This window comes from Streptomyces coeruleorubidus, assembly GCF_008705135.1.
In the GTDB taxonomy this organism is placed as follows: Bacteria; Actinomycetota; Actinomycetes; order Streptomycetales; family Streptomycetaceae; genus Streptomyces; species Streptomyces coeruleofuscus.
The window spans coordinates 3,485,577-3,713,587 of the sequence record NZ_CP023694.1 but is presented as its reverse complement, the minus strand read 5'-3'; the positions used below and the strand labels follow the sequence as shown (position 1 = coordinate 3,713,587).

At 69.6% G+C, this 228,011-nt stretch carries 216 protein-coding genes, 6 tRNA genes, 4 pseudogenes and 1 riboswitch (2 of these 227 cut by a window edge); of the genes and pseudogenes, 120 read left to right on the top strand and 106 right to left on the bottom strand.

The window, feature by feature from the left end; all coding sequences use genetic code 11:
* From CP976_RS17145 to CP976_RS17120, 6 genes and pseudogenes are all read left to right on the top strand, one after another.
* Positions 1-1,354, top strand: partial view of a 2Fe-2S iron-sulfur cluster-binding protein gene (locus CP976_RS17145; protein ID WP_150481167.1) — the 3' portion only. The gene continues 1,259 nt to the left of window position 1, outside the view; only the last 1,354 of its 2,613 coding nucleotides appear in the window; its start codon lies beyond the left edge, outside the window; it ends in the stop codon at positions 1,352-1,354.
* Entirely contained in the window at positions 1,351-3,669 is a 2,319-nt protein-coding gene (locus CP976_RS17140) for a xanthine dehydrogenase family protein molybdopterin-binding subunit (RefSeq protein WP_150481166.1), read from the top strand. Before CP976_RS17145 ends, CP976_RS17140 begins: the two co-directional genes overlap by 4 nt.
* A pseudogene (locus CP976_RS17135) lies at positions 3,669-3,941 on the top strand (AAA family ATPase); the annotation flags it as partial. The gene CP976_RS17140 and the pseudogene CP976_RS17135, both read left to right, overlap by 1 nt.
* Positions 3,942-4,191: 250 nt before the next feature.
* On the top strand, positions 4,192-5,358 hold the full coding sequence (locus CP976_RS17130; protein WP_150481165.1) for an SUKH-4 family immunity protein: 1,167 nt from the start codon (positions 4,192-4,194) through the stop codon (positions 5,356-5,358).
* Positions 5,359-5,439: 81 nt separating this feature from the next.
* Entirely contained in the window at positions 5,440-5,928 is a 489-nt protein-coding gene (locus CP976_RS17125) for a DUF6083 domain-containing protein (RefSeq protein WP_150481164.1), read from the top strand.
* Positions 5,929-6,030: 102 nt separating this feature from the next.
* Positions 6,031-6,438 (top strand): hypothetical protein, encoded by a 408-nt coding sequence (locus CP976_RS17120; protein WP_150481163.1) that lies wholly within the window; start codon positions 6,031-6,033, stop codon positions 6,436-6,438.
* Between the two features lie 20 nt (positions 6,439-6,458).
* On the opposite strand, the gene CP976_RS17115 is transcribed toward CP976_RS17120, so the two are convergent.
* The gene (locus CP976_RS17115; protein WP_150481162.1) at positions 6,459-7,079 is read right to left on the bottom strand and encodes a dihydrofolate reductase family protein; all 621 of its coding nucleotides are present in this window, start codon (positions 7,077-7,079) and stop codon (positions 6,459-6,461) included.
* Between the two features lie 152 nt (positions 7,080-7,231).
* Here CP976_RS17115 and CP976_RS17110 point away from each other — a divergent pair, with 152 nt between their 5' ends.
* From CP976_RS17110 to CP976_RS17085, 6 genes are all read left to right on the top strand, one after another.
* Positions 7,232-8,695, top strand: coding sequence for an MFS transporter (locus CP976_RS17110; RefSeq protein WP_150481161.1), 1,464 nt, complete (start codon positions 7,232-7,234; stop codon positions 8,693-8,695).
* 98 nt (positions 8,696-8,793) lie between these two features.
* Entirely contained in the window at positions 8,794-8,994 is a 201-nt protein-coding gene (locus tag CP976_RS17105) for a hypothetical protein (RefSeq protein WP_086603641.1), read from the top strand.
* Complete coding sequence (locus CP976_RS17100; protein ID WP_150481160.1) at positions 8,991-9,365, top strand: type II toxin-antitoxin system death-on-curing family toxin; 375 nt, start codon at positions 8,991-8,993, stop codon at positions 9,363-9,365. The genes CP976_RS17105 and CP976_RS17100 overlap by 4 nt, the downstream gene beginning before the upstream one ends.
* Positions 9,366-9,502: 137 nt before the next feature.
* Positions 9,503-11,302, top strand: coding sequence for a DEAD/DEAH box helicase (locus tag CP976_RS17095; RefSeq protein ID WP_150481159.1), 1,800 nt, complete (start codon positions 9,503-9,505; stop codon positions 11,300-11,302).
* Positions 11,303-11,667: 365 nt separating this feature from the next.
* On the top strand, positions 11,668-12,309 hold the full coding sequence (locus tag CP976_RS17090; RefSeq protein ID WP_086842338.1) for an IclR family transcriptional regulator: 642 nt from the start codon (positions 11,668-11,670) through the stop codon (positions 12,307-12,309).
* 87 nt (positions 12,310-12,396) lie between these two features.
* Positions 12,397-13,188, top strand: coding sequence for a S16 family serine protease (locus CP976_RS17085; RefSeq protein WP_150481158.1), 792 nt, complete (start codon positions 12,397-12,399; stop codon positions 13,186-13,188).
* On the opposite strand, the gene CP976_RS43735 is transcribed toward CP976_RS17085, so the two are convergent.
* Genes CP976_RS43735 through CP976_RS17050 form a run of 7 tightly spaced genes read right to left on the bottom strand, consistent with a single transcriptional unit; the run spans position 13,185 to position 18,169 of the window.
* On the bottom strand, positions 13,185-13,367 hold the full coding sequence (locus CP976_RS43735) for a hypothetical protein (protein WP_150481157.1): 183 nt from the start codon (positions 13,365-13,367) through the stop codon (positions 13,185-13,187). The genes CP976_RS17085 and CP976_RS43735 overlap by 4 nt on opposite strands.
* A gap of 1 nt (position 13,368) precedes the next feature.
* Positions 13,369-13,956 (bottom strand): ArsR/SmtB family transcription factor, encoded by a 588-nt coding sequence (locus CP976_RS17075; RefSeq protein ID WP_373304847.1) that lies wholly within the window; start codon positions 13,954-13,956, stop codon positions 13,369-13,371.
* Positions 13,957-14,003: 47 nt separating this feature from the next.
* Positions 14,004-14,966, bottom strand: a complete 963-nt coding sequence (locus CP976_RS17070; RefSeq protein ID WP_150481155.1) for a glycine betaine ABC transporter substrate-binding protein — start codon at positions 14,964-14,966, stop codon at positions 14,004-14,006.
* Positions 14,963-15,784: an ABC transporter permease gene (locus CP976_RS17065; protein ID WP_150481154.1), complete on the bottom strand. Its 822-nt coding sequence runs from the start codon at positions 15,782-15,784 to the stop codon at positions 14,963-14,965. Before CP976_RS17065 ends, CP976_RS17070 begins: the two co-directional genes overlap by 4 nt.
* Positions 15,781-17,040, bottom strand: a complete 1,260-nt coding sequence (locus CP976_RS17060; protein WP_150481153.1) for a betaine/proline/choline family ABC transporter ATP-binding protein — start codon at positions 17,038-17,040, stop codon at positions 15,781-15,783. Before CP976_RS17060 ends, CP976_RS17065 begins: the two co-directional genes overlap by 4 nt.
* On the bottom strand, positions 17,033-17,680 hold the full coding sequence (locus tag CP976_RS17055; protein ID WP_150481152.1) for an ABC transporter permease: 648 nt from the start codon (positions 17,678-17,680) through the stop codon (positions 17,033-17,035). The genes CP976_RS17060 and CP976_RS17055 overlap by 8 nt, the downstream gene beginning before the upstream one ends.
* Positions 17,681-17,698: 18 nt before the next feature.
* A complete protein-coding gene (locus CP976_RS17050; protein ID WP_020277695.1) occupies positions 17,699-18,169 on the bottom strand; it encodes an Lrp/AsnC family transcriptional regulator in 471 nt (156 codons plus the stop codon).
* A 123-nt stretch (positions 18,170-18,292) separates the two neighbouring features.
* On the opposite strand from CP976_RS17050, the gene hppD reads away from it, so the two are divergent.
* Positions 18,293-19,438 carry a 4-hydroxyphenylpyruvate dioxygenase gene (gene hppD / locus CP976_RS17045; RefSeq protein ID WP_150481151.1) on the top strand — a complete coding sequence of 382 codons (1,146 nt, stop codon included), beginning with the start codon at positions 18,293-18,295 and terminating at the stop codon, positions 19,436-19,438.
* A 50-nt stretch (positions 19,439-19,488) separates the two neighbouring features.
* Here the strand turns inward: hppD and CP976_RS17040 are convergent, their stop codons facing one another.
* On the bottom strand, positions 19,489-20,919 hold the full coding sequence (locus CP976_RS17040) for a tetratricopeptide repeat protein (RefSeq protein ID WP_150481150.1): 1,431 nt from the start codon (positions 20,917-20,919) through the stop codon (positions 19,489-19,491).
* A gap of 92 nt (positions 20,920-21,011) precedes the next feature.
* Here CP976_RS17040 and CP976_RS17035 point away from each other — a divergent pair, with 92 nt between their 5' ends.
* The gene (locus CP976_RS17035; RefSeq protein WP_150481149.1) at positions 21,012-22,433 is read left to right on the top strand and encodes an FAD-binding oxidoreductase; all 1,422 of its coding nucleotides are present in this window, start codon (positions 21,012-21,014) and stop codon (positions 22,431-22,433) included.
* A gap of 38 nt (positions 22,434-22,471) precedes the next feature.
* Here CP976_RS17035 and CP976_RS17030 read toward each other — a convergent pair whose 3' ends face one another.
* Positions 22,472-22,882 (bottom strand): SsgA family sporulation/cell division regulator, encoded by a 411-nt coding sequence (locus CP976_RS17030; protein WP_150481148.1) that lies wholly within the window; start codon positions 22,880-22,882, stop codon positions 22,472-22,474.
* A gap of 244 nt (positions 22,883-23,126) precedes the next feature.
* On the opposite strand from CP976_RS17030, the gene CP976_RS17025 reads away from it, so the two are divergent.
* Both CP976_RS17025 and CP976_RS17020 read left to right on the top strand, forming a co-directional pair.
* Positions 23,127-24,836, top strand: a complete 1,710-nt coding sequence (locus CP976_RS17025; protein ID WP_150481147.1) for an RDD family protein — start codon at positions 23,127-23,129, stop codon at positions 24,834-24,836.
* A 112-nt stretch (positions 24,837-24,948) separates the two neighbouring features.
* Entirely contained in the window at positions 24,949-25,686 is a 738-nt protein-coding gene (locus CP976_RS17020) for an RDD family protein (protein ID WP_150481146.1), read from the top strand.
* A 44-nt stretch (positions 25,687-25,730) separates the two neighbouring features.
* On the opposite strand, the gene CP976_RS17015 is transcribed toward CP976_RS17020, so the two are convergent.
* Complete coding sequence (locus tag CP976_RS17015; protein ID WP_150485374.1) at positions 25,731-26,015, bottom strand: hypothetical protein; 285 nt, start codon at positions 26,013-26,015, stop codon at positions 25,731-25,733.
* 435 nt (positions 26,016-26,450) lie between these two features.
* Between CP976_RS17015 and CP976_RS17010 the strand changes: the two genes are divergently transcribed.
* Positions 26,451-28,808 carry an immune inhibitor A domain-containing protein gene (locus CP976_RS17010; RefSeq protein WP_150481145.1) on the top strand — a complete coding sequence of 786 codons (2,358 nt, stop codon included), beginning with the start codon at positions 26,451-26,453 and terminating at the stop codon, positions 28,806-28,808.
* A 134-nt stretch (positions 28,809-28,942) separates the two neighbouring features.
* Positions 28,943-29,284 (top strand): hypothetical protein, encoded by a 342-nt coding sequence (locus CP976_RS17005; protein WP_150481144.1) that lies wholly within the window; start codon positions 28,943-28,945, stop codon positions 29,282-29,284.
* 100 nt (positions 29,285-29,384) lie between these two features.
* On the opposite strand, the gene CP976_RS17000 is transcribed toward CP976_RS17005, so the two are convergent.
* The 4 genes from CP976_RS17000 to CP976_RS16985 all read right to left on the bottom strand — a co-directional run bounded on the left by CP976_RS17000 (position 29,385) and on the right by CP976_RS16985 (position 33,215).
* Positions 29,385-30,185, bottom strand: coding sequence for a hypothetical protein (locus tag CP976_RS17000; RefSeq protein ID WP_150481143.1), 801 nt, complete (start codon positions 30,183-30,185; stop codon positions 29,385-29,387).
* A 17-nt stretch (positions 30,186-30,202) separates the two neighbouring features.
* Entirely contained in the window at positions 30,203-30,814 is a 612-nt protein-coding gene (locus CP976_RS16995; protein WP_150481142.1) for a zinc metalloprotease, read from the bottom strand.
* Between the two features lie 351 nt (positions 30,815-31,165).
* Complete coding sequence (locus CP976_RS16990; RefSeq protein ID WP_150481141.1) at positions 31,166-31,753, bottom strand: isochorismatase family protein; 588 nt, start codon at positions 31,751-31,753, stop codon at positions 31,166-31,168.
* A 115-nt stretch (positions 31,754-31,868) separates the two neighbouring features.
* A complete protein-coding gene (locus CP976_RS16985) occupies positions 31,869-33,215 on the bottom strand; it encodes a nicotinate phosphoribosyltransferase (protein ID WP_150481140.1) in 1,347 nt (448 codons plus the stop codon).
* Between the two features lie 97 nt (positions 33,216-33,312).
* Here CP976_RS16985 and clpS point away from each other — a divergent pair, with 97 nt between their 5' ends.
* The 7 genes from clpS (at position 33,313) to CP976_RS16950 (ending at position 38,174) form a co-directional block, all read left to right on the top strand.
* Entirely contained in the window at positions 33,313-33,630 is a 318-nt protein-coding gene (clpS, locus tag CP976_RS16980; protein ID WP_086844182.1) for an ATP-dependent Clp protease adapter ClpS, read from the top strand.
* 32 nt (positions 33,631-33,662) lie between these two features.
* The gene (locus tag CP976_RS16975; RefSeq protein ID WP_150481139.1) at positions 33,663-34,277 is read left to right on the top strand and encodes a DUF2017 domain-containing protein; all 615 of its coding nucleotides are present in this window, start codon (positions 33,663-33,665) and stop codon (positions 34,275-34,277) included.
* A gap of 341 nt (positions 34,278-34,618) precedes the next feature.
* Complete coding sequence (locus CP976_RS16970) at positions 34,619-36,043, top strand: amino acid permease (protein ID WP_150481138.1); 1,425 nt, start codon at positions 34,619-34,621, stop codon at positions 36,041-36,043.
* A gap of 153 nt (positions 36,044-36,196) precedes the next feature.
* Positions 36,197-36,619, top strand: coding sequence for a M67 family metallopeptidase (locus tag CP976_RS16965; protein WP_086844176.1), 423 nt, complete (start codon positions 36,197-36,199; stop codon positions 36,617-36,619).
* 110 nt (positions 36,620-36,729) lie between these two features.
* A complete protein-coding gene (locus tag CP976_RS44495) occupies positions 36,730-36,825 on the top strand; it encodes a putative leader peptide (RefSeq protein ID WP_317926516.1) in 96 nt (31 codons plus the stop codon).
* Between the two features lie 113 nt (positions 36,826-36,938).
* On the top strand, positions 36,939-37,217 hold the full coding sequence (locus CP976_RS16955; RefSeq protein WP_150481136.1) for a MoaD/ThiS family protein: 279 nt from the start codon (positions 36,939-36,941) through the stop codon (positions 37,215-37,217).
* A 6-nt stretch (positions 37,218-37,223) separates the two neighbouring features.
* Entirely contained in the window at positions 37,224-38,174 is a 951-nt protein-coding gene (locus tag CP976_RS16950; RefSeq protein ID WP_150481135.1) for a PLP-dependent cysteine synthase family protein, read from the top strand.
* Positions 38,175-38,665: 491 nt separating this feature from the next.
* On the opposite strand, the gene CP976_RS16945 is transcribed toward CP976_RS16950, so the two are convergent.
* The gene (locus CP976_RS16945; RefSeq protein WP_150481134.1) at positions 38,666-39,109 is read right to left on the bottom strand and encodes a type II toxin-antitoxin system PemK/MazF family toxin; all 444 of its coding nucleotides are present in this window, start codon (positions 39,107-39,109) and stop codon (positions 38,666-38,668) included.
* 289 nt (positions 39,110-39,398) lie between these two features.
* On the opposite strand from CP976_RS16945, the gene CP976_RS16940 reads away from it, so the two are divergent.
* The 11 genes from CP976_RS16940 (at position 39,399) to CP976_RS16890 (ending at position 52,217) form a co-directional block, all read left to right on the top strand.
* A complete protein-coding gene (locus CP976_RS16940; RefSeq protein ID WP_150481133.1) occupies positions 39,399-39,590 on the top strand; it encodes a hypothetical protein in 192 nt (63 codons plus the stop codon).
* Positions 39,591-39,623: 33 nt separating this feature from the next.
* Positions 39,624-39,863 (top strand): hypothetical protein, encoded by a 240-nt coding sequence (locus CP976_RS16935; protein ID WP_150481132.1) that lies wholly within the window; start codon positions 39,624-39,626, stop codon positions 39,861-39,863.
* 344 nt (positions 39,864-40,207) lie between these two features.
* Positions 40,208-40,555 (top strand): hypothetical protein, encoded by a 348-nt coding sequence (locus CP976_RS16930; RefSeq protein WP_150481131.1) that lies wholly within the window; start codon positions 40,208-40,210, stop codon positions 40,553-40,555.
* 63 nt (positions 40,556-40,618) lie between these two features.
* Complete coding sequence (locus tag CP976_RS16925; protein ID WP_150481130.1) at positions 40,619-41,242, top strand: restriction endonuclease subunit S domain-containing protein; 624 nt, start codon at positions 40,619-40,621, stop codon at positions 41,240-41,242.
* 137 nt (positions 41,243-41,379) lie between these two features.
* On the top strand, positions 41,380-43,839 hold the full coding sequence (locus CP976_RS16920) for a type I restriction-modification system subunit M (RefSeq protein ID WP_229875193.1): 2,460 nt from the start codon (positions 41,380-41,382) through the stop codon (positions 43,837-43,839).
* Positions 43,832-45,040, top strand: a complete 1,209-nt coding sequence (locus CP976_RS16915; protein WP_150481128.1) for a restriction endonuclease subunit S — start codon at positions 43,832-43,834, stop codon at positions 45,038-45,040. Before CP976_RS16920 ends, CP976_RS16915 begins: the two co-directional genes overlap by 8 nt.
* 43 nt (positions 45,041-45,083) lie before the next feature.
* Positions 45,084-48,401 (top strand): type I restriction endonuclease subunit R, encoded by a 3,318-nt coding sequence (locus tag CP976_RS16910; RefSeq protein WP_150481127.1) that lies wholly within the window; start codon positions 45,084-45,086, stop codon positions 48,399-48,401.
* Position 48,402: 1 nt separating this feature from the next.
* Positions 48,403-49,161, top strand: coding sequence for a M48 family metallopeptidase (locus CP976_RS16905; protein ID WP_167537350.1), 759 nt, complete (start codon positions 48,403-48,405; stop codon positions 49,159-49,161).
* 95 nt (positions 49,162-49,256) lie between these two features.
* Complete coding sequence (locus CP976_RS16900) at positions 49,257-50,204, top strand: ABC-three component system protein (protein ID WP_150481125.1); 948 nt, start codon at positions 49,257-49,259, stop codon at positions 50,202-50,204.
* On the top strand, positions 50,201-50,467 hold the full coding sequence (locus tag CP976_RS16895; RefSeq protein WP_150481124.1) for an ABC-three component system middle component 6: 267 nt from the start codon (positions 50,201-50,203) through the stop codon (positions 50,465-50,467). The genes CP976_RS16900 and CP976_RS16895 overlap by 4 nt, the downstream gene beginning before the upstream one ends.
* Positions 50,445-52,217, top strand: a complete 1,773-nt coding sequence (locus CP976_RS16890) for an ABC-three component system protein (RefSeq protein ID WP_150481123.1) — start codon at positions 50,445-50,447, stop codon at positions 52,215-52,217. The genes CP976_RS16895 and CP976_RS16890 overlap by 23 nt, the downstream gene beginning before the upstream one ends.
* A 119-nt stretch (positions 52,218-52,336) precedes the next feature.
* On the opposite strand, the pseudogene CP976_RS43730 reads toward CP976_RS16890, so the two are convergent.
* A pseudogene (locus tag CP976_RS43730) lies at positions 52,337-52,722 on the bottom strand (toll/interleukin-1 receptor domain-containing protein).
* A 156-nt stretch (positions 52,723-52,878) separates the two neighbouring features.
* Between CP976_RS43730 and CP976_RS16880 the strand changes: the two are divergent.
* Positions 52,879-53,544 (top strand): HAD family hydrolase, encoded by a 666-nt coding sequence (locus tag CP976_RS16880; RefSeq protein WP_150481121.1) that lies wholly within the window; start codon positions 52,879-52,881, stop codon positions 53,542-53,544.
* The gene (locus CP976_RS16875) at positions 53,541-54,392 is read left to right on the top strand and encodes an NAD(P)-dependent oxidoreductase (protein WP_150481120.1); all 852 of its coding nucleotides are present in this window, start codon (positions 53,541-53,543) and stop codon (positions 54,390-54,392) included. The genes CP976_RS16880 and CP976_RS16875 overlap by 4 nt, the downstream gene beginning before the upstream one ends.
* Positions 54,393-54,428: 36 nt before the next feature.
* Here CP976_RS16875 and CP976_RS16870 read toward each other — a convergent pair whose 3' ends face one another.
* Both CP976_RS16870 and CP976_RS16865 read right to left on the bottom strand, forming a co-directional pair.
* Positions 54,429-55,001, bottom strand: a complete 573-nt coding sequence (locus CP976_RS16870) for a phosphotransferase-like protein (protein ID WP_150481119.1) — start codon at positions 54,999-55,001, stop codon at positions 54,429-54,431.
* A gap of 8 nt (positions 55,002-55,009) precedes the next feature.
* Positions 55,010-56,050 (bottom strand): P-loop nucleotide/nucleoside kinase family protein, encoded by a 1,041-nt coding sequence (locus CP976_RS16865; protein ID WP_150481118.1) that lies wholly within the window; start codon positions 56,048-56,050, stop codon positions 55,010-55,012.
* A gap of 412 nt (positions 56,051-56,462) precedes the next feature.
* On the opposite strand from CP976_RS16865, the gene CP976_RS44485 reads away from it, so the two are divergent.
* The 5 genes from CP976_RS44485 to CP976_RS16840 are packed head-to-tail and all read left to right on the top strand — an operon-like array spanning position 56,463 to position 62,224.
* Positions 56,463-58,298: a N,N-dimethylformamidase beta subunit family domain-containing protein gene (locus tag CP976_RS44485; RefSeq protein WP_308429979.1), complete on the top strand. Its 1,836-nt coding sequence runs from the start codon at positions 56,463-56,465 to the stop codon at positions 58,296-58,298.
* A 13-nt stretch (positions 58,299-58,311) separates the two neighbouring features.
* Positions 58,312-59,454, top strand: a complete 1,143-nt coding sequence (locus CP976_RS16855) for a glycosyltransferase family protein (protein ID WP_229875194.1) — start codon at positions 58,312-58,314, stop codon at positions 59,452-59,454.
* Positions 59,455-59,460: 6 nt separating this feature from the next.
* A complete protein-coding gene (locus CP976_RS16850; protein WP_150481116.1) occupies positions 59,461-61,056 on the top strand; it encodes a hypothetical protein in 1,596 nt (531 codons plus the stop codon).
* Positions 61,008-61,562 (top strand): FkbM family methyltransferase, encoded by a 555-nt coding sequence (locus CP976_RS16845; protein WP_150481115.1) that lies wholly within the window; start codon positions 61,008-61,010, stop codon positions 61,560-61,562. The genes CP976_RS16850 and CP976_RS16845 overlap by 49 nt, the downstream gene beginning before the upstream one ends.
* Positions 61,563-61,585: 23 nt before the next feature.
* Entirely contained in the window at positions 61,586-62,224 is a 639-nt protein-coding gene (locus tag CP976_RS16840; protein ID WP_150481114.1) for a histidine phosphatase family protein, read from the top strand.
* 32 nt (positions 62,225-62,256) lie between these two features.
* Here CP976_RS16840 and metG read toward each other — a convergent pair whose 3' ends face one another.
* Positions 62,257-63,981 carry a methionine--tRNA ligase gene (gene metG / locus CP976_RS16835; RefSeq protein WP_150481113.1) on the bottom strand — a complete coding sequence of 575 codons (1,725 nt, stop codon included), beginning with the start codon at positions 63,979-63,981 and terminating at the stop codon, positions 62,257-62,259.
* Positions 63,982-64,316: 335 nt separating this feature from the next.
* On the opposite strand from metG, the gene CP976_RS16830 reads away from it, so the two are divergent.
* Both CP976_RS16830 and CP976_RS16825 read left to right on the top strand, forming a co-directional pair.
* Positions 64,317-65,612 carry a nucleotide sugar dehydrogenase gene (locus CP976_RS16830; protein WP_150481112.1) on the top strand — a complete coding sequence of 432 codons (1,296 nt, stop codon included), beginning with the start codon at positions 64,317-64,319 and terminating at the stop codon, positions 65,610-65,612.
* 11 nt (positions 65,613-65,623) lie between these two features.
* The gene (locus CP976_RS16825) at positions 65,624-66,640 is read left to right on the top strand and encodes an NAD-dependent epimerase/dehydratase family protein (protein ID WP_150481111.1); all 1,017 of its coding nucleotides are present in this window, start codon (positions 65,624-65,626) and stop codon (positions 66,638-66,640) included.
* Positions 66,641-68,254: 1,614 nt separating this feature from the next.
* On the opposite strand, the gene CP976_RS16820 is transcribed toward CP976_RS16825, so the two are convergent.
* Together CP976_RS16820 and CP976_RS16815 are read right to left on the bottom strand one after the other, a co-directional pair.
* Positions 68,255-69,841 (bottom strand): AAA family ATPase, encoded by a 1,587-nt coding sequence (locus CP976_RS16820; RefSeq protein WP_150481110.1) that lies wholly within the window; start codon positions 69,839-69,841, stop codon positions 68,255-68,257.
* Between the two features lie 654 nt (positions 69,842-70,495).
* Complete coding sequence (locus CP976_RS16815; protein ID WP_150481109.1) at positions 70,496-70,705, bottom strand: helix-turn-helix transcriptional regulator; 210 nt, start codon at positions 70,703-70,705, stop codon at positions 70,496-70,498.
* Positions 70,706-70,825: 120 nt separating this feature from the next.
* Here CP976_RS16815 and CP976_RS16810 point away from each other — a divergent pair, with 120 nt between their 5' ends.
* From CP976_RS16810 to CP976_RS16800, 3 genes are all read left to right on the top strand, one after another.
* A complete protein-coding gene (locus CP976_RS16810; protein WP_229875195.1) occupies positions 70,826-71,281 on the top strand; it encodes a helix-turn-helix domain-containing protein in 456 nt (151 codons plus the stop codon).
* Positions 71,265-72,419 (top strand): tyrosine-type recombinase/integrase, encoded by a 1,155-nt coding sequence (locus CP976_RS16805; RefSeq protein ID WP_150481107.1) that lies wholly within the window; start codon positions 71,265-71,267, stop codon positions 72,417-72,419. The genes CP976_RS16810 and CP976_RS16805 overlap by 17 nt, the downstream gene beginning before the upstream one ends.
* A gap of 198 nt (positions 72,420-72,617) precedes the next feature.
* The gene (locus tag CP976_RS16800; protein WP_150481106.1) at positions 72,618-73,370 is read left to right on the top strand and encodes an MBL fold metallo-hydrolase; all 753 of its coding nucleotides are present in this window, start codon (positions 72,618-72,620) and stop codon (positions 73,368-73,370) included.
* 93 nt (positions 73,371-73,463) lie between these two features.
* On the opposite strand, the gene CP976_RS16795 is transcribed toward CP976_RS16800, so the two are convergent.
* A complete protein-coding gene (locus CP976_RS16795; RefSeq protein ID WP_150481105.1) occupies positions 73,464-74,726 on the bottom strand; it encodes a PTS transporter subunit EIIC in 1,263 nt (420 codons plus the stop codon).
* A 454-nt stretch (positions 74,727-75,180) separates the two neighbouring features.
* Between CP976_RS16795 and CP976_RS16790 the strand changes: the two genes are divergently transcribed.
* The 4 genes from CP976_RS16790 (at position 75,181) to rdgB (ending at position 77,537) form a co-directional block, all read left to right on the top strand.
* Entirely contained in the window at positions 75,181-75,414 is a 234-nt protein-coding gene (locus CP976_RS16790; protein WP_020270294.1) for a PTS sugar transporter subunit IIB, read from the top strand.
* A gap of 113 nt (positions 75,415-75,527) precedes the next feature.
* Positions 75,528-76,265, top strand: coding sequence for a ribonuclease PH (gene rph, locus CP976_RS16785; RefSeq protein ID WP_150481104.1), 738 nt, complete (start codon positions 75,528-75,530; stop codon positions 76,263-76,265).
* Positions 76,266-76,407: 142 nt separating this feature from the next.
* A complete protein-coding gene (locus tag CP976_RS16780; protein ID WP_150481103.1) occupies positions 76,408-76,806 on the top strand; it encodes a hypothetical protein in 399 nt (132 codons plus the stop codon).
* A gap of 128 nt (positions 76,807-76,934) precedes the next feature.
* Positions 76,935-77,537 (top strand): RdgB/HAM1 family non-canonical purine NTP pyrophosphatase, encoded by a 603-nt coding sequence (rdgB, locus tag CP976_RS16775; protein WP_150481102.1) that lies wholly within the window; start codon positions 76,935-76,937, stop codon positions 77,535-77,537.
* A 45-nt stretch (positions 77,538-77,582) separates the two neighbouring features.
* Here rdgB and CP976_RS16770 read toward each other — a convergent pair.
* The 4 genes from CP976_RS16770 to bcp all read right to left on the bottom strand — a co-directional run bounded on the left by CP976_RS16770 (position 77,583) and on the right by bcp (position 79,440).
* Positions 77,583-77,657, bottom strand: a tRNA-Leu gene (locus CP976_RS16770).
* 15 nt (positions 77,658-77,672) lie between these two features.
* Positions 77,673-78,167, bottom strand: coding sequence for an HNH endonuclease (locus tag CP976_RS16765; protein ID WP_229875257.1), 495 nt, complete (start codon positions 78,165-78,167; stop codon positions 77,673-77,675).
* The gene (locus CP976_RS16760) at positions 78,164-78,826 is read right to left on the bottom strand and encodes an HNH endonuclease signature motif containing protein (RefSeq protein WP_150481100.1); all 663 of its coding nucleotides are present in this window, start codon (positions 78,824-78,826) and stop codon (positions 78,164-78,166) included. The genes CP976_RS16765 and CP976_RS16760 overlap by 4 nt, the downstream gene beginning before the upstream one ends.
* 146 nt (positions 78,827-78,972) lie before the next feature.
* On the bottom strand, positions 78,973-79,440 hold the full coding sequence (bcp, locus tag CP976_RS16755; protein WP_150481099.1) for a thioredoxin-dependent thiol peroxidase: 468 nt from the start codon (positions 79,438-79,440) through the stop codon (positions 78,973-78,975).
* Positions 79,441-79,535: 95 nt separating this feature from the next.
* On the opposite strand from bcp, the gene CP976_RS16750 reads away from it, so the two are divergent.
* The 3 genes from CP976_RS16750 (at position 79,536) to CP976_RS16740 (ending at position 80,742) form a co-directional block, all read left to right on the top strand.
* Positions 79,536-79,865 (top strand): DUF3618 domain-containing protein, encoded by a 330-nt coding sequence (locus CP976_RS16750; RefSeq protein WP_150485373.1) that lies wholly within the window; start codon positions 79,536-79,538, stop codon positions 79,863-79,865.
* 44 nt (positions 79,866-79,909) lie between these two features.
* Positions 79,910-80,266, top strand: a complete 357-nt coding sequence (locus CP976_RS16745) for a GroES family chaperonin (protein ID WP_010040015.1) — start codon at positions 79,910-79,912, stop codon at positions 80,264-80,266.
* Positions 80,267-80,321: 55 nt separating this feature from the next.
* Positions 80,322-80,389: riboswitch (guanidine-III (ykkC-III) riboswitch) on the top strand.
* A 32-nt stretch (positions 80,390-80,421) separates the two neighbouring features.
* The gene (locus CP976_RS16740) at positions 80,422-80,742 is read left to right on the top strand and encodes a DMT family transporter (RefSeq protein ID WP_150481098.1); all 321 of its coding nucleotides are present in this window, start codon (positions 80,422-80,424) and stop codon (positions 80,740-80,742) included.
* Positions 80,743-80,769: 27 nt separating this feature from the next.
* Here CP976_RS16740 and CP976_RS16735 read toward each other — a convergent pair whose 3' ends face one another.
* On the bottom strand, positions 80,770-83,178 hold the full coding sequence (locus CP976_RS16735) for a transglycosylase domain-containing protein (RefSeq protein WP_150481097.1): 2,409 nt from the start codon (positions 83,176-83,178) through the stop codon (positions 80,770-80,772).
* Positions 83,179-83,433: 255 nt separating this feature from the next.
* Here CP976_RS16735 and CP976_RS16730 point away from each other — a divergent pair, with 255 nt between their 5' ends.
* The 5 genes from CP976_RS16730 to CP976_RS16710 all read left to right on the top strand — a co-directional run bounded on the left by CP976_RS16730 (position 83,434) and on the right by CP976_RS16710 (position 87,370).
* Entirely contained in the window at positions 83,434-83,865 is a 432-nt protein-coding gene (locus CP976_RS16730) for a hypothetical protein (protein WP_150481096.1), read from the top strand.
* 143 nt (positions 83,866-84,008) lie between these two features.
* A complete protein-coding gene (locus tag CP976_RS16725; RefSeq protein WP_150485372.1) occupies positions 84,009-84,809 on the top strand; it encodes an ABC transporter permease in 801 nt (266 codons plus the stop codon).
* Positions 84,802-85,623, top strand: a complete 822-nt coding sequence (locus CP976_RS16720; protein WP_150481095.1) for an ABC transporter permease — start codon at positions 84,802-84,804, stop codon at positions 85,621-85,623. Before CP976_RS16725 ends, CP976_RS16720 begins: the two co-directional genes overlap by 8 nt.
* Positions 85,624-85,633: 10 nt before the next feature.
* On the top strand, positions 85,634-86,644 hold the full coding sequence (locus tag CP976_RS16715) for an ABC transporter ATP-binding protein (protein WP_190146811.1): 1,011 nt from the start codon (positions 85,634-85,636) through the stop codon (positions 86,642-86,644).
* 33 nt (positions 86,645-86,677) lie between these two features.
* Positions 86,678-87,370: a DUF1707 SHOCT-like domain-containing protein gene (locus tag CP976_RS16710; RefSeq protein WP_150481094.1), complete on the top strand. Its 693-nt coding sequence runs from the start codon at positions 86,678-86,680 to the stop codon at positions 87,368-87,370.
* Between the two features lie 75 nt (positions 87,371-87,445).
* Here the strand turns inward: CP976_RS16710 and CP976_RS16705 are convergent, their stop codons facing one another.
* Positions 87,446-88,810, bottom strand: coding sequence for an SGNH/GDSL hydrolase family protein (locus CP976_RS16705; protein ID WP_150481093.1), 1,365 nt, complete (start codon positions 88,808-88,810; stop codon positions 87,446-87,448).
* A gap of 196 nt (positions 88,811-89,006) precedes the next feature.
* On the opposite strand from CP976_RS16705, the gene CP976_RS16700 reads away from it, so the two are divergent.
* Positions 89,007-90,347, top strand: coding sequence for a DUF445 domain-containing protein (locus CP976_RS16700; protein WP_373304835.1), 1,341 nt, complete (start codon positions 89,007-89,009; stop codon positions 90,345-90,347).
* Positions 90,348-90,446: 99 nt separating this feature from the next.
* Positions 90,447-91,994 (top strand): MFS transporter, encoded by a 1,548-nt coding sequence (locus CP976_RS16695; protein WP_150481091.1) that lies wholly within the window; start codon positions 90,447-90,449, stop codon positions 91,992-91,994.
* Positions 91,995-92,265: 271 nt separating this feature from the next.
* Here CP976_RS16695 and CP976_RS16690 read toward each other — a convergent pair whose 3' ends face one another.
* Complete coding sequence (locus CP976_RS16690; RefSeq protein WP_341874604.1) at positions 92,266-93,741, bottom strand: alginate lyase family protein; 1,476 nt, start codon at positions 93,739-93,741, stop codon at positions 92,266-92,268.
* A 325-nt stretch (positions 93,742-94,066) separates the two neighbouring features.
* Entirely contained in the window at positions 94,067-94,369 is a 303-nt protein-coding gene (locus tag CP976_RS16685) for a hypothetical protein (protein WP_059421349.1), read from the bottom strand.
* A 228-nt stretch (positions 94,370-94,597) separates the two neighbouring features.
* Between CP976_RS16685 and CP976_RS16680 the strand changes: the two genes are divergently transcribed.
* The 6 genes from CP976_RS16680 (at position 94,598) to CP976_RS16655 (ending at position 98,156) form a co-directional block, all read left to right on the top strand.
* Positions 94,598-95,020, top strand: a complete 423-nt coding sequence (locus tag CP976_RS16680) for an Hsp20/alpha crystallin family protein (RefSeq protein ID WP_190146788.1) — start codon at positions 94,598-94,600, stop codon at positions 95,018-95,020.
* A gap of 158 nt (positions 95,021-95,178) precedes the next feature.
* Positions 95,179-95,676, top strand: a complete 498-nt coding sequence (locus tag CP976_RS16675; protein WP_150481089.1) for a DUF2267 domain-containing protein — start codon at positions 95,179-95,181, stop codon at positions 95,674-95,676.
* Between the two features lie 89 nt (positions 95,677-95,765).
* A complete protein-coding gene (locus CP976_RS16670; protein ID WP_150481088.1) occupies positions 95,766-96,563 on the top strand; it encodes an alpha/beta fold hydrolase in 798 nt (265 codons plus the stop codon).
* A gap of 67 nt (positions 96,564-96,630) precedes the next feature.
* A complete protein-coding gene (locus tag CP976_RS16665) occupies positions 96,631-97,116 on the top strand; it encodes a MarR family transcriptional regulator (protein ID WP_150481087.1) in 486 nt (161 codons plus the stop codon).
* Between the two features lie 90 nt (positions 97,117-97,206).
* Positions 97,207-97,605, top strand: a complete 399-nt coding sequence (locus CP976_RS16660; protein WP_150481086.1) for a VOC family protein — start codon at positions 97,207-97,209, stop codon at positions 97,603-97,605.
* A 92-nt stretch (positions 97,606-97,697) separates the two neighbouring features.
* Positions 97,698-98,156 carry a hypothetical protein gene (locus tag CP976_RS16655; protein WP_229875196.1) on the top strand — a complete coding sequence of 153 codons (459 nt, stop codon included), beginning with the start codon at positions 97,698-97,700 and terminating at the stop codon, positions 98,154-98,156.
* Between the two features lie 72 nt (positions 98,157-98,228).
* Here the strand turns inward: CP976_RS16655 and CP976_RS16650 are convergent, their stop codons facing one another.
* Positions 98,229-98,426, bottom strand: coding sequence for an N-acetyltransferase (locus CP976_RS16650; protein ID WP_373304836.1), 198 nt, complete (start codon positions 98,424-98,426; stop codon positions 98,229-98,231).
* Positions 98,427-98,681: 255 nt separating this feature from the next.
* Between CP976_RS16650 and CP976_RS16645 the strand changes: the two genes are divergently transcribed.
* From CP976_RS16645 to CP976_RS16635, 3 genes are all read left to right on the top strand, one after another.
* Positions 98,682-99,188 carry a DUF6624 domain-containing protein gene (locus tag CP976_RS16645; RefSeq protein WP_150481085.1) on the top strand — a complete coding sequence of 169 codons (507 nt, stop codon included), beginning with the start codon at positions 98,682-98,684 and terminating at the stop codon, positions 99,186-99,188.
* Between the two features lie 152 nt (positions 99,189-99,340).
* Positions 99,341-100,567: an amidase domain-containing protein gene (locus tag CP976_RS16640; protein ID WP_150481084.1), complete on the top strand. Its 1,227-nt coding sequence runs from the start codon at positions 99,341-99,343 to the stop codon at positions 100,565-100,567.
* 43 nt (positions 100,568-100,610) lie between these two features.
* On the top strand, positions 100,611-101,024 hold the full coding sequence (locus CP976_RS16635; protein ID WP_150481083.1) for a hypothetical protein: 414 nt from the start codon (positions 100,611-100,613) through the stop codon (positions 101,022-101,024).
* 662 nt (positions 101,025-101,686) lie between these two features.
* Here the strand turns inward: CP976_RS16635 and CP976_RS16625 are convergent.
* From CP976_RS16625 to CP976_RS16615, 3 genes are all read right to left on the bottom strand, one after another.
* Positions 101,687-102,130: a hypothetical protein gene (locus CP976_RS16625; RefSeq protein ID WP_150481082.1), complete on the bottom strand. Its 444-nt coding sequence runs from the start codon at positions 102,128-102,130 to the stop codon at positions 101,687-101,689.
* A gap of 63 nt (positions 102,131-102,193) precedes the next feature.
* On the bottom strand, positions 102,194-102,373 hold the full coding sequence (locus CP976_RS16620) for a DUF397 domain-containing protein (RefSeq protein WP_341874645.1): 180 nt from the start codon (positions 102,371-102,373) through the stop codon (positions 102,194-102,196).
* A gap of 32 nt (positions 102,374-102,405) precedes the next feature.
* Positions 102,406-103,254: a helix-turn-helix domain-containing protein gene (locus CP976_RS16615; RefSeq protein ID WP_190146789.1), complete on the bottom strand. Its 849-nt coding sequence runs from the start codon at positions 103,252-103,254 to the stop codon at positions 102,406-102,408.
* A 216-nt stretch (positions 103,255-103,470) separates the two neighbouring features.
* Here CP976_RS16615 and CP976_RS16610 point away from each other — a divergent pair, with 216 nt between their 5' ends.
* On the top strand, positions 103,471-104,118 hold the full coding sequence (locus tag CP976_RS16610; protein WP_150481079.1) for an ATP-binding protein: 648 nt from the start codon (positions 103,471-103,473) through the stop codon (positions 104,116-104,118).
* Positions 104,119-104,607: 489 nt separating this feature from the next.
* On the opposite strand, the pseudogene CP976_RS43720 reads toward CP976_RS16610, so the two are convergent.
* Positions 104,608-104,923 (bottom strand): annotated as a pseudogene (locus CP976_RS43720) (glyoxalase superfamily protein); the annotation flags it as partial.
* Between the two features lie 98 nt (positions 104,924-105,021).
* Between CP976_RS43720 and CP976_RS16600 the strand changes: the two are divergent.
* Positions 105,022-106,158, top strand: a complete 1,137-nt coding sequence (locus CP976_RS16600) for an MrcB family domain-containing protein (protein ID WP_150481078.1) — start codon at positions 105,022-105,024, stop codon at positions 106,156-106,158.
* A gap of 386 nt (positions 106,159-106,544) precedes the next feature.
* On the opposite strand, the gene CP976_RS16595 is transcribed toward CP976_RS16600, so the two are convergent.
* Positions 106,545-107,561 (bottom strand): SEC-C domain-containing protein, encoded by a 1,017-nt coding sequence (locus CP976_RS16595; protein ID WP_150481077.1) that lies wholly within the window; start codon positions 107,559-107,561, stop codon positions 106,545-106,547.
* A gap of 141 nt (positions 107,562-107,702) precedes the next feature.
* Entirely contained in the window at positions 107,703-109,178 is a 1,476-nt protein-coding gene (locus tag CP976_RS16590) for a glycoside hydrolase (RefSeq protein ID WP_150481076.1), read from the bottom strand.
* Between the two features lie 239 nt (positions 109,179-109,417).
* On the opposite strand from CP976_RS16590, the gene CP976_RS16585 reads away from it, so the two are divergent.
* The 3 genes from CP976_RS16585 to CP976_RS16575 all read left to right on the top strand — a co-directional run bounded on the left by CP976_RS16585 (position 109,418) and on the right by CP976_RS16575 (position 111,573).
* The gene (locus tag CP976_RS16585; protein ID WP_150481075.1) at positions 109,418-109,729 is read left to right on the top strand and encodes a DUF6412 domain-containing protein; all 312 of its coding nucleotides are present in this window, start codon (positions 109,418-109,420) and stop codon (positions 109,727-109,729) included.
* 134 nt (positions 109,730-109,863) lie between these two features.
* Positions 109,864-110,571, top strand: coding sequence for a YidC/Oxa1 family membrane protein insertase (locus tag CP976_RS16580; RefSeq protein WP_150481074.1), 708 nt, complete (start codon positions 109,864-109,866; stop codon positions 110,569-110,571).
* A 144-nt stretch (positions 110,572-110,715) separates the two neighbouring features.
* The gene (locus tag CP976_RS16575) at positions 110,716-111,573 is read left to right on the top strand and encodes a fumarylacetoacetate hydrolase family protein (RefSeq protein ID WP_150481073.1); all 858 of its coding nucleotides are present in this window, start codon (positions 110,716-110,718) and stop codon (positions 111,571-111,573) included.
* A gap of 91 nt (positions 111,574-111,664) precedes the next feature.
* Here CP976_RS16575 and CP976_RS16570 read toward each other — a convergent pair whose 3' ends face one another.
* From CP976_RS16570 to CP976_RS16560, 3 genes are all read right to left on the bottom strand, one after another.
* Positions 111,665-112,531: an LLM class F420-dependent oxidoreductase gene (locus CP976_RS16570; RefSeq protein WP_150481072.1), complete on the bottom strand. Its 867-nt coding sequence runs from the start codon at positions 112,529-112,531 to the stop codon at positions 111,665-111,667.
* Positions 112,532-112,648: 117 nt separating this feature from the next.
* Positions 112,649-113,176, bottom strand: coding sequence for a heme-degrading domain-containing protein (locus tag CP976_RS16565; RefSeq protein ID WP_150481071.1), 528 nt, complete (start codon positions 113,174-113,176; stop codon positions 112,649-112,651).
* Positions 113,173-114,270, bottom strand: a complete 1,098-nt coding sequence (locus CP976_RS16560) for a Gfo/Idh/MocA family protein (protein WP_150481070.1) — start codon at positions 114,268-114,270, stop codon at positions 113,173-113,175. Before CP976_RS16560 ends, CP976_RS16565 begins: the two co-directional genes overlap by 4 nt.
* A gap of 105 nt (positions 114,271-114,375) precedes the next feature.
* Between CP976_RS16560 and CP976_RS16555 the strand changes: the two genes are divergently transcribed.
* Complete coding sequence (locus CP976_RS16555; RefSeq protein WP_150481069.1) at positions 114,376-115,704, top strand: ROK family transcriptional regulator; 1,329 nt, start codon at positions 114,376-114,378, stop codon at positions 115,702-115,704.
* Here CP976_RS16555 and CP976_RS16550 read toward each other — a convergent pair.
* Complete coding sequence (locus CP976_RS16550; protein ID WP_229875199.1) at positions 115,662-116,531, bottom strand: TetR/AcrR family transcriptional regulator; 870 nt, start codon at positions 116,529-116,531, stop codon at positions 115,662-115,664. The two genes, CP976_RS16555 and CP976_RS16550, sit on opposite strands and share 43 nt — an antisense overlap.
* Before the next feature lie 130 nt (positions 116,532-116,661).
* Here CP976_RS16550 and CP976_RS16545 point away from each other — a divergent pair, with 130 nt between their 5' ends.
* The 6 genes from CP976_RS16545 to CP976_RS16520 all read left to right on the top strand — a co-directional run bounded on the left by CP976_RS16545 (position 116,662) and on the right by CP976_RS16520 (position 121,729).
* The gene (locus CP976_RS16545; protein WP_150481068.1) at positions 116,662-116,880 is read left to right on the top strand and encodes a hypothetical protein; all 219 of its coding nucleotides are present in this window, start codon (positions 116,662-116,664) and stop codon (positions 116,878-116,880) included.
* A 115-nt stretch (positions 116,881-116,995) separates the two neighbouring features.
* Positions 116,996-117,769 (top strand): LPXTG cell wall anchor domain-containing protein, encoded by a 774-nt coding sequence (locus CP976_RS16540; RefSeq protein ID WP_150481067.1) that lies wholly within the window; start codon positions 116,996-116,998, stop codon positions 117,767-117,769.
* 129 nt (positions 117,770-117,898) lie between these two features.
* Positions 117,899-118,678 (top strand): HAD-IIA family hydrolase, encoded by a 780-nt coding sequence (locus CP976_RS16535; protein ID WP_150481066.1) that lies wholly within the window; start codon positions 117,899-117,901, stop codon positions 118,676-118,678.
* Positions 118,679-118,798: 120 nt separating this feature from the next.
* Positions 118,799-119,683: a hypothetical protein gene (locus tag CP976_RS44480; RefSeq protein WP_150481065.1), complete on the top strand. Its 885-nt coding sequence runs from the start codon at positions 118,799-118,801 to the stop codon at positions 119,681-119,683.
* 2 nt (positions 119,684-119,685) lie between these two features.
* Positions 119,686-120,363 (top strand): class F sortase, encoded by a 678-nt coding sequence (locus tag CP976_RS16525; protein ID WP_150481064.1) that lies wholly within the window; start codon positions 119,686-119,688, stop codon positions 120,361-120,363.
* A 331-nt stretch (positions 120,364-120,694) separates the two neighbouring features.
* Complete coding sequence (locus CP976_RS16520; RefSeq protein ID WP_150481063.1) at positions 120,695-121,729, top strand: glycoside hydrolase family 6 protein; 1,035 nt, start codon at positions 120,695-120,697, stop codon at positions 121,727-121,729.
* Between the two features lie 115 nt (positions 121,730-121,844).
* Here CP976_RS16520 and glxA read toward each other — a convergent pair whose 3' ends face one another.
* The 4 genes from glxA to CP976_RS16500 form a co-directional block, all read right to left on the bottom strand.
* A complete protein-coding gene (gene glxA, locus CP976_RS16515) occupies positions 121,845-123,785 on the bottom strand; it encodes a radical copper oxidase GlxA (protein ID WP_150481062.1) in 1,941 nt (646 codons plus the stop codon).
* Positions 123,782-125,785, bottom strand: a complete 2,004-nt coding sequence (locus CP976_RS16510) for a glycosyltransferase family 2 protein (protein WP_150481061.1) — start codon at positions 125,783-125,785, stop codon at positions 123,782-123,784. Before CP976_RS16510 ends, glxA begins: the two co-directional genes overlap by 4 nt.
* Before the next feature lie 325 nt (positions 125,786-126,110).
* Positions 126,111-126,824, bottom strand: coding sequence for a FadR/GntR family transcriptional regulator (locus CP976_RS16505; RefSeq protein ID WP_086851325.1), 714 nt, complete (start codon positions 126,822-126,824; stop codon positions 126,111-126,113).
* 110 nt (positions 126,825-126,934) lie between these two features.
* A tRNA-Lys gene (locus CP976_RS16500) sits at positions 126,935-127,008 on the bottom strand.
* 199 nt (positions 127,009-127,207) lie between these two features.
* On the opposite strand from CP976_RS16500, the gene CP976_RS16495 reads away from it, so the two are divergent.
* From CP976_RS16495 to CP976_RS16475, 5 genes are all read left to right on the top strand, one after another.
* Positions 127,208-128,545, top strand: a complete 1,338-nt coding sequence (locus CP976_RS16495) for a peptidoglycan-binding protein (RefSeq protein ID WP_150481060.1) — start codon at positions 127,208-127,210, stop codon at positions 128,543-128,545.
* 80 nt (positions 128,546-128,625) lie between these two features.
* Positions 128,626-129,732 (top strand): SPFH domain-containing protein, encoded by a 1,107-nt coding sequence (locus CP976_RS16490; RefSeq protein ID WP_150481059.1) that lies wholly within the window; start codon positions 128,626-128,628, stop codon positions 129,730-129,732.
* Between the two features lie 101 nt (positions 129,733-129,833).
* Entirely contained in the window at positions 129,834-130,439 is a 606-nt protein-coding gene (locus CP976_RS16485; RefSeq protein WP_150481058.1) for a lytic polysaccharide monooxygenase auxiliary activity family 9 protein, read from the top strand.
* Between the two features lie 85 nt (positions 130,440-130,524).
* On the top strand, positions 130,525-130,980 hold the full coding sequence (locus CP976_RS16480) for a DUF3592 domain-containing protein (RefSeq protein ID WP_150481057.1): 456 nt from the start codon (positions 130,525-130,527) through the stop codon (positions 130,978-130,980).
* A 50-nt stretch (positions 130,981-131,030) separates the two neighbouring features.
* Positions 131,031-132,695, top strand: coding sequence for a long-chain-fatty-acid--CoA ligase (locus CP976_RS16475; protein ID WP_150481056.1), 1,665 nt, complete (start codon positions 131,031-131,033; stop codon positions 132,693-132,695).
* On the opposite strand, the gene CP976_RS16470 is transcribed toward CP976_RS16475, so the two are convergent.
* The 6 genes from CP976_RS16470 to ehuB all read right to left on the bottom strand — a co-directional run bounded on the left by CP976_RS16470 (position 132,661) and on the right by ehuB (position 136,846).
* Positions 132,661-132,734 (bottom strand) — tRNA-Lys (locus CP976_RS16470). The two genes, CP976_RS16475 and CP976_RS16470, sit on opposite strands and share 35 nt — an antisense overlap.
* A gap of 101 nt (positions 132,735-132,835) precedes the next feature.
* Complete coding sequence (locus CP976_RS16465) at positions 132,836-133,597, bottom strand: IclR family transcriptional regulator (protein ID WP_150481055.1); 762 nt, start codon at positions 133,595-133,597, stop codon at positions 132,836-132,838.
* Positions 133,598-133,796: 199 nt separating this feature from the next.
* Positions 133,797-134,582 (bottom strand): ectoine/hydroxyectoine ABC transporter ATP-binding protein EhuA, encoded by a 786-nt coding sequence (gene ehuA, locus CP976_RS16460; protein WP_150481054.1) that lies wholly within the window; start codon positions 134,580-134,582, stop codon positions 133,797-133,799.
* Entirely contained in the window at positions 134,572-135,222 is a 651-nt protein-coding gene (gene ehuD / locus CP976_RS16455) for an ectoine/hydroxyectoine ABC transporter permease subunit EhuD (protein WP_150481053.1), read from the bottom strand. The genes ehuA and ehuD overlap by 11 nt, the downstream gene beginning before the upstream one ends.
* Positions 135,219-135,920, bottom strand: coding sequence for an ectoine/hydroxyectoine ABC transporter permease subunit EhuC (gene ehuC, locus CP976_RS16450; RefSeq protein WP_150481052.1), 702 nt, complete (start codon positions 135,918-135,920; stop codon positions 135,219-135,221). Before ehuC ends, ehuD begins: the two co-directional genes overlap by 4 nt.
* On the bottom strand, positions 135,917-136,846 hold the full coding sequence (gene ehuB / locus CP976_RS16445; protein WP_150481051.1) for an ectoine/hydroxyectoine ABC transporter substrate-binding protein EhuB: 930 nt from the start codon (positions 136,844-136,846) through the stop codon (positions 135,917-135,919). The genes ehuC and ehuB overlap by 4 nt, the downstream gene beginning before the upstream one ends.
* Positions 136,847-136,953: 107 nt before the next feature.
* Between ehuB and CP976_RS16440 the strand changes: the two genes are divergently transcribed.
* Complete coding sequence (locus tag CP976_RS16440) at positions 136,954-137,448, top strand: DUF3830 family protein (protein ID WP_150481050.1); 495 nt, start codon at positions 136,954-136,956, stop codon at positions 137,446-137,448.
* Here CP976_RS16440 and CP976_RS16435 read toward each other — a convergent pair.
* Both CP976_RS16435 and CP976_RS16430 read right to left on the bottom strand, forming a co-directional pair.
* The gene (locus CP976_RS16435; RefSeq protein WP_150481049.1) at positions 137,429-138,838 is read right to left on the bottom strand and encodes an amidase; all 1,410 of its coding nucleotides are present in this window, start codon (positions 138,836-138,838) and stop codon (positions 137,429-137,431) included. The two genes, CP976_RS16440 and CP976_RS16435, sit on opposite strands and share 20 nt — an antisense overlap.
* Before the next feature lie 17 nt (positions 138,839-138,855).
* The gene (locus CP976_RS16430; RefSeq protein ID WP_150481048.1) at positions 138,856-139,803 is read right to left on the bottom strand and encodes a D-2-hydroxyacid dehydrogenase; all 948 of its coding nucleotides are present in this window, start codon (positions 139,801-139,803) and stop codon (positions 138,856-138,858) included.
* A gap of 197 nt (positions 139,804-140,000) precedes the next feature.
* Between CP976_RS16430 and CP976_RS16425 the strand changes: the two genes are divergently transcribed.
* Together CP976_RS16425 and CP976_RS16420 are read left to right on the top strand one after the other, a co-directional pair.
* Complete coding sequence (locus CP976_RS16425) at positions 140,001-140,816, top strand: maleate cis-trans isomerase family protein (protein ID WP_086851279.1); 816 nt, start codon at positions 140,001-140,003, stop codon at positions 140,814-140,816.
* The gene (locus CP976_RS16420) at positions 140,813-141,544 is read left to right on the top strand and encodes a maleate cis-trans isomerase family protein (protein WP_059420125.1); all 732 of its coding nucleotides are present in this window, start codon (positions 140,813-140,815) and stop codon (positions 141,542-141,544) included. Before CP976_RS16425 ends, CP976_RS16420 begins: the two co-directional genes overlap by 4 nt.
* Before the next feature lie 57 nt (positions 141,545-141,601).
* Here CP976_RS16420 and CP976_RS16415 read toward each other — a convergent pair whose 3' ends face one another.
* Positions 141,602-141,865: a hypothetical protein gene (locus CP976_RS16415; protein ID WP_150481047.1), complete on the bottom strand. Its 264-nt coding sequence runs from the start codon at positions 141,863-141,865 to the stop codon at positions 141,602-141,604.
* Positions 141,866-142,133: 268 nt separating this feature from the next.
* Between CP976_RS16415 and CP976_RS16410 the strand changes: the two genes are divergently transcribed.
* Positions 142,134-142,403, top strand: a complete 270-nt coding sequence (locus CP976_RS16410; protein WP_150481046.1) for a hypothetical protein — start codon at positions 142,134-142,136, stop codon at positions 142,401-142,403.
* Positions 142,404-142,492: 89 nt separating this feature from the next.
* Entirely contained in the window at positions 142,493-143,584 is a 1,092-nt protein-coding gene (locus tag CP976_RS16405) for an LLM class flavin-dependent oxidoreductase (protein ID WP_150481045.1), read from the top strand.
* On the opposite strand, the gene CP976_RS16400 is transcribed toward CP976_RS16405, so the two are convergent.
* Positions 143,560-145,422: a putative bifunctional diguanylate cyclase/phosphodiesterase gene (locus CP976_RS16400; RefSeq protein ID WP_150481044.1), complete on the bottom strand. Its 1,863-nt coding sequence runs from the start codon at positions 145,420-145,422 to the stop codon at positions 143,560-143,562. The genes CP976_RS16405 and CP976_RS16400 overlap by 25 nt on opposite strands.
* A gap of 307 nt (positions 145,423-145,729) precedes the next feature.
* On the opposite strand from CP976_RS16400, the gene CP976_RS16395 reads away from it, so the two are divergent.
* Positions 145,730-146,995, top strand: a complete 1,266-nt coding sequence (locus CP976_RS16395; RefSeq protein WP_150481043.1) for a M6 family metalloprotease domain-containing protein — start codon at positions 145,730-145,732, stop codon at positions 146,993-146,995.
* A 61-nt stretch (positions 146,996-147,056) separates the two neighbouring features.
* Here the strand turns inward: CP976_RS16395 and CP976_RS16390 are convergent.
* From CP976_RS16390 to CP976_RS16350, 10 genes are all read right to left on the bottom strand, one after another.
* A tRNA-Lys gene (locus CP976_RS16390) sits at positions 147,057-147,130 on the bottom strand.
* 148 nt (positions 147,131-147,278) lie between these two features.
* A complete protein-coding gene (locus CP976_RS16385; RefSeq protein ID WP_150481042.1) occupies positions 147,279-147,719 on the bottom strand; it encodes an SRPBCC domain-containing protein in 441 nt (146 codons plus the stop codon).
* A 221-nt stretch (positions 147,720-147,940) separates the two neighbouring features.
* Positions 147,941-148,014 (bottom strand) — tRNA-Lys (locus CP976_RS16380).
* On the bottom strand, positions 148,005-148,595 hold the full coding sequence (locus CP976_RS16375) for a bifunctional DNA primase/polymerase (RefSeq protein ID WP_150481041.1): 591 nt from the start codon (positions 148,593-148,595) through the stop codon (positions 148,005-148,007). The genes CP976_RS16380 and CP976_RS16375 overlap by 10 nt, the downstream gene beginning before the upstream one ends.
* A gap of 136 nt (positions 148,596-148,731) precedes the next feature.
* Positions 148,732-149,097 carry a hypothetical protein gene (locus tag CP976_RS16370; protein ID WP_150481040.1) on the bottom strand — a complete coding sequence of 122 codons (366 nt, stop codon included), beginning with the start codon at positions 149,095-149,097 and terminating at the stop codon, positions 148,732-148,734.
* Between the two features lie 141 nt (positions 149,098-149,238).
* A complete protein-coding gene (locus CP976_RS42925) occupies positions 149,239-149,391 on the bottom strand; it encodes a hypothetical protein (protein WP_167537347.1) in 153 nt (50 codons plus the stop codon).
* Complete coding sequence (locus CP976_RS16365) at positions 149,388-150,722, bottom strand: AAA domain-containing protein (RefSeq protein WP_150481039.1); 1,335 nt, start codon at positions 150,720-150,722, stop codon at positions 149,388-149,390. Before CP976_RS16365 ends, CP976_RS42925 begins: the two co-directional genes overlap by 4 nt.
* Entirely contained in the window at positions 150,719-152,311 is a 1,593-nt protein-coding gene (locus CP976_RS16360; RefSeq protein ID WP_150481038.1) for a hypothetical protein, read from the bottom strand. The genes CP976_RS16365 and CP976_RS16360 overlap by 4 nt, the downstream gene beginning before the upstream one ends.
* On the bottom strand, positions 152,302-153,423 hold the full coding sequence (locus tag CP976_RS16355) for a hypothetical protein (protein WP_150481037.1): 1,122 nt from the start codon (positions 153,421-153,423) through the stop codon (positions 152,302-152,304). Before CP976_RS16355 ends, CP976_RS16360 begins: the two co-directional genes overlap by 10 nt.
* Positions 153,374-154,327, bottom strand: coding sequence for a phosphatase PAP2 family protein (locus tag CP976_RS16350; RefSeq protein ID WP_150481036.1), 954 nt, complete (start codon positions 154,325-154,327; stop codon positions 153,374-153,376). Before CP976_RS16350 ends, CP976_RS16355 begins: the two co-directional genes overlap by 50 nt.
* A gap of 191 nt (positions 154,328-154,518) precedes the next feature.
* Between CP976_RS16350 and CP976_RS16345 the strand changes: the two genes are divergently transcribed.
* Positions 154,519-155,112: a histidine phosphatase family protein gene (locus CP976_RS16345; RefSeq protein WP_150481035.1), complete on the top strand. Its 594-nt coding sequence runs from the start codon at positions 154,519-154,521 to the stop codon at positions 155,110-155,112.
* Between the two features lie 10 nt (positions 155,113-155,122).
* Here the strand turns inward: CP976_RS16345 and CP976_RS16340 are convergent, their stop codons facing one another.
* Positions 155,123-156,574, bottom strand: coding sequence for an NsdA family TPR-like regulatory protein (locus CP976_RS16340; protein ID WP_150481034.1), 1,452 nt, complete (start codon positions 156,572-156,574; stop codon positions 155,123-155,125).
* A 297-nt stretch (positions 156,575-156,871) separates the two neighbouring features.
* Between CP976_RS16340 and CP976_RS16335 the strand changes: the two genes are divergently transcribed.
* Both CP976_RS16335 and CP976_RS16330 read left to right on the top strand, forming a co-directional pair.
* On the top strand, positions 156,872-157,267 hold the full coding sequence (locus CP976_RS16335; protein ID WP_150481033.1) for a hypothetical protein: 396 nt from the start codon (positions 156,872-156,874) through the stop codon (positions 157,265-157,267).
* 103 nt (positions 157,268-157,370) lie between these two features.
* Positions 157,371-158,240, top strand: coding sequence for a spermidine synthase (locus tag CP976_RS16330; RefSeq protein WP_150481032.1), 870 nt, complete (start codon positions 157,371-157,373; stop codon positions 158,238-158,240).
* Between the two features lie 31 nt (positions 158,241-158,271).
* On the opposite strand, the gene CP976_RS16325 is transcribed toward CP976_RS16330, so the two are convergent.
* Complete coding sequence (locus CP976_RS16325) at positions 158,272-158,805, bottom strand: hypothetical protein (protein ID WP_150481031.1); 534 nt, start codon at positions 158,803-158,805, stop codon at positions 158,272-158,274.
* Between the two features lie 132 nt (positions 158,806-158,937).
* On the opposite strand from CP976_RS16325, the gene CP976_RS16320 reads away from it, so the two are divergent.
* The 6 genes from CP976_RS16320 (at position 158,938) to CP976_RS16295 (ending at position 165,808) form a co-directional block, all read left to right on the top strand.
* On the top strand, positions 158,938-159,642 hold the full coding sequence (locus CP976_RS16320) for a response regulator transcription factor (RefSeq protein WP_150481030.1): 705 nt from the start codon (positions 158,938-158,940) through the stop codon (positions 159,640-159,642).
* Positions 159,639-161,039, top strand: a complete 1,401-nt coding sequence (locus CP976_RS16315; RefSeq protein WP_150481029.1) for a sensor histidine kinase — start codon at positions 159,639-159,641, stop codon at positions 161,037-161,039. The genes CP976_RS16320 and CP976_RS16315 overlap by 4 nt, the downstream gene beginning before the upstream one ends.
* A gap of 218 nt (positions 161,040-161,257) precedes the next feature.
* On the top strand, positions 161,258-162,571 hold the full coding sequence (locus CP976_RS16310; RefSeq protein ID WP_150481028.1) for an ABC transporter substrate-binding protein: 1,314 nt from the start codon (positions 161,258-161,260) through the stop codon (positions 162,569-162,571).
* A 31-nt stretch (positions 162,572-162,602) separates the two neighbouring features.
* Entirely contained in the window at positions 162,603-163,586 is a 984-nt protein-coding gene (locus CP976_RS16305; RefSeq protein ID WP_150481027.1) for a carbohydrate ABC transporter permease, read from the top strand.
* Positions 163,583-164,470, top strand: coding sequence for a carbohydrate ABC transporter permease (locus tag CP976_RS16300; RefSeq protein WP_086854787.1), 888 nt, complete (start codon positions 163,583-163,585; stop codon positions 164,468-164,470). The genes CP976_RS16305 and CP976_RS16300 overlap by 4 nt, the downstream gene beginning before the upstream one ends.
* Positions 164,471-164,491: 21 nt before the next feature.
* Positions 164,492-165,808 carry a glycoside hydrolase family 36 protein gene (locus tag CP976_RS16295; RefSeq protein ID WP_150481026.1) on the top strand — a complete coding sequence of 439 codons (1,317 nt, stop codon included), beginning with the start codon at positions 164,492-164,494 and terminating at the stop codon, positions 165,806-165,808.
* 62 nt (positions 165,809-165,870) lie between these two features.
* Here CP976_RS16295 and CP976_RS16290 read toward each other — a convergent pair whose 3' ends face one another.
* From CP976_RS16290 to CP976_RS16275, 4 genes are all read right to left on the bottom strand, one after another.
* On the bottom strand, positions 165,871-167,307 hold the full coding sequence (locus CP976_RS16290; protein ID WP_150481025.1) for a GH1 family beta-glucosidase: 1,437 nt from the start codon (positions 167,305-167,307) through the stop codon (positions 165,871-165,873).
* A 109-nt stretch (positions 167,308-167,416) separates the two neighbouring features.
* A complete protein-coding gene (locus tag CP976_RS16285; RefSeq protein WP_086605565.1) occupies positions 167,417-168,337 on the bottom strand; it encodes a carbohydrate ABC transporter permease in 921 nt (306 codons plus the stop codon).
* 12 nt (positions 168,338-168,349) lie between these two features.
* Positions 168,350-169,363 carry a carbohydrate ABC transporter permease gene (locus CP976_RS16280; RefSeq protein ID WP_150485367.1) on the bottom strand — a complete coding sequence of 338 codons (1,014 nt, stop codon included), beginning with the start codon at positions 169,361-169,363 and terminating at the stop codon, positions 168,350-168,352.
* Between the two features lie 5 nt (positions 169,364-169,368).
* On the bottom strand, positions 169,369-170,694 hold the full coding sequence (locus tag CP976_RS16275; RefSeq protein WP_150481024.1) for an ABC transporter substrate-binding protein: 1,326 nt from the start codon (positions 170,692-170,694) through the stop codon (positions 169,369-169,371).
* Between the two features lie 397 nt (positions 170,695-171,091).
* Between CP976_RS16275 and CP976_RS16270 the strand changes: the two genes are divergently transcribed.
* Together CP976_RS16270 and CP976_RS16265 are read left to right on the top strand one after the other, a co-directional pair.
* Positions 171,092-172,147, top strand: coding sequence for a LacI family DNA-binding transcriptional regulator (locus CP976_RS16270; protein WP_150481023.1), 1,056 nt, complete (start codon positions 171,092-171,094; stop codon positions 172,145-172,147).
* Positions 172,144-172,964 (top strand): annotated as a pseudogene (locus tag CP976_RS16265) (serine/threonine-protein kinase). The gene CP976_RS16270 and the pseudogene CP976_RS16265 overlap by 4 nt, the downstream one beginning before the upstream one ends.
* Here CP976_RS16265 and CP976_RS16260 read toward each other — a convergent pair.
* From CP976_RS16260 to CP976_RS16235, 6 genes are all read right to left on the bottom strand, one after another.
* Positions 172,894-173,424, bottom strand: a complete 531-nt coding sequence (locus tag CP976_RS16260; RefSeq protein ID WP_150481021.1) for an NUDIX domain-containing protein — start codon at positions 173,422-173,424, stop codon at positions 172,894-172,896. The pseudogene CP976_RS16265 and the gene CP976_RS16260 sit on opposite strands and share 71 nt — an antisense overlap.
* A gap of 26 nt (positions 173,425-173,450) precedes the next feature.
* Positions 173,451-174,641, bottom strand: a complete 1,191-nt coding sequence (locus tag CP976_RS16255) for an MFS transporter (RefSeq protein ID WP_150481020.1) — start codon at positions 174,639-174,641, stop codon at positions 173,451-173,453.
* A gap of 98 nt (positions 174,642-174,739) precedes the next feature.
* Positions 174,740-174,812: transfer RNA gene (locus tag CP976_RS16250), tRNA-His, on the bottom strand.
* A gap of 115 nt (positions 174,813-174,927) precedes the next feature.
* Entirely contained in the window at positions 174,928-175,530 is a 603-nt protein-coding gene (gene orn / locus CP976_RS16245; RefSeq protein WP_086843233.1) for an oligoribonuclease, read from the bottom strand.
* 166 nt (positions 175,531-175,696) lie between these two features.
* A complete protein-coding gene (locus CP976_RS16240; protein ID WP_150481019.1) occupies positions 175,697-176,986 on the bottom strand; it encodes a helix-turn-helix domain-containing protein in 1,290 nt (429 codons plus the stop codon).
* Between the two features lie 377 nt (positions 176,987-177,363).
* Positions 177,364-177,696 (bottom strand): hypothetical protein, encoded by a 333-nt coding sequence (locus CP976_RS16235; protein WP_150481018.1) that lies wholly within the window; start codon positions 177,694-177,696, stop codon positions 177,364-177,366.
* 305 nt (positions 177,697-178,001) lie between these two features.
* Here CP976_RS16235 and CP976_RS16230 point away from each other — a divergent pair, with 305 nt between their 5' ends.
* Positions 178,002-178,529: a universal stress protein gene (locus tag CP976_RS16230; protein WP_086855635.1), complete on the top strand. Its 528-nt coding sequence runs from the start codon at positions 178,002-178,004 to the stop codon at positions 178,527-178,529.
* 134 nt (positions 178,530-178,663) lie between these two features.
* Positions 178,664-179,224, top strand: coding sequence for a GPR1/FUN34/YaaH family transporter (locus CP976_RS16225; RefSeq protein ID WP_150481017.1), 561 nt, complete (start codon positions 178,664-178,666; stop codon positions 179,222-179,224).
* Positions 179,225-179,403: 179 nt separating this feature from the next.
* Here CP976_RS16225 and glmS read toward each other — a convergent pair whose 3' ends face one another.
* Positions 179,404-181,221, bottom strand: a complete 1,818-nt coding sequence (gene glmS / locus CP976_RS16220; protein ID WP_150481016.1) for a glutamine--fructose-6-phosphate transaminase (isomerizing) — start codon at positions 181,219-181,221, stop codon at positions 179,404-179,406.
* 12 nt (positions 181,222-181,233) lie between these two features.
* On the bottom strand, positions 181,234-181,491 hold the full coding sequence (locus tag CP976_RS16215) for a hypothetical protein (RefSeq protein ID WP_031114246.1): 258 nt from the start codon (positions 181,489-181,491) through the stop codon (positions 181,234-181,236).
* A 186-nt stretch (positions 181,492-181,677) separates the two neighbouring features.
* On the opposite strand from CP976_RS16215, the gene CP976_RS16210 reads away from it, so the two are divergent.
* On the top strand, positions 181,678-183,243 hold the full coding sequence (locus CP976_RS16210; protein WP_190146813.1) for a purple acid phosphatase family protein: 1,566 nt from the start codon (positions 181,678-181,680) through the stop codon (positions 183,241-183,243).
* 12 nt (positions 183,244-183,255) lie between these two features.
* Here CP976_RS16210 and CP976_RS16205 read toward each other — a convergent pair whose 3' ends face one another.
* Complete coding sequence (locus CP976_RS16205; RefSeq protein ID WP_150481014.1) at positions 183,256-184,140, bottom strand: DUF4429 domain-containing protein; 885 nt, start codon at positions 184,138-184,140, stop codon at positions 183,256-183,258.
* A gap of 95 nt (positions 184,141-184,235) precedes the next feature.
* Here CP976_RS16205 and CP976_RS16200 point away from each other — a divergent pair, with 95 nt between their 5' ends.
* The gene (locus tag CP976_RS16200) at positions 184,236-185,825 is read left to right on the top strand and encodes a beta-N-acetylhexosaminidase (protein ID WP_280117467.1); all 1,590 of its coding nucleotides are present in this window, start codon (positions 184,236-184,238) and stop codon (positions 185,823-185,825) included.
* 107 nt (positions 185,826-185,932) lie between these two features.
* Here CP976_RS16200 and CP976_RS16195 read toward each other — a convergent pair whose 3' ends face one another.
* The 10 genes from CP976_RS16195 to CP976_RS16150 form a co-directional block, all read right to left on the bottom strand.
* Positions 185,933-187,702, bottom strand: coding sequence for an IucA/IucC family protein (locus CP976_RS16195; RefSeq protein ID WP_150481013.1), 1,770 nt, complete (start codon positions 187,700-187,702; stop codon positions 185,933-185,935).
* Positions 187,699-188,247, bottom strand: a complete 549-nt coding sequence (locus CP976_RS16190; RefSeq protein ID WP_150481012.1) for a GNAT family N-acetyltransferase — start codon at positions 188,245-188,247, stop codon at positions 187,699-187,701. Before CP976_RS16190 ends, CP976_RS16195 begins: the two co-directional genes overlap by 4 nt.
* Positions 188,244-189,521, bottom strand: a complete 1,278-nt coding sequence (locus CP976_RS16185) for a lysine N(6)-hydroxylase/L-ornithine N(5)-oxygenase family protein (RefSeq protein ID WP_150481011.1) — start codon at positions 189,519-189,521, stop codon at positions 188,244-188,246. Before CP976_RS16185 ends, CP976_RS16190 begins: the two co-directional genes overlap by 4 nt.
* On the bottom strand, positions 189,505-190,947 hold the full coding sequence (gene desA / locus CP976_RS16180; protein ID WP_150481010.1) for a lysine decarboxylase DesA: 1,443 nt from the start codon (positions 190,945-190,947) through the stop codon (positions 189,505-189,507). The genes CP976_RS16185 and desA overlap by 17 nt, the downstream gene beginning before the upstream one ends.
* Positions 190,948-191,134: 187 nt before the next feature.
* A complete protein-coding gene (locus CP976_RS16175) occupies positions 191,135-191,989 on the bottom strand; it encodes a siderophore-interacting protein (RefSeq protein ID WP_150481009.1) in 855 nt (284 codons plus the stop codon).
* Between the two features lie 115 nt (positions 191,990-192,104).
* Positions 192,105-193,148 carry an ABC transporter substrate-binding protein gene (locus CP976_RS16170; RefSeq protein ID WP_150481008.1) on the bottom strand — a complete coding sequence of 348 codons (1,044 nt, stop codon included), beginning with the start codon at positions 193,146-193,148 and terminating at the stop codon, positions 192,105-192,107.
* A gap of 198 nt (positions 193,149-193,346) precedes the next feature.
* The gene (locus CP976_RS16165) at positions 193,347-194,507 is read right to left on the bottom strand and encodes an acyl-CoA dehydrogenase family protein (protein WP_150481007.1); all 1,161 of its coding nucleotides are present in this window, start codon (positions 194,505-194,507) and stop codon (positions 193,347-193,349) included.
* Between the two features lie 5 nt (positions 194,508-194,512).
* Positions 194,513-195,463: a hydroxymethylglutaryl-CoA lyase gene (locus tag CP976_RS16160; protein WP_150481006.1), complete on the bottom strand. Its 951-nt coding sequence runs from the start codon at positions 195,461-195,463 to the stop codon at positions 194,513-194,515.
* The gene (locus CP976_RS16155; protein ID WP_150481005.1) at positions 195,460-197,376 is read right to left on the bottom strand and encodes an acetyl/propionyl/methylcrotonyl-CoA carboxylase subunit alpha; all 1,917 of its coding nucleotides are present in this window, start codon (positions 197,374-197,376) and stop codon (positions 195,460-195,462) included. Before CP976_RS16155 ends, CP976_RS16160 begins: the two co-directional genes overlap by 4 nt.
* A 14-nt stretch (positions 197,377-197,390) precedes the next feature.
* On the bottom strand, positions 197,391-199,007 hold the full coding sequence (locus tag CP976_RS16150) for a carboxyl transferase domain-containing protein (protein WP_150481004.1): 1,617 nt from the start codon (positions 199,005-199,007) through the stop codon (positions 197,391-197,393).
* A gap of 86 nt (positions 199,008-199,093) precedes the next feature.
* On the opposite strand from CP976_RS16150, the gene CP976_RS16145 reads away from it, so the two are divergent.
* On the top strand, positions 199,094-199,690 hold the full coding sequence (locus CP976_RS16145; protein ID WP_150481003.1) for an SACE_7040 family transcriptional regulator: 597 nt from the start codon (positions 199,094-199,096) through the stop codon (positions 199,688-199,690).
* A 521-nt stretch (positions 199,691-200,211) separates the two neighbouring features.
* On the opposite strand, the gene CP976_RS16140 is transcribed toward CP976_RS16145, so the two are convergent.
* Both CP976_RS16140 and CP976_RS16135 read right to left on the bottom strand, forming a co-directional pair.
* Positions 200,212-201,273, bottom strand: a complete 1,062-nt coding sequence (locus CP976_RS16140; RefSeq protein ID WP_150481002.1) for an esterase-like activity of phytase family protein — start codon at positions 201,271-201,273, stop codon at positions 200,212-200,214.
* 86 nt (positions 201,274-201,359) lie between these two features.
* A complete protein-coding gene (locus CP976_RS16135) occupies positions 201,360-202,211 on the bottom strand; it encodes a serine hydrolase (protein ID WP_150481001.1) in 852 nt (283 codons plus the stop codon).
* A 355-nt stretch (positions 202,212-202,566) separates the two neighbouring features.
* Here CP976_RS16135 and CP976_RS16130 point away from each other — a divergent pair, with 355 nt between their 5' ends.
* A complete protein-coding gene (locus tag CP976_RS16130; RefSeq protein ID WP_150481000.1) occupies positions 202,567-203,193 on the top strand; it encodes a hypothetical protein in 627 nt (208 codons plus the stop codon).
* A 153-nt stretch (positions 203,194-203,346) separates the two neighbouring features.
* On the top strand, positions 203,347-203,778 hold the full coding sequence (locus CP976_RS16125; protein WP_150480999.1) for an ATP-binding protein: 432 nt from the start codon (positions 203,347-203,349) through the stop codon (positions 203,776-203,778).
* 54 nt (positions 203,779-203,832) lie between these two features.
* Here the strand turns inward: CP976_RS16125 and ppk2 are convergent, their stop codons facing one another.
* From ppk2 to CP976_RS16100, 5 genes are all read right to left on the bottom strand, one after another.
* A complete protein-coding gene (ppk2, locus tag CP976_RS16120) occupies positions 203,833-204,798 on the bottom strand; it encodes a polyphosphate kinase 2 (RefSeq protein WP_150480998.1) in 966 nt (321 codons plus the stop codon).
* Positions 204,799-204,830: 32 nt separating this feature from the next.
* On the bottom strand, positions 204,831-205,073 hold the full coding sequence (locus tag CP976_RS16115; RefSeq protein ID WP_150480997.1) for a DUF6411 family protein: 243 nt from the start codon (positions 205,071-205,073) through the stop codon (positions 204,831-204,833).
* Between the two features lie 98 nt (positions 205,074-205,171).
* The gene (locus CP976_RS16110; protein WP_150480996.1) at positions 205,172-206,857 is read right to left on the bottom strand and encodes a thiamine pyrophosphate-binding protein; all 1,686 of its coding nucleotides are present in this window, start codon (positions 206,855-206,857) and stop codon (positions 205,172-205,174) included.
* The gene (gene speB, locus CP976_RS16105) at positions 206,854-207,837 is read right to left on the bottom strand and encodes an agmatinase (RefSeq protein WP_020273332.1); all 984 of its coding nucleotides are present in this window, start codon (positions 207,835-207,837) and stop codon (positions 206,854-206,856) included. The genes CP976_RS16110 and speB overlap by 4 nt, the downstream gene beginning before the upstream one ends.
* A gap of 76 nt (positions 207,838-207,913) precedes the next feature.
* A complete protein-coding gene (locus tag CP976_RS16100) occupies positions 207,914-209,377 on the bottom strand; it encodes a sodium:solute symporter family protein (RefSeq protein WP_150480995.1) in 1,464 nt (487 codons plus the stop codon).
* A 143-nt stretch (positions 209,378-209,520) separates the two neighbouring features.
* Between CP976_RS16100 and CP976_RS16095 the strand changes: the two genes are divergently transcribed.
* Together CP976_RS16095 and CP976_RS16090 are read left to right on the top strand one after the other, a co-directional pair.
* Positions 209,521-211,203 carry a PucR family transcriptional regulator gene (locus CP976_RS16095; protein WP_150480994.1) on the top strand — a complete coding sequence of 561 codons (1,683 nt, stop codon included), beginning with the start codon at positions 209,521-209,523 and terminating at the stop codon, positions 211,201-211,203.
* A 93-nt stretch (positions 211,204-211,296) separates the two neighbouring features.
* Positions 211,297-212,085, top strand: a complete 789-nt coding sequence (locus CP976_RS16090) for a phosphatase (protein ID WP_150480993.1) — start codon at positions 211,297-211,299, stop codon at positions 212,083-212,085.
* Here CP976_RS16090 and tesB read toward each other — a convergent pair.
* Positions 212,078-212,959, bottom strand: coding sequence for an acyl-CoA thioesterase II (gene tesB, locus CP976_RS16085; RefSeq protein ID WP_150480992.1), 882 nt, complete (start codon positions 212,957-212,959; stop codon positions 212,078-212,080). The genes CP976_RS16090 and tesB overlap by 8 nt on opposite strands.
* 34 nt (positions 212,960-212,993) lie before the next feature.
* Entirely contained in the window at positions 212,994-214,151 is a 1,158-nt protein-coding gene (locus CP976_RS16080) for an acyl-CoA dehydrogenase family protein (protein WP_030838107.1), read from the bottom strand.
* A gap of 176 nt (positions 214,152-214,327) precedes the next feature.
* Between CP976_RS16080 and CP976_RS16075 the strand changes: the two genes are divergently transcribed.
* The 4 genes from CP976_RS16075 (at position 214,328) to CP976_RS16060 (ending at position 220,801) form a co-directional block, all read left to right on the top strand.
* Complete coding sequence (locus CP976_RS16075; protein WP_150480991.1) at positions 214,328-218,047, top strand: ABC transporter ATP-binding protein; 3,720 nt, start codon at positions 214,328-214,330, stop codon at positions 218,045-218,047.
* Positions 218,048-218,158: 111 nt separating this feature from the next.
* Positions 218,159-218,551 carry a hypothetical protein gene (locus tag CP976_RS16070; protein WP_150480990.1) on the top strand — a complete coding sequence of 131 codons (393 nt, stop codon included), beginning with the start codon at positions 218,159-218,161 and terminating at the stop codon, positions 218,549-218,551.
* A 96-nt stretch (positions 218,552-218,647) separates the two neighbouring features.
* Positions 218,648-220,084 (top strand): S28 family serine protease, encoded by a 1,437-nt coding sequence (locus CP976_RS16065; RefSeq protein WP_150480989.1) that lies wholly within the window; start codon positions 218,648-218,650, stop codon positions 220,082-220,084.
* Positions 220,085-220,510: 426 nt separating this feature from the next.
* Positions 220,511-220,801 (top strand): hypothetical protein, encoded by a 291-nt coding sequence (locus tag CP976_RS16060; protein ID WP_308429982.1) that lies wholly within the window; start codon positions 220,511-220,513, stop codon positions 220,799-220,801.
* Positions 220,802-220,934: 133 nt separating this feature from the next.
* On the opposite strand, the gene CP976_RS16055 is transcribed toward CP976_RS16060, so the two are convergent.
* The 5 genes from CP976_RS16055 to CP976_RS16035 form a co-directional block, all read right to left on the bottom strand.
* Positions 220,935-221,624 carry a hypothetical protein gene (locus CP976_RS16055; protein ID WP_150480988.1) on the bottom strand — a complete coding sequence of 230 codons (690 nt, stop codon included), beginning with the start codon at positions 221,622-221,624 and terminating at the stop codon, positions 220,935-220,937.
* Positions 221,621-222,046, bottom strand: coding sequence for a hypothetical protein (locus CP976_RS16050; RefSeq protein ID WP_150480987.1), 426 nt, complete (start codon positions 222,044-222,046; stop codon positions 221,621-221,623). The genes CP976_RS16055 and CP976_RS16050 overlap by 4 nt, the downstream gene beginning before the upstream one ends.
* A 7-nt stretch (positions 222,047-222,053) precedes the next feature.
* Positions 222,054-224,429 carry a glycoside hydrolase domain-containing protein gene (locus tag CP976_RS16045; protein WP_150480986.1) on the bottom strand — a complete coding sequence of 792 codons (2,376 nt, stop codon included), beginning with the start codon at positions 224,427-224,429 and terminating at the stop codon, positions 222,054-222,056.
* 499 nt (positions 224,430-224,928) lie between these two features.
* Entirely contained in the window at positions 224,929-225,276 is a 348-nt protein-coding gene (locus CP976_RS16040; protein ID WP_150480985.1) for a hypothetical protein, read from the bottom strand.
* A 286-nt stretch (positions 225,277-225,562) separates the two neighbouring features.
* Positions 225,563-226,102, bottom strand: a complete 540-nt coding sequence (locus CP976_RS16035; protein ID WP_150480984.1) for a hypothetical protein — start codon at positions 226,100-226,102, stop codon at positions 225,563-225,565.
* A gap of 783 nt (positions 226,103-226,885) precedes the next feature.
* Here CP976_RS16035 and CP976_RS16030 point away from each other — a divergent pair.
* Together CP976_RS16030 and CP976_RS16025 are read left to right on the top strand one after the other, a co-directional pair.
* Positions 226,886-227,224, top strand: coding sequence for a hypothetical protein (locus CP976_RS16030; protein WP_150480983.1), 339 nt, complete (start codon positions 226,886-226,888; stop codon positions 227,222-227,224).
* A gap of 44 nt (positions 227,225-227,268) precedes the next feature.
* Positions 227,269-227,655, top strand: coding sequence for a hypothetical protein (locus tag CP976_RS16025; protein ID WP_150480982.1), 387 nt, complete (start codon positions 227,269-227,271; stop codon positions 227,653-227,655).
* 143 nt (positions 227,656-227,798) lie between these two features.
* Here CP976_RS16025 and CP976_RS16020 read toward each other — a convergent pair whose 3' ends face one another.
* Positions 227,799-228,011: the end of a hypothetical protein gene (locus CP976_RS16020; protein WP_150480981.1), read on the bottom strand. Its footprint extends 444 nt past the window's final position; the window shows 213 of its 657 coding nt (coding positions 445-657); its start codon lies off the right edge, out of view; the stop codon is at positions 227,799-227,801.

Genomic DNA, 228,011 nt, shown 5'->3' with positions numbered 1-228,011 from the left:
GTCCGCCTTCTCGGACCACGGCCCGGATCCGCACGGTGTACCCGGCCAGGGCCCCGAGCCGCACGACGTAGCCGGACCGGATCCGCACGGCTTCACGGACCACGGCCCGGATCAGTCCGCCTTCACCGGTCACGGCCCGGGGCCGCACGACGCGGACCAGCCGCACGACGCGGACCACTACGGCTCGGAGCCGCACGCCTTCACGGACCACCACGGCCCGGAGCCCTCCGGCTCGCCCGGCCACGCGCAGGAGCCGTCGGGCCGCGTCGGTGAGCCGACCGGGCACCCCGGTGCCACCGACGACGCACCCGAGCACGCCGAGCACCCCGGGTCAGCCGCGCACGCCCCCGAACAGGCCGCGTCCCCCCAGCCGTACCCCGAGGCCCCGGGGGAGTCCCCCCGCGAGCCCGCGCCGGAGGCGCACGCGGAAGCCACCGCGCCCCCGCAGAGCGCCCAGGAAGTCTCACAGGACGCTCACGGCCCCGGTGAGGCCGCCGAGGACGCCCCAGAGGCCGCAGAGGGCGCTGACGCCCCTGCCGAGCAGTCCACCGGGCCCGTCCCGGCCGAGGCGAGTCCGGACAACGCCGGACCGGAGGACGCCGACGGCGAGACCCCGGACGACCCGGCAGCGCAGGACCACTCCGGCGTCACGCACGACCCGGCCGGCCCCCAGGGCGAGGCCTCCCGGGACGCGTCCTCCACGGCCCCGCAGGAGGAACACCCCCTCGCCTCCTTCGTCCTGCGCGTCAACGGCACCGACCGCCCGGTCACCGACGCGTGGATCGGCGAGTCCCTGCTGTACGTGCTGCGCGAGCGGCTCGGACTCGCCGGCGCCAAGGACGGCTGCTCGCAGGGCGAATGCGGCGCGTGCAACGTCCAGGTCGACGGGCGGCTCGTCGCGTCCTGCCTGGTCCCCGCCGTGACCGCCGCCGGCAGCGAGGTCCGTACCGTCGAGGGCCTGGCCGAGGACGGGCAGCCGTCGGACGTGCAGCGGGCGCTCGCGCGCTGCGGCGCCGTGCAGTGCGGTTTCTGCGTGCCCGGCATGGCGATGACCGTGCACGACCTCCTGGAGGGCAACCCGGCGCCCACCGAGCTGGAGACCCGCCAGGCGCTGTGCGGCAACCTGTGCCGCTGCTCCGGCTACCGGGGCGTGGTGGACGCCGTACAGGAGGTCGTCGCCGAACGCGAGGCGCACTCCGCGCCCGCCGACGGCGCCACCGACGAGGCCCGTATCCCGCACCAGGCGGGCCCGGGCGCCGGCGGCGTCCACGCGTCGGCCTTCGGCTCGCCCCCGGAACCGCACACTCCAGACCCTCATGACCAGCCCTACGGCCAGGACGGAGGCCCCGCGTGAGCAACGAAGCAGCCACCGCGCAGGCCGCACAGGCCGCGGAGGCCGCCCCCGCCCCCGAACCGCTGCCGCACGGCCTGGGCGCCTCCCTCCCGCCCGCAGACGCCCGCGCCAAGACGGAGGGCACCTTCCCGTACGCCGCCGACCTGTGGGCCGAGGGCCTGCTGTGGGCGGCCGTACTGCGCTCACCGCACCCGCACGCGCGCATCGTGTCCATCGACACCACCCACGCGCGCGAGATGCCCGGCGTACGCGCCGTCGTCACCCACGAGGACGTCCCCGGCAGCCCGTTGCACGGCCGCGGCACGGCCGACCGCCCGTTCTTCGCCTCCGAGGTGGTACGCCACCACGGCGAGCCCATCGCCGCCGTCGCCGCCGACCACCCGGACACCGCGCGGATGGCCGCCGCCGCCGTCATCGTCGAGTACGAGGTGCTCGACCCGGTGACCGACCCGGAGCAGGCGTTCGAGGCGGAGCCGCTGCACCCCGACGGCAACCTGATCCGGCACATCCCGCTGCGCCACGGCGACCCGGATGCGGCCGGCGAGATCGTCGTCGAGGGCCTGTACCGCATCGGCCGCCAGGACCCCGCGCCCATCGGCGCCGAGGCGGGCCTGGCCGTACCGCGCCCGGACGGCGGTGTGGAGCTGTACCTCGCCTCCACCGACCCGCACGCCGACCGCGACACGGCCGCCGCCGCCTTCGGCCTGGAACCCGAACGGGTCAAGGTCGTCGTCACCGGTGTCCCCGGCGCCACGGCCGACCGCGAGGACCAGAGCTTCCAGCTCCCGCTCGGCCTGCTGGCGCTGCGGACCGGCTGCCCGGTGAAACTCGCGGCCACGCGCGAGGAGTCCTTCCTCGGGCACACCCACCGGCACCCCACCCTGCTGCGCTACCGCCACCACGCCGACGCCGAGGGAAGACTCGTGAAGGTGGAGGCGCAGATCCTGCTCGACGCGGGCGCCTACGCCGACACCTCCGCCGACGCCCTGGCCGCCGCCGTCGCGTTCGCCTGCGGCCCGTACGTCGTCCCGAACGCCTTCATCGAGGGCTGGGCCGTCCGCACCAACAACCCCCCGTCCGGCCACGTACGCGGCGAAGGCGCCATGCAGGTGTGTGCCGCCTACGAGGCGCAGATGGACAAGATCGCCAAGAAGCTCGGCATCGACCCGGCCGAGGTGCGGCTGCGCAACGCGATGGCGACGGGCGACGTGCTCCCGACCGGCCAGACGGTGACCTGCCCGGCCCCCGTCGCCGAACTGCTCCAGGCCGTGCGGGACTTCCCGCTGCCGCCGCTGCCCAAGGACACGCCCGAGGAGGAGTGGCTGCTGCCCGGCGGCCCCGAGGGCGCGGGCGAACCGGGCGCGGTGCGCCGGGGCGTGGGCTACGGCGTGGGCATGGTGCACATGCTCGGCGCCGAGGGCGCGGACGAGGTCTCCACGGCGACCGTGAAGGTCCACGACGGTGTGGCGACGGTACTGTGCGCGGCCGTCGAGACCGGCCAGGGCTTCACGACCCTGGCCCGGCAGATCGTGCAGGAGACGCTCGGCATAGACGAGGTGCACGTGGCGCCCGTCGACACCGACCAGCCCCCGGCGGGCGCCGGCTGCCGGGGTCGGCACACCTGGGTGTCGGGAGGCGCGGTGGAGCGCGCGGCCAAGATGGTCCGCACGCAGCTCCTCCAGCCGCTCGCCCACAAGTTCGGCATGTCCACGGAGCTGCTCCAGATCACCGACGGCAAGATCACGTCGTACGACGGAGTCCTCTCGACGACCGTCACCGAGGCGCTGGACGGCAAGGAACTGTGGGCGACCGCCCAGTGCCGCCCGCACCCGACCGAACCGCTGAACGAGGCAGGCCAGGGCGACGCCTTCGTCGGCATGGCCTTCTGCGCGATCCGCGCGGTGGTGGACGTCGACATCGAGCTCGGTTCCGTGCGGGTCGTGGAACTGGCCGTCGCCCAGGACGTGGGCCGGGTCCTGAACCCCACCCAGCTGGCCGCCCGGATCGAGGCGGGCGTGACCCAGGGCCTGGGCATCGCGCTGACCGAGAACCTGCGCACCCCGCGCGGTCTGATCCGCCACCCGGACCTGACCGGTTACGCCCTCCCGACGGCCCTCGACGCGCCCGACATCCGCATCGTCAGGCTGGTCGAGGAACGGGACGTGGTCGCCCCCTTCGGGGCGAAGGCGGTCAGCGCGGTGCCGGTGGTGACGTCCCCGGCGGCCATCGCGTCCGCCGTACGGGCCGCCACGGGCCGCCCCGTGAACCGGCTGCCGATCCGCCCGCAGGCCGCGGTGGTCACGGAACGGTCCTGATGCCCGTTCCGGACGGGGTCGTCCTGGTCACCGGAGTGATGGCGGCCGGCAAGTCGACCGTCGCCCAGGCGCTGGCGGAGACCCTGCCGCGGGCCGCGCACGTCCGCGGTGACGTGTTCCGGCGCATGATCGTGTCCGGCCGGGAGGAATACGTCCCCGGCGCCGGGGACGAGGCCGAGGCCCAGCTCCGGCTCCGGTACCGCCTGTCGGCGGCGACGGCGGACGCGTACGCCGAGGCCGGGTTCACGGCGGTCGTGCAGGACGTGGTGCTGGCTGTGGCTGGACACCTCGGAGCTGACGGTGGAACAGACCGTGGAGGCGATTCTCGCGGAAAGGGAACGCGCGAGGGTGGTCTGAGCGTCTGCTGAGGTGGACGCGCCCTCGCCGGGCGCGTCGCTGTTCCGGGGCGTTGTCAGTGGTGGGGCGTACTGTTCTGGGCAGTGGGGGACGGCTGCCGGGCCTGGCCGGGCGGTCCGCCGTGCTCCGCCAGGGGACGGTGAGCAAGCACATGCGGGGGAGCCCATGAGTACGACCGACGCCGCTTCCGCGGTGATCACCCTGACCGAGTCCGAACTGGACCCGTGGGTGACGCACGCGTCGACGCGGCACTGGCTGACCGGGCCCGGACTGCCGGGCGACAGCGGCGTGCTGAGCTTCGCCGAGCTGGACCGGGAGGGTCTGCGCACGGTGGCGGACTCGACGGGCGGCCCGGAGGACCGGTTGTCGGCGGAGTTGCGCGAGCAGCTCGTGATAGGCGGACTGCTCGGCCCCGGAGGCCTGGAGACGGAGTCCGTCCTGCTGGACGGCGCGACGGGCGAGATCTCGACGACGTACGTCCTGCACGACCGTCCCGACCTGATGGACCGCCGCCCGCTGGCGCCCTCGCTGCGGACACTGGTCCGCTTCGCCGAGGCGACGGACGAACTGGCGGGCCTGCGGGGCCAGTTCGCCTCCTACGCGGGCCGCTTCGGCCCGAAGGCGGTGGCGGAGGCCTCCCAGCACCTGCTGGCGGTGTTCCGGGACGGGACGGACGGCGAGCCGGCCCCGTTCTGGAAGATGGCGGCCCTGATCCGTCCGCTCTCCCTGATCGCGGGCCGGGGCGGCACATCCGGCCTGTCCCTGGACCTCCCGCACCGCCTCCTGGACCAGGAGTTCGGTCCCGGCAAGGTGGCCCGCTTCGAGGACGTCGACTTCCCCGCGACCCTCACGCACGAGCCGACCCGCCGCTTCCTGCGCGAGGTGGGCCTGCCGGAGGACGCCCACGTCTTCTCCCTGGACACGGACGTCCCCCTGGCGACGCTCGCGGAGTACTACGCCGACACGGACGGCCGGACGGAACTCCCCTCCGGCGCCCACCGCCTGATACGCCTCGGCCACCTCGTCGAGGACAACAGCCTGGTCGTCGACGGCGCGACGGGCGCGGTCCTGAACTGGTGCGAGCCCGAGGCGACGCTGTACCCGCTGAACACGGACGTGTCGACCCTGGCCTTCACCCTCTGGCTGCTGCACCGCGAGCGCGCGATCGACGCCCAGTCGGACCACGAGCTGACGACCGACACCTACGACCAGCTGGCCATGACGATGCTCCAGGTCCTGTCGGCGGTCGACCCGACGGGCGTCACGGCGGGCACCTCGGGCCGCCACTACTGGACGGACGCGTTCCAGGACGAGGCGGGCGGGGTGCTGTAGGAGCGGGGCCCCACCCGACTGCTCCCGTTGCGCCCTGATTGCGCCCTGGCCGACTCCCGAACGCACGCACATGCTCGGTCCATGGGGGATACAGCCGAGTCGAGCATCATCCCGTTACCCGACCCCGACGGACACCGGCAGCGGCCACCGGGCGCGCCGCAGCCATGGGAGAAGACCGACCGGGCCCAGGCCGCGATGGAAGGCGCCACCGGCCCTGAGCCGCCCGCCCCACCCGTCTGTCCCAACTGCGGGCTCGTCGGTGACCGGCGCGTCACCTACTACGGCTGGCACGTCCTCCTCGAACCGGACATGCCGGTGCCCGCGCACATGGTGCCCGCCTGGCACCGCTGGTACCTGGACTCCAACGGGACGGCCTGGAACAGCCGCGAGGACGAGCCCGCGCCCGGCGCCGTGTGCCGTGTACCGCACCGGATCGCCTGTCCCGGGCTGCGGCTGGAGGAGATCGGTCTCTGGCGGTGGCTGGACGCCGTACGTGCGGAGAACGCGCGCCGGGCGTGGCGAAAGGCAGAGGAGGAAGCGGGTCCGGGAGCGTTTCCCGATGCCGGCTAGTGCCGCCGCCTGCGCGCGGGCTGCCCCCTCCCGTGGAAGATCCCCGAGAGGGCGAATAGGCTGGTCGCAGGGGGCGTCGTGGTTCGATCCGAGGAGCCTCCCATGACCAGGAAAAGAAACGGCGCCTGGCGGGCGACGGGAGTTGTCACCGCACTCGCCACGGCCGCTGCGATCGCCTCCGTCGCCCCGGCCCAGGCTCAGTCCACCGCTCAACTGTCCGCGTGGGTCAGCGACGGCTGGGGCGGCGGAACCATCACCAGCCAGCCCGCCGGGATCAACTGCCACCAGTCGGCGTGGGACCCGTACGCGACCAACGACCCGCAGCCGAACCCGACCGGCACCTGCACCGCGAGCTTCGAAGTCGGCACGACGGTCACCTTCACCGCCACACCCGACCAGGGGTCCCACGTCAATCAGGGCCCCGCACCGAATCCCGTGACCGTGCGAACGGGCTACAACTACACGTGGGTCTTGTTCTGCCCGAACGACGGTCTGTGCTCCGCAGGCTAGCGACAGAGTGGTCCTCCGGCTCAGGACAGCACGCGGTACGTCAGGTGTGTGACCTGGGTCGCCGGGCGGGACTTCACCTGTTCCAGTTTCAGCGGTGGGACGTCCTCGAACAGGCGCGTGCCGGCGCCGAGGGTGAACGGCACGATGTGCAGCCGCAGTTCGTCGATCAGGCCGGCGGTGAGGTACTGGTTGATGGTGGTCGCGCCGCCGAGGACCAGGACGTCGCCGTCGCCGGCCGCGGTCCGGGCCTGGGCCAGTGCCGACGCGATTCCGTCGGTGACGAAGTGGTACGTGGTGCCGCCGTCCATCGGCTGCGGCTCGCGCGGGTGGTGGGTGAGTACGAACACCGGCGCGTGGAACGGCGGATTGCCGCCCCACCAGCCGTTCCACTGACGGTCCCACTCGCCGCGCACGGGGCCGAACATGTTGCGGCCCATGATGAATGCTCCGGCGGCGGCCAACTGGTCGATCTCGGCCCGGTTCTCGTCGGGGGTGTCGAACATCCAGGCGTGCAGCCTGTCGCCCGTGCCGTCGCCGCCGTCGTCGCCGAACGGGCGTTCCTCGGTCTGGTCGAGCCCCGCGGAGTAGCCGTCCGCCGAGATCGTGATGTCGCAGATCACTCTGCCCGTTCGTTCGGTCATCGTTCTCTCCTCCTCGTAGCGATCTCCGTCGCCTTCGGGGTGAGCTTCCTGCCAAGCGTCAGCAGGAACAAGGAGGCTTACGACCAAGGTCCCAGGCGGGGACCGTCTCGCGACAGGGGTCAAAGTGCTCCGTGGCCCTTACCCTGGCGGTCATGACCGTCCCGAAGCCGCGTGACGCAGATGTCGTGGATGCAGATGACCTGGCCTTCGCCCCCGGGGCGGACGAGACCGTGCTGGGGCGGTCCTATCGGGCGCTGAGCTTCGGCATCGTCTCCGTGGTGCTGCTCATCGCCTTCGAGGCGACGGCCGTCGGTACGGCGATGCCCGTCGCGGCGCGGGAGCTGGACGGGGTGTCGCTGTACGCGTTCGCGTTCTCCGGGTACTTCACGACCAGTCTGTTCGGGATGGTGCTCTCCGGGCAGTGGTCCGACCGGCGCGGGCCCCTCGGGCCGTTGACGACGGGCATCGCCTCCTTCGGGGCCGGGCTGTTGCTGTCGGGGACCGCCGGGGCGATGTGGGTGTTCATCCTGGGGCGGGCCGTGCAGGGGCTCGGCGGCGGTCTGGTGATCGTCGCGCTGTACGTCGTCGTCGGGCGGGCGTATCCGGAGCGGCTGCGGCCGGCCATCATGGCCGCGTTCGCCGCGAGCTGGATCCTGCCGTCGATCGTCGGCCCGCTCGCCGCCGGCACGGTGACCGAGCAGCTCGGGTGGCGGTGGGTGTTCATCGGGATACCCGTGCTCGTCGTCTTTCCGCTCGCGCTCGCCCTGCCGCAGATACGGCGCCGGGCGGCCGGACCGGTACCCGCGGCGGAGCCTTCTCCCCCCGACGAACCCCCCTCCCTCAACGGCCGCCGCATCCGACTGGCCCTGGCCATCTCCCTCGGCGCCGGCCTCCTCCAGTACGCCGCCCAGGACCTGCGCCCCCTCTCCCTCCTGCCGGGCGCGGCCGGACTGGCCCTGCTGGTGCCCGCCGTGCTCGGGCTGCTCCCGCGCGGTACCTACCGGGCCGCTCGCGGGCTGCCCTCGGTCGTGCTGCTGCGCGGCGTCGCCGCGGGGTCCTTCATCGCCGCGGAGTCCTTCGTGCCGCTGATGCTGGTGACCCAGCGCGGGCTCAGTCCGACCCTCGCCGGGTTCTCGCTCGCCGCGGGCGGCGGGACGTGGGCGCTGGGCTCGTGGGTGCAGTCGCGGACGCGGTTCGAGCCGTACCGGGAGCGGTTGACGACTCTCGGGATGCTGCTGGTGGCGGCTGCCGTCGCCGCCGCACCGAGTGTGCTGATCGACTCCGTGCCCGTCTGGACCCTGGCCGTCGCCTGGGCCTTCGGCTGCTTCGGCATGGGCCTCGTCATCTCCTCCACGAGCGTGCTCCTGCTCAAGCTCTCCGCCCCCGAGGAGGCCGGCACGAACTCCGCGGCCCTCCAGATCTCCGACGGCCTCTCCAACGTCGTCCTGCTCTCCGCCGGCGGCGCCGCCTTCGCCGCCCTCGGCGGCGGCACGGTCACCCACACCACCACCGACGCCACCGGCTCCCACCCGGCCGCCTTCGCCGCGGTGTTCCTGCCGATGGCGGTGGTGGCGCTGGTGGGGGCGTGGGTGACCACGCGGTTGCGCGAGCGGTGAGAGCCGGTGGGCGGTGGGCTGTTCGGCACGGGGCGGCATGGGTGGGCGGGCCGTAATACGGTCGCCCGTTCCCGGTCGCGCTCCGTATCGTCAGCGGCATGACCGACTTCACCATCCCCCTCCCGCCGCACGTCCGGCAGGAGCTCGACGACCTCGCGGACGCCACCGGCCGCCTCCCCGAGGACATCGCGCTGGACGCCGTACTGCACCGGCTGGCGCGGGAGTCGTCGGCGGTGCGGGGCACGGCGGAGTCGCTCGCCGGCGCGCATGCCGATCTGCTGCGCAGGCTCGGCGAATGACCAGACACCTGACCGTCGCCGAGGTCACGACGATCGCCCGGATCGCCTTCGGCGGGCGTGACCCCGAGGTCCGCCAGACCGGGCTGTTCGTCTCCGCCGTGCACCGCCCGCGCGCCCGCATGTTCGGCACGGCGGCCTACGAGGACCTGTACGAGCAGGCGGCCGCTCTGCTGCATGCCGTCGCGACCAACCACCCCCTCGTCGACGGGAACAAGCGCACGGCCTGGCTGGCCGCCGCGACCTTCCTCGGGGTCAACGGCGTCGACCTCACGCGCTGCGACCAGGACACCGCGTACGCCCTGGTCATCGATGTCGCCTCCGGGGACGAGAGCGACATCCGCCTCATCGCCGAGCGCCTGCGGCGGCTGTGACGTGGATCCCACCCTGGCATGACCCGGGCTGGTCCGCGCATGAGCAGTGGTGGGGCGCCGGTAGGGTGGCCCGGTTGTCATACGTAGCCGAGCCGTCAGGCTCCCTCGAACGAGCCGCCCGACCCCCAACGGAGACCGTGACTACCACCGCCGGCACCAGCTCTGCCTCGCACCACCTGTCCCCGGCGTTCCCCGGCCGCGCCCCCTGGGGTACCGCCAGCAAGCTGCGCGCCTGGCAGCAGGGCGCGATGGAGAAGTACATCCAGGAGCAGCCGCGGGACTTCCTGGCGGTCGCCACCCCCGGCGCCGGCAAGACGACCTTCGCGCTGACGCTGGCGTCCTGGCTGCTGCACCACCATGTCGTGCAGCAGGTCACCGTCGTGGCTCCGACCGAGCACCTGAAGAAGCAGTGGGCCGAGGCCGCGGCCCGGATCGGCATCAAGCTCGACCCGGAGTACAGCGCCGGGCCGCTCGGCCGGGAGTACCACGGGGTCGCCGTGACGTACGCGGGTGTCGGTGTGCGGCCGATGCTCCACCGCAACCGCGTCGAGCAGCGCAAGACCCTGGTCATCCTCGACGAGATCCACCACGCCGGTGACAGCAAGTCCTGGGGCGAGGCCTGCTTGGAGGCCTTCGAGCCCGCCACCCGCCGGCTCGCCCTCACCGGTACGCCCTTCCGGTCCGACACCAACCCCATCCCCTTCGTCACGTACGAGGAGGGGAACGACGGCATCCGTCGGTCCGCCGCCGACTACACCTACGGCTACGGCAACGCCCTCGCCGACAACGTCGTCCGGCCCGTCATCTTCCTCTCCTACAGCGGCAACATGCGCTGGCGCACCAAGGCCGGTGACGAGGTCGCCGCGCGGCTCGGCGAGCCCATGACCAAGGACGCCATCAGCCAGGCCTGGCGGACCGCCCTGGATCCGCGCGGTGAGTGGATGCCCGCCGTGCTGCGCGCCGCCGACCAGCGGCTGACCGAGGTGCGCAAGGCCATCCCGGATGCCGGCGCGCTCGTCATCGCCTCCGACCAGGACTCGGCGCGTGCGTACGCCAAGCTCATCCGGGAGATCACCGGCAGCAAGGCGACCCTCGTGCTGTCCGACGACTCCGGGGCCTCCGAGCGGATCGACGAGTTCAGCGCGAACAACGACCGGTGGATGGTCGCCGTGCGGATGGTGTCCGAGGGCGTCGACGTGCCCCGCCTCGCGGTCGGGGTGTACGCCACCACCATCTCGACGCCGCTGTTCTTCGCACAGGCCGTCGGGCGTTTCGTACGGTCCCGGCGGCGCGGGGAGACCGCCTCCGTGTTCCTGCCGACCGTGCCCGACCTGCTCTCCTTCGCCAACGAGATGGAGCGCGAGCGCGACCACGTCCTCGACAAGCCCAAGAAGGAGGGCGAGGAGGACCCGTACGCCGAGTCCGAGAAGGAGATGGACGAGGCGAACAAGGAGCAGGACGAGGACACCGGCGATCAGGACATGCTGCCCTTCGAGGCGCTGGAGTCCGACGCGGTCTTCGACCGGGTCATGTACAACGGCGCCGAGTTCGGCATGCAGGCCCACCCGGGGAGCGAGGAGGAGCAGGACTACCTCGGCATCCCCGGGCTGCTGGAGCCCGACCAGGTCCAGTTGCTGCTCCAGAAGCGGCAGGCCCGGCAGATCGCGCACAGCCGCAAGAAGCCGGACGAGGAGGCCGACCTGCTCGAAGTGTCCGCCGAGCGGCGGCCGGTCGTCTCGCACAAGGAGATGATGGAGCTGCGGCGGCAGCTCAACACGATGGTCGGCGCGTACGTCCACCAGAGCGGCAAGCCGCACGGCGTGATCCACACGGAGCTGCGGCGCGTGTGCGGGGGGCCGCCGGCGGCGGAGGCGACGGCGGGGCAGCTGCGGCAGCGGATCGCCAAGGTCCAGGAGTGGGCCACGCGGATGAAGTGACGCCGGGCGTCGTCGTCACAGGGCCGGGCCGAGCCCGGCCCTTCCGTATGTGTGGGTGTCGCGTGTGCTCATTGGGGGCCCGATGAGTCCCGTGTTGCACGTATCCGGGCAAACGGCGCCAGTCGGCCCCGACGTGTGCCCGGATTCTGGACGGAGCCTTCCGCTCAGCGAACCCCCTTCGCTACTGTCCGGCTACGCATACGCCCCGTGGCAGCGCCGCCGCGGAGCGCAGCCGTGAAGCGACGCGGCCCGGACAGGCCGGGCCGCCGGCCGATCGGCGGCCTCTGAAGCGCGTTGCCGACGGGACTCGGTGACGCATCCGACCGCCAGAGGGCCGCCGACCTCACCACTAAGGAGTGGGCGTCGTGACCGCGGAGACCTCCCAGACGCTCGACCGGGGACTGCGCGTCCTCAAGCTGCTCGCCGACACGGACCACGGGCTGACCGTGACCGAGCTCTCCCTCAAACTGGGCGTCAACCGGACCGTGGTGTACCGGTTGCTCGCCACGCTGGAACAGCACGCGCTCATACGCCGTGACCTGGGCGGACGTGCCCGGGTCGGGCTCGGGGTCCTGCGTCTGGGGCGGCAGGTCCATCCCCTGGTACGCGAGGCCGCGATGCCGGCGCTGCGGTCGCTGGCCGAGGACATCGGCGCGACGGCGCACCTGACGCTGGTCGACGGGGCGGACGCGCTCGCCGTGGCCGTGGTGGAGCCGACCTGGACGGACTACCACGTCGCCTACCGGGCCGGGTTCCGGCACCCCCTGGACCGGGGCGCCGCGGGCAAGGCGATCCTCGCGGCCCGGCAGCACCCGATGACGGACCCGGGCTACACCCTGACCCACGGGGAGCTGGAGGCCGGCGCGTGCGGGGCGGCGGCCCCGTTGCTGGGCGTGACGGGCGTCGAGGGCAGCGTGGGCGTGGTGATGCTGGCGGACGTGGTGCCGGAACGGGTGGGAGTCAGGGTCGTCGAGGCGGCACGAGAGGTCGCGGACGCGCTGCGCTGACGGGTGTGGGGCCCTCACGGAGCCCTCCTGCCGGGCCCCGGGTGACCTGGGCCCGGCCGGATCCCCCGCCCGAGTTAGATTGATCCCGTGTTCTCTCGCCTCACGCGTCCCCAGGCCATCGCCGTCTGCGCCCTGCCCGTCGCGGCTCTGCTCGCCACGGCGGTGTTCGCGCCGCTGCCGTTCTCGGTGGCGCAGCCCGGCCAGACGACGAACGTGCTCGGGGAGAACAAGGGCGCCCCGGTGATCACCATCTCGGGGGCACCGGTCCGGGACACCCGTGGCCAGCTTCGGATGACCACCATCGTGGCGACCTCACCGGACACCCGGGTCTCGCTCCCGGACATACTCGACAGCTGGTTCCGCACGGACCGGGCGGTCATGCCGCGCGACGCGATCTACCCGAGCGGCGACACCGTCCAGGAGATCGAGCGGCACAACGAGAAGCAGATGAAGCAGTCCCAGGACGCGGCGACGCAGGCGGCGCTGAACCATCTCGGCCTCGACGACAAGGACGTCAAGGTCGGCCTGAAGCTCGCGGACGTGGGCGGGCCCAGTGCCGGGCTGCTGTTCTCCCTGGGGATCATCGACAAGCTCGACGGTGACGGCACCGGTGGTGATCTCACCGGGGGCCGTGTCATCGCCGGCACCGGCACGATCGCCGCCGACGGCACGGTCGGGGCGGTGGGCGGCGTCGCCCTCAAGACCCAGGCGGCCAAGCGTGACGGTGCGACCGTGTTCCTCGTCCCGAAGGCGGAGTGCGCGGACGCGCGCGCCGAGCTGCCGAAGGGCCTGCGGCTGATTCCGGTGACCACGCTGAAGAGCACGGTGAGCTCACTGGTGGCCCTGGAGACGGGGAAGGGTTCCGTGCCGAGCTGCTAGTGGACGGCGGCTGCCGTCCCCGGCCGGGTGGCGAGTCTTAAACCGACCTCCACGAGGGTCCAGCCCAGGCGGGTACGGAGGCCATGTCTGTTCCGGGCGGTGGGGCGCGGGACGCCGACTTCGGCACGGAGTTCGGCGGCGCGGGCGTGGTGCAGGGTGAGGTGGATGTCGGGGTGCATCTCAGTCCGTCCTGATCGGGAAGGCGTGGGTGTGGAGGCGGACCTGCTCGGCGCCGGGTGTGTCCTCGGTGGTCGCGCGGTCGCGGTACGTATCGACCAGCGCGTGCATCTTCTCGACGAGCTCCCGCGTCAGTTCGGGCGTCAGTCGCAGGGTCGCGCTGCTCATGTCCCAGGAGCGGCTCCACTCCTCGGGCCATGAGTCGCGGTTGCCCAGCCAGGTCGACAGGTCCCGGGTCTGCGTGGTGGCGACCTCGTGGAGGTACATGTCCGCCGCGCCGCGCACGGTCGGGTCCGAGTCGGTGAGCAGGGCGTCGTCGAATCGGAGGCCGTGGTGAGCCGCCTTCCACCACCGCTCGCGTCCCTTGCCGTGCTCGGGGGCGTCCTCGACGAAGCCATACTCCGCGAGTTGGCGCAGGTGATAGCTGGTGGCCCCGCTGGACTCGCCCAGCTTCTGGGCGAGTTGGGAGGCCGTCGCCGGGCCACCGAAGCGCAGGGCGTCCAGCAGCTGCATCCGCAGGGGATGTGCCAGTCCGCGCAAAGACCGGGCGTCAAGTTGCCGTACGGGTGTGTTCTCGGGCTCGCTCACGATGCAAAGATAGCGTTGCAAAGAGAGCTTTGCAACGGGTCCTTTGCAAGTCATTCTTCCCTGACCAACCCCTCCTCCACCATCCACTCCAGCGCCACCTGATGCGGATCCTCCCCCTCCACATCCACCTTCGCGTTCAGCGCCCGCGCCACCGTGTTGTTCAGCCTCGACGTCACCGGGTCCAGCACGTCCGCGATCGCCGGCCACCGTTTGAGGGTCCTCGCGTTGATCATCGGCGCGGCGTTGTAGTTGGGGAAGAACTTCCTGTCGTCCGCCATGACCGACAGCTTCATGGACTCGATGCGCCCGTCGGTGGTGAACACCTCCCCGTACGGGCAACTCCCCTTCGACGTCTGGGTGTAGATGATCCCCGTGTCCATCTGCGTGACGTTCCGCGCCGGCAGCTTCATCCCGTACGTCTGCTGCATGCCCGGCAACCCGTCCGCCCGGTTCGCGAACTCGACCTCCACGCACAGCTTCACCGCTCCCGGGTCGGACTCCGCCAGCCTCGCCACGTCCGACAGGGTCTTCGTGCCGTACTTCTTCGCGTTCTGCCGGTTCATCGCCAGCGCGTACGTGTTGTTCAGGGACGACGGCCGCAGCCAGGCCAGCCCGTTCGCCGTGTCGGCCTTCCGCACCGCCTCCCACTGCTCGCGCGGATCGGTGATCGGCTTGCTGTGTCCCAGGTACGTGATCCAGGCCGTGCCCGTGTACTCGTAGCCGGCGTCGGCGTCGCCCTTGCGGACGGCCTCGCGGCTGCCGATGGAACCCTGGATGCCCGTGCGGTCGAGCACCTCCGCGCCGGCCGCCTCCAGGGCGATGCCCATGATCGCGCCGAGGATCAGCCCCTCGGTGAACGACTTCGACGTCACGGTCAGGCGCGCGCCCTTCAACGGCTCGCCCCGCCCGACGGACCCGGGCCGCACATCGTCCGCCATGGGGGAACCGCTCGTCAGGCCGCACCCCGCAAGCAGCAGAACCGCTGCCGGCGCCAGGAACACCCGCCGCCTCATGGCTGGAGCCCGCGGGGCCGCAGGAGCACTTCCGCCAGCGAGGCCAGCCAGTCCACCAGCAGCGCCAGGACCACCGTGAGGACCGAGCCCAGCACCAGCACCGGCATCCGCTGGTTGGTGATCCCGGTCGTGATCAGCACGCCCAGCCCGCCGCCCCCGCCGAAGACCGCCAGGGTCGCCGTGCCGACGTTCAGGACGAGGGCCGTGCGGACACCCGCCAGGATCAGCGGGACCGCCAGGGGGAGCTCCACCCGGGTCAGGACTCCCACCGGCGACATGCCGATGCCCCGCGCCGCCTCCAGCAGCGTCGGGTCGTTCGCCTTCAGGCCGGTGATCGTGTTCGACAGCACGGGCAGGACGGCGTAGACGATGATGCCGATCAGGGCGGCCCTGCGGCCGATGCCCAGCCAGATGACGAGGAGCGCCAGCAGGCCGATCGCGGGGGTCGCCTGGCCCATGTTGGCGAACGCCATCGCCACCGGGGTGGCCCTGCGGAACGCCGGGCGGGTCAGCAGGATCCCCAGCGGGATCGCGATGATCAGCACGAAGAACGTGGAGATGGCGGTCAGCTGGATGTGCTGCCACAGGGCCTTCGACACCTGGCCGCCCGACAGCGCGTTCCGGGACAGCGCGTCCAGGTCGGCCTGCTCGAACCAGAGCCAGGTGGCGAGCAGGACGGCCACCAGGACGGCGGGCAGCACGGTCAGCTTCTGCCAGCCGACGCGCCGGGGCGGCGGGCCGGGCGGCGTCCGGGGCGCCTCGGCCTCGTCTTCGCCCGCCGGTTCGGGGGCGGTGCGCACCTGCCCCGGAGCGGTCACCGCGTCCCTCCGAAACCGCCCACGCCCGTGACGCTCCCGCCGCCCTCCTGCTCCGCGTTCGTCTGCGCCGCCCGCAGTTCCTCCAGCTCCTGCTGGTGCTCCAGCGCGTCGAGCCGGTCGGCCTCCAGCATGTCGTGCACCGAGTTGAGGAGCGTCTCCATGTCGACGACGCCGGTGTACTCACCGCGCCGCCCCGTCACCGCCACCCGCCCGATGTTGTCGGTGAGCACCGCCTCCAGCGCGTCCCGCAGGGTCGCGTCCCGGGTGACCGTGTCGTGCACCAGCGTCCCGGCGCGGGCCAGCGAGCCCCGGGCCCGCATCAGGTCGCCGCGCCTGAGCCACTTGTAGGGGCGGCCGCGCCGGTCGAGCAGCAGGACCTCGTTGGTGCCGGCGGCCCGCAGCCGGTTGAAGATCTGCTGCAACGGGTCGTCGATCGTCACCGTCGGATAGTCGGTGATCTCCACGTCCCGTACGCGGGTCAGGTTCAGCCGCTTCAGCGCCGCACCGGCGCCGACGAACCCGGACACGAAGTCGTCCGCCGGGTTGGTGAGGATGGCCTCCGGGGTGTCGAACTGCGCGATGTGGGAGCGTTCGCGCAGGACGGCGATCCGGTCGCCGATCTTGATCGCCTCGTCGAAGTCGTGCGTGACGAAGACGATCGTCTTGCGCAGCTCGTGCTGGAGCCGGATCAGCTCGTCCTGGAGATGCTCGCGGGTGATCGGGTCCACCGCCCCGAACGGCTCGTCCATCAGCAGCACCGGGGGATCGGCGGCCAGGGCCCGTGCCACGCCCACGCGCTGCTGCTGGCCGCCGGAGAGCTGGCGCGGGTAGCGGCCGTGGAACTCGCCGGGGTCGAGACCGACCAGATCGAGCAGCTCCTCGGTCCGCGCCCTGATCCGGGCCCTCGGCCAGCCGATCATCCTCGGTACCAGCGCGATGTTCTGCGCGACCGTCATGTGCGGGAAGAGCCCGGCGGACTGGATGGCGTAGCCGACCTTGCGGCGCAGCCCGACCGGGTCGATGTCGGTGACGTCCTCACCGCCCATGCGGATGCGGCCGCCGGTCGGCTCGATCAGCCTGTTGATCATCTTGAGCGTGGTCGACTTGCCGCAGCCCGAGGGGCCGACGAGGACGACGACCTCGCCCGCCTTGATCTCCATGCTCACGTTCTCCACGGCCGGCCGCGCACCGCCGGGGTAGCGCTTGGTCAGGTTCTCCAGCTCGATGGAGGCCCCGTGGCCGTCGGTCTCAGGCACGGATCCCCCTGGGAATGGTCAGCCGCCCGACCAGGACGTACGCGGCGTCGAACAGCAGCGCCAGGACGATGATGCCGAGCGTGCCCGCGAGGACCTGGTTGAGCGCGTTGGCGCTGCCCAGCGAGGCGAGTCCGCGGAAGATGACGTTGCCGAGGCCCGGTCCCGAGGCGTACGCCGCGATGGCCGCGATGCCCATCAGCATCTGGGTCGCGACCCGGATCCCGGTCAGGATCGGCGGCCAGGCCAGCGGCAGCTCGATCCGCAGCAGCCGGGCCGGGCGGGACATCCCGATGCCCGTGGCCGCGTCCACCAGCGACGGGTCGACCCCGCGCAGCCCGACGATCGCGTTGCGCACCACCGGCAGCAGCCCGTACAGCGTGAGCGCGATCACCGTCGGCGCCACGCCCAGGCCCACGACCGGGATGAGCAGCCCGATCAGGGCGAGCGCCGGGACGGTCAGGACGGTGGCGGTGGCCGTGGTCGCGAGGTTCCCGGCCCACTCGCTGCGGTAGGTGGCGACGCCGATCAGGACCCCGAGCACGGTCGCGACGGCCATGCACTGGAAGACGGCGCTCGCGTGCTGGTAGGCGTCCGTGAGCAGCTGCTGGTGCCGGCCGGCCAGATACTCCCAGAAGTTCACACGCGCTCACCCCACGACTCAGGTCTCCTCCGCGGCCTGCTCCACGAGCGGGATGATCCGCAGCGGAACGGGGTTCTCCATGACGATCGCCGTGGAGGCCCGGACGATGCCATCAAAACCGACGACCCGGTCGATCACACGCTGGAGATCGGCGTTCGAGCGGGCCACCAGCCGGCACAGCATGTCCCCGCTGCCGGTGGTGGTGTGCAGCTCCAGCACCTCGGGCACGGTCGCCAAGTGGGCCCGTACGTCGGCGCCTTGGCCCTGCCGGATCTGGAGCGTCGCGAACGCCGTGACCGGGTAGCCGAGCGCCGCCGGGTCCACCTCCGGGCCGAAGCCGCGGATGACTCCGTTCGACTGAAGCCGGTCGAGCCGCGCCTGCACGGTGCCCCGGGCCACGCCGAGCCGGCGCGACATCTCCAGCACCCCGATCCGCGGCTCCCGCGCCAGCAGCAGGATGATCCGGCCGTCCAGATGATCGATCGCCACAGCAGCCTCCCGGCATGGTCATCCTGTACAGAAGCGCCGTCGATACGGCCGTATTGCTGAACAGATTGCCCAGCGGAAACGCAAACTATTGCGCACCTTGCCGAGCGGGGAGACCCTGCGGCTATGACGCAGACCACACACCACACTCCCGACACCGCCCGGCAGGCCGACCCCTTCCCGGTCAAGGGAATGGACGCGGTCGTCTTCGCCGTGGGCAACGCCAAGCAGGCGGCGCACTACTACTCCACCGCCTTCGGCATGAAGCTGGTCGCCTACTCCGGACCGGAGAACGGCAGCCGCGAGACCGCTGCCTACGTCCTGGAGAACGGCTCCGCCCGCTTCGTCCTCACCTCGGTCATCAAGCCGTCCAGCGACTGGGGCCACTTCCTCGCCCGGCACGTGGCCGAGCACGGCGACGGGGTCGTCGACCTCGCCATCGAGGTCCCGGACGCGCGTGCCGCGTACGCCTACGCCCTCGAACACGGTGCCCGCTCGGTGTCCGAGCCGTACGAGCTGAAGGACGAACACGGCACGGTCGTCCTGGCCGCGATCGCCACCTACGGCGAGACCCGCCACACCCTCGTCGAGCGCTCCGGCTACGACGGCCCGTACCTGCCCGGCTACGTCGCGGCCAAGCCGATGGTCGAGCCGCCCGCACAGCGCACCTTCCAGGCCATCGACCACTGCGTCGGCAACGTCGAGCTCGGCCGCATGAACGAGTGGGTCGGCTTCTACAACAAGGTCATGGGCTTCACGAACATGAAGGAGTTCGTGGGCGACGACATCGCCACCGAGTACAGCGCCCTGATGTCGAAGGTCGTCGCCGACGGCACGCTCAAGGTCAAGTTCCCGATCAACGAGCCGGCCATCGCCAAGAAGAAGTCCCAGATCGACGAGTACCTGGAGTTCTACGGCGGCGCAGGCGTCCAGCACATCGCGCTCAACACCAACGACATCGTCCAGACGGTCCGCACCATGCGCGCGGCCGGCGTCGAGTTCCTGAACACGCCCGACTCCTACTACGACACGCTGGGCGAGTGGGTCGGCGAGACCCGGGTCCCGATCGACACCCTGCGCGAGCTGAAGATCCTCGCCGACCGCGACGAGGACGGCTATCTGTTGCAGATCTTCACCAAGCCGGTCCAGGACCGCCCGACCGTCTTCTTCGAGATCATCGAGCGCCACGGCTCGATGGGCTTCGGCAAGGGCAACTTCAAGGCCCTGTTCGAGGCGATCGAGCGCGAGCAGGCCCGCCGCGGCAACCTGTGACCCGATCGCCCCTGTGAGCTCGTGCGGGTGTCACGGGGCACTCGCACGCCTCACTCCTCGTCCATCTCCGGCGGTTCCTCGTCCGGCGGCTCCCCCAACGCCTCCGAAGCCGCCCGCGCCGCGGGCGCGTGCAGGGGCGAGAAGTGCGGGTTGATGCGCAGCGCCTCCGCGAGGTGCCGCCGGGCCGCTCCGTACCGTTCCAGCTCCCGTTCGATCATGCCGCGGTGGTACATGTGCACCGCGCTGCGCACCCCGCCCCCGTGCTCGCTCTCCGTTGCCCGCACCGCGAAGCGCAACGCCTCCTCCGACTGTCCGGACCGGTGCAGCGCCCAGCCCAGCGCGTCGGCGACCTCGGTGCCCGGCTGGCGGCGCCACTCGGCCCGCAACCGCCGTACCGCCTCCCGCGGATCGCCGTGGTCCGCCTCGAACTGCCCCAGCACCAGCTCCTCGTCGGCCCCGCCCGCGGCGGCGCCCCGGACCCGCTCCCGCAGCAGGTCGTACTGCACCCGGGCCGCCTCCGGCATCCCCAGCGACTCGTACAGCTCGCCCAGCTCCAGGGCGTACCGGGGACAGGGCTGCTTGCTGAGAGCCACCCGGTACGCGTTCAGCGCCTCCGTGGTCCGGCCCAGGGCCGCCAGTGCCCTGCCCTGTCCGGCCTGCGCGGCCCGCTGGTCCGGGTCGAGGCGCACCGCCTCCTGGAAATGCCGCAGCGCGTCCTGAAGATCCCCCCGCTCCCAGGCCAGCTCACCGGCCCGCTCCAGGTAGGCGGCCCGCTCGGCCGGTGTCCGCGCGCCCGCCGCCGCGTCCGCCAGCGAGGCCGCCGCGTCCTCCCGCCAGCCCCGGTCCCGGTAGACGGCCGCGGCCCGCGCCAGCACATCCGGCCCGGAGCGCAGCTCCGTCAGCCGGTCCAGCGTCCGCTTGGCCGCCGCCTGCTCGCCGAGCCCGGTGTAGGCGTCGATGAGCAGCGGATACGTCGTCCACCGCCGGGGCTCCAGCTTCAGCGCCGCCTCGCCCCAGCGGCGCGCGGCGGGGAAGTCCCGGCGCGCGTTGGCCAGCGCGGCCAGTCCGGCCAGGGCCCGTGTGTTCCGCCGCGGCCGCACCTTCAGCGACGTACGCAGCGCCTTCTCGGCACGCGGGTAGTACGCCGGGTCCGCCAGCCGCCGCCCCTGCTCCACGTAGGCCGCCCCGAGCACCGCCCAGGACCGCGCGTCCCGCGGATGCGTCCGCAGCCGCTTCTCCCGCTCGCCGATCAGCTCCGCCAGATCGGGCAGCGCGGCCGGCACCCCGGTGGTGACCGCCGCCATGGCCAGCGCCCCCGGCGACGGCGGAGCGGGCTCGGCGGGCCGCTCCCACGGCACCAGCACCAGCACCCCGCCGAGCACGGCACACCCCGCGACGCCGACGAGCACCACCCGCCGGGTGCGGAAGCGGCCCCTCGGGCTGCTCTGCTGCCGCTGCGGACCCTCCTGCTGGTTCTCCATGGCGCTCACTGTGCGTCAATACGACGACCACACCCGGGCAGGTGAAGGGTGCCGCCGACGGGGTTCACACCGATGGCCCCGGGTGCGAACCTGTGATCATGAGCCGTATCGAAGCGCCCAGCTCCGAAGGCGCGGACACCGCAGCGACCGGCAACCTCGTCGACCTCCTGCTCAGCGGCCTGCCCGCCGAGACGGTCCTCACCGACCCCGACGTCACGGCCTCCTACGCCCACGACATGGCCAGCTTCTGCCCGGCCGGCGCCCCGGCCGCGGTCGTCCTGCCCCGCACGGTCGAGCAGGTCCAGCACGTGATGCGCACCGCCACCGCCCTGCGCGTCCCGGTCGTCCCGCAGGGCGCCCGCACCGGACTGTCCGGCGCCGCGAACGCCTCCGACGGCTGCATCGTGCTCTCCCTGACCAAGATGGACCGGATCCTGGAGATCAACCCGGTCGACCGCGTCGCCGTCGTCGAGCCCGGCGTGATCAACGCCGCCCTGTCCCGGGCCGTCGGCGAACACGGCCTGTACTACCCGCCGGACCCCTCCAGCTGGGAGATGTGCACCATCGGCGGCAACATCGGCACGGCCTCGGGCGGCCTGTGCTGCGTGAAGTACGGGGTCACCGCCGAGTACGTCCTCGGGCTGGACGTCGTGCTGGCCGACGGGCGGCTCATGTCCACCGGCCGCCGCACCGCCAAGGGTGTCGCCGGGTACGACCTGACCCGTCTGTTCGTCGGCTCCGAGGGCTCGCTCGGCATCGTCGTACGGGCCGTGCTCGGCCTGCGTCCCAAGCCGCCCGAGCAGCTCGTGCTGGCCGCCGAATTCGCCTCCGCGGCCGCCGCCTGCGACGCCGTGTGCCGCGTCATGGAGGGCGGCCACGTCCCGTCACTCCTCGAACTCATGGACCGTACGACGGTCAAGGCCGTCAACGACATGGCACAGATGGGCCTCCCGGAGAGCACCGAGGCCTTGCTCCTGGCCGCCTTCGACACCACGGCCCCGGCCGCCGACCTCGCCGCCGTCGGCGCGCTGTGCGAGGCCGCAGGCGCCACCCAGGTCGTACCGGCCGACGACGCGGCCGAGTCCGAACTGCTCCTCCAGGCGCGGCGGTTGTCGCTCACCGCGCTGGAGGCGGTCAAGGGCGTGACGATGATCGACGACGTGTGCGTGCCCCGCTCCCGGCTCGCCGAGATGCTCGAAGGCGTCGACCGGATCGCCGAGAAGTACCGGCTCACCATCGGGGTCGTCGCCCATGCGGGGGACGGCAACACCCACCCGACGGTGTGCTTCGACCCGGCCGACCCCGACGAGTCCCGGCGTGCCCGCGAGTCCTTCGACGAGATCATGGCCCTCGGCCTGGAACTCGGCGGCACCATCACCGGCGAGCACGGCGTCGGCGTGCTGAAGAAGGAGTGGCTGGCGCGCGAGATCGGCCCGGTGGGGATGGAGATGCAGCGGGCCGTCAAGCAGGCCTTCGACCCGCTGGGCATCCTGAACCCGGGCAAGCTGTTCTGACGCCTGGGCCCTCACCGGCTTCACGGGTTTCACCGGCCTCACTGGGCGAGCAACTGGTCCAGTTCGTCGTCGAGACCGAGCTGCTCACCCTCCGTCCCCGGCGGGACCACCCGCAGCGTGCGCTCCAGCCAGGCCGACACCTGCGCCGACGGGGCCTCCAGCAGGGCGTCCCCGTCGGGTGAACTCAGCGCCACCAGCACGACGCCGCGCCCCTCGGCCTTCGCCGGCCACACCCGCACGTCCCCCCGCCCGCACGGCCGGAACACGCCCTCCACCAGCAGGTCCCGGGCGAACGTCCAGTGCACGGGGTGCGCCGAGTCGATGTGGAAGGTGACGTGCACGGCGTACGGATCGTCGGTGACATACCCCAGCCGGGCCGGCACCGGGATCCGGCGCTGCGGCGACAGGACGAGTTTCAGCTCCAGTTCGCGTTCCACCACAGTGCGCATGGCGGTGTTCCCTTCTCTGCACGGCTGCCCGCGAGGGCCGGTCGGGAGGAGAGAGCGCGCGGAGGCGGCGGCATTACGCGGGTTGCCGGAAGTTTTTTCGCAGGGGGAGGCGCCGGGCCGCGCGACGCGTAGCACATCGGTGCTCGAAAGGGGTGGGTCCGGTGGGAGCGGCGGTGGGGGTTGCGCCCGTCTGATAGATGTGGAGGCCCCCATTTGGCCCTCGAGCAGATACGGGACGACGGAGATGAGCGCCCCAACCCCGGCCCCCGGTGACGACAGGCCCCGCGAAGGTTATTACCCGGACCCGTCCATTCCTGGATATGTCCGGTACTGGAACGGTGCGTCCTGGGTACCGGGCACCAGCCGTCCCGCGCCCAAGGACGGCGAGACGCTCGCGCCGCCGCCCGGTGCCGCGGCTTCCGGCTCGGCCTCCGGCTCCGGCCCCGGCTCGGCCTCGGTCGAGGAGACCGGCCCGCACTTCTTCGACGAGGATCCGGCCGACGAGCCGTCCCCTGCCGATGCCCAGCACGGCAGCCGTCCCGAGCCCGCGTCCGCCTGGGGCGCCGACCGCTCCCGTCAGTCGGGCTTCGGCGGCGACCAGGACCGCCGTGTCGCGTGGGGCGCACCGCAGGGCGCGCAGGGTTCCGACCCGAGGGTGTCGCCCGCCGGCCGGCAGCCGGCCGACGAGTCCTCCTCGCAGGGGGAACCGCCGTCCGCCGCCGACCAGGAGGCGAACGCCGCGGCCGCCGGCAGCACGTTCGTCTTCCGGCGCCCGGCGGGGAAGGCCGGGGGAGGGGCCTCTGCCGATGCCCCCGACGACGGCACGATGACGTTCCGCGCGGTGTCCCCGCGTCCGGGCACGGCCGGGGGCCCGGGCGGCAACTCCGGGACTCCCGGGTTCGGTCCGTCGGGCTCGGGCGGTCCGGGCAGTGGCCCGGCGGCGTCCGGGTTCGGTGCGCAGGCCGGGCCGGATGGATCCGGTGGCGACTCGGCAGGCTCTGGTTTCGGCCCTCAGGGCGCGGCGGCGGGCTTCGGGTCCGCGGGCTCGGCCGGTCCGGCGGGGTCCGGCTTCGGCACGCCCGCCGGCCCGGCCGGCAGCCCGTCGGGACCCGCCTTCGGAGCGCAGCGCGGTGCGGCCGCCCCCGCCGACGCCTCGAACCGCCCCGGCTTCAGTGCCGGGAAGGCCGCCGCGGCCCGGGCATCCGCACAGGCCGACCCCGCCGTCCAGGCCTCCACGGCCGCCCCGACGGCGCTGTCCGGGCCCCAGTCGGCGCCCACCGTCCCTCCGCAGTCCGGCGGGCCCCAGCCCGGCTCCGCCACCCCCCTCAGCGCCGGCAGCGGCGGCGGTCAGTCCTCCTGGGCGCAGCAGGTGCACCGGCTCGCCGGAGCGGGCGGCGACGACGACCAGCCCGTCGCGCCCTGGAAGCCGCCGACCGAGGACATCTTCCAGGCGGCCGCCCGGCGCCAGGCGTCGGCCCGCCCCGCGGGACTCGGCAAGCGGCTGGCCGCCCGGCTGCTCGACACCCTCGTCCTCGCCGGCCTCACGGCCGGGGCCGCCGTACCGCTCGGCATCAAGGCGGTCGACCACGTCAACGAGAAGATCGAGGAGGCCAAGCTCTCCGGCGAGACCGTCACGGTCTGGCTGCTCGACGGCACCACGTCGGCGTACCTCGGCATCGTCCTGGCCGTCCTGCTGCTCGTCGGCGTCGTCTCGGAGGTGCTGCCCACCGCCAAGTGGGGCCGCACCCTCGGCAAGAAGCTGATGGGTCTCGAAGTGCGGGACATCGAGGGCCACGACGCCCCGGAATTCGGCGCGGCCCTGCGCCGCTGGCTGGTCTACAGCGTGCCCGGACTCCTCGTCGTCGGGATCGTCGGCATCGCCTGGTGCCTCTTCGACAAGCCGTGGCGCCAGTGCTGGCACGACAAGGCCGCGCACACGTTCGTGGCGGGCTGAGCGGCACCCGTACGTCCGGCACGGGAGGGCGGCGTACCGCTGCGGCACCATCCGTACCTCGGACGGCCGCCCGCCGGGTGCGGAGCCGTGGGGTTCGCGGTCGACTCGGGCCATGAGCAGTGAACCGCCCCCCGGCTCCGGTCAGCAGCCCCCGGAAGACGATCCGTTCAGGAAGCGGCCCCCGGGCGAGCAGCCCGGCGAGGGCGCGGGCTCGCCCTACGGCCATGAGCCCCCGCCGTACCCGGGCGGCGGGCCGGGCGGTGGCCAGGGCGGCGGCCTGGGCGGTGTTCCTCCCGGCGGCGGCCAAGGCGGCGGACCCTACGACGGCCCTCCCGGTGGTGGCCCCGGTGGCCCCTATGGCGGTTCCCCCTACGGCGGCGGCCCCACCGACCCCCTCGCCGGCATGCCCCCGCTCGCCGACAGCGGCAAGCGCACGCTCGCCCGCATCATCGACATGATCCTGGTGGGTGTCGTCGTCTGGCTGCTCACCTGGGGCTTCGACGTCAACGAGTACGACGTGGACAGCGACCGCATCGAGATCGGCAAGTCCTTCTGGCAGTCGGCCGTCGCCGCCGTCCTCTACATCGCCTACGACACCATTCTGACCGCGCGGACCGGCCAGACCCTCGGCAAGAAGCTGCTGCACATGCGGGTGGCCAACCTGGACAACGGCGCCACGCCCTCCGGGCAGAACGCGCTGATGCGCGCGGCGGTGCTGTGGATCCCGTTCGCCTTCTGCTGCGCCTGCGTCTGGACGGCGATCTCGGGCGGCTGGAGCTTCTTCGACCGGCCCTACAAGCAGGGCCTGCACGACAAGGCTGCCAAAACGGTCGTGGTCAGCACCGATTGAGGCACGGACGCCTCAACCGGAGGTAAGAAAGGGTCAGCGGGCGGTCAGGAGACCGCCCGCTCGCGCACCGGTTGCGGAGTCGGGGCCGGTGCGGGAACCGAGGCCCGTACGGGTTCCTCGGGCGCGGGCTGTTCCACCGCCGCCGGGCGCTTCCCGGACAGCGGCACCGTCATGGCGACCAGCAGCCCGAGGGCGAGCGCCGCGACGGCGGTGATCGCGATCCCCACGGCCGAACTCGTCTGTGACAGCAGCAGCATGGCGAGGGTCGAGAAGATCACGGTGCAGGAACCGTAGGCGAGCTGTGCGGCAGTCGGACGGGGCATGGCCATCATGTCCTCGAAAGTGGGGGTCCACGGGGGTGTCGGCCTGGCATTCCGCCAGCTTCCGGGCGTTCCGCCAATCGACTCTAATCGGCAGGGTGCCCGAGTGGAACGAACGGTAAGCGTGACCTAATCAACAGGGCCGGAGCACAGGGGGCGCACGGAGTCATGGCGTCCACGTAGTGGACATATGCGCGCGCCCACCGGACGGTGGCACGTGCCTGCGGGGCGGCGGACATCGCCGCCCGGGAACCGGCTTGGTTGTCCGTAAAACGAACTTCCACTCCGCATAGTGCACTTGACCTGTCCAAGTCAAGATCTGTCTTTTCTTCTAAACCTCTAGTCAAATGTCGTCACTTGACTACACGCGTTGATCACGCGCGCGCGGACCCCTTCACACCAGACCCCTTCCTCCGCGCGCACGAACGCGGGGGAGGAACTCAAGTGACCAGTAGACCCTGGACGTTCAGAGCGGCGGCCATCGGCGTTGCGCTCGCGGCGGCCACGGCCACCGTTTCCGCATACGGCGTGGCCCAGGCCGACGACACCTCCGCTCCCAGGTCCACCACCGTGGACCGGCACGACCCGGCGGATCGCCACCACGGCGAGCACGACCTCGAAGGCCCGCTGAGCAAGACCCAGGAGGCCCAGCGCCAGGAGGCCCTGAGGCAGGTCATATCCGGCAAGAACACGGTCAAGAACCGTGACGGCTCGAAGGTCGTCCAGCTCAAGAGCAAGAAGGGCGACAGCAAGTACGTCGAGCTCGGCCGCGAGAAGACCGACAAGATCTTCACCATCCTGGTCGAGTTCGGCGACAAGGTCAGCGAGTTCGGCGGCACGCCCGGCCCGCTGCACAACCAGATAGCCAAGCCGGACCGCAAGAAGGACAACTCCACGGCCTGGCGGGCGGACTACGACCGGGAGTACTTCCAGGACCTCTACTTCGGCACCGGCAAGAAGACCGAGTCGGTGAAGAAGTACTACGAGAAGCAGTCCTCCGGCCGTTACTCGGTCGAGGGCGAGGTCTCCGACTGGGTCAAGGTCCCCTACAACGAGGCCCGTTACGGCAACAACGCCTGCGGTGACAAGAACTGCCCGAGCGTGTGGAACGTCGTCAGCGACGGTCTGAACGCGTGGGTCTCCCAGCAGAAGGCGGCTGGGAAGACCGACGCCGAGATCAAGGCGGACGTCAAGCAGTACGACCAGTGGGACCGCTACGACTTCGACGGCGACGGCGACTTCAACGAGTCGGACGGCTACATCGACCACTTCCAGGTCGTCCACGCCGGTGAGGACGAGTCCGCGGGCGGCGGCGCGCAGGGCGAGGACGCGATCTGGGCCCACCGCTGGTACGCCTTCGGCACCGACGCCGGCGCCACCGGCCCCGCGGACAACAAGCTCGGCGGCGCGAAGATCGGCGACACCGGCATCTGGGTCGGCGACTACACCGTCCAGCCGGAGAACGGCGGACTCGGCGTCTACGCCCACGAGTACGGCCACGACCTCGGCCTGCCGGACCACTACGACACCACCGGTGACGGCGAGAACTCCACCGGCTTCTGGACCCTGATGTCCTCCGGCTCCTGGCTGGGCACCGGCAAGAACGAGATCGGTGACCTGCCCGGCGACATGACCGCCTGGGACAAGCTCCAGCTCGGCTGGCTCAAGTACGACACCGCGAAGGCCGCGACGAACTCGTGGCACAAGCTGGGTCTCGCCGAGTACAACACGAAGCACAAGCAGGCCCTCGTGGTCGAGCTGCCGAAGAAGAAGGTCACCACCGAGATCGTCGAGCCCGCCCAGGGCGCGAACCAGTGGTGGAGCGGCAGCGGCGACAACCTCAAGAACACGCTGGCCCGTTCGGTCGACCTCACCGGCAAGAAGTCGGCGTCCCTGACCCTCGACGGCTGGTACGACATCGAGGCCAACTACGACTACCTCTACACCGAGGTGTCGACCGACGGCGGCGCCAACTGGACCGCGCTCGAGGGCACGGTGGACGGCCAGCCGCTCCCGCGCGACGGCAGCGACAAGCCGGTCCTGACCGGCACGTCCGGCGCGCACAAGAAGCTGGCGTTCCCGCTGGACGCCTACGCGGGCAAGAAGATCGACCTGCGCTTCCGCTACCAGACCGACGGCGGCGTGGCCCAGAAGGGCTTCACGGCCGACCGCATCACGGTGACCGCCGACGGCGCCCCGGTCTTCTCCGACGACGCCGAGTCCGCGGACGCGGCCTGGAAGGCCAGCGGCTTCTCCCGCATGGGCGCGTCCTTCACCAAGGACTACGCGCAGTACTACATCGCGGAGAACCGCCAGTACGTGTCGTACGACAAGACCCTCAAGGTCGGCCCGTACAACTTCGGCTTCACCAAGACCCGTCCGGACTGGGTGGAGCACTACCCGTACCAGAACGGTCTGTTGATCTGGAAGTGGGACACCTCCCAGGCGGACAACAACACCAGCGTCCACCCGGGCACGGGTCTGCTGCTGCCGGTCGACTCGCACCCCAAGGCGATGAAGTGGACCGACGGCACGCTGATGCGCAACCGCATCCAGTCCTACGACTCGCCGTTCAGCCTGTACCGCACGGACGGCATCGAGCTGCACAACGCGGACGTCGCGACGCGCATCCCGTCGTCGAAGGGGGTGTCGGTCTTCAACGACCGGGTGAACACCTACTACGACGAGGCGAACAAGACCGGCGGCGTCAAGATCACTGACACCAACACCAAGATCAAGATCATCAAGGAGGCCAAGAACGGCTCGACGATCGAGCTCGAAGTAGGCCCCGCGGCGAAGTAAATAGCGTTTCCCCAGGTCAGAGCATGATCGGCGGTGACCCCCTGGCGGGTCACCGCCGATCCGTGTTTAGGTGCGTCCTGTGGTTCTCTTATTGACACCGACCGACACACCGACCGACACGGGGGTATGACCGCATGGCCGCAGGAGGTTTCTGCAAGCTGCCGAACGGCACCGTGGTGGTGGCGCTGAACCTGCCCAGCCCCGCTGCCGACGGCCCCGGCGCCGTCCGCGTCCTCGTCCACTCCGTGAACCGGGCCCGAGCCCTGACCAGGCTTCGCAACCTCGGCCTGCGGTCGGTCTACCTGCGCGGCAACGCTGCCCCACCGACCCCCGACGAGATCACGGCGGTCCTCCACCACCCCGACGGCCTGATATGGCGCACGGCCCCTGACAACGGTGTCGTGGGCCCGGACCTCGTCCTGGAACTGTGGCGTCCGATCAGAGCCCTCCTGAGGCGCCCTACGGCCCAGACGTAGCGACGCCGCGGGCCACCGCGACTGTGGCGGTGACCCGCGTCCGGGCCGCTTCTCTGGACCGGCCGCTGCCGGCGCTCTCGCCGGCCGCCCGGCGTCCGCGCTACTTCTTGCGTTGCTTGGCGCTCTCCTTGGCGGCGGCCACCGCGGCCGCCTTCTTCAGGTCGGCGACCGTCGTGGTGAACTTGCCCGGGCGGGTCCCGCCCGAGCTCTTGCGCACCTTCTCGGCCTCGGCGGCGGTCAGCGCCACGATGTTGGAAGAGGCCGGCTGGACGCTGCCCTTGCCGAGCACGAACACGCCCTGGTTGCCGCCGACGGGGATCCAGAACGTGGGCACCGAGGTGATGCCCGGGTGGTCCCCTGCGGCGAGCTGCGTCAGGTAGAGGGCGTACTGCTTGCCCACGCTGATCGGCGTGGTGCCCTCCATCGACACGGCGTCGGTGTCGATGTTGCCGACGACGATCTCGTCACCCTCGGTGACGCCGAAGCCGCGCTTCATCATTCCCGAGACCCGCACCTTCAGGAACACCATCGGCATGCACTGGGCGTCGCCCGGAGGGTCGCCCGCGATCCCGGACGGAGTCGCCGTGGGGTCGGGCACGGTGCTGGCCGACGGGTCAGGGTTGGTGTCGACGCTGTCCGCCGCCGTCGGGTCGATGGTCGGCTCGGTGGTGGGCTCGCCGCCTTCGTCGCACTCCTTGGTCTGCACGCTCAGCACGGCGCCGGTAATGGCGATGTCCGAGACGGTGGTGACCTCCTCGGCGCTGGCGTACTGGGCGTAGTCCGCCTCCACGTGGTCCTGGCCGGCGCCCTGGGACGACGACGACCCGGGGCCCGAGCAGGCGGTGAGGCAGGCGAGGGCCAGGCCGACGGCTGCGGCGGGCACGCGCATGGTCTTCTTCATGTTTTCCTCGCTCGCTGTCAGTACTTGGCCTTGACGCCCTGGACGTCGTCGTACCAGGGCCCGTCGCCGCCGCAGCCGAACTTCCCGGTGCCCTGGCGCATGACGGCCGGGCCGGGGTTGGAGCAGGTGAGGGAGACGTGGTTGAGACCGTAGGCGTGGCCCAGTTCGTGCTCGGCCACGATCTTCTTCTCGCGGGCGGACAGGCCCCCCATGGTGCGCGTGTTGAAGGAGATCTGGACCTCGTCGTAAAGCCAGTAGCCGGCGGTGCAGCCCTTCCACGTGGCGCGCGCCCAGTCGCTCCAGGCGTAGGACTTGTCGCGCACCTCGATCTGGGGGTCGCCGTTGCTCTTCTCGTACCGGAAGAAGCCCGGTGCGCTGGTGTCGTCCCAGCGGCCCTGGGCGCTGTTGAAGGCGTTGTAGTAGGTGCTGCTCACGTCGTAGTAGCGGTACGAGATCGGGTCGTTGCCGCCCACGCCCCAGAACGAGCCGCACAGGTGCGTGTACGCCTGCGCGGGAGCGGCCGTGGTGAAGTGCGCGGCGAGAAAACCGGTGCACAGCAGGAAGACCTGCAGCAGGCGTATGTGTGCCGATTGTCTGCGCTTGCCGCGCGTCCGTAGAGCTGTCGCCATCGATGTGACTCCTGAACAGTCCTCGAAGAAACCTATGTATTGCGGATGTGAATGCTCGAGGAACGGCGCCATTTCGGGCGCTCCTGTAGAAGCCGGATTTCTCGTACGGCTGACGATCTTCCCCCGTCCCCCTGGCTGCGCAGATAGTACACAGCTCCTTCACTTTATGGCCATGAATAATTCGGGAAGAAGTCACGGCGGTCCGGGTCGGAAGGTGATCCGGAATGCAAATAATCCACTTGTGAAGATGGGGCAATAAGGCTCCGCAAAAAGGGGCGAAAGCTCAGAACAATGCATGAAAAAAGCCGGGCAAAACACCCTGAGGTGCCTTGCCCGGCCGACCTGTGAGGTTTAGACGACGGGCTTGCCCGAAAGCTCGACCCCGGCCTCGCGCATCTCCTCGACAGCCCGCTCCGTGGTCTCCTCGGCCACCCCCGCGGTCAGGTCCAGCAGCACCTGCGTACGGAAGCCCTCCCGTACGGCGTCCAGCGCGGTGGCCTTCACGCAGTGGTCCGTGGCGATGCCGACCACGTCGACCTCGGTGACCTCGCGGGAGCGGAGCCAGTCGGCGAGTTTCGCGCCGTTCTCGTCCGTGCCCTCGAAGCCGCTGTACGCCGCCGCGTACGCGCCCTTGTCGAAGACGGCGTCGATGGAACCGGACGCGACGGCGGGGGCGAAGTTCGGATGGAAGCCGACGCCCTCCGTGCCGGCCACGCAGTGCGCGGGCCAGGAGCGGACGTAGTCGGGATGGGTGGAGAAGTGACCGCCGGGGGCGATGTGGTGATCGCGGGTGGCCACGACGTGCTGGTAGCCCGACCCGGCCGCCTGGCCGATCAGTTCGGTGACGGCGGCAGCCACATCGGCACCGCCGGCCACCGCGAGGCTGCCCCCCTCGCAGAAGTCGTTCTGCACGTCTACGACGATCAAGGCGCGGCGCATGGTCGGTGTCCTTCGGCTATGAGGTCGGCAAGCCCGGCCGGTGAACTTCCGAGCCTATTGACATGGAGGAGAAGACGGGAGGGGGCACGGCTCGGCGCATCGCGGCACACCGCAATTAGCTACCCGAGGCTCCGTGCGCGTACTCCGTCGGAATGACGGGCTCCCCGCGCGAGAGCTGCGTGGCCGACATCGGGAGCCCCGCTCGCGCCGCCGCGTGCCGGTCCCGCGCCGTGTCCAGCGGTTCCCGGGCGACGACCTCGCCGCCCTTGACCAGCTCCACGAGCAGCTGCCGGTCGGCCAGATCCGCCGGCACCGGCCCGGTGCCGATCACCTCGGCCTCGGCGACGCCGTAGGAGTCCAGCCGCCGCGCGGCCCACTTGCGCCCGCCCACGGACGTCTTGCCCCCGCTGGACTTCTTCGCCACCGGCACCAGCGGCGCGTCCGGGTCCGCCGACTCGGCCCGTGCGACCAGCTTGTAGACCATCGAGGACGTCGGGTGCCCGGACCCGGTCACCAGCTGCGTACCCACGCCGTACGCGTCCACGGGCGCCGCCGCCAGCGACGCGATCGCGTACTCGTCCAGGTCCGAGGTCACGATGATCTTCGTGTCGGTCGCCCCTAGCTCGTCGAGCTGCTGCCGCACCCGGTGCGCCACCAGCAGCAGGTCGCCGGAGTCGATCCGCACGGCCCCGAGCCCGGTCCCGGCGACCTCGACGGCCGTGCGGACCGCCTCGGCGACGTCGTACGTGTCCACCAGCAGCGTCGTGCCCCGCCCCAGCGTGTTCACCTGGGCCTGGAAGGCGTCCCGCTCGCTGTCGTGCAGCAGGGTGAAGGCGTGGGCGGAGGTGCCGACGGTGGGGATGCCGTAGCGGAACCCGGCGGCCAGGTCCGAGGTGGTCGCGAAACCGCCCACGTACGCGGCCCGGGACGCCGCCACCGCCGCCAGCTCGTGCGTGCGCCGGGCGCCCATCTCGATCAGCGGCCGGTCCCCGGCGGCCGACGACATGCGCGAGGCGGCCGCGGCGATCGCCGAGTCGTGGTTGAGGATCGACAGGATCACGGTCTCCAGCAGCACACACTCGGCGAAGGTGCCCTCGACCCGCATGATCGGCGAGCCCGGGAAGTACACCTCGCCCTCGGGGTAGCCCCAGACGTCCCCGCTGAAGCGGTAGCCGGCGAGCCACTCCAGGGTCTTGGCGTCGGCGATCTCGCGCTCGCGCAGGAAGTCGAGGACGCCCGCGTCGAAGCGGAAGTTCTCCACCGCGTCCAGCACCCGCCCGGTGCCCGCCACGACGCCGTAGCGGCGCCCGTTCGGCAGCCGCCGGGTGAAGACCTCGAACACGCTCCGCCGCTCGGCCGTGCCCGCCTCCAGGGCGCCCCGCAGCATCGTCAGCTCGTACTGGTCCGTGAAGAGCGCCGTCGAGGGAACATCCACCGGCAGCCCAAGGTCCGCTGTGTTCATGAGCGGGATCGTACCCCCATTTCGTCAGTTTGACGATTTACATCAAGACCCCCGGCTTCCAGGCCCATTTGTGCGAGTACCCCCCTCGGGTGGCAGCATGGGCTGTGTGACGTCACCCGCGCCCCTGGAGATCGAACGGACCGAGTCGGCGGAGGAGGTTTTCGCCGTACCGGAGCCCGACCTCCCCTGGGTCACCATCGTCCACAACGACCCGGTCAACCTCATGAGCTATGTGACGTACGTCTTCCAGACGTACTTCGGCTACTCCAAGGACAAGGCCACCAAGCTCATGCTCGATGTCCACCACAAGGGCCGGGCGGTCGTCTCCAGCGGCAGCCGCGAGGAGATGGAACGCGACGTGCAGGCCATGCACGGCTACGGCCTGTGGGCCACCCTCCAGCAGGACCGCAAGTAGCCAGCTCCCCGCCCAGCAGCGAAAAGGCGTTCATGCCCGGAACCTTCGAACCGCTTCCCGGCGGCGGCGCGGCCGTCGCCCTCGACGACGTCGAGATCTCCATCATCCGGTCGCTGGCCGTCCAGCTCCTGGAGCTCATCGGCCCCGGCCCCGCCGAGGACGCCTCCGACGACCCGCTCGCCGAGCTGTTCGCGGACGGCCCGAGCGAGCCGCCCGCCGACCCGGTGCTCAAGCGGCTCTTCCCGGACGCCTACAGCGATCCCGAGCAGCCCGCCTCGGCGCGGGACGCCGAGGAGCGGCGGGCCTACTCCGCCGAGTTCCGCCGCTACACCGAGAACGACCTGCGGGCCGGCAAGCGGGACAACGCCCTCGCGGTGATCCGCTCCCTGGACGCGCTCTCCTCGGTCTCCGCCTCGGCCGGCGAGGGCGGCGCGGTGCTGAAGCTGTCGGTGGAGGAGTCCCAGCGGTGGCTGTCGGCCCTGAACGACCTGCGGCTCGCGATCGGCTCGCGGCTGGAGATCACCGACGAGGAGGACACCGACCTCCTCTACCGCCTCCCGGACGAGGACCCGCGCAAGCCGATGGTGATGGCCTACCTGTGGCTGGGTGGACTCCAGGAGACGCTGGTCGGAACCCTTATGCCCTGATCCGTGCAGGTTCTGTGACCATCGGATGGCCGCTTCGTGTTCGCTCAGAGGACACTCAAATCCGGATAACGATCCCGTCACCGCACCCGCCTCCTATGGCCTCTTTCGGGTGCGCTTTGTCCGGTTTCCCTGTGCGGTGCGCCACATCCCGCCTCTGTGATCAGTATTGCGGCCGTGATAAATCTTCACGACCGCCCGGCCGACACCACCCGAATGTTCGGCCGGGTGCGCCACCGAGCCGGTAACCGCCGGCCAGGCACCGCTCCATTTATCCGGGGGGATCGAGACCCGATCCGAGGCCGACGAAGGTCCGGGTCGGCATGGAGAAAGGCGCACCACACATGACCTCTGCGCAGGTCGACACGGAAAACGTCCCTGAAGAGGGGTACGAGCGCGGACTCGGCAGTCGCCAGGTCCAGATGATCGCGATCGGCGGCGCCATCGGCGTCGGCCTGTTCATGGGTGCCGGAGCGAACATCGCCAAGGCCGGCCCCAGCATCATCCTCATGTACGCCCTCGCGGGCGTAGTCATCTTCTTCATCATGCGGGCGCTGGGCGAACTGCTCCTCTACCGGCCCGTCTCCGGCTCCTTCGCCGAGTACGCCCGCGAATTCCTCGGCCCGTTCTTCGGGTTCGTCACGGGCTGGACGTACTGGCTCATGTGGGTGGTCACCGGCATGGCCGAACTCACGGCCGCCGCGATCTACATCCACTTCTGGTTCCCGGAGATCCCGCAGTGGGTCAGCGCCCTGGTGTTCCTGGTGGTGCTCTTCGGCGTCAACCTGATCTCCGTCAAGATCTTCGGCGAGGTCGAGTTCTGGTTCTCGATGATCAAGGTCACGGCCATCATCGGCATGATCGTCATCGGTCTCGGCGTGCTCACCCTCGGCTTCTCCGACGCCGGTGACACCGCCACCGTCTCCAACCTCTGGTCGCACGACGGCTTCTTCCCGAACGGCATCGGCTCCAGCCTGATGACGCTCCAGGGCGTCATGTTCGCCTACCTCGCCGTCGAGCTCGTCGGCGTCACCGCGGGCGAGTCCGAGAACCCCGAGAAGACCCTGCCCAAGGCCATCAACACCCTGCCCTGGCGCATCATCGTCTTCTACGTCGGCGCGCTGCTGGTGATCCTCTCCGTGGTCAAGTGGACCGAGTTCTCCGCCGGCGAGAGCCCGTTCGTCCACGCCTTCGGTGAGATCGGCATCCCGCTCGCCGCGGGCATCGTCAACTTCGTGGTGCTCACCGCGGCCCTGTCGTCCTGCAACTCGGGCATGTACTCGACCGGCCGGATGCTGCGCGACCTGGCCTCCAACAGCGAGGCGCCGCAGGCGTTCGGCAAGCTCAACGCCCGCAAGACGCCCGCCGTCGGCATCACGGTCTCCGTGGCGCTCATGGGCATCGGCGTCGTCCTGAACTACGTCGTCCCGGAGAAGGCGTTCCTCTACGTCACCTCCGTCGCCACCGCGGCCGGCATCTGGACCTGGATGATGATCCTCGTCAGCCACATCCGCTACCGCGCCGCGGTCGACGCGGGCCGGCTGCGCGCCTCGTCCTTCCCCGCCCCCGGCGGCGCGCTCTTCAGCTGGGTCGCGCTCCTCTTCCTCATCGGCGTGACCTTCATGATCGCGTACGACAAGGACGCGCGGATCTGCCTGTACGTCGCGGCCGGCTGGGCCGTCGCCCTGGGTATCGGCTGGGCGGTCCTCAAGAGCCGCAACCCGCAGATCGCCGAGCGCCGCGACGCGGAGTTCGAGAAGGTCGGCTGAGTTCCAGAGAGACCGGCTGCGAACCAGCCAGGACGCCCAGCCGCAGGGAGTACTCGTGGCACCCCCTGCGGCTGCCGCTCAGGGCGTCCGGCATGTGGGCCGTTCCGTACCAGCCATCGGTACGGAACGGCCCTTCTGCTTATCCTGACGAACATGCTGACCATCACCCAGGCCCTCGTCGACCAGATCGTCGCCCACGCGCGCAAGGACCACCCCGACGAGGCGTGCGGCGTCGTGGCGGGTCCGGCGGGCTCGGACCGCCCCGAGCGCTTCATCCCGATGCTCAACGCGGCCATGTCGCCCACGTTCTACGAGTTCGACTCCGGCGACCTGCTCAAGCTGTACCGCGAGATGGACGACCGTGACGAGGAGCCGGTGGTGATCTACCACTCCCACACGGCGACCGAGGCCTACCCCTCCCGCACCGACATCTCGTACGCGAACGAGCCCGGCGCGCACTACGTCCTCGTCTCCACGGCCGACACCGACGGGGCCGGCGAGTTCCAGTTCCGCTCGTTCCGGATCGTCGAGGGCGAGGTCACGGAGGAGGAGGTCGAGATCGTCGAAGCGTACTGAGCGGGCCTGGACGAGGGGCTGAACAGGGCGGTCTCACCCTCCGGCCCGAAATCGTCCGCGATATGGGATCACATTCCAGAACCCGGACCGGGAATCGATACGATGAGCGCATGGTTTTCCACGACGTGAGCGACAAGACGCCGGGCACGCTGCTCGTGGCGCGGCTGCACGTCGACCTGTGCAGGCTCGCCAGCGCCATCTGTTGACGCGACCCCTGCCGCCGTACGGCCGTGAGCCGCGGCGCTGCACACACGCACCACCCCGCCGTTTCTGCGCTGCCGCGCGCCCGACTGACTACTCCCGACAGGAGCCCTGAGCCATGGCCATCGAGGTCCGCATCCCGACCATCCTCCGCCAGTACACCGACGGTCAGAAGGCGGTGGAGGGCAGCGGTGACACCCTCGCCGAGCTGTTCGCCGACCTCGAGTCGCGGCACGCCGGCATCCAGGCCCGCATCGTGGACGGCGACCAGCTGCGCCGCTTCGTCAACGTCTACCTGAACGACGAGGACGTGCGCTTCCTCGACGGCATCAACACCAAGCTGACGGACGGCGACAACGTCACGATCCTGCCGGCCGTGGCCGGCGGCATGGTCTGATCACCGATGCGATACGACTCACCCCTGGCCGCGGTCGGCAACACCCCCCTGGTGCGCCTGCCGCGGCTGTCGCCGTCCGCCGACGTCCGTATCTGGGCGAAGCTGGAGGACCGCAACCCGACCGGGTCGGTCAAGGACCGCCCGGCCCTGCACATGATCGAGCAGGCGGAGAAGGACGGCCGCCTGACCCCGGGCTGCACGATCCTCGAGCCCACGTCGGGCAACACCGGCATCTCCCTGGCCATGGCGGCGAAACTCAAGGGCTACCGCATCGTCTGCGTGATGCCGGAGAACACCTCGCAGGAACGGCGCGACCTGCTGGCCATGTGGGGCGCCGAGATCATCCCCTCCCCGGCCGCGGGCGGCTCCAACACCGCCGTGCGCGTGGCCAAGGAGCTCTCGGCCGAGCACCCGGACTGGGTGATGCTCTACCAGTACGGCAACCCGGACAACGCGGGCGCCCACTACGCGACGACGGGCCCCGAGATCCTCGCGGACCTGCCCTCCGTCACCCACTTCGTGGCGGGCCTCGGCACCACCGGCACGCTCATGGGTGTGGGCCGCTACCTGCGCGAGAACAAGCCGGACGTCCAGATCGTCGCGGCCGAACCGCGCTACGACGACCTGGTCTACGGCCTGCGCAACCTCGACGAGGGCTTCGTCCCCGAGCTGTACGACGCGTCGGTCCTCACCAGCCGCTTCTCGGTCGGCTCGGCGGACGCGGTGACCCGCACCCGCGAGCTGCTCCAGCAGGAGGGCATCTTCGCCGGCGTCTCCACGGGCGCCGCGCTGCACGCCGCGCTCGGCGTGGGCAAGAAGGCCGTCAAGGCCGGCGAGCCGGCCGACATCGTCTTCGTCGTCGCCGACGGCGGCTGGAAGTACCTGTCGACGGGCGTCTACACGGCGACCACGACGGAGGAGGCCATCGAGACGCTCCAGGGGCAACTCTGGGCGTAACCCGACGGCGGACCAGAGGAGAAGGGCCGGAGTGAGGACTCCGGCCCTTCTGCGTTTCCGGCCTTTCTGCATCTCCAGCCCGCAGTCCCGGCGACAGCCAGCCCGGCGCCTGGTCCGACTTGCTGAACCGCCCCTGGCAGCCGGGCGGGCCCGCCGGAAGCCGACCGCGGTCATCGCTGCCGCGCTGGTGCCGCACCCGCTGTTCCCATGGCCGTGACGAGGGTGCCGGCAGGCGGCCGGGCTCACGGCCCGGGCGTCGGCGCGAGGCGGCGCGCTCGTCGCGCCCGGCTGCTCGCGCTCGGCCGACCTGCCCGGGCCTCGGTCGTCGCGCCCGGTCACCCGTCCGGGTCCCGGCTTTGTGCCGGGCCGACCCGTCCGGGCCTCGGTCGTCGTGCCCGGCCACCGACCCGGATCCCGGTCCTCGCCGTCGGCAGTCGCACCCGGTCCCGCGGCAAGTGCCCGCGGGGACGCCGTACAAGGAGTGCCGGCTCTCAGCCGGCCAGGTACCGGACCTGGTCCCACAGTGCCGGGTCCACCACTCCGACCCGGCGGCGGAAGCCCCACACCGGGACCTCCCTCAGTTCGTCCGTCTCCAGGAAGCTCGCGCGGCCCTGGGTGTCGCCGACCGAGCCCGGGGGGAGGGGGATCACGCCGGTGCGCTCGTGCCGGAAGCGGGTGGTGATCTTCGCGACGGTCGCCCGTTCCCCGCGCACCGCCAGCACCAGGCAGGGCCGGTCCTTCGTGCGGGCCTCGTCCTCGTAGGGGACGTCCGCCCACCAGATCTCCGCCGGCTGCGGCAGGCCCGCCACCGTGGCCGTAGCAGCCGCCGTCCGGCCCCGCCGCGCCGACGACCGCCGACCCCAGCCGTCGACGAGCGTGGCGACGAGCGCGAGCAGTACCACCGCGGCGAGCGCCAGCCACCAGGACGTGTCCATACTGAGACGGTACCGGCGCCGTCCCTCCCACGCGCCCCCCTCACAAGGATCACGCCGCGCCCTGCCAGCCGAACCGGTGACACCACAGGTGAGTTCGCCCACAACTGCTTCGGGCACTTCTGTGAGCTGCGCGGATGTCGAGGAACGGCCGCTGACCTGCGGAAACGCCTCTCAGTGGTTCTCGCGGTTTCGCGGCGATTCCCGCACCGATGTGCCCTCGATGTGCCCTCGGCTGGATGCCCGGAGCGGGGCGCACACTGGAATCACAACCCCGAAGAAGCCGATCACGATGATCCTCCGCACCATCGCCCATCACCTCGGCCTGCCCGTCCGGCGCGACCCGCAGGAGGTCGCGAAGATCATCGAGGGACCCCGCCCCACGCTGGACGAGCTCCCTGACGGCAGGCGGGAGCGGCTTCCTGCTGAGTGGACCAAGGTCCTCAGTGAACGGCACTGGCATCGGCCCTATCTCCGGGAGTGAGCGCTGCGTCCTCTGAGCGAAGAAGTGATCACCATGGCCAGCGACGACGAAGAACTCGCGTTCGCGGAGGAGATCGATCCCAAGCTGGCGAAGATCCTGGCCGAGATACGCGATTACTGCGAGACCATGCCGCCCGAGGAGGCTCTCGATCTGATCGAGAAGTGCAGGATGGTGGTGTCCGTCTGCCGTGACATCGGACGGCTGGACGACGGCGCGGACGATCAGCCGGGGTCAGGCTCGTTAGAGCAGGGAGGGAGCGCCGAAGAACAGTGACAGTCGAACTCGGGCCAGTTGCCACGCTCGGGAACATCCGGGGCGATCTTGTTGCCTTCCCGGTCCAGGGGGCTCACAGTGCACGCTCCAAGTGCACCGCTCGCTGACGAACGGTCGCTTGCTTCGTCACGGCGGGCCCGAAGTTGTTGATCAGCCGACTGACAGGCTTCTGCGCCTCGTCACACGAGACCGCAGTGCTGCACTCAACTTCATAGAGCCCTATGAAGTTGCACCTTTGAGAGTGGCGGTACTAACGTGCTGCCGAGTTCAGACGAGGCGCGCGAGGCCGGGTCCCCCGCCGCCGGCGACACTGCTGTGCCTTCAAGGCATGCGGAGGGGTAGGGGTGGACGTCAACTACGAGGAGCTTCGCGAGTCGCTCACGGCAAGCAGGGGGCTGCGAACTGTCGCTATGGGTATCCTGCGCGACATTGAGGGCGCTGGCCGCCTGGGCATTCAGGTTCGCGAGGCCATCTCGCGCAGTCTGGAATCACATGGTATGGGCCACTTCCCCGGCGAACTGCCTTCCAGTCAACACGATCAGGTCCGCCTGTACCTCCTTGGCAGTCCGATCGCCGACGTCGTCAAGGCGGTGCTTAGTCCCACACCAAAGGGCGATGAGGCTCTGCGCAGCATCAATGACGCCGGAGCTCAAGAACAGCTCCGCCAGATCGGCGAGATCGTCGGTGGCTAGTTCAATCGCCCAGCCCCTTGCTCAGCCCGCGGAGTCGTCGCGCCTAGCGGGAGGAGGGCTGACGTGACCTTGCCGCAAACGCAACGGCTGGCTGACCTGTGCGAGATCATTTCCGGTCCGTCAGGGCAGCAGTTGGAGGGTCTGTCCACTGCCATCGATGGCGTTCCCGTAGTCTCGCCACCAGATCTCACCATCGAACACAGTGTTGATGCACGCAACATCAAGCGAGTCCCTCCAGGGATCGCAGCCAACCTTGTGCGTTTCCAGCTGCAGGAAGGTGACATGATCTACGTGCGGCAGGGAGCGCTGGGGCGCCGGGCCGTGGTCGGTCCGACCGAAGCCAACTGGCTGTTCGGTGCCGCGTGTCTGAGGATCAGGCCCCTGACAGGCGCGATCTTGCCCGAGTACCTCCTCCACTACCTTGGGCATCCGCTGATCCATGAGTGGATCACTTCGCAGGCGAATCGTGGGCAGGCTGTCGAGACCCTCACGTCCCGGACGCTGGCCACAACTATGGTCTTCTTGCCAGATCTCGAACGGCAGCGAGTAGTCGTCAGCGCGATGAACAACGCCGGCGCCCAGATCAGCGCACAGAGACAACTGATCGCCAAGTACGAAGCATTTCAGCTGGGTCTGCTGACAGACTTGCTTAGTGACGCATTCGACGGTCCATCTACGGGACTATAAGTCCCGTTGTTGTCAAGGCGATGCGCTATGACAAATGAGACGACGTAGAGCACGCAATCCTTAGGCCGACAGTCTCCGGATCATGTGGCTCGATCTATGAAAGGTAGGCGCGGGTGGCTCGATTGACCCTGCCCCAGTTGGAACGACACCTGTTCGCGGCTGCGGACATCCTGCGGGGCAAGATGGATGCGGCGCAGTACCAGGAGTACATCTTCGGGATGCTGTTCCTGAAGCGCGCCTCGGATCAGTTCGATGTCGTCCGCGCCCAGATCATCGAGCAGCGGTTGCGCGCCGGCGACTCCCAGAGTCGGGCAGAGGCTGTCGCCGAAGCAAAGGGGTACTACCCCAGCAACCAATTCTTCGTCCCCGAGCGCGCCCGGTGGTCCTACATCGCCGATCATGCCCGCGAGGCGAACCCCGGCGACCTGCTCAACAAAGCGCTTGGCGCGTTGGAAGAACACAACTCGCTTGCTCTCGGCGGAGTGCTGGACCACATCGACTTCACCCGCAAGGTCGGCAACTCCCCACTCAGCGCCACAGCGGTGCGGGACCTGATCGACCACTTCGGCCGCTACCAGCTGCGCAACGAGGACTTCGAGTTCCCAGACCTGCTGGGCCACGCCTATGAGTACCTCATCGGCGAGTTTGCCGATGAGGGGGGCAAGAAGGGCGGGCAGTTCTATACACCTCGTTCTGTGATCCGCATGATGGTCCGCCTCGTGGAACCTCAGGAGGGCCAATCGGTCTACGACCCGTGCTGTGGCTCTGGCGGCATGCTGATCCTTGCCAAGGAGTACGTCGAGGAGCACGGCCAAGACGCTTCGACGCTTGCTGTGTACGGGCAGGAGGAGAACGGAAGCGCCTGGGCGATGGCCCGGATGAACATGCTCCTTCACGGCATGACCGGTGAGGGTATTGCGCACGGCGACACCCTCGCCGACCCCAAACATGAGGATGCGCAGGGCGAACTACTCCGCTTCGACCGTGTCCTCACCAACCCTCCCTTCGCTCAGAACTACAAGCGCAAGGGCATGCCGCACCCTGAGCGCATGGCATATGGCTGGGCGCCGGAGTCGGGCAAGAAGGCTGACCTGATGTTCATCCAGCACGTACTGACGGTGCTGGAGCCGGATGGCGTCGCGGCTTCCGTTATGCCACACGGAGTGCTCTTCCGAGGCGGTGAAGAAGCCAAGATTCGGGAGCAGATGGTCGAGAAGCACCGCCTCGAAGCAGTGATCGGCGTCGGCCCGAACATCTTCTACGGCACAGGCATCCCCGCCTGCATCCTGGTTTTGCGCGGATCGGACGGCCTGCCCGACGACAAGCAGGACGGTGTGCTCTTCATCAACGCTGACCGCGAGTTCACGGCGGGACGTGCCCAGAACACCGTCGACCCACAGCACGACGAGAAGATCGTCACCGCCTTCCGGGAACGAAAGAACATCGACGGCTTCGCGCGGGTAGTCCCATTCGAGGAGCTGCGGGAAAACCGCTACAACCTCAACATCCGCCGATACGTCGACAACACCCCACCGCCCGAGCCGCAGGACGTACGAGCGCACCTGCACGGTGGCGTACCAAAGGCAGAGGTCACGGCCAAGGATGGATTGTTCAAGGCGTACGGCATTGATGTAGCGAAGCTCTTCAAGGAACGGGACGCCGACTACTATGACTTCCCTGAAATCGGATATATGGCGACAGCCGCCAGCATTCCCGCGCTGGCCGCGCCACGTGAGCGCGAGCTCGTAGAGGCATACGGCGAATGGTGGGGGGCGCATGTGAAGCACCTTGTCGCTCTCGGGAGAAATCCTGAGTCCGTCCCAGACGGGAGCGGCGAGTTGATGAAGACACGCGAGGAACTGCTGACGACCTTCACCAGGGACCTGCTGCCGGTGGGTGTGCTTAACCGCTTCCAGCTCTCCGGCGTGATCGCCGCTTGGTGGTTCGAGGTCCAGTACGACCTTAAGAGCCTAGTCGGACAAGGCTTCCACGGGGTGATCGAGCGCTGGGTAGCCAATATTGAGTCGGCCTTCGAGGAACCGGAAGACGCGGACGCCAAGACGCTGACGCGACTGCGAGCCGACCAGCGCAAGGCGAGGGGCCACCGGTTGGTGCCGGCTTTGATCCCCGAATACGTGGAGCAACTAGAGGCCGCAGAGGCATTGGTCGCCAAGCTGGACGGCAAGATCAAGGCCGGGACTCCTAAGAAGGCTGCCGCCGCTGGCGACGACGAGAGCGATGAGCCGGAACAGGACCCGGGGGAGATCCTTAGCGCGCCGGAGCTGCGCATGCTTAGGGCTCAACTGAAGACTGCCAAAACGGAGGTGAAGGCGCTAAGGGCCGCTTTTGTCGATGAATTGAAGAAGGCGGCGGCAGGACTGTCGTTGGAGGGGGCTCAGGAGACGGTCCTAAACTTCCTTGAGAGTGATCTACGGGCAAGGATGGATCGCTTCGTAACAGCAGGACGCCGGGAGCTGGCCGCGACCTACCGGACTTGGGGCAGTAAGTACGCGGTGACACTCGCAGGTCTGGAACAACAGCGTGACGCCGCTGCTGAGCAGCTCGCAGGATTCCTGAAGGAGCTGGGTTATGCGTGAGCAAGCCATGCCGACAGGGTGGCGCCTAGTTTCGTTGGGGGACATTACGATTGAGCGTAGCGAGCGTGTAGGCAGCTCCACTCAGGGTGTCACCGTTCTGTCGTCCACGAAGCATCACGGCTTGGTCCCTTCGAACGATTACTTTAAGAACCGCGTAGTCTATAGCGATGACCTTTCAAGCTATAAAATCGTACGCAAAGGTTGGTTTGCCTACGCGACGAACCATCTGACGGAGGGGTCAATCGGACTCCAGACGGAGCATGAAAATGCCTGTGTCAGCCCGATTTATACGGTGTTTTCCTGCAGGGGCGATATGGTCGATGAAGCCTACCTATATCGCTTCGTTAAGAGCGTACAGGCAATGAATGCCTACGCCACCCACGATCAAGCCTCAGTGGATCGCCGCGGTGCGGTACGGTATAGGGATTTCTCGAAAATTCAGTTTGCCCTGCCCCCGTTGAAGGAGCAGCGCCGGATCGCGGAGATTCTCGACTCAATCGACCGTCAAATCTCGGACGCCCATAGCGTGTCACTCAAGCAGCGGTCCGCTGCGACTGAATTGGTGACTGAAGCGCTAATTCAAGTGCCTCATCGCGACATTCCCCTTCGCGAATGCGTGCGCCCTGATGTGCCGATCGGATACGGAATTGTGCAGGCTGGCCCAAATGTCGATGATGGAGTTCCGTACATTCGCACGGGTGACATGTCTGGTGACCGAATTGACCCTAGTTCACTTCTGCGGACAACGCCAGAAATTTCGGAATCATATGCTCGCACTCGGGTAGTTGCAGATGACCTAGTGGTGACGATTAGGGCAACCGTTGGAAAGGTCCTTGCGATTCCTCCGGAACTCGAAGGTGTAAACCTTACGCGCGGGACTGCGAGAGTGGCGCCGTCGGAGGACTTGGCGCAAGGTTACCTTTTGTGGGCGCTGCGCAGCAGAAGAGCGCAGGCGCAATTTGCGGCGGCCGTGAAGGGGACCACGTTTTCCGAGATCACGCTGGATCAATTGCGTGATCTGCTGGTCCCAGTCCCATATCGGCGGACTGATCAAGAGAATATTGTCCGCTTGATGAAGGCGGCGAATAGACGCGCAGCCACCGAGCAGGCAGTGATCCTCAAGCTTCAGGCTCTCAAGAGGGCACTCGTCGACGATCTGCTCACTGGCCGTGTACGGGTGCCTGTCAGTGCCGACCGGTAGCCTCGACTGATCAGGTGACGCGCCGGGGGAGACGGAGAGCATCGTGTCGGAGTCGGGGTTGGAGTATGTCCTTGTCGAAGAGCCGCTCATCGCGCAGCTCGTGGCGATGGGATGGCGACACGAGCGTGGAAGCACGCCAGGCGCCGCGGAGCCGAAGGATCCGGGGGCATCGCTCCGGGAGTCCTTCGCGGAACCGGTTCTGGAGCGACTCCTGCGGCGCAAGCTTCGGCAACTGAACCTTGACGCGCGCGGTAGCGAGTGGCTGGACAAGGAGCGCATTTCGCAGGCGGTCAATGCGTTGACGCGGCTCTCCTCGACCACCCTGCTGGACGCTAATACGGTCTCGACCGACCTCCTCGTGACCGGCACCACGGTCGACGGGTTGCCGGGCTGGGACAGTGGCCGCGACCAGCGTGTGCAGTACATCGACTGGACGCACCCGGAGCGGAACGACTTCCTCGTCGTCTCACAGTTCCGTATGGACGTGCCCGGGACGTCGGGCCAGAAGTCCGTCGTCCCGGACCTGGTGCTGTTCGTCAACGGCATTCCGCTGGTGGTCATTGAGTGCAAGAAGCCTGCCTTGCATGGCGGTTCTCTCTCCGCAGCGATCGACCAGTTGCGCCGCTACGCTAACCAGCGCGGGGCCAAGACACACAGCGAGGGCAGCGAACCGCTCTTCCGGACCGTCCAGCTCACCGTGGCGACCACGGGTGACAAGGCCATGCTCGGTACCTACACCTCGCACGCCGATCACTACTCCGTGTGGCGCGACCCGTACCCCCTGACCAAGGCCGAACTTGCCACTGAGCGCGGCAAGAAAAAAGACGCCCTGTGGGCGCAGGAGATCCTCGCTGCTGGCGTATTGCGACCGGCCCAGCTACTCGACATCGTCAAGAACTTCGTCATCTTCATGGACGTTGCCACTGACGGTGGTGGTACCCGCCGAGTGAAGATCGCCCCCCGCTACCAGCAGTACCGGGCTGTAAACCGCGCCGTGCGGCGCCTACTGACCGGCAAGACCAAGCAACAGGACGGCAAGGACGACCGCCGGGGTGGAATCGTCTGGCACACCCAGGGGTCCGGAAAATCGCTGACCATGGTTTTCCTGGTGCGCAAGATGAGGTCGACGCCTGGGCTGAGCCAGTTCAAGATCGTGCTGGTCACGGACCGGACGCAGTTGCAGACTCAGTTGTCGAAGACCGCAGTACTCACCGGCGAGAAGCCTGACGTGGTGAAGCGCTCGGCAGGTGTGCCGGCCACTCTGCGGAAGCAAGGCGCTGGCCTGGCCTTCATCATGCTCCAAAAGCAGGTGGACGCCGCCAAGGTGAGGCAGGCCGCCGACGCGGACGCCCTCACCCATGACCGGGCGGTCGGCTGGGGGCAGCTCAACGACAGTGAGTCGGTGTTGATCCTGGTGGACGAGGCCCACCGTTCCCATGGATCCAAGCTGCACCAAAACCTCATGGAGTCCCTTCCGAACGCCGTTCGGATTGGCTTCACTGGGACACCGATCATCATGCGCGCGAAGAACCGCACCACGGATATCTTCGGCACTTTCATCGATCAGTACCGGCTCGCCGACGCCGAGGAAGACGGGGCGATCGTCCCGATCATCTACGAGGGCAGGATCGCCAAGGCCGCGATCGCGGACGCCGAGGATCTCGATGATGCGTTCGCCTCGTACTTCCCCGAACTGACCGACGAGGAATACGACAAGCTCCAGCACCGGTACGCCACGACCAGCGACGTACTCAGTGCCGACAGCCTGATCCTGAAGAAGGCCCGGGACATGATGGCCCACTACGTCTCCAACGTGATGCCGAACGGCTTCAAGGGCCAAGTCGTCGCCTACTCCAGGAAGGTCGCCGTACGGTACCGGGACGCGTTGCTTCAAGCGCGGAACGAACTGGTCGCCGAGGCCGAGAAGCTGTCGCCGGTACTCCTGGAAAAGCCCACCGAGCGACTCACCGCCAAGCAGGCCATCGCGGTTGCCGCGCACAGACAGATTGAGCTGCTCAGAGCTATCGATTTCGTGCCGGTGATCTCTAGCGACAACAACGACAAAGAAGATACGGCCCAGTGGACCGATGAGAAAGGACACGAGGACGTCGTCGAGCGATTCCTCAAGGCATTCCCCGACAAGCCAGCCCCTGGGGAAAAGCCCGTCGCATTCCTCATCGTTCGTACCATGCTGCTGACCGGCTTCGACGCTCCGATCGAGCAGGTCATGTACCTGGACCGGCGGATCAAGGAGGCAGATCTTCTACAAGCCATCGCCCGGGTCAACCGTACCTTTGACGGGAAGGCCGCCGGATTCGTCGTGGACTATGCAGGCATCTCCAAGCACCTCCAGGCGGCCATGGACGCTTACGCTGCCGAAGACGCTGAAGGCGCACCCACCGACTTCAGCGCCGAGATCGCCAGGCTGGAGCCGCGACGCAACCGCCTGCGCATGCTGTTCACTGAGCATGGTGTCACCCCGGCTGGCGACAGGCAGACGATCGAGGAGTGCGTCCAGCTCCTCAAGGACGACGAGCGCCGCAGCCAGTTCGACAGCGCGCTGCGGAAGTTCCTCACCACCGTTGAGACGGTGATGCCGCGGCAGGAGGCGAAAAATTACCTCGCCGATGCCCGGCTGTATGCACACATCAGCACATGGGCGCGCTCCCGCTACCAGGACACCAGTGACTTCGACGCATCTCTCTACGGCGAGAAGGTCCGCGAACTCATCGACCAGCACATCACCGCTCTCGGGGTGAAGCAAGTCATACCGCCGCGCCAGCTCACGGCAGGGGACTTCCGCGACAAGGTCGAGGCGCTGCCCGGTGCCCAAGCTCAAGCGTCGACGATGGAGCACGCCATCCGCCGCCACATCGAGGTGCACCTTGGAGAGGACCCCGCGGAGTACACCAAGCTGCGGGAGCGGTTGGAAGAGATCCTGCGGGACTACGCCGACCAGTGGGACCAGCAAGTGCTGCTCTTCAAGGATCTGACGAGCAAGGTCATCGCTGTCCATGAGGGAAGCAGCGACCATGGGGATCAGAGACTGGCGGCGCTGACTCCGCTGGAGCGGGCGCTTTACGGTGAGATGGCGTCTGAGACGCTTACAGACGGCGTCCTGGCGCAGGAGGTCCATGACCGTCTCGTCCTTGTGGCGGACAAGATCGAAGATGAGGCGGTGAAGCACGTGCGCAAGAAGAACTTCTGGTCCAACCCTGTGGCCCAGGGAGACCTGCGTGCGGCCGTCTTCCGTCTCGTGATCGATCTCGGAGTGGCGGACCCTTCGCAGGTCGACCACCTCGCCGACAGCTTGCTGGACATCCTCGGCCACCACCGCCATTCCCTGCAGAGGAGCAGCTGAAGTGGCCGCGGTCGCGGTGGTGGAGGAGCTGGGCCCGGTTCGTTCGGGTCTGTTGGAGGTCGGCCGCCTGGAGATTGATGTCGTTGTCGTCCCGGACCGCGGAAGTGTGAAGTTGACCGTGGAGCGCGACGCACGAATCACCGCGACTGTCCCGGCTGGTTTGGACACTGCTCGGCTGATCGCGGTGGTGCGGAGCCGGCGACGATGGATTTACGACAAGCTCGAAGAACGTACAGAGGAGGCGGCGCTCCGACCGGACAAGGAGTTCGTCACGGGAGAGGGCTTCCACTACCTCGGGCGTAGCTACCGGCTGAAGATCGTGGATGAGGCTCCCGTGCCCGTGGGATTGGTGCATGGACGGCTCCTCCTACGGCGGGACTGTCTGGACCACGCACGGGACGACCTCATCGCCTGGTACCGCCGTCGGGGGAGTGTCTGGCTGCCGACCCGCGTGGAGCCGTGGGCACAGCGGATGCGCGCGCCATTCCACAACATTGCAGTACGCCGACTCGGCTACCGGTGGGGCTCATGCAATCGAGAGGGTGGAGTCAACATCCACTGGGCCGCCATGCAGCTTCCCTCAAGGTTGATCGACTACGTCCTGGTGCATGAGCTCGCCCACCTGCACAAGCGTGACCACTCTCCGGAGTTCTGGAGCCTCGTCGGCCGTGCCCTTCCGGACTATCGCGAGAGGAGAGACCAGCTAGATCAGTTTGGCGCGCTCCTGTGGCTCCCGGAGCCGGTGACTTCCTCAAAGTAGGCTGCTCAGAGGTGGGTTGTCCGGGAAACGGGTTACTCAGTGGCCTGGTTAGCCGTTACGGTGCGTGGAGAGAGAACAGCACGGGGGAGGCGCCGGTGCTCCCGCACCAGAGGCAGTACGCGCACAGTAAGTTCCGAATGATGGTCGCGGGCAGCTCGGGCAACGAGTTCGAGAAGCTCTTCCACCTCCTGATGGAGCTACGCCACGAGGATTACGTTCCGATCCGGACCGCCGGCAGCATCGGTGACCTTGGTGGAGACGGCCTGCGGACGTCGTGCCGGACCCTGTACGCCTGCTACGCGCCGGAGACCTTTGACTTGTTCTCGGTCAAGAGCAAGTTCCACGGCGACGTGGAGAGCGCCATCATCCAGCGCCCTGAACAGTTCGACACCTTCGTCTTCGTTCACAACGACCAGCGTGGAGGCATCCACCCCGTCATATCGGGGCTTCTCATGGAGGCTGGTCAGAGGTTCCCTCGTGTCATCTTCCAGCAGATGGGACCTCAGAAGCTCTGGAACGAAGCGATGTATCTCGATCGCTTGCAGATGGAGAGCCTGCTCGGGGAGACGATCCCGGTGGAACGGGTCGTCTACAGCATCGGGCTCGCCGAAATTGAGCCCCTGCTGAAGCACCTTGCCCAGGCGCGTCAGCGTGTTCCCGACGCCTCCGTTCCGTTGCCCACCACATACAAGGTCGACTTCAACGGCCTCTCGGAGCAGGCTCGGGCGGTGCTCCAGGCCGGTCGGCCCTACGTCCATCTCGTCGACCAGTACTACCGAGACCTGCTCGACCAGATGGAGCGGGATGAGACGGCTGCCGGATTCCAGGCGTACTACGGTCGGATGCGGCACGAGCATGGCGACGACACGGACGAGATCCTCTGGCAGATGCAACGCTTTGTGCTGGGCCAGGAGGCTCCGCGGTGGGACCGCGATGAAGCTGCAAAGGCTGTCCTTGCGTACTTCTTCGACGAATGTGACATCTTCGAGGTCCCCCCACCGGGCTGGAGACCGATGCACGTAGCGGACGGAGGCGCAACATGATCACCCCAACCAAGGGGATCGCTCCCGACCGGGCCCTACTGGCTGTCGGCGCCCAGATCATCATGCAGCTGGACCGCCCACTCACAGTCAGTCAGACATGGGCCCGTGTCCGCGAGTGGCGGCGAGGACACGACCATCCGGCGCCTGTTTCTTTTGGCTGGTTCGTTCTGGCCTTGGACCTACTACACGCCCTTGATCTCGTTGACCTGAAAGACGACCTCCTCACCAGAAAGGCCGCCCATGCTGCGCCAGCTCAGCGCTGACGATGAGCGGTTCAAGACGGTCACCTTCCAGTCGGGCCTCAACCTCGTTGTAGCGGAGGCCACCGCAGTCTCTCGATCAACCGACAGCCGGAACGGCTCAGGCAAGTCGAGCATGATCGAGCTGCTGCACTTTCTGCTGGGCGCACGAGCGGACAACAAGCATCTGGCGGCCCGCAAAGAGCTGCGCCAGACGGTCTTCACGCTCAGCCTGGACTGGCCCGGCCTGAGTCAGGAGCTGAGCGTCAGCCGGTCCGGCACTGACGTCAAGCACGTCACGCTGCGTCCGACCCTCCCGGATGAACCAGAGTTGAGTGGTTCACCCAGGTCGTCTCTGTTTGGAACCGATGAAGGGCGGAAGGTCCCACTTGCCGAGTGGCAGGCGCTGATCGAGATGCGGCTCTTCGGCCTCACCGGGGAGCACCCTGGAGTCAGCGGTCGAGCACTGCTTGCCTTCCTCATCCGCCGCGTTGGCGACCACGGCTTCAATGAAGCTGTGCGTAGCTTCTCGCGCCAGTCGGAGGCGAAGGCGACGCCGAATCTGGCCTACCTGCTCGGCCTCGATTCCGCCCTTGCCTCCCGGTACCAGGACATCGCGGCGAAGAAGGCTACGCGAGACCAACTGAAGAAGGCTGTTGACGACCCCGTCTGGGGCAAGGTGATCGGTAAGGCGGCTGATCTTCGAGGTGAGATTGCCGTTCGGAAGTCGAAGATCGATGAACTCAAGAGGGAAATCGGCGCGTTCCGCGTCGTTCCCCAGTACGAGGAGCTCAAGGAGCGCGCCGACGAGCTGAGTCGGCGGATCCAAGATCTGGGCACGCAAGATGTGATTGACCGGCGCAATCTCGACCACCTCGAAAAGGCGGTGGCCGAGGCAGTCGATCCCGAAGTGCAGTACCTGGAGCAGGTTTACGGCGAACTGGGTCTCGTACTGCCTGGGCAAGCTCTACGGCGGTTCGAGGACGTACGAGCCTTCCACACCGCGGTGGTAAGGAACCGGCGTACGTACCTCGGCGAGGAGATCGAGGCGACCCGCCGCAATCTTGAGGCCCGGAAATCCGAACGAGCCCGCCTCGACACAGAGCTGAGTGCCGTTCTGAAGGACCTCAGCGAAGGTGGGGCGCTCGACCGTCTTACGGCACTGCAGAAGATCCTGGCTCAGGAAGAGGCACAGCTCGGGGCGCTGCAGCACCGATTGGAAGTCGCTCAGACGGTGGAGGCGAGCAGCCGGGAAATTGAGGCGGCGCGCATCGACCTCGTTCGGGAAGTTGATACTGATCTGCGGGAGAGACAGCAGCAGATCAGTCAGGCAACCGTTTTGTTCCACGAGCTTGCCAGCAGGCTGTACGGCAACGATCGGCCGGCCTACCTCTCGGTCGAGGCCGGGAAGAGCAGCCTGAAGATCGCTCCGAAGATCAGCAGCGATGTGAGCCAGGGGATCAACAAGATGTCGATCTTCTGCTTCGACCTCACGATGGCCGTAATCGGCCATCGTGAGGGTCGGGCTCCTGACTTCCTGGTCCACGACAGTCACATCTTTGATGGAGTCGACGACCGACAGGTGACGCGAGCGCTCGAAGCCGCAGTGGATATCACCGAGGCGGAAGGCATGCAATACATCGTCACGATCAACGAAGACAAGCTCGCCCAGACCCGTAGTCTCGGCTTCGATTCGACGCCCTACGTCATAGAGCCACTGCTGACGGATGCTTACGACGAGGGCGGGCTCTTCGGATTCCGGTTCGAACGGTAGGGATGGCTGAAGACTTCGGGAGCGAGCGCCGCACTTCGGGCAGCCGATCATCGTTCCCAAGCCGCCGAAGTCCCGGAACTGCATCCCGGCGTCCCAGATTGTCTGTTGCATGGCCTTGATCAGCTGGTCTGCGAGCCGATACCGAGGATTCTGCGCACGGCCTCGTTGACGTTGGCGCCGTCTTCGAGGGGGACGTACATCAGCGGACGCAGAAGCGCGGGCAGCGGGGCGTCGTCGAGACGCATCGGGATGATGCGCACGGAGCTGTCGCTGAGCTTGCGTGTGAGGGCGGTCTCCATCTCGGTGTTCACCCACGTGGACTCCGCTGCGTTCTTCGACCAGAACAGCAGCACCGTGTCGACGAGATCCAGCGCTGGTTGACCTTGCCGACGATGGAGTCACCCGGGTGGATCTCCCATTCGTTCAGCCAGACATCGGCACCGGCCAGCTTCACCCGGGCGGCGAAGGGAGTCACGTGCGACTTGTCCCGGTGGTTGTGGGACATGCAGGTGTGCACGGCCTGATGGTCTCACCACAGCATCTTCATAAGCAGGCGTTTCCTGCAGGCCAGGTACAAGTCGCACGGCCGCCCCATCGAGTGATCGCGACCGTCCGTCTCTGGTGTCTGGGCCAGGATTCAGGGGTCATTAGAGTGCGCTGTGTGCAGCGCTTCGTACTATGGGACCTCGATAACACTCTCGTGGACCGGCACGGCACGCTCCCAGACTGGGCCGGGGACTTCGTCGCCCGCCACCGGCTGGGCGACGATGCGCGACAGGAGCTGCTCGACCTGCTCGGCGAGCGTGCCTACCCGCCGAGCTTCGAGGAGATCCGCACCCGGTACCGGCTAGCCAGCACGGCGGACGACTTGTGGCGGTCGTACTGCGCCGACATCGCCGCCATGGTGTCCTGCCCGGCCGACGTCCTCACCGGCTTGGACGAGCTGCGAAGGCACGGCTGGCGCATCGGGATTGCGACCAACGGCGCCACAGACATCCAGACGGCCAAGCTGCGGGCCATCGGCATTCACTCCCGTGTGGAGGGCATCTGCATCTCTGAGGAGGTCGCCGCCCGCAAGCCGGAGCGAGAGCACTTCGCCCAGGCCGCTGCTCGCTGCGGCACCACATTGAGCGCGGGCGGCTGGATGATCGGCGACAACCCGGTCAACGACATCGGAGGCGGCCGGGCTGCCGGGCTCAGCACCATTTGGATCGCTAACGGCTCTCCCTGGCCAACGGACCTTCCCGAGCCTGATCACCGGGTCCAACACGCCCGTGCGGCCATTGAACTGCTCCTGTCCGACAGCGTCACGAGGAGTACGACGTGACAGCCACAGTGGGGCTGCTGCACCCCGGCAGCATGGGAGCAGCGTTCGGTGCCCAGCTGCGTGCCCGCGGCATCACTGTGCTGTGGTGTTCGCAGGGCCGGAGCAACGTTTCCGCCCGGCGGGCTGAGCGGGCAGGACTCGAAGCCGACACCCTTCCCTCGCTCGTGGCCCGCGCGGACGTCCTCCTGGCCTTGTGTCCGCCGGCTGCGGCAGAGGACGTCGCAGCGCAGGTCTCGGAACAGGGCTTCGCAGGCAAGATGTACCTGGAGGCGAACGCCATCGCGCCGGAACGCATGCGTCGCATCGCCGAACGCCTCCCACAGAGCGTGGTCCTCGACGCCGCCGTGGTCGGCTCGCCGCCCGTCGACGGGAAGTCCCCGACCCTGTACCTGTCCGGCCCAGGAGAGCAAGCCGCCGAGGTCGAGGCCCTGTTCACGGACACCGCCGTGCGAACGCACTTCCTCGGCGAGGAGATCGGCAAAGCCTCCGCGCTCAAGCTGGCGTACTCCAGCTACCAGAAGGTCTCTCGTGTCCTGGCTGCCGTGGCGTACGGAGCGGCCGACGCATACGGCGTATCCGACGAGTTGCTGGCGATCGCGGCCAAGCGCACCCAGAGCTACCTCGTTGAGACCGACTACATCCCAAAGACCGCGGCTCGTGCCTGGCGTTGGGGACCGGAGCTGGAAGACGCGGCAGCGTTGCTCGCCGACGCCGGGCTACCGAATGCCCTCATGCACGCCGCTGCTGAAACGCTCGCCCGATGGGACGCCAGCAGGGACAAGCACCTGGATATCGCCCAAGCCTTGAAGATCCTGCGCCCGGAAGGGGATCGGGATCAGGGAGGCTGATCGGTTTCCGTCCACGGCACCTGCTGCGTCCGGCTCTCAGGAGGAACGCCCCGCAGCGCGCACCACCTCGTGGATCCTCTTCGCTGCCTCAGGGGGCGCCGTCTCCTCCGTATCCATGCGCAGGTCCCACTCAGCGTGCGGATGGGCCCCGAGATCAGCCTGTGTGGCGTCCCAGGCAACCAGCCGTGCATCGGTGTCGGTGTCGCCTCGCAGGGGTGAGCGCCGAGCCGTGGTGTCTTTGGAGCACCACAGCAGCACGCGCCTCCAGTGCGCCGGAAATCGGGCGGTGACCAGCTCGATCCCCGCCATCTGGCCGAGGTGCACGACGGGGACCCTGCCGCCTTCCATGGCGTGCTCCAGACCGGCCCGGTCGACCACGTAGATGTTGCCGTACCGGTCGTTGCGGTAGATGACGTCGCCGCGTGCCTCCAGTTCGGCCAGCTGCTCCTGATTGCCCATTCGGTAGCCCTTAGTCCGGCCGCTTCCGATCTTGAGGCGGGTGAAAGGGACGTATCGGGGGTCGAGTTCGGTGAGCGCGGCGGTGACCGTGTCCTTGCCCGAGGCGGGTGGGCCGTACAGCAGGATTCCGTGGTTCTGGGAGCCGGGCATGGCGGGCTTCACTGGAACACCGTCCCGAAGACTTGGCGTACCTGGTCGGTGAGGGATATGGCCGCGCCGAGCCGGTTGTCGACGACCAGGTGCGGCACTACGGGACGCAGCTCGAGGTCGATGGCGGCCGCGTACGCGTCCCAGTTCTGCAGCTTCCAGCTGTCGCGGGCGGCGGAGCGGAAGCTGATGTGCTCGTGCATGGTGTCGAGGTCGCAGAGCACCCACACCACCACGACGGTGACTCCACGTGCTTCGCACCGGTTGATCAGGCGCCGCATCCACCGCTCGTCGGTCGCCTCGGCGACGAACGGCGCCGAGAGGACGGTGCTGATGGCGCAGTCGACGTTCGCATAGGCGGTTTCCAGGAGGCACTGGTATTCCAGTGGGCGCACCTTCTCCCGGTACAGGTCCGTGTGGCGGTCGTTGGGGTCGCTGCCCATCTCAACGAGGAGACGCTCGACGAGCGGCCTGGTGATCGGGTCTTTGTCGAGCACCGGCCATCCGGTGAGCTGCGAGATGAAGCGGGCGAACTCCGACTTGCCGCTTCCCGCATAGCCCCCGACCATCATCAGCGTCGGCCGGTTCGGGTCGCCGCCGGTGTGTCGGCGCTTCCAGGCATCGAGGATGCGCTGCTGTATGCCCAGGCCGTCAACCTGTTCGGTGGCGGGCGTGAGTTGGCTTAGTGCGCGCTCGACGGCCAGGACGTGAGTCCCGTTGTGCGGCTCGGTGGACGCGGTGAACGCGAGCTGCGTCGCCTCGCCGGGGAGTGGGGCACGGAATCCCAGCTCGGGTTCAGTGGCGCGGTACAGCAAGCAGTAGGCGCGGCGGTAGTGCGGTCCGGGATACACCTCGCCCTGCTCGTGTTGCCACAGGGTCTGGAAGTTGGCCGCCGGCACGGCGAGACCGGCAGCCGCGGCGACCTCGCGCAGCCGCTCGCCCGCACCTTCGAGCGTCAGGCCGTGTGTCTCCCGTTGCTCCCTCAGCTTCTCCGGCCGCCATCCCGGACGGTTCCTGCCCACGTGTGCTACCGCCTGCCCGTCGCTAGTCATGATCTGGAGGCTAAGTCTGCCCCTCATGAACTCATGTGTAAGCGGATGTTGAAGAGTCAGGTCGCCAGCCGATGAGCAGCAACGACAACTGTCTGTGATACTCCCCACCCTGCTCTGCCGGTGTCATGGACGCACCCGAAGCAGTGACTGTCCGGCCGCCTCGGACCTCATTGCCCCCGTGAGATCGGACCGCGTTTTCCGCATCTCGATCACGTCATGCGCCCGAAGCGGTTGACCACGTGACAGCACCGCGCCATGGAATGAGAGGCCACCGTGCACGACACGACAGAGCAGGTCTCGGACCAACCCGACTGGTCCCAGCGGCAGATCGCCTACTACCGCGCACGAGCCGCCGAGTACGACAGCGCATACGACGAACGCCTGCCCATGCCCCAGCTCGCGAAAGTCCTCGATGAGCTCCCCATCAGCGGCGATGTCCTGGAGTGCGCGTGCGGAACGGGCCAGTGGACCCAGCTGCTCGCCGACCGCGCGCACCCTGACCGCGCTGGACGCCGCCCCGGAAATGCTCCGCATCGCCCATGCCCGGATGCGAGGTACGGCGAATCGCTTCATCGAAGCGGACATCTTCAACTGGGAGCGGGACCGCCAGTACGACACCGTGTTCTTCGCCGTCTGGCTCAGTCACGTTCCGCCCGTGGAGATGGAAGCTTTCTGGGCCCTGCTGAGGTGGGCGCTGGCTCCCGGTGGCTGCGTTGTCTTCCTCGACGACTCGCTCGCGAAAGCCGAGTTCGAAGAACCGGTCGCCGAGGCACATGTGCCGACAGTGCGCCGTTGTCTCGCCGACGGATCCCAGCACCTCACCGTGAAGGTGCTGCACGACGCCCCCAGTCTCACCTCGCAGCTGAACGACCTGGGCTGGAAAGCCCACATCGAACCGATCGGCGCCTATCGCATGTCCCCAGGAGGGCGCATGACCAGCATCAACGGCTACCCCGCTCGCCCGAGCGTTCGCGCCGGCGAGATACTCCGGCTGCACATCGCCACATCGGCCCCTCGGTTCCGTGTCGATTTCTATCGCTGGGGGACGACTCCTCAGCACGCAGGGCACACCGAGTGGCCTGGCCGCATCGCCGATCCCGGCACATTCGACAGGGACTGGCAGTGGCCTGTGTACGAATTTCTCGTACCGGCGGACTGGAAGTCCGGGGTCTACATCGCGGTCCTGAGCACGGAGCCGGACTCCTGCACGCCGCCGATGGATTCTCGCGAGGCACGGATCCTGCTGGTCGTCACACCCGCCGCTCCCTCGGGCCGCAAGATCCTCTACAAGATCCCGACCTTCACCTACCAGGCGTACAACACGGCCGGCGGCGGCAGCCTCTACAGCGCCTCCCACGTGACCATGCGCCGCCCCGGATGTGGTGTCGGAGGCCCGATCAAAGGGCTGCCCGACCCGTACGACTCCACGTCTCCCCGGCAGACGTTCGCGCACTGGGACGCGCCCTTCGTCGCGTGGATGGAGGAGAACGGGGTAGAGAGCGACTTCTGCACCGACCTGGACCTCCACGAGGGCCGGCACCTGAACGACGGATATCGCCTTCTGGTATCCGCCGGACACGACGAGTACTGGAGCACCGACGTCCGCCGGAACGTCACTGCCTTCCGGGACGCCGGCGGCAGCATCGCCAACTTCGGTGCCAACACCTGCTGGTGGCGGGTGGACGTCGCCCCCAACGGTGCCGGGCTGAGCTGCGACAAGTTTCCTCCCGGAGCCTCCGCCGAGACGGACCCGGACGCCTCACACGGCTGCCCGGACCACTGGTGGGAGTCGGAGCCCGAGAACGCTCTGCTCGGGGTGAGCTACCGCAACGGCGGTGGCCACTGGGACGGCCCTCGTGCACCGCTCGGGTTCACCGTGACGGACGGGGACCACTGGATCTTCTCCGGCACCGGGTTGAGGACCGGCGACGTCTTCGGACGCGAGGCAGCCCTGATCGGCTACGAATGCGACGGGGCGACGTACGAGCTCGACACGGCTGGCCGACCGCGTCCGACGGGCCAGGACGGTACGCCGAAGGACTTCGAGATCCTCGGCATCGCGCCGCTGCCCTCCGACTGGAACTTCGCGGCCCGGGAGCCGACGACCAGCCCTCGCGCGGCCACCCTCGGCCTCTACACCGCGGCCGGCACGGTCTTCACCGCCGCGACCACCGACTGGGCTCGCCTGCTGGCCACCGACCCCCAGGTCGCCTCCATCACCTGCAACGTCATCACTCGACTCTCCTGACGAAGGGATCAACGTGTCTGGGTACACACGTCCGCTCAGCGTGGTCATCGGCGTCAACGGCATCGGCATGGGGCACTCCGTCAGGCAGAGCGTGATCGCCCAGTATCTCCGCGACCGCGGACACCAGGTGCGGATCGTCACCAACGGCTCCTCGCGCGTGGAGTACTTCCGCGACCTCGGCTTTCCCGCATGGGACGGATGGATGCCGACGCTCCTGGCACGAGGCGACCGCATACACGCAAGCGACGCCATACGCGCCAACATCTGGCAGGTGCCCGCCGGCGTCACCAAACACCTGCGTCTACGTCGAATCATTCGGGACACCGGCATCCCGGACGTGTTCATCACCGACTACGAGCCCAACACCCCACGCCTGGCCTACCACTTCGGCAAACCGCTGATCTCCGTCGACCAGCAGAGCAAGTACCGGCACCTCGACCTGCCCACTGTCGGCCGGTACGCCCGCACCGCTGACGCGCAGCGGCTGCGCTACTTCGCGCCCCGTGTCGACCGGTCCTTCATTTGCTCCTTCGTCCCACTGGACGCCGACGACCAAAAGCTGGAGTTAATCGCCCCTGTCGTCCCCGAGGTGGTCCGCTCCGCCCCGGTCACCACCGAACCCCTCGCCACGGCCTACTTCTCGCGCTACTTCGACCACGGTCCGGAAGAGTCCGTGCTGGCCCTCGCCGAGGTCTTCCGCCAGCACGTGCCGGACCGCGTCCTGCGGATCTACGCGCAGGCGGCAGAGACCAGCAATCTGCGCCAGTACGCCAGCGACAGGATCGAGATCTGCACCTTCGACCGCGAGGCGTTCATCCCCGACATGGCACGGTCCGAGGCGGTCTTCTCCAACGCCGGCTTCAACCTCATCAGCGAAGCCTTCGTCCTCGGCAAACCGGTCCACCTGACCCCCCTGCCCACCTACGACCAGCACTGGTGCGCCAAGGTCATCCACGAAGCGGAACTGGGCACTTCAGCACCGCGCATCACCCCCGGAGCGGTGCTCGACTTCCTCAACCGAAGCCAGGAACTGCGCAACAACGTCGTGCACCACCGGGACGAGCACCTCCTGGCCGATCCGCGGGAACGGATCGCCTCCTATCTGGAGAGCCTGCCCGCAGCCAGTCAGCAGACCCTCACACCATCCGCGCGGTAGGCGGCCATGGCGACTTCCTCGCTCCCCGCCCATCTGAACGTCGGCGTGTCAGTGGCCGCCGTCGTGGCCTGCTATCGCTTCGCTGTCTCTCCGGCGGTACGAGCCCTCGCTCGCCGTCGCCGGGTCCTGCTGGCCGTGGTCATCGCGCTTGCGCTCGCGGTACTGGCCGCGTTTCGGCCATCACCGGAGCCGGGCCCGCTGCGCTGGTTCGTCATCACCATGATCATTTTGCTCACCTGGCAGGGCGCGACCAGCGACTACGACGTCACAGAGCCCATCGCTCCTCAACGCCGCGACAAACGGCTGCTGCTTCTCCTCGCAGCCGCCTCGTGCCTGTGGCCGGCGGCCCTGCTGCCGTGGATGACCGTGTACTGCGGCAAGCTGCGCGGCTGGAAACACCACGCGATGATGCCCACGCGTCTCCTCAAGGCGTACCTGGCCTGGTTCCTCGTGGCGCTGCTCTTCGGTGCCACGTGTTCCACAGCGGCACTGCTGTTGGTCCTCGGCTGCGTCTCGCTCTCCCACTACGTCAAACCGGCATGGAGCAAGGCCCGTCTCGGTCCCTACCCCTGGTCATGGACCTGGCACAACCGCACCCACTACCTCATGGCCTCCGCATACTCCTGGGGCTGGGCGCGCTTCCTTCGGGCCGAGACCGTGTCGCGCGTGCTGCGCCGTGCGCGCTTCCTCGATCGTCCGGTCAACTTCCTCGCGATGGCCGTCGAGGCTGCCGGCCTCATCGCGTTCCTCGATCGCCGGCTGCTCATCGCGGCCCTGTTGGCCACCGCGCTCTTCAACGCTGTCGTGGCGCTCTCCTCCGGGATCCTCTTCTGGGAGAACATCGTCACCAACATCGCCCTCGCAATCACGATCACGCTGCTTCCCAGTGGGGAGTACGACGCGGTCTTCGGCTGGTCCGCCGCACTGATCGCGCTCGCCGTGTTCCTGCTCAGCACCGCCGACCTGCTCTGGCAGCCGTGGCACCTGGGCTGGTGGGATTCCCCCTTCACGGCACGCGTCCATTGGCAGGTGGAGACCGTCTCGGGGATGACGTTCGGGCTCTACAACGACTTCATGTGCCCGTACGAGCGCGAGTACGGCCGTGTCCTGGGCTACTTCCTCACCGACGAGCCCGTCCTCCACGGCCACCTCGGCATCGTCTGGGACCGGGAACTCCGTGACCTTCTCGTCCAGGCGGACGGCGACCGGAATCAACTGCGCGCGCTCAAGCAGACCTACGGCCAGGTACAGGCCGACGAGCAACAGGCGCGCGAGCACATCGCCTTCCTCACCAGGATGTTCACCCAGCTCAACGCCGGTGCTCGCAAGAGCCCCTTGCCCCGATCTCTGCGCCGCCTCAAGGCCCCTGGCGGCCAGCTCTACCGATGGGGCGACCTTCCTCGCTATCGCGGTGAGGAACCGGTCCGCCGCATCACGATCCGCTACGAGGAGCGCTGTTACCGCCCCGCCACCGGCGACTTCCTCCTGCTCACCGACCGCACCGTGCAGGAGATCGGCATCCTGCCACCCAGCGCAAACCACGGGAGTACCTCATGCGCAAAGTCTTCGTCGACTGCGGCACGAACCTCGGAATCGTCCTGAACCGCTTCATCCACGAGCTTCCGGGCCACGACTTCTACGCGTTCGAGCCCAACAAGGACCTGATCCCTTCCATCCACCGGCAAGTCGAGCAGGCCCCTCACTCCCCGCGCGTCGAGATCTCCCACAGCGCGGTATGGACCCATGACGGGACGATCGACCTCTTCCTCGGCCACCACGAGAGCTCAACCGTGATGCCCGGTAAGCGCGTGCCGCCGATGTACGACCAGCAGATCGACTACAGCGCGCCGCTCCCCGTCCCGGCGACCGACTTCAGTTCCTGGCTGCGCCGGACGGTCACCGCGGATGATCACGTCGTCGTGAAGATGGACATCGAGGGCGCCGAGTATCCCGTCCTCAGCAAGCTGCTCAGCGACGGGACGATCAATCTCATCTCCGTCCTCTACATCGAGTGGCACTACGACCGCTTCCCCGCCATGAGCCGGGCCGACCACGACCAGGTCGCCAACGCGGTATCCGCCTACGTCGACGTCCGCGACTGGGACTGACCTGGAGAAGAGGACACCACACCATGCACTCGAAGCACATCTACCTGATCAAGCACGGTGAAACAGAGGAAAACCTGCGGGGCATCCACCAGGGCCGGGCTGTCGGCGGCAGGCTCAGCAAGCGCGGGAGCGAGGACATCCGCAAGGTCGGCGACACCCTCGCAGCAGCCGGCGTCACCGTGGACCAGGTGCTCGTCAGCCCGATGTCCCGCTGCCGTGAGACCGCCGCTCTGCTGACCGCCCCGCTCACTCCCGCCGACGTGCGAGTGGACGAGCGCCTTGCCGCCAAGAACAGCGGCTACCTCGGAGGCCGGCCCAGGGAGCTCGCAGCAGCCGAAGCCACCCGCCGAGGCGTCCCGATCCACCAGTTCCGTACGCCCGGCGGCGAGTCGTCCGAGGACGTCCAAAGCCGCTACGTGCAGCTCTGGGAGGAAGTCTGTGCAGGGCCGCACTGCACCACCATCCTCATCGGGCACGGTGGGGGGATCGCCTGCCTGCTGCTGCGTCTGACAGGGAATGGCTTCGACCGCTACCTGGATCACGTCCCTGGATCCGCTGGCGTCACCTGGGTCGAGGTCGACGACGGAGCCCCGCGAATCCGGCTGATGAACGTGCCGGCCGCAGAACTGTCCGGCCGTCTCAACACCCGCCCCGCCCGATGAGAGCGCGGGTGGGGCGGGTGGGAGAGATGCGGTCAGGCGTCCTCGGCGCCGCCGAAGCGCTCCCGGTAGGACTCCAGGTCCTCCTCGGTGATCTTCGTGAAGAGCACCGGCGGAACGGTGAACGCGGTCCCGGCCGGGACGGTGTCCAGGGCCTTGGCCTGCTCGGCGGTCACCCAGGTCGCGGTGTCGCCCTTCAGCGCGAAGGCACTACGCATGGCAGCCGCAGTGGACGGAATGAACGGCTCGGAGACCACCGCGTACAGGTGGATCAGGTTCATCGCGGTACGCAGCGTCAGCGCGGCGCCGTCCGGGTCGGTCTTGATCTCCAGCCAGGGGGCTTTCTCCTCCAGGTAGGAGTTGCCCGCCGACCACAGCGCACGCAGAGCAGCCGCGGCCTTGCGGAACTGGAGGGCCTCCATCTGCACCTCGTACTCGGCGAGGAGCCGCGCGATCTCCTCGCCCAGCTTCGCCTCCGCCTCGCCGACCGTGTGGCCCGCCGGGACCTCGTCGCCGAATCGCTTGCGGGAGAAGGACAGCACGCGGTTGACGAAGTTCCCCAGGGTGTCGGCCAGGTCCTTGTTGACCGTGGCGGCGAAGTGCTCCCAGGTGAACGACGAGTCGTCGGATTCCGGGGCGTTGGCGATCAGGAAGTAGCGCCAGTAGTCGCCGGGGAGGATCTCCAGGGCGGCGTCCGTGAAGACGCCACGCTTCTGGGACGTGGAGAACTTGCCGCCGTAGTACGTCAGCCAGTTGAAGCCCTTGACGAAGTCGACCTTCTTCCACGGCTCGCGCACGCCCAGCTCGGTGGCCGGGAACATCACCGTGTGGAAGGGGACGTTGTCCTTGGCCATGAACTGGGTGTAGCGGACGGTGTCGTCGGCCTCGTACCACCACGACTTCCAGTCACGGACCTCGCCGTCCGGGGCGGTGTCCGCCCACTCATTCGTCGCGCCGATGTACTCGATCGGGGCGTCGAACCAGACGTAGAAGACCTTGCCCTCAGCTGCGAGATCGGGCCAGGTATCGGCCGGCACCGGGACGCCCCAGTCCAGGTCGCGGGTGATCGCACGGTCGTGCAGGCCCTCGGTCAGCCACTTGCGAGCGATGGCCGAGGACAGATGCGGCCACTCCTCGCTGACCGCGTCGATCCACGCCTCGACCTCCTGCTGGAGCTTGGACTGCAGCAGGAACAGGTGCTTGGTCTCGCGGACCTCCAGCTCCGTGGAGCCGCTGATCGCCGAGCGCGGGTTGAGCAAGTCTGTCGGGTCGAGGACGCGGGTGCAGTTCTCGCACTGGTCGCCGCGAGCTTTGTCGTAGCCGCAGTGCGGGCAGGTGCCCTCGACGTACCGGTCCGGCAGGAAGCGGCCGTCGACAGGCGAGTACACCTGGCGGATGGCGCGCTCCTCGATGAAGCCGTTCTCGTTCAGCTTCCGCGCGAAGTGCTGGGTGATCTCGACGTTCTGCTGCGACGAGCTGCGACCGAAGTAGTCGAAGGCCAGCTCGAACCCGTCGTACACGGCCTTCTGCGCGTCATGGGCCTGAGCGCAGAACTCCTCGACCGACAGCCCGGCCTCCTTCGCGGCCAGCTCGGCCGGTGTGCCGTGCTCGTCGGTGGCGCAGATGTAGAGGACGTCGTGGCCGCGCTGGCGGAGGTACCGGGAGTACACATCCGCCGGAAGCATCGACCCGACCATGTTGCCCAGGTGCTTGATCCCGTTGATGTAGGGAAGCGCGCTGGTGACCAGGTGTCGAGCCATCCTCGGATGCTCCATTTCGTACGTACGGCGCCGGCGGCGGTGCCACGGCGGGCCCAAGTCGGGAAGCTGCAGCTGTTGCGATCACTAAGTTCGCGTCTTGATGTCACGCACTGTGACGGTACGGGTCTGCAGGCCTCCGCCATCGTATCGAACCAGCGGTTTGCCCTTCCCGCGGGTTTTGCGACCTCCAGGGCCAAGAAGGCGCTCGGCCGTCCGAGACAGGCGGCCAAGCGAGTCTCGTACGGCCGAGGCACCTCCCATCTTAGAGCGCCCGCCGCGCCGCCGATCCGCATGCACCGCCCACACCCCCGCACGAATCCCAAGAGATGGACAGCATGATCAAGAAGCGCGCCTTCCAGCAGCTCCGCGTCGTCGTAGTCGGGCAGGGATACGTTGGACTCCCGCTCGCCGTCAGAGCCGCCGAGGTCGGGCACCAGGTCCTCGGCTTCGACGTGGACTCTCAGCGCGTCAAGCGGCTCGTACGCGGAGAGTCATACATCGAGGACATCCCAGACTCGCGCCTTGCCCCGCTCCTTGCCACCGGCGCCTATCGCCCGACCATCGACGCCTCCGACTGCGCGCACTTCGACATAGCGATCGTCACGGTCCCCACGCCCCTCCGAGACGGGGCGCCTGACCTGTCCCACGTCGAGGACGCAGCGCGGATGCTCGGCCGCCACCTCACGCGCGGAGCGACCGTCATCCTGGAGTCCACCACGTACCCCGGCACAACCGAGGAAGTCTTCGGCCCGCTCCTCGAACACGCCTCCGGCTTGGTCGCCGGCCATGACTTCCACCTCGGCTACAGCCCCGAGCGCATAGACCCAGGAAACTCCACGTGGAAGCTGGAGAACACCCCCAAGGTCATCTCCGGCATCGACCCCGCCTCCAAAGAAGCCGTCCACCGCTTCTACTGGTCCCTCGTCGACACGGTCGTTCCGGTCGCCAGCTGTAAGGAGGCCGAGCTGGCCAAGCTGCTGGAGAACACCTTCCGGCACGTGAACATCGCGCTCGCCAACGAGCTGGCGATCTTCGCCCACGAACTGGACATCGACGTCTGGTCGGCGATCGACGCGGCTTCCACCAAGCCTTTCGGGTTCATGCGCTTCACCCCGGGACCGGGCGTCGGAGGCCACTGCTTGCCCATAGACCCGTCGTACCTGTCCTGGCGTGTCCAGCGCACCCTGGGCCGCAACTTCCGCTTCGTCGAGCTGGCGAACGACGTCAACAACCACATGCCCGACTACGTCGTCCGGCGTCTCGTCGACGGCCTCAACCAGCGCCGGAAGTCGCTCAACGGCTCCCGGATCCTGCTGCTCGGCCTCGCGTACAAGGCCAACACCGGGGACGCCCGCGAGACCCCGGCGGCGCGCATCGCCGAGCTGCTCATCGGCATGGGCGCCGAGGTTCAGGCGGCCGACCCTCACGTCAGCGACGACGCTCACCCTCGCGCAGCCGACCTGGAGAACCTCCAGCGAGTCGAGGCGACTCCCGAGTGCCTCGCTGGAGCCGACGCCGTCGTCCTGCTCGCCGACCACGACACCTTCGACTACCCCCTCATCACCGCCCACGCCCCGTACATCCTCGACTGCCGCCGCCGACTCGCCGGCGCCCACGTCGACTCTCTCTGAAGGGAAGCCACGTGAAGATCGTGATCACCGGCGGCGCCGGATTCATCGGCAGCAACCTGGCCCGGACCCTGATGAGGCGCCCCGAGATCAGCCCGCTCCGGGTGATCGACAACCTCTCCACCGGCCGCAAGGAGAACATCGCGGGTCTCAACCTCGACTTCTTCGAGGGCGACATCCAGGACGCCGCGCTCCTGAAGCAGGCATTTCATGGCGCCGACGCCATCGTCCACCTCGCCGCCCTGCCGTCCGTTCCTCGCTCCGTGAAAGACCCCCTGGCCAGCCACCATGCCAATGTGACCGGAACCGTCCAGGTCCTCGAAGCAGCCCGCCGAGCCGGCAACCTGCACGTGATCGCCGCCTCCTCGTCATCCGTCTACGGGGCGAACCCGCACCTCCCGAAGCACGAAGACCTCACCACCGCCCCGATGAGCCCGTACGCGGTCACCAAACTCGCCACGGAGGCGTACTTGGGCGCGTACCACTACAGTTTCGGCCTCCCGGTATTGCCCTTCCGCTTCTTCAACGTCTACGGGCCCGGCCAGCGCGCCGACCACCCCTACGCCGCGGTCATACCGAAGTGGATCAGCGCTACGCTCAACGGACGCCCCCTGACCGTGCACGGTGACGGCACTCAGACACGCGACTTCACGTACGTGGGCACGGTCTGCGAGGTCCTCACCGACGCCCTCCTGCGCCGAGTCGTCGAACCCTGGCCAGTGAACCTGGCCTTCGGTACGCGAACGTCCCTCCTGGACCTGATCCCCGAGATCGAGGCCGCAACCGGGTTCCGTGCTCTCCCGGACCACACAGCCGACCGCGTCGGTGATGTCCCTCACTCACAGGCTGACGGCAGTCGCCTTCGAGCGCTCTTCCCGACGATCACGCCCATACCGCTAAAGGAAGGAATATCAGCAACAGCCAATTGGCTCCGCACTGGCCCACGAATGCAGCCATCAGCAACACCGGTCGAGGCGGCTTGCTGTGCTTCACCAATCCGCAGCACGGCATCACCTTCGACTACGCGATGAACCACACAATCGGGGCCCTGACGATTTGCGTGTGACGTCTCCTGTCGACGCAGTGCGAGCCGACCGGTCCGCCCACGGCGGTGCAAATTTCATAGCGGGGAGAAAAGTGGTCGAGGCGGGGTCACCCGCGCCCATGCGCCCCCGTAGGGCCCCCACCCCCCCATGGCTGACTGGCATAACCCTTCGCCATGGATGGCCAGGGTGGGCAGAGGCTGGCTTGGTGGGCGCGGCCATGGGCGCGATCGGCGGGTACATGAGCGGTCGAGCTTAGCTCAGGGCCCATCGAGGGTGTACAGCTCCAGCTCTCTGGACAGCGAGCAGACGCTTTGTGGCAGGGAGAAATCGATGCGTGTGCTCCTTGTTGATGTTGAGCATCTATGGAATCGGCTCACGCGACGCGCTTCTGCGGGAGTTGCGAGACATGCAGAACGAATGTCTACTGCGCAGGCCTCGCTGTTGCTCCGTGCACCTTAGAGGAGGCCAGAGGAGTAGGCCAAGCGCTGCGGCGGCAGTAGACGGACTGTATCGCTGGTGTGTTGCGTAGGCAGGTAGGACTGAAGGCGGGCAGGAATGGCGTCGAGAGGCTCTCGCGAGACTGGTCACCTACGGACAGCAACGGACGAAGTCTACTACTGACGCACAGAGGCGCTACTCGGCCAGTCTGCGCAATGAGTAATGAAATATAATTCGATCGAAATGACTTAATAATACTTTAGTGTCAGCTAAAGTAAGTCATCTTCAGCAGATCAATAGCGAAGACTTTGAGTTGGAGAGCAAATCTCGATCGAGGCAAGAAAATTCCAAGCTGTTCTGGTGGCTGCAATGCAAAGCCTAATGAATATTGAGCAAAGCGGGAAGGGTGAGAGTAAGGGAAAGGAACAAGTATGGTGGACAGGGTCTGCAGTCACCATGTCAGTGGCAGGTCTATTGGTCAGTGACACTGTCGCTGCTGGTGCAGGTACTCACATCAATAAAGAAATAGACTGTGCACTCTCGCACCTCAAGCGAGGCGCAGTGGTGAGCACACACGCCAAGCACGAGTGAGCGTGACTTGGGCAACTGGGGTTACGGAGGTGCGAGAGGGCGACGAGAAAGGGCGTCGCTCTTGCGTCTCTGCGCTACCCCTGTTCCAGCCTTGACCGTCCTCGGGGTCGTAGTCGGGGTTCAGGGCGGAGACGAAACCGGCCTCTGCGAGAAGGCGCTCGTGCTCATGGATGGTCGGGATGGGATTTGACCGCGACGTCGACGACCTCCTGTTCGAGGTTACCCGCCCCCTGTATTTCGCCGTGGGTCTCAGAGTCTCCGACGCGCAGCTCCCAGCGAACGGGGCACGCTGTCACGAGTGATGGTGCGGAACTGTTCCGGCGCCGACGCTGACGACAGCCCGCGCCACCGATGACTGCCCGGCGCAGCGGCAACCGCCGTGCTGATGCCTCGGGGCTGCCCAGTGCCCGTACCCGTGGTGTACGTGGTGAGGTCAAGATCATCGCTATCGCCTTCGCTTTCCTTCGCTATCCTGCGCCGCCCCCTTCGCTATTGCGCCGCCTCTCTACGTAGTAGAGGGCGAAGCGAAGGCGAACACGAAGGCACGAAGGGAGCAGGGACGAAGCCGGATCACCTGTCGTTGTCTTCACCGATCGGGCCATCGGTGAGAGCGTCCTTACCGATGTCGGTGATGGTGTAGCTCGTGCCGGTCTTCTTCACGAGGTCCTTGCGGACGAGCGTGTCCATCCACGACGCGGTGGTCGAGGGGGCCCATGGCTTGGCGGTCTTCGGGTTCGGCCCCTCCTCCTCAGTCACGTGCCGGGCGATGGCCGACACCCCCAGACCGCCGACCTCATCGGTAGCGGCCAGGATGGACAGGATGAGGAGCTGGCGGGCGTTGACCTCGGGCGTGTGCTGCACCTTGGAGCCGCTGTGGGTCGCTCTGGTCGGTGCGAGAGAGCTCCAGCCCTGCTCCGCATCGCCTACCTTCTCCAGGTCCAGCAGGAAGGCGTCCATGGCTTCGGCGTCCTTCTGCTTCCCCTTCGGAGCCCTGGTCGAGAGCACCACCTTCAGGTCGTCCTTTCGCTTCACCGCGATCACGGTGGTCGCGGCGGCGTAGATGGCGGTGGCGCCGCGCATCCCCTTCGCGTCATCGGCACCGAAGTGGTGGACGAGGAGGATGCACGCGCCGGTGGCTTCACGGAGCTGGTGCAGGACGTTCATGACCACGCCCATCTCCGTGTTGTCGTTCTCGCTCACGCCGACGGTGCACATAGCCTGCGTGTCGAAGATGATCAGCCCGTAGCCGGTGCCCTGCTCCCTCTGGCGCTTCACATGGGCCAGCAGCGCGGGCATCTCCACGACCAAGTCGGAGAGCTGGACGGCCCTCGGGTAGAACATGACCTGATCGCGGGGAATCTTCCGGCCGTTCTTCCGCTCCCACGCGCGGATGCGGTCGCCGTACGCCCCGGCGCCCTCGGCGACGATCACCAAGGACGCGACGATCGCCATCGGCCGGTCGTCACCGTGGTACGTCATCCCGAAGGCGGCCCTCGCCGCGATGTCCAGAGCTAGGAACGATTTGTACGTGTTTGAGGGACCTGCCAGCCACGCCAGGGAGTCCGTGTAGAGGAGACCGTCGATCAGCGCCTCGGGGCGCTTCACCGAGAGCATCGCGTCGACGCCCATGAGTCCGTCGGACTCGAAGGCATCCAGGAAGCACTGGGCGGCTGCGTCCAGCTCACCCGACAGCCGACGCTCCATTTTCTCCCGCTTGACCTTTTCGCGGGCCGCGTCACGGCGGCGGGCCTCGGCGTCGGCCTTCTCCTGCGCCTTGATCTCGTCGTCGTCGGACGCCTTCAGGTCGTCGCGGCAGCTCTGCATCTGCTTGATGAATGCCTGCTTGACCGCCCCCCTCGGGTTGCTCTCTTCGTTGAGGCCGAAGACATCGGTCATGCGCGCGCTAGTGAACGTCGGGTCGGCGGTCATCGCTATGCCCCATGCGAAGGCGTCCCACGCTTCGCGGGGCCAGCCGATCTCTTCCCAGGGCTCCGGCCTCTGCTCCTGCTTCGAGGCCTCGGTGCCGGCTGAGTGGGAGCGGTGCCTGCAGGGGAGGTACTGGTTGTGCAGCGGGCACGTCTCACCACCCTGGCCGGGGATGGTGGCCTCGTCGGCGTCGGCGTCGGCGTCGGGCGCAGGCTGACTGAACTTAGACATCGGCGTTCCCCGGGATTCCGCCCGGCGACGTCCCCCGGGGCCTGGGCCGACTCCTGCTGCGGAGCCTCCGCCTGAGGTCGCTGGGGGGCTGACTGAAGGGGCTCATGCAGCATCACCTTCGTCGTCAGTCAGGCATCCGCATCCGTCCTTGTGGAGGAAGATCGCCGGTATTGCCTTCCCGGCCCGGGGCAGGGCTCGCTGCTGCTTGTGGTTCGGCATCTGAGGTTGGGCCCCGCAGTCGGGGCACTTCCAGTGCAGGTTGGCGGCCCGGCGGACTGCGAGCGCGTTCTTGAGCGCGTCGGGGGCGGAGTCAGGAATGGTCGGCTGTATGACCAGGGCACTTTCTCCTTCCAGCCGAGTTGCGGTGAGGTCGTATCCCATCTGGTAGCCCTCGGGGTCACCGCTCCGAGAGCTGCTCATCTCATGCGGCATTGGGGGCCACCGCCTCCCTTCCAGAACGCCCACAGCTCATCCAGGTAGGCATGGAACTCGGGCGTCTGGCAGTCCTCGCATACGGGGTACTGCACCGAGCCGTGCCGACCCGTGCCTTGAACGACGCCCGCAGCGTCCCCGTCCGGGACGAGGGCGTCACACAAGCGGCAGTTGTCCGGAATCAGTGTGCGCTCGGTGTCACCGCTCCTGGGGCTCCACTTCTCATGCGGCATTGCGGCGACCGCCCTCCGGGAGGGCCTGCTGCTCGTCGAGCCATACCTCGACATCCTCTGGGCGATAGCGGCGGTGTCGCCCGACCTTGATCGACTTGGGTCCGATTCCCCGATAGCTCCACTGGGCGAGCGTTGCTACGGGAACCCCCAGGTACTCGGCTACTTCGTTGCGTGTCATCAACTTCGGCTTGTCAGGCATGCATGCTCCCTAAGAGGCATCTACGCGCCCAGCATGCACGCTGGGCTTGTAAAATGCCAAGGAGTATGGAATTTTGCTTATGTGGCAGAAAAGCAGAGGCGATACGCAGAGCGTGGGCCCGTGGGTGAGCAGGTGGCGATCAATGTGAAGCGCCTTCGCCGCCAGACAACCGAAGAACTGGCCGAAACCGTGAGTGCATTGGGTGTGCCGATGAGCGCCTCAACCATCACCAAGATCGAGAGGCAGAAGCGGCGGGTCACCGTTGATGAACTGGTTGCCTTGGCTGCTGCGCTGGATGTGTCTCCTGTCACATTGATGCTGCCTGCAGCTGACTCTGGCCAGGGAGTCCGTCTGGCGCCGCGGCTCTTGGCGCACGCCTGGAGCCTCACGTGGATGTGGATGCACGGCGACACCCAGCTCGTTGTGGACGGAATCGAGGAGAGCGGGATCGGGCGCTTCCAGTGGGTGGCCATGAACCGTCCCTACCTGACCGAGAAGTCCATCAAATCCGTCGAGTTCGCCCAGCCGAACGCAACAACAGAGATTGAAGATGAGGGTGATGGCCCAGGTAGTTGATCGCTGGCATCGGTCCCGGCCTTCGAAGAGCGCGGAGTCGTGCACCGAGCACAGCAGCCGTACGAAGCTGCTTGCTCCGTCCGCCGACCACGGTAAGGGGAAGCGGTGGCAGGTCCGCTACCGCGATCCGGACCGGAGGCAGGTGAAGGAGAACTTCACAACGAAGCCACAGGCGGAGCGCAGGGCGGCCGAGATCGTCATGGACCTGGACAAGGGCCAGTACGTCCATCCCGGCGAGTTGCGGATCACCTTCCGTGAGTACGCCGAGCGGTGGCGCAAGGCGCAGCCGCATAGGGCGACCACGGCGCGGGACGTCGAGGCCGTCCTGCGACTGTACGTGTATCCGGCGTTCGGTCCCCGGCGGCTGACATCGATCAGGCAGAGTGAGCTGCAAGCCTGGCTGACCGGCCTCGTCCGAGTGAACGGCCTGGCTCCTCGTACGGCCAGGAAGGTGCAGCAGAAGGTCACCGCCGTGTTCAACGCGGCTGTGCGCGACCAGTTGATGCCGACATCACCCTGTGCTGGCCTCAAGGCCGCAGGGGTCCCTCACGACGAGGTCACCCCGCTCACCTCAGCGGATGTCCACAAGCTCGCCGACGCCATGCCGGACAAGTACCGGGCGCTGGTCATCCTCGCGGCCGGAAGCGGGCTGCGGGCCGGAGAACTCTTCGGCCTCCAGGTCAGGCACATCGACTTCCTCCGTCGTACGGTGAAGGTCGAACAGCAGGTTCAGCGGGCGTATCCCGGCGTGGTCGTATGCCCGCCCAAGACGAAGCGTTCCTATAGGACGGTGCCCGTACCGCAGAGCGTCATCGATTCCCTGGCCGCTCACCTGAAGGCGTACCCGGCCGGCCAGGACGACTTCGTGTTCGCGGGCCCCGTCAACGCGGATCACTTCGCCGGCAACGTGTGGCGTCCGGCGGTCAGGGCAGCCGGGCTGCCGAAGGGCACCAGGCTGCACGCTCTGAGGCACACGTATGCAAGCGTCCTGATCAGGCACGGTAAGGGACCGAAGACCGTGGCGGCGCGGCTGGGCGACACGGTGGCCGTGGCGATGGCGATCTACGCACACCTGTTCCCGGACGAGGATGAGGACACCCGCGAGGCGGTTGAGGAGTTCCTGCACGAGGCTGCCTGATGTGCCCTCGATGTGCCCTCGGATCATGGCCGAACAGTTGAACGCCTGGTAGCCCGGATGGCAGCGGCGCACAGGTGAGTTCGCCCACAACGGCCCTTGGCGGAGGAGCGACCGGAGGTTTTGCGCCTTACGCTCGACGCACCGCACGACCCCCGACGCCCCTCTCAGACTTATCCCGCCAGCGGAGGTTTCTGCTTCATGAAGCTCACCGTCGTCGGCTGCTCGGGGTCGTTCCCGTCCGCGGAATCGGCCTGCTCGAGCTACCTCGTCGAGGCCGACGGCTTCCGGCTGCTTCTCGACATGGGCAACGGTGCCCTGGGCGAGTTGCAGCGCCACTGCGGTCTCTACGACCTCGACGCGATCTTCCTCAGCCACCTGCACGCCGACCACTGCATCGACATGTGCGCGTACTTCGTCGCGCGCTACTACCGCCACGACGGCGGCCGCTGCGATCCGCTCCCCGTCTACGGACCGGAAGGCACGGAACACCGGCTGACCACCGCCTACGCGGACACCCCCTCCGCCTCCTCCATGAGCGAGGTCTTCGACTTCCACACGGTCAAGCCGTCCACCTTCGAGATCGGCCCGTTCACGGTGCACACCGAGCGCGTGGCCCACCCCGTGGAGGCGTACGGCATCCGCGTCGAACACGACGGCAAGGTCCTGACGTACTCCGGCGACACCGGCCTGAGCCCCGCCCTGGACGAACTCGCCCGGGACGCCGACCTGTTCCTGTGCGAGGCGGCGTTCACGCACGGCAAGGAGAACATCCCCGACCTGCACCTCAACGGCCGCGAGGCGGGCGAGACGGCGGCCCGGGCAGGTGCCCGGCGGCTGGTCCTCACGCACATCCCGCCGTGGACGGACCCCCAGGTCAACCTGGCCGACGCCCGCGCGGTCTACGACGGTCCCGTGGACCTCGCGGCACCGCGGCAGACGTACGAGGTCTGACGGGGCTGTCCCGCACCCGAGCACGACGAGGCCCCGGAACCGAAGCGGTTCCGGGGCCTTCAGCGTGTGCGGGGCCTGCCGCCGGGTCAGGTCCTACTTCGCCTCCGCCTTCTGGAGCTCCGCGAGTTCCTCGTCGGACTCGCGGCCCGGCGTCGGCAGGTTGAACTTGGTGATCGCGAAGCGGAAGACCACGTAGTAGACCGCCGCGAAGCACAGACCCACCAGGGCCAGGCCCCACGGGTTGGTCGCGATGCCCAGGTTCAGGAAGAAGTCCACCGCGCCGGCCGAGAAGCCGAAGCCGTCCTTCATGCCCAGGGCCCAGGTCAGCGCCATCGAGACACCGGTGAGCACGGCGTGGATCGCGTACAGCACCGGGGCGATGAACATGAAGGTGAACTCGATCGGCTCGGTGACGCCCGTGACGAACGAGGTCAGCGCGAGGGAGAACATCATGCCGCCGACGACCTTGCGGCGCTCGGGCCGGGCGCAGTGCACGATCGCCAGGCAGGCGGCCGGCAGGGCGAACATCATGATCGGGAAGAAACCGGTCATGAACTGGCCGGCGCTCGGGTCGCCCGCCAGGAACCGGGCGATGTCACCGCTCTTGCCCTCGTAGGTGCCGGCCTGGAGCCAGGGGAAGGAGTTCAGCAGGTGGTGCATGCCGATCGGGATCAGCGCGCGGTTGGCGACGCCGAAGATGCCCGCGCCGACGGCTCCGGAGCCCACCAGCCACTCGCCGAGGTTGTGCAGGGCCGTACCGAGGACCGGCCATATGTAACCGAAGACGATGCCGATGACCAGGCCCGCGAAGGCGGCGAGGATCGGGACCAGGCGGCGACCGCCGAAGAAGCCCGCCCAGTCGGGCAGCTTGGTGCGGTAGAAGCGCTGGTAGAGCAGGGCGACGACGAGGCCCATCACCACACCGCCGAGCACCTTGGCGTCCACCGGCGCGTCCGTCATGACGACCTTGCCGTCGACGGCCGTCGCCACCTGGGGCAGGTTCGGGTCGGTGAACGTGGCCAGCACGTTCTTGAAGACCAGGTAGCCGACGACGGCGGCGAGAGCGGTCGAGCCGTCCGACTTCTTCGCGAAGCCGATCGCGATGCCCACGGCGAACAGCAGCGGCATGTTGTCGAGGATCGCGTTGCCGCCCGCGCTCATGAAGCTCGCGATCTTGGTGATGAACTCCGGGAACGACTCCCGCCCGAGCATGTCGGTGTTGCCGAGGCGGACCAGGAGCGCGGCGGCGGGCAGCACGGCGACGGGCAGCATGAGGCTGCGGCCGATGCGCTGCAGGACCGCCATCACCGCGGACCCCTTCTTGGGGCTCGCGGGCGCGGCTGTGGCTGTGGACATGAACTTCCTCCATGGGGCACGGCGCCGCCCAGGGAAGAGTTCGACGGGGGACGGCGGCGTCTCAAAAGGGGAACGCGGTTCAAAAGGGCACCGCGCGACCTCCACCAGTGAGTGGTGTAGACCAGTTGTAGCACGGTAGGCCGAACGAGCGGAACCCGCCAATTCCGCCCGCTCCGACGACCGGAAGATCACGCAGTAGAGGAGCGCGTGTTCGTCCAGTGGAGCCAGTTCCGGCGAGCGCGGGCAGGACTCGCGGCGACCTCGGCGCCGGCGGGGCTGCCGGCACTCATTCCCTGCCCCTTTGTCGAGAGGCAGGCTCGTGGTGTAGACCAGTCGAACGGACGGTCGCACACTGACGTGACGCCATCCTTCGGCACGCACGACATGACCGCTCGCAAAGTTGGGTCAACTGTGGGTTACTGCGACAAAGCGGTTCGGATCAGGGAGAACGAACATGGCCACCAAGGCTGAGAAGATCGTTGCCGGGCTCGGCGGCATCGACAACATCGAAGAGGTCGAAGGCTGCATCACCCGCCTGCGGACCGAGGTCGTGGACCCCGCCAAGGTCGACGAGGCCGCCCTGAAGGCCGCCGGCGCCCACGGCGTCGTCAAGATGGGCACCGCGATCCAGGTCGTCATCGGCACCGACGCCGACCCCATCGCCGCGGAGATCGAAGACCTGATGTGAAGCGCGGGGATCGTCCCGGGCTTCACCCCCTGACGAACCCCCGAGGCCAGTCGTGAGGGCCCCTTCCCACCGCGGGAGGGGCCCCTTCCATATGTACGGATAGGCTCAGCGGCATGTCTCGAATCGACGGCCGCACCCCCCAGCAACTCCGCCCGATCACCATCGAACGCGGCTGGAGCAAGCACGCCGAAGGCTCCGTCCTCGTCTCCTTCGGCGACACCAAGGTCTTCTGCACCGCCTCCGTCACCGAAGGCGTCCCGCGCTGGCGCAAGGGCAGCGGTGAAGGCTGGGTCACCGCCGAGTACTCCATGCTGCCCCGCTCCACCAACACCCGCGGCGACCGCGAGTCCGTCAAGGGCCGCATCGGCGGACGCACCCACGAGATCAGCCGCCTCATCGGCCGCTCGCTGCGCGCCGTCATCGACTACAAGGCCCTCGGCGAGAACACCATCGTCCTCGACTGCGACGTCCTCCAGGCCGACGGCGGCACACGCACCGCGGCCATCACCGGCGCCTACGTGGCGCTGGCCGACGCCGTCGCCTGGGCCCAGCGCAAGAAGCTCATCAAGGCCGGCCGCCAGCCCCTGACCGGCACCGTCAGCGCCGTCTCCGTCGGCATCGTCGGCGGCGTCCCCCTCCTCGACCTCTGCTACGAGGAGGACGTCAAGGCCGACACCGACATGAACGTCGTCTGCACCGGCGACGGCCGCTTCGTCGAGATCCAGGGCACCGCCGAGGCCGAACCCTTCGCCCGCGACGAACTCAACGCCCTCCTCGACCTCGCCGTCGCCGGCTGCACGGAACTCGCCGCCCACCAGCGCACGGCGCTTGATACCGTCCTCGAAAAGTAAAGGGCGCGCCAAGACAGGTGCTCGGCACGGGCAACCGCGCCGAGCACACTCGCGTCTGAAGAAGTACGGGCGCACGGCTCATCCCTGTGCGCTCGGCCAGCCACACGGGCCGCCCGGCCCGACCGACGAGAGGGACCGTTCCATGGCCGCGAGCCGCCGACGCCGCACCGCAGCCGTCGCCGCCACCCTGGCGGCCGTCGCGCTGACCGCCGGACTCACCACCGGCTGCGCCGCCGTCGACAAGGCGCTGGACTGCGTCCAGACCGCCGACGCCATCGCCGACAGCGTCACGGAACTCCAGCAGGCCGTGGACAACGCCGCGAACGACCCGACGCAGCTCGACGAGTCCCTCGACTCCATCGACAAGAACCTCGACAAGATCGGCGACAAGTCCGACAACGCCGACGTCAGCAAGGCAGTCGACGACCTCGACCAGGCCGTCGGCAACGTCCGTACGGCGATCAAGAACGGCGACGAGACGCCCGACATCAGCCCGGTCACGGACGCGGCCGGCGAACTGACCAAGGTCTGCACGCCGTAACGCTGCGCCGGCTGGGCCGGGCTACTCGTCTGCCGGGTTTCGGTGGACGTTCGACCGCGGGTCCGTCGTGGCTGGTCGCGCAGTTCCCCGCGCCCCTGATGGGGCGCGGCTGCGGCAATACTGGGGCCATGACGCGCTTGATCCTCGCCACTCGCAACGCCGGAAAGATCACCGAACTTCACGCGATCCTCGCCGAAGCCGGGCTGCCCCACGAACTCGTCGGTGCCGACGCCTACCCGGACATCCCCGACGTCAAGGAAACGGGCGTGACGTTCGCCGAGAACGCACTCCTCAAGGCCCACGCCCTGGCCCGGGCCACGGGCCTCCCGGCCGTCGCCGACGACTCCGGCCTCTGCGTCGACGTCCTGAACGGCGCCCCCGGCATCTTCTCCGCCCGCTGGTCCGGCCGCCACGGCGACGACAAGGCCAACCTCGACCTGCTCCTCGCCCAGCTCTCGGACATCGCCGACGAACACCGCGGCGCCCACTTCGCCTGCGCGGCGGCACTGGCCCTGCCGGACGGCACGGAGCGGGTGGTCGAGGGCCGGCTGCGGGGCGTCCTGCGCCACGAGCCCACGGGCTCGGGGGGCTTCGGCTACGACCCGATCCTCCAGCCGGACGGGGAGACGCGGACGTGCGCGGAACTGACTCCGCAGGAGAAGAACGCGATCAGCCATCGGGGGCAGGCGTTCAGGGCGTTGGTGCCGGTGGTTCGGGAACTGCTTGACTGACGGCATGGAGAAGGGCGCCCCACTGAGTGGTGCGCCCTTCATGGATGAGCCCGGTGGGACTCGAACCCACGACACACCGGACCTAAACCGGCGCCCTCTTGCCAGCTGGGGTACGGGCCCACAGCGCTGCCTACTCTACTTGGCGTGATGGACCGCTCGGCGGCCTCCTCGGCACCACGTCCTGGTGATCGCGTGGCAATTCGGGCAGAGCAGCCGCAGGTTCTCGCGCCGGTCGTCGCTCCAGTCCCCGTTGATGTGATCGACCTCCAGCGTCATGGGCTTGCCGAGCCACTCGGGGCCGATGCCGCATCGCGTGCACCGCTCAGGCACACCAGCGGCTCCGAGCGCGCGGCGCAACAGCGAGGTGCCGGTCCTGCGCTTGCCGTCGTGCCGGACCAGAATCTCCTCGGGGCGCTTGGCCGGGATGGTTCCCGGTTTGCCCTGGTTGTGCGCCTGTCCCAGAAAGTGTGCCGTGTCGACGTGTTGTTGGCTGATCCACTGGCGCAACATCGCCCGCTGCCCGCCGTTGTCCGGCCGGCCCAGGCGGCGCAGCACCTCTGCGAGGGAGACGGACTGGGCGACCGCGACGCGCAGTTCCTCGGGAGTGGGTCGGGCTCGCCGCCTGCTCAGGAGACACGCTCCTGCGCGCGTCCCTTGCCACGCCCCCGGTAACTGTCCGTCGTCGAGTGACAGTTGGGACAGAGGAGTCGAACGTTCTCCACCCGGTTGTTTCGCCAGTTGCCGTCGATGTGGTCAACCTCCAGAGGTAGCGGTTCCCCCAGCCAGAGAGCTTCGATACCGCACAGGGCGCAGCGCTCCTCGATGCCCAGCTCCCGCATGGCCCTCTTGAGGCGGGTACTCGGAACCCGTCTGGCGCGCGTCGATGTGTCCTCGATGAGGATTTCCTCGGCGGTTCGACGGCGCTGGTTGTTCCTCATGTTCTCCGTGCGGACCACCGGCACGAAGTGCGACGTGTCGATCCCGTACGCCTTGATCCGGCGGCTGATGTGCGTGTGATGCCCGCCCACCACCTCCAGCCCGAGATGCCCCAGCACCTCGCACATGTTCGTCGACGCCGCGACCGCCCGCTCAAGGACGTCTCTCGTCCACTTCACCCCCTCCCGCTCGAAGTGCGACACGTCCACCCCGAGCCTCTTCATCCGCTCGTGCACATACCGCCGCGTCGGACTCCTCGGATCCACCCCCAACCGCACCAACGCCTCCGACAACGTCCGCGCCCCCCGAGCCGCCTCCTCCAGCCGCTCCCTGGTGTACGCACTCGCCCCCATCGAGCCCCTCCGTCACCCCGTCCCCGACCACCCGTTCGTGATCTCGCACGGAGTAACGAACCGTTTATCGGACAGTCACGCCCGAAATGCGGAACGGCTCGTACCGGACCTATCCGGTACGAGCCGTTCCAGGATGCAGAGGGACCTCAGATCCCCAGATCCTTGATGATCTTCGCCACGTGCCCCGTCGCCCGGACGTTGTACAGCGCGCGCTCGACCTTGCCCTCCTCGTCCACGACGATCGTGGAGCGGATGACGCCCATGTAGGTCTTGCCGTAGTTCTTCTTCTCGCCGAAGGCGCCGTACGCCTCCAGGACCTGCTTGTCCTGGTCGGCCAGCAGCGTGACCTTGAGGGACTCCTTGTCGCGGAACTTGGCCAGCTTCTCGGGCTTGTCGGGGGAGATGCCGATCACCTCATAGCCCGCGCCGGCCAGCAGCTCCAGGTTGTCCGTGAAGTCGCAGGCCTGCTTGGTGCAGCCGGGGGTGAGGGCGGCCGGGTAGAAGTACACGATGACCTTGCGGCCCTTGTGGTCCGACAGGGACACCTCGGTGCCGTCGGCGTCGGGCAGGGTGAAGGCGGGGGCCACATCCCCCGGCTGGAGTCGCTCGCTCATCGGACCAGCGTAACCGGGGGTCCTGACAGTGCGATGAGCCGTGGAGCTGACAGACTGTGCGGCACAGGCTTCACACCGACTTCGGAGGCGACACGGTGGCGGACACGGCGGACACCAGGACCCCGGCGCAGATCGAGGCGGACATCAGGCGCCGCCGCGAGACCCTGGCCGAGACCCTCGACGAGATCGGGGTGCGGGTGCACCCGAAGACGATCGTCGGGGACGCGAAGGCCAAGGTGGCGTCCAATATCGATCACACCCTCGGGCGGGCCTATGTGGAGGTCAACCGGGCCGTCACCGATGTGCGGGCGCGGTTCGTGGACGAGGAGGGGGCGCCGCGGCTGGAGCGGGTCGTGCCCGTCGCGCTCGTCGTCGTCGGTGTGGTCGGGCTGCTCGCCGTCAGCATGCGGCGGCGCAAGGGCTGACCCGACCGCTTACGTTCACGGGGAAGACAGGTAGGTTTCAGGGCGTGAGCGCCAAGAGAAACGAGCACAGCACCCATCCCGACAAGCTGCCCATCCGGATGCTGCACGACCGCGTACTCGTGCGGCAGGACACCAGCGAGGGCGAGCGGCGTTCCGGCGGCGGCATCCTGATCCCCGCCACGGCGGCGGTCGGCCGGCGGCTGGCCTGGGCCGAGGTCGTCGCGGTGGGGCAGAACGTACGGACCGTGGAGCCGGGCGACCGGGTTCTGTTCGACCCGGAGGACCGTGCCGAGGTCGAGGTGCGCGGTATTGCGTACGTGCTCATGCGCGAGCGTGATCTGCACGCCGTGGCCGCGGACCGGTTCGAGGGCTCGGAGGACTCGACGGGCCTTTATCTGTAGTCCGGGCAGCAGCGCGAAGGGGCCGGTGACGGGTGTCACCGGCCCCTTCGCCGTTGCTTTGCTACGTTGGAGGGATCCCCGACGAGACGCGCCGTACCGGGATGAAGGCAAAGACGACGCACCGCACCGTCAGCCCGATTCCCGGAGGTGCCGTCATGGCCTGGGTTCTGCTCGTCGTCGCCGGTCTGCTCGAAGTCGGGTGGTCCGTCGGTATGAAGTACACCGACGGTTTCACGCGCCCGCTCCCCAGCGTTCTCACCGGTGCCGGCATCGTCGCCAGCATGCTGCTGCTGTCGCATGCGGCCAGGACCCTGCCCATCGGTACCGCCTACGGCGTGTGGGTGGGCATCGGCGCGGCCGGTGCGGCGGTGTTCGGCATGGTCGTGCTGGGGGAGCCGGCCACCGCCGCCCGGATCTTCTTCGTGTGCCTGCTGCTGGTCGCCGTGGTGGGGTTGAAGGCGACCTCCGGCCACTGAAAGGCGACCTCCGGTCACTGACCAGACCTATTCGCGGCGCGAGCCCTGCGGGACCACGCCCCAGCCGGGGCCCGTCGGCCCGCCCGTCGCGCCGCCGTCGGTCTCGTCGCCGCCGCCCTCCGTCGTGCCGCCGTCGGTCGTACCGCCGTCGGTGGCGGTGCCGCCGTCGCCGGTCCCCCCGTCCGCGGTGCCGCCGCCGGTCGGGGACTCGCCGCCCGTGCCGCCGTCGGTGGTGCCGCCGTCGGTCTGGCCCTGGGTCTGGCCCGCGGGGGCGCTCGGGCTCTGGCCGGGCGTCTCGGTGCCGGTGTCCTGGCCGCCGGTGGACGTGCTGCCGCCGTCGCTGGTGCTGCCCGTGGTGGGGTCGGCCGGGGCTTCGGTGCCGGGGGCCTGCGGGACGTCGGAGCCCGGGGCGAGCCTGAGGTCGAAGTCGGTGACCGGCTTGCCCTTCAGGGCGTCCCGGGTGAACTGGGCCCAGATCTCGGCGGGTGCCCCGCCGCCGTTGATGCGGTCCTGGCCCATCGCGCCGTACAGCGACTTGTGGGCGGCGGTGACCGGGTCCTGGCCCATGACGGAGACGACCGTGGCGAGGTCGGGGGTGTAGCCCGCGAACCAGGCCGCCGTGTCCTCCTCGGCGGTGCCGGTCTTGCCCGCGGCGGGGCGGCCAGCGGCCTGCGCGGCGGAGGCCGTGCCGTTCTGGACGACGCTGCGCAGGACCGAGGTGGTGGTGTCGGCGGCCTCGCGGCTCACGGCCTGCCGGGTGCGCCGCTCGGGCAGCTCGATCGGCGTGCCTTCCTTGGTGACCTTCTCGACCATCGTGTACGTGCCGTGCCGGCCGTGGTTGGCGAGCGTGGCGTACGCCTCCGCCATGTCGAGGACGCTGGCGGTGGCCGTGCCGAGCGCGATGGCGGGGCCGTCGGCGAGGTCGGGGGTGGCCTCGGGGACGCCGAGGTCGATCGCGGTCTGCTTGACCTTCTGGGGGCCGACGTCGGCGGCCATCTGCGCGTACACCGAGTTCACGGACTTGTCGGTGGCCTCGGTGACGGTGACGTCGCCGTAGGAGACCTGGTCCTCGTTCTCCGGAGCGTACGGGTCGCCGGTCCAGCCCTGGACCGGGCGCTTGTTGGTGCCGTCGTAGATCGTGTACGGGGTGATCGGGCGGCCGTCCTGGGTCTGCGAGTCGTTCTCGACGGCCGAGGTGAACACGAACGGCTTGAAGGTGGAGCCGACCTGGAAGTCCCTGCGGGTGGCGTTCGGGGTGTACTGCTTGACGTAGTCGACGCCGTTGTACATCGCCACGACCTTGCCGGTCTTGGGGTCGACGGCGGCGCCGCCCGCGCGGACGTAGGTGTCGACCTTGTTGTTCTTCTTGTCCAGCTTGTCCATCAGCTTGTCGTTGACGGCCTTCACGAAGGCGTCCTGCCTGGGCTTCTGGAGCGTCGTGGTGATGCGGTAGCCGCCGGCGTCGAGCCGGCTCTCGTCGATGATCTTGTTCTGGGTGAGGTAGTCCTTGACGGTCCGGACGATGTAGCCGCGCTGCCCGGACATGCCGGTGGAGAGGGTGGACTCCTTCGGCATGGGGAACTTCATGCCGGCCCGCTTCGACTCGCTGAGCCAGCCCTTCTTGACCATGCCGTCCAGGACGTAGTTCCAGCGGGACTCGGCGGCCTTGCGGTTCTCGGGGTGGGCGACGACGTCGTACTGGCTGGGGGCGTTGACGAGCGCGGCGAGGTAGGCGCCGCGGGCCGGGTCGAGGTCCTTGGCGTCCATGCCGTAGTAGGCCTGGGCGGCGGCCTGGATGCCGTAGGCGTTGCGGCCGAAGTAGCTGGTGTTGAGGTAGCCCTCGAGGATGTGGTCCTTGCTCTGCTCGCGGTCCAGCTTGATCGCGATGAAGAACTCCTTGGCCTTGCGCGTGACGGTCTGTTCCTGGCGCAGGTAGTAGTTCTTCACGTACTGCTGCGTGATCGTGGAGCCGGACTGCTTGCCCTTGCCGAGGGCCGTGTTCCAGGCGGCGCGGACCATGGCCTTGGGGTCGACGGCGGACTCGGTGTAGAAGTCGCGGTCCTCCGCGGCCAGGATCGCGTGCTGGGCGTCCTTGGAGATCTGCGGGAGCGAGACGTTCTCCCGGTTGATCTCGCCGTCGCGGGCGATCACGGAACCGTCCGCGTAGAGGTACACGTTGGCCTGCTTCGTGGCGAGCGCGTTGGCCGGCGGGATCTTCACCAGTGAGTAGCCGAGGGAAAAGCCGCCGACCAGCAGCAGGGTGACGATGATGAAGGCGCCGAGCGTCATACGCCAGGTCGGGATGATCCGGCGCCAGCCGGTCCGCTTCGGTTTCCCGGCCGGCCGGGCCTCCGGCGTGTTCGGGTCGCCGTCCGCCTGCGGCTCTGTCGGTGCCCAGCCCGGTGTCGGCTGCTGCGGCTGAGGCTCGTCACTCATGTCGTGCACGGACTCCTGTTTCGCGTCGTACGTCGTTCCCGTACGTCTCTGCTCGCTCTTGCGCCCCTGTGATGAAGACTGTCCCATCCGGCGATCAGTTCCCTGACCGAGGGCCGTGTCGTAGCCGTGTGGCGAGGCGGGCCCCGCGCGGCGAACACGCGGGCGGGCGCAGGGGGGAACTGCGTTACCCTGCACGCCTGTTCGATTGGCGATCTTGCCTGCGCGAGATTCGCCTGAAGGGGGACACGACCGACGATGCGACTGCTCGCACGCTCCGCCCTGGCCGGCACCGCCGCCACACTGCTCGCCCTGGCCACGGGCACCTCGGCCCACGCGGACGGACTGGATCGTACCGTCTGGGCCGGTGCCGACTGGAACGTCACGCCCCACGCGGACTCGGGTGGCAAGGCCCACATCCAGACCTACGGCGAGATCTTCACCATCACCGACCTCGCCAAGGACGGCCACTCGACCATCGGGATCATCTCCATCGGCGGCGAGGCCAACACGTACTACTACTGGAACCGCGGCGGCGTGGACTCCACCCGGACGCTCAACCTGGACATCGAGGAGGGCACGCCGATCACCATCAAGGCGTGCATCGGCGACTGGAAGGGAAATCCGGACACCCCCGCCGCCGGGATCATCTGGGAGAAGTGCAGCGGCTGGGCACAGACCGACGCGTGATCGAACCCTCCGTGGGGCGCTCCGGGCACGGCCCGGGGCGCCCCACGGCGTTTGCCCGGGGGCGGGAAAACCCGTGGCACGCGTGATCGCCGCTCCACTAGGCTCCTGCGCTTCGGTGCCGTGCGGCGAGGAGGGCTGTGGTGGTGGGCTCGGCGCGGTTGTACGCGGCGGTCGCGGCGGGGGGCTTCAGGCGGTACGCGACGTATCGGGCGGCCACGGTGGCCGGGGTGTTCACCAACACGGTCTTCGGCCTCATCCTCGTCTACACCTACCTGGCGCTCTGGGAGGAGAGGCCGCATCTCGGAGGGTACGACCAGGCGCAGGCCGTGACCTATGTGTGGCTGGGACAGTGCCTCTACGCGACGCTGGCCATCCAGGGCGGCGGAGCCGAGAAGGACCTGATGGAGCGCATCCGCACCGGCGAGATCGCCGTCGACCTGTACCGGCCGGCCGATCTCCAGCTGTGGTGGCTGGCGGGCGACGTGGGGCGGGCGCTGTTCCAGATGCTGGGGCGGGGCGTCATCCCGTTCGCGTTCGGCGCGGTCTTCTTCCCCATGGCGCTGCCGACGTCGGTCGTCCCCTGGGCGGCCTTCGCGGTCACACTCCTGCTGGCGACGGTCGTCAGTTTCGCGATCCGCTATCTGGCGGCCCTGAGCGTGTTCTGGCTCATGGACGGCATGGGCGTCAACCAGGTGCTGATGATCACGGGGATCTTCTTCTCGGGCATGGTGCTGCCGCTGAACGCCTTCCCGGGCGTGTTCGGCGACATCGTGCGGGTGCTGCCGTGGGCGGCGCAGATCCAGATGCCGGCGGACGTGCTGATGGGGGAGACCGACCCGCTCGGGGCGTTCGTCTTCCAGGCGGCGTGGGCGGTGGCGCTGCTGGCGGCCGGGCGGCTGTTGCAGTCGGCCGCGACGCGGCGGGTGGTGGTGCAGGGTGGGTGAGCGGAGCGTCCTGCTGGAAGGGCTGCGGGCCTACCGGCTGATCGCCGGGATGTGGGTGCGGTCCAGCATGACCTACCGCACCTCCTTCGTCGTCACGGTGTTCGGCAACCTGATGGTGACCGGCCTGGACTTCGTGGGGATCCTGCTGATGTTCTCGCAGGTCGACTCGCTCGGCGGCTGGTCACTGCCCGAGATCGCCTTCCTGTACGGGCTGTCGGTGACGGCGTTCGGGATCGCCGACCTGGTGCTGGGCTCGATGGACGTCCTGGGCGCCCGGATGCGCGACGGCTCGTTCGACATCCTGCTCGTGCGTCCCGCGCCGGTGCTCGCCCAGGTCGGCGCCGACCGCTTCGCGCTGCGCCGCCTGGGCCGGATCACGCAGGGCGCGGTGGTACTGGGCTGGGCGCTGGCCTCGGTCGACGTCGACTGGAGTGCGCCGAAGGCGCTGCTGGTGCCGGTGATGGTGGTCAGCGGCGCGGCGATCTTCTCGGCCGTGTTCGTGGCGGGCGCGGCCTTCCAGATCTTCGCCCAGGACGCCGCGGAGGTGCAGAACGCGTTCACGTACGGCGGGACCACGCTGCTTCAGTATCCGCCGACCGTGTTCGGGAAGGACCTGGTGCGCGGCGTGACCTTCATGCTGCCGCTCGCCTTCGTCAACTGGGTCCCCGCCGCCCATGTGCTGGGCCGGCCGTACCCGATCGAACTGCCGCAGTGGACGGCCTTCGCGTCGCCGCTGGTGGCGGTGGCCTGCTGTGTGCTGGCGGGGATGGCGTGGCGGGTGGGGCTTCGTTCCTACCGGAGTACAGGGAGTTGAGGTGACCGGCGTGGACAGCGGCCTGACCGGAGTGGACGACGGTTCGACCGGGGCGGACAGCGGGTTCATCGAACTCGACGGCGTCGAGAAGGTCTTCGACGTGCGCAAGAAGACCGGCTTCATGAAACGGGAACGGCGGCAGGTGAGGGCCGTCGACTCGATCTCCTTCCGCGTGGAACGCGGCGAGATGGTCGGCTACATCGGCCCGAACGGCGCCGGCAAGTCGACCACGATCAAGATGCTGACCGGCATCCTCACCCCGAGCGCCGGCCGGCTCCGGGTCGCCGGCATCGACCCCTCCCGCGACCGCATGCGGCTCGCGCACCGCATCGGTGTGGTGTTCGGGCAGCGTACGACGCTGTGGTGGGACCTCCCGCTGGTCGACTCGTACCGGCTGATGCACCGCATGTACCGGATCCCGGACGCCCGTTACCGCGAGAACCTCGACCGTCTGGTCGAACTCCTCGACCTGGGCGACCTGCTGGACGTGCCGGTACGGCAGCTCTCGCTCGGGCAGCGCATGCGCGGCGACATCGCGGCGGCGCTGCTGCACGACCCGGAGGTGCTGTACCTCGACGAGCCGACCATCGGCCTCGACGTCGTGTCGAAGTCCAAGGTGCGGGAGTTCCTGCGGGAGTTGAACGCCGAGCGCGGCACGACGGTGCTGCTGACCACCCACGACCTCCAGGACATCGAGCAGTTGTGCAAGCGGGTGATGGTCATCGACCACGGGCGCCTGATGTACGACGGCCCGCTCGCCGGGCTGCACGAGGCGGGGGAGAGCGAGCGGATCCTGGTGGTGGACCTGGAGCGGGAACTGCCGCCGATCGACGCCCCGGCCCCCGCCCGGGTCGTCCGGGTGGACGGTCCGCGGCAGTGGCTGGCGTTCCCGGCGGCGGAGTCGGCGGCGCCGCTCGTCGCGCGGATCGCGGCGGAGTACCCGCTGGTGGACCTTTCGGTGCGGGAGCCGGACATCGAGGCGGTGATCGCCCAAATGTACGCGGAGCGCGCGACCGCATAGTGCCCGGGACATGTAACTCGTAGGCTGCTGTATATGACCGACGACTCAGTCCCGGACCTCCGCGCCTCCGACGCCGACCGTGAACGGGTCGCCGAGATCCTGCGGGACGCCCTCGCGGAGGGCCGTCTCGACATGGCGGAGTTCGAGGAGCGGCTGGACGCGACGTACCAGGCGCGGACCTACGGGGAACTGGCGCCGATCACCCGCGACCTGCCGGCCCCCGGTCTCACCGCGCCCTCCGTGTCACTGACCAAGGAGCCCGCCGCCGACTCGGACCTGTCCGGGCGGATCGTCGGTGGTGAGGGATCCTCGACGTGGGCCGTCGCCGTGATGTCCGGCTTCCAGCGCAAGGGGCGCTGGACGATGCCCCGGCGGTTCACCTGCCTGGCCTTCTGGGGCGGCGGGGAGATCGACCTGCGCGAGGCGAACTTCGCTGACCGCGAGGTCGAGATCAACGCGATCGCGATCATGGGCGGGATCGACGTCATCGTCCCGCCCGGCGTCGAGGTCGTCGTCCGCGGCATCGGCATCATGGGCGGCTTCGACCACCAGGAGGAGGGCGTCCCCGGCGCCCCCGGCGCCCCGCGCGTCATCATCACCGGCTTCGCCTTCTGGGGCGGCGTCGGCGTCCAGCGAAAGCTGACCCGGGCGGAGAAGCAGCGGCTCCGCGAGGAACGGCGCCAGGAGAAGCTGGACGGCCGGGCGGGGCGACGTCAGCTGGACTGAGGCGCCTCTGCCGTCTGCGGGCAGTCGTGCCGCTTGGGGCGGCACCGACGCCAGTGCGCAAGAAGCACGCAGTGGCTACAGCTTCGCCGGCGCCGACCCCTTCAGGCTCTCGAGGTCAAACGCCTCGGCCATCCGCGCATACCCCTTGTCACTGGGATGCAGATGATCCCCGGAGTCGTAGTCGGCCCGCAGCCGCCGCGGGTCATAAGGATCACGCAGCGCCTTGTCGAAGTCGACCACCGCGTCGAACACCCGCCCCGCACGGATCTCCGCGTTGATCTGCTGCCGCACGGCTTCCCGCGCGTCCGAGTACCCCCGGTGCCCGCCGAACGGCATCAGCGTCGCCCCCACTACCTTCAGCCCCCGCGCGTGCGCCTGCCCGACCATCGTGCGCAAGCCGCCGAGAATCGCGTTCGGATCGGCGAGCCGCGGATTGCGCAGGATGTCGTTGACCCCGAGGTCGATGACGACGACCTTGGCGTTCGTCCGCTCCAGCACGTCCCGCGCGAAGCGGTTCAGCCCGCTGGGGTTGTCCGCAGGCCTGCCCAGCCCGTCCGTGAGGACCCGGTTCCCGCTGATGCCCTGGTTGACGACGCTGTAGCGCGGCAGGTCCCGCCCGGCCGCGATCTCCGCGCGTAGCCTGTCGGACAGGACGTCGGTCCACCTGTTGTTGGCGCCGACGGTGGACGTGATCCCGTCGGTGAGCGAGTCGCCGAGGACGACGACCGTCCCGTCGGCCTCGTTGCTCAGCACGTCCAGCGCGGTCAGGTAACGCCAGTACAGACTCTGCTCGGTGTACGGCGCGCCCGTCGCGTCAGCCGTGTGGTCGCCCTGGGCGACGTAGGAGGTCTGCCGGGCGCGAGGGTGGTACGTCACCGGGCCGGAGCTGGTCGGCGTGTACGTGGTGATCAGGACGTCCGCGTCGGGCGGGATGACGATGCGCACGGCGTCGCTCATCACCTGGCGGCCGGGCGGGATGACGACCGTCGGCCCGCCGTTGAAGGTCAGCTGCCGCATCGTGTCCGAGAGCGCCGCGGGCGTGCCGCTGCCGGCGGCGACCGCGATCGAGGCCTGCGTGATGCTCAGCGGCGACTGGCCGTAGAGATTGGACAGCGTCACGCGGGCACTCGTACCGCCGACGCTGGTGTGGACGACGTTGCGCACCGAACGGTCCGCCATGCCGGTCGTCTCCGTGCCGGGCTCGGCCGCGGCCGGGGAGGTGGACCAGGTGCCGACCCAGGTGCCGGTGGAGGCGGGGGCGGCGGAGTTGTTCGGAAGACGGCTGTCGGTGATGGCGTTCCGGCTGTGCGTGCCGTCGTCGGACGCCACTCCGACGTATATGGCGGTGGAAAGGGCCACGATGGCTGCGACCAGCCCGGCCAGAAGGGCACGGTATTTGGTGGGGGAAACCCCCACACTCCCGTCACGACCCCGGGTCATGCTGTGTAGTTCTCCTCGGGCGATGGGAGCCCCAGGCTCCGATCTGATGTGCCCATGATGCGTCATGGGCAGGGGGAAGCTCACAGGACCCCCCATGGCATTACCCCCTCCCGACAGACGCCGGGAACTCCTGATCCGTTCCAGGAGTCGGTCAGGAAGGGACAATGTGTGCGGGATCACCAAGCGGGTGGAGCGGATGGAACATACGAAAGTGGAAGAAAAGGGTGGTGTCCGGGGTCAGCATGCCCCCCGGGGCGCCGTCACGAACCGTGCGATGACGACCTTCAGCCCGGCGGACGAGGAGAAACAGCGCGGCGTTCGCCGCATGAAACTCACCGCCACCGGGCTCCTGCTGTTCGTGGCCGTGGTCTACATCCTCGCCAAGTGGGCCCAGAACTCCGGCGCCGGGCCCTGGGCGGCCTACGTCGCCGCGGCCGCCGAGGCGGGCATGGTCGGCGCGCTCGCCGACTGGTTCGCCGTCACCGCCCTCTTCCGCCACCCCCTCGGCATCCCCATCCCGCACACCGCGATCATCCCCACGAAGAAGGATCAGCTCGGCGTCTCCCTCGGCGAGTTCGTCGGTGAGAACTTCCTCTCCGAGGACGTCGTACGGCAGCGGCTGCGCGCCGTCGGTATCGGCAGCCGCCTCGGCGCCTGGCTCGCCGTCCCCGAGCACGCCGACCGGGTCACGGCGGAGCTGTCCACCGCCCTGCGCGGCGCCCTGACGGTCCTGCGCGACTCCGACGTCCAGGCCGTGGTGGGCGAGGCGATCACCCGCCGCGCCAACGCCCAGGAGATCGGGCCCGGCATCGGAAAGATGCTGGAGAAGGTCGTCGCCGACGGCGGCCACAGGCGGGTCGTCGACCTGGTCGTCACCCGCGCGCACGACTGGCTGGTGCTGCACCGCGACGAGGTGATGGACGCCGTGGAGGGCGGCGCCCCCGGCTGGACGCCGAGGTTCGTCGACCGCAAGGTCGGCGAGCGCGTCTACAAGGAACTCCTGCGCTTCGCCACCGAGATGCGCGACATGCCCGCCCACCCCGCGCGCGGCGCCCTCGACCGCTTCCTCACCGACTTCGCCTCCGACCTCCAGTCCGACACCGACACCCGCGCCCGCATCGAGCGCCTCAAGGGCGAGGTGCTGGGCCGCGGCGAGGTGCAGGACCTCATCGCCAGCGCCTGGACGGCCGTACGATCCATGATCGTCGCGGCGGCGGAGGACGAGCGCAGCGAACTGCGGCTGCGCGTACGGGCCTCCCTGCTGTCGCTGGGCTCCCGGATGGCGGCCGAGCGCAAGGTGCAGGACAAGGTCGACCAGTGGGTGGAGGACGCGGCCGTGTACGTCGTCACCACCTACCGCAAGGAGATCACCTCCCTGATCACGGACACGGTGGCGAGCTGGGACGCCGAGCACACCACGAGGAAGATCGAGGCGAACATCGGCCGCGACCTCCAGTTCATCCGGATCAACGGCACGGTGGTCGGCTCGCTCGCCGGCCTGCTGATCTACACGGTGTCGCACGCGCTGGGTGCGTGAGCGGCCGGGGACGTGACGCGCTGGTGACGACAGTTGTCAAGGCGTAAGCGATTCCGCTCAGGGCACTCGAACCGGGTTCTTCTCGTGAGGAGGGAGCCCATGACCACCGCACAGGCCGGGACCGGCCGAACCGTGACCACCGACATCCCCGCTCGCCTCGACCGCCTCCCGTGGTCACGCTGGCACTGGACGATCGTCATCGGACTCGGCACCGTGTGGATCCTCGACGGTCTCGAAGTCACCGTCGTAGGCAACATCGCCAGCCGCCTGTCGGAGCCCGGCAGCGGCCTGCCCATCACCTCCGGCGAGGTCACCGGCCTCGCGGCCGCCCTCTACGTGGCGGGAGCCTGCTCCGGTGCGCTCTTCTGGGGCCGACTGACCGACAAGTGGGGCCGTAAAAAACTCTTCATGATCACCTTGGCGGTCTACCTCGGCGCCACCGCCCTGACCGCGATCGCCTTCGACACCTGGTGGTTCTTCCTCTTCCGCTTCCTCACCGGCTTCGGCATCGGCGGCGAGTACGCGGCCATCAACTCCGCGATCGACGAACTGATCCCCAAGGAGTACCGCGGCCGCGTCGACCTGATGATCAACGGCAGCTTCTGGCTGGGCGCGGTCTTCGGCTCCCTCCTCTCGATCGTCGCGCTGGACACGGACATCTTCGCGGCGAACGTCGGCTGGCGCCTCACCTTCGCGCTCGGCGCGGTCCTGGCCCTGGTGATCCTCCTGGTCCGCCGGCACGTCCCGGAGAGCCCGCGCTGGCTGCTGATCCACGGCCGCGACGACGAAGCGGAACGCATCGTCTCCTCGATCGAGCGGAAGGTCGAGGAGGAGAACGGCGAACCGCTGCCGCGCCCGGAGGGCGAGATCACCATCAACCAGCGCCGCAGCGTCACGTTCCTGGAGATCGGCCGCACGGTCTTCTCCGACTACCGCCGCCGCGCCGTCCTCGGCTTCTCCCTCTTCATCGGCCAGGCCTTCCTCTACAACGCCATCACCTTCGGCTTCGGCGCCATCCTGACGACGTTCTTCGACGTCCCGAGCGGCAGCACCGGCTACTACTTCGCGGTCATCGCACTCGGCAACTTCTGCGGCCCGCTGCTGCTGGGCAAGCTCTTCGACACGGTGGGCCGCCGGGTGATGATCTCCGGCACCTACCTGCTGTCCGGCCTGCTCCTCTTCGGCACGGCCTGGCTCTTCGACCAGGGCTCCCTCAGCGCGAGCACACTGACGGCATGCTGGTGCGCGGTCCTCTTCTTCGCCTCGGCGGGCGCGTCCAGCGCCTACCTGACGGTCTCCGAGGTCTTCCCGATGGAGACCCGCGCCATGTCCATCGCCTTCTTCTACGCCATCGGCACGGCAGCCGGCGGCATCAGCGGCCCGCTCCTCTTCGCCGACCTCACCGGCACGGGCAAGGTCGGCGACACGGTCCTCGCTTTCCAGATCGGCGCGACCCTGATGTGCCTGGCCGGCCTGACGGCGGCGATCCTCGCGGTGCGCGCGGAACGGCGTTCCCTGGAGGACATCGCCACGCCACTCACGGCGGCGGAGGATCAGACGGGGTCGACGGGTCAGGGCAAGGGCGAGGGCGCCTACGCCTCCGGCTCCGGCTCCGGCCAGACGGGGTCGAGGACGGCGACGACGTAGGGGCGCACCGCATCTGGCCGGGGGCGGCCGCGGCTCTCCCAAGCTGTGGGCGGCGACGGCGTAGGGCTCGCTGACTGCGAGCCGCCGTGGCTGCCGCAGGCTGCGGACGGCCATGGTTGCCCCAAGCCGCAGGCGGCCGCAGCCGCTTAGCTGCGGGCAGTCGTGCCGCTCGGGGCGGCACCCGTCCCACAGAGGGCGGCACCCCGCCAGCGCGGGTGAGCTGCCCCACCCGCGCCCGGGCTCCCCCCAGCACATCGCAACGTGCCGGACGCTACTCGGCCCCACCCCGCCGCACCCGGTCCCGCCGCCGCAGCAACAGCAACCCACCCGCGACAGCGGAAACACCCGCCGCGGCGGCCCAACCGACCAGATCCTCGGCCCCGGTAGCAGCCAGGTCACGCCCCGCGGCAGGCGAGGCCGAGGCACTCACGCCCCCCTGCGGCCGGGCACCCCCACCCGAGGCACCCCCGGACGCACCCGCGCCCGGCGCCGCCCCCTCCACCCGCTCCCGATCCCGAGTAAACGCCAGGGTCCCGAATCCAAGCTGGTCGTAACCCCCACTGTTGGGCCCGTAATCCCCACCCCCACCCTCCGGCGCAGCCTTGGCCGCCGCACGCGTCACATACGACGCCGACAGCCCCCGCCGCTTGGTGTAGTGGTTCGCGATCATCGCCCAGATCGGACGGGTCATGCCCGGATCCACCCCCGCGGCCCCGGCAGCGGTCTCACTGCCCGACCACCCCCCGATCGCCCCCTTCTTCCGCGTGTTGGCCGTATACGGCACATCCCCGCCCAGGCTCCACTTCGCCACGTACTGCGCCCCCTTGAGGAAGCGGTTGTCGTCGTAGCCGTAGAGATCGATGCCCTGGTTCCACGCCATCTCGCAGACCGTGCCCATCAGCCCGACGCCGAGCAACGCGTGCCCCTGGTCCCGCCCGGCCTCGACCCACTCGGCGAGCCCGTTGTCGTGCACGACGGGAACGGCGTGCTTGACGGACCCCATGCCGTCCCCGTGCTTGAAGTACTCGACGGCCCGGTCGACCACGGCACGGTCGTCACAGAAGATGCCGGTGGCGAGCACACAGGCGATGGCTGTCAGGTCCCAGTTGGGCCAGTAGTTGGTGACGACGGCGCCGTTGTGATCGCGCAGGAAACTGTCGCTGAGGGGATGGAAGACGTCCCGCATCACTTCCTGCGCCCGCCCGAGCGCGAAGTCACCGTGATCACGCACGAGTTCGGCGGCGTTGGCGAACTGGTAGCCGTACAGCCCCGCGGCCAGGAACCGGTCGGCCGATCCCTGGACCGACGTCAGTTTCCCCGACCAGGCGTTGAGGATCTCCACCGCGGTGTCGGCATGCGCGGTCTCGCCGCTGACGTGGTATCGCAGGGCGTTCTGGTAGGCGGCGTGGATGTCGTTGTAGAGGACCGCGTAGTTCTGGGGCGACCCCGCCCCCCGGTACACCGTGGCCTGCGGATTGGCCCGCCAGCCGCTCTGCGCGTGCCGGTTGGCGGTGAGCTTGGCGAACCCGGCCGCATAGGGTCTGGCGCCCGCCTTCACCTTGGCCGCCATACGGTCCAGGTCGGTACGGGTGTGCAGCAGCCCGGGGTGAGCGAAGGCGGAGCCGGCGGCGAAGGCCGGGCTCGCGAGCGCGGTCGTACCGACACCGGCGCCGACGCCGACACCGGCGGCTCCGGCTGCCGCGCCCGCGGCCTTCAGCATGCTCCGGCGGCTGATCTCTCGTGTCACGTTGTCGTACCTCGACGTCGTAAGTCGCGTTCCTGCGGGGGACGGTGAGGAGACGGCCGGACGGCGAAGGCGATAACAAAAACTGCGCTATAGTTGATCTGCGTCCAGCCGCCGGAACTCCGAACTCCGGTCAGACGGACGATGCGTTGGTGGTCCAAGGAAAGACGCCCCACTTCCTGTGGGGAGATGCAGGTGCAAGGCCTGCCCGGCGCTCCGGACAAGAACCCCGGCCCTGAGTTTCAGGGCCGGGGTTCTTCGCTGTGTGCTGTTCTCTGCTGTGCGCGCGGCGCGCCCCGGACGCCGAAGGCCCGGAGCGCAGCCCGCCTCAACCGCGCCGGTCGGCGACAACCCAGGACGTCAGGCCCACGGCCCCCGCCACTCCGAACACGGCAGGCCAGGCACCCACCTTCTTGGCCAGCGGATGGGACCCGGCGAAGGCGGCGACATACGCGGCCGACAACGCCCCCGCGGCCACCCCACCGGCCTGCTGCCGCCACTGCCGCGCGGCCGCGGCCCCGGCGACGGCGAGCACGACCCCGCCGAGCGGCCGCTGCCTGGTCCAGCGGGCCACGCCGTACCCGCCCACGAGCCCGCTCGCCGCGATCACCGCACTCGGAACCTTCGCCATACCTGCCTCCTGCTCCTGCACTTGCTCCTGCTGCTCCTGCCCCGCTCGCGATCCCTGAGGCTAACTCCCGAGGCCGGGGGCGCACGCGCCGGGGCGCACGCAGGCGCCTTACCGGACGGCAGGCGAACCTGAGTCGAGGCTTGTCAAGTTTCCGGCTCCGAGCTATATAAGAAGGCGAAGAACGTAGGGCATCGCACCGACAGCACCTGAAGAGAGGAGTGACCAGTGATGCTCATGCGCACGGACCCCTTCCGTGAACTCGACCGGCTCACCCAGCAGGTCTTCGGCCCCGCCACCCGCCCGTCGGCGATGGCGATGGATGCCTACCGCTCCGGGGACGACTTCTTCGTCCACTTCGACCTCCCCGGCATCGACCCCGAGACGATCGAGCTGGACGTCGAACGCAACGTCCTGAACGTCCGAGCCGAGCGCAGGTCCCCCGCCCCCGAGGGCGCGGAGCTGCTCGTCGCCGAGCGACCCACCGGCGGCTTCACCCGCCAGCTCTTCCTCGGCGACACGCTGGACACGGAGCGCATCGACGCCTCGTACGAGGCCGGCGTGCTGACCCTGCGCATCCCGGTGGCCGAGCAGGCCAAGCCGCGCCGCATCCAGATCACGGGCGGCGACAGGCCCAGGCAGCTCAGCGGCTGACGGCACGGCACGCACGTACCCACGAACCCACGCACCCACCGGGGCTGTCCCGAGGACGTCCCCCCACGGGACAGCCCCGCCCCCCACACCCACCCCGCGCCGCCGGATTCCGAGTCCGGCGGCGCGACGCAGGACCGGATCCGGAGGAAGACCCGCACATGAGCGTGACGACGGTGCCCAGTGTGACGACTGCTCTCACGGCCCCGAAGACCCTGATCCCCGCCCCGCCGCGCCACCACGACACCCGAGGCGACGACAACGCCTGGACCCGACTGATCGAAGCGGTGCGGGAATCGGGCCAGTACCCCACCAGGTCGGAGGCGGAGCGGGTCACCCGTATCGTCCTGTCCGCCCTCGGCGGTCATGTGATCGGCGACGAACGGGTCGACCTCGCCCGTGCCCTGCCCGAGGAGGCCGCCAGGGTGGTCGCCTCCCAGATCCCGGCCACGCGCCGGCTGACCGCCGCGGAGTTCGTCGACTCCGTCGCGGCCCGTATCGAGGGAGCGACCCCCGCCACGGCCCGCTGGGACGTCAGCTCGGTCCTGAGCGTGCTGCCGCCCCTGGTCGGCGACGACCTGGTGACCCGCATCCTGGCCCAGCTCCCCGCCGGCTACGCCCTCCTGTTCGGCCGGGCGGACCTGAGCCCGGCGTCGTAGGCTCCCTGATCCGCGTACGACGGCCACCTCCTGGACGGACGGGAGGTGGCCGTCGGACAGACGGCCAAGCCACCGACAGGAGCCGGCACTTGACCCGCACGAGGTCCACGACCCTCACCACCCCCGACGGCACGCACCTCGCCCACAGGGACCACCACCCCGCCGGGGACCCCGCGGCCACGTTCCTCCTCCTGCACGGCCTGGCAGGCCACCAGGGCGAGTGGGACACGCTCGCCGCGCGGCTGGCGGCCGACGGCCACCGCGTGGTGACGTACGACGCCCGAGGCCACGGCGCCAGCACCCGCACCCCGGCGACCACGACCCGCGCGGCCCATGTCCAGGACGCCGTAGCCCTGATCGGGGAACTGGGCCTGGCCCCCGTCACCCTGCTGGGCCAGTCCCTGGGCGGCCACACGGCCCTGCTCCTGGCCGCGTCCCACCCCCACCTGGTGAAGTCCCTGATCCTGGTCGAAGCGGGCCCGGCCGGCCCCTCCCCGGACCTCCCCGCCCAGATCGCGACCTGGCTGGACAGCTGGCCGACCCCCTTCAAGTCCCTCGACGAGGCGGAGGCGTTCCTCGGTCACGAGGCCTGGGCGAGGGGCCTGGAGAAGCAGGAAGACGGCTGGTATCCCCGGTGGGAGCGCACCACGATCATCGACACGGTCGCCGAACTGGCCACCACGGCCTACTGGACCGAGTGGTCCCGCATCACCTGCCCCACCCTCCTCATCCAGGGCGAACACGGCACGATGCGCCCCGACGAACCGGCCACGATGCTCACCCACCGCCCGCACACCCGGCTCACCCGCATCCCCGACGCGGCCCACGACGTCCACCTGGACCAGCCGGACCGCCTCTACGAGGCGATCAGGGCCTTCAGCACCTGACCCTTGACCTCAACCAAAGTTGAGGTCCTACGTTGATCGCGTCCAGGCAACCACGGGAGGGGAACGCGTGAACGCGCACACGAAGGACCTCAAGGAGTACACCCACGACGAGCTGGCCGCCCAGCCGATCGGAGCATGGACGGGCCAGGCCTACCGCCTGGTGGTGGGAGCCATCCGGGCCCAACTGGCGGTGGAGGGCCTCACCCAGCCCCACTGGTGGACGCTCAACCATGCCTCCGGCGCCCCCGGTTCATGGACCCGCGCGACCCTGACCGACCGGCTGACCCCCTACGACGACCTGAACACCGACTTCGACGAGGTCTACGACGACCTGATCGCCCGAGGCTGGCTCGCGGAGGACGCGACGGGCGGCATGACCCTGACCGAGGAGGGCGAGGCCGGCCGCCTCCGCGCCCGGGAACGCAACCTCCGCGTCCACGAGCAGACCCACGAGGGCGTCGAGCCCGCCGACTTCGTAGTGACGATCAACGTCCTGCGCCGGATCGTCGCCAACCTGGGCGGCAACGGAAACCTCCCCGACGACGGGAAATAGGACGACGGGAAATAGTTCGACACGGCCCCGTCTCCCCGCCCATCCTTCGGTGGCGCACCAGCGCCCCAACCGGCCCCAGGGAGACGACCGTTGAACCCCGCCATCCGTCACATCACCTTCGACTGCACCGGAGAGCCCTACGAACTGGCCCGCTTCTGGTCCGAGTTGCTCGGTCACCCGATCTCCGACGAGGACAAGCCCGGCGACCCCGAGGTACTGATCGAGCTCCCGAACGGCGCCCCGGGCCTGCTCTTCGTCAGCGTCGAGGAGGGCAAGACAACCAAGAACCGCATCCACTTCGACCTCCAGCCCACGGGCCGCACCCGCTCCGAGGAGGTCGAACGCGCCGTGACCCTCGGCGCCCGCATCCTGACGGACCGAACCCTCCCGAACGGCCGAGGCTGGGTCGTCATGGCCGACCCGGAGGGCAACGAGTTCTGCGTCGAACGGGGAGAACTGGATCGGGTGGACGACCGGGTGGAGGACTGACGGGTCCAGCGATATCCCCACACCCGGTAAGCGGCCTGCGGCCTGGCTGCCGCTTTGCAGAGCTGTCAAGTTCATGGCAAGCTGCGCGAACGATGATCGACGTCTTTATTCGGCTCGCGAATAGGTGTCTGATAAATGGGGGGATAATGCTTAAGTCCAAGTTCGCGCGCATGGCTGCAGGGGCTGCGGGTGCCGCCGCGATGGTTGTCGCGACAGCGAGCCCGGCCTTTGCCGCAAACATGAGGGTAGAAACTATCCGCGGCTACATGACCTTCACCGACGACGGTGACGTCTTCAAGCTCTGCGACACCCTGGCGGATGGCAAGGGTGTATACGGTGCGGTTTTCTACAACTCGTACATCGCCACTGACGGCTACCAAAGAGTGATGACGATGTCCGACGGCGGCGACGCCGGATGCGGCAGTAAGGGCCACAACATCGGAAACGGTGGCAGCTATACGTTCGTCATGTGCTGGGGGCGGTACCCGACTGGTCCGTTCGAGAACGAGTTGAGTTCTCCCTGTGACTCTACTGGCGAGTTCAACGAGTAGTAGCCGGCTGGGTCTTTCGTGAGGGGTCGTCGGCTTACCGACGGCCCCTATTCGATTTTATTGTGCATGCGGTCATCCAAGCACCATCACGTCATGAGGATCCGCACCCTGCCACGGCCGCGTCTCACCCACCTTGCGATATCCCAACGCCCGGTAAGCGGCCTGCGCCGCCCCGCTCCCGGGATGCACGTTCAGCACGACCCGCTCGACCTCCACACCATCGAGCAGCACCTCATGCAGCCGCCGCGCGACACCGCGCCCGTACGGCAAGCTCCATCAGCAGAAAACTGCGCCCGCCCGTCCTCCCGGCACACATCCCCGCCCATCCGCTCCACGGCCAGGCCGTCCATGCGCTCTCCACCCCTCCGGAAACCCGGCGGACGTTCAATGTCAGGGGTTCTAGATCCATTATCGCGGTACACGGAGGCACCTGTCGCCGTTCTCCAGAATGATCTTTTCACCCGATATGCGCCCGTAAGGTTTCCGGGACGTACACAACACACGCCACTGGAACGGGAGTTGAGAGTGACGCACGACGTTGCCGCGCTGAGGGAAGAACTCATGGCCATGGCCATGGCCGATCACCAGTCCTCGGTCCACGCGAACAGCGACGACCCCGCCGAGCAACTGGCGTGGCGCCGGCTGACCGCACGGCACGGTGACCGGCTCAGCGAGATCATGGACGAGTACGGCTGGCCAACGGCGGAACTCGTCGGCGAGGAGGCCGCCCGCGCGGCATGGCTGATCGCCCAGCACGCCGACCGGCAACTCGACGTCCAGCGACGCGCCCTCCACCTCATGCAGCAGGCGGTGTCGGCAGGCTCGGCCGGCCCCCGTGAACTGGCCTTCCTCCGCGACCGCACGCTCGTCAACGAGGGCCGCAACCAGCTCTACGGCACACAGATCGCCGGCGTGAAGGACGGGGCACCGGTTCCGTGGCCCTGCGCGGAACCCGACCGCGTGGACGAACTCCGCGCGGAGGTCGGCATCGAGCCCTTCGACGAGTACGTCGCCAAGTTCTCGACGACCTGACGCCGGGCAGGGCTCCTTGGGTGGCACCGGGAGCCCTCGAAACGGAACCCGGACATCCAGGAACATGTGTGCGAAAAGGTCTCGCCGTGCGTGGCCGGAGGTGACAGGATCCTTTCAACCGGCCTGCTGAAGGCCAGAGTTGGGGGATTTTCATGAGAAACGGGAGCTACAGACGTGCCACGGCGCTGGCCCTGGGGGTGACGCTGCTGGCCGCACTGCCGCCCGCCGCGACCGCTCATGCCGCGGAGAGCGCAGCCGCCCGCACCACGGCCGAGGCGGACCGCACCGTGGATGCCGAGACCACCGATGACTTCGCCACCCTCGCGGATGCCGTCCTGACCAGACGGACCTCCGCACTCCTGGACGGATCTCAGGCGACCCGCCGTGCCGCCGCGGCGCTGCCGCTGAAGGGCGACGTGCACGTCACCAGCAGCCTGGCCCGCGCCGAGGACTCCGCGACAGACGTCCTGCGTGACCGCAGAGCGCGGCTCGCCGCCCTGGACGAGGCCTACACGGCGGCCGAGACCGAGGTCGACGTGGACGAGGTGCGGGTGACCGGCGACCGGGCCACTGCCCAGGTCACCGAGACGACGATGCTCACCTACAAGAAGATCGAGGGCGAGGAGCCACCGACCACCGGCTTCCAGGCGAAGCACGAGCTGACCTTCGCGGCAGCGCCGGACGGCACGTGGGAGCTGACCGGATTCACGCCTCTCGACGAGGAAGGGCCGGCCGCGATCAACTCGGTGGTGGACACCGCCGAGGACAGCGACCCCACGTCCGCCGGCGCAGCGGAGGAACCGATCGACGAGGGCGGCGAGCCCGAAACCGACGGCCCCGCGCCCCAGGAGACCCAGGCGGGCAGCACCCAGCCCACCGTCCAGGCCCAGGCCAAGGTCAGCGCCACCGCGAGCTACGACTACACCGCGATGGCGAAGTACGCGGAGAAGCACTGGAAGAACTACAACTCCAACTACCGCAAGTTCAACGACGTCGGGGGCGACTGCACCAACTTCATCAGCCAGGCGCTACGCGCGGGCGGCTGGAAGAACAACACCGGCTGGTACAAGAGTTACAAGAACTGGTGGTACAACTCCTCGAACCAGACGACATCCTGGATCAATGTCAACTACTGGGCGTCCTTCGCTCTGCACAGCGACCGGGCCTACAACCTGGACAACGTGTACAAGCTGGGGATCGGGGACATCCTCCAGATGGACTTCAGCGGCAACCGGTCCAAGGACCACTCCATGATCACCACGTACAAGAGCAATGGAGTGCCCTACCTCACCTACCATTCGACCAACACCTACCGGAAGTCGGTGAAAAGCCTTGTGGCGCAGTACCCGCGCGCGACGTATTACGCCTTCCGCACCTGACGGGATCGGACACCGCTCATGGCGCCGTCGCGTCGGACTGCTCGTGGCGGTGCTCTGCGCGGTACTGCTCACCGCCTGTGGCGGCGGGGACGACTCCGCGTCCGCGAAACCCGACCTGGCGCACCAGGACCGTTTCCTGCAGGACTACGTACAGTTCCTCAACACATCGGACGAGGACGGGCTGGCCGGGCTGCTCGACGCCCACCCCCAGGGCTCCAAGGACGCCCGCGCCAGGATCAAGGCGTACGGCGGACAGGACTGGGACGTTCGGTGGACGCGCACATCTGACTTCGCGGACGTATGGAAAGTGGACATCACCGGCAACGCGGGCGCCAAGAACCGCCCCGTCCGCGTCACGGAGACCATCACCTGGGAGAAAGAGCACTGGGTGATGACCCCACTCCCGGGCGTCGTACCGACCCCACCGAACGCGGCGAGCACCGAACAGCCCGGGTGAGGGCAACCGAGCCCCGCCGTTTCGCCCAGGAGGCGTCGGGGGCTTGAGCAGGACAGCGAAAGTGCCTTCTGAACTGGAACTGGAACGACAGGGCTTCTCCGAGGCTCCTGCCGTTCCAGCAGGAAGGCACTTTCCGCTCTGCGCACGAGTGGCTCCGCGCACCTACGGCTACCACCACTCACCAGCCACCCGGCGGCGGCCCCGCACCCCGCCGCGACCGTCTCTTACTCAGTCTCTTCACTGGCGGCTGTGCGCCAGATCTGCACCAAGCAGTATTGATCCTGAATATCGACTGCCATCGCATCCGGTACAAGCCGGGCGAGGGCAGGATCAAGGGGACTTCTTTCTGCCCCCCGTCGATGGTTTCCAGCGCGAGCTCGCCGCCGGGAAGCTCAACCTCCACGTCCTCCGCACCGGACCACTGAGCATCGTTTGCCGGAGGGACGGTTGACCAACTCTCCAATCGTACAGACGCCCGGATTACCTGCTGCGGCACCTGCAGATAGACCATGCCAGGCGCAGAAAGGAGCCAATTCGTGCGATCCGCATATGGTGAATACGTATCGACGCTCGTGTCAACCAGCCCAAAAGTGCAGTAACTTGGAGACACCGCGGTCTCGAAATAATCCAGCAGCCTACTCAAGAGCACCTCGCACGTCTTCCTAGTCCAATCGGACGATTCGCCACTCGCCGTTCCGCTCGGTCACCAGGAACTGCGTGAAGTCAAAGGGATTGGCGGGCAGGTTGACGGGGATCAGCGGGTCCTTCTTCCGGGGCGTGACGTGCTCATCGGTCAGCTCTGCCGCGGCTATGGAGTCGCGCTGCTCGGCGTTGAGGGAGCGGGACAGGGAGGTGACGGCCGCAGGGCAGTCGGCCGCGCCCTGGCCGGTGGCGAGGGATGTGGCGGCTGGTTTGCTCAGCAGACCGCATGCCGTCGGGCCGTCCCCTCGTCCCAGCGCGTGCATCAGCTTGGTGGCGGTCCGCGCGACCGCATCCTGCTCGGCTCGGTCCTGCCGGCCGGAGGGGACGACCACGAAGGCATAGGTGAGCCCGAGGATGATTGTCACCGCGGCCACGGGCAGGTAGGTCAGTGCGCGGATTCTCATGGCCAGGAGCGTACGGCGGCCTTCGTCCCGGCGTACGGCGGTTCTGCCGGCGGGCGTTAACCGTCAGCGTGCCGCCCCGCCGCGCTTCAGGGTCTGGACGAAGGAGCGCCAAGCATCCTTTCCCACCGGGATCAGACGCGCGTCCGGGACCTTTGAGTCACGGACGAGAGCGCCGTCGTCGGCGAGCGCGCACTCGACACACTCACCACCCGCACCGTTGCTGTAGGACGACGTGATCCACACCGGACGGGTGCTTCCGCCGGACGCTTCTATTGTCACCTTGCGTAATCCTTCAGGATCGACTCGATCAACAGGGCCGAGCGTTGAGGACTCAAGGCCGCGGCTCGGAGACCGTCGAACGCCCTCGTGTACTCACGGACATGATGCTCGCCTTCCAAGTACATGGCATCAGTGATGCCGTCTCGATACACGAGGTCCGGATCCTCCGGGGCCGGGAATCCCAGCATGGTGAACGAACCGGTGGCCGGATAAGTCCCTGCGTCGAAGGGGAGGACCTGCAAGGTCACGGTCGGCAGATCGGCCGTCTCCAGGACGCGTTCCATCTGCTCTCGCATCAGGGCGTGGTCCCCGATGACGTGACGCAAGGCGCCCTCGTTCACGATGAACCAGGCGTCAGGAGCATCCGTTCGCCTCAGCATGGCCTGGCGTTCCATGCGTACGTGCACCGCCTTGGTGATGTCCTCGGCCGACATGTGTGCGCCGGACTTGTGGAGTTCGGACGCATACACCTCGGTCTGCATGAGGCCGGGTACGACCTCGCACTGGTACTGGCGGAAGGTCGAAGCGTCCTGCTCGAGGCCGATGTAGATGTTGAACCACTCGGGGACGCCGGCGCCGTGGACCTGCCACCAACCACGGACTTTCGCCTGACGTGCGAGCGACTTGAGGAACTCACGCAGCTCATCGCTGGTGGCGTAGAAGCGGCACAGGGCGTCGATGTCCGACGGCTGGATACGGCCACTGCCCGTCTCCATCCGGTTGACCTTGGAGCCGCTCCAGTCCAGGGCCGCACCGACCTGGGCGCAGGTGAGTGTGCTCTTCTCGCGGAGCTTCTTCAGCTCGATCGAGAGGCGCCGACGGCGTGCCGTAGGTGAACCGGCCATCCCAACCCTCTTTCCAATAGCGGGCGTTCAGTCTCGCGCCAAGGGGTGTGCTTGCCAATCACTCGGAGGTGGGAATCTCGCTGTGCACATTGCACGACGGGATGCGCTGCCCCCACAGTGGTCGACAGCACAACTCAAAGTGAGCGTTGGTGACGCTGCGCTGACGGTGTGGCGTCGACTACGAGGAGAGGGGTCTGCGTGAGTCAGGAAGCATGTATGTCGCGCGAGCCGTGGGAGCTTGCCTTCACGGCGGAACCCGTGGAAGTGGCTGCCCTGCGCCGGATCATGCGACTGCACCTGGACATCTGGGGGTTGCAGGACATCACCGACGAGGCCCAACTGTGCGTCAGCGAGCTGGTGTCCAACGTCATCACGCACGTCGGACTCGGCGCCCCCGCGACGCTGGCTGTCTCCGTGCGGGGCACGCACCTGCGCATCGAGGTACATGATCCCGACCCACGGGCCCTGCCTGTCCTCCGGGACCCGAGCACAGAATCCCTGGAGGGGAGGGGCATGGCGCTCGTGGACGCCGTTGCCGACCGCTGGGGTGTGTTGCTACGCGCGGACGGGAAGGTCACGTGGTGTGAGCTGGCCACGAAACTCACCGCACCCACCGGCCATGTAGAAGCTCCCAGCGTGATGCGGGCCGAGGCCGTGCTCAGCCTCTATGCCGCAGCCACGCCGTTGCCGTGCAGAACGCGTGTGGGCAGGTTGACCTCGGTCGTGGCGGAGGAGACGGTGATCGCGGCGATCACCGACTTCCTCCACTGGCTCCGAGCTCACGGCCGCGACGCGGACGACATGCTCGATCGGGCACAGATGCGTTTCGAGGCTGAGTGCGCCGCCCTGTGGGAAGGGGCGTAGCGGCGCTGGTGGAGACCCATCTCCTCGCCGCGGCAACTCGTCTCCTCGCCGGCCGGATCCCCGTCGCTTGATTCGCGACCATCGTGCACATGTCCTTCATCCCGGGCTGGGCGGGTGATTAGGAAGGAGCCCAGGAACGCGTGATCGCGGCAGGCGCCTACGCAGCCCGCGCTTCTTCCTCTGCGGAATTTCTAGCGCTGCTCCAGGCACTCGAAGCCATGCCCCCGGGTGAGGCGAAGCAACGCACGGTCGTTCACGGCGACCTGGCAGCAGTTGAGGCGGCGTCCGGTAAACGCGAAGCGGCCTGCGAGCATCCCTGCCCATCGTGGATCGGGCAAGGCGCTTGATCAGCTGGCACTCACTTGGTACACCACCGGCGCGGACCGCGTCCGCGAGGTCCGTCGTGCGCTCACTTCCCACTAACACGAGACCTGCGTTCGCGACCTCGACGACCGCCTGTATGACTGGTGGACCTAGTGCCGCATCAGGCTCCGTCGGCGTGCCGATCCGGAAGCCGGTTGCCGTCAGGGTCGCGCAACTCAATCTCACGCGCCCACGGAGCGTCATTAGCCTGCACACCGAACTCGGAAGCGATGGCCTCGACATCACGAATGCGGAGGTAGACCAGAGTGTCGGGGCGGGCGTCGCCCGTGTGCTCCGACAAGAACAACCGCACCCCGCCCCGGGCGACCTCGACCAACGCGGGAAGTCCCGGTTCGAAGCGGTGTTCCCACTGCTTGGCGAAGCCCAGTCGCTCGTACCACGCGACCGCCGCCGCAGCGTCCTCGACGCGAAGAACGGGAATGACTTCCTCGTCCGTAGAGCCATCATCGCAGACCCAGGGCGAACCTTGCCTGCCACGGCACTAGTTCAAGGGTGACCGATGTGGTTAGCGTTTGACACATGCCACTTCGTGACCTACTCATCCACATCGCGGATGTCTACGATGCCACCGCCTTAGCGTCCAACGACGTACCAGGCCAAGCTCTCCTCCGGGGCGTGAAGGAACGACACGATCTCCCATTGCCCCCGGGCTTCACGGCAGACGGGCACGGGGGCCAGGGCTTCGCTAGCAGCACTCCATGGATCGGTGTCTATGACCCCGCGATCAACACGGAGCCGCATGATGGTCTGTATCTCGCCTACATCTTCAGCGAGGATCTGTCCGCCGTGACGCTGACGTTGCAGCAGGGCGTAACGAGCCTTAAGAAGAGCTTCCCCCGACGCCCGGACCTTCGGCGAGAGCTGCGGGCGCGAGCACGGCGCCTACGGGCCGCGCTCCCACCAGCTCTGGCGCCAAATTGGAGCCATGAACCGGCCTTTGGGTCGAAGGACTGGCGTCCCCGGTCGTACGAAGCGGGCAGCGTGTTAGCGCGGCGCTATGAGATCGCGGCCATGCCCTCAGAAGAGACACTTCGCGCCGACTTGTTGGAGGCGTCGAAACTTCTGCGTGATGTGGCCGTGGCGCAGCGTGTTCACCTCCAAATTCCTGGCATGGACGCTCCCAGCGTCGAGTACGTCCCCGGGGAGCACTCAACCAGCGACGCCCTTGACAACTTTTGCCCTAAGGACGATAGCGACTACTACGTACATATACAGGGGGGTGAGCGTCGAAGGACGAGGCGTCATGAAGAGCTCATCAAGGACTTCGGGTACCACTCCGTCGCCTGTGGATACACACCCATAATCGCTGGCATGCATCCACGGGACTTGGTCCTACGTCGTTACGGTGGGAGCTCTCAACCTAGTTGGCTAGTCGAAGGAAAGACGGTGAAGAACGGAAATGTGACGAACGCGGTGCGCCAGGCCATCGGTCAGCTCTTCGAGTACAGCCACTTCTGGCACGAGTTGCGAGGGGAACCCAAGCCACACCTCATAGCCCTCTTCACCGAGGGTATAGGGCGCTACGCGGACTACCTGGAAGGTCATGGAATCGCATCGGTCTGGCGCTCGGGCGATGGTTGGGATGGTTCACCCCGGGCCGCGTCGTGGGGTCTTGTCGCCAAACGTGATGTAAGCGACATATCCAGACTCAGCTGAAATAGATTCTGGAAGGCCTGTGAGAGCGGGTGGGGATTCGCCGCCCCTCCGTCAGGGTGTGATGCCGACGGCTATTCGTCCCTCCACTCAGGATGACCTTCTCTTGTGAGGCGTCCTCGCATTAGAGGACTCCCGTCACTCTGGCGACGATGTTTTGGCTTCAGCGTGCTCATGGCCGCTTGGGTTTATTGAGCATGGCGATTCCGGAGGAAAGTCAAGAGAGCCCTTCGGGCGCCGGTTTCGCCGATTCCCCCTTGACGCTCACCTCGGAATCGCTTTGTACGCGCACGGCCGGAGGGGTAGAAGCCCTCGTGGCCGAGTGAGGATGTTGCGCTGGCTCGCTGCGGGCATGCGGTGCCGTCACTGGCCTGCCGGTGGGGCAGAGTTCATTCCTGCGAACCGTGGCACTCCCCATAGATCCGCCCCGATCCACACCAGCAAGCCGCCCCCTGCTGCGGCGGCCAAGCCACTGCCCGACCCCGGGCCGCCAGGGTCGTCGCGTACTGCGGGAGCAGGGTCGCGTCGCCCGGGGAGGAGAGTTCTGAGGCTGCGAAGGCCTCGTAGGACGGGACCGTGCCGGTGACGATGCCGAGGTTCGGGGTGCCGGAGGAGGAGAGTTCTCGTAGGGCGGACTCTATGGTCGCGAGGTGGGTCTCGTGGGAGGGGTATTCCGAGGCCAGGGTCGGGTACGCCTCGAGGAGTTCCGAGAGTTCCGTCGCCGGCCAGTGGAGGATCGCGACCGGGAAGGGGCGGGAGAGGGCCTCGCGGTAGGCGCCCAGTTCTGCTCGGAGGCGGGTGATCTCCGCTTCCAGTTCCACCGGGTTCTCCGAGCCCAGGGACCAGACGCGCTTGGGGTCGTGGAGTTCGTCCAGGGTGATCGGGAGGGAGTGGACCGTGTCCGCCAGCGCGTCCCACTCGTCGTGGGACTTGCCCAGCATGCGGCGGACCCTGTGGCGGCCGAAGAGCAGGGGGTGGGTCGGCTGCGGGGGTTGCGGGACCTCGGTCAGGAGGAGGCGTACGGCCTCCGTGAACGTGTCGTGCGCCGCTTCCAGCTCGTCGTGCGACTCCAGGGCCTCGGCGACGATCACCCAGGGGGCCGGGTCCCGCGGGGACGCCACCCGGACGCCCTCGATGATCGCCCTGGCCTCGGCCTCGTGGCCGTACTCCCAGAGGTTCGACGCCTTGAGCGCCCGTACCAGGTGGGGGTTCTCCAGGCCGTCCGTGGAGGACAGCAGACGGTCGTAGAGGGCCGTGGCCGTGGGGCGGTCGCCGGCGAGTTCCAGGTGGGCCGCGGCGCGCAGGAGCAGGGCCTCGGAGTCCTCGGGATACAGGCCGGCGGTCCGCTCCAGGCGTGCCGCCTCGGCGGTGTGGTCGACGGTTTCGGCAGGCGTGTCGGGGCGCATGGGGGACACCGTACTGCCGGGAGGTGACGAGCGTGAGAGATGCGCGGGCCATACCTCTGGCCTGCGCGGGTTCCCCATGCTCGCCATCCCGGCTCTACGAATCGTCCCGAATCACCGCCGTGACGTCGGAGTGTCGTCGGCCTACAGGGTCACGCCGTCTATTTGTAGCGTTTGGACCGACTTCGCCGCGAAGGGGACGCTGACCGATTTTCCGTTGAGGCGGATGTCCGAGCGGGGCGTGTAGAGGTCGCCGCCGCCCGTCGTCACCGTGTTCCAGCGGGGCACCGCGCCGTTCGTGCCGCCTGTCACCGTCGAGAAGCGGGAGAGGTCGAAGGTGAGGGTCTGGGCCGATGTGGATGTGTTCACCGCTACCAGGACCAGGCGGCGGGTCGACGCCGAGTACGCCGCCACCGCGTAGCTCACGCCCGTGTCCAGGATCGTCATGCCCGGGCGGATGTGGCGGCTGAACTGGGCCAGTACGTAGTGCTTCGTCTGGACCGTGGTGGGCTGGAGGGTGTTCGCGTCGTAGGCGATCAGCGCCCAGCCCGTCGACGGGTCCATGACCTGCCAGTAGCACCATGCTGTGGGGTGCAGCCAGCGGAAGTCGTAGCAGAGGTTCGACGCCATGGTCAGGCCCGTGCCGTCGCTGTCGCCCGTCTCGGAGTTCCACAGCTTCTTGCGGGACGTCGTCACCACGTCCGTGTAGAGGAGGTCGCGGCGGCCGCCGGAGCCCTGGTAGCCGTGCACGTTGACCTGGGAGACCAGGGCCTTGGTCGACGAGTTGAAGGAGGACCACGTGGAGCGGGCCGTGTCGTAGTTCGTCTCGTCCGAGGCCGCGATGCGGATGCCCGTCAGGCCTCGTTTGTCCAGCTCGCTGCGCATGTATGGGAGTACGGCCGCCTGGACCGCGGGGTCCATGTGGCAGCCCTCCTGGGTGCCGGTGGCGGTCCACCAGGTGGAGGCCGGCTCGTTGAAGGGGTCGACCGTCGCGAAGTTCACGCCCCAGTTGTTACGCGCGTACAGGGCCGTCGCCGCCAGGTGGGAGGCGTGCTGGCGGTAGTTCCAGGTCTGGAGGTTGTTGCCGCCGCCCGCCGCGCCCGAGGGGTTGTGGTTGCCGCACATCCACCACATGGGGGAGTTGGCGAAGAGTTCCGTGATCGCGCCGCGCTGTGTCGCCTTCACGAGCATCGCGCGCTGGTTGGCGTCCGCCGACCACTTCCAGGCCGAGGAGGTGGGGTCCTCGTTGTTCCAGTCCTGCCAGAAGCCCTCGATCTGCTTGAAGGCGGGGATGTTCGGTGATTCGACCATCGTCTCGCCGCCGACGCTGTTCCAGCTGCACGCGCCGAGGTTGTAGCGGGCGATGTTCAGGCCCAGGCCGGGGAGCGATCTGCCGTTGTACGTAACCGACTTGGTGGTGAAGAAGAGGTCCGCGAAGTCGTCCCGGGCGCCGAAGACGTTGGCCCACCAGGCGAGGGAGGTGCCCCAGCCCTCCCAGGTGCCGTACGTCGTCGAGGGGTTGACGGCGATGGTGGCGTCCGCGTGCGCGGTGCCTGTCGCCAGGGCGCTGCCGAGGAACGTACCGCCTGCTGCGGTCAGCAGGGTTCTGCGTCGTATCACGGCTCCTCCGTAGGGGAATCGGGGCAGGCGCCGGTCCCCCCGGCCCGGCGTCGCGGGTTGGCCCGTTCATGGCAACGAGAAGCATCGGGTGTGGCGGGTGGGTTGTCGAGAGTTGCGACGAACCTTTCTAAAACCCGTGTACGAAGTCTCGGACGCGACCGTCGGAGCGATCCTGTATAACGAACAGAGCGTAGAGAACGGGTAGTCGAGCGAGCGTACGTACGGGAGGAGGGGAGCCGATGGTCCGCGGTTGGACGAGTCTGCGTCCCGCTCTCGTGCTGCTCTTCCTGGTCCTGGAAGTGGCGCTGCTGGACACCGGCAGTCTCTCCGCCACCGTCGCGCTCGCCGCGACCGCCGCCGCTTCCGCCGCGCTCGCGGTCTGTGCCCTGATCGCCTCGCGCTGCGCGCCCGCCGTGCCGCGCACCCGGGTGCGTACGGCCATCCGCGACCGTGACCTCCGTACGGCCTTCCTGCCCCAACGCGATCCCGACGCCCGGGGGCGCACCCGGCCCCGGGCACCCGGACACGCCCTCCGGGCGACCTTCGCGTAGGGGCACACCCCCGGGAATCCCGGGAGTGCCGGGAAATCCCGGTACGCACCGGCACGTTCACGTAGCCGGCCCCGCGCGGGTCGTCATGCCGCCATGTCATTCCCGGCACGACGAGACCCCCGGAGGGCTCACCCATGTCCGTCTTCGCCAACCTGGTCGAGCGACTCGCCGACCTGCTCCAGCCGCTGTTCGGCGCTTCCGCGGCCGCCGCCGCGATCGTCCTGTTCACCGCGCTCGTACGACTCCTCGTCCACCCCCTGTCCCGGGCCGCCGCGCGCGGCCAGAAGGCCCGGACCGCGCTCCAGCCGAAGATCGCCGAGCTGCGGAAGAAGCACGGGAAGAACCCCGAGAAGCTCCAGCGGGCCGTGTTGGAGCTGCACGCCGAGGAGAAGGTGTCGCCGCTGGCCGGCTGCCTGCCCGGGCTGCTCCAGGTGCCCGCGTTCTTCCTGCTCTACCACCTGTTCTCCAGCGACACGATCGGCGGGCGGGCCAACGAGCTGCTCGATCACCAGTTGTTCGCCGCGCCGCTGGGGGAGCGGTGGGTGGACGCGCTCCAGGGTGGTCTCCTCGGTGGGGCGGGGCTCGTCTACGCCGGGCTGTTCGTGGTCGTCGCCGGGGTCGCCGCGTTCAGCTACCGCCTCAGCAAGCGCATGATGGCCGCGAACCCGGCGCTCCCGGCCGGTGGTGAGCAGGTGGCGGGGCTCGGGGCGGTGACCAAGGTGATGCCGTTCATGTCCTTCTTCACCCTCGTCACCGTGGCGGTCGTGCCGCTGGCCGCCGCGCTGTACGTCGTGACCAGTACGACGTGGAGTGTCGTCGAGCGGGCTGTGCTGTACCGGTGACGCGGCGGGCAGGGTCCAGTACGTGAACTGGGTATTGCGGAGTGCACTCCCAGCTTGGAGGATCGACCAGTCCTCCGATGGCTGGCCCGCCGCATCCGGGTCGCAGGCCTCGGGCGGGCGCCCGCGATCGAGGGAGACGTGATCATGAAGCTGCTGCGAGTCGGTACGGCGGGAACCGAGCGGCCCGCACTGCTCGACGCCGACGGGACCCTGCGGGACCTGTCGGGCGTCGTGCCGGACATCGACGGGGCGCTGCTCGCGGACGACGCGGCGCTCGGTCGGGTCCGTGCCGCCGCCGACGCCGGTGAGCTGCCCGCACTGGACGCCACAGGGCTGCGGATCGGACCGCCGCTGGGACGGATCGGCAAGATCGTCTGCATCGGGCTGAACTACCACGACCATGCGCGCGAGACGGGCGCCGAGCCGCCCGCCGAGCCGGTCCTCTTCATGAAGGCGCCGGACACGGTGGTCGGGCCGAACGACACGGTGCTCGTGCCGCGCGCGTCCCGCAAGACCGACTGGGAGGTCGAGCTGGCCGTCGTCATCGGGCGCACGGCCAGGTACCTGGGGTCCGCGGAGGAAGGGCTCGCGCATGTCGGCGGGTACGCGGTGGCGCACGACGTGTCCGAGCGGGAGTTCCAGATCGAGCGGGGCGGGACCTGGGACAAGGGGAAGAACTGCGAGACGTTCAACCCGCTGGGGCCGTGGCTGGTGACGGCGGACGAGGTGCCGGATCCGCAGCGGCTGTCGCTGCGGCTGTGGGTCAACGGGGAGTTGAAGCAGGACGGCACGACGGCCGAGCAGATCTTCCCGGTGGGGGAGGTCGTGCGGTACCTCAGTCAGTTCATGACGCTGTACCCCGGGGACGTGATCAACACGGGGACGCCGGCGGGAGTGGCGCTGGGGGCGCCGGAGCCCAAGCCGTTCCTGCGGGCCGGGGATGTCGTGGAGCTGGAGATCGAGGGGCTCGGGCGGCAGCGGCAGGAGTTCAAGGACGCGTAGGCGCTCCGCTGGGTGAGCCGGGGAACCGCGGTCGGCCTTCGGCTGCGGGCAGTCCGTGGCCGGTCGCGCAGTTCCCCGCGCCCCTGAAAGGTCAGTCCAGTACTGAAGCCAGGTCGCGCCACGCCTTCCTAGGCAGGGCGTCGCGCGGTTCGCCGTCCAGGACCTGGAGGGCGAGGTGGTCCGCTCCCGCCTCGAAGAACGCGTCGATCTTGGCGCGGATGGCCGTCTCGTCGCCCCAGGCGAACAGGGCGTCGACGAGGCGGTCGCTGCCGCCGTCGGACAGGTCGTCCTCGGTGAAGCCGTGCCGGAGGAAGTTGTTGGTGTAGTTCGGCAGCGGGAGGTAGATCTCCAGGAACTCGCGGGCCAGGGCGCGGGCGCGGGCCGGGTCCGTCTCCGGGATGACGCCCAGCTCCGGGGCCAGCAGCGGGGCCTCGCCCAGGATCTCGCGGGCGTGCGCGGTGTGCTCCGGGGTGACCAGGTACGGGATCGAGCCCGCTGCCCGGTCGCGGGCCAGCCGGAGCGACTTCGGGCCCAGGGCGGCCAGGAGGCGGCGGTCCGCCGGCACGCCCTCGGCGTCCAGTCCGTCGAGGTGACCGACGAGGGCCGAGTAGGGGCGGGCGTACTGCTCCACGCGCTTGGCGTGGCTCACCCCGAGGCCCAGCAGGAAACGCCCGGGGTGGGCCGACTCCAGTTCCCCGAAGGCCGTGCCGGCGGCGTCCGGATCGTGCTGCCAGATGCTCTGGATGCTGGTGCCGACGGTGAGCTTCGAGGTCGCCTCGATCAGCGGCGCGGCGTTGGCGGCGGAGCTGTTGCCGCCCAGCCAGACGGCGCCGTAGCCGAGTTCCTCCAGTTCGGCGGCGGCCTCGGCGAGCTCGCCGCGCCGGTCCGGGTCCTCCGAGCGCAGGCCTACGCTCCAGATGCCGAACCGGCCGACGGTTTCCTTCAGGGCGGTGGTCATCGGTTGGGATCCCTCCGGTTGGGCGCCGTGCGTGATCATGCGTACAGCAGGTGCCAACCGGAGGGGCCCGGCCGTAATTCCGAGCCGGCGCCGGTGATTTCGGCGCCACAGTGGTCGCTAGCGGTCCTTGCCGAGGAACTCCTCCAGCGCTTCCACCACGAACCGGTGGTCCTGGAGCTGCGGCAGCCCGGACACCGTCACCGCGCCGATCACGCCGACGCCCTCGACGGTGATCGGGAAGGAACCGCCGTGTGCCGCGTACGTGTCGGGGTCGAGGCGCGAGGACTCCTCGAACGTCGTGCCCTTGGCGCGGAAGCGGGCGCCCACCAGGTAGGAGGCGGAGCCGTAGCGCTCGACCACCCGGCGCTTGCGCTCGATCCAGGCGTCGTTGTCGGGCGTGGAGCCGGGGAGCGCCGCGTGGAAGAGCTGCTGACCGGCGCGGTGGATGTCGATCGCGACCGGGGCCTGCCGCTCCCGGGCCATGCCGACGAGGAGCGAGCCGAGCGCCCAGGCGTCGTCGTGGGTGAACTGGCGGAACACCAGGCGGCGTTCCTGCTGCTCCAGCTCCTCCAGGCTCGGGGTGAGCTCCGGGTGGAACTTCGGGGTCAGCTCCTGGCTGTGCGAAGGGTTGCTCTTGTGGGTCACAGGGTCACCGTCACCTTCTCGCGGGCCGAACGTCGGGCGGCCTCCAGTACGTCCAGGGCGGCGGCCGCCTCCAGCGCGGTCACCGGGTTCGGGGCGCCCTCCAGCAGGGCCTTCGCCACGGCCGCATAGTAAGCGGGGTAGTCGCCCGGGAGGGTCGGTTCGGGGCGGCCGCCTCCCGTGACCGGGGACTCGCCGGAACCCACGCGGCCCCACAGCGACTCGGGCTCCACGCCCCAGCCGGGCCCGGGGCGGTGGCCGTCGCGCAGGGCCGCCTCCTGGGGGTCGAGGCCGTACTTGACGTAGCCCGCGGCGGAGCCCAGGACGCGGAAGCGGGGGCCGAGCTGGGCGGTGGTCGCGGAGACGTAGAGGTGGGAGCGGACGCCATTGGTGTGCGTGATGGCGATGAACGTGTCGTCGTCCGTCTCGGCGCCCGGGCGGCGGATGTCCGACTCCGCGTACACGGCGGCCGCCGGGCCGAAGAGGACCAGCGCCTGGTCGACGACATGGCTGCCGAGGTCGTACAGCAGACCTCCGATCTCTGCGGGGTCGCCGGACTCCCGCCAGCCGCCCTTCGGCTTCGGACGCCACCGCTCGAAGCGAGATTCAAAACGCCAGACGTCGCCCAACTCGCCCTCGGCCAGCAGCTTGCGCAGGGTGAGGAAGTCGTTGTCCCAGCGGCGGTTCTGGAAGACGGAGAGGAGCAGGCCGCGCTCCTCGGCGAGGGCGGCCAGTTCGCGGGCCTCGGCCGCCGTGCCCGCGACGGGCTTGTCGACCACGACCGGCAGACCGGCCTCGAGCGCGGCGGTCGCGAGCGGCACGTGCGTCTTGTTCGGGGACGCCACGACGATCAGGTCCAGCTCCCCGGCCCGGTCGAACAGCTCGTCCGGGCCGGCGGCGAGGCGCACGTCCGGGAACTCGGCGCGGGCCTGCTGCTGCCGCTCGGGGTTCGAGGTGACCACCGTGTCGAGGACGAGGCCCTCGGTGGCTGCGATCAGCGGGGCGTGGAAGACGGAGCCGGCGAGGCCGTAGCCGACGAGGCCGACGCGGAGCGGCGAGCCGGGCGGGCCGGAGGTGCCGAGGGGTGTGCCAGTCATGCCACCCACTTTGGCAACGCTGTTGCCAAAGTGCAAGCGCCGGGGACAATGGGTGGTGTGAACAGGGCGGACGACCGTACGGGCGGAGTGGGTGGAGTGGGCGGCATGACTGGTGCGGGGGCCGGAGCGAACCTGCTCGCCCTGCGCAGCCACAACGCCGCGCTGGTGCTCGACCTGCTGCGGACGGCCGGGTCCGACGGCATCAGCCGGCTCGAACTCGCCGAGCGGACCGGCCTCACCCCGCAGGCCGTCAGCAAGATCACCGCCCGGCTGCGGGAGGACGGTCTCGCGGCGGAGGCGGGGCGCCGCGCGTCGACCGGGGGCAAGCCGCGCACGGTGCTGCGGCTGGTGCCCGAGGCGGCGTATGCGGTGGGCGTCCACCTGGACCGGGACGAGGTCCGGGCCGTGCTCGTGGATCTGCGCGGGACGGTGGTGGGGGAGCGGCGGGCCGCGCTGGACCTGGGGGCGGGTGCGGGGGCGGTGCTGACGGCGGTGACGGAAGCCGTGCGGGCGACGGTGGCGGATGCGGTGCCGGTGCCGGTGGCGAATTCGATGCGTGTGCCGGTGGCGGATGAGGCACGGGCGACGGTGAAGGATGCCGTGCAGGTGCCGGGGGCGGATGCCGTGCGGGCGACGGCGACGGAAGCCGTACGGGCGACGGCGACCGAGGCCGTGCACGTGACGGCGACGAAAGCCGTACGGGCGACGGCGACCGAGACCGTGCACGTCACGGCGACGGAGGCGCTGCCCGCCGGGTCGCTGCTCGCCCGTGCCGGTTCCCTGCTCGGAGTCGGAGTGGCGCTGCCCGGGCCGCTCGACCACGTCCGGGGCGTGCTGCACCGGGTGACCGGTTTCCCCGAGTGGGACGGCTTTCCGCTGCGGGAGGCGCTGGCGGAGCGGCTCGGGGTGCCGGTCGTGGTCGACAAGGACACCAACGCGGCGGCGCTGGGCCTGGCGGCCGGGGGCGAGGGCGGCTCCTTCGCGTACCTGCACCTCGGTACGGGGCTGGGGGCCGGTCTGGTGATCGGCGGGAGCGTGCACCGGGGAGCCCGGACCGGGGCCGGGGAGTTCGGCCACCAGGTGATCCAGCTGGACGGCCCGCCGTGCACCTGCGGCGACCGCGGGTGCCTGGAGGCGCTGTGCCTCGGTGCGGTGGCGCGCGGCGATGTCGAGGAGGCGGCGCGGGTGCTGGGATCGGGCGCCGCGAACCTGGTCGGGCTGCTCGACATCGACGTCGTCCTGCTGGGCGGGCGGACGGTGGCCGCGACACCGGAGGCGTTCGTGCGGGGGGTCGGGGCGGTGCTGGGGGCGCGGGCCCGGCGGACCGGGGAGGACGCCGTGCCGGTACGTGTCGCGCCGGGCGGCGGGCGAGTCGTGGCGGTGGGGGCGGCTCAGCTCGTGCTGGGGCCGGTGTTCGGGCGGGGAGACGGCTGAGGGTCGGGGGCCGGATTCGTGGTGGGGACGGGGGCCCGGCGCGGGTCGGGGGCCGGATTCGGCCGGAGTGTGCGGGTGGCGTCGGGGAAGATCCGCCCCAGGTGGTACTCCAGCACCGTCCGCACGTCCGCGAGTGAGCGGCGGCCGTGCAGGACGTCCAGGCCCAGCCCGACCGCTCCCGACACCAGCAGGTCCGCCTCGTGCACCCGGTCGATGCCCGGCGCGGTGCTCCCTGCCGCCTCGCCCACCCCGATGATGTCCGCCACGAGCCGCTCCAGGGGCTGTTCGGCGGCCAGGAAGACCTCCGCGAGCACGGGGTCGGTCAGGCTCCGCGCGTAGTACGCCGTGAAAACGCGCAGCGCGAAGGCGCGTTGCTCGTCCAGCGGCAGGAACTCGTCCAGCACCGCCCGCAGCAGCGCGCATGGCTCCGTCATGTCGTACGGGATGCGTCCCTGGGCCAGCCGTTCGTTCTCCTCGTGCAGCAGCCGCAGCGCGTCGACCATCAGGGCGTGCTTGGAGTCGAAGTGGTACTGCACGACCCGCAGCGACACCCTGGCCTCGGCCGCGATCCTGCGCATGCTCGCCGCGTCCAGCCCCTGCTCGGCCGCGATACGCCACACCGCCTCGGCGATCCGGCGCCGCTGCCGTGCCCGGATGTCCGTCGGCCGGGGCGCGGGCGGGCTGTCCGGGGCGGGCAGCGGCTGCCGGCGCCGGCGGTAGGCGCGGGCCTGGCAGCTCCGGGAGCAGTACACGGGCGGGCGGCCCCGGCCCGGACGGGCCGTGGGCTTGCCGCACACCGGGCACGTCCCCTTCTTTTCGTCACGCACGCCTTCACGATAGCGCGCCGAGAAAGTGTGACGTAAAGCGAAAGTTGAGCTGTTGCAAGGCTGATCACGTGCCTGCCGATTGATACGTTCGTAACGTCAACGTCACACCTCTCCCACGGAAGGGAAGGCCATGAAGTACGACGTCCTCCGGGTCCTCGGCATGGTGATGATGGTCGTGTGCGCCCAGGCACTCGTCCGGCTCCTCGTCGACCACGGCGACCGGGGGCTGCTGGAGGGGCTCCCCGGCGGCTTCCTCCCCACGCTGGTGGCCTACGCGGTCCTCACCGCCGCCGGTGTCCTCCTGACCGGCTGGGCCCACTCGCGGGCGAAGGCACTCGGGCGCCACTGAGGATCCTCTCGGCCCTTCGGGATGTCCGCCGTCCGGGCGGATTCGCGCCGCCGTTCGGGGGTGTTCCCGGCGGTGTCGGCTAGCGGCAGGCTCCTTCCGGCAATGTCACATCTCCATGCGACCCTGCACGCCCGCTCACCTCTGCCTGGCGGCGGCAGCCGCCGTCCTGCTCACTGGGGCCCATCCGGCGTACGCGGACGACCCGGCGCCCGCCTGTGCCGCGCCCGACGACCACACCTTTCCGCTCACCACCCGCATCCACGGCGGGCCCGGCACCTACACGGCCGGGGGCGGGTCCGGGACCTGGTATCTCGACCTGACCAACACGACCGGCCGGCCGTGCACCGGTATCCACCCCGTCGTCGTGCTCGTCGACGACAAGCGGGCGCTGGAGCCCTCGCAGCCCCGGCTGGAGTTCTTCGAGGGGGCGCGGGCGCACCCCGTGCGGTTCGAGAAGACCGGGGAGGACGAGCTCGTCGGGGCGTTCGCCGACGAGGAGGACCGCTTCGCCGGGTTCACCGTCGGACCGGGGAAGACCGTCACCGTGAAGGTGCGGCTCGCGGTCACCTCGGACGCCGTGCCGAACGACGTCACCGCCAACGCCGCCGTGGTGCAGCGGCACGACGACGACGGCGACTGGGTCGGGCAGTCGAACGACTACCGGTTCGGGATCGACGGCGACGGCCCGGTCGACCGGGGTGAGCCGGAGGCCGACGGCGGCACGGACTCCCCGCCGGAGCCCGGCGAGTCCGTCCCGCCACGTGAGGACCGCTTCCCGTTCGCCGAGGAACTCGCCCGGACGGGATCCGGCGGCCAGGTCGCCGCTGCCGCCGCGGCGGTACTGCTCGCCGGCGGCGGGGCACTGCTCCTCGCGCGCCGGCGCCGCTGAGGCGCGTGGACCTGTCCCGCCTGTCGGGATGCCGTACGCAGGCCATTCCCCAAGATCCGGCCACTGTCTAGGCTTGGGCTCCTGGCCCCAAGGCGCACGCCGGCCCGCGTACGGCAGGAGATCCCGCACATGGCAGACCGCAAGCCCATCGAGTCGTGGCTCACCGACATGGACGGTGTGCTCATCCACGAGGGTGTACCGATCCCCGGCGCCGACGCCTTCCTCAAGAAGCTGCGCGAGTCCGGGAAGCCCTTCCTGGTCCTCACCAACAACTCGATGTACACCCCGCGCGACCTGCACGCCCGGCTGCGCCGCATGGGCCTGGAGGTGCCGATCGAGAGCATCTGGACCTCGGCCCTGGCCACGGCCCAGTTCCTGGACGACCAGCGGCCGGGCGGCTCGGCGTACGTCATCGGCGAGGCCGGTCTGACCACCGCGCTGCACGACATCGGCTACATCCTGACCGACCACGAGCCGGACTACGTCGTCCTCGGCGAGACCCGCACGTACTCCTTCGAGGCCATGACGAAGGCGGTGCGGCTCATCCTCGCCGGCGCCCGTTTCATCTGCACCAACCCCGACGAGACGGGCCCGTCCACCGAGGGCCCGCTGCCCGCGACCGGTGCCGTGGCCGCGCTGATCACCCAGGCGACCGGCAAGAAGCCGTACTTCGCGGGCAAGCCGAACCCGCTGATGATGCGGACCGGGCTGAACGCCATCGGGGCACACTCCGAGAGCAGCGCGATGATCGGCGACCGCATGGACACGGACGTGCTGGCGGGCATGGAGGCCGGGATGCAGACGTTCCTGGTGCTCACCGGCCTGACCCGGCCCGACCAGGTCGAGGGCTTCCCGTACCGGCCGTCACAGGTCGTGGACTCGATCGCGGACCTCGTCGACCGCGTCTGACCCCGCCGGGCAGCAGACCGGCGCTCAAACCCGTCGCCACCCGTATGGAGCAGCCCCCGCCTCCCTGAGGATGCGGTGGCCGACCGTGCGGGGGAGGCTCCAGGCGTCTGGAGGTTCACGATGGGTTCCCTGAGAGTCACTGTCTGTACGAGCGTCCTGGTCGCGGCCGTCCTCACCCCGGCGGCCTACGCGGCGGACGCAGGGGGCGTCTCGGTGACCCCGGCGACCCCCGCGCCCGGCAGTGACGTCACGCTCCGCGTGACCGACTGCGCGGAGAGGACGGCCGTCGCCCGCTCGGCGGCGTTCGTCGCGGACGCGCGGCTCACCGTCACCGACGGTGAACTCGTCGGCGAGAGCCACGTCCGCTCCACGCTCGACGCGGGGACGTACGCCGTGAAGGTCACCTGCGGGGAGAGTGAACGGACCGGCACGTTCACCGTCCGGGAGGGCGAGAGGCAGCGGTCCGCGTCCGGGGCGGGGAGCGAGCATTCGTACGTGTCCGGGACCGGGACCGGTGGACAGCCGCCCGCGACCTGGACCGGCGACCGGCCGCCCGCATCCGTGTCCGGGACCGTCGGGCAGCCGCCCGCACCCGGCGCGATCGGGCAGCCGCCCGCACCCGGCGCGATCGGACAGCCGCCCGCAACCGGCGCGATCGGGCAGCCGCCCGCACCCGGGACCATCGGGCAGCCACCTGCACCCGGGACCGTCGGGCAGCCGCCCATGCCAGAGGGCGGTGGGCAGCCGTCCGCGTCCGGCGACGGCGGGCAGCGGCCCGCGCCCGGGGGCGATGAGCAGCGGTCCGACGCCCGGCGGCCGGGCGCCTACCCCTCACCCGTCGCCCCCGTCCAGGCGGGCGGCGGTGGCGCGGCGGACCTCGTCGCCGCCGAGGACCGCGGGGCCGGTCCCGGTACGGCGCAGGGGGTGACCGGCCTGATTCTCGCGGGAGTGGCCGCGGTGGTCGTCGCGCTGGGCGGTGTCCGCCGGAGCCGCGGAACGGACTGACCATGTCCGACCAGGACCGAATCAACGGACACTCCTCGGGCACCGGCCGCCTGCTGGCCGGTGTCGCCTGGGTGGCGCTGCTGCTCGGGCTGTGGCTGTGGGGCCGTGAGGTGACCGACGTACGGCACGGCATGTCAGCGCCCACCACGGGCGACATGGCGGCGGCCGGACGGCCCCCGGACGTGAAACTGCCGCCCGCGCACCGCCCGTTGGGCGACGCGCTGCCGCAGCGCGTCGACATCCCCGGGCTCGGGGTGCAGGCGCCCGTGGTGGCGCGGGGTCTGGACGCGCGCGGCGCGCTCGATCCGCCGCCGTACGACCAGCCGGGCGCGGTCGGCTGGTACGCGGGCGGCGTGGCCCCCGGGGCGCCGGGGACCGCGCTGATGGTCGGTCACGTCGACACCGACACCCGGCCGGCCGTCTTCTACAAGGTCAGTGCCATGCGGCCGGGCCAGACGATCCGGGTGATCCGGGCCGACGCCAAGGTCGCGGAGTTCACCGTCGAGTCCGTCCAGGTCCTCACCCGCGACCACTTCGACGCCCACCAGGCCTACGGTCCCCGCGAGTCCGGGCGGGCCGAGCTGCGGCTGGTCACCTGCGGCGGCAGCTTCGACCGTACGACCCGCAGCTACACGGCGAACGTGGTGGTGTCGGCGTACCTGACGGGCACGGGCCTCTGACGGCCGGGCGCGCCCCCAGCCCGGTCGACGACCCGCTCCCCCTGAAGTCGCCGACCGGGCTGGTCCTCGACCGCGCGCGCCCGGGCTGCGGGAGTAACCCGGCGAGCTGCGCGGGAGGTCGCGGGAGCCACGGTGGGTGAAGCTCTGGCCGGAGGCCGGGCCCTGCTGAGAAGACTCTAGAACCAAAGGCCCACCCGGGCCTAGAGGTTGGATGACGCCAAGTCCCGATACGGTGGCTCTGCGTCATCCGTGCAGGTGGCTTCCGCCTCGTGGGGATCGCGGGACGTATGTCAGGATTGAGACTTGGAACGGTGCACCCAAGGGGGAGTGGATGTACGGCAGCAGGGGGGTAAGGGCGTCCGCCGCGAGGCGGATGTCCGCAGTGGTGCTGGGGGCGGCACTGCTGGTCACGGGGTGTTCGTCCGACGGGGGTGACGGATCGGACCCCGGCGATGACACGGGCGCCGGGATCACACAGCAGCCCAAGGAGACCGCCCCGTTCTGGGTCAATCCGGACGGCACCGCGGCACAGCAGGTCGCAGCCCTGGAGAAAGCCGGCAAGAAGCAGGACGCCGAGCAGATCCGCAAGATCGCCGAGCAGCCGGTCGCCGAGTGGATCGGCCCGGACGACCCGCAGAAGCAGACCCAGGGCTTCACCGAGGCCGCCGACAAGGCCGGCCGTACGGCACTGCTCGTCCTCTACAACATCCCGCACCGCGACTGCGGCCAGTACTCGCAGGGCGGCGCCGCCGACGGCAACGCCTACCGCGAGTGGCTCGACGGCGTGGCGTCGGGCATCGGCGACCGCTCCGCCGCGGTCATCCTCGAACCGGACGCGCTGCTGCACCTGGTGGACGGCTGCACCCCGGAGCAGTTCCACGAGGAGCGCTACGACCTCCTCAAGGGTGCCGTCACCAAGCTGAAGTCGCTGAAGAACACACAGGTGTACCTGGACGCGGGCAACGCCGGCTGGCAGAACCCCGACCAGATCTTCGAGCCGCTGAAGTGGGCCGGTATCGAACAGGCCGACGGCTTCTCCGTCAACGTCTCCAACTTCTACTCCACCGAAGACTCCATCGCCTACGGCAAGCAGCTCTCCGCCAAGGTCGGTGGCAAGCACTTCGTCATCGACACCAGCCGCAACGGCAAGGGCCCCTACACCCAGGGCAACCCCGACGAACGCTGGTGCAACCCGCCGGGCCGCGCCCTGGGCGAGACGCCGACGACGAAGACGGCGGACCCGTTGGTCGACGCGTACCTGTGGGTCAAGCGGCCGGGGGAGTCGGACGGCGAGTGCAAGGGCGGGCCCAAGGCGGGCCAGTGGTGGGCGGACTACGCGCTGAAGCTCGCGAAGGCCAGTTCCTAGAAGCCCGGCCGGGCCTCCGGGAGCGGACGGGACGCGGATCAGCGTGTTTCCCGTCCAGGCCCGGGCACGCGAAGGGGCGCCCTCCGCACAGGAGAGCGCCCCGATCAGCCGGTTCCTACGGCACCTTGACCCACTGCGCCTTGCTCGGCGTGCCCCGGTCGTCCGTCACGAACAGCATGTACCAGCCCGCCTGAACCAGGTTCCGGTTCTTCGGCATGGTCACCGTCAGCTTGTTGCCGGACGCCTTGAAGTCCAGCGCGATCGAGCGCTGGTCGACGTCCGTGACGTGCGTGGCGGCGCTCGGGCGGATCAGCCGGACCTTCTGGACCTTCGACGCGTCCGACGAGGTGAACGTCCCCGTCCCCCCGCGCTCGATGGTCTGCGGCCCGCCGGACAGCGAGGGCTGGTCCCCGCTGCCGTAGAGGTACGGCGGCGTGTAGATCTCGATGCGCTGCTCGAACTTGCCCGGCTTGGTGTTGGCCTTGTCGCCGTAGAGCGAGTCGGAGCCGAAGAACATCACGCGGCCGTCGGGCAGCAGGATCGACCCGGAGTGGTAGTTGCGGCCCACCAGCGGGTCGGCGACCCGCCTGAGGTCGTTCTTCTCCGTGTCGTAGATGCGCGCCTCGAAGATGTTGGAGTCGCTGCGGCCCCGGTAGTCCTCCGAGCCGCCGGAGATCAGCACGCTGTCGTCGGGCAGGATCGAGGCGTTCGGGTAGCGGGTGCCCTTGTCCAGGGACGGGCCGTCCACAAAGCGCGGGTCGTCGTCCTTCAGGTCGACGATCCTCGTCTTCTCGCTGGACTGCTGGGACTCGCCGACACCGCCGCCGCCGATCACCATGTACTTCTCGTCCTGCGCCGGCGGCAGCAGCACCGTGCCGGACGTCTCCATCAGCTTGGGGTCGCTCAGGCCGGGGATCTTCGTGAACTTGTTGGTGTCCACGTCCCACACGCCCGGGTCACGGCCCACGTTGTCCGGCCCGTAGCCCGCGTTGGAACCCGAGTAGAAGACCTTGCCGTTCTGCATGAGGAACAGCGCCGGGTAGGTCGGGAACTGCCGGACCTTGTCCGTGTAGGTCCACTTCTTGGTCTTCGGGTCGAAGACCTCGTTCTTGCCGGGGACGAGCTGGCCGATGTCGTCGAGGCCGGAGACGCTGAGGATCTTCCCGTCGCTCAGGGTGGTGAGCGTCGGGTACCAGCGGGCCTCCTTCATCGGGTCGACCTTGATGTACTTCTCGGCTATGGGGTCGAACTCGAAGGCGTCCCGGATGCCCTGGAAGTCCTTCTTGTCCAGGGCGAGCTTCTGCGCGATGCCGTAGGTGTTCTTGGCGTCGGCGCCCTTCAGGCCGTGCACGCGGTAGTTGTCCTGCGTGCCCGTCTCGTGCTTCTTGCCCCGCTTCTGCGCCTCGACGTAGATCCGGCCGAGGCCGGGGTCGTTGCGCAGGAACCTGCCGGTCGCCTTGTCGAAGACCTTCTTCGCGCGCGGCACGAGCACCGGGTCCTTCGAGACGAAGGTCTTGCCGTTCTCCTTGCCCGTGAACTTGGTGCCGGCGGGCAGCGTGATCGGCTTGTCCGGGTTCTCGTTGTGGACGATCATCAGGCCGCCGGCCTTGGTGACGTCACCCTTGAGCTTCTCGTACCGCTTGGTGCCGCCCGCGATCAGCAGATTGCCGTTGGCGAGCTGGGTGTGGCCGGTGCAGAACAGGTCGGCCGGGGTGGGGACCTTCTTGATGGTGCCCTTGACCGGGTCCCAGATCCGGGTGTCGAACTTCTTCGCGTCGAAGTTGTCCTGGTTGTTGCCCGACCCCGCGACGAGCAGCACCTTGCCGGTGCGCAGCAGCGCCGCGTGGATGGTGTTCTGCCGGTACTCCTCGGGGAAATCGATGATCTCCCACTTGCCGTTCGCGGCCTTGTACTCCGGCTTGTTGATTTTGTACTGGTGGTATTTCTCGGTGCTGAAGCGGTAGAGCCACGGCCCGTTCATCCCGGCCAGCGCGAGTACCACCGCCGTGCCGATCGCGAGTCGACGGGCCCGGCGGCGGCCTGCACGGTCGTTCATTCCTTACGTCCCCCAAGTCCACCAAGGGCGATCTGCATGGTCTGGTCGGTCCCCCCGACCTCCCCGTTTCCGCCAGGGGCGGCGGCCCAACCGGGCTTGTGCTGCGGGGCGTGGGCCGCGGGCTGCTGCGGGATGGGCAGCGGCTGCGTCCGGTTCGGCCCCGCAGGGTCCTGCGGCTGCTCCACGGCGGGTGCGGCGGGCTTCTTCGCGTCCTGCCGAAGCTGCCAGCGCCAGGCGAAGACCGGCGAGGCGGTGATCAGCAGCGCGAACGTCGCCCAGATGATCATCGCGGGGTGCGAGTGGCCGTAGACGAAGCCGGCCGCGATCGACGCGCCGAAGATCGCGACGAAGTACCAGTGGTAGCGGAACGTGCCGAACCAGCGGTCCGGGCTGGCCGAGTCGCCCTTGGGCGTGACCACGAACTTGCTCTTGCGCCGCAGTACGGAGTCGATCAGCGCCTTCGCGTACAGCGGCGCCGACAGCGCGGACATCACCATGCCGGCCACACCGCCGGAGCCCTCCGGCTCGTGCGGCGAGACGTTGTGCCGGCGGTTCCAGACGTACAGGCCGATCTGGAGCGCGGAGGCGTTGCCGTAGAGCATCAGCCAGACCGCCGGGTCGATGTTCACACCCGAGGCGCCCAGGCCCAGGAACAGGCAGCAGCTCAGCGCCGCCAGGATCCAGTTCAGGGCCGACATCGGGTAGAAGATGATCATCATCGTGTAGTTGAAGAGCTTGCTCGGCGGCAGCGAGTACCAGCCCTTCCAGTACTGCTTGAGGATCGTCTCGTACGTCCCACGCGACCAGCGCATCTGCTGGGTGAAGAAGTCCGTCCAGGCGCTGGGGCCCTCACCGACCGCGAGCACGTCCGGGGTGTAGACCGAGCGCCACTTCCTGCCCGTCGCCGGGTTCTTGTGGCGGTGCATCTCGAAGCCGGTCGCCATGTCCTCGGTGATCGAGTCGTACAGACCGCCGATCTGCTTCAGCGCCTTGATGCGCACGGCGTTGGAGGTGCCGACGAACATGGGGGAGCCGTAGCGGTTGCCCGCGCGCTGGATCAGCGCGTGGAAGAGGAACTGCTGCGACTCGGCGGCCTTGGTGATGGGGTTGTCGTAGTTGCCGTAGACCTGCGGGCCGATGACGAAGCCGACGTCCGGGTCGCGGAAGAAGCCGAGCATCCGCTCCAGGTAGTTGGGCAGCGGCACGTGGTCGGTGTCGACCGAGGCGAAGAAGTCGTAGTCGTCGCCGTGCGCCTCCAGCCAGGCGTTGTAGTTGCCGTGCTTGGTCTTGGCGCGGTGCGGGCCCTTGGCCTGGTTCCACTTAGCGACGCCCTTGCGGGAGAAGTGGTGCACGCCGAGGCGCTCGCAGACCGCCTTCACCTCGGGGTCGTCGCCCTCGTCGAGCAGCCAGACGTGCATGAGGCCCCGGTGGCGGATCTTCACCGCGGCCTCCAGCGTCTTCGTCACCATCTCCAGCGGCTCCTTGCCGGGCACGAAGGAGGTGAGGAAGGCCACTCTGGTGCCGGTCTCGGGCACCACCGGGATCGGGTCGCGGGCGACCAGCGTGGCGTGCGCGTTCGACACCACGTTCATGCAGCGGAAGAACTCGATCAGACCGATCGCGACCAGCATCACCACGTCGAGCGCGGGCAGCCAGTCGAAGGCCGGGTAGTCGCGCTCGGTCCAGTGCTCGGGCTGGAGCAGCCACACCAGCAGCACCACGGACAGCACCGGGGCCGCGGCCAGCATCAGCGCGACTCTTATACGGTGCGGTTCCTGCGAGAGCAGCGACCGGTACTGCACCTTGTAGGGCTTGGTCGGATCGGGCTGGGTGAGGGGACCAGCGAGCCGGCTGTAGTGCTCGTAGTCGTATCTCGGCAGCGTCTTCTTGATCCGCCGAAACGTCCCCGTGGTGCTCATCCGATGCGCCGGCACCCTGAGCTGGGTGGTCTGGGACGGGTCGTGGTCCTGCTGCCGGGCGCCCGTCGGCCTCGACGTCATGAGTCATCCCCCCACACGCGGACACCGCGTGTTGCGTAGCTTCTTACCGCCTGCCGCAGGTCCCCCTCGACCTTCACAGACGTATCAGTGGTGGGTCGCGGCCACCACGTCATCCACACCTTATAGACATGGCAACGCGACCTTCCGGTTGCATGATGCCCCCCACGGCATCGCTCCATGAACGGGGGCCCCTACCCCCGCCCGGTCGGCAACCGGCTCTTTTGCCCCCCAACTGCCGCGTAAGCGCAGCATCTTGAAAAACCAGAAAACCAGGGTTCTACGGTGTTCATCATGATCGCAAGATGCGAAACGCGGTGTTTACCGGTCATACGCGTTCATTGTGGCGGGTGTGGGGGCCCTGTGGAGCCGTTGTGGACAGGCGGGCGCGGATGTTCCCGAAGTGCTCTCTTATGGCATCCTCCGCCCGCATCGAGTCGCCGGACCGGACCGCGTCGAGGATCTCCCGGTGCTGCCGGCAGGTCACCTTCGGGTCCTGCGGCACGCCGCCGAGGTCCGTGCGGACCCGGTGGAAGGCGTCCCAGAACGCCTCCAGGACCTCGCTCAGCAGCACGTTGTCCAGCCCCCGGTAGAGGGTGGCGTGGAAGGAACGGTCGGTCTCGGCGAGACCGGCTCCGCGCGCGGCCTGCTCTTCCATACGGTCGACGAGCCCGTCCAGTTCAATGAGGTCCGCTTCCGGTATCCGCCCCGCGAGCCGGGAGACCAGCCCGGTCTCCACCGCCTCCCGCAGTTCCAGCAGCTGGAGCAGGGAGTCCTCGCCCCGGTAGTGCCCGGCGACCGTGCGGAAGGCGAGTCCCTCGATCATCGGGGCCAGGGACATCGGGCCGACGTAGGTGCCGAAGCCGTGCCGGATCTCCACGATGCCCATCGCCTGGAGCGCCTTCAGCGCCTCCCGCACCGAGTTCCGGCTCGCGCCGAGGTACTCCATCAGCTCGGGCTCGGTCGGCAGCGGGGCCCCGGAGGCCAGCCGGCGGTCGATGATGAGCTTCTTGATCCGCTCTTGGAGGTCACGCGCTGCCATGGCGAGAGGGTATCCGGCCATTCGCGCGGGGGGCCGGGTTCCGGCCAGACCGCACCAGGGCTGCAGGCATACGAAAGGCCCCCCGCTTCCGCGAGGGGCCTTTCGGTCGGTGCGCCGCCAGGGACTCGAACCCCGGACCCGCTGATTAAGAGTCAGCTGCTCTAACCAACTGAGCTAGCGGCGCGCGCTGACGGCGTAACTCTACAGGACGTCCGGAGGTGCTCCTGACCACCCGCCCGGGCCCGGCCGGTCCCCGTCAAGAGCGCCGGGTACATCATTCGGACCGTCAGCATGCGCGTGCGGAGGACAGTTGAGAAACTGACGACGCGCGCCCGGACGGGCACAGGCGCGGCCTTTTCCGCCGGAAGTGTGAGGGGAATCGCATGGAGTCGCCGGTATTCGAGGAATTCGCCCCCGCGAGCGACTGCGACTGCCCCGGATGCGTCCACTGGCGCCGCGTCCTGCCGCATTCCTGGGCCGGCCGCACCACCGCCCACCCGGCCGCACACCGTGCCCTCGCCCTGGCCGCCGTGGCCTCGGCGGCGCTCGGCGCGGGCCACGCCGTGCCGGCCGCGGCCGCCCCGCACGCACCCCACCGACCCGGGGTTTCCGCAGGTGAAGAGCCAGACACTCCTCAGGGCGGGAAGGCCCCGCTGCACGGCCCCGGCGGCCGTCCCGCCGACCCCTCGGCCACCCTCAAGCCCACCGCCATCACCCGTACGGAGATCATCAGCCGGGCCAGGACGTGGGTCGCCGCGAAGGTGCCGTACAACATGAACGACTTCTGGTCCGACGGTTACCGGCAGGACTGCTCGGGCTACGTCTCCATGGCCTGGAAGCTGCCCGGGAACGAATGGACGGGCAGTCTCGCCCAATTCGGTGAGCGGATTTCCAAGTCGGAACTCCAGCCGGGCGACATTCTGCTGTTCCACAATCCGGCCGACCCCGAGAGCGGCTCGCACGTCGTCATCTTCGGCGGCTGGACGGACTCCACGCACACCTACTACATCGCCTATGAGCAGACCCGCCCGCACACCCGCCGGCAGTCCACCCCGTACGCCTACTGGAGCGACTCCGACCGGTACGTCCCCTACCGGTACAAGGGCGTCACGCCGGAGCAGCCGGGGACGGAACAGGGGACCGTGCCGGGCAAGGAACCGGCCGACGGGAAACCGGGCGCACCCGCCGTCGCGCCCTACCCGGGGGCGGCGTATTTCGGCCCCGGCGCGAACAACAAGTACGTCACGCTGCTCGGCCGCATGCTCGTCGCGCGTGGGGCCGGTGGCTCCTACGCCGCGGGCCCGGGACCGCGCTGGACGGACGCGGACCGGCGGGCGACCCGGGCCTTCCAGCTGGCCCAGGGCTGGACGGGCGCCGACGCGGACGGCCTGCCCGGCCCGCGCACCTGGGAGCTGCTGGTCACGGGGAAGGGCAAGGACGTGAAGGCCGGGGCGGTCGGGCCGCCGCCCTCCTCCCACGGGGTCCCCGGTTACCCGGGCCGGGCGATGTTCCGGCCAGGCGCCAGCAACACGTACATCACCCATTTGGGGAGGCAGCTGGTGCGGAAGGGGTTCGGCAGGTTCTACCGGGTCGGGCCGGGGCCGCGCTGGGGTGAGGCGGACCGGCGCGCCGTCGAGGCCTTCCAGCGCACCCAGGGCTGGCGGGGCGGCGCGGCGGACGGCTACCCGGGGCCCGAGACCTGGCGGCGGCTCTTCTCGTAGAAGCCCTCCTCGGAGGGGTCCGACCCCGGCACCGGGGATCACCCGTTGCGACGCATCTGGCGCGGAGGCTGGAGGCACCCATGAGTACGACCACTTCCCACACGTCCGAGCCCGACGGACCGGTCAGGCCCGCCCGGCTCATCCAGAACGAGGCCACCACCGAGATCCCCGTCCACCTGCTGTTCCGCGACGACCCCGACCCGGCGCCGGTACCGCTGAAGCCGGCGGTCGTCGCCCGCAGGCGGGGCACGGGGGAGCAGCCGCGCCTCGGACGCCCGGCGGCCCTGGCGCCGCGCCCGCTGCCGCGGGCCGACCCCGACCTGGTGGAGCGGTCCGCGCGGGTGCTGCCCGGAGCGGCGGGTGTACTGGCCGGGGCCTGCGGGGCGGCCGGGTGTGCGGTCACCTCGTGGTGGGCCGGACTGCTGCCGCCGCTCGTGCTGGAGGCGCTGCGGCTGCCCGCGCACGCCGGGGCCGGGCTCGGTCCCGCGCAGTGGGCGGCGTACGCGGGGGCCGGGGCGCTCGGGCTGTTCGGGTTCGGCGGGCTGGCCCGGGGCCGGACCGGCCGGGCCTGGGTGCTGGATCTGTTCGGCCGCTACCGGGGGACCGTCCGGCGCTCGGGTCTGCTGTGGGTCAATCCGCTGCTGCTGCGCCGCCGGGTGGACGTACGGCTGCGGCACTGGCGCAGCGAGCCGGTCCCCGCCGTCGACGCGAACGGGGTATCGCTGCGGGTGGTGATCCTGGTGGTGTGGCGGGTGCGGGACACCGCGCGGGCCACGCTGGGTGTCGAGGACCACGAGACGTATCTGCGCGAGTGCGTCGAGGCGGCGCTGGCCCGGGTGCCGGTGGAGATGCCCGGCGGCAAGGGCTCCACGGACGCGGCGGCCGAGGCGCTGACCCGGCTGGTGGCGGCCGACGCGGCGGTGGTCGGCCTGGAGGTGTTCTCGGTGCAGCCGGTCCGGGTGGAGTACGCCCCCGAGGTCGCCGCCGCGATGCACCGCCGCCGCATCGCCGCCCTGGACGCCCAACACCGGGCGAGCGTGCTCACCTCGGTCGTGGACTCGGTGGAGGACACGGTGACCCGGCTGACCATGCGGGGGCTGGTCGAACTCGACGACTACGAGCGGAAGGCGCTGGTGAAGGACCTGACGGTGGCGTTCTGCGCGGGCCGGGGAGAAACAGCTCCGTGATTGGTATGGACATGTTCAACTGACGTCCCTACCCTCAGACTTGGTCTAGACCTACCTGCACAGCTCACTGAACATCCCCCACGTTCTCCAGGAGCGGCAGTATGCGCACAAGGACCAAGTTGTCCGCAGCCGCGGTGGGACTGGCCACGACCGGAGCCCTCGTACTCTCCTCCGGCGGCGCCAGCGGCCACGGCTACACCGACCTCCCCGTCAGCCGGCAGAAGCTCTGCCAGAACGGCACCGTGACCAACTGCGGCCCGATCCAGTGGGAACCGCAGAGCGTCGAGGGGCCGAAGGGCTTCCCGGCCTCCGGCCCGGCCGACGGGCAGATATGCAACGCCGGCCTCGGCCAGTTCAGCCAGCTCAGCGCGCCGCGGACGCCGTCCGGCGGGGCCTGGCCCACCACCAAGGTGACCGGTGGCCAGACCTACACGTTCCGCTGGCAGTTCACGGCCATGCACGCCACGACCGACTTCAAGTACTACATCACCAAGCCGGGCTGGAACCAGAACCACAACCTGGCCAGGTCCGACCTCAACCTCACGCCGTTCTTCACGGTGCCGTACAACGGCCAGCGGCCCCCGTCCACACTCTCCCACAGCGGCAGGCTGCCGTCCGGGCTGAGCGGCCACCACGTCATCCTGGCGGTGTGGACGATCGCCGACACGGGCAACGCGTTCTACGCGTGCTCGGACGTGACGTTCTGAGGTTCTCCTGAGGCGGCGGTACGGCCGGTGTGGGTAGGTTCCCCATGCCGGCCGATCGCGACCGTGCGGGACATCGGGGGGCACCATGGCGGCATTCCAGGCTTTCTTCTATGTCGTACCGGCACTCATGATCGCCCTGGCGATCTTCGCCCTGACCGGGATCGCCCGCCGCGCGCAGGATGTGAGCAGGGCCTGGAACAGCGGGTTCACGTCCCAGGCGCGGTGTCTGCGGGCCTACACGACGACGAGTGGCGGCGGTGACAGCAGTGTGCGGACCACCTTGCACCACGTCTACGAGTTCACCGCACACGACGCCCGCGTGATCCGCTTCGACGAGGCGAACGGTCCGGCGACGACCGTGGAGGGTGACATCGTCACCGTGTACTACCTGCCGGACCGCCCCGAGCGCGCCACGGCCCACGCGCCGGCACGGGGGAGGCTCGCGGCGGGCACGGGCTGCGCGGTGGTGTTTCTGGGCGTGGTCATCGTCTTCTGCCTGGTGTTCATGGTCGTCGCCCATCTCATGTTCACCGTGGTGTGACGCCACGGCGGCCCTCCACATCTGACGGTGCATCAGCTACCTTGCGGCCCATGGAGTCCACAGGACGTACGGTCGCGGAGCTCGTACGGGACCGGTGGGGCGACCACCGGCCCGGACTGCGGTGCGAGGAACAGGTCCTGACCCACCACGAGGTGGCGGCCGGAGCCGCGGCCCGGGCGGCCCTGCTCGCCGATCTGCTGCCGCCGGACGCCGAGCCCCACATCGGGGTGCTCCTCGACAACACCCCCGAGTTCCCCCTGTGGCTGGGCGCGGCGGCCCTGGCCGGGGCGGCGGTCGCCGGCGTGAACCCCACCCGCAGAGGCGCCGAACTCGCCCGCGACATCCTGCACACCGAGTGCCGGATCCTGGTCACCGAGCGGACCCACCTGCCGCTGCTCAAGGGCCTGGATCTGCCCGGAGTGCGCCTGCTGGTGACGGACACGGAGGAGTACGCCGGCCTCCTGATCCCCTACGAGGACGCATGCCCGGACGCCTCCCGGGCCACCCCGCACGACCGCTTCCTCCTCTACTTCACCTCCGGCTCGACCGGCGCGCCCAAGGCCGCACTGTGCTCCCAGGGCCGCCTGGCAGCCGCCGGACGCTCCCTGGCCGGCCAGTTCGCCCTGGGTCCGGAGGGTGTGCACTACCTCTGCATGCCGATGTTCCACGGCAACGCGGTGATCGCCGGCTGGGCGCCCGCACTCGTCACCGGGGCGGGCGTTGCGCTGCGCCGGCGCTTCTCGGCGTCCCGCTTCCTGCCGGACGTACGCCGCTACGGGGCGACGTACTTCACCTACGTCGGCCGGGCGGTCCAGTACGTCCTGGCCACCGGGCCCCGCCCCGACGACCGCGACAACCCCCTCCGCCTCGGCTTCGGAACGGAGGCGGGCGCGGTGGACGCGGCGGCCTTCGAGCGGCGGTTCGGGGTGCGGCTGGTGGAGGGGTACGGCTCGTCCGAGGGCGGGGCGGCCGTGCAGTGGTCGCCGGGGACGCCGCCGGGCGCGGTCGGCCGGGCGGCACCCGGGCTCGTCGTCCTCGACCCGGAGAGCCGTGAGGAGTGCCCGCCGGCCCGCTTCGACGCGGCGGGCCGGCTGCTCAACGGGGACGAGGCGATCGGCGAACTGGTCAACCAGGGGCCCAGTCCCTTCGAGGGCTACTGGCGCAATCCGGAGGCGGAGGCGGAGCGGCGCAAGGACGGCTGGTACTGGACGGGCGACCTCTTCTACCGGGACGCCGACGGCTGTCTCTACTTCGCCGGCCGCACCGACGACCGCCTGCGCGTCGACGGGGAGAACCTGGCGGCCGCGATGATCGAGAACATCCTCGCCCGGTACGAGGGGGCCGCCGCCGTCGCCGTGTACGCGGTGCCGGACCCGGTGACCGGGGACCAGGTGATGGCGACGATCGCCGGGACCTTCGATCCGGAGGCGTTCGCGGGGTTCCTGCTCGCCCAGCCCGACCTGGGGACGAAGATGGCGCCCCGGTTCGTGCGGGTGGTGGGGCGGATGCCGGTGACGGCCACGAACAAGATCCAGCGGGCGGCGTTACGGAAGGAGGGCCTCAGGTGCGCGGACCCGGTGTGGTGGCGGCCTCCGGGGGAGCCTGCGTACCGCCTGCTGACCAGGGAGGATCTCGAACACGCCGAAGGGCCTCCCGCTCCCACGAGAGGCCCTTCACCGGTGCGCCGCCAGGGACTCGAACCCCGGACCCGCTGATTAAGAGTCAGCTGCTCTAACCAACTGAGCTAGCGGCGCATGACTCCCGCCGACCGCGTTCCGCATGGCGCGTTCTCGCGGTGGCGACGGAGAAAATAATACCCGGTCCTTCGGGGTGCTTCGGACCACCCGGAGCGGGCCTAGATCGCCATGGAGAGCAGGACCGGTGCCGCGTTGCGGTTGAGGGCGTCCGCGGCCTGGCGCAGCCGGTGGGCCTGCTCGACCGGGAGGGACAGGGCCAGGCAGCCGACCGAGGAGCCGGCCGTGACGGGGACGGCCGCGCAGACTGTGCCGACCGCGTACTCCTGGAGGTCCAGGACGGGCACGGTGGGCGGCTGGGCCTCCAGCCGGGAGAGCAGCAGGCGGTCGCTGGTGATGGTGCGCGAGGTGAGGCGGGCCATCTTGTGCCGGGCGAGGTGGTCGCGGCGGCCGGCGTGGTCGAGCTGGGTGAGCAGGCTCTTGCCGATCGCGGTGGCGTGAGCCGAGGAGCGGAAGTCGACCCACTCGTTGACCTTGGGAGTGGCCGGGCTGTCGGCGTACTGGGTGACCCTGATCTCACCGTCGACGTACCGGCTCATGTAGACGGCGGCGCCGACCGAGTCGCGCAGCCGGTCGAGGGCGTGCTGGAGCTTGTCGCGCAGGGCCTGCTCGCGGTGCTGGGCGGAGCCGAGGCGGGCCAGCGTCTCGCCCGTGACGTACGCGCCGTCGGCGATCTGCTCGACGTAGCCCTCACGGCGCAGCATGCGCAGCAGCGCGGTCAGCCGCTCCGGTCCGATGCCGGTGTGCCGGGCGAGCTCGGCGTCGGTGACTCCGGTGGAGCTCCGCGCCACCGTCTCCAGGACGCGCAGGGCTTCCTGGGACGAGTGGTACGGGGTGGTCGGCGGCTCGTGCTTCAGCGCCACGGTGGTCTCCCCCTGCGCTTGCTGTTTGGGCCGTGAATCCGGACAGCGAATCCCCTCCACGATAACCGGCAAAGGGCCCGCGGAGAGCGGGGGTTGACAAGATTCCCGGGCCCCCGGACTGGGGCATTGGCCCGCTGGCATATGCCAAACGCATGCCCCAGTCACCGGGCCCGGTGTTCTGCCTGATCACGCGGTGTAGTCAGAGCACCGCGCTGAGGAACTCCCGTGTGCGGTCCTGCTCCGGCTCGCTGAAGATCTTCTCGGGCGGGCCCGACTCGATGACCCGGCCCGAGTCGAACATCAGTACCTGGTCGGAGATGTCCCGGGCGAAGTTCATCTCGTGGGTCACGCAGAGCATCGTGATGTCCGTGGAACGGGCGATGTCCCGCAGAACGTCGAGTACGCCCGCGACCAGCTCCGGGTCGAGCGCGGAGGTCACCTCGTCCAGGAGCAGCACCTGCGGCCGCATCGCCAGCGCCCGGGCGATCGCCACCCGCTGCTGCTGCCCGCCGGACAGCTGCGCCGGGTGCGCGTCGCACTTGTCGGACAGGCCCACCATCTCCAGCAGGCCCTTGGCCCGCTCCACGGCCTCGTCCTTGGACATGCCGAGGACGGTGACCGGTGCCTCGGTGATGTTCCGCAGCACCGACATGTTCGGGAACAGGTTGAACTGCTGGAAGACCATCCCGATCTTCTTGCGGACCTCCCGGACCTCCTTGTCGGAGGCCGGGAACAGCTTCTGCCCGTCGACCGTGATCGTGCCCTCGTCGGGCTTGAGCAGGGTCATCAGCAGCCGCAGGATCGTGGTCTTGCCGGAGCCGGACGGTCCGATCAGGGTGACGTGCTTGCCGGCGTCGACGGAGAAGTCCAGGTGGTCCAGGACGGTGTTGCTCCCGAACCGCTTGGTGACCTGCTCCAGCCGGATCAGCTCGCCGGTGCTCCTGGCGGGGTTCTTCTCGGGGTTGGGGAGAGTGTCAGTGGGCAAGGCGTCGCTCCAGGGCTCGCAGGAGAAGGGAGGCCAGATAGGAAATGACGATGAAGGCCACGCCGATCACCGTCAGCGGCTCGGTGAACTGGAAGTGCTCCTGCGAGAACAGGCGCGCGTGGCCGAGCATCTCCAGCACGGAGATCGCCATCAGCATGGGCGTGTCCTTGAGCATCGCGATGACGTAGTTGCCCAGCGCGGGGACGACCCGGCGCACCGCCTGCGGCAGGATCACCGCGGACCACGTCCGGCGCAGCGGCAGGTTCAGCGCCGTCGCCGCCTCCCACTGGCCGACCGGCACGGCCTCGATACCGGCGCGGTAGACCTGCATCGTGTACGTCGAGTAGTGCAGCCCGATCGCGAAGACGCCCGTGGCGAGCGCCGAGAAGGTCAGGCCCCACTCGGGCAGCACGTAGTAGAGGAAGAACAGCTGCACCAGCAGCGGGGTGTTGCGGACGAACTCCGTGACGACGCCGACCGGCCAGGTCACCCAGCGCGTCGGCAACCGCATCAGCAGCGCCCACACCAGGCCCAGCGCGAACGAGATCAGCGAACCGATCACCAGGATCTGAAGGGTGACCAGCAGACCCTTCCAGAAGTCCGGCATGAAGTCGGAGACCGCGCTCCAGTCCCAGTTCATCGGACCGCCTCCACCACGACCGGCTCAGGCGCCCGGGTCTTGCTGTCGGGCTTCTTCCCGACACCCGCCTTGAGCCTCTTCTCCAGCCCGCGCATGACCCGGGTGAGCAGGAAGGCGATCACGAAGTAGATGAGCAGGATGTACGTGTAGATCTCCGCGCTCTCCTGGAGCGCCAGTCGCACCAGGTTGCCGCTGAACGCCAGGTCGCCCATGCCCATGATCGACACCAGGGCGGTGCCCTTGAGCAGCTCGATGAGCAGGTTGGAGAACGGCGGGATCATCTCCGGCACCGCCTGCGGCAGCAGGATCAGCCGCATCCGCTGCCAGGGCGTGAAGCTGAGCGCGATCCCGCCCTCCCGCTGCGCCGGGTCGACCGCGGTCAGCGCGCCGCGCACGATCTCGGAGCCGTACGCCCCGTAGGTCAGGCCGAGCGCCAGCGTGCCCGCCCACAGCGGCACCAGCTGCCAGCCGAAGGCCGGGGGCAGCACGAAGAACACCCAGAAGATCATCACCAGGGCCGAGGTCCCGCGGAACACCTCGGTGTAGAAGCCCGCCAGGAAGCGGACGATCCACAGCCGGTGGGTGCGCGCGACGCCGACCACGAAGGACACCGCAGCCGCCAGCAGCGCGCTGCACACGAGCAGCTGGATCGTGACCCAGACGCCCTTCAGTACGAGTTCCCAGAGTCCCGAGGTCATCCGCCGCAGAGCTCCTTCGCGGTCAGATCCGTCATCTCGGCCTCGGTGAAACCGAACGGCTTGAGGATGCGGAAGAGTTCGCCGCTCTTCTTGAGCTTGCGCAGCTCGACGTTGAAGGCGTCGCGCAGCTTGGTCTCGGTCGGCCGGAACGCGAAGGCGCCCCCGTCGACGTGCGGCTTGCCGCCCACGATCGGCTTGAAGGGTTCGGTGGCCTCCGCCTTGGCGGACTTCTTCACCACCTCGCGTACGGTGAGCGCCGTACCCGCGAACACGTCCACGCGGCCCGCCTCGACGGCGTTCAGCCCCGCCACCTGGTCCGGGACGATGAGGATGTCGCTCTCCTTGTACCCCGCCTCGACGGCGTACTGGATCTCGGCGTATCCGGTCCCGGTGGCGAACTTCGCCTTCTTCTCGACGACGTCCTTGTAGCTGCGCAGCCCCTTGGGGTTGCCCTTGCGGACGATGAACGAGTCGAGCATCTGGTAGTCGGGGTCGGAGAAGATGACCTGCTCGCAGCGCTCGGGGTTGACGTACATCCCGGCGGCGACGACGTCGAACTGCTGGGAGTTCAGGCCTGGGATGAGCGAGCCGAACTCGGTCGGCACGGGCTGCACCCGGTCGACGCCGAGACGCTTGAAGATCACCTTGGCCAGTTCCGGTGCCTCACCGGTCAGCTCGCCGTTCGTGTCGATGAACCCGAACGGGATCTCACCGGCGATGCCGAGGCGGACGACGCCCGCGGCCCGGAGCCGGTCGAGCAGGTCACCGCCCTCGGTGCTCGACGCCGTGGCCACGCGACTGCATCCGGCGGCGCCCAGCGCGCCGAGCGCCGCGACCCCCGCGAGCAGCGACCGGCGTGTGGGCCTGGATACGGCCTGGGATATGGGTTCCGGACTTCTCAGTGGGCTTCTCTGTGGTGGAGCCATGGGCGCGCGGCTACCCGACCGCACCCGGGTTATGCCGATCTTTTCAAGCCCCGCACGTCTCCCCGTGCGCCCTTGACCGCGGGGGCGGCGGGCACTCCCATGGAGGCATGGCTGATCGATATATCGAAGTCTCGCTGGTCAAGCGCGACGTGACCTGCCGGGCCAGGCTCCTGGACGACCGCGCGCCGATCACCTGCGCGGCCGTCTGGGACGCCCTTCCGCTGGCCGGTGACGTCTACCACGCGAAGTACGCACGCAATGAGATCTACGCCCTTTTCCCGCCTTTCGCCGAAACCGAACCACCCCTAGAAAACCCGACTGTCACTCCCATTCCGGGCGACCTGTGCTATTTCGCCTTCGCGGGCGCGGAGTTGGGGACCAAGGCCTACGGCTACGACCGCGAGGTCCGCGCCGGGACCACGCTCGTCGACCTGGCCCTGTTCTACGAGCGCAACAACCTGCTGCTGAACGCCGATGTGGGCTGGGTCCCCGGCATCGTCTGGGGCCAGATCGTCGAGGGCCTGGACACCATGGCCGAGGCGTGCAACGACCTGTGGAGGTCGGGCGCGGCGGGGGAGACGCTCAGCTTCCGGCGGGCCTGAGCCGGCCGGCGGACGCCACGCCGGCCTCGTACAGCGCGTGGGCCGCCCGCAGCACCAGATCGTCCCGGTGCCGGGCGGCCACGAGCTGGAGACCGATCGGCAGGCCGTCCCCGTCGGCGCCGACCGGCACGCTCGCCGCGGGCTGCTGCGTCATGTTGAACGGGTACGTGAACGGCGTCCAGCCCGTCCAGCGCCGGTGGCCGGATCCTTTCGGTACCTCGACGCCCGCCTCGAACGCCGTGATCGGCAGGGTCGGCGTGACGAGTAGGTCGTAGGTGTCGTGGAAGCGGCCCATCCGGCGCCCCAGGTCCATCCGGACGTCCACCGCGGCCAGATAGTCCAGCGCCGAGTAGCGGGCGCCCTGTGTGCAGATCTCGCGCAGGCCCGGGTCCAGCAGTTCCCGTTGCTTCGGTCCCAGATGCTCGGTCACCCGGGCCGCCCCGCTGAACCACAGGGTGTGGAAGGCCTCCACCGGTTCGGTGAGGTCCGGGTCGGTCTCCGTGACGTAGGCGCCGAGCTCCGCCAGCCGCTCCACCGCCCGCCGCACCGCCCTCGCGACCTCCGGACGCACCGCCACCTGCCCGCCCAGCGACGGCGAGTACGCCACGCGCAGGCCGTGCACCCCGCCCGTCAGGCCGTCCGTGTACGCACCTGCCGGCGGGGCGAGCGCCGACCAGTCACGTGAGTCCGGATGGCCGATGACGTCCATCAGCAGCGCCGCGTCCGCCGCGTCCCGGGTCATCGGCCCGACGTGCGCCAGCGTGCCGAACGCGCTCGCCGGGTAGAGCGGCACCCGCCCGTACGTCGGCTTCAGCGCGAAGATCCCGCAGAACGACGCCGGGATGCGGACACTGCCGCCGCCGTCCGTGCCCAGCGACAGCGGCCCCGCGCCCAGCGCCACGGCCGCCGCGCTGCCGCCGCTCGACCCGCCGGCCGTGCGCGAGGGGTCGTACGGGTTGCGCGTCACCCCGCTCAGCGGCGAGTCCGTCACGCCCTTCCAGCCGTACTCGGGGGTCGTCGTCTTGCCGATGAAGACCGCCCCGTGCTCCCGCAGCCGGGCCACGGACGGGGCGTCCTCGTCCCAGCGCCCCGCCGGATCCACGGCCTTCGACCCGCGCAGGGTCGGCGCGCCGCGCAGCAGCAGGATGTCCTTGACCGTGACCGGCACCCCGTCCAGCAGCCCCTCGGGCTCACCGCGCCGCCATCGCTCCTCCGACTCCCGGGCCCGGGTCAGCGCGTCCTCGGCGGTCAGCCGGACGAAGGCGTTCACCTCCGGCTGGATCGCCTCGGCCCGCTCCAGCGCCGCGCGGGTCGCCTCCACGGGGCTCCACTCGCCCTTGCGGTAGCCGGCGAGGAGCCGTACGGCGGTCAGCTCGGTGAGCTCGGTCATGCACCCTCCAAGGAACGTCAGTGTCCGGGTACATACCCGCGCTGTTTGTCGACCACGTTCTCCAGCGGTTTTCCGGCAGCCCACAACTCGTACAGCTCAACGAACTGGGCGCCGAGCTCGTCCCGCCAGCCGACGATGTCGCCGCTCATGTGCGGGGACACGATCAGGCCCGGGACCTGCCACAACTGGCTGTCGGCGGTCAGCGGCTCGGACTCGAAGACGTCCAGCGCGGCGCCCGCGATCCAGTGCTTGGCCAGGGCCTCGGCGAGCGCGTCCTCGACGACCAGCTGGCCGCGACCGATGTTCACGAACCGGGCGGACGGCTGCATCACGCCGAAGCGGCGGGCGTCGAACATGCCGTGCGTTTGATCGGTGAGCGGCGCCGCCGCGATCACCCAGTCGGCGCGCGCCAGCAGCCGGTCGAGATCCTCCGGGCCGTGCACGCCGTCGCGAGGGGCGCGCCCGACGAGCGCCGTCGTGATGTCCAGCGCCCCCAGCGTGCGGGCGATCGCCCGGCCGATCGGCCCGGTGCCGACGACGACGGCCCGGGTTCCGGCGACCTTGTGCGACTCGCGGTGCCGCCAGATCCGCTCCCGTTGCAGCTCCAGCGTGCGCGGCAGGTCCTTGGCCATCGCCAGCACGAGTGCGGCGACGTACTCCGCGATCGGCTGGTCGAAGATGCCGCGCGCGTTCGTCACCACCGTGTCGGAGGCGGCGAGTTCCGGGCACATCAGATGGTCCACACCGGCGCTCGCCGTATGCACCCAGCGTGGCCGTGGACCGTCGCCGGGCCAGGCGTCACGTACGGCGCGCGAGGTGAAATCCCACACCAGAAGTACATCCGCACGCGGGAGGCGTGCGGCGAGACCCTCCGCGTCGGTGTGTTCGATACGGGCGCGGCCGGTGAGGCTCCCGAGGCGGGGGAGGGGTTCGGCGTCCAGGACGAGCAGGGTGGGGGTGGGCATGAGCAGCCGTTTCTCCAGCCGTGCGGCGGGGGCGGCCTGCCTTCGGGAGGCGGCCGGTGACGACGAGTTAACACGGTGTTGACCAAGGAATGATCCGGGCGGATTGACCACGCTCGCACCCGAACCTACCGTCGTCAACACGGGCGTTCCCACGATCCGTTGCACACTCGTTGCCCAGTGTGAGGCCGGTGCCCTGCATGGACGTCTCTTTTCTCGGCGGGCCCAGCCCGCAGCGGGGGGTCGGCGTCGTCGCCCCCTTCGACTTCGCACTCGACCGCGAGCTGTGGCGCTGGGTGCCGGACGAGGTCTCCCTGCACATGACACGAACACCGTTCGTGCCGGTCGAGGTCAGCCTCGATCTCGCCCGCATGGTCAGCGAACACCAGACGCTGAGCGAGGCAGTCGGCACGCTCAACGCGATCGCCCCCGAGGTCATCGCCTACGCCTGTACGTCGGGCAGCTTCGTCGGCGGTGTCATGGGCGAGCGCGCGATGTGCGAGGCGATGAGCCGGGCGGGCGCCGTACCGGCGATCACCACCTCGGGCGGGCTGCTGGAAGCCCTGGTGGAGCTGGACGTACGGCGCGTGGCGCTGGTGACGCCGTACACGGTGTCGGTGACGCAGTCGCTGGAGGCCTATGTGGCCCAGGCGGGCGTCACGATCTCCGGCTGTGCCTTCATGGGCCTGACCCGGCACATCTGGAAGGTCCCCTACCGGGAGGTGGTGGACATGGCGCGGCAGGCCGTACGCGACGACGCCGACGCCCTGTTCATCAGCTGCACCAACCTGCCCACCTACGACGTCATCCCCCAACTGGAGGCCGAGCTGCGCATCCCGGTGATCTCGGCCAACCAAGTGACGATGTGGGCGGCGCTGCGCCGACTGGGTACCCGTGCGGTGGGACCGTATCAAGCGCTGATCAATCCGGAGGCGCGTGCCGGTCTCGGATCGCCGGGGGTGGACCCCGGTCCCGTCGTGCCGGAAGAAGAGCAGCAGCAGGAAGGCTGGACATGACAGCACTGGGATTTCTCTACCCGGGCCACTCCGCCGAGGACGACTATCCGCGCATCGAGCAGTTGCTCGGCAGTGACATCCGGGTGGACCTGGTGCACACCGACATCGGTGAGGACGCGCACCGGGTGGACGCGCTGCTGGAGATGGGCTCCGCCGGCCGGCTCGCGGCGGGCGTGCAGGAGCTCCGGCACGCCGGCGCGGACGCCGTGGTGTGGGCCTGCACCAGCGGCAGCTTCGTCTACGGCTGGGACGGCGCGCAGGAGCAGGTGCGCACCCTGGCGCAGACCGCGGGCATGCCGGCCTCCTCGACGTCCTTCGCGTTCGTGCACGCGGTACGGGAGCTGGGGGCGCGCCGGGTCGCGATCGGCGCGACGTACCCGGACGACGTGGCGCAGTTGTTCGCCGAGTTCCTGCGGGCGGACGGCGTCGAGGTCGTCTCGGTGAAGAGCTCCGGCATCATCACGGCCGCCGAGGTCGGCACGTGGGGCGAGGCGGAACTCCTCGCCATGGCCCGGCACTCCGACCACCCCGACGCCGATGCCCTCCTCCTCCCCGATACGGCCCTGCACACGGCGGCCCACATCCCGGCCCTGGAGAAGGACCTCGGCAAGCCGGTCCTCACCGCCAACCAGGTCACGGTCTGGGAGGCCCTCCGCCTCGCGGACCGCCGCGTGAACGCGCCGGAACTGGGGGCACTGTTCACGAGGGAGCCGATCGTCCAGGCGTGAGCGAGCGCGCCGTCCTCGCCGTCTACGGCAGTTGCCGCGGGCGGCGAGGGGAAGCCCTCATGACGGCGCCCGTCCGGTCCTCGCGCGGCGCCAGCGGAGCACACGCAGCACCCCATAGGAGACAAGGGCGACCGAGAAGATCACGCCGGCTGTCGCTCGAGCCACCAGCCAGGCGGTTCCGCCCGGGTCCCAGACGGCCTCGACCAGGTTCATGCCGACGGCCAGGGCGAACGCCGCTTTGAGCCGGGTGGCCGCGGCCGCCACCCGGTACGCCGGAGGCGCGCCCTGCGCGGTCGGCTTCGTCTCGGGACTGCTCGCCATGGATTCCACCTCGGGTGAGCGAACTCGACCGCCTGCTCCCTCTGCCGTGCCCTCGCACACGCCTTCCATGTGGGCCGGAATCGGTCCCACCTCTTTTTCGGTACGGATCAGGGCATACGTGCTCCAATGGTCCGCCCAAAGCTGAGGAATGCTCAACTCCGCCGCCTCAAGCGGCACTTGGGTTGTCCGAAAGCGCGTTCCCCTTCAGTTGTCCATCCCGTGCACACTGGCCACGTCCGCAGCCAGTCGTGCCGTGAAGGACTCCCCGATGGCCGAAACGGGCCCGTTCAGATCTTCTGTAAGCGCTGTCCAGCTGTCCGGGCGCCTGCTGTGCTGGAGCCTGGCGGCGGCGATGATCACCGCCGGTGTCGATGCCGTCCTCGATCCGCGGGCGGACTGGTGGGGTGCCGTGTGGTCCCTGCCCTGGTGGCTCGCCTGTGGGGCCGCCCTCGCGTGGATCGTGCTCCGCGTCCGCGAGAAGGCCGCCCGGCGGCCCCCGTACGGCGGAGCCCAGGGCGACTGGGAGCAGGCCGCCTGACCCTGCGGCACCTCCCGGGAATAACCGGAGACAGTCCCCTGTTAGAGCCGGAACGACAGCACACGGCCCACAGCAGGAGGCACCCCACCGTGGCGGCAGACGAGATACGCGGCGCAGCGCAGGGCAGCGCCCCCGTCCCCCTCTCCGTACTGGACCTGGTCACCGTAGGGGCCGGCCGCACCGCCTCCGACGCGCTGCGCACGAGCGTCGACCTGGCCCGCCTCGCGGAGGCCCGCGGCTTCCACCGCTACTGGGTCGCCGAGCACCACTCCATGCCCGGTGTGGCCTCCTCGTCCCCGGCCGTGATCCTGGCCCACCTCGCCGCCCACACCGACCGCATCCGTCTCGGCTCGGGCGGTGTGATGCTGCCCAACCACGCCCCGCTCGTCATCGCCGAGCAGTTCGGGACGCTGGAGGCCATGGCCCCGGGCCGCATCGACCTCGGGCTCGGCCGCGCGCCGGGAACGGACGGTGCGACGGCCGCCGCCCTGCGCCGCGCCGAGCGGCCGGGCGAGGGGGCCGACGACTTCCCCCAGCAGCTCGCCGAGCTGACCCGGTTCCTCGACGACGACTTCCCCGACGGGCATCCCTACCGCCGTATCCACGCCGTACCGGGGCCGGTCCAGGCCACGTCCCCCGGCGGCGTCCAGTCCCCGCACCGCCCGCCCGTCTGGCTGCTCGGCTCGTCCGGCTTCAGTGCCCGCCTGGCCGGCGTCCTCGGACTGCCCTTCGCCTTCGCGCACCACTTCTCGGCGCAGAACACCGTCCCGGCCCTGGACCTGTACCGGGAGTCCTTCCAGCCGTCCGCCGTGCTCGACGAGCCGTACGCCCTCATCGGCGTCTCCGCCCTCGCCGCCGACGAGGAGAAGGAGGCCCGCCGACAGGTCCTGGCCGCCGCGCTCAGCATGGTCCGGCTGCGCACCGGACGCCCCGGCCTCGTGCCCAGCCCCGAGGAGGCGGAGGCCTACGAGTTCAGCCCGATGGAGCGCGACTTCGTCGACTCCTGGAACGCCAACGTCATCCACGGCACCCCGGACGAGGTCCGCTCCGGCCTGGACGACCTCGCCAAGCGCACCGGCGCCGACGAGCTGATGATCACGGCCAACGCGCACGGCGGTGACGTACGCGTCCGCAGCTACGAACTCATCGCCGACGCCTACGGGTTGCCGATCCCTGCCTGAACACCCGGCGTGCCCAGCAGCTCGGAGATGCGATCCGGCGGCACCGGACGGGAGTAGAGCCAGCCCTGTCCGGTGTCGCAGCCGATGCGCCGCAGCCGGGTCGCCTGGGCCGAGGTCTCCACGCATTCGGCCGTGACGGTCAGCCCGAGCCGGTGGGCGAGCTGGATCATCGCCTCGACCACGACCTCGTCGGCGGGGTTCGGGCGGGTGGCCGTGCTGTCCCGGTCGTCGTACTGGAAGCCGCGGACGAACGTGCCGTCCAGCTTCAGTACGGACACCGGCAGGCGGCTGAGGTAGGCCAGGTTCGAGTAGCCGGTGCCGAAGTCGTCGATGGCGATGCGCACGCCCATGTCGCTGAGGGCTTTCAGGGCCTGGAGCGGCCGGCCGGCCGAGCCCATCACCGCCGACTCGGTGAGCTCGAGCTGGAGCAGGTGCGGCGCGAGGCCCGTCTCGGCCAGGGTCTCCGCCACGTCGGCCACCAGGTCGGAGTCCCAGACCTGACGCACCGCCACGTTCACGCTCACGAAGATCGGCGGCTCGCCGGGGTGGTCGAGCTGCCAGCGACGGGCCTGTCCGCAGGCGGTGCGCAGCACCCATCGGCCCAGCGGAACGATCGAACCGTCCTCCTCGGCAAGTCCGATGAACCGATTCGGCGTCAGTACGCCGAACTGGGGATGATTCCAGCGGATGAGCGCCTCGACCCCGTGCAGCCGGTCGTCCTCCATGCCGACCAGCGGCTGGTACTCCAGCCGGAACTCGCCCCGGTCGATGGCCGGCCGCAGCGTGGAGGCGAGGGCCTGGCGGGTCATCCGGTGGGCGTTGCGCTCCGGGTCGAACAGCGTCCAGCGGGACTTGCCGTCGGCCTTCGCCCAGTAGAGCGTGGTGTCCGCCGCCTGCATCAGGGCGGTGGGGGTCGTCCCGGCCGCGTGCCGCTCCACGACGCCGATCGACGCCGAGACCGACAGCCGCTGCCCGGAGATGTCGAACGGGTCCTGGACCGCCTCCAGCAGCGACTCGGCCAGCTCGGCCAGTTGCTCGGTGCCGGTGGAGTCCTCGACGAGCAGGGCGAACTCGTCACCGCCGAGCCGGGCCACCAGCGGGATGCTGGGCCTGGAGTGGCCGGCCTCGTCCGCGCAGCGCGTCAGGCGCTCGGCGACGGCGGCCAGCAGCCGGTCGCCCACGCGGTGGCCGAGGGTGTCGTTGATGGCCTTGAAGCCGTCCAGGTCCAGGTAGCACAGGCCGATCCGGCCGGTGCCGCTCTGCTCGTACGACTCCGCCTCCAGCGCGGCCGACAGCCGTTCGAAGAACAGCGTGCGGTTGGGCAGCCGGGTCACCGGGTCGTGCATCTGCAAGTGCCGCAGCCGGGCCTGGAGTTCGCGGCGGGAGCTGATGTCGGCGACGGACAGCAGGACGGCCCGGTCCTCGGCGGGCAGCGGGGCGACCGTCACCTGCACCCACAACGAGTGCCCGTCGGGGTGCTTGAGACGGCGCGTGCAGCGCAGCCGGGACTGCCGGCCGCGCAGCACCTCGCGGTACGCGTGCCAGGTGCGGGCGTCGGACGTGAGGTCGACCAGGTCGGCGGCGACGGACCCGGCCAGCTCGCCCGGGGCACTGCCGAGCAGCGCCGCGAGTGAGTCGTTGGCGCTGACGACCGTCCCCTCGCGGTCGACGACGGCCATGGCGAGCGGGGCGGCCGTGAAGACGGAGCGGTAGGGCGGACGCGCCGGGGGCTCGGTACGGGGAGGCGTGTCGATCTCACTCTCTGTGACGACCGGCCGATCGAGGTCTGCCGCGGGCGCCGGCCCTTCGGAGGTTCCGCTCACCGCTCGCTCCCGCATGTATTCGATCTCTGTCCGTGCAGGAAAGGTCAGGAAAGTGTGCCGATCATAGAGGCTGGCCCCAGGGCCTTCCAGCCGGTGTCCAGTGTTCCCGACCAACCGGCGCTTCTGCCAGATCGTTTCTGCTCACGCCTGGACGGCTTCTTCAGGCCCCCGACCAGTTGTGACGTTCCGTGAGTGTTTCCGGGGTGTCGGCTTCCGCGCTTTTTCGGCCTCTTCACCCGACTGGCGCAGGCAAACAGGACGCAGTACGACAAATCACCCCAGGCTGGGTGCGGTGTCCCGCGAACCGTACCCGGAGGTACCTGTGCCGCGTCAGTTCCCGCGCGCCCGACTGCGCAGCACCGCGGCCGTGTTCACCACCATGTCGGCGCTCGCCGCGACCTCCCTGGGCACCGGCCCGTCGGCCGCAGGGCCCGACTCGGCCGCGCCCTGCGCCCTGACCCGCACCGACGCCCATCACTCGGAGGGCCTGGACACCTGGAACGCCGCCTATCCGCGCCCGGCCCGGGCCCTGGACGCGGTCATGGTCTTCCTGTCCTTCCCGGACGCCCACCCGCTGACCACTCCGCGGGAGCTGACCGCCGACCACTTCCCGGCCACCACCCGTTTCTTCGAACGTGCCTCCTACGGGCGTTTCACCCTGCGCCCGCACTCCCTGGGCCACTGGATCCAGATGCCGCAGCCGTCCACGGCGTACGCCATACAGCGCGACTGGAGCGCCGAGCACCGGGCCGCGTACCTGCGGGACGCGCTCTCCGTGGCCGACCCGCGGGTCGACTTCTCCCGCTACGACGTCGTGTACTTCGTCGCCGACCCGGACGCGCCCGGAGTGGACTCCGACGCGACCAAGGTGGTCAACCTCACGAGTCCGATGCGGGCCGATGACACCGACCTGCGCCGGGTCGTCACGGTGTTCGAACAGCATCCGCCGGACCGGCTCGTTCTCGCCCATGAGACCGGTCACGTGTTCGACCTCCCCGACCTTTACCACCGGCCCGTGGACGGCAAGGGCGACTGGGACACGCACGTCGGCGACTGGGACCTGATGGGCAGCCAGTTCGGACTGGCCCCCGACCTGTTCGGCTGGCACAAGTGGAAGCTGGGCTGGCTGGAGCAGCGGCAGGTGCGGTGCGTGCAGGACGCCGGGCCCGCCCGGCTGACCCTGGAGCCGCTGGCGGCCGGGCCCGGGGTGCCGGTGACGCGGGCGGCGGGGGCGTCGGCCTTCGGTCTCGGACGGGGCACCAAGCTCGCGGTGGTGCGTACCGGCCGTGACAGCGTGCTCGCCTTCGAGGCACGCGGGCCGGCGGGCAACGACGTGGCCGCCTGCCGGCAGGGGGTGCTCGTGTACCGGGTGCGGGGAGAGGCGCAGTCCGGGGGTGGTCCGATCGAGGTGATCGACGCCCATCCGGAAACCGAGGCCTGCTGGGAGGACTCGGTCTACCCGCCCCTCGCGGACGCGCCGATCGGCCCCGGGGAGAGCTTCACGGTGCCGGGGGAGGGGGTCCGGGTGGAGGTGGAGGGGCGTACGGCGTCTGGGGCCTGGACGGTGAAGATCACGGCGGGCCGTTGAAGGCGCCCCGTCACGAGCACGCAGAAGGCCCCTCGCTCTCGCGAGGGGCCTTTGCCGTCTGTGCGCCGCCAGGGACTCGAACCCCGGACCCGCTGATTAAGAGTCAGCTGCTCTAACCAACTGAGCTAGCGGCGCCTGCTGACCGGATCAGTTTAGCGGACCTCGAAGGGTGCTCCGGACCGGCCGCCGTACCTCCGGCAGCGTGATCGTGTGGAGACTCTGTGTGAGATGTACGAGTCTCCGTCGGCTCCACGTCCCCCGTCGGCGGCGGCGGACCTCGTCCTCAGGACCCGGCCGTGGCCTCCACTCGCTTCTTCAGGGCGTCGGTCAGCGAGCTGAACCCCACCTCGCTCTGCCGGATGATCGCGCCGGTGACGGGGACGAGCACGCCGGTGAACGTCTCTGCCTGCACGACGTGCGTGCCGCCCTCACGCGGGGTCAGCTCGAAGCTGTGCAGCCCGTCGAAGACACCCGGGACACCCATGCGCCCGCGCCACCGCAGCAGCCGGGGCGCCTCGCTGACCAGCACCGTCGGCTTGAACACCATTTCGCGACCGCTGCCCGGCAGCCGTAACCGCAGGCTGAGCCGCTGCCCCGGCTCCGCCCGGCCCGCCGCCTCCACCAGGAACGGGTTCCACTCGTGGAACCGCTCGAAGTCGGTGAGCACGGCCCACACCTCCTCGGGCCGGGCACTGATCTGGACTTCGGACGCGATACGGCGCACGCTGCTGCGCTCCTTCCACGGCCCAGCGGGGAGCCGCTCACGGGCGGGTCGACTCGCCACGCTATTGGCTCGGCGCACCACTCCACAGGTGGTTTTAACGTCACGCAGCCATCCGCTCAGCGCCCTGTACTCGCATCCGGCCACCCACGGCCGGATGTCACCGCCGACGCCCGGGCATACGAAAAGGCCCCCCGCTCGTGCGGAGGGCCTCTCACCGTCTGTGCGCCGCCAGGGACTCGAACCCCGGACCCGCTGATTAAGAGTCAGCTGCTCTAACCAACTGAGCTAGCGGCGCCTACTGACGTCGTAGACGTTAGCACCCTGATCGGAGGGAGGAAAAATCGATATCCGCACAGCCTCCCGAGCCGCCCGCACGGCCGCCCACAGCACCACCTCCGGCCCGGGCAGCCAGGGCTGCCGGCAGTCCGGCGCGACCAGCCATCGAGCCCCGGCCCGGCCGGACACCCCGGAGGGGGAATCCACCCCCGTAGTGGGGGGCACGGTGACGGCGTCGCCCGTGCCGTGGCACAGCAGCGGGGGAACCGGCCTCGTACGACCGCCCGCGCCCCACTCCTCCCACTCCAGCAGCGCGGGCAGCCGCTGGGCCGTGCCGGGCGCGGCGAACAACAGCATCCGGCCCCGGAACTCCGCGACCGGCCCCGAGCCGGGCCCGTCGTCCCACAGCCGGTCGAGCATCCGCCGCCCGAACATCGCGGGCGCGCTGACGACGTCGAAGACCGACCCGCAGGGCAGTACGACCGGTGCGCCCGGCCGCTCCTCCCAGAGGGCGAGCGTGCTCCGCGGATACGTTCCTGCCGAGGCGAGCCAGGCGGCCCCGTCCGGGGTGACATAGGAGGCGTTCCATGCGCTGCTCATGGCGTCAATGTCTACCGGCCGTGAACGCGCGGTTCCCGAGGGTTGCGGGAAATCGGGACAGGAGGGGGTGGGAGGCAGTATCTTGCCCGCCTGGCATATGCCACGGAGATCGGCAAGGCGGCGGAACCTCCGAGTCTCACACCGGGTCGACGGGCCCCCGGCCCTCGCCGCCGCGCAGCAGGTCCCGTCCGAACTCGACCATCTTCTTGGCGTAGTCCTCGGTCCACTCGGCCCGCTCGGCGATATCCGCGGTCGTCAGCCGATCGAACCGCCGCGGATCGGCGAGCTGCGCCGCCGCGATCGCCTGGAACTCCACCGCCCGGTCCGCCGCGGCCCGGAACGCCAGCGTCAGCTCCGTCGCGCGGGACAGCAGCGCGCGGGGATCGTCGATCGACTCGAGGTCGAAGAAGTGCTCAGGGTCCGAGGCCGCCTCCGCGGGCTCGAACAGCAGGGGCGCGGGGCGTAGCCGCGGTTCGTTCCGACGCGGCGTGGGCTCCGCCATGTCTACTCCTTCTCGTACGTCGCGCTGACCCTCCCCCGTGCGGGGGCACCCCCAGGTGGAGTGGGCCACCGTCCATTGTCTCGCGGGCGCGCAAGTGGGCATCGCGGTAGTGGGTACGGCTGCGACACCCCCCGGCGTTCGTCACGCCCGCCAGGACACGCGATGTTCGGCCAGATGCGCAAGCACGGCGTGATTCGCCTCCCACCCATCCGGGCTGTGTTCATCGGCCGCCTCCGGCGGCGTGCCGGCCTCCGGCCGGCGGAAGGCGGTCTGCTGGCCGCTTGTGTGGTTCATGGCCGCCAGGTCACCCGGTGCTCCGCGAGATGCGCAAGCACCGCGTGATTCGCCTCCCATCCATCCGGAAACTTCACCACCGTCCCCAGTTGCACCGGCTCCGTCGACGGATAGTCGTCCAGCAGGTCGCCGACCCCCGCCCGGCAGACCACGATGCACGCGTGCCGGTGGCGGGAGGCCAGGACGCACAGGCGGCCCGTCTCCAGGTGGAAGGCCGTGGCGTCGGGGCGGCCGGAGAGGGGGTGCAGCACCACCGTGACGTCGTACTCGCGGCCCTGGAGCCGGTTGGCCGTGTCCACGACCACGTCGGTGACGCCGAGGTCGGCCAGGGCGGCACGTACCGCGGCCGCCTGGTCCCGGTGTGCCGTGCCGACGGCGATCCGGTCTGCGGTGAGGGGCGTCGGGTCCGGCGAGCGTTCCGACGTCGCCGCGCCGCCCCGGTCCAGCAGCCGCCGTACGACCGTCGCCACGGCCCGCACCGCCTCCGGGTCCGTGCGCGGCGTGTGCCGCGCGGGCAGCTCCAGCAGCCCCCAGCCCGACTCGGCCGCCTCGTCGATCACCCGGTCGGGGCCCGAGCCGTCCGACGGCACGGCCAGGGACAGCCGCCGGTCGCCGTGACCGGTGCCGCTGCGGAACGGCGTGTACGGATAGAACGCGTCCGACACCAGCGGCGCCGCCGAGGCCGGGAGCCGCCAGGACACCGGCAGACGATGCTGCGGCAGGTCCGGGTTGTGGGCGAGCAGGGTCGTCACCGCCGAGGCCGACGGGTCGTACGTGAGGCCCGCCCACTGCTCGCTGCCCACGATCGCGAACGGGTCGAGCTGCCCCGGGTCGCCCACGAACAGCGCCCGCTCGAACAGCCCGGCCACCGCGAGCAGCGCGTCCGAGCGCATCTGGTACGCCTCGTCGACGATCGCGTGCCGCCACGGCTCGTCGGCCTTCACATGCGCCCACTTCGCCGCCGTCGAGATCACCACGGCCAGCCCGGCGAGGTCGGCCGCCTTCGCCGACTTGCGGACGTTCTCCAGGCCGTCGAGGGCCTTGTCGTACGGGTCGGCGTCGCTGCTGTGCAACCGCCCCACCGGCAGCTCGGGGTTCTTCTCGGCGAGCCGCAGGACCAGGTCGTCCACCTGCGCGTTGGTCTGCGCCACCACCATCAGCGGATGGCCCGCCTCGGCCAGCTCCAGTGCCGCGCGGACGACGAGCGTGGACTTGCCCGCGCCCGGCGGGGAGTCGACGACGACACCGCGCGCGGTGCCGTGCAGCGTGTCGTGGAGAATCGCGTCCGTGGCCTGGGTCGCGGCGGCGGAGGGATCGAAGAGCGTCGTCACAGCGTGTCCTCCGCGGTCACCGGGTCGGCGGCCTCCAAGGCCGCCTCACCGGGCGGCCCGCCGTGCGTCCAGGGAGTCTCCTCCGGGTCGGGCAGCTTCGCGCCGCCCCGCTGCTCGTGCTCGAAGAGCGTGAAGCAGACCCGGTCGCCCTTCTCCGGCACCGACCCCGGCTCGGGCTCCTTGCCGCGGCCCATCTTGTCCAGGATCCGCAGCACGACGTACGCCCCGTCCTCCTCGGCCCCGGCGAACTCCGCCGACTGCGGCTTCCCGCCCAGCGACCGGTACACCTTCGTGCGCTCCCCGAGATGCGGCCGGTCGTCCGTGCGCACCGTGACAAGGGGGCGCGGGCTGGGCCGCTTGCCCTCGCTGTACGCCATCACGACGTCGGTGACCTCACCCGCGAACGCCTCGCCGGACAGCCGCCGTCCCGCCATGACCAGCGGGTCGTCGAGGGCCTCCTGCGCCTCCAGCCGGGCCTGCTCGCGCTCGCGTGTGGCGAGCTTGTTCGCCGCGGTGACCGCGTCGTCGCGGCGCGGCTGCGGGGGTTCGCCGGCCAGGACCCGGTCGCGGTGGCCGGTGAAGGACCAGCGGTCGCGGGTCCACCGCTCCTCGACATGCGCCCCCTCGGGCAGCTCCCGCAGCAGGTCGAGGCCCTGCCAGACCTTCTCCCAGGTGGGCAGGGTGCGGCTGAGCACCAGATCCCGGATCTCCCGCTCGGCGGCGGTCAGCGCGCCGAGCCGGTCGTCGGCCTCCAGACCGTCCTCGGCGGCGGCCAGGGCCGTGCGGGCCCGGTCGTAGCGCTCGATGGCCGGGGCGAGCAGCTTGTTGTCGAACGCCGGGTCGGTGGCGGGACCGGCCGGGGGACACGTGAGCTGGCCCTTCGCGTCCCGCTCCAGCTCGGCCCGCAGCGCCGCCTCGGCGCCGGTCAGGCCCTCCGGCGGGTCGATCCAGGCGAGCAGCGCTCCCAGGTGCTGGTCCTCCAGCGTGGACTGCCCGGTCGCCCAGTGCCGGCCCAGTACGTCGGTCATGGCCAGCAGCAGGGAGGAGCCGGGCACCCGGGCCCGCTCCCCGAAGTGCGTCAGCCACCGCCCGAGCAACGGCACCCGGGGCGGCGCCGGATAAGGGGTCTCCGGGTCCTGTTCCGCCGTACGCCGGAAACGCATGGAGCGCCCGAGCAGCCGCACCAGGTCGATGCCCCCGCGGCTCGGCACGATCAGCTGCGGTGCGTCCGCGCACAGGTCTACCTCGACCTTGACCCGCTTGCCGGTCTCCGGGTCGGTCTCGGTGCGCTCGGCGGCCTCCACGGCCTCGGCGTACGCGTCGACGTACGGCAGCACCACGTCGGCCAGGTCCGCCAGGAACGCGAACCTGAGGTCGCGATCGCGGGGCTGCGGGACGACCAGCAGACGCGGCGCGTCCCGGTCGGTGCCGACCAGCGCGCCGAGCGGGGCGCCGGCCTCACCGGCGGTGGTCAGCGGCACGAACACCAGCGGACGGTCGGACAGGTGCCGGTGCCGGACGGTCGCGGCGGGCTGGGCGCGCCCCGTGCTGACCGCTTCGAGCCGCGCCAGGGTGGAGATCAGCGACATGCCGCCTCCAGTGCCTCGGCGCGCAGGGCCGCCGCCCGCCTGAGGGCCGCCACCGCCGGATCGTCGGGGTCGCCCGCCTCGCCGCGGGCCGCCGCGAGGACGTCCTCCACGGTCGTCAGCCCGCCCAGCTCCGCCCGCACCGGCCGCCCGAGCGAGGTCACCGCGCCCGTCTCGCGCGACCGGCCCCGGCAGTGGAAGGCCAGCTCGCACGCGGACAGGCACTCCGGCGCGTACGTCGCCGGGACCGACTCGACGGCGGCCGTCAGCTCCTCGGCGGGCAGCTCCGGGGAGAAGCACGTGCCCTCGGGGAGCGTCTCGGCGATGTCCTCGATGCGGGTCAGCCGGGTCAGCTGGCGGGCCGTCCCCGCACGCTGCTTGCGGATGTCGACGGCGGACGCGGCCGGCAGGTTGGAGAAGTCCCTGGGGCAGACGAGCAGGATCCGGTGCCGCACGCGCGGGGACGGGTCCAGACGGGCCGCGACCTCCTCCAGCGCCAGCACGTACACCGCCGCCTGCCGGGCCGCCGCCCCGACCTTCGCCGGATCCGCCGAACCGTCCAGCAGCGGGAACGACTTGATCTCGACCACGGTCCAGCTCCCGTCCGGATGCACCACGACCGCGTCCGGTTCGAGGAACGCGGGGGAGCCGGCGACGTCGAGCGCGAGCATCGGGTGGTCGAGCAGCGTCCACGCGCCCGGGTGCGCGGTGGCCTCCCGCAGCTCCAGCGCCGTACGGGCCGTACGCCCCTGGGGACCGGGCGCCGTCAGGTCGGGCAGGCGCGCCTCGGTGGGCGGCTCGGCGGCCCGGTCCAGCTTCTCGTGCACCAGCCGCAGCAGCTCCGCGCCGCCGTCGGCCTTGACCTTCGCCTCGAACGCGTTGCCCCGCGTGAGCGCGAACTGCGACTGGCCGAAGGCCGAGGGCGAGCCCAGCGCGCTCGCCAGCGCCGCCTTGTTCACCCCGGCGCCGTCGAGGATCGCGCGCCGCGCGCAACCGGGGTTGGCGGCCAGCGCCGCCAACGCGCGCGCGTCCAGGGCCTTCGCCGGTACGTCGGGACCGCGCAGCTCAGCGAGCCGGTGCCGGAGCGCCGTCCCCCGCGTCCTTGGGGGAGGCACTCGGCTCGGCTCCCGCTCCGAACCGCGACTCGCGCTGCCGTGGAATTCGCTCACCCGCGGAAGTCTGGCATCCGGCACTGACAATCGAGGAACCCGCGGCGGGAGATGCCGCCGTGACCGGTGCGACACGCGGCACGAAACGCGCCCTGACCCGGTCCGCCGTGCGCATCACGACCGGCGCCAGCAGCAGCCCGGCGCCCATGACGGCCGCGCCCGCGAGCGCGTCGAGGAAGTAGTGGTTGGCGGTGCCCATGACCACGATCGTCGTGATCAGCGGGTAGGCGACTGCTGCGATCTTCGTCGTGCGCGTACCGCCGTAGCGCCACAGCATCACTCCGCACCACAGGGCCCAGCCCACGTGCAGACTCGGCATCGCCGCGTACTGGTTGGTCATTCCGCCCATGCCGCGCGGGGCGCTCGCCGCGCCGCCCCACCAGCCGTACGAGCTGTACTGGGCCATCGTGTCCACGAAGCCGTGGCTCGCGTCGAGGAGCCGGGGCGGGCAGGTCGGCATCAGTGTGAAACCGACCAGGCCTATGAGGGTGGACGTCATCAGCCACGTGCGCGCGGCGCGGTACCGCACCGTCCGGGAGCGGAAGAGCCACACGAGGACCGCCGGCGTGACCAGGTAGTGCAGCGACGCGTACCAGAAGTCCGCCGGTATGCCTATCCAGGCCTCGCGGGTGAACAGGCGGTTGAGCGGGTGCTCGAAGTTGAGATACACGGCCTTCTCGGCGCGCAGGAGCGCCAGGCCGTTGTCGACCGCACCGGAGACGTCGCCCCGGGCGAGGAGCCGGCCCGCCGTGTAGCACGCGTACACCAGCAGGATCAGCGGCAGTTCCGTCCACCAGCGCAGCCGGCGTGCAGGGGCCGCCTCGGTGCCCGGTGTCTCGGTGTGCGGCATCCGATCGCCCTCCCCCTTCGTCGTCACGCGGCGCCCGGCCGGTAGGTCGTGCCACTTTACGGCGTACGTGCGCGCCCTGGGGGCGCCCTCCGGACCTCAAAGACGCTGAGATCGCCCCCCGGGTTGCCCGCGACCAGCGTGCGCGATGATGGAGGAGTTCCGCTCGCGTTTTTCTTCCGGAAAGGTCCCCCATGGCTCCGCGCATCCTGCTGGCCCGCCACGGACAGACCGAGTGGTCGCTGTCCGGCAAGCACACGGGCAGGACGGACGTGCCGCTCCTGGAGGAGGGCCGGCGCGGGGCCAAGCTGCTCGGCGAGCGCCTGCACCGGGCGCCGTACGACGGTCTGCCCGGCGTCGAGGTGCGCACCAGCCCGCTGGCACGCGCGCGTGAGACCTGCGAACTGGCCGGCTTCGGCGACCGCGCGCGTGCCTGGGACGCGCTGCTGGAGTGGGACTACGGGGCGTACGAGGGCATGACCCCGGCGGACATCCAGGCCGTCCGGCCCGGCTGGCTCATCTGGCGCGACGGTGTCCCCGAGGGGGAGACGCTCGAGGAGATGACGGCCCGGGCGGACGAGGTGGTCTCCTGGGCGCGCGCCGAGGACCGGGACGTCCTGGTCTTCGCACATGGGCACGTCCTGCGGTCCATCGGGGCGCGGTGGCTGGGCCTGCCGATCGACTTCGCGGCGCGGATACGGCTGAATCCGACGTCGCTGTCGGTGCTGGGGTGGGCGTACGGGGAGCCGGCGATCGAGAGCTGGAACGATCTCGGGCATCTGGTGTAGCAGAGGGCGTTCACACCATCCGCGGCAACGACGCGTGCCTCTCCAGGAACGCGGACACCCCGGACGCCCGCCGGTGCGGTGACAACACCCGCGCCGTGGCCGCCAGCATCGTCTGGATCCGGGACGACTGGACCTCCTCCAGCAGATCCAGCACCCGCATCCCCGCCACGGCGGCCTCGTCCGGCCGGCCGCCCCGCGCGAGGTCGTCCGCCAGCTCCGCCGTGTACAGCGCGATGTTCCGGGTGAAGTGCGGATCCTGGAGCTCCGCCGCCCGCCGCGCGTGCCGTGCCGCCCGGGGCCAGTCGCCGAGCGTGGACCAGCACTGCGCCTCCAGGCCCTCCAGTTCGGCCTCTCCGTAGAAGCTCATCCACTCGGGGTCGTCGTCCGAGGGGCCCCGGTCGAAGAGGGCCTGCGCCCGGGCCAGTGCCTGCTCGCAGCCGACGCGGTCGGCGAGGCCCGCCCAGCCGCCCGCCTCGCGCAGCGCGAGCAGCGACATCAGCCGGGCCGAGCCCACGGGCCGGGCGACGCGCTGTGCGGCCTGGGCGGCCCGGACCGCCTCGCGCGGCCGGCCCGCGTCGCGCGCGAGGAAGGCCGTGTTGCAGAAGGCGTGCGCCTCCAGGCCCGGGTCGTCGGTCATCCGGGCGGTCGCCAGGGCCTCCGCGTAGTGGGAGCGGGCGTCGTCGAAGCGTCCCGAGTCGTGGGCCAGCCAGCCCACGGAGATGGCCAGTTCACCGGCGCCCGAGTAGAGCCGGTCCGCCGTCGTCTGCCGGGTCGTACCGGCGTCCAGCAGGGCGTAGGCGGCGCGCAGCGGGGCCGCCGCACGGCGGTAGAGGCCGTCGGCCCCGTGCCGGTCGTCGAGCAGCCGGATGCGGCGGACGGCTTCTTCCAGGGCACCCGCGTCACTCGCCCCGGCGCGGCGCACGGGGCGCTGTGCCGCCGCGGCGTCGAGGGCGAGGCCGACGGGCCCCAGCGAGGCGGCGGCCACCGTGGCGCCCCCGCCGGTCATGAATGCGCGACGTAGCACGTCGCTCTCCTCGTAGGTGTCGTGCGGGTGGTACGGGTCGTACGGGTTCTGCGTTTCATACGGCTCGCACGCCCCGCTGCTCTCACTCGTGGCGTTCGCCGGGTTCGCGGTGCACGTCGGGGGCGCGTCCTCGGTGTCGCGCGTCCGGCGTCCGCGTACCGCTGTGCGGGGCGCGAACCCCAGGTCGGTGAGCGTGCGGCCAGGGAACATGTGCAGGAACACCCGTTCGTACGCGTAGTTGGGACAGCGGATCTCGCCCGCCTCGACCCGGCCGATGTACCGCGCGTCACAGCTGACCTGCTCGCCGATCTCCAGGGCGGCCCGCCGGATCGCCGCGGCGAACTCGGCCGGCGAACGCTGTCCGCGCAGGCGCCGGAAGGCGAGGTTGGGCCGCGGTGGCCGGTTGGGTTGAGATGAGGTCACCAGTGACGACGCCATGGCCGGGTCCTCTCGTGCGAACCGTCGAACCATGCCGGGTCCGGGGTGAGTTGTACGAGTTGTCCCGTATGTTCTGCCCCGTGTCCGGCGAGCAAGAACGTACCTGCTGTGTCGGAGCCCTCACGCTGGGTTTGACTACAAACCGGATATCTCATCCGTGATCTGCCATGAACTGCCATCCTTTGCGGCTGACTTCAGCCGTGGCCGTTGACGGTCTGCCGCGTTGAACCCCGCGGACCGGGAGGCCCCCGACTCCCGACCGCTCGTCCAAGCAGGGGTTCTGTGGTGGAGGCCGGGATGGAGACCAGCCGGATCAACGACCCTCGTACACCGCCGAGTACACCGCCGGCCGGCTGCGATGTCGTGACGGTGCCGGCGCGGCAGGGGCTGGAGGCGGTCGACATCCTGCGGCGCGGGACCGGTGAGGCGGTCGGGCCCGTGCTGCACGACGACGGCGGTGGCACCCTGGGCTTCCTGGTTCCGCCGGGGACGGCCGCGGCGTGGGACGTGCCGGGGAGCACGTGCACGGAGACCGACGGACGCGGACTGCCCCTGGCCCCCGAACCTCCCGTGGGGGGCTCGGACTGGCTGCTGCCGCCCGGGGAGGCGGACCTCGCCACGGACCCCGCGGTACTGCGCAAGGCCCTCGGCGAGGCCGCCCGGACGATCAAGGCCGCGGACGGCTGCCGCTGAGGCGCCGCCGCGGGCGGGCTGCTCACGTGTGGTGGAGGCAGGGGCGCTCACGCTCGACTGGAGCGTATGCCCCGCTTAACAGCCCGACCCCGATAATGGCCCCATGGGAAAGTCCAGGAACGGCCGGCGCAGGCAGGCCGGTGACGAAGCCGTCGTCGAGAGCGTCGACGGCGGACTCGCCGAGCTGATCCCCGACCGCGAGCGGGCCCGGGCCTGGACCCTGGTGGTCGACGGGGCCCCGCAGTCGCACGTCGACCTGGACGACCCGGCGTACCTGTCCTTCGAGTACCAGCGACGGCTCGGGCATGTGATCGACCTCGTCGCCCCGCAGGGCCGCCCCGTGCACGCCGTGCACCTCGGCGGTGGCGCGTTCACCCTCGCCCGCTACGTCGCCGCCACCCGGCCCCGCTCCACGCAGCAGGTCGTCGAACGGGACGCCGGTCTCGTGCAACTGGTGCGCCGCGAGCTGCCGTTGGACCCGAACGCGCGCATCAGGGTGCGGTCCGTCGACGCCCGCGAGGGGCTCGCCAAGGTGCCCGACGGCTGGGCCGACCTGGTCATCACCGATGTGTTCAGCGGGGCCCGGACACCGGCCCACCTGACCTCGACCGAGTTCCTCGACGACGTACGCAGGGCGCTGAAGCCCGGCGGTGTCTACGCCGCCAACCTCGCCGACGGGCCGCCGCTCGCGCACCTGCGCGGCCAGATCGCCACCGCCGCCGCCCGTTTCGGGCAGCTCGCGCTGGTCGCCGACCCGACGGTGCTGCGCGGCAAACGCTTCGGGAACGCCGTGCTGGTCGCCTCCGACCAGCCGCTGCCCGTGGCCGAACTGACCCGCCGCGCCGCCTCCGACCCGCATCCGGGCCGGGTCGAGCACGGACGGACGCTGACCGACTTCACCGGCGGGGCCGTACCTGTGACGGATCTCGCGGCGGTGGCGTCCCCCGCCCCGCCCGCGTCGGTGTTCAAGTGAGCCCGTACGGCACTCGGTGATTCCCGGGCGCTCAGTAGTTCCCGATCTCCACGCGCGGCGGCCCGTCGTGCCAGGTGCAGAACACCGACACCCGGTCCGCGCCCGAGGAGAACTCCACGCGGATCCATGACTCCGTCTTCCACACCTGCATCGACCAGCCCGCGCCGGGAGTGGCCGAGACGAGGGAGGCGGAGGTCCTGCCGAGGTCGAAGACCGCCCGGCCGCCGTCGGTGTCGTAGCTCTTGACCTGGCCGGTGAGGGTGGTGGGGGCGGGGGAGGGGCTGGGTGGTTTTGTTGGAGTGGGGGACGGGGTCGGGGCCGGGGTCGGTTTGTCGGTCCTCGGCGGTGCGCTCGGAGTGCGCCGCTTCGACGGAGGCGTCCGTTCCGACGGTGTGGCCGGCGGCTTCGGCTCCTTGGCCGTCACGTCGGCGGCCTTGATGGGCAGGGCGCGCGGCGGGTCGTAGGCCGTGCCCGCCATCACCGTGTGGACACCCCACCACGACAGCGTGACCGCCGCGCCCGTGGCGAGCAGCCAGGCCAGTACGTGTACGAGTCCTCTGCGCATCGCGGGCCATCCTGCCTCACGTGTCCCACATGTTGTCCACGAACGAGGGTCGCACGGGGGCCGGTTGTCCCCATGCGGGGAGTTGTCCACAGGCCCGCGCCCGGCTGTTCGAGATGGCGTACGGTGCGGCGCATGGCAAGTGTGCTCGTGGTCGAGGACGACCAGTTCGTACGCTCGGCGCTCATCCGGCACCTGACCGACGCCTCGCACACCGTACGCAGCGTCGGGACGGCACTGGAGGCGCTGCGCGAGGTCGCCCATTTCCGCTTCGACGTGGTCATCCTGGACCTCGGACTGCCCGATCTCGACGGGTCCGAGGCCCTGAAGATGCTGCGCGGCATCACGGACGTGCCGGTGATCGTCGCCACGGCCCGGGACGACGAGACGGAGATCGTCCGGCTGCTGAACGCCGGAGCGGACGACTACCTGACCAAGCCCTTCTCCGTCGAGCACCTGTCGGCCCGCATGGCGGCCGTGCTGCGCCGCGCCCGCTCCGGCTCGGGGGACGGGGAGCCGTCCCCGGTGATCAGGGTCGGCGGCCTGACCGTCGACCCGCTGCGCCGCCAGGCCGAGCTGGACGGCACGCGGCTCGACCTCACCCGCCGCGAGTTCGACCTGCTCGCCTTCCTGGCCCGTCGGCCCGGTGTCGTCGTCCCCCGCAAGGAACTGCTCGCCGAGGTGTGGCAGCAGTCGTACGGCGACGACCAGACCATCGACGTCCATCTGTCCTGGCTGCGCAGGAAACTGGGTGAAACGGCCGCGAATCCCCGCTATCTGCACACCCTTCGGGGCGTCGGTGTGAAGCTGGAACCGCCGGGCGCGGAGACGCCGCGATGAGGTGGGCCCTGGTCAAGGTGTCGCTGGCGGTGACCACCATGGTCGTGCTCGCCTTCGCGGTGCCGCTCGGGCTCGTCATCCGCGAGATGGCCCGGGACCGCGCCTTCTCGGGCGCCGAGCGCGAGGCCGCGGCCGTCGCCCCGGCGCTGTCCATCACCACCGACCGCGACCAGCTCGAACGGGTCGTGGCCTCCGCCGGCTCAGGCGCCGGGATGGCCGTGCACATACCGGCCGGCGACGGTCAGGAGGCCCTGGAGCTCGGGCGGCAGCGCGCCGCCGACGAGGACATCGCCGCCGTGCGGAAGCTGGGCCGCGCCTCCACCACCGGCGTCGCAGGCGGCTCGACGCTGCTCCAGCCGGTCGCGCTCAGCACCGGCGAGATCGCGGTCGTCGAGGTGTACGTGCCGGAGGCCGAGGTCACCAACGGCGTGGGCACGGCCTGGGCCGTGCTCGCCGGGGTCGGTGTCGCTCTGGTCCTCGGCTCGGTCGCGGTCGCCGACCGGCTCGGCGTGCGGATGGTCCGGCCCGCCAAGCGCCTGGTCGAGGGGGCGCGTGAACTGGGGGAGGGCAGGCTGGGCGCCCGCGTGCCCGAGGCGGGCCCCACCGAACTGCGGCTCGCCGCGGTCGCGTTCAACTCGATGGCGGACCAGGTCGTCCAACTGCTGGCGAACGAACGGGAGCTGGCGGCGGACCTGTCGCACCGGCTGCGCACACCCCTCACCGTCCTGCGGCTCAACACCGCCTCGCTCGGCGAGGGACCGGCCGCCGAGCAGACCCGGACCGCGGTCGAGCAGCTGGAGCGCGAGGTCGACACCATCATCCGTACGGCCCGGGAGGCCAAGCCGCAGACGGCCGCGGCCGGTCCGGGCGCCGGGTGCGACGCGGCCGAGGTGGTGCGGGAGCGCATGGTGTTCTGGTCGGCGCTCGCGGAGGACGAGGGCCGCACATGGCGGGTGGCCGGGGCCGACCGGCCGGTGCGCATACCCGTGGCCCGCGCCGACCTGGCCGCCGCGCTCGACGCGCTGCTCGGCAACGTCTTCCGGCACACCCCGGAGGGCACCGCCTTCGCGGTCGACGTGCACAACGGCGACGACGCGGTGATCGTCCTGGTGTCCGACGCGGGCCCCGGCATACCCGACCCGGAGGCCGCGATGGCGCGGGGCCGCGGCTCCGGGAGCGACGGCTCGACCGGGCTCGGCCTGGACATCGTGCGCCGGCTCGCGGAGTCGACCGGCGGGGACGTGCGGATCGGCTCCTCGGTGCTCGGCGGGGCGGAGGTGCGGATCTGGATCCAGCCGGCCGGGCGGTCGCCGGCGAGCAGGGGACGACGCGGGCCGGTGCGGCGACGGCGTCCGGGCAGGCTGGTCGCTGCATACAACCGCTCCCGCTCCGACTGACGGCTTCCGCTCTCTCCGGCCGGCCCCGGCCCCTCCCGGGCCCGTGCACGCTCACGGGTCGGTCACGTTTCGACAAATCGAGGTGGCGGCCCTTGACGCATGACCGGACATACGGCTGTTATTGCGCCACCGTGTTCGGTCAAGTTGATTTCTGGTCGATTAAGACCGGATTTCACGCCACACCCTCGGTGGCCGAACCCTGCCCTCAGGAGCCGTTCATGCACGACCTCTCCCCCTCCGGACCCTCCTTCTCCGCTCCCAGCCGCCGCACCCTGCTGCGCGGCATAGGCGGCGCGACCCTGCTCGGCGCGGGCATACCCCTGCTGAGCGCCTGCGGCGGGAGTGGCACGGCCGCCGACCCGAAGACGGTCAGCCTCGGCTCCAACTCCTCCGACGCGGTGCCGAAGAAGGCGTTCGCCGAGATCTACGCGGCCTTCACGAAGAAGTCCGGCGTCAAGGTCGACGTGAACACCAAGGACCACAACACGTTCCAGGAGCAGATCAACTCCTACCTCCAGGGCACGCCCGACGACGTGTTCACGTGGTTCGCCGGGTACCGCATGCAGTTCTTCGCGTCGAAGAAGCTCGCCACCCCGATCGACGACGTGTGGCAGAAGATCGGCGGGAACTTCCCCGAGGCGATGAAGAAGCTCAGCAAGGGCGAGGACGGCAAGTACTACTTCGTGCCGCTGTACACGTACCCGTGGGCGGTGTTCTACCGCAAGAGCGTCTTCGCCCAGCACGGCTACGAGGTCCCCACCACCTGGGACGCCTTCGTGGCCCTGTGCAAGCGGATGCAGAAGGACGGGCTGGTCCCGATCGCCTTCGGCGACAAGGACGCCTGGCCCGCGATGGGCACCTTCGACCAGATCAACTTCCGCACCAACGGCTACGACTTCCACGTCGAGCTGATGGCGGGCAAGGCCTCCTGGACCGACGCCAAGGTGCGCAAGGTCTTCGACCACTGGACGGAGATCCTGCCCTTCCACCAGGAGGGCGCGGTGGGCCGCACCTGGCAGGACGCGGCGCAGACGCTGGTGGCCAAGAAGGCCGGCATGTACGTGCTGGGCACCTTCGTGGGCCAGCAGTTCACCAACAAGGCCGATCTGGACGACCTGGACTTCTTCGCCTTCCCGGAGATCGACCCGGCCTTCGGCCAGGACACCGTCGAGGCACCCACCGACGGCTTCATGCTCTCCAAGGCCCCGAAGAACAAGGCGGGCGCCGTCGAGCTGCTGGAGTACCTGGGCACCCCGGAAGCCGAGCAGATCTACCTCAAGTCCGACCCGAACGTGGTGGCCGCCTCCACCAAGGCCGACACCTCCTCGTACACGCCGCTGCAGAAGAAGGCCTACGAGATGATCTCGGGCGCCAAGAGCCTGACGCAGTTCATGGACCGCGACAGCCGGCCGGACTTCACCTCCACGGTGATGCAGCCCGCGCTCCAGAACTTCGTCCGCAACCCCAAGAACGTCGACAGCATCCTCTCGTCGATCGAACGCCAGAAGAAGACGATCTTCGCGTCCGGCTGACCGAACGGAGAATCGACGACTCGGATCCGACATGACTGCGACCCCCGCCAAGGTCCCGGAGACGGCCGACGAGCCGGCTCCGGGGCCCGCCCCCACGTCCACGCCCGCCAAGGTGCCCCACGGGCACAAGCGCCTGCTGACCCGCCGCGACCGGCTCACGCTCGGCCTGATGGCGGGCGTGCCGACGATCCTGCACGTCGCCCTGGTGTGGCTGACGGCCCTCGCCTCCATCGCGCTGGCCTTCACCACCTGGAACGGCATCGGCTTCGACTCGATCCAATGGGTCGGGCTCCAGAACTTCCGCGAACTGTTCACGAGCAACCCGCAGTTCTGGCCGGCCGTCGAGCACAACGTCGTCTGGTTCGTCGTGCTCATCCTGCTGCCGACGCCCTTCGGCCTCTTCCTGGCCGTGCAGCTGGACAAGCGGATCCGCTTCAGCCGCGTCTACCAGACCGCGTTCTTCCTGCCGGTCGTGGTGTCGATGGCGGTCATCGGCTTCGTCTGGCAGCTCGTCTACAACCCCGACACCGGCCTGATCAACAGCCTCATCGGCGCCAACAAGCCCGGCCACTACATCGACTGGATCGGCGACCCGGACCTCAACCTCTGGGCCATCCTGGTCGCGGCCTCCTGGCGGCACGCCGGCTACATGATGATCCTCTACCTGGCCGGCCTCAAGGGCGTCGACCCCGCCCTGCGCGAGGCCTCCGCACTGGACGGCGCGGGCGAGTGGCAGACGTTCAAGAACGTCGTCTTCCCCACCCTGCGGCCCACCAACACCGTCGTCCTGGTCGTCACCATCATCGAGGCCCTGCGCGCCTTCGACCTGGTCTTCGTCTTCAACAAGGGCGCCCAGGGCACCGAACTGCTGTCGATCCTGGTCACCAACAACATCATCGGGGAGTCCAGCCGCATCGGATACGGCTCCGCCATCGCCGTCGTCCTGCTCGTGATCTCGCTCGCGGTGATCATTCCGTACCTGATCGCCACCTTCCGGAAGGAGCGGCGCGCATGAGCACCGTCGCCGGCGCTCACAAGCAGCGCACCCCCATCCGCCCCGCCCGGGTCCTGCTGCACACGTTCCTCGTCGTCACGGCGCTGGCCTGGCTGGCGCCCCTGCTGTGGGCCCTGCTCGCGGCGATGCGGCCGTACGCGGAGACCAGTGAGAAGGGCTATGTCTCCTGGCCCGACAAGCTGACCTTCGACAACTTCACCAACGCCTTCCAGCAGTCGGACATGCTGCACTACTTCGGCACCACGCTGATCGTCGCCGTGCCGGCCGTGCTGCTGACGCTGCTGCTGTCGTCGATGGTCGCCTTCTACGTCAGCCGCTTCGACTTCCGCGTCAACCTGTTCCTGCTGCTGGTCTTCACCGCCGGCAACCTGCTGCCCCAGCAGGTCATCATCACCCCGCTGTACCGGCTGTACCTGCTGATCGACCTGCCCGGCATCACCATGTCCGGCAAGCTCTACGACTCCGCGCTCGGCCTGGTCCTCATCCACGTGGCGTTCCAGTCCGGCTTCTGCGCGTTCGTGCTGAGCAACTACATGCGCTCGCTGCCGCACGAACTGACCGAGGCCGCCCTCGTCGACGGCGCCTCCGTCTGGCGCCTGTACTGGCAGATCGTGCTGCCGCTGTGCAAGCCGGCGATGGCCGCGCTCGCCACCCTCCTGTCCATCTGGATCTACAACGACTTCTTCTGGGCCATCGTCCTGATCTCCACCGGCGAGAACATGCCGATCACCTCGGCCCTGAACAACCTCTCCGGCCAGTACTTCACCGACCCCAACCTGGTCGCGGCCGGAGCCCTGCTCACGGCCATCCCCACCCTCATCGTCTACTTCGTGCTCCAGCGCCAGTTCGTCAGCGGCCTGACGCTGGGCGCCAACAAGGGCTGACCTTCCCCGAAAGAGATCACCGTGCAGCACCCCTTCACGCCGCTGGCCTCCGTGCCCGTCGACCTCCGCCACGCCCGAGTCCACGAGGAGGGCTGGCAGTCCTGGAGCCCCAGCGGCGCCTACGCCCTCGGCACGGCGCCCTACCGCCCGGCCAACGCCAACTGGGCCACGGTCTGCTACCGCCCCGGCGTCACCGCCCCCGACGGCGCCTTCCAGGGCGAGGGCCTGCTCGTGCTCGACCCCGGCGACGGCTCACCGGTGCGACTGTGGGCGGCGGCCGAACCGACGCGCGAGGTGCCGTCGATCCGGCTCGCCGTACGGGACGGGATCGCGGAGGTCGGTGCCGACGGCCTGGTGAAGGAGTGGACGGGCGACGACATCCAGTCCGTGCTGGGCGACTGGGCCTCCGGTCTCGGCATCGCGGACCCGCGCCCGGCGCCCACCGTCTGGTGCTCCTGGTACGAGTACTTCACGGAGGTCACCGAGGACGACATCCACGAGAACCTCCGCGCGATGGACACCCTCGACCTGCCCGTCGACGTCGTCCAGATCGACGACGGCTACCAGCGGGCCCTCGGCGACTGGCTCACCCTCTCCGGCCGCTTCCGCTCCCGCGCCGGAATCGCCGACAAGATCCGCTCCCGCAGCCGCCGCGCCGGCATCTGGACGGCACCGTTCCTCGTGGACCCGGCGAGCGAACTGGCCGCCGAGCACCCGGACTGGCTGGTCCGGGACACCGCCGGCGGCTTCGCCCACGCGGGCCGCAACTGGGGCCACGACCTGCGTGTCCTGGACACCACCCACCCGGACGCGGCGGCCTGGTTGACCGAGGTCTTCACGACCCTGCGCGCCGAGGGCTACGACTACTTCAAGGCGGACTTCCTGTACGCGGGCGCCTTGCACGGCGTACGCCACGCGGACGTCGACCCCCTCACGGCGTACCGCTCCGGCATCCGCCTGATCCGCGACGCGATCGGTCCGGACTCCTACCTCCTGGGCTGCGGCGCCCCGATGCTCCCCTCCATCGGCCTGTTCGACGCCATGCGCGTCAGCCCCGACACCGCCCCGCACCGCCGCCCCGAGGCGGACGACTACAGCCAGCCCGGCCAGGACCCGGCCGAGTTCACCGGCGCCGCCCGCCAGTGGCAGCACGGCCGCCTCTGGATCAACGACCCGGACTGCCTGATGGCCCGCCCGGCTGTCGAGACCCGCGAACAGTGGGCGGCACACGTGGAGGCCACGGGAGGCCTGATGGCCTCCAGCGACCGCCTGCTGTCGCTGGACGAGTGGGGCGTGACGACGACTCGCCGGCTGCTGACACCACGCGGCGTCTCCTGACATGCCGGGGCGCGGCACTCCCCTATCAGTGCCGCGCCCCGTCCCCCCCGCCTCCGCAGTGGCTAGACCGCCTCCACCTCCGGCAGCGTCCCGGTGCGCGCCGCCTTCGCGTACCAGTGGGCGCTGGACTTCGGGGTGCGTTCGAGCGTCGCGTAGTCCACGTACACCGCGCCGAAGCGCTTGCCGTAGCCGTAGGACCACTCGAAGTTGTCCATCAGGGACCACAGGAAGTAGCCGCGGACGTCCGCGCCGTCGGCGATCGCCCGACGGACCGCCGACAGGTGGCCGTGCAGGTAGGCGACGCGCTCCGGGTCGTGCACCCGGCCGTCCGAGTCGATCTTGTCGTCGTAGGCCGCGCCGTTCTCGGTGATGTACAACGGCAGGCCCGGCGCCTCCCGGGTGTAGCGCATGATCAGCTCGTGCAGGCCGGTCGGGTCGATCGTCCAGCCCATCTCGGTGCGGTCGCCGGGCGTCTGGTGGAAGGCGACGTCGTCCGCGGCCGGCCAGGGCGAGTGGTTGCTGGACCCGTGGCCGTCGGCGCGCGGCCCCTTCGCCGCCGGGTCGGCCGCCGAGACCAGCGCGGGCGTGTAGTAGTTGAGGCCCAGCGCGTCCAGCGGCTGGTTGATCAGCGTCAGGTCGCCGTCGAGCACGTAGTCCCAGTCCGTGAGCTCCGCCGTCGCCACGTACAGCGACTCCGGGTACGCGCCGTGCAGGACCGGGCCGTGGAAGACGCCGTTGGCCAGATCGTCGATCTTCCGGGCCGCCGCCAGGTCCGCCGGGCTCTGCGAAAGCGGCCTGGCCACCGTGGAGTTGAGGCTGATCGCGACGGAGTTGCGGGCCGGCATCACCGACCGCAGCGCGGACGCGCCCAGCCCGTGCGCCAGGTTCAGATGGTGCGCGGCACGCAGCGACGCCGCCGGATCCGTCCGGCCCGGGGCGTGCACCCCGGAGGCATAGCCGAGGAACGCGCTGCACCACGGCTCGTTGAGCGTCATCCACTGCTCGACCCGGTCGCCCAGCGCCTCGCCGACGATCTGCGCGTACTCCGCGAAACGGTACGCCGTGTCACGCTCCGGCCAGCCGCCCGCGTCCTCCAGCTCCTGCGGCAGATCCCAGTGGTAGAGCGTGACGGCCGGCTTGATGCCCTTGGACAGCAGCTCGTCGACCAGCCGGCGGTAGAAGTCCAGGCCCTTCTGCACGGCCGGACCCCGGCCGGTCGGCTGCACCCGCGACCACGAGACGGAGAACCGGTAGGCACCCAGGCCCAGCTCCGCCATCAGCGCCACGTCCTCGCGGTAGCGGTGGTAGTGGTCGACAGCGATGTCACCGTGGTCGCCGCCGGCCGTCTTGCCCGGCGTATGGCTGAAGGTGTCCCAGATCGACGGCGTACGGCCGTCCTCCCGCACCGCACCCTCGATCTGGTACGCGGAGGTCGCCGCGCCCCAGAGGAAGGCGGGAGGGAAGGTCACCGCAGTGGCCGGGTTCTCGGAGTCAGGCATGGAAGCGCTCCCATTGGGGGTCGTGGAGACCGATGGTGGAGGGGGGAGAGGGAGGAAGGGGGAGAGGAGGGGCCGGAGCAGCGCTGGCCCGGCCCCTGGAAGCAGGGCGTCAGCCCTTGACGGCGCCCTGCATGATGCCGCCCACGATCTGCTTGCCGAAGATCGCGAAGACCAGCAGCAGCGGCAGCGTGCCGAGCAGCGCGCCCGCCATGATCAGGGACTGGTCGGGGGTGTAGCCGCGGCCCAGGCCCGCGACCGCGACCTGGACGGTCGGGTTGCCCATCTGGGTCAGCACCAGGAACGGCCACATGAAGTCGTTCCACGTCTGTACGAACGTCAGCATCCCGAGCACGGCCATCGCCGGCCGCGCCGCCGGGAACACCACGTGCCACACCACACGCCAGCTGCTCGCCCCGTCGACCCGGGCGGCCTCGATGATCTCGTCCGGCAGTGCCTGGATCAGGTACTGCCGCATGAAGAACACACCGAACGCGCTCACCAGCGAGGGGAAGATCACCGCCTGCAACTGGTCCGTCCAGTCGAGCTTGGCGACCATCATGTACAGCGGGATCACGCTCAGCTGCGGCGGCACCATCATCGTGCCGATCACGATCAGCATCAGCGCGCCACGGCCCCTGAACCGCAGCTTGGCGAAGGCGAAACCGGCGATCGTCGACAGGAAGACGATGGTCAGCGCCGACGTACCCGCCACGATCGTGGTGTTGAAGAACGCCTCACCCAGATTGGCGTCCTTCCAGGCGATCTCCAGCTTGTCGAACAGACCCGAGCCGAACCAGAACGGCGGCGGCGTCTGCGCGAGTCGCTGGTTGTCACGCGAGGCGGCGATCGCCGTCCACACCAGCGGGAACAGCGAGACGATCGTGAACACGATGAGGATCGCGTACGCGATCGGCCCGCCGTGCAACTGCCCGCCGGCCCGCGCGGACTTCGGCAGGCGGGGGCGTTTGGACTCCTTCGCGGGCGCAGCGCCGGGCGGCGGTGCGTCCTGGGGCGTCACAGTCGTCGTCACGGCCGGAACTCCTTAACTACTGGCGCGCAGCCGGCGCGAGATGACGTAGTTGACGATGCCGATGACGATCAGGATCAGGAACATCGTCCAGGCGATCGCCGAGGCACGGCCCAGGTGCTGGGCGACCCAGCCCTGCTCGTACAGATACAGACCGAGCGTCTGGAACTGGTGCTCCGCGCCGCCGGACGTGCCCTTGTTGGCGTCGAAGAGCAGCGGCTCGCCGAAGACCTGGCTCGCGCCGATCGTCGACACGACCACGGTGAACAGGATCGTCGGGCGCAGCGCCGGCAGCGTCACATGGATGAACTGCTGCCAGCGGTTGGCCCCGTCCAGGGCCGCCGACTCGTACAGGTCCTGCGGGATCGCCTGCATCGCGGCGAGGTAGATCAGTGTGTTGTAGCCGGTCCAGCGCCAGATGATGATCGTCGAGACGGCGATCTGCGAGGGCCACTTGTCGTTCTGCCAGTCGACCGGGTTGATGCCGACCGTGTCGAGCGCCCAGTTGATCATGCCGTAGTCACGGCCGAAGAGCAGCACGAACACCAGCGAGGCGGCGGCGATCGACGTCGCGTACGGCGCGAGCATCGCGACCCGGAAGAAGGTCGAGGCCCGCAGCTTGTAGTTGAGGATGTGGGCCATGCCCATCGCCATCAGCAGCTGCGGAACGGTGGAGATGATGCCGATGGTCAGGGTGTTCTTCGCCGCGTTCCAGAAGAAGTCGTCGTCGAAGATCCGGGTGTAGTTGCGCAGCCCGACCCAGTTCATGTCGGTCGGCGCGGTCAGCTCCACCTGGTGCAGCGAGGCCCAGCCCGTGTAGATCAGCGGGAACAGGCCGAACGCGACGAACAGCAGGAAGAACGGCGAGACGAAGGCGTACGGGCTCCAGCGGATGTCCCGCTGCCAACGGCGGGACAGCCGGTCCCGGCGCCGCCGCTCCTTCTCCAGGGACACGGGGTCCGCGGACGGGCGGCCCGGGGCCGCGCCCCCCTCGGCGGGGGGCGCGGCGGTGTCGTGGCGGGTGGCCATACGGGTCACTGGTCCAGCTTGTTGTCGATGGTCTTGGTTGCGGAGTCCCAGGCCTCCTTGGCCGACTTGCCCTTCGTCGCCAGGATCACGCCGTTGTCCGTCAGGCCCTGCATGATGATCTGGTCCTTCGGGCCGATCACCTGTTCCGGGGCGGCCTTGGCGGCCTCTGCGAAGACCGGGCCGATCTTCTGGTCACCGGTCATCTCGTTCGTCGCGCCGGTCACCTCGGGCATGGTGTAGGTGGACGGGGCACTCGGGAAGCTGGCCTGCACCTTGAACAGCTTCGCCTGCTGCTCCGGCGCGGTCAGCCAGGTCACGAACTTCTGGGCTTCCTTCACGTTCTTGCCGCTCTTCGGCACGGTGAGGAACGTACCGCCCCAGTTGCCGCCCTTGGGCGCCACGGCCACGGCCCACTTGCCGGCCGCGTCCGGCTTCGAGTAGCCCTTGATCGTGCCGAGCATCCACGGCGGGCAGGCGATGGCGGCGAACTTGTTGTTGGCGATCGAGGAGTTCCAGCCCGGCTGGAACTGCGTCTGCGACTGGACGAGGCCCTTCTTGGCGGCATCCGCCGTCAGGTCGAAGGCGGCCTTGACGGCCGGGTTGGTCTTGTAGATGACCTCGCCGGAGGAGTTGTAGAACTTCTCCTTCTCGCTGCCCAGCACCGCCTGGATCAGACCGCCGGGGGAGTCCATGAAGAAGGTGCCCTTGGGGGCCTTCGACTTGTAGCGCTCGCCGACCTTGACGAGCTTGGCCCAGTCGCCGGCCCACAGCTTGCCCACCTCGGCGGGGTCGGTGGGCAGACCGGCCTGCTTGAAGAGGTCCGTGCGGTAACAGATCGCCATCGGGCCGACGTCGGTGCCGAGGCCGATGGTCTTGCCGTCCTTGGTGGTGGCCTGCTGCCACTTCCAGTCCAGCCACTTGCTCTTGTCCACGCCCGGAGCCTTGGACATGTCCTCGAGCTTGTCGGCCTGGGTGGCCGTGACCTCGGCGATGTTGGCGACTTCGACGGCCTGGACGTCCAGCAGACCGCTGTTGGTGGTGAGGTGGTTCAGCAGCGCCGGGTAATAGTTCTCGTTCCGCTGGACGGAGTTCTCGGCGATCTTGATCTTCGGGTTGAGCTTCTCGTACTCGGCGTAGAGGCCGGCTTCCTTGAAGCCCATGGTGCCGAAGAGCCCCACCGAGATCGTGGTCTTGCCACCGCTGTCGCCGTCCGAGGAGCCGGAACCGTCGCTCTTGCCGTCGTCGGCACAGCCGGCCAGCAGCCCGGCGCCCAGCGACGCGGCGGCCGCGAGGACCATCGCCTTGCGGGCGGTTCGGATGCGTGCTCGCATGTCGTCCTCCTGTTGCCCTGACGTGCCGACCCCCCGGCCAACTGCATTGTTGGACCCGTTTTTACTCGCTGCGGCTCGGGCGGGGAACGTGCGGGTTGTGTATGTGTCAGGTACTGTGGGAGCGCTCCCACCAGTGATGTGTTGAAGGTTCTCCGGTCGCGGCGGGGGTGTCAAGGGACCGGACAGCGAGAGATGCGTTCAGTTATCGGGACGTTAACTGGACCCGGGCGGCAGTCCCTTGCGGCCCCGGGCGACGGTATCCAGCCAGTCGGACCGGCCCGCCGGCCGAAGCGGAAGCCCGGGGGCGGTGGGCCTCGGTGGCGGTCACCACAGCTGACGAGCCTGTTAAATTCCAGGCCAGCCGCAGAGTGCGGGTGTGGACGGGAAGGCGGAGCCCATGGCAAGCCACGGAGCGCGAGGCCGAAGTGGTGGCCGGCCCACCCTCGAAGAGGTGGCGGCGCGCGCCGGTGTCGGCCGCGGCACGGTGTCCCGGGTGATCAACGGCTCGCCCCGGGTCAGCGACGCGACCCGCGCGGCCGTCGAGGCGGCCGTCGCCGAGCTCGGCTACGTCCCCAACACCGCGGCCCGCGCCCTGGCCGCCAACCGCACGGACGCGATCGCCCTGGTCGTGCCCGAGCCGGAGACCCGGTTCTTCTCGGAGCCGTACTTCTCGGACATGCTGAAGGGCGTCGGGGCGGAGCTGTCCGACACGGAGATGCAGCTCCTGCTGATCTTCGCCGGCAGCGACAAGGAACGCCGCCGCCTCGCCCAGTACCTGGCCGCCCACCGGGTGGACGGCGTCCTGCTGGTCTCGGTCCACGCGGACGATCCGCTGCCCGACCTGCTGGCCCAGCTGGACATCCCGGCGGTGATCAGCGGCCCGCGCTCGGCGGCGGAGACCCTGCCGTCGGTCGACTCCGACAACTACGGCGGCGCCCGCCAGGCCGTCGAGCACCTGCTGTCCCGCGGCCGCCGCCGGGTGGCCCACATCACCGGCCGCCTCGACGTCTACGGTGCCCAGCGCCGAACCGAGGGCTACCGCGACGCCCTGAGCGACGCCGGACACGAGGTGGACGACGCGCTGATCGAGCCGGGCGACTTCACGGAGGAAGGCGGCAGCCGTGCCATGGCGGCCCTGCTGGAGCGCCGTCCCGACCTGGACGCGGTCTTCGCCGCCTCCGACGTCACGGCGGCCGGCGCCCGCCAGGCGCTGCGCGAGGCGGGGCGCCGCATCCCCGACGACGTGGCGCTCGTCGGCTACGACGACTCCGCCATCGCCCGCCACATGGAACCGCCCCTCACCAGCGTCCGCCAGCCCATCGAGGTGATGGGCCGCCGGATGATCGACCTCCTCCTCACGGAGGTCGCCGACCGCCGCCCCCTGGCGTCCCGGGGGCTGGACCGACGGCAGGTCGTCCTCGCCACGGAGCTGGTGCCACGGTCGTCGTCGTGACGCCGCACCCCCTGCTGGACATCGCCGAGGTCCCTCGGACCGAGCCGTATCTGCGCGGGTGGGAGAGGTCTTCCGGGCCTTCCGCGACCAGGACTCGGGCTGTGTGTCGTACGGGGTCCGGCTCGCCGACGGGGAACGCTGGTTCGTGAAGGAGGCGACGACCGACGCCGCCCAGCAGTCGCTGAACCGCGCCTGGGCCTTCCACCGGGCGGTACGGCATCCGGTGATCGTCCCCCAGATGCACCGGTTCGCCACGGGCGACGGGCGCACGGCGGCGGTGCTGCCCTGGCACCACGGGGAGCTCTTGTACTCGCCCGCGCGGCTACGCCACGCAGGCCCCCTGGCCCGCTTCCAGGCCCTCCCCGTCCCCCGGGTCCTGCGCGCCGTCGACCATCTCCTGGACGCCCACCTGGCGGTGGAGGCGGCGCGCTTCGTCGCCGTCGACCTCTACGACGGCGTGTTCCTCTACGACTTCGACGCCGGTGGACTCCACCTGATCGACCTCGACGAGTACCGTCCGGGCCCGTTCCTGCTCCAGGCCGACCGCCTGCCCGGCTCACGGCGCTTCATGGCCCCGGAGGAGTGGCAACGCGGTTCGACGATCGACACCCGCACCACCGTGCACGCCCTGGGCCGCGCCATCCGCCTCCTGATGAGCACCGCCGGCGAGGAGCCGGCCTGGCGAGGCACGGCGGCCCGACTGGCGCTCGTGGAACGGGCCACGCGCACGGACCCGGCCGAACGCTTCACGACCGTGGCGGAGTTGACCGCGGCGTGGCGGCGCTCGGCACACGGCGCCCCGGACAGCGCCGCATGACTTCCACCGCGTCCGGCACGAACACCCACCGCCGGAACGCCTCCTGAAGCTCCTGCTCCCCGACCCACCCGTGCCAGGCGATCTCGGCCGGGTCGGGCCGGAGGGGCTCGGCGACGACGGCCTCGTGCACACCGAGCCAGTAGGGGCTGATCGCCCCTCGGCACAGGAACGTGAAGACGAACCGCACCGCCACCCGGACCCCCAGCTCCTCGGCCAGCTCCCGGGCCGCGGCCTCCTCGTACGCCTCCCCGACCTCGACGCCCCCGCCTACCAGCCAGTCGTAGTGGCCCGGGAACCGGGAGACGTGCTCCGGCCTCCGGTGCACCAGCACCCGCCCCCGTGGATCACGGCAGACCGTGGTCGCGACCCGGTGCAGCCAGCCGTGCCGGATCGCCTCGTCCCGGTCGACCACCCCGATCACCCGGTCCTGCTCGTCGACCCGCTCCACGAGTTCACCCATGGCGTCACGATCGCACGGAGGGCCAGTCACGCCCTCGCCACCACCGACCGCCGTACCAGGTAGACGGCCGCCGTGGAGACCAGGACCGCCATGCACGCGATGAACACCAGGCCCGCGCCCTCCAGTCCGATCGGGCCCGTCAGGAGGCCGACGCCGATCACGGGGACCGAGATGCCCGCGTAGGCGACCACGAACAGCGTCGAGATCACCGCCGCGCGCTGGTGCTCGGGAGACGCCCCGGCGATCTCGGACAGGGCGCCGCGGAACGCCAGGCCCTGCCCGACGCCGCCGACGAGCGCGCTCAGGACCACCAGTGACATCAGTTCCCACCGCAGCGCGCCCGCGAGCAGGGCCAGCCCGGCGAGGAGTCCGGCGCAGCCCAGCGGGAGGGAGCGCCGCACCCCTACCGGGCCGACCGCCAGTTGCCCGCCGGTCGACGCGAAGAAGGCCAGCGCGACGACCAGCCCGCTCACGGCGTGGTTGTCCACGTGCAGGGACTCGGCGAGGAATTCGGGGCTGACCGAGGTGAACACCCCGAAGAGGGCGAAGCCGGCGAACGAGGCGATCGCCGCGGGCGCGAACACGGCCCGTACCTGCGGGGGCAGCGCGGGGCTCTGCGGCCGTACGGTGCGCAGCGGCTTCCGCTCCCGTACGGTCTCCGCGAGCCGCAGCAGGACGACGGCCGAGCCGGCCACCAGGACGAGGTGCGTGAGGAAGGGCAGGTACAGCGGCCAGTCGGCGTACTGCGCGAGCAGCCCGGAGAGCAGGGGGCCGCAGCCCAGTCCGCCCATGTTGGCGGCCGTCGCCACGAACGTGGCCCGGGAGGCGCCGCCGCCCGGTGCCAGCTCCATCACGTAGGCCGTGGCGGCTCCGGTGAACAGACCGGCGGAGAGCCCTGACAGCAGCCGCCCCGCGTACAGCCAGCCCAGCCCGGTGGCGCACAGGAAACAGACGGCGCTCGCCGCCGCGAGGCCCAGCCCGCACAGCAGCACCGGGCGCCTGCCGACGGCGTCCGAGGCATTGCCGACCAGCAGCAGCACCCCGATGACCCCGAAGGCGTACACGGCGTACACCACGGTCACCGTCAGCTCGGAGAACCCGAACTTGCCCTGGTAGAGGGGATAGAGGGGGGTCGGCAGCGTGGTGCCGGCCATGCACACGGCGAACACCGCCCCGCTGAGCACACACGCCCGCCACCCTCGGCGCTCACCGTCCATGCCGCCGACCGTAACTCCGGCCGCTGTCCGGCCCGGGACCGGCGCGCAAAAAGCATCAGCCGGTGGCTTCGACATGAAGCCACCGGCTGATTACTCAGGGTGAGTGACGGGACTCGAACCCGCGGCATCCTGGACCACAACCAGGTGCTCTACCAGCTGAGCTACACCCACCATGACCGGCTTGGAGATCAGTTACTTCCCCGACCGGCCGAGAAAAAGTGTACAGGGTCCGAAGGGGTGCTCGCGCCCGGCTTTCGCGGCGCCCCTCCGCGGGCCCCCGGCACGGCTACTGGGCAGGCAGAACGTGCTTCGCGGCGATCTTCTTCGCGGTGTCCGAGTCGGGCCCGGGCTGCGGGACGAAGACGGCCTCGCGGTAGTAGCGCAGCTCCGCGATGGACTCGCGGATGTCGGCGAGCGCGCGGTGGTTGCCGTTCTTCTGCGGGCTGTTGAAGTACGCCCGCGGGTACCAGCGGCGGGCCAGCTCCTTGATCGACGACACGTCGACGATCCGGTAGTGCAGGTAGTCCTCCAGCGTCGGCATGTCGCGCAGCAGGAAGCCGCGGTCCGTGCCGACGGAGTTGCCGCACAGCGGGGCCTTGCCCGGCTCCTTGACGAACTCCCTGACGTACGTCAGGACCTGCTCCTCGGCGTCCTTCAGCGTCGTGCCGTTCGGCAGCTCCGTGAGCAGCCCGGACGCGGTGTGCATCTGACGCACCACATCCGGCATCGTCTCCAGGGCCCGGTCCGGCGGCCGGATGACGATGTCCACGCCCTCGCCGAGCACGTTCAGCTCGGAGTCGGTGACGAGGGCGGCCACCTCGATGAGCGCGTCGTCCGACAGCGAGAGGCCGGTCATCTCGCAGTCGATCCACACCATGCGATCGTTCATGTGTCTAACCTTACGGTGAGCCGCCCCGGGCTGAGCCGACCGTGCGGTGACCTTGTGGCCAGAGGAGCACCTGCCTCGCCGCCAGGGGTGTGCTCGCCTCCCGAAACGGCACCGGACCCGCGCGGAGATCTCCCCCGCACGGGCCCGGTCAACGGCTCACGTCACCTCATGTCGCGCTGCGCTGCCCCGGCAGACTCGCCCGGCTCGGCACGTACGCCTCCCGGCCGTTGTCCGACCCGGCCGACGCCGACGCGGACATGGCGGGGGACGATCCGACCGCGCTCGCCGCCGCCGTACGGCGGGACTGGAGCGGGACGGGATGCTCCGGGTGCAGCGAGGCCGGTGGCTGGCCCTGCTGGCCGGGGTGCCCCCCGTGGCCCGGCATGCCGGACCCCGGTCCGCCCTGGGCGGCCTCGGTGTCCTGCGGCCGCTCGCCCTGGGGGCGACGGGCGCGGTACGCCGCCCGGTACGCGGCCGGCGACGAGCCCAGCTGGCGGCGGAAGTGCCCGCGCAGGGCGACCGGCGACCGGAAGCCGCAGCGCCCGGCCACCTCGTCCACCGAGTAGTCCGACGTCTCCAGCAGGCGCTGCGCCTGGAGCACCCGCTGCGTGATCAGCCACTGCAACGGGGCACTCCCGGTCAGGGAGCGGAAGCGGCGGTCGAACGTACGACGGCTCATGTACGCGCGTGCCGCCAGCGTCTCCACGTCGAACTGTTCGTGGAGGTGCTCCAGCGCCCAGGCGACGACCTCGGCGAGCGGGTCGGCGCCGATCTCCTCTGGTAAAGACCTGTCGAGGTAGCGCTCCTGACCGCCGCTTCGGCGCGGGGGCACGACGAGGCGCCGGGCAAGGGCCCCTGCCGCCTCGTTGCCGTGGTCCGTGCGCACGATGTGCAGGCACAGGTCGATGCCCGCGGCCGTGCCGGCCGAGGTCAGCACGTCGCCGTCGTCCACGAACAGCTCGCGTGGATCGACGTGCACCGACGGATAGCGCTTCGCCAGCGTCGGCGCGTACATCCAGTGTGTCGTCGCGGGCCGGCCGTCCAGCAGGCCCGCCGCCGCGAGGACGAAGGCGCCGGTGCACAGCCCGACGATGCGGGCGCCCTCCTCGTGTGCCCGGCGCAGCGCGTCGAGCGCGTCGTCCGGTGGCGGAGAAGTGATCGAACGCCAGGCCGGTACGACGACCGTACCCGCGCGCGAGATCGCTTCCAGGCCATGTGGTGCGCTGAGTTCGAGGCCCCCTGTGGTCCGCAGTGGGCCGTCCTCGCCGCCGCACACCAGTAGTCGGTAGCGCGGAACGCCGGCGTCCTGGCGGTCGATCCCGAACACCGACAACGGTATGGAACTCTCGAAGATGGGGCCGCCGCTGAACAGCAGCACCGCGACGATCTCCTTGCGACGTCGCCCGGAAAGCTTCCGGGCCGCGGCTTCCGGCGCGGCAGTGGAGTCGTGGCTCATACTGCTAAGCCCCCCTCGGTGGTCGCGGCTCCTCGGTTGTGTCGCTCCTGCACGTTTCCCCTCGGTCCTGCACGAGTCCCCCGCCGTAGACAGTCAAGATCGAATCTACTGTGTCCCGTTGCGCCGCAGTGGCCGGATCGGCACTCGGCACATTGTCGACTTGGCAACTTGGCGTGAAGCATTCGATCACGAAGCGTTGCACTCGTGGGGCGTGCAGGGAAGTGCGCCTTGTCGCAGTGGCCAATCCGCGTAGGGTGCGCGGCACCCCTGAGGCCCTTTCCGTGCAGGTCGAACGGGGGTTGGGGGGCTGTCGGGGAGGGGTCGGCAGGGGTGTGAGAAGTTGGCTGAAAAGCAGCGTGCGCGTGCGCGGAAACCGGTCAGCCGACCGGTGTATCCCCGCCAGTGTGCCGTCCGCCACGGTGCGACCCCGTTCCGGTGCGGTGGTGCCGGCCCCGGTGGGGTGCCCGGTCCTCGGCCGCCAGCCGGGCCGCGCCGCGCTCGGACTGGCGCAGCAGGACCCGGCAGGCGCCCGTGACGGCCGCGAGCCCGAGGGCCGTGCCGGCGGCGCCGGCCAGGGAGGCGCCGTACCCCAGGAGCACGACCGGGACGAGCAGGCAGCTGAAGGCCGCCCAGCGGACCACATCCGTCGCGGTGTCCCGCGACGGCGGGGCCGCGCGGTCCGCCTCGGAGGCGGGGCGAGGTCCGGGCATGCGTGCTCCCTGTGGCGTGACTCACGGGGTTCAACGCGTGGCCGGTGATCCGGTCACTGTGCGACCGGATCACCCCCACGGGTAAGTGAATCCTGTGCAAACCGCCTGTACAGGGCAGCAACCATTGCGTTACGGGCGGTGCCTCGTGCATGCTCCCTGGAACCCGCACGCACCGTGAGCGGGATCTGGGCTAAGGAGGCGTGCCGCCGTACCCTTGAGGGTATGGGGGTGGGAAGACCATTCCCGGACACAGCTCCGCCGCACACTGTTGTCCCCCATATAAGGATCACAACGCCGAGACAGCCATGGCCGGTCACGAATTCTTCGAACCCGCGGACCGCAAGCGGCCCGTCGCCGATCCCACGGCGGCCGAGCCCCTGGCGGCGGAAGAGCCACGCCACTCCTGCGACCCCGCATTCAAGCACGGGGTCGTCGTCGGCTTCGACGGCTCCACGTCCAGTGAGCGCGCCCTGGCGTACGCGATCGGCATGGCCCATCGCTCCGGGTCGGGCCTGATCATCGTCCACGTCGCCAACCGGCTGCCGACCACCGTGTGGGCCGGCTGCGAACCGCCCGTTTTCGTGGACGTGCCGGACCACCGGACCGAGGTGCTCGGTCTTGAACTGGCCTGTGCGGACTACCTCGCCGAGGTGCCCTGGATCCTGGTCGAGCGCGGCGGTGACATCTGCCACGAACTCGAAGAGGTCGGCCGGGAGTACGAGGCCGACGCGATCGTGGTCGGGTCGACCCATGGCCTCGTCGGGCGGATCTTCGGTTCCGTCGCCGGGCGGCTCGCCAAGCGGGCGAAGCGGCCCGTCATCGTCATTCCCTGAGTATTCCCTGAGTGCCAACTCCCTTGCCGCTCCTGTGCGGTGCGTAAATCTACTCGCACGTAGAGGTGTTTGTGCCCTTGTGAAGGGCATATACGGAACACCGCACAACTGCACATGCACGAAGGGAGCCCGCCGTGGACAAAGACGTCTCCGCGGGAAGCGGAATGACCACCGTGGCCGGTCGACTCGCCCTGGGAATCACCCTGTTGGCCTTCGGGCTGGGGCATACCGCCGTGATCGACGGGGTGTCGGCTGCTGACGCCGTGTCAATCGCCCGGTACGTGGGCGGCATCGCCCTCTTCGCCGCCGGGCTGATGGCCCTGCGGGGCGGGGACTCCGCCGGCGGGACGGCGTTCTCGGTGCTCGGGGCGCTGTGGTTCACGTGGGCCGTGTCGGCGGGTATTTCCGGCAACGAGGCAGGGTTCTTCCTGCTGTTGTTCGCCCTCGTGGTGCTGTCTCTGACGCTTGCGGGTGGGGAGCAGCTCGGTCAGGTGGTCCACGGGCTGTTCTTCGTCGCCCTGTTGCTCATGGCGATCGCCGAGTTCGCCGGAAACGACGGGTTCGCCAAGGTGGGCGGGTGGTTCGCCGTGGCCGCCGGGGCGGTGGCGTGGTACGCGGCCACCGCGGCGCTCGCGCACTGGCCCACGGCGCTTCCGCGACGCGCTGCCGGCCGGGGAGTGACGGCCACCGGTTAGCTGCGCCGGCTGGGGAGTTGGGCGGCTTCCCGGCGATGAAAACGGACCCCCCCGTGCTTGGCGGCAGCGCGTGGGGGTCCGTGTTCTTCGAGTGGCCTGTGCGGGTGTGTGGGGGTTGTTCGCGCCCACGCGGCGGAGCCGCAAATCGATACAGCCCCGCGCCCCTGAAAAGAGGGCCTCTACTCAACCGTTACTGACTTGGCCAGGTTCCTCGGCTTGTCGATGTCCCTGCCCAGGGCCAGGGCCGTGTGGTAGGCGAGGAGTTGGAGGGGGATGCCCATCAGGATGGGGTCGAGTTCGTCCTCGTTCTTCGGGACGAGGATGGTTTCGTCGGCCTTCTCCTGGTGCTGGTGGGCCACCGCGAGGATCTTGCCGCTGCGGGCCTTGATCTCCTCCAGGGCGGCGCGGTTCTTCTCCAGGAGGTCGTCGTCGGGGACGATCGCGACCGTGGGGAGCGCGGGCTCGATCAGGGCCAGGGGGCCGTGCTTGAGCTCGGAGGCGGGGTAGGCCTCGGCGTGGATGTAGGAGACCTCCTTGAGCTTCAGGGAGGCCTCGCGGGCCACCGGGTAGCCCCGCACGCGGCCGATGAAGAGCATCGAGCGGGCCTCGGCGAACTGGAGGGCCAGCTTCTTGACGTCCTCCTCGTGCTCCATGATCTCGGCGATCTGGGCGGGCAGCTTGCGCAGGCCCTCGATGATCCGCTTGCCGTCGCGGACCGACAGGTCGCGGGTGCGCCCCAGGTGGAGGGCGAGGAGCGCGAAGGCGACCGTGGTGTTGGTGAAGCACTTGGTGGAGACCACGCAGACCTCCGGGCCCGCGTGGACGTAGATGCCGCCGTCGGCCTCGCGGGCGATCGCGGAGCCGACCACGTTCACCACGCCCAGGACCCGTGCGCCCTTGCGCTTCAGCTCCTGCACGGCGGCCAGGACGTCGTAGGTCTCGCCGGACTGGGAGACCGCGACGTAGAGGGTGTCGGGGTCGACCACCGCGTTGCGGTAGCGGAACTCCGAGGCCGGCTCGGCGTCGGCGGGGATGCGGGCCAGCTCCTCGATCATCTGGGCGCCGATCATGCCCGCGTGGTACGAGGTGCCGCAGCCGAGGATCTTCACACGGCGGATCCGGCGGGCCTCGCGGGCGTCGAGGTTGAGGCCGCCCAGGTGCACGGTGGAGAAGCGGTCGTCGATGCGGCCGCGCAGCACGCGGTCCACGGCGTCGGCCTGCTCGTGGATCTCCTTGTGCATGTAGGTGTCGTGGCCGCCCATGTCGTACGAGGCGGCCTCCCACTCGACGGTGGTGGGCTCGGCGGTGGTGCGGGTGCCCTCCGTCGTGTACGTGCGGAAGTCGTCGGCCTTCAGGGTGGCCATCTCGCCGTCGTCCAGCGTGACTATCTGGCGGGTGTGGGCGACCAGCGCGGCGATGTCCGAGGCGACGAACATCTCCTTCTCGCCGATGCCGAGGACGACCGGGGAGCCGTTGCGGGCGACGACGATCCGGTCGGGGAAGTCGGCGTGCAGCACGGCGATGCCGTAGGTGCCCTCGATGAGCCGGAGGGTCTCGCGGACCTTGTCCTCCAGCTTGGTGGCCTGCGAGCGGGCGATGAGGTGGGTGAGGACCTCGGTGTCGGTCTCGGAGAGGAACTCGACGCCGTCCGCCTCCAGCTTGCGGCGCAGGTCGGAGGCGTTGTCGATGATGCCGTTGTGGACGACGGCGACCTTGCCCTCGGCGTCCAGGTGCGGGTGGGCGTTGACGTCGGAGGGGGCGCCGTGGGTGGCCCAGCGGGTGTGGGCGATGCCGGTCGTGCCCTTGAAGCGGGCCGGGACCTTGGCCTCCAGATCGCGGACGCGGCCCTTGGCCTTGACCATCTTCAGGCCGGAGGCCTTCGGGGACGTGATGACGACGCCCGCGGAGTCGTACCCGCGGTACTCCAGGCGCTGGAGGCCTTCCAGCAGGAGGGGAGCGACGTCACGCTTCCCGATGTAGCCGACGATTCCGCACATATATACGCATTCCTAGCCGTAGACGATGCGCCGCAGCTGCCGGAGCGAGAGCTCCGGCGGTGCCACCGCGCGGTATTTGAGATCCGCCTCGATCCGCTCGAAGATCGCCGCGTTCACCAGGCCCTGGGCCTGGAGCTCGCGGTGGCGGCGACGGACGTACTCCTCGGTCGTCTCGTCGAAATAGGCGAGCACGTCCTGGATCACACGCAGCGCCTCGCCCCGGCTGAGGGGCGTGGACCGCGTCAGATGATCAACGAGTTCGTCGTGCACCCGGTAGATCCTGGAGCACCGGCGGCGCTTTCGCAAGAATTCTGCCCGGTTTCGGGCACATCGCCATGGGGTTTCTTTGGGAGAAGGTTGAACCCGTCATGAGCGCTTGTTCGTGGCGCGTCCACCGGGTGGCCTGTATCCCGTTGCCCGAGGCGTCGATTTTTGGACGCCATGGACATTCCTCGTATGGGCGTACCCGAGCGGCTCGCCGAGCACATGAGTATGGCCGAGCAGCACGAGTACCTGCGCGCCAGGTTCTCCCGGCGCTCGATGATCAGAGGCGGCGCCGTCACGCTCGGTGCCGTCGTGGGTGGCGCCTTCGTGCCGGGCGCCACCGCCCAGGCGGCCGTTCCGACCGCCCGCACCGCTTCCGCGACCGAGACCGTCGACGGCGCCTTCGTCGCCCCCTTCGGCCGCCACCTCGCCTACGGCACCGACCCGCGCACGGAGATGACCGTCTCCTGGCAGGTCCCGGTCGCCGTCAAGAAGCCGTTCATCCGGATCGGCGCCCACCCCACGGACCTCTCCCGGAAGATCGACGCCGAGGTCCGCACCCTCTTCACGCCCGCCGGTGTCGGCGCGAGCGGCAACCACACCCAGTACTACGTCCACGCCCGGCTGACCCATCTGCGCCCGGGCCGGACGTACTACTACGGCGTCGGCCACCAGGGCTTCGACCCGGCCGAACCGCACCTGCTGGGCACCCTCGGTACCTTCACCACCGCCCCCGCGCACAAGGCGCCCTTCACCTTCACGGCCTTCGGTGACGAGGGCGTCAGCTACCACGCGCTCGCCAACAACAGCCTGCTCCTCGGCCAGAACCCGGCCTTCCACCTGCACGCCGGCGACATCGCCTACGGCGACCCGGCCGGCCAGGGCAGGACCGACGACACCGGCTTCGACTCGCGCGTGTGGGACCAGTTCCTCGCCCAGACCGAGTCCGTCGCCAAGTCCGTCCCGTGGATGCCCGCCTACGGCAACCACGACATGGAGGCCTGGTACGCGCCCAACGGCTACGGCGGCGAGGAGGCCCGCTGGACCCTCCCGGACAACGGCCCCGACCGGAAGAACCTCCCGGGCGTCTACTCCTTCGCCTACGGCAACACGGCCGTCATCTCGCTCGACGCCAACGACATCTCCTTCGAGATCCCGGCCAACCTGGGCATCTCCGGCGGCACCCAGACCAAGTGGCTGGAGGCTCAGCTCAAGAAGTACCGGGCCGCGCGCGACATCGACTTCATCGTCGTGTTCTTCCACCACTGCGCCTACTGCACCTCCACCTCGCACGCCTCCGAGGGCGGGGTCCGGCAGGAGTGGGTGCCGCTGTTCGAGAAGTACACCGTGGACCTGGTCGTCAACGGCCACAACCACCAGTACGAGCGCACCGACGTCATCAAGGACGGCGAGGTCACCAGGAAGCTCCCGATCGGTGGCACGGCCTACCCCGAGACCGACGGCGTGGTGTACGTGACGGCCGGTGCGGCGGGCCGCAGCCTCTACGCGTTCAGCGCCCCGCTGTCGTACGAGGGCAACGAGCACGACGTGGACTCCGTGCCCTCGTTCGTCAACGTCAAGGGCGGCAAGCAGAACGAGACCGTCACCTGGTCGCGGGTGCGTTACCTCGACTACTCCTTCCTGCGCGTGGACGTCACCCCCGCGCCGAGGGGACGCCTGGCCACGCTCACCGTGCGCGGCATCGCCGAGACCGGGGAGCAGGTGGACCACTTCACGGTGGCGCGCCGGGCGAAGTAGCGCCCCAAGCTGCTACATCCGCTTGAGGATCGCCTGCTTGGCCAGCGCGAACTCGTCGTCCGTCAGCACGCCTGTGCGGTGCAGCTCACCGAGCTCGCGCAGGCGGCGCAGCAGGGCGTCGTGATCGTCCTCGGCGGACGTGACCGGAGGAGAAGGCAGTTCCGGTCGCGCGTCCGGCTCGTCGCCGGCGGCGGCCCGGGCCGGGTGCGGAAGCCTGGCCTGGACCGCCGCCGCGACCAGCGCCATCAGCGGGTCCTTCTTGAAGCCCCACAGTTCCACCGCGTTGGGGTCGTACTTGGGCGGGGCCTTGGTCGGCGCGTTCCTTACGGTGAAGCGGAGGTAGCCGTTCTCCAGGCCGGCCGCCGGCTGCCACTCCACGCCCGTGATGTCGGTGAGCGAGAGCGTGCGGGCACCGGCGGCGGCCTTGGCGTCCTCCGTCTTCCAGTTCCACTCCAGGCGTATGCGCTCACCGTCGAAGCCGGCGGTGCCGTCTCCGGCGGAGACCGACAGGGGGACGGAGGGGCCCGGCAGCAGGTACGCGTCCACCGGTTCGCCCGGCACCTGGTCCAGGAGCAGCGCGTTGCGGACCTCGTCCGTGAAGTACTCGGCGACGCCGTAGCGGTCGGACTCCACGATCAGCTGGTAGGGGTCGTGGGGCTCGGTGAGCCGGCCGCCCGTGGCGTGCAGCAGCGGGTCGGCGCCGTCGCGCAGGCGGAGCCTGAGCCGCCCCGCCTTCTTGCCCTGCTCGAAGGAGATCCCCGCCAACGCCCCCAGCGGGACGACCAGTTCACCCAGCTCCCTGCGCAGCAGACTGACGTTCTTGTCCCGCCCGGGGGTCAGCCGCAGGGCGTCGCCGTCGAAGGCCCATGTGCCGTCCTTCTGGATGATTTCCGCCATGGGGTGGATTGTTCCACCAGTCTCACGAGAGAGTGGTCCAGACCTCTTGGAGCTCAACGGCTCATGGAAGGGACACGCTTGTGAGAGATGGCCGTGTGAGACCGCACCACAGAACGCTTCGCCTCCTCGGTTCCCTGCTGCTGCTCGCGATGGGCGTCTCCATGACGGGCGCCGCCCCCGCACAGGCGGCATCGCCCACCCCGCTCGACCGCGTGATACCCGCGCCCGCTTCCGTCGCCCCGGGCGGCTCCCCGTACCGCATCACCCGCGGCACGCACATCCACGTCGACGGCTCGCGGGCGGCGCGGCGCGTCGCCGAGTACCTCGCGGCCGTGCTGCGGCCCTCCACCGGCTACCGCCTCCCCATCACCGACCGCGGCGCCGGGGGCATCCGACTGCGCCTCGCCAAGGGCCCCTTCGGCGCCGAGGGCTACCGCCTCGACAGTGGCCGCAAGGGCGTCACCCTCACCGCGGCCGGGCCCGCCGGCCTCTTCCACGGCGTGCAGACCCTGCGCCAGCTCCTCCCCGCGGCCGTCGAGAAGGACACCGTCCAGCCCGGCCCCTGGCTGGTCGCCGGCGGCACCATCACGGACAGCCCGCGCTACGGCTGGCGCGGCGCCATGCTCGACGTCTCCCGGCACTTCTTCACCGTCGACCAGGTCAAGCGCTACATCGACCAGCTCGCCCTCTACAAGATCAACAAGCTGCATCTGCACCTCAGCGACGACCAGGGCTGGCGCATCGCCGTCGACTCCTGGCCGCGCCTGGCGACCTACGGCGGCTCCACCGAGGTCGGCGGCGGTCCCGGCGGCTACTACACGAAGGCCCAGTACAAGGAGATCGTGCGGTACGCCGGCTCCCGCTACCTGGAAGTCGTCCCGGAGATAGACATGCCGGGCCACACCAACGCGGCCCTCGCCTCCTACGCCGAACTGAACTGCGACGGCGTGGCACCCCCGCTGTACACCGGCACCGACGTCGGCTTCAGCTCGCTCTGCGTCGGCAAGGAGATCACGTACGACTTCGTGGACGACGTGATCCGTGAACTGGCCGCGCTCACGCCCGGCAAGTACCTCCACATCGGGGGCGACGAGGCGCACTCCACCAGCCACGAGGACTACGTCGAGTTCATGGACCGGGTGCAGCCGGTCGTCGCGAAGTACGGCAAGACGGTGGTCGGCTGGCACCAGCTCACCGGGGCGACTCCGGCGAAGGGGGCTCTCGCCCAGTACTGGGGGCTGGACAGCACCAGCGCCGAGGAGAAGGCGCAGGTGGTGAAGGCCGCGCAGAGCGGGACGGGGCTGATCCTGTCTCCGGCCGACCGGGTGTATCTCGACATGAAGTACACGAAGGACACGCCGCTGGGGCTGTCCTGGGCGGGGTATGTCGAGGTGCGGCGGTCCTACGACTGGGATCCGGGGGCGTATCTGGCCGGGGTGCCGGCCGGGGCTGTGCGGGGGGTGGAGGCGCCGATGTGGTCGGAGACCCTCGAGGACTCCGAGCACATCGAGTACATGGCGTTTCCGCGGTTGCCGGGGGTTGCCGAGTTGGGGTGGTCGTCGGCGGCTTCTCACGACTGGGAGCGGTACAAGGTGCGGCTTGCTGCGCAGGCTGAGCGGTGGGACGTCCTGGGCATCGGCTATTACAGGTCGCCGCAGGTGCCGTGGGGTTCTGACGGGCCGTGATTCGTCTGCGGGTGCGTGGGGGCTTGTCGCGCAGTTCCCCGCGCCCCTGAAAAGAAACGACGGGCACCCCGGAGGACCGTACTCCGGGGTGCTCGTCTGTCTGTGGGTCAGAACTCCGCGATCGGGTTCTTGAGGGTGCCGACCAGTTGGAGGGCGCCGGACGGGTCCGACAGGTCCACCATCTGTTCGTTGTTGCGCAGTTGGAGGCGGTTGAGGCAGGACAGCGCGAACTCGGGGGCGAACATGTCGTACTGCTTGAACTTGTCCGCCAGTCCGGGCATCGACTCCTGGTACTCGCGGGTGACCTCCGCGACCGTGCGCCAGAAGTCGTCCTCCTCCAGGATGCCCTCGGAGGCGAGGTTCGCCGCGAGGAAGCGGAAGAAGCAGTCGAAGACGTCCGTGAAAACCGACAGGAGTTTCTTGTCTTCCGGGACCTCCACGCGCAGCCGCTCCACCGTCGGCGGCAGCACCGCGTCCGGGTCCATGACGGCGATCTCCTCGGCGATGTCCTTGTAGATCGCCCGCTGCACGACGCCGTCCTTCAGCACGAGGATGACGTTCTCGCCGTGCGGCATGAAGACCAGGTCGTAGGCGTAGAAGCTGTGCAGGAGGGGCGTGAAGTACGCGCGGAGGTAGTGGCGCAGCCACTCCTTCGGGGTGAGGCCCGATTGCTCGATCAGCGCGCCCGCGACGGACGCTCCCTGGTGGTCGACATGGACCAGCGAGGCCATGGTGGCCAGGGACTCGCCGTCCTTCAGGGACGGCACCGGGCTCTCCCGCCACAGCGCGGCGAGCATCTTGCGGTACGGCGAGTAGCGGTCCGTCGCCTGCTCGTACTCCAGGTGCCGGTAGCCGACGGCGGCGCGCTCCCGGATGATCGACAGGCCGGTCGACTTCAGGACCTCGTCGTTGTCGATGAGCTGGGCCAGCCAGTCGTTGATCGCGGGGGTGGCCTCCATGTACGCGGCCGACAGCCCGCGCATGAAGCCCATGTTGATGACGGACAGGGCCGTCTTCACATAGTGCTTCTCGGGGCTGGACCGGTTGAAGAACGTCCGGATGGACTGCTGGGCCAGGTACTCGTCGTCGCCCTCGCCCAGGCAGACCAGGTACCCCCGGGCGACCTCGGCGGCGAAGGTGACGGTGAGTTTGTTCCACCACTGCCAGGGGTGGACGGGGATGAGGAGGTAGTCGGCCGGGTCCAGGTCCTGGTCGCGCAGGACGCCGTGGAAGCGCTCGACGGTCTCCTCGCCCAGCTCCTCGCGCAGGAACGACTCGTACTCGATGCCGACACCGGCCGTGAAGGCGGCCCGCGAGCGGTGGGCGGCCAGCCACACCAGGCGGACCGGGCTCGCCGTCTCCGGCGCGTACGACAGGTACTCGTGGATGCCGAAGCCGAGCCGGCCGTTGTTGGCCACGAAGCAGGGGTGGCCCTCGGTCATGCCGGTCTCGATGGCCTGGAAGTCGCCGCGTGCCAGCTCGGCGGCCGTCGTCTTCGGCTTGGTGAGCTTGTAGCAGGTGCCCGAGAGGGTGGAGGAGATCTCCTCCAGGTAGACGGGCAGGATGTCGTCGCTCAGGCCCAGGGACTTCTGCAACTCGATGAAGAAGTCCAGGGCGGCGAGCGGGAGTTCGGCGCCGTCACGGTGGCGGGCGATCGAGTCGGCGTCGACCTGCCAGTGGTCGAGGGCGCGGACCGTGGCCGTGAAGGTGTACCGGGTCTGGCCGTCGTCGCTGCGGACGACGTAACCGTCCCCGTCCTGCTCGGGGGTGATCAGGCGCTCGTGCGCGAACTCGGCGAGTGCCTTGCGGATCAGGAGGCGGTTGGCCCGCGCCCAGCGGTGGGGGGACAGATGCGCTACGGCGTCGGACAGGGTCATACGGCTACTCCTCGGGCGGCCACGAACTGATCGCGCGTGCAGAAGCTCAGCAGCGCGCGCTTCTCCGGCTTGTCGATCTCACGGACGGGCACGAAGCCGACGGCCTCGTTCAGCGCGTGCACGGCCTTGTTGCTCACGTCGGGCTCCACCACGACCCGCCGGGTGCGCGGGTCGGCGAACAGCTCGTCCATCACGGCGGTGATGACGGCCCGGGTGAAGCCGTGGATCGGCCGGTCGGTCGGCGCGACGAGGAAGTGCATGCCGACGTCGCCGGGCTCGGGGTCGTACAGCCCGGTCAGCTCGACGTACCGGGGGTCGTACTTCTCCATCAGGAACGCCGGCCGGCCCTCGTGCAGGCCGAGGTAGGCGTGGTGGTGCTCGTGCGCGGCGATGCGCATGTACTCGCGCTCGACGTCCGGGAGATTCGCGTCCTGCATCATCCAGTAGGCCGCCTTGGGGTGGGTGACCCAGGAGTGCAGCAGCTCGGCGTCCTTCAGGGGGTCGAGCGGGCGGATGGTGAACGTGCCGATGCCGGTGGTGCTCATACGGAGAACTCCTGGAACGCGATCGTCTTCTCCACCGGGTAGTACTCGGTGCCGAGCAGCTCGCGGATGATGTACGCGTTCCGGTACGGGCCCATGCCCAGGTCGGGGCTGGTGATGCTGTGGGTGTGGACGCCGGCGTTCTGGAGGAAGATGCCCCGGCCGGTGACGTCGACGGCGTAGTTGCGGGCGACGTCGAAGTTGCCCCGGGAGTCGTAGACCAGGCGGTCCCGCACGGGCTTGAGGAACTCCGGCTCGGCGTACCGGTAGCCGGTGGCCAGGACCAGGCCCTCGGAGGTCAGCTCGAAGTCCTTCTGCTGCTCCTCCTGGCGGAAGCCGAGCGTGTACGTGCCGTTCTCGTACGCCGCGCTGGTCAGCGAGGAGTTGGTGAGCAGGCGCGTGGGCACGGGACCGCCGAGGTTCTTCTGGTAGAGCAGGTCGAAGATCTCGTTGATCAGGTCGCCGTCGATGCCCTTGAACAGGCCCTTTTGCTCGGCCGTGAGGCGGTAGCGGGTGGCCTCGGGCAGCTCGCGGAAGTAGTCGACGTACTCCGGCGACGTCATCTCCAGCGTGAGCTTGGTGTACTCCAGCGGGAAGAAGCGCGGGGAGCGGGTGACCCAGTTCAGCCGGTAGCCGTGGACGTCGATCTCGCTGAGCAGGTCGTAGTAGATCTCGGCGGCCGACTGGCCCGAGCCGACGAGAGTGATCGAGTCCTTCTTCTGGAGCTCCGCCTTGTGGCTCAGGTAGCGGGAGTTGTGGATGAAGTCGCCGCCCAGGTTCTCGCAGGCCTCGGGGATGTGGGGCGGGGTGCCCGTGCCGAGGACGAGGTGCCGGGCGCGGAAGACGTCTCCGGCCTCCGTGTGCACGAGGTAGACGTCGTCCTCGTACCGGACTTCCGTCACCGTCGTGTTGAAGCGGATGCTGCGCAGCTGGTTCGCGGCCCAGCGGCAGTAGTCGTCGTACTCGACCCGCAGCGGGTAGAAGTTCTCGCGGATGTAGAACGAGTACAGTCTGCCCTTCTCCTTCAGGTAGTTCAGGAAGGAGTACGGGGAGGTCGGGTCGGCGAGGGTGACCAGGTCCGACATGAACGGCGTCTGGAGGTGGGCGCCGTCGAGGAACATGCCCGCGTGCCACTCGAAGTCGGGCTTCGACTCCAGGAAGACGCCGTCGAGTTCGTCGATGGGCTCGGTGAGGCAGGCCAGGCCGAGGTTGAAGGGGCCGAGCCCGATGCCCACGAAGTCGTGGGTCTTGGTCGGGTTTTCAGGACGCGCGGTCAAGGGACTCTCCCAGGTACTGCTCGGCGTGGCCGGCGATCAGATCGAGGACGGCGGCGATGTCGGACGCCTGCGTCTCGGGGTTGAGCAGGGTGAACTTCAGGTAGTGACGGGCGCCGACCTTGGTGCCCGCGATGATGGCGTCGCCGGAGGCGAACAGGGCCTTGCGGGCGTAGAGGTTGGCGCGGTCGATCTCGGCGGGGTCGGTGACGGCCGCAGGGATGTAGCGGAAGACGAGGGTGGAGAGGCTGGGCTCCACGACGACGTCGAAGCGCGGGTCGCCGGCGAGCAGTTTCCAGCCCTCCCGGGCCAGCTCGCACACCTCGTCGAAGAGCTGCCCGATGCCGTCGGCGCCCATGGTCCTCAGCGTCATCCACAGCTTGAGGGCGTCGAAGCGGCGGGTGGTCTGGAGGGACTTGTCCACCTGGTTGGGGATACGTTCCTCCACCATGCGGCGCGGGTTCAGGTACTCGGCGTGGTAGGTGGCGTGCCGGAGCGTGGCCGCGTCGCGGACCAGCACGGCGGACGAACTCACCGGCTGGAAGAAGGACTTGTGGTAGTCCACGGTGACGGAGTCGGCGCGCTCGATGCCGTTCAGCCGGTCCCGGTGCTTCAGGGAGGCGAGTAGCCCGCAGCCGTAGGCGGCGTCGACGTGCATCCAGGTGCCGAACTGCTCGCACAGCTCGGCGATCTCAGGCAGCGGGTCGATGGAGCCGAAGTCGGTGGTGCCGGCGGTGGCGACGACGGCCATGGGGACGAGGCCGTCCTGCTTGCAGCGCTCCAGCTCGCGGGCGAGGGCGACGGTCTGCATGCGCTTGTCGTGGTCGACGGGTATGGAGACCACGGCGTCCTGGCCGAGCCCGAGCAGCTTCGCGGACTTCTTCACGCTGAAGTGGCTGACCTCGGAGGCGAAGATCCGCAGTTTGGCCAGCGTGTCGGTCTTGGCCTCCTCGCGCGCGAGCAGCAGCGCCTGGAGGTTGGACTGGGTGCCGCCGGAGGTGAACACGCCGTCGGCGGCGGGGCCGAGGCCGATGCGCTCGTTCGTCCAGTCGATCAGTTTGCGCTCGATCAGCGTGCCGCCGGCCGACTGGTCCCAGGTGTCCAGGGAGGAGTTCACGGCGGACAGGACGGCCTCGCCGAGCACGGCAGGGATCACGACCGGGCAGTTGAGGTGGGCCAGGTAGCGGGGGTGGTGGAAGTAGACCGCGTCCCGGAGGTAGACGTCCTCCAGTTCGTCGAGCACCGCGGCGGTGTCGTGCAGCGGCTTGTCGAGGTCGATCGCGTCGATGGCGGGAGCGAGGGCGTCGACGGTGACGCCGGTGAACGGCCGTTCGGTGGTGGCGAGTTTGGCGGCCACCCGCTCGACTCCGTCGGTCACGGAGCGGCGGTACTGCTCCGCGGTGGTGTCGTTGAGCAGGTGCGAGCGCATGTGGGGGTCCTCCGGTGGGGACAGTCCGGTGCGGGACAGGGGCGGGCTGAACCGCGGGTTCAACTTAGGTAAGCCTAACCTAAGTTGATGTACGGGCAACCGGGCCCTGCCGTGACTGTGGTCACTCGGGTCGGGTGGGTGCGGGAAAAGGCCTGGGGAGGGGGTGGAGGGCTTGTGGGCTGCGGTGTTACCCCTCGGCCCGCAACTGCTCCTCGGTCACGCCGCGGCGCCAGTAGCCGACGAACGTCACCCGGCGGCGGTCGATGCCGCGTTCGCGCACGAAGTGCCGGCGCAGCTCCTTGACGCAGCCGGACTCGCCGGCGATCCAGACGTACGGCCGCTCGGCCGGAGGCAGTTGGGCCTCGCGGAGGGCGTCGAGGGCCGTGGAGGAGCCCTCGTGGCCCTTCTCCTCCCTCACGAGCCAGGTGATCTCAGCGTCCGCCTCGGTCGGCAGGTCCTGGATGTCCCCGGCGTGCGGCACCTCGAGCCAGACCCGGGCACGGGTGCCGGCCGGCAGCGACTCGACGATGGCCGAGGCGGCCGGTACGGCGGTCTCGTCGCCCCAGACGACCACGAGGTCGGTGTCCTCGGGCGGCCGGAAGCGGATCGCCCGGTTGTCGGCGACGGCCGGGCCGAGCAGCAGGACCCGGTCTCCGGCGGCGGCCCGGGCGGCCCAGCGGGAGGCGGGACCGGCCTGTACCGCGGCGCCCGGCTCGATGCCGTGCAGCGCGAAGTCGATGTCGATCTCGTCCGGGTCGCGGCGCAGTGCCCGCAGGGTGTACGACCGCATCACGGCCCGTACGTCGTCCGGCAGTTCACGCCAGCCCTGCCACCACCCGTCCCCGAGCTCCAGCGGAACGACCGGCTCGGGCTGCCCGGGGTGGGGCAGGAACAGCGACAGCGACTGGTCACGCCCGTCGGAGTGGAAGGCGTGCAGGTCGGGTCCACCGAAGGTGACACGGACCAGGGACGGACCGAGCCGCCTCGTCCGTACGACCTGGAGCGAGAAGAAACGGAACGGGGCGGCTACGGCGGTGGTCATGAGGGCTCCTGAGTCATTGTCACGGGGCTGGGGTGACGTACCTAGGGGCGCGGGGAACTGCGCGACCAGCCACACCCGACCCGCACGCGCCCACTCAGCCCATTCGGCAGCCTGCTTAGGCGACCTTCTTGGCCGTCTCGATGGCCTTCGCCAGGTTCTCCACCAACGGCACGCACTTGTCGTACGACAGAATCGGCTCGGCCGACCGGGAGATGACCTGCCCAGCCTTCACCGCGGGCAGCTTCTTCCATGTCGCCTCGGTGATGTTCGCCGGCTGGATCGCCGAGGACCGGTCGTCCATCATGATGATGTCGGCCGCGTACTTGTCGACGTTCTCCCAGCTCAGGCTCTCGAACCAGCCGCCGCCCTCGGCCTTGGCCTTCTCCGGCGGCTCGACGAAGTTCACGCCGAGGGCCTTGAAGTACTCCAGGTCGACCGAGAGGTTGGTGCCGGAGACGTAGAAGAGCTCCTGGCTCGCGGAACCGGCCATCACCTTGATGTCGGGGTGTGCCTTGGCGGCCTTGCGCAGCCGCGCGGAGGCCTCCTCGAACCGCTTCTTGGCGTCGGTGACCTTCGCGGCCTTCATGTCGCCGCCGAGGGACTCGGCCAGCTCCCACATGCGCTGGAGCGGGGCGGTGAGCTGACGGTCGTAGACCGATACGCCGACGCTCGGGGCGAGCTTGGCGATCTTGTCCTTGGAGGCCTCGGGGACGTACCAGAGGGTGCCCGCGGAGTCGAACATGGTGCTGATCAGCACCTCGGGGGCGAGGGCGGCGTACTTCTCGACGTTGAACTGGTCCCAGGTGTTGCCGAGGATGGTCACCTTGCTGATGTCCATGTCGCCGGCCTGGACGTCGGGCTTGCCGTCCTGCGTCTTGGTCGGGCCGAAGACGCCCTTGACGGAGACGCCGTAGTCGTACAGGGCGGCGGCGACGCCGGTGAAGGCGACGATGTTCGCGGGGACCTTGTCGAGCTGGACGTTCTTGCCGCGGTCGTCCTTGAAGGACCACGGGCCGGACTTGGCGGACGCCTTCGAGTCCGAGCCGCCGTCCGTCGAGTCCTCGCTGCCACACGCGGTCACGAGGGCACCGAGTCCGAGAGCGCCACCGGCGGCGAGGATGCCGCGGCGGGAGAAACGGGCGGTTCTGGCGTTCGACATCGCTGGGTCTGCTTTCGTACGTTCGGAGCCACTGCGGGCACGGCTGTCAGCCAGTTGGCTGGATTCGAGATTAGGTTAGCCTAACCTCATGCCGTGTCCAGGGGGGCCCTGGTACCTGTGCCCGGGGGAGGGGGCGGGAATGCGGACGGGCGCAGTGATCCGGATCACCGCGCCCGTGAGCAGGCCCCAGCCGGTAGTTCAGCTCACCAGCCCCAACTCCCGTGCGATCAGCATCCGCTGGACCTCGCTCGTGCCCTCGCCGATTTCGAGGATCTTGGAGTCGCGCCACATGCGGGCGACCGGGTACTCGTTCATGAAGCCGTAGCCGCCGTGGATCTGGGTGGCCTCGCGGGCGTTGTCCACGGCGATGGTGGAGGAGTAGAGCTTGGCCAGTGCCGCTTCCTTCTTGAAGGGGTCGCCGGACACCAGGCGGGCCGCCGCGTCGCGCCAGGCGAGGCGGGCCGTGTGGGCCTTCATCTCCATGTCGGCGATCTTGAACTGGATGGCCTGGTTGGCGGCGATCGGCTTGCCGAAGGCGTGGCGTTCCTTGGCGTACTTGACGGATTCGTCGACGCAGCCCTGTGCCAGGCCCGTCGCCAGGGCGGCGATGGCGATGCGGCCCTCGTCGAGGATGCGCAGGAACTGGGCGTAGCCGCGGCCCTCCTCGCCCAGCAGGTTCGCCGCCGGGACCCGGACGTCCGAGAAGGACAGCTCGCGGGTGTCCGAGGCGTTCCAGCCGACCTTCGAGTACGGGGCCGCGATCGTGAAGCCCGGCGTGCCGGAGGGGACGATGATCGAGGAGATGAGCGGCTTGCCGTCCGGCGTGCGGCCGGTGACCGCCGTGACCGTCACCAGGCCCGTGATGTCCGTGCCCGAGTTGGTGATGAAGCACTTCGTGCCGTTGATCACCCACTCGTTCGTCGACTCGTCCAGGCGGGCCGTCGTGCGGGTCGCGCCCGCGTCGCTGCCGCCGTCCGGCTCCGTCAGGCCGAACGCGCCCAGGAGTTCGCCGGAGCAGAGGCGGGGGAGCCATTCCCGCTTCTGGGCCTGAGTGCCGTAGCGGTAGACGGGCATCGCGCCGAGCGAGACGCCGGCTTCCAGGGTGATCGCGACCGAGGAGTCCACCCGCGCCAGTTCCTCCAGGGCCACGCCCAGCGCCAGGTAGTCGCCGCCCATGCCGCCGTACTCCTCGGGGAACGGCAGCCCGAACAGGCCCATGCGGCCCATCTCCCGGACGATCTCGTACGGGAACTCGTGCCGCTCGTAGAGGTCGCCGATCTTCGGCGCCACGACCTCGTGCGCGAACTCCTCGACTGTGCGGCGGAGTTCCTCCAACTCGGGGGAGAGGCGGTAGTCCATGGTGATCAGTGCTCCTCGGTGTCCTCGTGGGACAGGGCTCGGACGGTGCGGGACGGGCTGGGTCGGCCCAGGTGGGTGGCCATCCACGCGCTGGTGGCGACGAGGCGGCCGAGGTCGATTCCGGTTTCGATGCCGAGGCCCCGCAGCATCCACACGAGGTCTTCGGTGGCCAGGTTGCCGGTCGCCGACTTGGCGTACGGGCAGCCGCCCAGGCCGCCCGCGGAGGCGTCGACCGTCGTGACGCCTTGCTGGAGGGCCGCGAGCGTGTTGGCGAGGGCCTGGCCGTACGTGTCGTGGAAGTGGACGCCGAGGGCGGACGGTGGGATTCCCGCTTCGTCGAGGGCCGCGAGGAGCGCGACCACGTGGCCCGGGGTCGCCACGCCGATCGTGTCGCCCAGGCTCAGTTCGTCACAGCCCATGTCCAGCAGGGCCCGGCACACCTTCACCACCTGGGGGATCGGGACCGCGCCCTCCCAGGGGTCGCCGAAGCACATGGAGAGGTAGCCGCGGACATGGACGTCCTCGGCCTTCGCCCGGCTCACCACCGGGTCGAACATCGCCAGCGCCTCGTCCACCGTGCGGTTGAGGTTGGCCTTGGCGAAGGACTCCGTGGCGCTGGCGAAGACCGCCACCCGCCGGGCGCCCAGGGCCAGGGCGCGGTCCAGGCCGCGTTCGTTCGGGACCAGCACCGGCAGGGCCACCGGGAGGTCGCCGACCAGGGGGTAGAGCTGTTCCGCGTCCGCCAGTTGGGGGACCCACTTGGGGTGGACGAAGCTCGTCGCCTCGATCGTCGTCAGGCCCGCTTCGGCCAGGCGGCGGACGAACTCCGCCTTGATCTGCGTGGGGACCGTCGCCTTCTCGTTCTGAAGGCCGTCGCGCGCGCCCACCTCGTGGATGCGGACGCGGGTGGGGAGGTCCGCGGCCGGGACCGCCATCGGGAGACCGTCGACTGTCATTCCTCCGCCTCCTCGTGGGGTGCGATGACCGCCAGCACCTGGTCCATGGCGACCGTCGAGCCCGGGGTCACGTCCAGTTCGGTGACCTTGCCGGCGTGCGGGGCTGAGATGACGTGCTCCATCTTCATCGCCTCCACCACCAGCAGGCTCTGGCCCGCCGTCACCTCGTCGCCGACGGCGACCTTCACCACCGTCACCGTGCCCGGCATGGGCGCGGTCAGCGAGTCGGCGCCCGCGTGGGCCGCGCGGCTCAGGGACGCGGCCACCGGGTCGTGGTCGCGCACGTGCCAGGCGTCGCCGTCGCGGCCGAGCCAGTCGGCGGCGCGGTGGAAGGTGTGGCGGACGCCGTCCAGCGTGACGGAGACCCGGTCGTCGGTGACCGTGGCGGTGCCGCGCGGGGTGTACTCCAGTGGGTCCTGCACCCGCAGGTGGAAGGCGGGCGGCTTCCGGACTCCGCCGATCCGCCAGCCGCTGGGGACCGAGAACGGGTCCGTCCAGCCGCCGGGCCCGGGCGTCAGCGCGTCCAGGCGTACGGCCCCCGCCGCCTCGTACACCTCCTCCGGTACCTCGGTCGGGACCAGTCCCTCGACCTCCCGCTCGACCAGGCCGGTGTCCAGGTCGCCGGCGACCACCGCCGGGTGGGCGAGCAGCCGGCGCAGGAAACCGGCGTTGGTCTGCACCCCGAGCGTGACCGTCTCCGCCAGGGCCGAACGGAGCTTGCGCAGCGCGGTCGCGCGGTCGGGGCCGTACGCGATGACCTTCGAGAGCATCGGGTCGTAGAGGCTGCCGACCTCCGTGCCCTCCGTGAGGCCCGAGTCGGTGCGGATGCCGTCGCCCTGCGGTTCGCGGAGCCGCAGGACCGTGCCGCCGGAGGGGAGGAAGCCGCGCGCCGGGTCCTCGGCGCAGATACGGGCCTCCACCGCGTGGCCGGTCAGCCGCACGTCCTCCTGCGCGAAGGCAAGGGGCTCGCCGGCCGCCACCCGAAGCTGCCACTCGACCAGGTCCAGTCCGGTGACGAGTTCCGTGACCGGGTGTTCCACCTGGAGGCGGGTGTTCATCTCCATGAAGTAGTACGAGGACGGGTCGGTGCCCGGGACGATGAACTCGACTGTGCCGGCCCCCCGGTAGCCGCAGGAGCGGGCCGCCTGGACCGCCGCCTCGCCCATCGCGGAGCGCGTCCCCTCGTCGAGGAGCACGCTCGGGGCCTCCTCGATGATCTTCTGGTGGCGGCGCTGGAGGGAGCACTCGCGCTCCCCGAGGTGGACGACGTTTCCGTGGCCGTCGGCCAGGACCTGGATCTCGATGTGGCGGGGGCGGTCGATCCAGCGCTCGACCAGGAGCGTGTCGTCGCCGAAGGAGGCGCGGGCCTCGCGGCGGGCCGCGGCGATCTCCTCCTCCAGCCGGGTCAGGTCCCGCACCAGGCGCATGCCCTTGCCGCCGCCGCCCGCGCTCGGCTTCAGCAGCACGGGCGCGCCCAGCTCGCGGGCCGCGTCGGCCAGCTCGGGGTCGCGTCCGCCGGGGACCACGGGCACTCCGGCCGCCCGGACCGTCTCCTTGGCACGGATCTTGTCGCCCATGAGGGAGATCGCGTCCGCCGGAGGACCGATGAAGACCAGGCCGGCCTCGGCGCAGGCGCGCGCGAAGGCGGCGTTCTCGGCGAGGAAGCCGTAGCCCGGGTGGACGGCCTGGGCGCCGGTGCGCGCGGCTGCCTCCAGCAGGCGCTCCACCGACAGATAGCTCTCGGACGCCGGGGCCGGACCGATCCGGACCGCAGTGTCCGCCTCGCGGACATGCCGGGCGTCGGCGTCCGCGTCGGAGAAGACGGCCACCGAGCGCACGCCCATCGACCGCAGCGTACGGATGACCCGTACGGCGATCTCGCCCCGGTTGGCCACAAGCACTGTCTCGAACATCGTCGTCCGTCCCCTCACATCCGGAAGACGCCGAACTGGGGGTCACCCAGGGGCGCGTTGGCGCACGCGGTCAGGGCCAGGCCCAGGACCTGCCGGGTGTCCAGCGGGTCGATCACACCGTCGTCCCAGAGGCGGGCCGTCGCGTAGTAGGCATTCCCCTGGCGCTCGTACTGGGCGCGGACCGGGGCCTTGAAGGCCTCCTCGTCCTCGGCGGGCCAGGACTCGCCGCGCGCCTCCAGCTGGTCCCGCTTGACGGTCGCGAGGACCGAGGCGGCCTGCTCGCCGCCCATGACCGAGATCTTGGCGTTCGGCCACATCCACAGGAAGCGGGGGGAGTACGCCCTGCCGCACATCGAGTAGTTGCCGGCGCCGTACGAGCCGCCCACCACGACCGTCAGCTTCGGCACGCGCGTGCAGGCCACCGCGGTGACCATCTTGGCGCCGTGCTTGGCGATGCCGCCCGCCTCGTAGTCCTTGCCGACCATGAACCCGGAGATGTTCTGGAGGAACACCAGCGGGATGCCGCGCTGGTCGCACAGCTCGATGAAGTGGGCGCCCTTCTGGGCGGACTCGGAGAACAGGATGCCGTTGTTGGCGACGATGCCCACCGGGTGGCCGTGGATCCGGGCGAAGCCCGTGACCAGGGTCTGGCCGAACTCGGACTTGAACTCGGCGAAACGGGAGCCGTCGACGACCCGGGCGATGATCTCGCGCACGTCGTACGGGGTGCGGGAGTCGACCGGGACCGCGCCGTAGAGGCCGTGCGGGTCGACCTTGGGTTCTGTCGCCTCCGTGACCTCCCAGGGGAGCCCTCCTCGTGCGGGGAGGGTGGAGACGATCGTGCGGACGATGCGCAGGGCGTGCGCGTCGTTCTCCGCGAGGTGGTCCGTGACGCCCGAGACGCGGGAGTGGACCTCGCCGCCGCCGAGCTCCTCCGCCGTGACGACCTCGCCGGTGGCCGCCTTCACCAGGGGCGGTCCGCCCAGGAAGATCGTGCCCTGGCTGCGGACGATCACCGCCTCGTCGCTCATCGCCGGGACGTACGCCCCGCCGGCCGTGCAGGAGCCGAGGACGGCGGCGATCTGGGGGATGCCGGCGCCGGACATGCGGGCCTGGTTGTAGAAGATCCGGCCGAAGTGGTCGCGGTCGGGGAAGACCTCGTCCTGCATGGGGAGGAAGGCGCCTCCGGAGTCCACGAGGTAGACGCAGGGGAGGCGGTTGTCGAGGGCGACCTCCTGGGCGCGGAGGTGCTTCTTGACCGTCATCGGGTAATACGTGCCGCCCTTGACCGTGGCGTCGTTGGCGATGACCACCGTTTCGCGGCCGCTGATCCGGCCGATGCCGGCGATGACACCGGCGGCCGGGGCCTGGCCCTCGTACATCCCGTCGGCCGCGAGCGGGGCCAGCTCCAGGAAGGGCGAGCCCGGGTCGAGGAGCGTGTCGACGCGGTCGCGGGGGAGCAGCTTGCCGCGCGCGGTGTGGCGGGCGCGGGCCTTCTCGCCGCCGCCCTGCGCGGCTGCGGCCAGCTTGGCGCGCAGCTCCTCCACGAGGGCGTGGTGCGCCTCCTCGTTGGCCCGAAAGGCCTCCGACGCGGGGTCTGCCGCGCTCGTGAGCTCCGGTGCCTCGTGCATCCTGCGGTCCCCTCACCTTGTTAATGAGCGTTAACGCATTTCCTTCAGGTTAACGACCGCTAACCTCCCTGTCTAGAATTGATTTCATGGCCACGAGAACCGATGCCCCCACCCGACGCGAGCAGATCCTCAAGGAGGCTGCCCGGCTGTTCGCCGAGCGGGGCTTCCACGGGGTCGGGGTCGACGAGATAGGTGCCGCTGTCGGGATCAGCGGGCCCGGGCTGTACCGGCACTTCGCGGGGAAGGACGCGATGCTCGCGGAGCTGCTGGTGGGGATCAGCGGGCAGCTGCTGACCGGGGCGAAGCGGCGGGTGGCGGAGGCGGACGGGGGTGCGGGGGCGGAGGCGGTCCTCGACTCGCTGATCGAGGGACATATCGACTTCGCGCTCGACGACCGGCCTCTGATCACCCTGCACGATCGGGAGCTGGATCGCCTCCGGGACAGTGACCGGAAGATGGTGCGGCAGCTTCAGCGGCAGTATGTGGAGCTGTGGGTGGGGGTGGTGCGCGAGGTGTATCCCGCGCTGGGGGAGCCTGCGGCGCGGTCGGCTGTGCACTCGGTGTTCGGGCTGCTGAACTCGACGCCGCACTTGGGTCGGGCCGGGTCTCTGCCCGGGCGGGGGGCTACGGCGGAGCTGTTGCATCGGATGGCCCGGGGGGCGTTCGCGGCGGCGGGGGTCTAGCGGGGGGTTTGCCCACCCGCCCGCCCGTAGCTGTCGGCCAGGAGGCCAACGCCGCGGGGCTCCGCCCCGGACCCCGGGGTTTCCCACCCGCCCACCCGACCCAGTCGGACAAGCGGTCCTGGCCTCGGGGCTCCGCCCCGCACCCCGGACGGGGGCTTCGCCCCCTGCGCCCCCGTCCGGGGCTCCGCCCCGCGCCCCGGATGCGGGCTTCGCCCCCTGCGCCCCCGTCCGGGGCTTCACCCCGGACCCCGACGGGGGCTTCGCCCCCTGCACCCCGGTCCGGGGCTTCGCCCCTACGCCTCCGGTGGGGACCCACCCCTCCCCCCGCCGGGCACGGATCCCCGAGCCGCTACCCGACCGCACGGAGCGTTGCCGCGGGCGGCCGGGCGTCGTCGGTTCGGGCGGTCGGGGCGTTCAGGATGCCCACGGCGAGTCGGTCGGCATGGCCTGTCTCGTCGTGCTGGGGGCGCTCGTCTCGGTCGCGGTGAGGTTCGGCCTTGGGTCAGACGAGCGTGTGGGGGCTAGGCAGTGGTTCTCACCCGCAGCGCGTAGAAGCGGGTCGTCTGCGTCTTGTTCTCGTTGTCGTCGCTGGCCAGGAGGACCTTCAGGGTGTTCCTCGCGCGGCCCGTGATCGTCATGGCCTCGATGTTGTCGAGGAGGGGGTTCGGCTGGGGCTGTTTGGCCGTCGCGCCGAGGGAGGGGCAGGCCGCGAGGTCGGTGAGGAGGGTCTTGTCGACCAGGCGGGTCCCGGGGCCGGCCGGTAGCGTCTCGACGGCGCTCGTGTCCGTCGCCTTGCGGGGGTCGGCCAGGTAGAGGCGGACCGTGTTGCCCACGCCGGAGGTGAAGCCGCGTTCCAGGACCAGGAGGCGGCCGTCGGGGGTCGCCTGGACCTCGGGGACGCCCAGGCCGGGGTCCGTGCGGTAGGCGTACTGGGCGCCGAGGGTGAAGTGGCCGTGCGGCGTCCTGCGCCAGGTCTGGAAGCGGACGATCGTCGAGTCGTCGCCGGAGAGCGCGTACTCCATGGAGGCCAGCAGGGTGCGGCCGCCGGGGAGCAGGGTCAGGCCCTCGAAGGTGCCGTTGGGCCGGGCGCGGCCCGCGGGGCTCACGCGCAGGGCGTCCGGGACCGGGAGGCGGTCGAGGAGCCTGCCGGTGCGGGAGTAGCGGCGGATGGAGGGCTCCGTCTCGGAGGAGACGAGATACGTGCCGATGGGGGTGTCCCCGCTGGAGCGAAGCCGAGAGTGGGGGAGGTCGACCACCAGGCCCTCGGAGTCGAGCGCGGTGCCGTTCTCGTCGCTGAGCGGGACCAGGGACCGTGGCTTCAGCGTCCTCGCGTCCAGGCGGAAGAGCGACGAGCGGTCGGAGAGGGCGGCCAGGGAGCCGTCACCGTCCACGGCCAGGGCGGAGAAGTTGCCGACGTAGGTGTTCTCGAACGTCGTCTTGTCGAGCGCGTCGGAGTAGCCGTCGATGGAGACGGCCGGCGAGCAGGTGTGCTGCGTGTGCGCCTGGGCGGGGCCGACGGCGGTCAGGCACGTGGCCGCCGCCAGGCCCGCGGTGAACAGGGCGAGGTGGGTTCTCAGGGGCATGGGCGTCACCGTAGGGCGGGCCGGTGACGCCGGGTAGGACGCGTGGTGAAGGGTCAGCTCGCGGCCAGGTCTCCGCGGACGGGTGGTCAGCTCGCGGCCAGGTCCTTGTGGATGACCTTGGCCACGGCCTGGATGGTCGCGATGCCGTAGTTCATGGTGCTGTTGCCGTGGCTGAGCACGGTGATCATGTAGTCGTGGCCGCCGCCCTTGAACGCGCCCACGCTGTGCACCCGCCAGCCGTTCGTGGCGCGTTGCAGCCAGCCGTTCTTCACGGCCACGGTGACGCCGGACGGCACTCCGTACGGCGTGCCCCAGCGCTGGGACGAGACGACCTGGCTCATCAGCTTGAGGATGTAGGCGCGGGAGTTGTCGCTCAGGACCGCGTTCTTGGCGGTGACGAGCTTCAGCAGCTTCTGCTCGTCGGTGACGGTGATCTGCGTCAGGCCCCAGTAGCCGTTCGCGCCGGGCTTGGTCTGCGTCATGCCGGCGGCGGTGAGGAAGCCCTTGATCTTCGTCATGCCGAGCTGCTTCCACAGGGTGGAGGTCGCGGCGTTGTCCGACTTGGTGATCATGGCCTTGGCGAGGGTGTTCTCGCGGTCGGTGAGATACCGGTTCGTCTTCTTCGCGTCCCACAGCAGCGTGGCGAGGACGGTGACCTTGACGACGCTGGCCGAGTCGTAGGCGGTGCCCGCGCGCAGGGTGCAGGTCGTGTTGGTGCTGCGGTCGTAGAGGCCGACGGCGACCGTGCCCTTGCGGGTGGCCAGCGCGGCGGTGATGTCCTTCTTCAGCTTGGCGGCGAGTCCGGCCTTGGCGGACGTACAGGTCACGGCCGGAGTGGCGGCGGAAGCGGGCGTGGCGGCGGCGACGAGCGGCACGAGCACGCCCGTACCCACGGCCGCCGCCAGCACTCTCGCGCGGCGGGATATCCCAGAAGTCATGCACCCATGACTCATCGGGGCGGGGGAAAGGTTGTGCGACTTGGTGAAGAGTTGTGCGAGTCGTTACCGGGCGGCGTGTTCTTTCACGGGAGAGGACCGGATTCGGCACAGCGTCCACCCATCAGGGTTGTCCACGACGCTGACGCGGTATCTGCCATCGAACCCCTGCCGAAACTCTTGACGCCGCCTTTCCCGCCGGGATACTTGCGGTCGACAGCGCGCCAACTGCCGCGTCAGCGAAGGGATTTCGTTGCCTCCGAACTGATGCCGACAGCGGCTTCGCCTGTCCGAGATCCCGAACGCCGTACGAAGTGTCGCAAGCTTCTGACGGTCACCCCCACAGTGAGGATCCTCAATGAGCCCACGCAAGGCGCCCCGCAAGGCACTCATAGCCGCGCTGACCGCCGCACTGCTGGCCGGCCCGGCTGTCGCCCAGGCCGCCACCCCCCAGACCGCTTCCCAGGCCGCTCCTACCCCGGCCCGCGAACGCGCCGCCGCCGCCACCATCACCTGGTCCCTCGTGCGGGCGAGCAACCCCACCGAGGACCAGCGCACCGCCTACGACGCCATCACCCGGGCCATGAACGCGGCGGTGGCCCGCTACAACAACCTCAGCGACCTGGGCAAGACCATCACCGTCCGCTACGAGCCGGGCGTCCCCACCGCCGACGGCAACATCAACGGGACCATCCGCTTCGGCAGCAACCGCAGCTACATGACCGAGCGGACGGCCCTGCACGAGATCGCCCACACCATCGGCGTGGGCACCAGCTCGGGATGGTCCCGCCTGGGCGGCAGCGGCACCTGGACCGGCGGGCAGGCGACCGCGCTGGTCAAGCAGTACGACGGCTCCGGAGCCAAGATCTCCACCGGCGGCGGGCACTTCTGGCCCTACGGCCTGAACTTCGAGAACGAGATGTCGAACACGGCGGCCGACCGCCACGTCCACCTCGTCGCCGCGATGGTCCGCGACGGCCTCTAGGTCGTGTTCGAGCCGCGTTCGGAGGAGTAACCGGCGTGTGGGGTGGGCCGGCCGGAAAGTCGCGGTCGGCCCACCGCATCGTGTCTGTCGAGGCGGGCGCCGGGTACCCGGTTCCTGCACGTGTGTGGGGCCGAGGGAGAGGCGGTCGGGGCCGTGGCGGTGAAGGCGATGGGATGGGCGCACTCGTTCCCCATGTCCGAGGGAGTGCGCGCCGGACGGGAGTGGACACGCAAGCGCCTCGAATCCCTGCCCTGGGCCGCTGCGGAGCCGGACACGGTGGACGCCATCGTGCTGGCCGTGTCCGAGCTGATCACCAATGCGCACATCCACGCGCACAGCGACGCGCACCTGGTCCTCACATGGGACGGCGACTGCCTTCATGTGAGCGTCCACGACGAGGACCCGACGCTGCCGCGTCAGCGCGAGGCAGAGGCGGGGGACGTCTCCGGCCGCGGAGTGGCGATCGTGCGGAAGCTCGCCGATGAGTGGGGGATGCGGTGCCAGCGGAACGGCAAGACGGTGACGGCATGCTTCCGCCCCGCCGAGACCGATGACGGCAACCACCGGCCTGACGGTAGCGACTGAGTTCTGTTCACCGGGTGAGGCGGGTGAGGCCCGCCTCCGAGGAGAGGTGTCGCGTCAGTCGGTCCCGGGGTGCTTGCCCGGCCCGTCGGCGCCGGAGGACAACGGAGTGGGTGACAGCGCGGTGTCCTCCTCGCCGGGCTCCAGAAGGGTGTCGGCGGCGCCGACGATGAGGGGGTCGGGTGTGCCGACGGCCTCGCGGTCCTTGCTGGCGTAGTCGATGCGCGACAGCAGACTGCGCATGGTCTCCAGCCGGGCGCGCCGCTTGTCGTTGCTCTTGACGACGGTCCAGGGGGCGTATGCGGTGTCCGTGGCGCGGAACATGTCGACCTTCGCCTCGGTGTAGTCGTCCCAGAGGTCCAGCGAGGCAAAGTCGGTGGGAGAGAGCTTCCACTGGCGTACCGGGTCGACCTGCCGGATCGCGAAGCGCGTGCGCTGCTCGGAGCGGGAGACGGAGAACCAGAACTTCACCAGCAGGACGCCGTCGTCGACCAGCATCCGCTCGAAGGCCGGGCACTGGTCGAGGAACCGCTCGTACTCGTCCTTGGAGCAGTACCCCATCACGCGCTCGACGCCGGCCCGGTTGTACCAGGAGCGGTCGAAGAAGACGATCTCCCCGGCCGTCGGCAGATGCGCGATGTACCGCTGGAAGTACCACTGGCCCCTCTCGCGTTCGGTGGGTTTGTCCAGGGCGACCACCCGTGCGCCGCGCGGGTTGAGCCGCTCGGTGAGCCGCTGGATCGTGCCGCCCTTGCCCGCCGCGTCACGCCCCTCGCACACCACGACCAGACGGGCGCCGGTCTCCTTGACCCACCGCTGGAGCTTGAGCAGCTCGATCTGCAGGATGCGCTTGGTCCGCTCGTACTCCTTGCGGCCCACCTTGCGGTCGTACGGATGGTTCTCCCGCCAGGTCCGGATGGGGCGTCCGTCTTCGTCCAGCACGATCGGCTGCTCTCGCCGACTGGCATCCACGGTCAGCCCGTCCAGCAGCCTGTCCGCGTCTTCGGCGTCTTCGGCGTTCATGATCATGCTCCCCGCTCGGCCCGCGCCGTCGGTCAGAAGGGCATGCGGCCGCGGGAGCGGCGGCCTGCCGAACCGCTGCGGCTCACCGCCCGCGAACTGCTGTGGAAGGGCTTGCTGAAGATTCGGCCCAGAATGCCGGGCGCCTTGCCACCGGCCCGGGCCCCGGCACCGAGCGTACGTTGCGTGCCGCGTTCGGGGTGGCGGGAGAGACGGGGGACGAGGAAGGCCAGGACGGCCAGGACCACGCACCCGACGATGACGGCGGCGACTACCATGATCAGCTCCCCTTCGCTGGTGAACGGGTACACGGGTGCCCCGCTCCGTCCCGCCCATGTGAGGAGCGAGGAAGCGGCCTGGCCGGACCGGCCGCCGCTCAGTCCAGGTGCGTCGCCGCGAACATCCGCAGCACGGCCGGGAGCAGGACCACCGAGGGCCCGGGCGACGCGAGGTGCTTCGCGAGGTCCTGCTCAAGGGTCTCCGGGGTCGTACGGACCCCGGGGACGCCGAAGGACTCCGCCAGCGCCACGTAGTCCGGCCGGGTCAGCTCCGTCGCGGTCGCCTCGCCGAACGTGTCGGTCATGTACTCGCGCAGGATGCCGTAGCCGCCGTCGTCGACGATCAGCCAGGTGACGTTCAGTCCGTACTGGCGGGCCGTCGCCAGCTCGGCGATCGAGTACAGGGCGCCGCCGTCGCCGGAGACGGCGAGGACCGGCCGGGTGGGGTCGGCCACCGCCGCGCCGAGTGCCGCCGGGAAGGCGTAGCCGAGGCCGCCCGCGCCCTGGGCGGAGTGCATGTGGTTGGGACCCTTGGCGTCGAAGGCCGACCAGGCCCAGTACGCGAGGATCGTCATGTCCCAGAAGGACGGGGAGTCGGCGGGGAGGGCCTTGCGCACCGACGCCAACACGCTCTGCTCCAGGGTGAGTTCCTGGGAGGCGATGCGTTCGGCGACCTTCGCGAGCAGTGCGCGGACGCGCTCCGGCGCCGTCGGGTCCTCCCGCTCGGAGACCGTCTCCAGCAGCGCCTGCAACGCGAGGCGGGCGTCCGCGTGGATGCCCAGTGCGGGGTGGTTGGACTCCAGCTTGCCGAGGTCGGCCTCGATCTGGACGACCCGGCCGCGCGGCTTGAACGTGTGGTAGTTCGAGGAGAGTTCGCCGAGTCCGGAGCCGACGACGAGGAGGACGTCCGCGTCCTCCAGGAAGTCCGTGGTGTGGCGGTCCTCGATCCAGGACTGGAGCGACAGCGGGTGCGTCCAGGGGAAGGCGCCCTTGCCGCCGGGTGTCGTGACGACCGGCGCCTGAAGCGTCTCGGCCAGCTGACGCAGCTTCTTGGACGCGTCCGCACGGACGACTCCGCCGCCCGCGATGATCGCCGGACGGGCCGCCTTCGACAGCAGGTCGGCGGCCACGGCCGTCAGTTCGGGGCGCGGCGGCAGTTCCTCGGGGAAGGCGTCGCCGCCGGTCACCACCGGGATCGCTGTCTCGGCGAGCAGCACGTCCTGCGGGATCTCCACCCACACCGGCCCGTGCGGGGCGCTCAGCGCCGACGTCCAGGCCGCCTCGATGGCGGACGGGATCTGCGACTGGGTGCGGGCGGTGTGGACCGACTTCACCACGCCCCGGAAGGAGGCCGCCTGGTCGGGCAGTTCGTGCAGATAGCCGTGGCGGCCGCCGCCGAGCCCGGCCGTCGGGACCTGGCTGCTGATCGCCAGGACGGGGGCGCTGGCCGCGGCAGCCTCCTGGAGCGCCGCCAGCGAGGTGAGCGCTCCCGGCCCCGTCGACAGCAGCAGCGGCGCCGCCTCACCGGTGATCCGGCCGTACGCGTCCGCCGCGAAGGCGGCGTTGTTCTCCACCCGCAGGCCGACATACCTGAGGTCCGAGCGGCGCAGCGCGTCGAACATGCCGAGGGCGTGCTGGCCGGGCAGGCCGAAGACGGTCGTGGCGCCCAGCCCGGCCAGCGTCTCCACGACCAGGTCTCCGCCGTTGCGGCCGGGGGGAGGGCTGAGGGCTGCCTCCGTCTGGGCGGGCGTCGGGCGGAGCACCAGGTCGTGGTCGTGAGTCACTGTGCTTCCGAGTCCTTCCGGGCCGCGGCGATCTGGCGGGACATGATCGTGGTCAGTTCGTACGCCGTGTGGGACGCGGCCACCGACGTGATCTCCGCGTGATCGTACGCGGGGGCCACCTCGACGACGTCCGCCGAGACCAGGTTGCAGGACGCCAGCCCGCGCAGGATCTCCAGCAGCTCGCGCGAGGTCATGCCGCCGGCCTCGGGCGTGCCCGTGCCGGGCGCGTGGGCCGGGTCGAGGCAGTCGATGTCGATGGATATGTACAGCGGCCGGTCGCCGATGCGCTGGCGCAGCTGGTCGGCGACCTCGTCGGCGCCGCGCCGGTAGACGTCCGCCGAGGTGACGATGCCGAAGCCCATCTTCTCGTCGTCGGTGAGGTCCTGCTTGCCGTAGAGCGGGCCGCGGGTGCCGACGTGGGACAGGGCGGAGGTGTCGAGGATGCCCTCCTCGACTGCGCGGCGGAACGGGGTGCCGTGCGTGTACTCGGCGCCGAAGTAGGTGTCCCAGGTGTCGAGGTGGGCGTCGAAGTGCAGCAGGGCCACCGGGCCGTGCTTCTTCGCCACCGAGCGCAGCAGCGGCAGCGCGATGGTGTGGTCGCCGCCGAGGGTCATCAGGCGGGCGCCCGTCCCGAGCAGGTCGTCCGCGGCGGCCTCGACGGTCTCGACGGCCTCGTTGATGTTGAACGGGTTCACGGCGATGTCCCCGCCGTCCGCGACCTGGGCGAGGGCGAAGGGCGAGGCGTCCTGCGCCGGGTTGTACGGGCGCAGCAGCCGGGACGCCTCACGGATCGCGTTGCCGCCGAAGCGGGCGCCCGGCCGGTACGAGACACCCGAGTCGAACGGCACGCCCACCACGGCGACATCGGCCCGTCCGCCGACCTCGTCGAGCCGGGGCAGCCGGGCGAAGGTCGCGGGACCGGCGTACCGCGGGACGCGGGACGAGTCGACGGGCCCGCGGGGAGTCTCGTTGCTGCTCATGAGGAAATGCCTTCTCTCCTACGCTTCATCGCGTATGCGCTGCTATTTACAGCTATGTACTGCTTGCTCTACGACTCTACTGGGGAGCCGCGACCCGTTCGGACGCGAGTTCGGGGGACCGTCCGGCGAGCCGCTCGCGCCAGGCGGCGAGGACGGCGGCGTCGGTGGCGGGGGTGGCCAGGGAGACGGCCAGATAGGCGGCGAGCGAGGCGAGCAGGCCGTAGTAGACGGGCTCGTTGGCGAGGATGCCGTGGGTCGCCATCAGCACGATGACCGCGAGTCCGCCGACCACGACCGAGGCGAGGGCGCCGTACACGGTGCCCCGCCTCCACACCAGCCCGCCGAGGATCGGCACGAGCAGACCGCCGACGAGGAGGTTGTACGCGACGGTCAGCGCCTGCACGACGTCGTCGATGGCGATGGCCGTGCCGATGACGGCGATGCCCATGAGCAGGATGAAGGCCCGGTTGCCCCGCACCTCGTCATGGTCGTCCGACGGCGCCTTGGCGATCCCCCGCAGCCGGGACCAGATGTCGTTGTTGGCGACGGTGGCGCAGGCGATCAGCGCGCCGGAGGACGTGGACATCACGGCGGCCAGGGCGGCGGCCAGCACCAACCCCCGGACACCGACGGGAAGTTGCTCCTTCACGATGGTCGCGAAGGCGTCGTCCGCGCTGCCGAGCTTCGGGTACAGCACCTTGGCCGCCGTACCGATGACGGCGCCGGCGAGGGCGTACGCGAGGCAGTAGGTGCCGGCGACGGTCCCGCCCCACTTGGCGGTCCGGTCGCTGCGGGCGGTGAACACGCGCTGCCAGATGTCCTGCCCGATGAGCATGCCGAAGGTGTAGATCAGCACGTAGGTGAAGATCGTCTCGCCGCCGATGCCGAGCGGGTCGAAGTAGCCGGTGGGCAGCTCGGCCTTCATCGCGGCGAAGCCGCCCGCCTTCACGACGGCGATCGGCAGCAGCAGGAGCAGCACGCCGATGGTCTTCACGACGAACTGCACCATGTCCGTCAGGGTGATCGACCACATCCCGCCGAGGGTGGAGTACGCGACGACGATCGAGCCGCCGAGGACGATCGCGAGCGTGCGGTTGATGTCGAACAGGACGTCGAAGATCGTGGCGTAGGCGATGGTCGACGTCACCGCGAGCATGAGGGTGTACGCCCACATGACGACACCGGAGATGACGCCGGCCCGGCCGCCTCCGTAGCGCAGGTCGAGCATCTCGGAGACGGTGTAGACCTTCAGCCGGGCGATGCGGGCGGAGAAGAAGACGGAGAGGGCGAGCAGGCCGAGGCCGATGGTGAAGACCATCCAGGCGCCGGACAGGCCGTACTGGTAGCCGAGGCCCACACCGCCGATGGTGGAGGCGCCGCCGAGGACGATCGCCGCCATGGTGCCGGAGTACATGGCCGGGCCGAGCCGGCGGCCGGCCACCAGGAACTCGCTCTTGGACCGGGCGCGGCGCATGCCCCACCAGCCCATGGCGAGCATGCCGGCCAGGTAGACGACGATCACGAGGTAGTCGACGGCCATGGGGCCTCCTTCGCGCACGCACGGGGCGCGGGGCTCGGTCGTGGGGGACGAGGTGGACGAGCACTGACCCTAGGTGGCCGGAAAGCGACTGCGAAGTGTACGTTTCATCCACCTGGGCGGCACTGACTGGAGGGAACGCACACATGCCGGATTCGACGGTTCCCCCCACGCCCCCCGTCCCGCTCTCCGCACTCCTGGCCCGCGAGGACCTGGCCCTGCGCCGGATCGCCGGTCCGGACGACCCCGGCACGGTCGTCCACTGGGTGCACACCTCGGAGATGGCGGACCCGTATCCGTATCTGCTGGGCGGGGAACTGCTGCTCACGGCGGGCGTGCACATCCCGGAGGCGGCGGGATCGGGCACGTACTTCGACGACTACGTGTCCCGGATCGTGGCGGCGGGCGGCGCGGCCCTGGGCTTCGGGGTGGCGCCGGTGCACGACACGGTGCCGAGGGCGCTGGTCGCGGCGTGCGAGAGGTACGGCCTGCCGCTGCTGGAGGTGCCGCCGCAGACCACCTTCTCGGGCGTCGCCCGCGCGGTCTGGCAGCTCATGGCCCGGGCCCGCCTGTCCGAACTCCGCCGCGTGACGGAGGCCCAGCAGAGCCTCGCCTCGGCCGCCTCCCGCCCCGACCCGGTCCCGTCGGTCCTGCGGCAGCTCGCCCAGCGGCTGGGGGGCCGGGCGGTGCTGTACGGCCCGGAGGGGGCGGAGATCGCGGGGGCGGGCCGGGAGCCCGGGGGCGAGGCGCACGCGGCGCTGGCGCGGCTGGCGGAGGTCGTACGGCCGGACCGTCCGGCGCCTCCGGCAGGTGCGGCATCGCAGACCGGCTCCGCATCACGCGCGCACTCGACCGGGCCCCGGCCGGGTGAGTCGGAGGCGGCACCCTCCCGCTCGGCCCTCCCGGCCGGGCCCCGGCCGGGAGGGCCCGCGGCGGCACGCTCCCGCCCGGCCCACCGGCCCGGCCCGGCCTCGCCTGCCGGCCCTCAGCCACCCACCGATCCCAGTCGCCCCGCACCCACCTCCGCCACCGACACCGTCTCCGGTACACACCTCGCCGCCTACGCCCTCGGTGCCGGGCACGGCTTCGTGCTCGGGGTGGCCGCCCCAGGGCGCGCGCCGGGGGACCACACCATCGTGTCCGTCGCCGCCGTGCTGCTGTCCCTCCTCACCGGGGAGCAGCAGAGCGGCACGGGTGCCGCCCGTTCCTCGGCGCTGGTGCGGCTGCTGCTGGGGGCCGCGCCCGAGGACGTCGCGCCGCTGCTCGGTGACGGGCGGCGGTGGGTCGTCGTGCACGCCCGTCCGGACGGGGAGGGCGTGCCCGACGCCGTCGCGGCCTCCGCGCTGGGTGCCGCGCTCGGGTCCGCCCTGGTCGACCCGGCGGGCGACGTCGTACGGGTCCTGGTCCCGGCCGACCGGGCACCGGACCCGCTGCCCGGCTGGACCCTGGGCGTCAGCGCCGCCGTCGACCCCGGGGACTGGCCCGCCGCCGACACGCAGGCGGCCCGCGCCCTGGCCCGGGCCCGCGCCACCCGCGCCCCGCTGCTGCGGCACGGCCCGCGCCCCGCCCTCGCCGACCTGGTCCCGCCCGGCGAGGCGGCGGCCCACGCCCGCACCCTGCTCGCGCCCGTCACGGCCCACCCCGCGCTCCCCGAGACCCTGCGCACCTGGCTGTCCCTGCACGGCAGTTGGGACCGCACGGCCGTCGCCCTGTCCGTGCACCGCAACACCGTGCGGCAGCGCATCGCCCGCTGCGCGACCCTGCTGGAGACCGACCTCGACGACCCGGACGTCCGCATGGAACTCTGGTTCGCGCTGCGGCACATCTGAGTACGAGACCGGGGTCTCTCTGAGTACGTGACGCAGATCCCAGCGTGCGATACGCCAGGGCCGCCCGCAGTCGGCTGCCTCACAATGGGAGCCATGCCGATACCCGGGACACCCAGCCGCGCCGAACTCGTCGACCACCTCGTCAGGACGCGCATCGCGGGCGACGTCGCCACCCCCCGCGAGAACAACCTCTCCCACTACCGCAAGCTGGCGAACGCCGACCGTCACTACTGGTTCGGCCTGGAACTCGGCGACCGCTGGAGCGACGAGCAGGACGTCCTCGCGGTGATGGCGGAACGGGTCGGCGTGAACGACGACCCCGAGTACCGGTACGGCCAGGACACCATCGACCCGGAGCTGACGGTCGCCGGCCTGGAGCGGCTCGCCGGCCGACTGCGCAAGGCGGCGGACGGGCAGCAGCGGGTCCTGTTCGCCACCGGCCACCCCGGCGGCCTGCTCGACGTGCACCGCGCGACCGCGGCGGCCCTGCGCGCGGCCGGCTGCGAGATCGTGGTCATCCCCGAGGGGCTGACGACGGAGGAGGGCTACGTCATGCAGTTCGCGGACGTGGCGGTGCTGGAGCACGGCGCCACCCTGTGGCACACCCACTCGGGCGAGCCGATGAAGGCCATCCTGACCGCCATGGAGCGCGAGGGCCGCCCGCTGCCCGACCTGGTCGTCGCCGACCACGGCTGGGCGGGCTACGCGGGACAGCACGGCGTGGACTCCGTGGGCTACGCCGACAGCAACGACCCGGCCCTCTTCCTCGCCGAGGCCGAGGGCACCGTGCAGGTGACGGTGCCCCTCGACGACCACGTGGTCAGCCCGCGCCACTACGACCCGATGACGGCGTACCTGCTGGCGGAGGCGGGCCTCAGCTAGTGCCCTGCTCGCGCGGGACGCGGACCACGCCCTCCTGGATCACCGTGATGGCCAGCCGCCCGTCCTGCGTGTATATCCGGGCCTGCCCCAGTCCCCGGCCGCCGTACGCGGACGGGGACTCCTGGTCGTAGAGCAGCCACTCGTCGGCGCGGAACGGCCGGTGGAACCACATCGCGTGGTCCAGGGAGGCCCCGACGACGTCCCCGACGGCCCAGCCGCCCCGCCCGTGCGCGAGCAGCACGGAGTCGAGGAGCGTCATGTCGGAGACGTAGGTGGCGAGGACGACGTGCAGCAGCGGGTCGTCGGCCAGCTTGCCGTTGGTCCGGAACCACACCTGGGAGTGCGGCTCGCGCGGCTCGCCGAACTTCCCGTACGGCGGCTCGTCGACGTAGCGCAGATCGACGGCGGCCCGGGCCTCCAGGAACCTCTCCACGACCGTCGGGTCGAGATGCCCGTATCCGCGCAGCCGCTCCTCACCGGTGGGCAGCGTGGCGGGATCGGGCGCGGACGGCATGCGCTCCTGGTGGTCCAGCCCGTCCTCGTACACCTGGAAGGACGCCGAAAGGTGGAAGATCGGCTTGCCGTGCTGGACGGCGACCACCCGGCGCGTGGTGAAGGAACGGCCGTCGCGGATCCGGTCGACGGTGTAGACGATGGGCGCGCCGGGATCGCCGGGGCGCAGGAAGTACGCGTGGAGCGAGTGCGCGGGCCGGTCCTCGGGGACCGTGCGCCCGGCGGCGACGAGCGCCTGGGCCGCGACCTGCCCGCCGAAGACGCGGGGGACGACGGCGGACCGGGACCGGCCACGGAAGATGTCCTCCTCGATCTGCTCCAGGTCGAGCAGATCGAGGAGGTCCTGTAGTGCCTGACTCATACGACTGTTGTACCGGCCACTGATTGCGGTCGGCTTACAGGCCCATGTCCTTGGCGATGATCGACTTCATGATCTCGCTGGTGCCGCCGTAGATGCGGTTGACGCGATTGTCCGCGTACAGGCGGGCGATCGGGTACTCGTTCATGTAGCCGTAGCCGCCGTGCAGCTGGAGGCAGCGGTCGATGACGCGGTGGGCGACCTCGGTGCAGAACAGCTTCGCGGAGGCGGCCTCGGCGGGCGTGAGCTCACCGGCGTCCAGGGCCTCGGTCGCGCGGTCGGCGACGGCCTCGGCCGCGTCCACCTCGGCCTGGCAGGCGGCCAGCTCGAACTTGGTGTTCTGGAAGTGCGCGACCGGCTTGCCGAAGACCGTGCGCTCCTGCACGTACTGCTTGGCGAACCGGACGGCTGCCTTGGCCTGGGCGTAGGCGCCGAAGGCGATGCCCCAGCGCTCGGAGGCCAGGTTGTGGCCGAGGTAGTAGAAGCCCTTGTTCTCCTCGCCGAGGAGGTCCTCGACGGGCACCTTGACGTCGACGAACGCCAGCTCGGCGGTGTCGGAGGTCTTCAGGCCGAGCTTGTCGAGCTTGCGGCCGACCGAGTAGCCCTCGGACTTGGTGTCGACGGCGAAGAGGGAGATGCCGTGGCGGCGGTCCTCGGCCGTCGGGGCGGAGGTGCGGGCGCAGACGATCACACGGTCGGCGTGCACGCCGCCGGTGATGAAGGTCTTGGCGCCGTTGAGGACGTAGTGCGTGCCGTCCTCGCTCAGCTTGGCGGTGGACTTCATGCCCGCGAGGTCGGAACCGGTGCCCGGTTCCGTCATCGCGATGGCCCACATCTCCTCGCCGGAGACGAACTTCGGCAGGAACCGCTTCTTCTGCTCGTCGGTGGCGAGCATCTTGATGTAGGGCAGGGCGAGCAGCACGTGCACGCCGGAGCCGCCGAACTGGACACCGGCGCGAGCGGTCTCCTCGTACAGCACGGCCTCGAACTTGTGGCTCTCCAGGCCCGCGCCGCCGAACTCCTCGGGCACGTTGATGCCGAAGATGCCCAGCTCACCGAGCTTGTAGTAGAAGTCGCGGGGCGCCTGGCCCGCCGCGAACCACTCGTCGTACACCGGTACGACCTCGGCCTCGATGAAGGCGCGGATGGTCTCCCGGAACGCCTCGTGATCCTCGTTGAACACCGTACGGCGCACGCCGCCACCTCCAGGGACCTCGGTATGTCTAAGCGCTTGCTCAGACTAAGATACCGGCGAGTATCAACCACCGTCCAGGGTGGGGGCGGGGTAACGCTCGTCACGCCGCGGGATGAAAACAGGCTCCCACGGCGTTGGTGCCTTCCGGCAGACCAGGACGACCGGAGGGCAACCGCGTGACACCGCAACGGGGATGGGCACGACGACTGTGGGCCTACGCATGGCGCCACCCGAAGGACGTCGTACTCGCCCTCGGCTCCTCGCTGGGCGGCATGGCCGTCATGGCGCTCGTCCCGCTGATCACGAAGGTGATCATCGACGACGTCATCAGCGACCACACCCGCTCGATGACCACCTGGGCCGGCCTCCTCGTCGCCGCCGCACTCGTCGTCTACGTCCTCACCTACATCCGCCGCTATTACGGCGGCCGCCTCGCCCTCGACGTCCAGCACGACCTGCGGACGGAGATGTACGGGACCATCACCCGGCTCGACGGCCGCCGCCAGGACGAGCTGTCCACCGGCCAGGTCGTCGGGCGGGCCACCAGCGACCTCCAGCTCATCCAGGGCCTGCTGTTCATGCTCCCGATGACCATCGGGAACGTCCTGCTGTTCCTGATCTCCCTGGGGATCATGGCGTCGCTGTCGCTGCCGCTCACCGTCGTCGCCCTGGCCGTCGCCCCCGCCCTGTGGTGGATCGCCAAGCGCAGCCGCACAAGGCTGCACCCCTCCACCTGGTACGCCCAGGCCCAGGCCGCCGCCGTGGCCGGCGTGGTCGACGGCTCCGTCAGCGGTGTCCGCGTGGTGAAGGGCTTCGGGCAGGAGGACCAGGAGACCGGCAAGCTCAGGGACGTCAGCCGCAGGCTCTTCGCCGGGCGGCTGCGCACCATCCGCCTGAACTCCGTCTACACCCCGGCCCTCCAGGCCGTCCCCGCCCTCGGCCAGGTCGCGATGCTGGCGCTCGGCGGCTGGCTCGCGGTCGGCGGGCACATCACGCTCGGCACGTTCGTCGCCTTCTCGACCTACCTCGCCCAGCTCGTCGGCCCGGTCCGCATGCTCGCCATGGTGCTCACCGTCGGCCAGCAGGCCCGCGCGGGCACCGAGCGCGTCCTGGAGCTGATCGACACCGAGCCGTCTCTCCAGGACGGCCGCAAGGACCTGCCCGCCGACGCCCCCGCGACCGTCGAGTTCGACGACGTCTCCTTCGGCTACGACGAAGACCGCCCCGTCCTCGACGGGCTCTCCTTCGAGATCCGCCCCGGCGAGACCCTCGCCGTCGTCGGCTCCTCCGGCTCCGGCAAGTCCACGGTCTCCCTGCTGCTGCCGCGCTTCTACGACGTCACACGCGGTGCCGTCCTCGTCGGCGGCCACGACGTGCGCGAACTGACCCTGGAATCACTCCGGGCCGCGATCGGGCTGGTCCCGGAGGACTCCTTCCTCTTCTCCGACACGGTCCGCAACAACATCGCCTACGGCCGCCCGGACGCCACCCAGGAGCAGATCGAGCAGGCCGCCCGCGCCGCCCAGGCGGACCGGTTCATCAGCGAGCTGCCCGACGGCTACGAGACCACCGTCGGCGAGCACGGCCTCACCCTCTCCGGCGGCCAGCGCCAGCGGGTCGCCCTCGCCCGCGCCATCCTCAGCGACCCGCGCCTGCTGGTCCTGGACGACGCCACCTCCGCCGTGGACGCCCGGGTCGAGCACGAGATCCACGAGGCCCTGAAGGAGGTCATGCGGGGCCGCACGACCCTGCTGATCGCCCACCGCCGCTCCACCCTGAACCTCGCCGACCGCATCGCCGTCCTGGACGGCGGCCGCCTCGCCGACATCGGCACCCACGACGAACTCCAGCGGCGCTCCGCCCTCTACCGGCGCCTGCTCACCGACCCCGATGAGCTGGGCGCGGTCTCCCCGGGCCACACCCAGCCGGCCTCCCCCCAGGAGGACACCTCCGTCCGGGACGAGCTGGACGCCGAGTTCGACGCCGAGCGCGGGGTCACCCCGCGGCTGTGGACCGGCGACCGCGAGCGCAAGGACCTCGCCCTCGCCGAAAGCCCCGCCACCCCCGAGCTCCTCGCCCAGGTGGAGGCGCTGCCCCCGGCCACCGACATCCCCGACGTCGACGAGAAGCAGGCCGTCCAGCCGGAGCAGTCCTACGGCCTGCGCCGGCTGCTGCGCGGCTTCGGACTGCCGCTGCTGGTCAGCCTCGGTCTGGTCGCCGTCGACGCGGGCATGGGCCTGCTGCTGCCGATCATGATCCGGCACGGCATCGACTCGGGCGTCACCCAGGCCGCGCTCGGCGCCGTGTGGGCGGCGTCGCTGCTCGCGCTGCTGACGGTGGCCGTGCAGTGGGCGGCCCAGGTCGGCGAGATCCGGATGACGGGACGTACCGGCGAGAGGGTGCTGTACTCGCTCCGGCTGAAGATCTTCTCCCAGCTCCAGCGACTCGGGCTCGACTACTACGAGCGGGAGCTGACCGGCCGGATCATGACCCGGATGACGACCGACGTCGACGCGCTGTCGACGTTCCTCCAGACGGGCCTGGTCACCGCCTTCGTCTCGGTCGTCACCTTCTTCGGCATCATGGTCGCCCTGCTGGTCATCGACGTGGAGCTCGCGCTGGTCGTCTTCGCGACGCTGCCGCCGCTGATCATCGCCACGTTCTTCTTCCGCCGGGCGAGCGTGAAGGCGTACGAACTGGCCCGTGAACGCGTGTCGGTGGTCAACGCCGACCTCCAGGAGTCGGTGTCCGGGCTGCGGATCGTGCAGGCCTTCCGGCGCGAGCGGGACGGCGGGCGGCGCTTCGCCGGGCACAGCGAGAGCTACCGCCAGGCGCGCATCCGGGGCCAGTGGCTGATCTCCGTGTACTTCCCCTTCGTGCAGTTCCTGTCGTCGGTGGCGGCCGCGGCCGTGCTGATCGTGGGCGGCGCGCGGGTCGACAACGGGACACTGGCGATCGGCTCGCTCGTGGCGTACCTGCTCTACATCGACCTGTTCTTCGCGCCCGTGCAGCAGCTCTCCCAGGTCTTCGACGGCTACCAGCAGGCGTCCGTCTCGCTGGGCCGCATCCAGGAGCTGCTCCAGGAGCCGACGTCGACGAAGTCCGCCGACGAACCCCGCGAAGTGCTGTCCCTGCGCGGCGACATCGCCTTCGAGGACGTGCACTTCGCCTATGGCGACGACGAAGAAGCCCTCGGCGGCGTCGACCTGCGCATCCCCGCCGGGCAGACCGTCGCGTTCGTCGGCGAGACCGGCGCGGGCAAGTCGACCCTCGTCAAGCTCGTGGCCCGCTTCTACGACCCGACCGGCGGCCGGGTCACCGTCGACGGCACCGACCTGCGCGCCCTCGACCTCACCTCGTACCGGCACCGTCTGGGGGTCGTCCCACAGGAGGCGTACCTCTTCCAGGGCACCGTCCGCGACGCCATCGCCTACGGCCGCCCCGACGCCACCGACGCCGAGGTCGAGGCGGCGGCCCGGGCGGTCGGCGCGCACGAGATGATCGCCACGCTCGAGGGCGGCTACCTCCACGAGGTCGCCGAACGCGGTCGCAACCTCTCCGCCGGGCAGCGGCAGCTCATCGCCCTGGCCCGCGCCGAGCTTGTCGACCCGGACGTCCTGCTGCTCGACGAGGCGACGGCCGCCCTCGACCTGGCCACCGAGGCCCAGGTCAACCAGGCCACCGACCGTCTGGCGGGCCGCCGCACCACCCTCGTCGTCGCCCACCGCCTCACCACCGCCGCCCGCGCCGACCGGGTCGTCCTCATGGACCACGGCCGGGTCGCCGAGGACGGCACGCACGAGGAGCTGCTCGCGCGGGGCGGGCGGTACGCCGAGCTGTGGCGGACGTTCATCGGTGCCGCGGAGCCGGAGGAGCCGGTCGGCGCGTCCCGGTGAGGCCCGCGCGACCGGCGTTTTCGTAACGCTCGTGCAACCGTCCGACATACGTCGTGCGTCCGTACACCTGTACGTCGATGGTCGCGCACGACGCGGTACGGGAGGACGACAGTGGACAGTGGAGCGATACGCCGGCGGCTCGCGCTCGGCCTGGCCGTGCTGACCGCCTCCGGCCTGCTCGCCGTGGCGGCGCCGGGCGAGGCGCAGGCCGCCGCCTCCGCCCACTGTCCCGGCCGCAAGGTCCGCACCCTGCCGTTCTCCACCGGAACCGTGCTCGTCTACAAACGCGGCGGCTACGTCTGCGCCGTGACCCTCACCAAGAAGCCCGGCGTGAAGCGGAAGATGTCGGTCAGCGTGCAGGCACGCGGCAACCGCCCGGTCGTCGACGAAGGCCGGTACTCCTACCACGCCGGCCCGGTGATGGTGCACGCCGGGCGCCGCTGCGTATGGCTGAAGGGCAGGGTGGGGCAGGGCTCGGTCAGCTCCGGCTGGATCCTGTGCTGACGCCCGGCGCATAGAGGGTTTTCCCCATGTCCCCTGGTGCTGGCGGGAGTTGGTCCGCTAGCTTCCGGCGCACATCTGTCTCACAGGGGAGTGCGCATGCGCAAGGCGCTCAGATGGCTGCTGGCGCTCACGGTGCTCATAGGCACACTGGGCACGGCGGGAGCGGCCACCGCCGCCGACGCCACCGGCACCGACGGCACCACCGACATCAAGGAAAGGCTGCTCTCCATACCGGGCATGAGCCTGGTCGAGGAGAAGCCGTACACCGGCTACCGCTTCTTCGTCCTGAACTACACGCAGCCGGTCGACCACCGGAAGCCGTCGAAGGGCACGTTCCAGCAGCGCATCACCGTGCTGCACAAGGATGTCGCGCGCCCGACGGTCTTCTTCACCGGCGGCTACAACGTCTCCACGACGCCCCGCCGCAGCGAGCCGACCCAGATCGTGGACGGCAACCAGGTCTCCCTGGAGTACCGCTTCTTCACTCCGTCCCGGCCCTCCCCGGCCGACTGGTCCAAGCTGGACATCTGGCAGGCGGCCAGCGACCAGCACCGCGTCTTCAAGGCGCTGAAGGGCATCTACGGCAAGAAGTGGATCTCCACGGGCGGCTCGAAGGGCGGCATGACCGCCACCTACTACGAGCGCTTCTACCCGCGTGACATGGACGGCGTGGTCGCCTACGTCGCCCCCAACGACGTGGTGAACAAGGAGGACTCCGCCTACGACCGCTTCTTCGCGGGCGTGGGCACCAAGGAGTGCCGTGACCGGCTGAACGGCGTGCAGCGCGAGGCACTGGTGCGCCGCGAGCCACTGGAGAAGAAGTACGCCGCCTACGCGCAGGACAACGGCCTCACCTTCAACACCATCGGCAGCCTGGACAAGGCCTTCGAGGCGACCGTCCTCGACTACGTGTGGGGCTTCTGGCAGTACAGCCTGCTGAAGGACTGCGACCAGATCCCGGCCGACGCGAAGAACGCCACCGACGACGAGATCTGGAACTCCGTCGACACGATCTCCGGCTTCTCCGCCTACGCCGACCAGGGCCTGACGACCTACACGCCGTACTACTACCAGGCCGGCACGCAGCTCGGCGCGCCGACCATCCGCTTCCCGCACATCGAGAAGCAGTACATCCGCTACGGCTACCAGCCGCCCCGGAACTTCGTCCCGCGCGACATCCCCATGCGGTTCCAGCCGCAGGCGATGCGGGACGTCGACACCTGGGTCCGGCACAACGCCCGCCACATGCTCTTCGTCAACGGCCAGAACGACCCGTGGAGCGCGGAGCCGTTCCGCCTCGGCAAGGGCGCGAAGGACTCCTACGTCTTCACCGCCCCCGGCATGAACCACGGCGCCAACGTCGCGGGCCTCGTGCCCGAGCAGAAGGCGCTCGCCACCGCCCGCATCCTCGACTGGGCCGGTGTCGCCACCAGCGCGGTGCAGGCCGACCCGCAGGCGGCGAAGCCGCTGGCGAAGTTCGACGCCAAGCTCGACAAGCGGGACGTACAGCGTGAGATGACGCTGCGTCCGTAGCCGCCCGCTGCCGGTACTCGACCGCCTCTCGGCCACTGGGAACGGGAGGCGGTTCGCGTGTCCGGCATCCAGTCCTCGGCCGCGTCGTCACGTGGGAGGTCGGCTTCGGCAGCGAGGTTCGCCCATGATCGCACCGCCCGCTTTCCACAGCACCGAACCGGCCGACCAGGACCGACTACGATGCCTTCCAGGGCACCGAGCAAGGTGCATGAAGTTCCGCGAGGAAGCAGATCGCCGCCGACTTCGGCCTTGGCCCGGACGGGAACATGATCGGCGCCCAGGCGGTGACCGCCTGATGACCCCACCGGCACACCACCTCACACCGCCGACCCCCTGCGCCTGCTGCCCTGGCCCTCCCCGGACGGCAAGCCGTGTTACCTGTCCACGGACGACAGCGGCGGCTACCTCTCCCGCCTCGCCGACGACATGGAAGCCGTACAGCTCGCCACCGCGACTGACGTGCTCGGCCTCGCCCGCGCCCGCAAGGTGCTGGACGATCCGACCTCGCCGTACACCGAGGTCCGCTATGCCGGACTCCGGCTCGCCGAGTGCCTGACCGACGTCCTCAGCGTCGCCGAGTCCCGCGGGGCTCGCCTGCCTGTACCGGAAACAGGGGAGACCACGGACGCCGAGGACACCGAAGGCACCAAGGGCACTGGGGATTCCGGAGACCCAGGACGCGGCCCGGTCAGCGCCCCGCCCGCTTCCAGGCGTTGAGGAACTCCTTGTGCGGAAACCGCTGGAAGGACTGAGCCCTCACGAGCCCGAACTGCTTGCCCAGGGGCCGTGCTCCGAACCACAGATTGCCGGCGGCGGGCCGCTTCCGCCGCCTCCCCGGCCACCGGCCGTGTCAGGCCGCCTGTATACCGGCGAGCTTCTTCGCGGCCGTGATGCGCTTGGGGTCTTCGATGATCTGGGTCCCGGCCCCCTTGCCAGGGGTGACGCTCCACTGCCTGAGGGTCTCCGCGACCTGGGCGAGTTTCGCCGAACCCGGCGGGACGTCGATGAAGAAGACCGATTCCTTGGGCGACTCCGTGTCGCCACCCCACCTGACGACACCCTGGAGCTCGGCGAGGATGTCCCGGATCGCCGTGACCTGGTGGGGGAAGAAGTTGCCCTTAACTCCGAGCGGGTAATTGTCCGGGTACAGCGCCAGCGCGGTGCCCGACAGGTGGTTGGACTCGAAGTCCGCCTCCACCCGCCGGTCCCCGCTGTACCCGATGACCTGTCCGCGGCTCGCTTCGAGCCGGGTGACGTCGTAGTGGAAGCGTTGCGCCACATAGGCCAGGACGGTCCCCACATCCCCTTCCCGCAGAACGACCCGGAGGTCCGTTCCCGGTATGTCGTAGGGGGCGGTGCCCGACGAGCTCGCGGTGAGGACATCCCAGCCGTTCGCCGATCTGGGCCGCTTCCACGAGGCGTCGGCGGCCTGGGCGGTGCCGGGAGCGAGAAGGACCTCCCCCGCGGCGAGCAAGGTGGCTCCGGCGGCGACACCGGTGATTCCTCTGATCAGGGTGCGGCGCGAGAAATCGGTGTTCATGAGATCACTCCAGAAGTTTTTCTGACTCGCTTGCGCAGGTACACGGAAGTGCCGGCCGAGACGAGGGCGGCACCCGCCAGCAGGCACACGAAGACGGTGACCGACGCCGAGACGTACTCCACGGTCGACCCGTCGGAGTACACGCAGGCGTTTCGAAGAGGCCAGTACCGCTGTTCGATGGCCGCCAAGTCGGCGCCGGCGTCGTTCCGGCTCGTGCACAGTTCGGGGAAAGGCCCACCCGTGGTGACTGAGAACCAGCCGTAGCAGTACACCGCCACCGCCGAGGAGGCCAGGATCAGGGCGACGAGCGCGTAGACCCTGGGCACGGGCAGCGGCGGGTGGCTCAGCAGGATGAGGACCACCACGATGCCCACCACCGCGGTGACCAGACTCGCAGCCAGCAACGCGCCCATCAGGAACATGTGAAACCTACTTCTTCTCTGCTTCCTGCGCGGCGAGGAACTTCGCCCGGCGCGCCACCTGCTGGTCGATGAGCCGCTGCAGCGTCTCGGCGAAACCCGTGTAGAACTCGCTCATCACGGAGTCTGACTCGTTCCACGGTTCCTTGCCCACCGGGCAGTTCCTGTGGATGAGGAGAGTACGGGTGGAGGACAGCAGCGTGTCGTCTATCTGGTCCTCCAGGAACGCCTTCGCCGTCCCCCGGATGTTGCTCGTGACGCCGCCGAACCGGTAGAGCTTGAAGTCGCTGAAGCGCGTCAGATGGCCCGTTCCGATCAGGATCCTCCTCAGCTCCTGGACGATGTTCGTGTTGCCGTTCTTCAGGCGCTCGGCGATCAGGAACCCGTCGATGTCCTCGATGAGGTCGCCCAGCGCGAACGTCGACGCGACATCGGGCCTGCACAGCGTCTTGCGGCAGAAGTCCAGGGGCGACGCGTTGTCCGAGCGGCTCCATTCACCGTAGAACGTGAGCAGGTCTCCGCCCCAGCTCGCCAGTTCGGCGCGGTTCGCCTTTCCCACCCCGGCGTTGCCCTTGAGGAAGTAACCACTGGCGCTCGCCGCGAGGTGGTCCGGATTGATGAGGGCGCCCATGGACGGGTCGGTGTATGCGTGCTTCCTCGCCTGGTCGAGCCCCCGGCCGGTGGCGTAGCTGATGAAGGCGTCGTCGACCTCGCCGAACAGCGTTCTCCACCGGGTGTCGGTGTACTTGTCCCAGCGCATGAACTGCAACGAGAGCTCGTTCGGATCACCCTTGCCGTAGGAGACCGCGGCGTCATACACCCTTTGCGCGTAGGCGATGAACTCGTCGACCGACGAACCGTCCGGATCGTTGACCGATTCCTGCCCGAAGTCGGCGCCGGGGCGGTGCGCCACCGCGTCCAGCCCGAAGCTGTCCGAACCGTTGGGGAAGGTGAACTCCTTGATCTGGTTGAACGCCCAGTTCTGCGGCAACGGGAAGCCGAGGTTTCCGGAGAACCCGTAGGACATGCCAGAGACGTACGCGTAAGGGACGTAGGTGGCCCCGGAGACGCTGGCGCACACGTTCCGCGAGCCGTAGACACCGGCGATGTACTTGCTTCCGTTGCTCTTGAGCGCGTCGTTCACCCCGGCGAAGTAATCGATGATCAGGTCCATGTCCGCCGAGGTGGCGTCGTAGTCGACCGCGAAGTAGATGACCGTGCCCCTGTTGAACCCGTACCCGGCGGCGCGGCCGTGGGCCAGGCTGCCGTGCAGGTAGCCGTTGCTGTATTTGAAGTCCGCGAGACTGCGTGCGTCGTACTGCCAGATGGGGATGACATTCAGTCCGGCGGAGAAGATGGCTTCCAGCTCACCGGGCTGGATCTCCTTGTTCAGTGTGCTCCCGGGCGGCTCGTCCAGGTAGCGGCCGACGGCGCGGTATCCCTCCCGGTAGAGGGCTTCCGCCCGCTGGGGGGTGATGGTGAACCGGGTGTCGCAGGCGTTGACCTTCCGGTCGGGGTTCCCGTAGGAGACGAGTAACTGCGCCCAGGTGTCGAAGTCGGCCTTGCCGGTCACGCCGATCGCGGAAAAGCTCTGGAACTTCCTGACCCAGTCGGTGAGGTCCGCGTCGAACTTGTTGCCGAAGGTGGCGATGTCACCACTCGTGTTGGACGGGCCGTTCGCCACGCACGCACCGGTGAAGAGCTGGACCCACGTGCCGCTGTCACCTTCCGAGAGGGTGTGGGCCTTCAGGCCGGCCACGGTGCCGGGACCGAAGACACCGGTGGCCTGGTCCTCGGGGATGCCCGATTCGTACTGGATGGCTTTCATCAGCGCCTGCTGGACGTCCCGGGAAAAGAAGCCGTCGCACGGACCGATGTAGAAGGTCGACTTCTCGAAGTAGCGGCCGTTGAGCCACTGCTGCATGAAGCGGATCTGCTCCAGTCCGCCGGACAGGAATATGTAGGCGTCCATGGTCAGCAGAGCCTTGAACACCTTGGGGCGGACCGTGCCGTTGAGGTAAGTTGCCGAAAGCCCCATGTCCCGCATCATCGTGTTGATGCCAGCCTGGGTCGCCTGGGACATCTCCCCATCGATGGCGCCCGCGCTGTAGCCCTTGCAGTACATCCCGCACTGGATGATCTTGACGATGTTCTTGTTGGACTCGCCGACCTTGATGGCGCCCTTGGCTTGCAGTCTCGATAACGTCGTCGGGCCGAAAGCGTTGGACAGCGCTGTAATGCCGAGTTCGTACTGCAGCGCACGGGTCAGTGAATACATGGTGTTCCAGCCGGTCTTGCCGTTTTCCGTGACGGGGTTGTAGCCGGAAACGTTCTTGTAGGTTGAATTGACCCACTTCTGAGCCTGAAGTACTATTTCATCAGCCATTATGGCAGGCAACCTTTCGTTCGTAAATCGCTGAGTGTTCGTCCGGACGAGACGGACGCCTCCCCGACCTCACAAGAAGGGACCGGAGAGGAGTAAGCGTGATGGGAGACACCTCAGTTGAGCGTTCCGGCGCTGCGGTGACTTGCCGACCGGAACCTTGCCGCCGACACCCTCCCCGCAGGAACACACGCGGCCACAGCGGCCATTGCCCTGACGGACCGGGCCGACGCACTGGGTGCGGGTGCCGAGATCGCCGGCGACGCTCAGACCACCGCCCGCTCATCGCGGACGGCACGTCGTCGGGACGCGGTCGCTCCTGGAGACCGTACGGGCGTGCGCGACGACCGTTCGCACGGATACTTGGGAGGAAGTCCTGGACGTGGCGCGATCTGCTCGACGGCAGCCGCTGACCTCCTGTAGGGCGGTCACAAGGCCGGGTCTCGCCTGCGAGGACGAGACCCGGCCCAGCTATGTCGAGGTCATAGCGACAGGTAGGCCGTCAGCTTTCGTCCGGTGTGCGGGTGACGCGGGTGATGGTGATGGTGGGGTCGGAGGGTACCGGCTTACCAGGGTCTGTGGCGGTCAACTCGGTGGGCCTGCTTGTGCCGGGGTAGAGGGGAGTGCCGTCCGTTCCGACGTGCAGAACGGCCTCAAAGGCTTGCGGGCCGGTGATTTTCACCTCAGCCGTATAGGCTGCGCGGTCGCGACCGGTGTTGGTGATGGTGACGGGGACGGTCAGGCCCGTGCGGGTTCGGATGGTTCGGTAGACGGTGACGTCACCGCGGGAGACCAGAGGGTTCTCGAAATCCGGTTTCGCGGGATCAAAGGGTTCACCTGAAACCGGCACGCCGCTGGGTGCGGCAGCAGCCCGCTTGCGGGCCTCGTCCTCCTGCGCCGCAGCATCCTCTCCCTCGGGGCCGACGGAGGCCCTTGGTGGGGCAGAAACAGAGCCTGGTCTCTGGACCGGGGTTGCAGAAGCCGCTGGCCGGGACACCTGCCCTTCACCCTTGGTCCGTACGTCGCTTGAGTCCCCACACGCTGTGAGCACCGTCAGCAACCCTGCCGCGCACAGCAGCGTGATCCCGTGACTGTGTCGCAATGTCTTACGTCCTTTACGGGCAGCCATGTGTGCGTCAGTTGCAGTTGGTGACATTGTCAGCGACTCGGTTGATGAGATAAGTCGAGGAGCTCGATGACGCCTTCATCAGGGCCGTCACCGTGCCACAACCTCCAGGCTTCTGCCATACGGGACCGGCGTACTGACTGAAGGTGCCCTGGTCGACATCGCACGGTGTATTCGTGTAGTTGTCGCAGAGCTGCAGCTTCATCCACTTGGAAGTTCCCGTGTTGTTGTCGAACACGGAGCAGGTGTTCTGACTGCTGCCGGCGCCGTTGCCGCCGTAGACCCACAGCGTACCCAGGCGGCTCGCGTCGGTGGGCAGACGTAGAGCAAGAGTGATGGTGTCGTATTCCGCCCCGCAGAGGTTGGCCATGGTTGCCACCTCCTTGGGATGGGCCTTGACGAAAGCAGCGGACTCCGCGTCGACGCCAGGCCCGATGTTGATGTCGCTCGCCGCGTGTGATGAGGCCATGAAAGGGCTAGCGGTCAAGAGTGCCACGGCCATCAGGAATGCGGTGGTCGTCCGCCGTAACGAACCCGGCACCGTATTCATGAAATCCCCCTGAAGTAATCCCGGACTACTTATGCAGCCCTTCATACACACCTGAAACAGCTTTGATCAAGCCTTCCTCGTGGCAGGTGGTCCGCTTGAGCAGATACTGGACATGAGGAGTTCCTCACAGGGGTTGCAGCATGTCAAAAATGCCGGAATCACACCTTTATGGGGTGGGAAGGTTCTCGCCAGACAGGCGAAAGCCCGCCTTTCTGGCGATGAGCTGAAACTGCCGCAGAGGATCACCTGGCCTCGAACTGAGGACCGAGGGACGCAACGGCTGACTGGCGAGCGCCTTGGGATGGCCTGATTCCACTGGGCGCTTCTCGGGGACATCATGGCCTTGAAGGTGACCCCCAGCAGGGCGTTGGCGCGTTCGGCAGCGGCATGGAAGCCCGGGAGCACGGCCTCGAAAGCCCTGTCGGACTCGGCGAGTTCGCTCCCCTTGGGCTTCTTGACCGAGTGGCGCAAGCTTTCTGCGGCGTTCTCGTAGCCGCGGCCAGGGTGGAGATGCCCAAAGGGCAGCCGGCCGGTTCAGGGCGCCGCCCAGGCAGTGGGCGCGAGCACAGGTGGTGTCGTGCTCGCGGCCTGGCCGGACCGGGGAGGCCCACAACGGCCGGCCGTCCGGGGCCGAGATGACGGGTGGCGTCGGCGACCTTGCCGCGGGCGCTGACCACTCGCACCCGCGGTCGTCGTCACGAGCAATCGCGAAGACCCGGCCGTTCCGTCCTGCGGTGAGCGAACGTGCGCTGTCGAGGCCGCGACCCGACAGGCGGTGTCCGTGTGACCTGGCGGTGGGAGTACGACCCGGACGAGGAACACGTCATCGGCGGGGCAGCGCCGGCCTTCGTGGCCGAGGCCGGGAAGAGGGCCGACGAGCTGGTCCGCGCCGCCTCGTCACCCCGGCCTCGCCCACTCCGCCTGCCCGCCTCCACGCCGTCGGTGTTCAAGTCGGACTCGCTGCTCGCCGACGCCCGTGCACTGTGGAAGTCTCTGGGCGATGAGGCCTTCGTGCGGCTGCTGCCCGCCACCACCGCGCAGCCGGTCGCGGGTGACGGCCTCGCCCCCATCAGCGCCACCCCCGCACCGGCCGTTGGTGGCGACGCCCTCCCGTACGCCTGACCAGGCGAGCCACCGTCAGGCTCACCGAGGCCCGCGAGAGACACGTGGACACCGTGCATCCGGGTGGGACGGTCATCACCCGGCTCACGGACGGCGACATTCGCTGGTGGACGTGGGCCGGGCATCGCGCAAATGCCATGCTGGCCGCCTCGCTGCCGTCCGTCGCGGCTCCACAGCGCCGGTTCGAGGACCACTGGATCCGCCTGTGCGACGATCTGACACCGACCCGCTGGAAAGCTGCCGTCACGGAGGCCACGCTGCGGCTGTGTCTGCCCGAAGTCGACGAGCGGGCGGTGCGAGGCCTCAAGTTCTCGGAGGCACTCCCTGCCCGACTGGCCGAGGCGACGCTCGCCGCGCGCAGTGCTGACGAGGGCGGAGCCCGTGCGGTCCTCACCGAGCCGGTGCGTCTCACCACGCTCAACCGCCCATAGAGTCAGGTGCTGAGTTCCCGCGGTGCCGCACAGGGCGTTGAGCTGCGTGACCGTCAGCGCTTCAGGGGCAGCGGAGCGGATCGCGGAACAGGGCCCTGGTCGACGGTGGTCGGTACACGGCCGCCGCCCCGCCGGCGGCGCGCTCACAGCGGCCGGGCGCACCCCACGGGCCGGTCGCCGCCGAGCCGGACGTACAGGGCGGTCGAAACGGGGCAGTCGGCGCGCCCGGCGACGGCCTCGGTCACCTTGTACTCCGGCTCCTGCCCGCCCTTCCCTTCGCACGCGGTCTCGCGGACCTGCCCGTCGCCGGAGCTGTAGACGCAGTCGCCGACGATGGTGCGGGGCCCGCCCCCGCC

Coding starts and splice junctions, on each gene's coding strand:
- CP976_RS17130 (WP_150481165.1), top strand. CDS start 4,192: ATGAGTACGACCGACGCCGCTTCCGCGGTGATCACCCTGACCGAGTCC.
- CP976_RS17125 (WP_150481164.1), top strand. CDS start 5,440: ATGGGGGATACAGCCGAGTCGAGCATCATCCCGTTACCCGACCCCGAC.
- CP976_RS17120 (WP_150481163.1), top strand. CDS start 6,031: ATGACCAGGAAAAGAAACGGCGCCTGGCGGGCGACGGGAGTTGTCACC.
- CP976_RS17115 (WP_150481162.1), bottom strand. CDS start 7,079: ATGACCGAACGAACGGGCAGAGTGATCTGCGACATCACGATCTCGGCG.
- CP976_RS17110 (WP_150481161.1), top strand. CDS start 7,232: ATGACCGTCCCGAAGCCGCGTGACGCAGATGTCGTGGATGCAGATGAC.
- CP976_RS17105 (WP_086603641.1), top strand. CDS start 8,794: ATGACCGACTTCACCATCCCCCTCCCGCCGCACGTCCGGCAGGAGCTC.
- CP976_RS17100 (WP_150481160.1), top strand. CDS start 8,991: ATGACCAGACACCTGACCGTCGCCGAGGTCACGACGATCGCCCGGATC.
- CP976_RS43735 (WP_150481157.1), bottom strand. CDS start 13,367: ATGCACCCCGACATCCACCTCACCCTGCACCACGCCCGCGCCGCCGAA.
- CP976_RS17070 (WP_150481155.1), bottom strand. CDS start 14,966: ATGAGGCGGCGGGTGTTCCTGGCGCCGGCAGCGGTTCTGCTGCTTGCG.
- hppD (WP_150481151.1), top strand. CDS start 18,293: ATGACGCAGACCACACACCACACTCCCGACACCGCCCGGCAGGCCGAC.
- CP976_RS17040 (WP_150481150.1), bottom strand. CDS start 20,919: ATGGAGAACCAGCAGGAGGGTCCGCAGCGGCAGCAGAGCAGCCCGAGG.
- CP976_RS17030 (WP_150481148.1), bottom strand. CDS start 22,882: ATGCGCACTGTGGTGGAACGCGAACTGGAGCTGAAACTCGTCCTGTCG.
- CP976_RS17025 (WP_150481147.1), top strand. CDS start 23,127: ATGAGCGCCCCAACCCCGGCCCCCGGTGACGACAGGCCCCGCGAAGGT.
- CP976_RS17020 (WP_150481146.1), top strand. CDS start 24,949: ATGAGCAGTGAACCGCCCCCCGGCTCCGGTCAGCAGCCCCCGGAAGAC.
- CP976_RS17015 (WP_150485374.1), bottom strand. CDS start 26,015: ATGGCCATGCCCCGTCCGACTGCCGCACAGCTCGCCTACGGTTCCTGC.
- CP976_RS17005 (WP_150481144.1), top strand. CDS start 28,943: ATGGCCGCAGGAGGTTTCTGCAAGCTGCCGAACGGCACCGTGGTGGTG.
- CP976_RS17000 (WP_150481143.1), bottom strand. CDS start 30,185: ATGAAGAAGACCATGCGCGTGCCCGCCGCAGCCGTCGGCCTGGCCCTC.
- CP976_RS16995 (WP_150481142.1), bottom strand. CDS start 30,814: ATGGCGACAGCTCTACGGACGCGCGGCAAGCGCAGACAATCGGCACAC.
- CP976_RS16990 (WP_150481141.1), bottom strand. CDS start 31,753: ATGCGCCGCGCCTTGATCGTCGTAGACGTGCAGAACGACTTCTGCGAG.
- CP976_RS16985 (WP_150481140.1), bottom strand. CDS start 33,215: ATGAACACAGCGGACCTTGGGCTGCCGGTGGATGTTCCCTCGACGGCG.
- clpS (WP_086844182.1), top strand. CDS start 33,313: ATGGGCTGTGTGACGTCACCCGCGCCCCTGGAGATCGAACGGACCGAG.
- CP976_RS16975 (WP_150481139.1), top strand. CDS start 33,663: ATGCCCGGAACCTTCGAACCGCTTCCCGGCGGCGGCGCGGCCGTCGCC.
- CP976_RS16970 (WP_150481138.1), top strand. CDS start 34,619: ATGACCTCTGCGCAGGTCGACACGGAAAACGTCCCTGAAGAGGGGTAC.
- CP976_RS16965 (WP_086844176.1), top strand. CDS start 36,197: ATGCTGACCATCACCCAGGCCCTCGTCGACCAGATCGTCGCCCACGCG.
- CP976_RS44495 (WP_317926516.1), top strand. CDS start 36,730: ATGGTTTTCCACGACGTGAGCGACAAGACGCCGGGCACGCTGCTCGTG.
- CP976_RS16955 (WP_150481136.1), top strand. CDS start 36,939: ATGGCCATCGAGGTCCGCATCCCGACCATCCTCCGCCAGTACACCGAC.
- CP976_RS16950 (WP_150481135.1), top strand. CDS start 37,224: ATGCGATACGACTCACCCCTGGCCGCGGTCGGCAACACCCCCCTGGTG.
- CP976_RS16945 (WP_150481134.1), bottom strand. CDS start 39,109: ATGGACACGTCCTGGTGGCTGGCGCTCGCCGCGGTGGTACTGCTCGCG.
- CP976_RS16940 (WP_150481133.1), top strand. CDS start 39,399: ATGATCCTCCGCACCATCGCCCATCACCTCGGCCTGCCCGTCCGGCGC.
- CP976_RS16935 (WP_150481132.1), top strand. CDS start 39,624: ATGGCCAGCGACGACGAAGAACTCGCGTTCGCGGAGGAGATCGATCCC.
- CP976_RS16915 (WP_150481128.1), top strand. CDS start 43,832: ATGCGTGAGCAAGCCATGCCGACAGGGTGGCGCCTAGTTTCGTTGGGG.
- CP976_RS16895 (WP_150481124.1), top strand. CDS start 50,201: ATGATCACCCCAACCAAGGGGATCGCTCCCGACCGGGCCCTACTGGCT.
- CP976_RS16890 (WP_150481123.1), top strand. CDS start 50,445: ATGCTGCGCCAGCTCAGCGCTGACGATGAGCGGTTCAAGACGGTCACC.
- CP976_RS16870 (WP_150481119.1), bottom strand. CDS start 55,001: ATGCCCGGCTCCCAGAACCACGGAATCCTGCTGTACGGCCCACCCGCC.
- CP976_RS16865 (WP_150481118.1), bottom strand. CDS start 56,050: ATGACTAGCGACGGGCAGGCGGTAGCACACGTGGGCAGGAACCGTCCG.
- CP976_RS44485 (WP_308429979.1), top strand. CDS start 56,463: ATGAGCTCCCCATCAGCGGCGATGTCCTGGAGTGCGCGTGCGGAACGG.
- CP976_RS16850 (WP_150481116.1), top strand. CDS start 59,461: ATGGCGACTTCCTCGCTCCCCGCCCATCTGAACGTCGGCGTGTCAGTG.
- CP976_RS16845 (WP_150481115.1), top strand. CDS start 61,008: ATGCGCAAAGTCTTCGTCGACTGCGGCACGAACCTCGGAATCGTCCTG.
- CP976_RS16840 (WP_150481114.1), top strand. CDS start 61,586: ATGCACTCGAAGCACATCTACCTGATCAAGCACGGTGAAACAGAGGAA.
- metG (WP_150481113.1), bottom strand. CDS start 63,981: ATGGCTCGACACCTGGTCACCAGCGCGCTTCCCTACATCAACGGGATC.
- CP976_RS16830 (WP_150481112.1), top strand. CDS start 64,317: ATGATCAAGAAGCGCGCCTTCCAGCAGCTCCGCGTCGTCGTAGTCGGG.
- CP976_RS16820 (WP_150481110.1), bottom strand. CDS start 69,841: ATGTCTAAGTTCAGTCAGCCTGCGCCCGACGCCGACGCCGACGCCGAC.
- CP976_RS16815 (WP_150481109.1), bottom strand. CDS start 70,705: ATGCCTGACAAGCCGAAGTTGATGACACGCAACGAAGTAGCCGAGTAC.
- CP976_RS16805 (WP_150481107.1), top strand. CDS start 71,265: ATGGCCCAGGTAGTTGATCGCTGGCATCGGTCCCGGCCTTCGAAGAGC.
- CP976_RS16800 (WP_150481106.1), top strand. CDS start 72,618: ATGAAGCTCACCGTCGTCGGCTGCTCGGGGTCGTTCCCGTCCGCGGAA.
- CP976_RS16795 (WP_150481105.1), bottom strand. CDS start 74,726: ATGTCCACAGCCACAGCCGCGCCCGCGAGCCCCAAGAAGGGGTCCGCG.
- CP976_RS16790 (WP_020270294.1), top strand. CDS start 75,181: ATGGCCACCAAGGCTGAGAAGATCGTTGCCGGGCTCGGCGGCATCGAC.
- rph (WP_150481104.1), top strand. CDS start 75,528: ATGTCTCGAATCGACGGCCGCACCCCCCAGCAACTCCGCCCGATCACC.
- CP976_RS16780 (WP_150481103.1), top strand. CDS start 76,408: ATGGCCGCGAGCCGCCGACGCCGCACCGCAGCCGTCGCCGCCACCCTG.
- rdgB (WP_150481102.1), top strand. CDS start 76,935: ATGACGCGCTTGATCCTCGCCACTCGCAACGCCGGAAAGATCACCGAA.
- CP976_RS16760 (WP_150481100.1), bottom strand. CDS start 78,826: ATGGGGGCGAGTGCGTACACCAGGGAGCGGCTGGAGGAGGCGGCTCGG.
- bcp (WP_150481099.1), bottom strand. CDS start 79,440: ATGAGCGAGCGACTCCAGCCGGGGGATGTGGCCCCCGCCTTCACCCTG.
- CP976_RS16740 (WP_150481098.1), top strand. CDS start 80,422: ATGGCCTGGGTTCTGCTCGTCGTCGCCGGTCTGCTCGAAGTCGGGTGG.
- CP976_RS16735 (WP_150481097.1), bottom strand. CDS start 83,178: ATGAGTGACGAGCCTCAGCCGCAGCAGCCGACACCGGGCTGGGCACCG.
- CP976_RS16730 (WP_150481096.1), top strand. CDS start 83,434: ATGCGACTGCTCGCACGCTCCGCCCTGGCCGGCACCGCCGCCACACTG.
- CP976_RS16710 (WP_150481094.1), top strand. CDS start 86,678: ATGACCGACGACTCAGTCCCGGACCTCCGCGCCTCCGACGCCGACCGT.
- CP976_RS16705 (WP_150481093.1), bottom strand. CDS start 88,810: ATGACCCGGGGTCGTGACGGGAGTGTGGGGGTTTCCCCCACCAAATAC.
- CP976_RS16700 (WP_373304835.1), top strand. CDS start 89,007: ATGGAACATACGAAAGTGGAAGAAAAGGGTGGTGTCCGGGGTCAGCAT.
- CP976_RS16695 (WP_150481091.1), top strand. CDS start 90,447: ATGACCACCGCACAGGCCGGGACCGGCCGAACCGTGACCACCGACATC.
- CP976_RS16685 (WP_059421349.1), bottom strand. CDS start 94,369: ATGGCGAAGGTTCCGAGTGCGGTGATCGCGGCGAGCGGGCTCGTGGGC.
- CP976_RS16680 (WP_190146788.1), top strand. CDS start 94,598: ATGCTCATGCGCACGGACCCCTTCCGTGAACTCGACCGGCTCACCCAG.
- CP976_RS16675 (WP_150481089.1), top strand. CDS start 95,179: ATGAGCGTGACGACGGTGCCCAGTGTGACGACTGCTCTCACGGCCCCG.
- CP976_RS16655 (WP_229875196.1), top strand. CDS start 97,698: ATGATCGACGTCTTTATTCGGCTCGCGAATAGGTGTCTGATAAATGGG.
- CP976_RS16640 (WP_150481084.1), top strand. CDS start 99,341: ATGAGAAACGGGAGCTACAGACGTGCCACGGCGCTGGCCCTGGGGGTG.
- CP976_RS16625 (WP_150481082.1), bottom strand. CDS start 102,130: ATGAGAATCCGCGCACTGACCTACCTGCCCGTGGCCGCGGTGACAATC.
- CP976_RS16615 (WP_190146789.1), bottom strand. CDS start 103,254: ATGGCCGGTTCACCTACGGCACGCCGTCGGCGCCTCTCGATCGAGCTG.
- CP976_RS16610 (WP_150481079.1), top strand. CDS start 103,471: ATGTCGCGCGAGCCGTGGGAGCTTGCCTTCACGGCGGAACCCGTGGAA.
- CP976_RS16600 (WP_150481078.1), top strand. CDS start 105,022: ATGCCACTTCGTGACCTACTCATCCACATCGCGGATGTCTACGATGCC.
- CP976_RS16595 (WP_150481077.1), bottom strand. CDS start 107,561: ATGCGCCCCGACACGCCTGCCGAAACCGTCGACCACACCGCCGAGGCG.
- CP976_RS16585 (WP_150481075.1), top strand. CDS start 109,418: ATGGTCCGCGGTTGGACGAGTCTGCGTCCCGCTCTCGTGCTGCTCTTC.
- CP976_RS16580 (WP_150481074.1), top strand. CDS start 109,864: ATGTCCGTCTTCGCCAACCTGGTCGAGCGACTCGCCGACCTGCTCCAG.
- CP976_RS16575 (WP_150481073.1), top strand. CDS start 110,716: ATGAAGCTGCTGCGAGTCGGTACGGCGGGAACCGAGCGGCCCGCACTG.
- CP976_RS16570 (WP_150481072.1), bottom strand. CDS start 112,531: ATGACCACCGCCCTGAAGGAAACCGTCGGCCGGTTCGGCATCTGGAGC.
- CP976_RS16560 (WP_150481070.1), bottom strand. CDS start 114,270: ATGACTGGCACACCCCTCGGCACCTCCGGCCCGCCCGGCTCGCCGCTC.
- CP976_RS16555 (WP_150481069.1), top strand. CDS start 114,376: ATGACTGGTGCGGGGGCCGGAGCGAACCTGCTCGCCCTGCGCAGCCAC.
- CP976_RS16545 (WP_150481068.1), top strand. CDS start 116,662: ATGAAGTACGACGTCCTCCGGGTCCTCGGCATGGTGATGATGGTCGTG.
- CP976_RS16540 (WP_150481067.1), top strand. CDS start 116,996: ATGCGACCCTGCACGCCCGCTCACCTCTGCCTGGCGGCGGCAGCCGCC.
- CP976_RS16535 (WP_150481066.1), top strand. CDS start 117,899: ATGGCAGACCGCAAGCCCATCGAGTCGTGGCTCACCGACATGGACGGT.
- CP976_RS44480 (WP_150481065.1), top strand. CDS start 118,799: ATGGGTTCCCTGAGAGTCACTGTCTGTACGAGCGTCCTGGTCGCGGCC.
- CP976_RS16525 (WP_150481064.1), top strand. CDS start 119,686: ATGTCCGACCAGGACCGAATCAACGGACACTCCTCGGGCACCGGCCGC.
- CP976_RS16520 (WP_150481063.1), top strand. CDS start 120,695: ATGTACGGCAGCAGGGGGGTAAGGGCGTCCGCCGCGAGGCGGATGTCC.
- glxA (WP_150481062.1), bottom strand. CDS start 123,785: ATGAACGACCGTGCAGGCCGCCGCCGGGCCCGTCGACTCGCGATCGGC.
- CP976_RS16510 (WP_150481061.1), bottom strand. CDS start 125,785: ATGACGTCGAGGCCGACGGGCGCCCGGCAGCAGGACCACGACCCGTCC.
- CP976_RS16505 (WP_086851325.1), bottom strand. CDS start 126,824: ATGGCAGCGCGTGACCTCCAAGAGCGGATCAAGAAGCTCATCATCGAC.
- CP976_RS16495 (WP_150481060.1), top strand. CDS start 127,208: ATGGAGTCGCCGGTATTCGAGGAATTCGCCCCCGCGAGCGACTGCGAC.
- CP976_RS16490 (WP_150481059.1), top strand. CDS start 128,626: ATGAGTACGACCACTTCCCACACGTCCGAGCCCGACGGACCGGTCAGG.
- CP976_RS16485 (WP_150481058.1), top strand. CDS start 129,834: ATGCGCACAAGGACCAAGTTGTCCGCAGCCGCGGTGGGACTGGCCACG.
- CP976_RS16480 (WP_150481057.1), top strand. CDS start 130,525: ATGGCGGCATTCCAGGCTTTCTTCTATGTCGTACCGGCACTCATGATC.
- CP976_RS16475 (WP_150481056.1), top strand. CDS start 131,031: ATGGAGTCCACAGGACGTACGGTCGCGGAGCTCGTACGGGACCGGTGG.
- ehuD (WP_150481053.1), bottom strand. CDS start 135,222: ATGAACTGGGACTGGAGCGCGGTCTCCGACTTCATGCCGGACTTCTGG.
- ehuC (WP_150481052.1), bottom strand. CDS start 135,920: ATGACCTCGGGACTCTGGGAACTCGTACTGAAGGGCGTCTGGGTCACG.
- ehuB (WP_150481051.1), bottom strand. CDS start 136,846: ATGGCTCCACCACAGAGAAGCCCACTGAGAAGTCCGGAACCCATATCC.
- CP976_RS16440 (WP_150481050.1), top strand. CDS start 136,954: ATGGCTGATCGATATATCGAAGTCTCGCTGGTCAAGCGCGACGTGACC.
- CP976_RS16435 (WP_150481049.1), bottom strand. CDS start 138,838: ATGACCGAGCTCACCGAGCTGACCGCCGTACGGCTCCTCGCCGGCTAC.
- CP976_RS16430 (WP_150481048.1), bottom strand. CDS start 139,803: ATGCCCACCCCCACCCTGCTCGTCCTGGACGCCGAACCCCTCCCCCGC.
- CP976_RS16425 (WP_086851279.1), top strand. CDS start 140,001: ATGGACGTCTCTTTTCTCGGCGGGCCCAGCCCGCAGCGGGGGGTCGGC.
- CP976_RS16420 (WP_059420125.1), top strand. CDS start 140,813: ATGACAGCACTGGGATTTCTCTACCCGGGCCACTCCGCCGAGGACGAC.
- CP976_RS16415 (WP_150481047.1), bottom strand. CDS start 141,865: ATGGCGAGCAGTCCCGAGACGAAGCCGACCGCGCAGGGCGCGCCTCCG.
- CP976_RS16410 (WP_150481046.1), top strand. CDS start 142,134: ATGGCCGAAACGGGCCCGTTCAGATCTTCTGTAAGCGCTGTCCAGCTG.
- CP976_RS16400 (WP_150481044.1), bottom strand. CDS start 145,422: ATGCGGGAGCGAGCGGTGAGCGGAACCTCCGAAGGGCCGGCGCCCGCG.
- CP976_RS16375 (WP_150481041.1), bottom strand. CDS start 148,595: ATGAGCAGCGCATGGAACGCCTCCTATGTCACCCCGGACGGGGCCGCC.
- CP976_RS16370 (WP_150481040.1), bottom strand. CDS start 149,097: ATGGCGGAGCCCACGCCGCGTCGGAACGAACCGCGGCTACGCCCCGCG.
- CP976_RS42925 (WP_167537347.1), bottom strand. CDS start 149,391: ATGAACCACACAAGCGGCCAGCAGACCGCCTTCCGCCGGCCGGAGGCC.
- CP976_RS16360 (WP_150481038.1), bottom strand. CDS start 152,311: ATGTCGCTGATCTCCACCCTGGCGCGGCTCGAAGCGGTCAGCACGGGG.
- CP976_RS16350 (WP_150481036.1), bottom strand. CDS start 154,327: ATGCCGCACACCGAGACACCGGGCACCGAGGCGGCCCCTGCACGCCGG.
- CP976_RS16345 (WP_150481035.1), top strand. CDS start 154,519: ATGGCTCCGCGCATCCTGCTGGCCCGCCACGGACAGACCGAGTGGTCG.
- CP976_RS16340 (WP_150481034.1), bottom strand. CDS start 156,574: ATGGCGTCGTCACTGGTGACCTCATCTCAACCCAACCGGCCACCGCGG.
- CP976_RS16335 (WP_150481033.1), top strand. CDS start 156,872: ATGGAGACCAGCCGGATCAACGACCCTCGTACACCGCCGAGTACACCG.
- CP976_RS16330 (WP_150481032.1), top strand. CDS start 157,371: ATGGGAAAGTCCAGGAACGGCCGGCGCAGGCAGGCCGGTGACGAAGCC.
- CP976_RS16325 (WP_150481031.1), bottom strand. CDS start 158,805: ATGCGCAGAGGACTCGTACACGTACTGGCCTGGCTGCTCGCCACGGGC.
- CP976_RS16320 (WP_150481030.1), top strand. CDS start 158,938: ATGGCAAGTGTGCTCGTGGTCGAGGACGACCAGTTCGTACGCTCGGCG.
- CP976_RS16315 (WP_150481029.1), top strand. CDS start 159,639: ATGAGGTGGGCCCTGGTCAAGGTGTCGCTGGCGGTGACCACCATGGTC.
- CP976_RS16310 (WP_150481028.1), top strand. CDS start 161,258: ATGCACGACCTCTCCCCCTCCGGACCCTCCTTCTCCGCTCCCAGCCGC.
- CP976_RS16305 (WP_150481027.1), top strand. CDS start 162,603: ATGACTGCGACCCCCGCCAAGGTCCCGGAGACGGCCGACGAGCCGGCT.
- CP976_RS16300 (WP_086854787.1), top strand. CDS start 163,583: ATGAGCACCGTCGCCGGCGCTCACAAGCAGCGCACCCCCATCCGCCCC.
- CP976_RS16290 (WP_150481025.1), bottom strand. CDS start 167,307: ATGCCTGACTCCGAGAACCCGGCCACTGCGGTGACCTTCCCTCCCGCC.
- CP976_RS16280 (WP_150485367.1), bottom strand. CDS start 169,363: ATGGCCACCCGCCACGACACCGCCGCGCCCCCCGCCGAGGGGGGCGCG.
- CP976_RS16275 (WP_150481024.1), bottom strand. CDS start 170,694: ATGCGAGCACGCATCCGAACCGCCCGCAAGGCGATGGTCCTCGCGGCC.
- CP976_RS16270 (WP_150481023.1), top strand. CDS start 171,092: ATGGCAAGCCACGGAGCGCGAGGCCGAAGTGGTGGCCGGCCCACCCTC.
- CP976_RS16260 (WP_150481021.1), bottom strand. CDS start 173,424: ATGGGTGAACTCGTGGAGCGGGTCGACGAGCAGGACCGGGTGATCGGG.
- CP976_RS16255 (WP_150481020.1), bottom strand. CDS start 174,641: ATGGACGGTGAGCGCCGAGGGTGGCGGGCGTGTGTGCTCAGCGGGGCG.
- orn (WP_086843233.1), bottom strand. CDS start 175,530: ATGAACGATCGCATGGTGTGGATCGACTGCGAGATGACCGGCCTCTCG.
- CP976_RS16240 (WP_150481019.1), bottom strand. CDS start 176,986: ATGAGCCACGACTCCACTGCCGCGCCGGAAGCCGCGGCCCGGAAGCTT.
- CP976_RS16235 (WP_150481018.1), bottom strand. CDS start 177,696: ATGCCCGGACCTCGCCCCGCCTCCGAGGCGGACCGCGCGGCCCCGCCG.
- CP976_RS16230 (WP_086855635.1), top strand. CDS start 178,002: ATGGCCGGTCACGAATTCTTCGAACCCGCGGACCGCAAGCGGCCCGTC.
- glmS (WP_150481016.1), bottom strand. CDS start 181,221: ATGTGCGGAATCGTCGGCTACATCGGGAAGCGTGACGTCGCTCCCCTC.
- CP976_RS16210 (WP_190146813.1), top strand. CDS start 181,678: ATGGGCGTACCCGAGCGGCTCGCCGAGCACATGAGTATGGCCGAGCAG.
- CP976_RS16205 (WP_150481014.1), bottom strand. CDS start 184,140: ATGGCGGAAATCATCCAGAAGGACGGCACATGGGCCTTCGACGGCGAC.
- CP976_RS16195 (WP_150481013.1), bottom strand. CDS start 187,702: ATGACCCTGTCCGACGCCGTAGCGCATCTGTCCCCCCACCGCTGGGCG.
- CP976_RS16190 (WP_150481012.1), bottom strand. CDS start 188,247: ATGAGCACCACCGGCATCGGCACGTTCACCATCCGCCCGCTCGACCCC.
- desA (WP_150481010.1), bottom strand. CDS start 190,947: ATGCGCTCGCACCTGCTCAACGACACCACCGCGGAGCAGTACCGCCGC.
- CP976_RS16175 (WP_150481009.1), bottom strand. CDS start 191,989: ATGACCACCGCCGTAGCCGCCCCGTTCCGTTTCTTCTCGCTCCAGGTC.
- CP976_RS16170 (WP_150481008.1), bottom strand. CDS start 193,148: ATGTCGAACGCCAGAACCGCCCGTTTCTCCCGCCGCGGCATCCTCGCC.
- CP976_RS16165 (WP_150481007.1), bottom strand. CDS start 194,507: ATGGACTACCGCCTCTCCCCCGAGTTGGAGGAACTCCGCCGCACAGTC.
- CP976_RS16160 (WP_150481006.1), bottom strand. CDS start 195,463: ATGACAGTCGACGGTCTCCCGATGGCGGTCCCGGCCGCGGACCTCCCC.
- CP976_RS16155 (WP_150481005.1), bottom strand. CDS start 197,376: ATGTTCGAGACAGTGCTTGTGGCCAACCGGGGCGAGATCGCCGTACGG.
- CP976_RS16150 (WP_150481004.1), bottom strand. CDS start 199,007: ATGCACGAGGCACCGGAGCTCACGAGCGCGGCAGACCCCGCGTCGGAG.
- CP976_RS16145 (WP_150481003.1), top strand. CDS start 199,094: ATGGCCACGAGAACCGATGCCCCCACCCGACGCGAGCAGATCCTCAAG.
- CP976_RS16140 (WP_150481002.1), bottom strand. CDS start 201,273: ATGCCCCTGAGAACCCACCTCGCCCTGTTCACCGCGGGCCTGGCGGCG.
- CP976_RS16135 (WP_150481001.1), bottom strand. CDS start 202,211: ATGACTTCTGGGATATCCCGCCGCGCGAGAGTGCTGGCGGCGGCCGTG.
- CP976_RS16130 (WP_150481000.1), top strand. CDS start 202,567: ATGAGCCCACGCAAGGCGCCCCGCAAGGCACTCATAGCCGCGCTGACC.
- ppk2 (WP_150480998.1), bottom strand. CDS start 204,798: ATGAACGCCGAAGACGCCGAAGACGCGGACAGGCTGCTGGACGGGCTG.
- CP976_RS16115 (WP_150480997.1), bottom strand. CDS start 205,073: ATGGTAGTCGCCGCCGTCATCGTCGGGTGCGTGGTCCTGGCCGTCCTG.
- speB (WP_020273332.1), bottom strand. CDS start 207,837: ATGAGCAGCAACGAGACTCCCCGCGGGCCCGTCGACTCGTCCCGCGTC.
- CP976_RS16100 (WP_150480995.1), bottom strand. CDS start 209,377: ATGGCCGTCGACTACCTCGTGATCGTCGTCTACCTGGCCGGCATGCTC.
- CP976_RS16095 (WP_150480994.1), top strand. CDS start 209,521: ATGCCGGATTCGACGGTTCCCCCCACGCCCCCCGTCCCGCTCTCCGCA.
- CP976_RS16090 (WP_150480993.1), top strand. CDS start 211,297: ATGCCGATACCCGGGACACCCAGCCGCGCCGAACTCGTCGACCACCTC.
- tesB (WP_150480992.1), bottom strand. CDS start 212,959: ATGAGTCAGGCACTACAGGACCTCCTCGATCTGCTCGACCTGGAGCAG.
- CP976_RS16065 (WP_150480989.1), top strand. CDS start 218,648: ATGCGCAAGGCGCTCAGATGGCTGCTGGCGCTCACGGTGCTCATAGGC.
- CP976_RS16060 (WP_308429982.1), top strand. CDS start 220,511: ATGGAAGCCGTACAGCTCGCCACCGCGACTGACGTGCTCGGCCTCGCC.
- CP976_RS16055 (WP_150480988.1), bottom strand. CDS start 221,624: ATGAACACCGATTTCTCGCGCCGCACCCTGATCAGAGGAATCACCGGT.
- CP976_RS16050 (WP_150480987.1), bottom strand. CDS start 222,046: ATGTTCCTGATGGGCGCGTTGCTGGCTGCGAGTCTGGTCACCGCGGTG.
- CP976_RS16045 (WP_150480986.1), bottom strand. CDS start 224,429: ATGGCTGATGAAATAGTACTTCAGGCTCAGAAGTGGGTCAATTCAACC.
- CP976_RS16035 (WP_150480984.1), bottom strand. CDS start 226,102: ATGAATACGGTGCCGGGTTCGTTACGGCGGACGACCACCGCATTCCTG.